The 229536-nt window shown below is 68.2% G+C and carries 199 protein-coding genes, 3 tRNA genes and 8 pseudogenes (2 of these 210 only partly in view); 83 read left to right on the plus strand and 127 right to left on the minus strand.

What is annotated here, in order from left to right; genetic code table 11:
* The 4 genes from mrdA to PGN16_RS17375 all read right to left on the minus strand — a co-directional run.
* On the minus strand, positions 1 to 644 hold the 5' portion of the coding sequence (mrdA, locus tag PGN16_RS17360) for a penicillin-binding protein 2 (RefSeq protein WP_443019679.1). It extends 1357 nt beyond the left edge of the window; the window shows 644 of its 2001 coding nt (coding positions 1-644); it begins with the start codon at positions 642 to 644; its stop codon lies beyond the left edge, outside the window.
* A 20-nt stretch (positions 645 to 664) separates the two neighbouring features.
* A complete protein-coding gene (locus PGN16_RS17365) occupies positions 665 to 1174 on the minus strand; it encodes a rod shape-determining protein MreD (protein ID WP_335310621.1) in 510 nt (169 codons plus the stop codon).
* Positions 1171 to 2073, minus strand: coding sequence for a rod shape-determining protein MreC (gene mreC / locus PGN16_RS17370; protein WP_335310622.1), 903 nt, complete (start codon positions 2071 to 2073; stop codon positions 1171 to 1173). Before mreC ends, PGN16_RS17365 begins: the two co-directional genes overlap by 4 nt.
* A gap of 176 nt (positions 2074 to 2249) precedes the next feature.
* Positions 2250 to 3290, minus strand: coding sequence for a rod shape-determining protein (locus tag PGN16_RS17375; protein ID WP_335310623.1), 1041 nt, complete (start codon positions 3288 to 3290; stop codon positions 2250 to 2252).
* Positions 3291 to 3430: 140 nt separating this feature from the next.
* On the opposite strand from PGN16_RS17375, the gene mutL reads away from it, so the two are divergent.
* The gene (mutL, locus tag PGN16_RS17380; RefSeq protein ID WP_335310624.1) at positions 3431 to 5305 is read left to right on the plus strand and encodes a DNA mismatch repair endonuclease MutL; all 1875 of its coding nucleotides are present in this window, start codon (positions 3431 to 3433) and stop codon (positions 5303 to 5305) included.
* Between the two features lie 34 nt (positions 5306 to 5339).
* Here the strand turns inward: mutL and PGN16_RS17385 are convergent, their stop codons facing one another.
* Entirely contained in the window at positions 5340 to 6710 is a 1371-nt protein-coding gene (locus PGN16_RS17385) for a methyl-accepting chemotaxis protein (protein ID WP_335310625.1), read from the minus strand.
* A gap of 140 nt (positions 6711 to 6850) precedes the next feature.
* Here PGN16_RS17385 and PGN16_RS17390 point away from each other — a divergent pair, with 140 nt between their 5' ends.
* A complete protein-coding gene (locus tag PGN16_RS17390) occupies positions 6851 to 7735 on the plus strand; it encodes a TrmB family transcriptional regulator (protein ID WP_335310626.1) in 885 nt (294 codons plus the stop codon).
* Between the two features lie 57 nt (positions 7736 to 7792).
* Here the strand turns inward: PGN16_RS17390 and PGN16_RS17395 are convergent, their stop codons facing one another.
* Positions 7793 to 12883, minus strand: coding sequence for a M10 family metallopeptidase C-terminal domain-containing protein (locus tag PGN16_RS17395; protein ID WP_335310627.1), 5091 nt, complete (start codon positions 12881 to 12883; stop codon positions 7793 to 7795).
* 78 nt (positions 12884 to 12961) lie between these two features.
* A protein-coding gene (locus PGN16_RS17400) for an IS3 family transposase (RefSeq protein ID WP_335310628.1) occupies positions 12962 to 14166 on the minus strand; the annotation gives its coding sequence in 2 pieces (ribosomal slippage) (positions 12962 to 13899 and positions 13899 to 14166; 1206 coding nt in all).
* Positions 14167 to 14453: 287 nt separating this feature from the next.
* On the opposite strand from PGN16_RS17400, the gene PGN16_RS17405 reads away from it, so the two are divergent.
* Positions 14454 to 15419 (plus strand): zinc ribbon domain-containing protein, encoded by a 966-nt coding sequence (locus tag PGN16_RS17405; protein WP_335310980.1) that lies wholly within the window; start codon positions 14454 to 14456, stop codon positions 15417 to 15419.
* Here the strand turns inward: PGN16_RS17405 and PGN16_RS17410 are convergent.
* The 5 genes and pseudogenes from PGN16_RS17410 to PGN16_RS17425 form a co-directional block, all read right to left on the minus strand.
* Positions 15414 to 16484: a tyrosine-type recombinase/integrase gene (locus tag PGN16_RS17410; RefSeq protein WP_335310629.1), complete on the minus strand. Its 1071-nt coding sequence runs from the start codon at positions 16482 to 16484 to the stop codon at positions 15414 to 15416. The two genes, PGN16_RS17405 and PGN16_RS17410, sit on opposite strands and share 6 nt — an antisense overlap.
* Positions 16485 to 16510: 26 nt before the next feature.
* Positions 16511 to 16654: pseudogene (locus PGN16_RS20290) on the minus strand (helix-turn-helix domain-containing protein); the annotation flags it as partial.
* Complete coding sequence (locus PGN16_RS17415; protein ID WP_335310630.1) at positions 16651 to 17331, minus strand: hypothetical protein; 681 nt, start codon at positions 17329 to 17331, stop codon at positions 16651 to 16653. The gene PGN16_RS17415 and the pseudogene PGN16_RS20290, both read right to left, overlap by 4 nt.
* Positions 17332 to 17399: 68 nt before the next feature.
* Complete coding sequence (locus tag PGN16_RS17420) at positions 17400 to 17699, minus strand: hypothetical protein (RefSeq protein ID WP_335310631.1); 300 nt, start codon at positions 17697 to 17699, stop codon at positions 17400 to 17402.
* Positions 17696 to 18016 carry a hypothetical protein gene (locus PGN16_RS17425; protein WP_335310632.1) on the minus strand — a complete coding sequence of 107 codons (321 nt, stop codon included), beginning with the start codon at positions 18014 to 18016 and terminating at the stop codon, positions 17696 to 17698. The genes PGN16_RS17420 and PGN16_RS17425 overlap by 4 nt, the downstream gene beginning before the upstream one ends.
* A 468-nt stretch (positions 18017 to 18484) precedes the next feature.
* Between PGN16_RS17425 and PGN16_RS17430 the strand changes: the two genes are divergently transcribed.
* The 4 genes from PGN16_RS17430 (at position 18485) to PGN16_RS17445 (ending at position 21836) form a co-directional block, all read left to right on the plus strand.
* Positions 18485 to 19066 carry a hypothetical protein gene (locus PGN16_RS17430; protein ID WP_335310633.1) on the plus strand — a complete coding sequence of 194 codons (582 nt, stop codon included), beginning with the start codon at positions 18485 to 18487 and terminating at the stop codon, positions 19064 to 19066.
* A 7-nt stretch (positions 19067 to 19073) separates the two neighbouring features.
* The gene (locus PGN16_RS17435) at positions 19074 to 19496 is read left to right on the plus strand and encodes a hypothetical protein (RefSeq protein ID WP_335310634.1); all 423 of its coding nucleotides are present in this window, start codon (positions 19074 to 19076) and stop codon (positions 19494 to 19496) included.
* 667 nt (positions 19497 to 20163) lie between these two features.
* Entirely contained in the window at positions 20164 to 20955 is a 792-nt protein-coding gene (locus PGN16_RS17440; RefSeq protein WP_335310635.1) for a HipA family kinase, read from the plus strand.
* The gene (locus tag PGN16_RS17445) at positions 20955 to 21836 is read left to right on the plus strand and encodes a DUF3037 domain-containing protein (RefSeq protein WP_335310636.1); all 882 of its coding nucleotides are present in this window, start codon (positions 20955 to 20957) and stop codon (positions 21834 to 21836) included. Before PGN16_RS17440 ends, PGN16_RS17445 begins: the two co-directional genes overlap by 1 nt.
* Before the next feature lie 117 nt (positions 21837 to 21953).
* Here the strand turns inward: PGN16_RS17445 and PGN16_RS17450 are convergent, their stop codons facing one another.
* From PGN16_RS17450 to dapB, 9 genes are all read right to left on the minus strand, one after another.
* The gene (locus tag PGN16_RS17450; protein WP_335310637.1) at positions 21954 to 22253 is read right to left on the minus strand and encodes a hypothetical protein; all 300 of its coding nucleotides are present in this window, start codon (positions 22251 to 22253) and stop codon (positions 21954 to 21956) included.
* Positions 22253 to 22600 carry a hypothetical protein gene (locus PGN16_RS17455; protein WP_335310638.1) on the minus strand — a complete coding sequence of 116 codons (348 nt, stop codon included), beginning with the start codon at positions 22598 to 22600 and terminating at the stop codon, positions 22253 to 22255. Before PGN16_RS17455 ends, PGN16_RS17450 begins: the two co-directional genes overlap by 1 nt.
* A gap of 86 nt (positions 22601 to 22686) precedes the next feature.
* On the minus strand, positions 22687 to 23004 hold the full coding sequence (locus PGN16_RS17460; RefSeq protein WP_145150296.1) for an HNH endonuclease signature motif containing protein: 318 nt from the start codon (positions 23002 to 23004) through the stop codon (positions 22687 to 22689).
* A gap of 11 nt (positions 23005 to 23015) precedes the next feature.
* Positions 23016 to 23324: a hypothetical protein gene (locus PGN16_RS17465; protein WP_335310639.1), complete on the minus strand. Its 309-nt coding sequence runs from the start codon at positions 23322 to 23324 to the stop codon at positions 23016 to 23018.
* Positions 23321 to 25435 carry an AAA family ATPase gene (locus PGN16_RS17470; RefSeq protein WP_335310640.1) on the minus strand — a complete coding sequence of 705 codons (2115 nt, stop codon included), beginning with the start codon at positions 25433 to 25435 and terminating at the stop codon, positions 23321 to 23323. The genes PGN16_RS17465 and PGN16_RS17470 overlap by 4 nt, the downstream gene beginning before the upstream one ends.
* 100 nt (positions 25436 to 25535) lie before the next feature.
* Positions 25536 to 25612: transfer RNA gene (locus PGN16_RS17475), tRNA-Arg, on the minus strand.
* Between the two features lie 36 nt (positions 25613 to 25648).
* Complete coding sequence (locus PGN16_RS17480; protein ID WP_335310641.1) at positions 25649 to 26041, minus strand: hypothetical protein; 393 nt, start codon at positions 26039 to 26041, stop codon at positions 25649 to 25651.
* A gap of 2 nt (positions 26042 to 26043) precedes the next feature.
* Entirely contained in the window at positions 26044 to 26700 is a 657-nt protein-coding gene (nth, locus tag PGN16_RS17485; RefSeq protein WP_335310642.1) for an endonuclease III, read from the minus strand.
* Positions 26697 to 27425 carry a 4-hydroxy-tetrahydrodipicolinate reductase gene (dapB, locus tag PGN16_RS17490; protein WP_335310643.1) on the minus strand — a complete coding sequence of 243 codons (729 nt, stop codon included), beginning with the start codon at positions 27423 to 27425 and terminating at the stop codon, positions 26697 to 26699. Before dapB ends, nth begins: the two co-directional genes overlap by 4 nt.
* A 217-nt stretch (positions 27426 to 27642) precedes the next feature.
* Between dapB and PGN16_RS17495 the strand changes: the two genes are divergently transcribed.
* Complete coding sequence (locus PGN16_RS17495) at positions 27643 to 28701, plus strand: glycosyl hydrolase (protein WP_335310644.1); 1059 nt, start codon at positions 27643 to 27645, stop codon at positions 28699 to 28701.
* A gap of 280 nt (positions 28702 to 28981) precedes the next feature.
* On the opposite strand, the gene clpB is transcribed toward PGN16_RS17495, so the two are convergent.
* A complete protein-coding gene (gene clpB, locus PGN16_RS17500) occupies positions 28982 to 31561 on the minus strand; it encodes an ATP-dependent chaperone ClpB (RefSeq protein WP_335310645.1) in 2580 nt (859 codons plus the stop codon).
* Positions 31562 to 31677: 116 nt separating this feature from the next.
* Here clpB and PGN16_RS17505 point away from each other — a divergent pair, with 116 nt between their 5' ends.
* Positions 31678 to 32751: an NAD-dependent epimerase/dehydratase family protein gene (locus PGN16_RS17505; protein ID WP_335310646.1), complete on the plus strand. Its 1074-nt coding sequence runs from the start codon at positions 31678 to 31680 to the stop codon at positions 32749 to 32751.
* A 28-nt stretch (positions 32752 to 32779) separates the two neighbouring features.
* Here PGN16_RS17505 and PGN16_RS17510 read toward each other — a convergent pair whose 3' ends face one another.
* Both PGN16_RS17510 and PGN16_RS17515 read right to left on the minus strand, forming a co-directional pair.
* Positions 32780 to 33544 carry a glycosyltransferase family 2 protein gene (locus PGN16_RS17510; protein ID WP_335310647.1) on the minus strand — a complete coding sequence of 255 codons (765 nt, stop codon included), beginning with the start codon at positions 33542 to 33544 and terminating at the stop codon, positions 32780 to 32782.
* Positions 33541 to 34614 (minus strand): glycosyltransferase, encoded by a 1074-nt coding sequence (locus tag PGN16_RS17515; protein WP_335310648.1) that lies wholly within the window; start codon positions 34612 to 34614, stop codon positions 33541 to 33543. Before PGN16_RS17515 ends, PGN16_RS17510 begins: the two co-directional genes overlap by 4 nt.
* A 73-nt stretch (positions 34615 to 34687) precedes the next feature.
* Between PGN16_RS17515 and PGN16_RS17520 the strand changes: the two genes are divergently transcribed.
* Both PGN16_RS17520 and PGN16_RS17525 read left to right on the plus strand, forming a co-directional pair.
* On the plus strand, positions 34688 to 35461 hold the full coding sequence (locus PGN16_RS17520) for a glycosyltransferase family A protein (protein ID WP_335310649.1): 774 nt from the start codon (positions 34688 to 34690) through the stop codon (positions 35459 to 35461).
* A complete protein-coding gene (locus PGN16_RS17525) occupies positions 35458 to 36426 on the plus strand; it encodes a hypothetical protein (protein ID WP_335310650.1) in 969 nt (322 codons plus the stop codon). Before PGN16_RS17520 ends, PGN16_RS17525 begins: the two co-directional genes overlap by 4 nt.
* Before the next feature lie 14 nt (positions 36427 to 36440).
* Here PGN16_RS17525 and PGN16_RS17530 read toward each other — a convergent pair whose 3' ends face one another.
* The 4 genes and pseudogenes from PGN16_RS17530 to PGN16_RS17545 all read right to left on the minus strand — a co-directional run bounded on the left by PGN16_RS17530 (position 36441) and on the right by PGN16_RS17545 (position 40063).
* Positions 36441 to 37067 (minus strand): TolC family protein, encoded by a 627-nt coding sequence (locus tag PGN16_RS17530; protein WP_335310651.1) that lies wholly within the window; start codon positions 37065 to 37067, stop codon positions 36441 to 36443.
* Between the two features lie 88 nt (positions 37068 to 37155).
* Positions 37156 to 37833: pseudogene (locus tag PGN16_RS17535) on the minus strand (TolC family protein); the annotation flags it as partial.
* Positions 37830 to 38987: an HlyD family secretion protein gene (locus PGN16_RS17540; protein WP_335310652.1), complete on the minus strand. Its 1158-nt coding sequence runs from the start codon at positions 38985 to 38987 to the stop codon at positions 37830 to 37832. The gene PGN16_RS17540 and the pseudogene PGN16_RS17535, both read right to left, overlap by 4 nt.
* The gene (locus tag PGN16_RS17545; protein WP_335310653.1) at positions 38984 to 40063 is read right to left on the minus strand and encodes a hypothetical protein; all 1080 of its coding nucleotides are present in this window, start codon (positions 40061 to 40063) and stop codon (positions 38984 to 38986) included. Before PGN16_RS17545 ends, PGN16_RS17540 begins: the two co-directional genes overlap by 4 nt.
* Positions 40064 to 40109: 46 nt before the next feature.
* Here PGN16_RS17545 and PGN16_RS17550 point away from each other — a divergent pair, with 46 nt between their 5' ends.
* Positions 40110 to 40793, plus strand: coding sequence for a hypothetical protein (locus tag PGN16_RS17550; protein ID WP_335310654.1), 684 nt, complete (start codon positions 40110 to 40112; stop codon positions 40791 to 40793).
* 91 nt (positions 40794 to 40884) lie between these two features.
* On the opposite strand, the gene era is transcribed toward PGN16_RS17550, so the two are convergent.
* The 3 genes from era to dnaK all read right to left on the minus strand — a co-directional run bounded on the left by era (position 40885) and on the right by dnaK (position 45004).
* A complete protein-coding gene (gene era / locus PGN16_RS17555; RefSeq protein WP_335310655.1) occupies positions 40885 to 41841 on the minus strand; it encodes a GTPase Era in 957 nt (318 codons plus the stop codon).
* Positions 41838 to 42959, minus strand: coding sequence for a molecular chaperone DnaJ (gene dnaJ, locus PGN16_RS17560; protein WP_335310656.1), 1122 nt, complete (start codon positions 42957 to 42959; stop codon positions 41838 to 41840). Before dnaJ ends, era begins: the two co-directional genes overlap by 4 nt.
* A gap of 140 nt (positions 42960 to 43099) precedes the next feature.
* Entirely contained in the window at positions 43100 to 45004 is a 1905-nt protein-coding gene (gene dnaK / locus PGN16_RS17565; RefSeq protein ID WP_335310657.1) for a molecular chaperone DnaK, read from the minus strand.
* Positions 45005 to 45183: 179 nt separating this feature from the next.
* Between dnaK and PGN16_RS17570 the strand changes: the two genes are divergently transcribed.
* The gene (locus tag PGN16_RS17570; RefSeq protein ID WP_335310658.1) at positions 45184 to 45465 is read left to right on the plus strand and encodes an ETC complex I subunit; all 282 of its coding nucleotides are present in this window, start codon (positions 45184 to 45186) and stop codon (positions 45463 to 45465) included.
* 294 nt (positions 45466 to 45759) lie between these two features.
* On the opposite strand, the gene PGN16_RS17575 is transcribed toward PGN16_RS17570, so the two are convergent.
* Positions 45760 to 46299 (minus strand): NUDIX hydrolase, encoded by a 540-nt coding sequence (locus PGN16_RS17575; protein WP_335310659.1) that lies wholly within the window; start codon positions 46297 to 46299, stop codon positions 45760 to 45762.
* A 91-nt stretch (positions 46300 to 46390) separates the two neighbouring features.
* Between PGN16_RS17575 and mscL the strand changes: the two genes are divergently transcribed.
* Positions 46391 to 46846: a large conductance mechanosensitive channel protein MscL gene (gene mscL / locus PGN16_RS17580; protein ID WP_335310660.1), complete on the plus strand. Its 456-nt coding sequence runs from the start codon at positions 46391 to 46393 to the stop codon at positions 46844 to 46846.
* 195 nt (positions 46847 to 47041) lie between these two features.
* On the opposite strand, the gene PGN16_RS17585 is transcribed toward mscL, so the two are convergent.
* From PGN16_RS17585 to PGN16_RS17620, 8 genes are all read right to left on the minus strand, one after another.
* Entirely contained in the window at positions 47042 to 48577 is a 1536-nt protein-coding gene (locus PGN16_RS17585) for an amino acid permease (protein WP_335310661.1), read from the minus strand.
* An 88-nt stretch (positions 48578 to 48665) separates the two neighbouring features.
* The gene (locus PGN16_RS17590) at positions 48666 to 49058 is read right to left on the minus strand and encodes an HIT domain-containing protein (RefSeq protein ID WP_335310662.1); all 393 of its coding nucleotides are present in this window, start codon (positions 49056 to 49058) and stop codon (positions 48666 to 48668) included.
* Between the two features lie 10 nt (positions 49059 to 49068).
* Positions 49069 to 49416, minus strand: coding sequence for a phosphoribosyl-ATP diphosphatase (locus PGN16_RS17595; RefSeq protein WP_335310663.1), 348 nt, complete (start codon positions 49414 to 49416; stop codon positions 49069 to 49071).
* Between the two features lie 65 nt (positions 49417 to 49481).
* Entirely contained in the window at positions 49482 to 49715 is a 234-nt protein-coding gene (locus tag PGN16_RS17600; RefSeq protein ID WP_184035265.1) for a hypothetical protein, read from the minus strand.
* The gene (locus PGN16_RS17605; RefSeq protein ID WP_335310664.1) at positions 49712 to 49924 is read right to left on the minus strand and encodes a hypothetical protein; all 213 of its coding nucleotides are present in this window, start codon (positions 49922 to 49924) and stop codon (positions 49712 to 49714) included. Before PGN16_RS17605 ends, PGN16_RS17600 begins: the two co-directional genes overlap by 4 nt.
* 423 nt (positions 49925 to 50347) lie before the next feature.
* Complete coding sequence (fumC, locus tag PGN16_RS17610) at positions 50348 to 51745, minus strand: class II fumarate hydratase (protein WP_335310665.1); 1398 nt, start codon at positions 51743 to 51745, stop codon at positions 50348 to 50350.
* Positions 51746 to 51884: 139 nt separating this feature from the next.
* A complete protein-coding gene (locus PGN16_RS17615) occupies positions 51885 to 52337 on the minus strand; it encodes a GNAT family N-acetyltransferase (protein ID WP_335310666.1) in 453 nt (150 codons plus the stop codon).
* Between the two features lie 206 nt (positions 52338 to 52543).
* Positions 52544 to 53029 carry an SspB family protein gene (locus PGN16_RS17620; protein ID WP_028966722.1) on the minus strand — a complete coding sequence of 162 codons (486 nt, stop codon included), beginning with the start codon at positions 53027 to 53029 and terminating at the stop codon, positions 52544 to 52546.
* A gap of 75 nt (positions 53030 to 53104) precedes the next feature.
* Between PGN16_RS17620 and hisB the strand changes: the two genes are divergently transcribed.
* The 7 genes and pseudogenes from hisB to hisF form a co-directional block, all read left to right on the plus strand.
* Positions 53105 to 53692 carry an imidazoleglycerol-phosphate dehydratase HisB gene (hisB, locus tag PGN16_RS17625; protein WP_335310667.1) on the plus strand — a complete coding sequence of 196 codons (588 nt, stop codon included), beginning with the start codon at positions 53105 to 53107 and terminating at the stop codon, positions 53690 to 53692.
* Positions 53689 to 54000: a YciI family protein gene (locus PGN16_RS17630; RefSeq protein ID WP_335310668.1), complete on the plus strand. Its 312-nt coding sequence runs from the start codon at positions 53689 to 53691 to the stop codon at positions 53998 to 54000. The genes hisB and PGN16_RS17630 overlap by 4 nt, the downstream gene beginning before the upstream one ends.
* Entirely contained in the window at positions 53997 to 54602 is a 606-nt protein-coding gene (gene hisH / locus PGN16_RS17635) for an imidazole glycerol phosphate synthase subunit HisH (RefSeq protein ID WP_335310669.1), read from the plus strand. The genes PGN16_RS17630 and hisH overlap by 4 nt, the downstream gene beginning before the upstream one ends.
* Complete coding sequence (gene hisA / locus PGN16_RS17640; RefSeq protein WP_335310670.1) at positions 54590 to 55324, plus strand: 1-(5-phosphoribosyl)-5-[(5-phosphoribosylamino)methylideneamino]imidazole-4-carboxamide isomerase; 735 nt, start codon at positions 54590 to 54592, stop codon at positions 55322 to 55324. The genes hisH and hisA overlap by 13 nt, the downstream gene beginning before the upstream one ends.
* Positions 55325 to 55329: 5 nt before the next feature.
* On the plus strand, positions 55330 to 56316 hold the full coding sequence (locus PGN16_RS17645) for a bile acid:sodium symporter family protein (protein WP_335310671.1): 987 nt from the start codon (positions 55330 to 55332) through the stop codon (positions 56314 to 56316).
* A gap of 166 nt (positions 56317 to 56482) precedes the next feature.
* Positions 56483 to 57028, plus strand: a complete 546-nt coding sequence (locus PGN16_RS17650) for a hypothetical protein (RefSeq protein ID WP_335310672.1) — start codon at positions 56483 to 56485, stop codon at positions 57026 to 57028.
* A gap of 40 nt (positions 57029 to 57068) precedes the next feature.
* Positions 57069 to 57810 (plus strand): annotated as a pseudogene (hisF, locus tag PGN16_RS17655) (imidazole glycerol phosphate synthase subunit HisF); the annotation flags it as partial.
* Between the two features lie 186 nt (positions 57811 to 57996).
* Here the strand turns inward: hisF and PGN16_RS17660 are convergent.
* Together PGN16_RS17660 and PGN16_RS17665 are read right to left on the minus strand one after the other, a co-directional pair.
* The gene (locus PGN16_RS17660; protein ID WP_335310673.1) at positions 57997 to 58461 is read right to left on the minus strand and encodes a VOC family protein; all 465 of its coding nucleotides are present in this window, start codon (positions 58459 to 58461) and stop codon (positions 57997 to 57999) included.
* A gap of 230 nt (positions 58462 to 58691) precedes the next feature.
* Positions 58692 to 59831, minus strand: coding sequence for a CaiB/BaiF CoA transferase family protein (locus PGN16_RS17665; RefSeq protein ID WP_335310674.1), 1140 nt, complete (start codon positions 59829 to 59831; stop codon positions 58692 to 58694).
* Positions 59832 to 60121: 290 nt separating this feature from the next.
* Here PGN16_RS17665 and PGN16_RS17670 point away from each other — a divergent pair, with 290 nt between their 5' ends.
* The 4 genes from PGN16_RS17670 (at position 60122) to gmk (ending at position 63367) form a co-directional block, all read left to right on the plus strand.
* The gene (locus PGN16_RS17670) at positions 60122 to 61228 is read left to right on the plus strand and encodes an S-(hydroxymethyl)glutathione dehydrogenase/class III alcohol dehydrogenase (RefSeq protein ID WP_335310675.1); all 1107 of its coding nucleotides are present in this window, start codon (positions 60122 to 60124) and stop codon (positions 61226 to 61228) included.
* Between the two features lie 14 nt (positions 61229 to 61242).
* Positions 61243 to 61626 (plus strand): VOC family protein, encoded by a 384-nt coding sequence (locus PGN16_RS17675; protein WP_335310676.1) that lies wholly within the window; start codon positions 61243 to 61245, stop codon positions 61624 to 61626.
* 219 nt (positions 61627 to 61845) lie between these two features.
* A complete protein-coding gene (fghA, locus tag PGN16_RS17680) occupies positions 61846 to 62676 on the plus strand; it encodes an S-formylglutathione hydrolase (RefSeq protein ID WP_335310677.1) in 831 nt (276 codons plus the stop codon).
* A 31-nt stretch (positions 62677 to 62707) separates the two neighbouring features.
* On the plus strand, positions 62708 to 63367 hold the full coding sequence (gene gmk, locus PGN16_RS17685) for a guanylate kinase (protein WP_184035235.1): 660 nt from the start codon (positions 62708 to 62710) through the stop codon (positions 63365 to 63367).
* A 212-nt stretch (positions 63368 to 63579) separates the two neighbouring features.
* Here gmk and PGN16_RS17690 read toward each other — a convergent pair whose 3' ends face one another.
* Genes PGN16_RS17690 through PGN16_RS17710 form a run of 5 tightly spaced genes read right to left on the minus strand, consistent with a single transcriptional unit; the run spans position 63580 to position 65982 of the window.
* Complete coding sequence (locus PGN16_RS17690; RefSeq protein WP_335310678.1) at positions 63580 to 63786, minus strand: hypothetical protein; 207 nt, start codon at positions 63784 to 63786, stop codon at positions 63580 to 63582.
* A gap of 37 nt (positions 63787 to 63823) precedes the next feature.
* Positions 63824 to 64366, minus strand: coding sequence for a hypothetical protein (locus tag PGN16_RS17695; RefSeq protein WP_335310679.1), 543 nt, complete (start codon positions 64364 to 64366; stop codon positions 63824 to 63826).
* Between the two features lie 40 nt (positions 64367 to 64406).
* Positions 64407 to 65123: an ATP12 family chaperone protein gene (locus tag PGN16_RS17700; protein ID WP_335310680.1), complete on the minus strand. Its 717-nt coding sequence runs from the start codon at positions 65121 to 65123 to the stop codon at positions 64407 to 64409.
* A complete protein-coding gene (locus PGN16_RS17705; protein ID WP_028966709.1) occupies positions 65120 to 65326 on the minus strand; it encodes a hypothetical protein in 207 nt (68 codons plus the stop codon). Before PGN16_RS17705 ends, PGN16_RS17700 begins: the two co-directional genes overlap by 4 nt.
* Positions 65323 to 65982 carry an HAD-IA family hydrolase gene (locus PGN16_RS17710; protein WP_335310681.1) on the minus strand — a complete coding sequence of 220 codons (660 nt, stop codon included), beginning with the start codon at positions 65980 to 65982 and terminating at the stop codon, positions 65323 to 65325. Before PGN16_RS17710 ends, PGN16_RS17705 begins: the two co-directional genes overlap by 4 nt.
* Before the next feature lie 142 nt (positions 65983 to 66124).
* Here PGN16_RS17710 and PGN16_RS17715 point away from each other — a divergent pair, with 142 nt between their 5' ends.
* The gene (locus PGN16_RS17715) at positions 66125 to 66331 is read left to right on the plus strand and encodes a hypothetical protein (RefSeq protein WP_335310682.1); all 207 of its coding nucleotides are present in this window, start codon (positions 66125 to 66127) and stop codon (positions 66329 to 66331) included.
* A 127-nt stretch (positions 66332 to 66458) separates the two neighbouring features.
* Here the strand turns inward: PGN16_RS17715 and PGN16_RS17720 are convergent, their stop codons facing one another.
* A complete protein-coding gene (locus PGN16_RS17720) occupies positions 66459 to 67349 on the minus strand; it encodes a prephenate dehydratase (RefSeq protein WP_335310683.1) in 891 nt (296 codons plus the stop codon).
* 100 nt (positions 67350 to 67449) lie between these two features.
* Between PGN16_RS17720 and PGN16_RS17725 the strand changes: the two genes are divergently transcribed.
* Entirely contained in the window at positions 67450 to 68151 is a 702-nt protein-coding gene (locus tag PGN16_RS17725; protein ID WP_335310684.1) for a c-type cytochrome, read from the plus strand.
* 294 nt (positions 68152 to 68445) lie between these two features.
* Here the strand turns inward: PGN16_RS17725 and PGN16_RS17730 are convergent, their stop codons facing one another.
* On the minus strand, positions 68446 to 69390 hold the full coding sequence (locus tag PGN16_RS17730) for an Mrp/NBP35 family ATP-binding protein (RefSeq protein WP_335310685.1): 945 nt from the start codon (positions 69388 to 69390) through the stop codon (positions 68446 to 68448).
* A 72-nt stretch (positions 69391 to 69462) separates the two neighbouring features.
* On the opposite strand from PGN16_RS17730, the gene hflK reads away from it, so the two are divergent.
* The 5 genes and pseudogenes from hflK to PGN16_RS17755 all read left to right on the plus strand — a co-directional run bounded on the left by hflK (position 69463) and on the right by PGN16_RS17755 (position 75723).
* Positions 69463 to 70566 (plus strand): protease modulator HflK, encoded by a 1104-nt coding sequence (gene hflK, locus PGN16_RS17735; RefSeq protein WP_335310686.1) that lies wholly within the window; start codon positions 69463 to 69465, stop codon positions 70564 to 70566.
* Positions 70566 to 71441, plus strand: coding sequence for a protease modulator HflC (gene hflC, locus PGN16_RS17740; protein WP_335310687.1), 876 nt, complete (start codon positions 70566 to 70568; stop codon positions 71439 to 71441). Before hflK ends, hflC begins: the two co-directional genes overlap by 1 nt.
* Positions 71442 to 71550: 109 nt before the next feature.
* Positions 71551 to 73087, plus strand: a pseudogene (locus PGN16_RS17745) (Do family serine endopeptidase).
* Between the two features lie 110 nt (positions 73088 to 73197).
* Positions 73198 to 74829, plus strand: a complete 1632-nt coding sequence (locus PGN16_RS17750; protein ID WP_335310688.1) for a helicase HerA-like domain-containing protein — start codon at positions 73198 to 73200, stop codon at positions 74827 to 74829.
* Between the two features lie 228 nt (positions 74830 to 75057).
* Positions 75058 to 75723 (plus strand): epoxyqueuosine reductase QueH, encoded by a 666-nt coding sequence (locus tag PGN16_RS17755; RefSeq protein ID WP_335310689.1) that lies wholly within the window; start codon positions 75058 to 75060, stop codon positions 75721 to 75723.
* A gap of 119 nt (positions 75724 to 75842) precedes the next feature.
* On the opposite strand, the gene PGN16_RS17760 is transcribed toward PGN16_RS17755, so the two are convergent.
* Both PGN16_RS17760 and PGN16_RS17765 read right to left on the minus strand, forming a co-directional pair.
* Positions 75843 to 77162: a sensor histidine kinase gene (locus tag PGN16_RS17760; RefSeq protein WP_335310690.1), complete on the minus strand. Its 1320-nt coding sequence runs from the start codon at positions 77160 to 77162 to the stop codon at positions 75843 to 75845.
* A 1-nt stretch (position 77163) separates the two neighbouring features.
* The gene (locus PGN16_RS17765; RefSeq protein ID WP_335310691.1) at positions 77164 to 77841 is read right to left on the minus strand and encodes a response regulator transcription factor; all 678 of its coding nucleotides are present in this window, start codon (positions 77839 to 77841) and stop codon (positions 77164 to 77166) included.
* Between the two features lie 138 nt (positions 77842 to 77979).
* Between PGN16_RS17765 and PGN16_RS17770 the strand changes: the two genes are divergently transcribed.
* The gene (locus PGN16_RS17770; RefSeq protein WP_335310692.1) at positions 77980 to 80592 is read left to right on the plus strand and encodes a PAS domain-containing protein; all 2613 of its coding nucleotides are present in this window, start codon (positions 77980 to 77982) and stop codon (positions 80590 to 80592) included.
* Here the strand turns inward: PGN16_RS17770 and PGN16_RS17775 are convergent.
* On the minus strand, positions 80533 to 81474 hold the full coding sequence (locus PGN16_RS17775; RefSeq protein ID WP_335310693.1) for a LysR family transcriptional regulator: 942 nt from the start codon (positions 81472 to 81474) through the stop codon (positions 80533 to 80535). The genes PGN16_RS17770 and PGN16_RS17775 overlap by 60 nt on opposite strands.
* An 83-nt stretch (positions 81475 to 81557) precedes the next feature.
* Between PGN16_RS17775 and PGN16_RS17780 the strand changes: the two genes are divergently transcribed.
* From PGN16_RS17780 to PGN16_RS17790, 3 genes are all read left to right on the plus strand, one after another.
* The gene (locus tag PGN16_RS17780) at positions 81558 to 83663 is read left to right on the plus strand and encodes a malate synthase G (protein WP_335310694.1); all 2106 of its coding nucleotides are present in this window, start codon (positions 81558 to 81560) and stop codon (positions 83661 to 83663) included.
* A gap of 64 nt (positions 83664 to 83727) precedes the next feature.
* Entirely contained in the window at positions 83728 to 83874 is a 147-nt protein-coding gene (locus PGN16_RS17785) for a hypothetical protein (protein ID WP_335310695.1), read from the plus strand.
* Between the two features lie 285 nt (positions 83875 to 84159).
* Positions 84160 to 86976, plus strand: a complete 2817-nt coding sequence (locus PGN16_RS17790) for a TonB-dependent receptor (protein ID WP_335310696.1) — start codon at positions 84160 to 84162, stop codon at positions 86974 to 86976.
* 283 nt (positions 86977 to 87259) lie between these two features.
* On the opposite strand, the gene PGN16_RS17795 is transcribed toward PGN16_RS17790, so the two are convergent.
* Together PGN16_RS17795 and acs are read right to left on the minus strand one after the other, a co-directional pair.
* Entirely contained in the window at positions 87260 to 88198 is a 939-nt protein-coding gene (locus tag PGN16_RS17795; protein ID WP_335310697.1) for an alpha/beta hydrolase, read from the minus strand.
* Between the two features lie 255 nt (positions 88199 to 88453).
* Positions 88454 to 90383: pseudogene (acs, locus tag PGN16_RS17800) on the minus strand (acetate--CoA ligase).
* Positions 90384 to 90492: 109 nt separating this feature from the next.
* Between acs and PGN16_RS17805 the strand changes: the two are divergent.
* Positions 90493 to 90576: transfer RNA gene (locus PGN16_RS17805), tRNA-Leu, on the plus strand.
* A gap of 567 nt (positions 90577 to 91143) precedes the next feature.
* On the opposite strand, the gene PGN16_RS17810 is transcribed toward PGN16_RS17805, so the two are convergent.
* Genes PGN16_RS17810 through PGN16_RS17820 form a run of 3 tightly spaced genes read right to left on the minus strand, consistent with a single transcriptional unit; the run spans position 91144 to position 92769 of the window.
* Positions 91144 to 91590, minus strand: coding sequence for a cytidine deaminase (locus PGN16_RS17810; protein WP_335310698.1), 447 nt, complete (start codon positions 91588 to 91590; stop codon positions 91144 to 91146).
* Positions 91583 to 92290 (minus strand): glycoside hydrolase family 25 protein, encoded by a 708-nt coding sequence (locus PGN16_RS17815; protein ID WP_335310699.1) that lies wholly within the window; start codon positions 92288 to 92290, stop codon positions 91583 to 91585. Before PGN16_RS17815 ends, PGN16_RS17810 begins: the two co-directional genes overlap by 8 nt.
* A complete protein-coding gene (locus PGN16_RS17820; protein WP_335310700.1) occupies positions 92287 to 92769 on the minus strand; it encodes a UPF0262 family protein in 483 nt (160 codons plus the stop codon). The genes PGN16_RS17815 and PGN16_RS17820 overlap by 4 nt, the downstream gene beginning before the upstream one ends.
* 84 nt (positions 92770 to 92853) lie before the next feature.
* Here PGN16_RS17820 and PGN16_RS17825 point away from each other — a divergent pair.
* A pseudogene (locus tag PGN16_RS17825) lies at positions 92854 to 94342 on the plus strand (replicative DNA helicase).
* 105 nt (positions 94343 to 94447) lie between these two features.
* On the plus strand, positions 94448 to 95122 hold the full coding sequence (locus PGN16_RS17830; protein ID WP_335310701.1) for a hypothetical protein: 675 nt from the start codon (positions 94448 to 94450) through the stop codon (positions 95120 to 95122).
* A 131-nt stretch (positions 95123 to 95253) separates the two neighbouring features.
* Here PGN16_RS17830 and PGN16_RS17835 read toward each other — a convergent pair whose 3' ends face one another.
* From PGN16_RS17835 to PGN16_RS17875, 9 genes are all read right to left on the minus strand, one after another.
* Positions 95254 to 96729: a DUF4403 family protein gene (locus tag PGN16_RS17835; RefSeq protein WP_335310702.1), complete on the minus strand. Its 1476-nt coding sequence runs from the start codon at positions 96727 to 96729 to the stop codon at positions 95254 to 95256.
* Positions 96730 to 96934: 205 nt separating this feature from the next.
* Positions 96935 to 97948 (minus strand): inorganic phosphate transporter, encoded by a 1014-nt coding sequence (locus PGN16_RS17840; protein ID WP_335310703.1) that lies wholly within the window; start codon positions 97946 to 97948, stop codon positions 96935 to 96937.
* An 18-nt stretch (positions 97949 to 97966) separates the two neighbouring features.
* On the minus strand, positions 97967 to 98611 hold the full coding sequence (locus PGN16_RS17845) for a DUF47 domain-containing protein (RefSeq protein WP_335310704.1): 645 nt from the start codon (positions 98609 to 98611) through the stop codon (positions 97967 to 97969).
* A gap of 183 nt (positions 98612 to 98794) precedes the next feature.
* A complete protein-coding gene (gene treY, locus PGN16_RS17850) occupies positions 98795 to 101098 on the minus strand; it encodes a malto-oligosyltrehalose synthase (protein ID WP_335310705.1) in 2304 nt (767 codons plus the stop codon).
* Entirely contained in the window at positions 101095 to 102957 is a 1863-nt protein-coding gene (malQ, locus tag PGN16_RS17855) for a 4-alpha-glucanotransferase (RefSeq protein ID WP_335310706.1), read from the minus strand. The genes treY and malQ overlap by 4 nt, the downstream gene beginning before the upstream one ends.
* Positions 102958 to 103109: 152 nt before the next feature.
* Positions 103110 to 104813 carry a malto-oligosyltrehalose trehalohydrolase gene (gene treZ, locus PGN16_RS17860; protein ID WP_335310707.1) on the minus strand — a complete coding sequence of 568 codons (1704 nt, stop codon included), beginning with the start codon at positions 104811 to 104813 and terminating at the stop codon, positions 103110 to 103112.
* Positions 104795 to 106891 (minus strand): glycogen debranching protein GlgX, encoded by a 2097-nt coding sequence (gene glgX / locus PGN16_RS17865; protein ID WP_335310708.1) that lies wholly within the window; start codon positions 106889 to 106891, stop codon positions 104795 to 104797. Before glgX ends, treZ begins: the two co-directional genes overlap by 19 nt.
* A gap of 69 nt (positions 106892 to 106960) precedes the next feature.
* On the minus strand, positions 106961 to 107299 hold the full coding sequence (locus PGN16_RS17870) for a DUF2934 domain-containing protein (RefSeq protein WP_335310709.1): 339 nt from the start codon (positions 107297 to 107299) through the stop codon (positions 106961 to 106963).
* Between the two features lie 88 nt (positions 107300 to 107387).
* A complete protein-coding gene (locus tag PGN16_RS17875) occupies positions 107388 to 107795 on the minus strand; it encodes a DUF4126 domain-containing protein (RefSeq protein ID WP_335310710.1) in 408 nt (135 codons plus the stop codon).
* Between the two features lie 167 nt (positions 107796 to 107962).
* Between PGN16_RS17875 and PGN16_RS17880 the strand changes: the two genes are divergently transcribed.
* A complete protein-coding gene (locus tag PGN16_RS17880) occupies positions 107963 to 109408 on the plus strand; it encodes a methyl-accepting chemotaxis protein (RefSeq protein ID WP_335310711.1) in 1446 nt (481 codons plus the stop codon).
* Between the two features lie 173 nt (positions 109409 to 109581).
* Here the strand turns inward: PGN16_RS17880 and PGN16_RS17885 are convergent.
* Together PGN16_RS17885 and folK are read right to left on the minus strand one after the other, a co-directional pair.
* Positions 109582 to 109657 (minus strand) — tRNA-Lys (locus PGN16_RS17885).
* On the minus strand, positions 109658 to 110146 hold the full coding sequence (gene folK / locus PGN16_RS17890) for a 2-amino-4-hydroxy-6-hydroxymethyldihydropteridine diphosphokinase (protein ID WP_335310712.1): 489 nt from the start codon (positions 110144 to 110146) through the stop codon (positions 109658 to 109660).
* A gap of 23 nt (positions 110147 to 110169) precedes the next feature.
* Between folK and PGN16_RS17895 the strand changes: the two genes are divergently transcribed.
* Positions 110170 to 110829 carry a uracil-DNA glycosylase gene (locus tag PGN16_RS17895; RefSeq protein WP_335310981.1) on the plus strand — a complete coding sequence of 220 codons (660 nt, stop codon included), beginning with the start codon at positions 110170 to 110172 and terminating at the stop codon, positions 110827 to 110829.
* Between the two features lie 127 nt (positions 110830 to 110956).
* Here the strand turns inward: PGN16_RS17895 and aguB are convergent, their stop codons facing one another.
* Positions 110957 to 111805: an N-carbamoylputrescine amidase gene (gene aguB, locus PGN16_RS17900; protein WP_335310713.1), complete on the minus strand. Its 849-nt coding sequence runs from the start codon at positions 111803 to 111805 to the stop codon at positions 110957 to 110959.
* 157 nt (positions 111806 to 111962) lie between these two features.
* Here aguB and PGN16_RS17905 point away from each other — a divergent pair, with 157 nt between their 5' ends.
* Complete coding sequence (locus PGN16_RS17905) at positions 111963 to 112772, plus strand: PEPxxWA-CTERM sorting domain-containing protein (RefSeq protein ID WP_335310714.1); 810 nt, start codon at positions 111963 to 111965, stop codon at positions 112770 to 112772.
* Positions 112773 to 112875: 103 nt separating this feature from the next.
* Here the strand turns inward: PGN16_RS17905 and eda are convergent, their stop codons facing one another.
* The 8 genes from eda to PGN16_RS17945 form a co-directional block, all read right to left on the minus strand.
* Positions 112876 to 113460: a bifunctional 4-hydroxy-2-oxoglutarate aldolase/2-dehydro-3-deoxy-phosphogluconate aldolase gene (gene eda / locus PGN16_RS17910; RefSeq protein WP_443019688.1), complete on the minus strand. Its 585-nt coding sequence runs from the start codon at positions 113458 to 113460 to the stop codon at positions 112876 to 112878.
* 17 nt (positions 113461 to 113477) lie between these two features.
* Positions 113478 to 114446 (minus strand): glucokinase, encoded by a 969-nt coding sequence (glk, locus tag PGN16_RS17915; RefSeq protein WP_335310716.1) that lies wholly within the window; start codon positions 114444 to 114446, stop codon positions 113478 to 113480.
* Positions 114447 to 114561: 115 nt separating this feature from the next.
* On the minus strand, positions 114562 to 116376 hold the full coding sequence (gene edd / locus PGN16_RS17920) for a phosphogluconate dehydratase (RefSeq protein WP_335310717.1): 1815 nt from the start codon (positions 116374 to 116376) through the stop codon (positions 114562 to 114564).
* A gap of 251 nt (positions 116377 to 116627) precedes the next feature.
* Positions 116628 to 117332, minus strand: a complete 705-nt coding sequence (gene pgl, locus PGN16_RS17925) for a 6-phosphogluconolactonase (protein ID WP_335310718.1) — start codon at positions 117330 to 117332, stop codon at positions 116628 to 116630.
* 152 nt (positions 117333 to 117484) lie between these two features.
* On the minus strand, positions 117485 to 118948 hold the full coding sequence (gene zwf / locus PGN16_RS17930) for a glucose-6-phosphate dehydrogenase (RefSeq protein ID WP_335310719.1): 1464 nt from the start codon (positions 118946 to 118948) through the stop codon (positions 117485 to 117487).
* 14 nt (positions 118949 to 118962) lie between these two features.
* Complete coding sequence (argC, locus tag PGN16_RS17935; RefSeq protein ID WP_335310720.1) at positions 118963 to 119892, minus strand: N-acetyl-gamma-glutamyl-phosphate reductase; 930 nt, start codon at positions 119890 to 119892, stop codon at positions 118963 to 118965.
* Entirely contained in the window at positions 119889 to 120212 is a 324-nt protein-coding gene (locus tag PGN16_RS17940; RefSeq protein WP_335310721.1) for an SH3 domain-containing protein, read from the minus strand. Before PGN16_RS17940 ends, argC begins: the two co-directional genes overlap by 4 nt.
* A complete protein-coding gene (locus PGN16_RS17945; protein WP_335310982.1) occupies positions 120196 to 120540 on the minus strand; it encodes a MarR family transcriptional regulator in 345 nt (114 codons plus the stop codon). The genes PGN16_RS17940 and PGN16_RS17945 overlap by 17 nt, the downstream gene beginning before the upstream one ends.
* A gap of 266 nt (positions 120541 to 120806) precedes the next feature.
* Here PGN16_RS17945 and secG point away from each other — a divergent pair, with 266 nt between their 5' ends.
* The 3 genes from secG to PGN16_RS17960 all read left to right on the plus strand — a co-directional run bounded on the left by secG (position 120807) and on the right by PGN16_RS17960 (position 124051).
* Positions 120807 to 121181 (plus strand): preprotein translocase subunit SecG, encoded by a 375-nt coding sequence (gene secG / locus PGN16_RS17950; RefSeq protein ID WP_335310722.1) that lies wholly within the window; start codon positions 120807 to 120809, stop codon positions 121179 to 121181.
* An 84-nt stretch (positions 121182 to 121265) separates the two neighbouring features.
* Positions 121266 to 122903 carry a CTP synthase gene (locus PGN16_RS17955; RefSeq protein ID WP_335310723.1) on the plus strand — a complete coding sequence of 546 codons (1638 nt, stop codon included), beginning with the start codon at positions 121266 to 121268 and terminating at the stop codon, positions 122901 to 122903.
* A 158-nt stretch (positions 122904 to 123061) separates the two neighbouring features.
* Positions 123062 to 124051: an SGNH/GDSL hydrolase family protein gene (locus PGN16_RS17960; protein WP_335310724.1), complete on the plus strand. Its 990-nt coding sequence runs from the start codon at positions 123062 to 123064 to the stop codon at positions 124049 to 124051.
* A gap of 126 nt (positions 124052 to 124177) precedes the next feature.
* On the opposite strand, the gene PGN16_RS17965 is transcribed toward PGN16_RS17960, so the two are convergent.
* Entirely contained in the window at positions 124178 to 124645 is a 468-nt protein-coding gene (locus PGN16_RS17965) for an Hsp20 family protein (protein WP_335310725.1), read from the minus strand.
* Positions 124646 to 124848: 203 nt separating this feature from the next.
* Between PGN16_RS17965 and PGN16_RS17970 the strand changes: the two genes are divergently transcribed.
* The 5 genes from PGN16_RS17970 to PGN16_RS17990 all read left to right on the plus strand — a co-directional run bounded on the left by PGN16_RS17970 (position 124849) and on the right by PGN16_RS17990 (position 130875).
* Positions 124849 to 127260: a TonB-dependent receptor gene (locus tag PGN16_RS17970; protein ID WP_335310726.1), complete on the plus strand. Its 2412-nt coding sequence runs from the start codon at positions 124849 to 124851 to the stop codon at positions 127258 to 127260.
* A gap of 595 nt (positions 127261 to 127855) precedes the next feature.
* Positions 127856 to 129106, plus strand: a complete 1251-nt coding sequence (locus tag PGN16_RS17975; RefSeq protein ID WP_335310727.1) for a lipoprotein-releasing ABC transporter permease subunit — start codon at positions 127856 to 127858, stop codon at positions 129104 to 129106.
* Positions 129099 to 129809, plus strand: coding sequence for an ABC transporter ATP-binding protein (locus PGN16_RS17980; RefSeq protein WP_335310728.1), 711 nt, complete (start codon positions 129099 to 129101; stop codon positions 129807 to 129809). Before PGN16_RS17975 ends, PGN16_RS17980 begins: the two co-directional genes overlap by 8 nt.
* On the plus strand, positions 129806 to 130399 hold the full coding sequence (locus PGN16_RS17985) for a GNAT family N-acetyltransferase (RefSeq protein WP_335310729.1): 594 nt from the start codon (positions 129806 to 129808) through the stop codon (positions 130397 to 130399). Before PGN16_RS17980 ends, PGN16_RS17985 begins: the two co-directional genes overlap by 4 nt.
* Positions 130396 to 130875, plus strand: coding sequence for a glutathione peroxidase (locus tag PGN16_RS17990; protein ID WP_335310730.1), 480 nt, complete (start codon positions 130396 to 130398; stop codon positions 130873 to 130875). The genes PGN16_RS17985 and PGN16_RS17990 overlap by 4 nt, the downstream gene beginning before the upstream one ends.
* Before the next feature lie 227 nt (positions 130876 to 131102).
* On the opposite strand, the gene PGN16_RS17995 is transcribed toward PGN16_RS17990, so the two are convergent.
* A complete protein-coding gene (locus PGN16_RS17995) occupies positions 131103 to 131690 on the minus strand; it encodes an HdeD family acid-resistance protein (RefSeq protein WP_335310731.1) in 588 nt (195 codons plus the stop codon).
* A 102-nt stretch (positions 131691 to 131792) separates the two neighbouring features.
* On the opposite strand from PGN16_RS17995, the gene dnaE reads away from it, so the two are divergent.
* A complete protein-coding gene (gene dnaE, locus PGN16_RS18000; protein WP_335310732.1) occupies positions 131793 to 135293 on the plus strand; it encodes a DNA polymerase III subunit alpha in 3501 nt (1166 codons plus the stop codon).
* A 198-nt stretch (positions 135294 to 135491) separates the two neighbouring features.
* Here dnaE and PGN16_RS18005 read toward each other — a convergent pair whose 3' ends face one another.
* Positions 135492 to 136568: a PA0069 family radical SAM protein gene (locus PGN16_RS18005; RefSeq protein ID WP_335310733.1), complete on the minus strand. Its 1077-nt coding sequence runs from the start codon at positions 136566 to 136568 to the stop codon at positions 135492 to 135494.
* 56 nt (positions 136569 to 136624) lie between these two features.
* Here PGN16_RS18005 and PGN16_RS18010 point away from each other — a divergent pair, with 56 nt between their 5' ends.
* Positions 136625 to 136957, plus strand: coding sequence for a VOC family protein (locus tag PGN16_RS18010; protein ID WP_335310734.1), 333 nt, complete (start codon positions 136625 to 136627; stop codon positions 136955 to 136957).
* 142 nt (positions 136958 to 137099) lie between these two features.
* Here PGN16_RS18010 and moaB read toward each other — a convergent pair whose 3' ends face one another.
* From moaB to PGN16_RS18025, 3 genes are all read right to left on the minus strand, one after another.
* On the minus strand, positions 137100 to 137627 hold the full coding sequence (gene moaB / locus PGN16_RS18015; RefSeq protein ID WP_335310735.1) for a molybdenum cofactor biosynthesis protein B: 528 nt from the start codon (positions 137625 to 137627) through the stop codon (positions 137100 to 137102).
* A gap of 163 nt (positions 137628 to 137790) precedes the next feature.
* On the minus strand, positions 137791 to 139578 hold the full coding sequence (locus tag PGN16_RS18020) for a transglycosylase SLT domain-containing protein (protein WP_443019689.1): 1788 nt from the start codon (positions 139576 to 139578) through the stop codon (positions 137791 to 137793).
* Positions 139579 to 139616: 38 nt separating this feature from the next.
* Entirely contained in the window at positions 139617 to 140354 is a 738-nt protein-coding gene (locus PGN16_RS18025; protein WP_335310737.1) for a uracil-DNA glycosylase family protein, read from the minus strand.
* A 118-nt stretch (positions 140355 to 140472) separates the two neighbouring features.
* Here PGN16_RS18025 and PGN16_RS18030 point away from each other — a divergent pair, with 118 nt between their 5' ends.
* Complete coding sequence (locus PGN16_RS18030) at positions 140473 to 142131, plus strand: electron transfer flavoprotein-ubiquinone oxidoreductase (protein ID WP_335310738.1); 1659 nt, start codon at positions 140473 to 140475, stop codon at positions 142129 to 142131.
* Positions 142132 to 142389: 258 nt separating this feature from the next.
* Here the strand turns inward: PGN16_RS18030 and PGN16_RS18035 are convergent, their stop codons facing one another.
* Positions 142390 to 143085 (minus strand): hypothetical protein, encoded by a 696-nt coding sequence (locus PGN16_RS18035; RefSeq protein ID WP_335310739.1) that lies wholly within the window; start codon positions 143083 to 143085, stop codon positions 142390 to 142392.
* Between the two features lie 455 nt (positions 143086 to 143540).
* Here PGN16_RS18035 and PGN16_RS18040 point away from each other — a divergent pair, with 455 nt between their 5' ends.
* The 5 genes from PGN16_RS18040 to PGN16_RS18060 all read left to right on the plus strand — a co-directional run bounded on the left by PGN16_RS18040 (position 143541) and on the right by PGN16_RS18060 (position 148773).
* Positions 143541 to 145232, plus strand: a complete 1692-nt coding sequence (locus PGN16_RS18040; RefSeq protein WP_335310740.1) for a tetratricopeptide repeat protein — start codon at positions 143541 to 143543, stop codon at positions 145230 to 145232.
* 2 nt (positions 145233 to 145234) lie between these two features.
* On the plus strand, positions 145235 to 146068 hold the full coding sequence (locus PGN16_RS18045; protein ID WP_335310741.1) for a 4-(cytidine 5'-diphospho)-2-C-methyl-D-erythritol kinase: 834 nt from the start codon (positions 145235 to 145237) through the stop codon (positions 146066 to 146068).
* Positions 146069 to 146181: 113 nt separating this feature from the next.
* Positions 146182 to 147255: a recombinase RecA gene (gene recA / locus PGN16_RS18050; RefSeq protein ID WP_335310742.1), complete on the plus strand. Its 1074-nt coding sequence runs from the start codon at positions 146182 to 146184 to the stop codon at positions 147253 to 147255.
* Between the two features lie 31 nt (positions 147256 to 147286).
* Positions 147287 to 148126: a class I SAM-dependent methyltransferase gene (locus PGN16_RS18055; protein WP_335310743.1), complete on the plus strand. Its 840-nt coding sequence runs from the start codon at positions 147287 to 147289 to the stop codon at positions 148124 to 148126.
* Positions 148126 to 148773 carry a glutathione S-transferase family protein gene (locus PGN16_RS18060; protein ID WP_335310744.1) on the plus strand — a complete coding sequence of 216 codons (648 nt, stop codon included), beginning with the start codon at positions 148126 to 148128 and terminating at the stop codon, positions 148771 to 148773. The genes PGN16_RS18055 and PGN16_RS18060 overlap by 1 nt, the downstream gene beginning before the upstream one ends.
* Positions 148774 to 148814: 41 nt before the next feature.
* Here the strand turns inward: PGN16_RS18060 and PGN16_RS18065 are convergent, their stop codons facing one another.
* Positions 148815 to 151511, minus strand: coding sequence for a TonB-dependent receptor (locus PGN16_RS18065; protein ID WP_335310745.1), 2697 nt, complete (start codon positions 151509 to 151511; stop codon positions 148815 to 148817).
* Positions 151512 to 151752: 241 nt separating this feature from the next.
* Between PGN16_RS18065 and PGN16_RS18070 the strand changes: the two genes are divergently transcribed.
* Positions 151753 to 153204, plus strand: a complete 1452-nt coding sequence (locus tag PGN16_RS18070) for a L,D-transpeptidase family protein (protein ID WP_335310746.1) — start codon at positions 151753 to 151755, stop codon at positions 153202 to 153204.
* 11 nt (positions 153205 to 153215) lie between these two features.
* Positions 153216 to 153554, plus strand: a complete 339-nt coding sequence (locus PGN16_RS18075; protein WP_335310747.1) for a hypothetical protein — start codon at positions 153216 to 153218, stop codon at positions 153552 to 153554.
* Positions 153555 to 153709: 155 nt separating this feature from the next.
* Here PGN16_RS18075 and PGN16_RS18080 read toward each other — a convergent pair whose 3' ends face one another.
* The 4 genes and pseudogenes from PGN16_RS18080 to bamD all read right to left on the minus strand — a co-directional run bounded on the left by PGN16_RS18080 (position 153710) and on the right by bamD (position 157205).
* Complete coding sequence (locus tag PGN16_RS18080) at positions 153710 to 154264, minus strand: hypothetical protein (RefSeq protein ID WP_335310748.1); 555 nt, start codon at positions 154262 to 154264, stop codon at positions 153710 to 153712.
* A gap of 33 nt (positions 154265 to 154297) precedes the next feature.
* Complete coding sequence (locus PGN16_RS18085) at positions 154298 to 154426, minus strand: hypothetical protein (protein WP_335310749.1); 129 nt, start codon at positions 154424 to 154426, stop codon at positions 154298 to 154300.
* A 65-nt stretch (positions 154427 to 154491) separates the two neighbouring features.
* Entirely contained in the window at positions 154492 to 156147 is a 1656-nt protein-coding gene (recN, locus tag PGN16_RS18090; protein ID WP_335310750.1) for a DNA repair protein RecN, read from the minus strand.
* A gap of 64 nt (positions 156148 to 156211) precedes the next feature.
* Positions 156212 to 157205 (minus strand): annotated as a pseudogene (gene bamD, locus PGN16_RS18095) (outer membrane protein assembly factor BamD).
* 117 nt (positions 157206 to 157322) lie between these two features.
* On the opposite strand from bamD, the gene PGN16_RS18100 reads away from it, so the two are divergent.
* Complete coding sequence (locus tag PGN16_RS18100; protein ID WP_335310751.1) at positions 157323 to 158147, plus strand: class I mannose-6-phosphate isomerase; 825 nt, start codon at positions 157323 to 157325, stop codon at positions 158145 to 158147.
* A 137-nt stretch (positions 158148 to 158284) separates the two neighbouring features.
* Positions 158285 to 158977 (plus strand): PAS domain S-box protein, encoded by a 693-nt coding sequence (locus PGN16_RS18105; protein ID WP_335310752.1) that lies wholly within the window; start codon positions 158285 to 158287, stop codon positions 158975 to 158977.
* Positions 158978 to 159030: 53 nt separating this feature from the next.
* Here PGN16_RS18105 and PGN16_RS18110 read toward each other — a convergent pair whose 3' ends face one another.
* Positions 159031 to 161229: a hypothetical protein gene (locus PGN16_RS18110; RefSeq protein ID WP_335310753.1), complete on the minus strand. Its 2199-nt coding sequence runs from the start codon at positions 161227 to 161229 to the stop codon at positions 159031 to 159033.
* 227 nt (positions 161230 to 161456) lie between these two features.
* On the opposite strand from PGN16_RS18110, the gene PGN16_RS18115 reads away from it, so the two are divergent.
* From PGN16_RS18115 to PGN16_RS18125, 3 genes are all read left to right on the plus strand, one after another.
* Positions 161457 to 162635, plus strand: a complete 1179-nt coding sequence (locus tag PGN16_RS18115; protein ID WP_335310754.1) for a hypothetical protein — start codon at positions 161457 to 161459, stop codon at positions 162633 to 162635.
* Between the two features lie 70 nt (positions 162636 to 162705).
* Positions 162706 to 163776 carry a DUF2336 domain-containing protein gene (locus tag PGN16_RS18120; protein WP_335310755.1) on the plus strand — a complete coding sequence of 357 codons (1071 nt, stop codon included), beginning with the start codon at positions 162706 to 162708 and terminating at the stop codon, positions 163774 to 163776.
* Entirely contained in the window at positions 163776 to 165155 is a 1380-nt protein-coding gene (locus PGN16_RS18125; protein ID WP_335310756.1) for a sensor histidine kinase, read from the plus strand. Before PGN16_RS18120 ends, PGN16_RS18125 begins: the two co-directional genes overlap by 1 nt.
* On the opposite strand, the gene PGN16_RS18130 is transcribed toward PGN16_RS18125, so the two are convergent.
* From PGN16_RS18130 to gltX, 3 genes are all read right to left on the minus strand, one after another.
* Positions 165105 to 165305 carry a hypothetical protein gene (locus tag PGN16_RS18130; protein ID WP_335310757.1) on the minus strand — a complete coding sequence of 67 codons (201 nt, stop codon included), beginning with the start codon at positions 165303 to 165305 and terminating at the stop codon, positions 165105 to 165107. The two genes, PGN16_RS18125 and PGN16_RS18130, sit on opposite strands and share 51 nt — an antisense overlap.
* A 112-nt stretch (positions 165306 to 165417) precedes the next feature.
* Positions 165418 to 166701 (minus strand): citrate synthase, encoded by a 1284-nt coding sequence (gene gltA / locus PGN16_RS18135; RefSeq protein WP_335310758.1) that lies wholly within the window; start codon positions 166699 to 166701, stop codon positions 165418 to 165420.
* A 12-nt stretch (positions 166702 to 166713) separates the two neighbouring features.
* The gene (gltX, locus tag PGN16_RS18140; protein WP_335310759.1) at positions 166714 to 168162 is read right to left on the minus strand and encodes a glutamate--tRNA ligase; all 1449 of its coding nucleotides are present in this window, start codon (positions 168160 to 168162) and stop codon (positions 166714 to 166716) included.
* A 29-nt stretch (positions 168163 to 168191) separates the two neighbouring features.
* Between gltX and PGN16_RS18145 the strand changes: the two genes are divergently transcribed.
* Positions 168192 to 170423, plus strand: a complete 2232-nt coding sequence (locus PGN16_RS18145) for a ComEC/Rec2 family competence protein (protein ID WP_443019680.1) — start codon at positions 168192 to 168194, stop codon at positions 170421 to 170423.
* A gap of 258 nt (positions 170424 to 170681) precedes the next feature.
* Here the strand turns inward: PGN16_RS18145 and lexA are convergent, their stop codons facing one another.
* The 6 genes from lexA to PGN16_RS18175 are packed head-to-tail and all read right to left on the minus strand — an operon-like array spanning position 170682 to position 175410.
* Positions 170682 to 171344 (minus strand): transcriptional repressor LexA, encoded by a 663-nt coding sequence (lexA, locus tag PGN16_RS18150; RefSeq protein WP_159757719.1) that lies wholly within the window; start codon positions 171342 to 171344, stop codon positions 170682 to 170684.
* Between the two features lie 58 nt (positions 171345 to 171402).
* The gene (locus tag PGN16_RS18155; RefSeq protein ID WP_335310761.1) at positions 171403 to 172578 is read right to left on the minus strand and encodes a molybdopterin molybdotransferase MoeA; all 1176 of its coding nucleotides are present in this window, start codon (positions 172576 to 172578) and stop codon (positions 171403 to 171405) included.
* A complete protein-coding gene (moaC, locus tag PGN16_RS18160) occupies positions 172575 to 173045 on the minus strand; it encodes a cyclic pyranopterin monophosphate synthase MoaC (RefSeq protein WP_335310762.1) in 471 nt (156 codons plus the stop codon). The genes PGN16_RS18155 and moaC overlap by 4 nt, the downstream gene beginning before the upstream one ends.
* The gene (gene trpC / locus PGN16_RS18165; RefSeq protein ID WP_335310763.1) at positions 173046 to 173831 is read right to left on the minus strand and encodes an indole-3-glycerol phosphate synthase TrpC; all 786 of its coding nucleotides are present in this window, start codon (positions 173829 to 173831) and stop codon (positions 173046 to 173048) included.
* Positions 173828 to 174823 (minus strand): anthranilate phosphoribosyltransferase, encoded by a 996-nt coding sequence (trpD, locus tag PGN16_RS18170; RefSeq protein ID WP_335310764.1) that lies wholly within the window; start codon positions 174821 to 174823, stop codon positions 173828 to 173830. Before trpD ends, trpC begins: the two co-directional genes overlap by 4 nt.
* Complete coding sequence (locus PGN16_RS18175; RefSeq protein WP_335310765.1) at positions 174820 to 175410, minus strand: anthranilate synthase component II; 591 nt, start codon at positions 175408 to 175410, stop codon at positions 174820 to 174822. The genes trpD and PGN16_RS18175 overlap by 4 nt, the downstream gene beginning before the upstream one ends.
* A 157-nt stretch (positions 175411 to 175567) precedes the next feature.
* Between PGN16_RS18175 and PGN16_RS18180 the strand changes: the two genes are divergently transcribed.
* Positions 175568 to 176005, plus strand: a complete 438-nt coding sequence (locus tag PGN16_RS18180; protein ID WP_335310766.1) for a hypothetical protein — start codon at positions 175568 to 175570, stop codon at positions 176003 to 176005.
* Between the two features lie 85 nt (positions 176006 to 176090).
* Positions 176091 to 177149, plus strand: coding sequence for an NAD(P)H-dependent flavin oxidoreductase (locus PGN16_RS18185; RefSeq protein ID WP_335310767.1), 1059 nt, complete (start codon positions 176091 to 176093; stop codon positions 177147 to 177149).
* A 54-nt stretch (positions 177150 to 177203) separates the two neighbouring features.
* Here the strand turns inward: PGN16_RS18185 and PGN16_RS18190 are convergent, their stop codons facing one another.
* Together PGN16_RS18190 and PGN16_RS18195 are read right to left on the minus strand one after the other, a co-directional pair.
* Positions 177204 to 178721, minus strand: coding sequence for an anthranilate synthase component I family protein (locus tag PGN16_RS18190; RefSeq protein WP_335310768.1), 1518 nt, complete (start codon positions 178719 to 178721; stop codon positions 177204 to 177206).
* Entirely contained in the window at positions 178702 to 180636 is a 1935-nt protein-coding gene (locus PGN16_RS18195) for a peptidylprolyl isomerase (protein ID WP_335310769.1), read from the minus strand. The genes PGN16_RS18190 and PGN16_RS18195 overlap by 20 nt, the downstream gene beginning before the upstream one ends.
* A gap of 110 nt (positions 180637 to 180746) precedes the next feature.
* On the opposite strand from PGN16_RS18195, the gene tpiA reads away from it, so the two are divergent.
* Positions 180747 to 181490, plus strand: coding sequence for a triose-phosphate isomerase (gene tpiA, locus PGN16_RS18200; RefSeq protein ID WP_335310983.1), 744 nt, complete (start codon positions 180747 to 180749; stop codon positions 181488 to 181490).
* 261 nt (positions 181491 to 181751) lie between these two features.
* On the opposite strand, the gene PGN16_RS18205 is transcribed toward tpiA, so the two are convergent.
* On the minus strand, positions 181752 to 183137 hold the full coding sequence (locus tag PGN16_RS18205; protein WP_335310770.1) for a leucyl aminopeptidase family protein: 1386 nt from the start codon (positions 183135 to 183137) through the stop codon (positions 181752 to 181754).
* 79 nt (positions 183138 to 183216) lie between these two features.
* On the opposite strand from PGN16_RS18205, the gene trxB reads away from it, so the two are divergent.
* A complete protein-coding gene (gene trxB / locus PGN16_RS18210) occupies positions 183217 to 184185 on the plus strand; it encodes a thioredoxin-disulfide reductase (protein WP_335310771.1) in 969 nt (322 codons plus the stop codon).
* A 149-nt stretch (positions 184186 to 184334) separates the two neighbouring features.
* Here trxB and PGN16_RS18215 read toward each other — a convergent pair whose 3' ends face one another.
* Positions 184335 to 184607: an acyl carrier protein gene (locus tag PGN16_RS18215; protein WP_335310772.1), complete on the minus strand. Its 273-nt coding sequence runs from the start codon at positions 184605 to 184607 to the stop codon at positions 184335 to 184337.
* 98 nt (positions 184608 to 184705) lie between these two features.
* On the opposite strand from PGN16_RS18215, the gene PGN16_RS18220 reads away from it, so the two are divergent.
* Positions 184706 to 186205, plus strand: a complete 1500-nt coding sequence (locus tag PGN16_RS18220; RefSeq protein ID WP_335310773.1) for an AMP-binding protein — start codon at positions 184706 to 184708, stop codon at positions 186203 to 186205.
* Positions 186202 to 187422: a pyridoxal-dependent decarboxylase, exosortase A system-associated gene (locus tag PGN16_RS18225; protein ID WP_335310774.1), complete on the plus strand. Its 1221-nt coding sequence runs from the start codon at positions 186202 to 186204 to the stop codon at positions 187420 to 187422. Before PGN16_RS18220 ends, PGN16_RS18225 begins: the two co-directional genes overlap by 4 nt.
* A gap of 27 nt (positions 187423 to 187449) precedes the next feature.
* Here the strand turns inward: PGN16_RS18225 and PGN16_RS18230 are convergent, their stop codons facing one another.
* From PGN16_RS18230 to PGN16_RS18240, 3 genes are all read right to left on the minus strand, one after another.
* Positions 187450 to 188631 (minus strand): GGDEF domain-containing protein, encoded by a 1182-nt coding sequence (locus PGN16_RS18230; protein WP_335310775.1) that lies wholly within the window; start codon positions 188629 to 188631, stop codon positions 187450 to 187452.
* A gap of 111 nt (positions 188632 to 188742) precedes the next feature.
* Entirely contained in the window at positions 188743 to 188928 is a 186-nt protein-coding gene (locus PGN16_RS18235) for a hypothetical protein (RefSeq protein WP_335310776.1), read from the minus strand.
* 124 nt (positions 188929 to 189052) lie between these two features.
* Positions 189053 to 189961 (minus strand): alpha/beta fold hydrolase, encoded by a 909-nt coding sequence (locus PGN16_RS18240; protein WP_335310777.1) that lies wholly within the window; start codon positions 189959 to 189961, stop codon positions 189053 to 189055.
* A 132-nt stretch (positions 189962 to 190093) separates the two neighbouring features.
* Between PGN16_RS18240 and PGN16_RS18245 the strand changes: the two genes are divergently transcribed.
* Positions 190094 to 190537, plus strand: coding sequence for a MarR family winged helix-turn-helix transcriptional regulator (locus PGN16_RS18245; protein ID WP_335310778.1), 444 nt, complete (start codon positions 190094 to 190096; stop codon positions 190535 to 190537).
* Positions 190538 to 191455 carry an ROK family protein gene (locus PGN16_RS18250; protein WP_335310779.1) on the plus strand — a complete coding sequence of 306 codons (918 nt, stop codon included), beginning with the start codon at positions 190538 to 190540 and terminating at the stop codon, positions 191453 to 191455.
* 102 nt (positions 191456 to 191557) lie between these two features.
* On the opposite strand, the gene PGN16_RS18255 is transcribed toward PGN16_RS18250, so the two are convergent.
* The 4 genes from PGN16_RS18255 to PGN16_RS18270 form a co-directional block, all read right to left on the minus strand.
* A complete protein-coding gene (locus PGN16_RS18255; protein ID WP_335310780.1) occupies positions 191558 to 192367 on the minus strand; it encodes a shikimate 5-dehydrogenase in 810 nt (269 codons plus the stop codon).
* An 11-nt stretch (positions 192368 to 192378) separates the two neighbouring features.
* The gene (gene dinB, locus PGN16_RS18260) at positions 192379 to 193413 is read right to left on the minus strand and encodes a DNA polymerase IV (RefSeq protein ID WP_443019690.1); all 1035 of its coding nucleotides are present in this window, start codon (positions 193411 to 193413) and stop codon (positions 192379 to 192381) included.
* A 220-nt stretch (positions 193414 to 193633) separates the two neighbouring features.
* Entirely contained in the window at positions 193634 to 194794 is a 1161-nt protein-coding gene (locus tag PGN16_RS18265) for an MBL fold metallo-hydrolase (RefSeq protein ID WP_335310984.1), read from the minus strand.
* A gap of 326 nt (positions 194795 to 195120) precedes the next feature.
* A complete protein-coding gene (locus PGN16_RS18270) occupies positions 195121 to 197025 on the minus strand; it encodes a ribonucleoside-diphosphate reductase subunit alpha (RefSeq protein WP_335310782.1) in 1905 nt (634 codons plus the stop codon).
* A 330-nt stretch (positions 197026 to 197355) separates the two neighbouring features.
* On the opposite strand from PGN16_RS18270, the gene PGN16_RS18275 reads away from it, so the two are divergent.
* Positions 197356 to 198879, plus strand: a complete 1524-nt coding sequence (locus tag PGN16_RS18275) for a fumarate hydratase (RefSeq protein WP_335310783.1) — start codon at positions 197356 to 197358, stop codon at positions 198877 to 198879.
* A gap of 194 nt (positions 198880 to 199073) precedes the next feature.
* Here the strand turns inward: PGN16_RS18275 and PGN16_RS18280 are convergent, their stop codons facing one another.
* The 3 genes from PGN16_RS18280 to PGN16_RS18290 form a co-directional block, all read right to left on the minus strand.
* A complete protein-coding gene (locus tag PGN16_RS18280) occupies positions 199074 to 199766 on the minus strand; it encodes a prolyl hydroxylase family protein (protein WP_335310784.1) in 693 nt (230 codons plus the stop codon).
* 46 nt (positions 199767 to 199812) lie between these two features.
* A complete protein-coding gene (locus PGN16_RS18285; protein WP_335310785.1) occupies positions 199813 to 200622 on the minus strand; it encodes an RcnB family protein in 810 nt (269 codons plus the stop codon).
* Positions 200623 to 200710: 88 nt separating this feature from the next.
* Positions 200711 to 203584: a hybrid sensor histidine kinase/response regulator gene (locus PGN16_RS18290; protein ID WP_335310786.1), complete on the minus strand. Its 2874-nt coding sequence runs from the start codon at positions 203582 to 203584 to the stop codon at positions 200711 to 200713.
* Positions 203585 to 203658: 74 nt separating this feature from the next.
* On the opposite strand from PGN16_RS18290, the gene PGN16_RS18295 reads away from it, so the two are divergent.
* From PGN16_RS18295 to PGN16_RS20295, 6 genes and pseudogenes are all read left to right on the plus strand, one after another.
* Complete coding sequence (locus PGN16_RS18295) at positions 203659 to 205707, plus strand: NAD(+) synthase (RefSeq protein ID WP_335310787.1); 2049 nt, start codon at positions 203659 to 203661, stop codon at positions 205705 to 205707.
* 194 nt (positions 205708 to 205901) lie between these two features.
* Complete coding sequence (locus PGN16_RS18300; RefSeq protein ID WP_335310788.1) at positions 205902 to 206942, plus strand: COX15/CtaA family protein; 1041 nt, start codon at positions 205902 to 205904, stop codon at positions 206940 to 206942.
* The gene (locus tag PGN16_RS18305; RefSeq protein WP_335310789.1) at positions 206939 to 207715 is read left to right on the plus strand and encodes a hypothetical protein; all 777 of its coding nucleotides are present in this window, start codon (positions 206939 to 206941) and stop codon (positions 207713 to 207715) included. Before PGN16_RS18300 ends, PGN16_RS18305 begins: the two co-directional genes overlap by 4 nt.
* A 131-nt stretch (positions 207716 to 207846) precedes the next feature.
* The gene (rplM, locus tag PGN16_RS18310) at positions 207847 to 208326 is read left to right on the plus strand and encodes a 50S ribosomal protein L13 (RefSeq protein ID WP_335310790.1); all 480 of its coding nucleotides are present in this window, start codon (positions 207847 to 207849) and stop codon (positions 208324 to 208326) included.
* Entirely contained in the window at positions 208326 to 208874 is a 549-nt protein-coding gene (rpsI, locus tag PGN16_RS18315; protein ID WP_335310791.1) for a 30S ribosomal protein S9, read from the plus strand. The genes rplM and rpsI overlap by 1 nt, the downstream gene beginning before the upstream one ends.
* A 673-nt stretch (positions 208875 to 209547) precedes the next feature.
* Positions 209548 to 209661, plus strand: a pseudogene (locus PGN16_RS20295) (PEPxxWA-CTERM sorting domain-containing protein); the annotation flags it as partial.
* A gap of 71 nt (positions 209662 to 209732) precedes the next feature.
* Here PGN16_RS20295 and PGN16_RS18325 read toward each other — a convergent pair.
* The 9 genes from PGN16_RS18325 to PGN16_RS18365 are packed head-to-tail and all read right to left on the minus strand — an operon-like array spanning position 209733 to position 216948.
* Positions 209733 to 210059 carry a hypothetical protein gene (locus PGN16_RS18325; RefSeq protein ID WP_335310985.1) on the minus strand — a complete coding sequence of 109 codons (327 nt, stop codon included), beginning with the start codon at positions 210057 to 210059 and terminating at the stop codon, positions 209733 to 209735.
* A complete protein-coding gene (locus PGN16_RS18330) occupies positions 210056 to 211060 on the minus strand; it encodes a chemotaxis protein CheB (RefSeq protein ID WP_335310793.1) in 1005 nt (334 codons plus the stop codon). The genes PGN16_RS18325 and PGN16_RS18330 overlap by 4 nt, the downstream gene beginning before the upstream one ends.
* A gap of 37 nt (positions 211061 to 211097) precedes the next feature.
* Positions 211098 to 211538: a chemotaxis protein CheW gene (locus tag PGN16_RS18335; RefSeq protein WP_028965251.1), complete on the minus strand. Its 441-nt coding sequence runs from the start codon at positions 211536 to 211538 to the stop codon at positions 211098 to 211100.
* A 20-nt stretch (positions 211539 to 211558) separates the two neighbouring features.
* Positions 211559 to 211933, minus strand: a complete 375-nt coding sequence (locus tag PGN16_RS18340; protein WP_159757834.1) for a response regulator — start codon at positions 211931 to 211933, stop codon at positions 211559 to 211561.
* A 34-nt stretch (positions 211934 to 211967) separates the two neighbouring features.
* The gene (locus tag PGN16_RS18345) at positions 211968 to 212528 is read right to left on the minus strand and encodes a chemotaxis protein CheD (protein ID WP_335310794.1); all 561 of its coding nucleotides are present in this window, start codon (positions 212526 to 212528) and stop codon (positions 211968 to 211970) included.
* A complete protein-coding gene (locus tag PGN16_RS18350; protein WP_335310795.1) occupies positions 212525 to 213550 on the minus strand; it encodes a protein-glutamate methylesterase/protein-glutamine glutaminase in 1026 nt (341 codons plus the stop codon). Before PGN16_RS18350 ends, PGN16_RS18345 begins: the two co-directional genes overlap by 4 nt.
* Positions 213547 to 214398, minus strand: coding sequence for a CheR family methyltransferase (locus PGN16_RS18355; protein ID WP_335310796.1), 852 nt, complete (start codon positions 214396 to 214398; stop codon positions 213547 to 213549). The genes PGN16_RS18350 and PGN16_RS18355 overlap by 4 nt, the downstream gene beginning before the upstream one ends.
* On the minus strand, positions 214395 to 216653 hold the full coding sequence (locus PGN16_RS18360) for a chemotaxis protein CheA (RefSeq protein ID WP_335310797.1): 2259 nt from the start codon (positions 216651 to 216653) through the stop codon (positions 214395 to 214397). The genes PGN16_RS18355 and PGN16_RS18360 overlap by 4 nt, the downstream gene beginning before the upstream one ends.
* A gap of 31 nt (positions 216654 to 216684) precedes the next feature.
* Positions 216685 to 216948 (minus strand): STAS domain-containing protein, encoded by a 264-nt coding sequence (locus PGN16_RS18365; RefSeq protein ID WP_335310798.1) that lies wholly within the window; start codon positions 216946 to 216948, stop codon positions 216685 to 216687.
* A 299-nt stretch (positions 216949 to 217247) separates the two neighbouring features.
* Between PGN16_RS18365 and PGN16_RS18370 the strand changes: the two genes are divergently transcribed.
* Together PGN16_RS18370 and PGN16_RS18375 are read left to right on the plus strand one after the other, a co-directional pair.
* A complete protein-coding gene (locus PGN16_RS18370) occupies positions 217248 to 218276 on the plus strand; it encodes a DUF2332 domain-containing protein (RefSeq protein ID WP_335310799.1) in 1029 nt (342 codons plus the stop codon).
* Between the two features lie 82 nt (positions 218277 to 218358).
* A complete protein-coding gene (locus PGN16_RS18375; RefSeq protein WP_335310800.1) occupies positions 218359 to 220194 on the plus strand; it encodes a methyl-accepting chemotaxis protein in 1836 nt (611 codons plus the stop codon).
* 112 nt (positions 220195 to 220306) lie between these two features.
* Here the strand turns inward: PGN16_RS18375 and PGN16_RS18380 are convergent, their stop codons facing one another.
* From PGN16_RS18380 to PGN16_RS18400, 5 genes are all read right to left on the minus strand, one after another.
* Positions 220307 to 222208 carry an alpha-L-fucosidase gene (locus tag PGN16_RS18380; RefSeq protein WP_335310801.1) on the minus strand — a complete coding sequence of 634 codons (1902 nt, stop codon included), beginning with the start codon at positions 222206 to 222208 and terminating at the stop codon, positions 220307 to 220309.
* A gap of 145 nt (positions 222209 to 222353) precedes the next feature.
* Entirely contained in the window at positions 222354 to 224678 is a 2325-nt protein-coding gene (locus PGN16_RS18385) for a GH92 family glycosyl hydrolase (protein ID WP_443019681.1), read from the minus strand.
* Positions 224679 to 226103, minus strand: a complete 1425-nt coding sequence (locus tag PGN16_RS18390; protein WP_335310802.1) for a glycoside hydrolase family 125 protein — start codon at positions 226101 to 226103, stop codon at positions 224679 to 224681.
* Positions 226104 to 226370: 267 nt separating this feature from the next.
* Positions 226371 to 228893: a glycoside hydrolase family 3 C-terminal domain-containing protein gene (locus PGN16_RS18395; protein WP_335310803.1), complete on the minus strand. Its 2523-nt coding sequence runs from the start codon at positions 228891 to 228893 to the stop codon at positions 226371 to 226373.
* Positions 228890 to 229536: the final stretch of a beta-mannosidase gene (locus PGN16_RS18400; protein WP_335310804.1), read on the minus strand. 1939 nt of this gene lie beyond the right edge of the window; 647 of the gene's 2586 nt are visible here — the last part of the coding sequence; the start codon falls outside the window, past its right edge — the gene reads right to left on this strand; it ends in the stop codon at positions 228890 to 228892. Before PGN16_RS18400 ends, PGN16_RS18395 begins: the two co-directional genes overlap by 4 nt.

Raw genomic sequence — 229536 nt, forward strand, 5'->3', positions numbered from 1 at the left:
TTCGCGCCCGCGGTGCCGCGCAGCAGCGGCTCCATGGTCTTTTCCAGCCCGTCCTTGCCGAGTTTGAAGCCGGGCGTGACATAGAGCGGGTCGCGCGTCTTCTTATATTGTTCGGCGGTCGCCGCGCCGACATAGCCGATCAGATGCGCGACCGCCGGGCCGGCCGGATAATGGCGTGCGAAGCCGCGGGTCGGGGCGACGCCGGGCAGCTCGGGCTGGCGCACCTGCACCGCGGCAAAGCGTTCCCAATCGATGTTCTCGGCGATCTCGACCGGGCGGAAGCCGGGGGCGTGCTCAAGCTCGGCATTGATCTGCGCCAGATCCTCGTCAGTGAGGCCGAGCAACCCGCGCAGATGCGCGAGCACGCGATCCTTGTCCTCCAGCCGGTCGGGGATCACGTCGACGCGGAAGTCGGTGCGATTGCTCGCGATCGGCTGGTTGTGGCGGTCGACGATCCAGCCGCGGCGCGGCGGGATCATCGTCATGCTGACGCGGTTGCTCTCGGCGAGCAGATTGTAATGCTCGTTCTGCGCGATCGCGAGATAGCCCATCCGGCCGATCAGCAGCGCGCCGAGCCCGGCCTGCCCGGCGCCGAGCAGCCATGCGCGGCGCGAGAAGCTGTAGCTCTGCGCCGCCTCGGTCATGATCCTGGGCGCGCGCGGCCTCACAGCGCGCGCCGCAGGTCGATCCACGCGACCAGTCGCGCGGCGGCGGGGAAGAGCAACACCGAAATCATCATCTGGATCAATAGCACGCTGTCGACATGGGCATCGAGCGGCGTCGCCGCCAGTCGGCCGCCGAGCAGCACGAACGCGATCGCCAGCGCGGCGATCGCCCAGCTTTGCTTGAAATCGCGGACGCCCGAACGTGCGTCGATCGCGTCCACGAGAAAATATGCGAGCGTCCACAGCAGCATCGCGCTGCCCAGCGGCTGACCCGACAGCAGATCGTCGAACAGGCCGAGCAAGGCGGGCGCCCAGACGCGCAGCGACAATGGCGCGAGCAATCGCCACGACAGCATGAGCAGCAACCCGACCGGCGGCAGCAGCGGCAGCGTCGCCCCCCATGGCAGGATGGTGACCAGCGAGCCGACCATCACCGTCGCCCACGGCAACAGCCGCGCACGTCGACGGCCGAGCGGTTCCTCGAAGGGCGGGCGGACAGGGGGCGTCACGGATCGGGCGTAGGCGTCGTGGTCGGCGTGGAGGCGGGTGTCGGCGTCGGTGGCGGGGGCGGCATGAATGCACGATGGACGATCGCGACGTCCAGCGTGTCGGGACGCGCGAACGGCCGGGCCGGCGCGCTGTCGGTGCCGTCGCGCAGCACGCGCGCCACGGGCACGCCCGGAACGAACATGCCGCCGGTGCCGGAGGTGACGAAGATGTCGCCGGGGCGGAACTTGCCGTCGGCGGTGTCGATGGTGCGAATGTCGATCAGCCCGTCGCCGCGCCCCGCCGCCAGCGCGGGCCTGCCGTCACGCGAGCGACGCACCGGCACCACGCTCTCGGCATCGGTGATCAGTAGCACGCGGGCGGTGTTGGGGCCGGTGTAGAGGACGCGGCCGATCAGCCCCTCCGGTCCCTGAACCGGTTGCCCTTCGGCGACACCCTGCCACGTCCCGGCGTTCAACAGGCCGTAGCGGCGCGTGCTCGACGCGCTGGTGCTGACGATCCTTGCGGTGGCGACCACTTGCGGGTTCTGATCGCGCAAGGCGAGCAACGCGCGGAGCCGGACGTTCTCCAGCCGCGCCTGACGCCCGACCAGCAACGCGCCACGCGCCCGCGCCAAACGCGCCCGCAGCTCGGCATTCTCGTCATGGACGCGCCACCATGTCCCGATCTCGCGCGGCACCGTGCCCACGGCACCGACGACCCCTGCGGCGGCGGTGGAGACGGGCGCGGTCACTTCGGCGAGCGCGGCGCGCGCCATCGCGAAGGCGGCCGGGTTGAAGGTCGACAGCGCAAGCAGCACCGCCCCCACCACCGCCCCGGCGATGCCGAGGATGTAGGTGACGAACAGCCCGTATTGCGCGCGCCGCGAAAAGCCGGGGCGCCGATCCCGCGACGGCGCCATTGCCGTCACCTCCCGCCTTCAGATTATGTGGTGACCTGCCATTATACGTCCTTCCGTTCGCCGTGAGGAAAGGCCGAGCTTGTCGAAGCCTAGTCTCGAAGGGGCCGCGCGGCGCGGTGCTTCGAGACGGTGTTTCGGCAGGCTCAACACCTCCTCAGCACGAACGGGTCTATCGGTTACCCGTTCTGCAACACCGCACGGAACAGCGGGTCCTCCAGCGCGCGACCGGTGCCGACCGCGACGCAGATCAGCGGTTCGTCCGCCACCGTCACCGGCAGCCCGGTTTCGTCGCGCAGCACCTCGTCCAGCCCGTGGAGCAGCGCGCCGCCGCCGGTCAGCACGATCCCCTGATCGACGATATCCGCCGCCAGTTCGGGTGCCGTATTCTCCAGCGCGATGCGCACGCCGTCGACGATCGCCGCGACCGGTTCGCTGACCGCTTCGGCGATCTGTGCCTGCGTGATCTGGATTTCCTTGGGCACGCCGTTCACCAGATCGCGTCCCTTGATGAAGACGGTCTTGCCGATGCCATCGGCGGGCGGCTTGGCGCAGCCCAGTTCCTGCTTGATCCGCTCGGCGGTCGCCTCGCCGATCAACAGATTGTGGTTGCGGCGCACGTAACTGACGATCGCCTCGTCCATCTTGTCGCCGCCGACGCGCACCGAGGTGGTGTAGGCGAGGCCGCGCAGCGACAGGACCGCGACCTCGGTGGTGCCGCCGCCGATGTCGACGACCATCGAGCCGACCGGCTCCGTCACCGGCATGTCCGCGCCGATCGCCGCCGCCATCGGTTCCTCGATCAGATAGACCGCGCTGGCGCCGGCATTCTGCGCGGCGTCGCGGATCGCGCGGCGCTCCACCTTGGTCGAGCCCGAGGGGACGCAGATCACTATCTCCGGCCAGCGCATGAAGCGCCGGCGTCCATGCACCTTCTCGATGAAATATTTGATCATCTGCTCGGCGACGTCGATGTCGGCGATCACGCCGTCGCGTAAGGGGCGAATCGCCTCGATCGAGCCGGGCGTCTTGCCCATCATCAGCTTGGCGTCCTCACCGACCGCCTTCACGCGCTTGACGCCGTTGATCGTCTCGACCGCCACCACCGACGGCTCGTTGAGCACGATGCCGCGGCCGCGCACATAGACGACCGTGTTCGCGGTTCCGAGATCGATCGCCATGTCGTGCGAGGTCATCTTGAACAGGCGCGAGAATATCATTGACGTTGTCGTCCGTGTCGTTGTCGCCGGATGGAGGGCGCCGGCAGTGATCGTCCAAGTCCGCGCATCCCGCAGGAATCATGCTGGCGATGGTATCTGCGGGGTCGCGGGATGCCGCGGCTTGGGCTACGTGCTGCGCTGTGTCAATACGCCGTCTCCCCTCGCATCTGGTCAACCGTATCGCCGCCGGTGAAGTGGTGGAAAGACCGGCCAGCGCGTTAAAGGAGCTGGTCGAGAACGCGATCGATTCCGGCGCGACGCGGATCGCGGTCGTGCTGTCGGCCGGCGGGATCGAGCGGATCGAGGTGGCCGACGACGGCTGCGGCATGGTGCCCGACGAGATCGCGCTGGCGCTGGAGCGCCATGCCACCTCCAAGCTGCCCGACGAGGATATCGACCGGGTGGCGACGCTGGGCTTTCGCGGCGAGGCGCTGCCCTCGATCGCGTCGGTCGCGCGGCTGACGATCGAGAGCCGCCCGCGCGGGAGCGAGGGATGGGCGCGGACGGTCGACAATGGCGTGCTGGAGCGCGACGGGCCCGCCGCCTTGCCGCCGGGCACGCGCGTCGTCGCCGAGGCGTTGTTCGCGCAGGTGCCGGCGCGGCGCAAGTTCCTGCGCTCGACGCGGTCCGAATATGCCGCGTGCCTCGACGTCGTGCGACGGCTGGCGATGGCGCGACCCGACATCGCCTTCTCGCTGGAGCATGACGGTCGCCGCGCGCTGTCGGTCGCGGCGGCGGAGAGTCGGCCGGCGCGGGTCGCCGCGCTGACCGATCGCGCGCTGGCCGACAATTCGGTGGCGATCGACCTGGAGCGCGATGGCCATGTACTGGGCGGGGTGGCGGGGCTGCCGACCTTCCACCGCGGGGTGGCCGACCATCAATATCTATTCGTCAACGGGCGTCCGGTGCGCGACCGGCTGCTGATCGGCGCGATCCGCGGCGCCTATGCCGAGATGATGCCGCGCGACCGCCATGCCGTGGTGGCGCTGTTCCTCGACGTGCCGCCGAGCGAGGTCGACGTGAACGTCCATCCCGCCAAGACCGAGGTGCGGTTCCGCGACCCGGCGCTGGTGCGCGGGATGATCGTCTCCGGCCTGCGCCGCGCGCTCGACGCGGCGGGGCACCGGGTGGCGCATTCGGCCCCGACCGACATCATGGCGATGTGGCAGCAAGAGAATAGTCCCCGCCTCTCCGGGGAGCCTCGGGTCGAACATGCCCCCGGCATGTTCTCGACGTCGCGGGGCGATGTTGACCCTAGGCTGGGTGGGGGAGGGGCCGGTGTTTCACCGAGCGATGCGCTTGGGGCGGCCCCTCACCCAACCCTCTCCCCGCAGGGGAGAGGGCTATCGTTTCAAGACCAGCGTCCCACGTTTTTCGCCGCGCCGCCGGCCGCACGGTCCGTCCCGGATTGGACGCCGCCCCCGGCGACGAACGACTACCCGCTCGGCGTCGCGCGCGGGCAGGTGGCCAGGACCTATATCGTCGCCGAGGCGGAGGATGGGCTGGTGCTGGTCGACCAGCACGCCGCCCACGAACGGCTGGTGCTGGAACGGATGCGCGCGGCGCTGGCCGGCGGGCGCGTCGCGTCGCAGGCGTTGCTGATCCCCGAGGTGGTCGAGCTGGACGAACCAGCGTGCGATCGGCTGGAGGCGCGCGCCGCCGAGCTGGCCGATTTCGGGCTCGAGCTGGAGCGGTTCGGCGCCCGCGCGATGCTGGTGCGCGCTACGCCCGCGCTGTTGGGCAGCGGCGACCCGAAGGGGCTGGTCACCGATCTCGCCGACGAACTGGCCGCCTATGACGAGGCGCTTAGCCTGCGCGAGCGGCTCGACGCGATCGCGGGGACGATGGCATGCCACGGCTCGGTCCGTGCGGGTCGGGTGCTGTCCCCGGCCGAGATGAACGCGTTGCTGCGCGAAATGGAGGTCACGCCGCATTCCGGGCAGTGCAACCACGGGCGGCCGACCTGGGTAAAGCTCGACCTCAAGAGCGTGGCGAAGCTGTTCGGGCGGACTTAGCGGTCCGCCGCTGCCGGCCGCCTACCCCTGATCCTTATAGGCGAGCTGCAGAATGCCCCAATGCTTGCCGTTGACGTTGATCGAGGCGATCACCTGTTTGAGCAGGATGACGCTGCCATCCGAGGCGAGACGTCGATAAGCCTTCAGGCAGAACGGCTTGGTAATCTTCACCTGCTCCTCGGTGTCGGGGAAGTGGAAGAAGACCCCGGCGCGCGAATATTCGGTGTTCCAGCTCCGCTGCCCGGGCCGCTGCGGAAGCGAGCGTTCGGGCATCGCCACCGCGCCGAAGCAGTGCCGGTCGGTGAAGCTCATCCCGAAGAAGCCGGGCAGGGCGCGTGCCGCCTCCTGCTGCGGTCGGGGCGAGCGCGGTGATCGTCGCCATCGCCGGATGGGTGAACAGCGGCGGATCGGTGCCCGCGACCGGCGCGTAAGCGTCGCCGAGGATCGCCGCCTGTTCGAGCGTTCCCGCCGCCACCGCCTGGGCCAGCCCTTCCGACACCTGCCGCGCTGCGGTGAGCGCGAAGTGGATATAGGGACGGTCGGGCGTCTCCGCGTCACTCTCCGCCAGCAATTGGAGCAGGGCGTTGGTGTCGTCGCTGACCGAGGTCAGCCGCTTCGACAGGCGTTGCAGACCCGAGGCATTGTCGCTCGACGTCTCGGACAATTGACCGAGCCCGGTCTTCACCTCGACCACCGCCGACAGCATCGAGCCGATCCGGCGGACCACGCTGTCGCTGTTGCGTTCCAGCCCGTCCATCAGCCCGCGCAGTTGCGCGACCAGCGCCTTCACGTCCTGCGTGCCCTGATGTGCGGACCGCGCCTTGGTCACGCCCTGATCGACGCGGCCGAGCATCGCATCGGCCTGGGTGGTCAGCGCCTCGATCGAACCGTTGATGCGCGAGGTGGCGGCGGCGGTTTCCGACGCCAGCTTCTTGACCTCGCCCGCCACCACCGAGAAGCCGCGCCCGGCGTTGCCGGCGCGGGCCGCCTCGATCGTCGCGTTGAGCGCGAGCAGGTTGGTCTGTTTCGCGATCGCATCGATCGTCGCGGTCACGCGTCCGACTTCTTCAAGCGCGGAGGTGAAGGCGCCGAGGCTGTCGTGGATGCGGCTGACCTGCGCGATCAGATCGACCACGTCGCCCATCGCCGCGTCGATCTGGACGTGCGAACTGGCCAGCAGACCGTGTGCGCCGATCGTGGCGGCCGACGCTTCGCGCGCGGCGTCGGCGACGTTCTCGACGTCGTCGGTCAGCCGGTGGGTCTGCGCCCCGACGCTCTCGATCGTGCGCGCCTGTGCGGTGACGCGCGTCGCCAGTTCTGAGATATCCGCCTGCAGATCGAGCGTTCGGATCCCCAGCTCCCCCGCGACCCGAGATGCCCCGGTAATGGTTTGATTGAGCGTCAAATTCCCTACCTCCGCTGCCGTGGGTAGCGGCAGATGGTTAACGATTGATCGAGACGTGAGCGGCCTTGCGGGAGCGGTGGGGCACATTGTCGATCCCGAAAGCGCGGATGGCACCGGTTCGCGCCGCTGCGCGCAGCGGATTGCACGCGATCGGCGTTCGTTTACATATCGCGCATGACCAACGACGTTCGCGACCATCGATGAGCGAGCCAGAATCGGCGTTGACGGCGCTGGGGTTCAACCAGTTAGAATCAACGGTTTACTGCGAGCTGCTGCGACAGTCGCCCGCCACGGGATATCGCCTGGCGCAGCGGATCGGCCGGGCGCCGGCCAATGTCTACCAGGCCCTGAACGCGCTCTCCCAAAAGGGCGCGGTTCTCGATGAGACCGACGGGAGCGAGGCGGTGAGCTACGTTCCGGTGCCGCCCGCGCAATTGCTGGCGGGGCTGCGCAACGGCTTCGACGAGCGGATCGGGTCGGCGCTGACCGTCCTCGAATCCGTTCATGCCCCGCCGCCCGACGAGACGCTGTCACGGCTGCGCACCGTGCCACAGACGATCGAGCGCGTCCGTGCGATGCTGGCAAGTGTGCGCCAGACCGTGATGCTGGACATGATGCCGCCGCTATACGACCTGTTCAAGGACGATCTGGCGGCGGCAACGGCGCGCGGCGTGACGATCGCGGGCATCGCCTACCGCCCTGAGGATGTCACCGAGACGATGCCCTACAAGGGCCAGCCGCCGGCGGAAGTCATCGCGCGGTGGCCGGGGCTGGGCATGATCCTGGTGACCGACGCGTCCGAGGTGCTGCTGGCGCAATTGCGGCTGGAGCCGGCGCATGTGCTGAACGCGGTCTATACCGACAGCCGGTTCCTGAGCTGCCTGATCCACGGCCTTTTGCAGACCGATATCCGGCTCGTGGCGCTGCGCAGCGACAACCCCGATGCGGTGCCGCCGTCGCCGCTCGATGCGCTGGAACTGCGGACCGCGCGTCCGCCTGGGCTGGCGGCGCTGCTCGCCCAATAGAAGGACGCCGCGGCATCGCTGCCGCGGCGTCCCTTCAATCGACTGTTCTCTCGGCGATCAGGCCATGTGCAACTGGTTGTGCAGGTCCAGCCCGAAGCGGTGCCACTGATTGACATGGCTGAACGCCGGATCGACCGCGAGGTCGTCGACGTCGAAGCCTGCGGTGGTCGCCGCAGGTGCTGCGGGCGTCGGCGCGGGCAGGTCGCGCCACGCATCGACCAGCGGACTGCCGGAGGTCGGAGCAGCCTGTTCGGGGCCGACCGCAAAGCCGTTGGCAGCGAAGTCGTCGGTCGGCGTGCCAAGGTCCGGCATGGCGTTCGACAGCGGCAGGATACCGGCCATTGTTTCGCTCGGCGCTGCCGCGCCGCCCTTCGGATCGAACGGGACGATGACATAGGGCGTGAAGATGCCGTCGCCGTCGACACGGTAGAAATTGTCGGCGGTGAAATCCTCGACCTTGGTATGTTCGAGGGTCAGCATCGTGCGCCATTGAAAATAGGTGCCGCTGCGATCCATATCGACCTGCAACAGCACGTTGTCGCCGTCCTGCACCAGCTTCATCTGGTCGATCGAGAAGGGGTTGGTCCCGGTGTACCAGCCGCCCAGAATGCGGGTGAGGTCGATCTTGTCGCCGCCAGCGCCCGTCTGGAAATCGTGGACGATATTCACGCGGTCGATCTCGCCGACGAAATTGTCGACGTAGAGGAACGACAGGATGTCGCGCCCGGCCCCCAGCGTCACCTCTAGCGTCGAGGGGTTGAGCCCGCCGACGCCGATCGCGACGATGTCGTCGCCCGCACCGGCATCGACATAGCCTGTCTTCTGCCCGGAGATGTTGATCCGGTCGTCACCGTCGCCACCGATCAGCGTCACGGTGTCGGTCTGGCGATAGAAGCGCGGCGGCATGAAGCGGTTGTAGACCGGGATCGAGAAATATTCGATCAGATCGTTCCCGGTGCCGCCGTCGATCAGCACGGTCTGCGCCGGCTGGCCATAGGTGCGCGCGATTCCCAGAATATCGTCGCCGCCCATGCCATAGATGCGATCGTCGCCGCCCACGCCATCGCGGATCATATTGGCGCCGTCATCGCCGTAGATCGTGTCGCTGAAGGCGCTGGCCGTCACATTCTCGAAGTTGCTGATCGTGTCGATCCCGGCACCGCCGGTATCCTGCGCATCGGTGCGTCGCAGGTCGACCGTCACCCCCGCCGTCGCGCCGGCATAGCTGATGGTATCGACGCCGATGCCGCCATCCAGCCAATCGTCGCCCGCGCCGCCGTTGACGATGTCGTCGCCAGCGCCCGCCGCGAGGTGATCGTTGCCCGCGCCGCCTTGCAGGACATCATAGCCGGCGCCGGTTTCCACCCAGTCGTTTCCGACGCCGCCGTAGAAGCGGAGCGTCTCGACGCTGGTGACCGATCCATGCTCCACGCCATCGGCATAGACCACGTTTCGGGCCTGCGTATCGTGCATGTCGAGGCGGATCGCCTCCTTGCGGCCGTCGTAATACAGGACGCCCAGATCGTTGCCTTCGCCACCGTCGAGCGTGTCGAACCCGCCATCCATCAGGATCAGGCCCTCGATCCTGAAGTTGTTGCCGGCCTGCACCACCCGCGCAGACCCGCCGATCAGGATGTCGTTGCCCGACCCGCCGATCAGCGTGTCATCGCCTTCGCCGCCGATCAGCCGGTCCGCGCCACGGCCGCCGATGAGCGTGTCGTTGTTCGATGCGGCGAGCGCGGTGGTGATCAGCCCGGTTTCGTCGCCGATCAGCATGTCGTCGCCGTCGCCGCCTTCCAGCCGGTCGTCACCCTGGCCGCCGACCAGCGCATCGACATCGCTGCCGCCGACCAGACGGTTCGCGCCGGCGGTGCCGAACAGCATGTTGCCGAAATTGCCGCCGACGATGTTCTCGACCCCGTCGAAGGTATCGAAGCCGCCACCCACGGTGTCCTGCTGCGATGCGATCGTCAGGTCGACCTTCAACAGGCGGGTCGCGTTCGAATAGTCGACCGTGTCGCTGCCGCCACGTCCGACGTACAGGTCGTCGCCACCGGCATCATAGAAAATGTTGTTCCCGGCGTTGCCGAAGAAGCTGTCGTTGCCGGCGCCGCCGCGCAAATTCTCGATGTTGATCAGCCAGTCGGTTCCCTCGCCGGTGTCATATTCGTCGAACCGCGCGAGATCGACATAGTGGTCGACCGCCGCGCTGAACACCGCGGTGTCGTTGCCCTCGCCACCGTCGATGATGTCGTCGCCGAAACCGCCCTCCAGCGTGTCCGCGCCACCGCCGCCGACGAGCATGTCCGCGCCCTCGCGACCGCCCAGCGTGTTGTTGCCTTCGTCGCCGATCAGCATGTCGTCGCCGCGGCCGCCCTCAACCGCCTCGATGTTGGTGAAGGTGGCGAGCAGCGCACCGTCATCCGAGATGACCGTGCCGCTGTCGCGCCCCGTCAGCAACGCGGAGATGCCGTTGGCGTGCGTCTTGAAGCTGATGGTATCGAAGCCTGCGCCGCCGTCGATCGTGTCGGTGCCGGTCGACAGCCCGCTGGCGCTGTCCACCAGCACATCGTCGCCTGCGCCGCCGTTGATCCGATTGGCGCTCGCATTGCCGGTCAGCGTGTCGTTGCCGGCGCTGCCGAGAATATCCTCGAAACCGGTCGCGATCACCGAGGAGCCCGGCTGGAGGAACTGGTCGCTGCCCTGTGCGGCCAGGCTGAACGTCACGCCGCGATCCAGCCCCGCGAACGAGATCGTATCGCGCCCGGCGCCGCCGTTCAGCCGGTCATGTCCGCCGCCGCCCGCGATCACGTTGTTGCCGGCCGTGCCGTTCAGGACGTCGTTGAAGTGGGAGCCGGTCAGGTTCTCGATCCCGCTGATCGTGTCGATCCCCGAACCACCGGTATTCTGCGCCTTCGTCACGGTCAGGTCGACCGTCACGCCGGCCCGCGCCTTGGTATAGGACAAGGTGTCGACGCCCGCGCCGCCCGAGACCAGGTCGTCGCCGCTGGCCGCGACGATCAGGTCGTCACCGTCGCCGCCGTAGAAGCGGCTCGCGCCCTTCGCCGTGACCGTGGCCTCTACCGCCGCATTCTCCAGCGAGACGTTCAGGATATAGGGCAGGTCCCGTGGGAAGCCGCCCACCTCGTCGACTTCGCTCCCGTCGTCGAGATAATTGCGGTACACGCCGCCGACGCGCACATAGAAGACACCATCGGTCGGGATGAGCGCCTCCAGCCACGGCGCGCCGCCGGATCGGCTGCCGGCGTCGGTGCGGTCGACGCCGTAATTGCCGGCAAGCACGTTGCCCTGCGCGTCGAGCAGCTCGATGCCCGTCCAGTCGGGGGGCACATTGTCGAGATCGAGGATCAGCTTCGAGCCGGCAACAGCGGTGAAGCTATAATAGTCCGCGCCGCCGCCGGGGCCGGTCGCCTGCACCGTCGCATGGGGAAGGACGGTGGATTGCGTGACGAGGTTCGCATGGACGAGGTCGAACGAGCCATCGAGGCTCACCGCGCCGCCGCGCCACTGATTGTTCCACGGCGTGGTTTCGATCAGGTCGGGACGATCCGTATAGACGATCGTGTCGCCGGCACCGACCAGCGTATCGTTACCCGCGCCGCCGTTCAGATAGTCGCTCCCGCCGCTGCCGCCCGACAGGAAATTGTCCGAACGGTCGCCGATCAACGTATCGTTGAACGCGGTGCCGATCGCGCCCTCGACCTGGCGCAAGACGTCACGATCGCCGCCGTTCGCGACGATGATGTCGGCGGTGTTGTTGTTGAAGGTGATGCTGATCGCCGTCTTGGCGTCCGAGAAATCGGCGACGTCGTTGCCCGCGCCGCCGATCAGCACGTCGCTGCCCGCGCCACCGACGAGCAGATCGTCGCCGGCGCCGCCTTCCAGCCGGTTATTGGCCTGATTGCCGACGATCCGGTCGTTCCCGGCGCCGCCGATCGCATTCTCGATCAGCGAGGCCGTGTTGTCCTGATAGAGCAACGCGTTGCCGACATTGCCGATCATCGGCGCATCGCCATCAACATAAGCGAGCGCATTGGCGATCTGCGCGGTCGACAGCGTCGAGAACTCGCCCGGGCGGAGATCGATCGACAGGTTGCCGGAATAGTTGCTGAAATCGTAGGTGTCGTTGCCGCCACCATCCCAGACGGTTTCCAGAACCTTGTTCCCGGCCGGCGCGTCACGCCACACCCCGTTCACCGACAATGCGCCGGTCTTCGGGTCCCAGCGGTAGACGGTGTCGCCCGCGTTGGTCGTGTAATTGGCACCGTAGAGATACTGGAGCGCGGCGATGTCGTACATCATGTACGTCTGCGCCTGGTTCTGCTGATCGCCGTTGAAGACCGACGAGGTATTGGGCGAGGTCGTGTACGACATGATCGACCACGGCTGGCCGTCGCGATCATATTCCAGGGCACGGGTGCCGTAGAACGGTCCGTCAAGATCGAAGAACGAGCCGAGATCCGCGTCGGTATAATCGGAATGGCCATGCTTCAAGCCGAGCGTGTGCCCGATCTCGTGCATGATCGTGACGAAGCCCCAGTTCCCGCGCTGCGGCGTCTCGTAATAGGGCTGCGCCGTCCGGCCGAACCAGATGTCGCCGCCGAGATTTTCGGTGGTGTGCGGGAAATATCCCATCGCCGACCCGACGTTCGCCGCCGCCGTCGAGGAAAGGCGGAAGGTCGGACGCTCCGCGGCGTCGGCCGCGACCTCGACGAACTTCAGCCCGGTATAGCCCGAGACGAGATCGAACGCCTGACGCGCTGCCGCCTTCTGCGCGTCGTTGAACGGCAGTTGCAGGGTGTTCTGACCGGAATCGTAGTTGGTCCCATAGACGTTGCCGTTGCTGGGGAATGAGAAGGTGAGCGTCGTTGCGGTCCAGCGCGAGCCGATGAGCACCGCATCGATGTTCCGGTCACCGGAGAAATAGTAGAACCCCTTGTCGGAATAATGCTGTGTCAGCATCTCCGCGCCGCTGCGGGCGATCGTCGTGTCGGTTGTGACATGCGGCGTGGCGGAACCGCTGCCGGCCATCGCTGCGCAGAAGGCGCAGCCGCATCCCGCCACCGCGGCGGCATCGCCCGCCGTTCCGAGAGAGAACAGATTGTCCGTGATCGTAACGCTGCTCATGAGGCCCCCGCTTGCAAACCCACGATCGGCATCATGACCGACCTGTTAGTGTTAGTTTGTAATAAGGCTACTACGGTGTCAAACGGCGTAGTGTAAAAATGTAATATGATCTCGGTTGCGGTGCACCTCCGATGCGAGCGTGGACGGGAGGCGGAGCGCAGCGGAGCCGAGCGGCCACGTTGGCATCATCGTCGTCTCTGGCGCAGGCGGGCGGTATCCCAGACTGCTGTGCGGCCGCGCTCGGTTGTAATGGTCGCGCCACCAGTTGGTGACGCAGCGGACCTCCTCGAGGCTGTAGAAGATCTCGCCGTTGAGCAGCTCGTCACGCAGGCGAGCGTTGAAGCTTTCGATATAGCCGTTTTCCCACGGGCTGCCCGGCTCGATATAGAGGGTGGTGACGCCCAGCCTGCCGAGCCAGCCCTGGACGGCGTGAGCGACGAATTCTGGGCCGCTATCGGACCGGATATGCTGAGGCGGCCCATGCTCGATGAACAGATCGGCCAGCACGTCGATGACGTCGTTCGACCGGAAGCGCCGCAATGGCACCATGGCCAGGCACTCTCTGCTGAACTCGTCGATGATGTTGAGCATTCGGAATTTGCGTCCGTTGTGGGTCCGATCCTCGACGAAGTCATAGGACCAGACATGCCCGCGATGTTGAGGGCGAAGGCGGATGCACGACCCGTCGCCCAGCCAGAGACGGCGGCGTTTCGGCTGCCGTTTGGGAACCTTCAAACCCTCCCGCCGCCAGATCCGCTCGACCACCGACAGGCTGACTTGCCAGCCGGCGTTGCCGAGCAGAGCATGGATACGACGATAGCCATAGCGACCATAGTTCGTCGCCAGCGCGATGATGTCGGCGGTCAGCCGCTGCTCGTCGGTATCGTCCCTCGGTGGGTGGCGCTGCGTCGAGCGGGGCTGGCCAAGTACCCGGCAAGTCCGCCGCTCCGATACCGGCAACACGCGACGGACCTGCTCGATCGCCTCGCGGCGACGGGAGGGACTCAGAAATTTAGCTTGGACGCCTCCTGGAGGATTGCCTTGTCGAGCGCGAGATCTGCGACGAGCTTCTTCAACCGCGCATTCTCGCGCTCCAGGTCCTTCATCCGGCGAGCCTGATCGACCTTCAGCCCGCCATATTCCTTACGCCATCGATACAGTGTCTGCTCAGCAATGCCGATCTGCCGGCAAGCCTCGACGGCCGTCAAACCTCGGCCGACGAGCACATCAACCTCACGCAGCTTCGCGATGATCTGCTCCGGCGTAAACCGCTGACGTCCCATGTCTTTCTCCATTCCAGATACCCTCACGGGCTCTCTTCAGAAATGGACCGGGTTTTCCAAGGCAGACCAGTGGAGCGATTGACGGGTCAGGGCGTGCAAAAGCCGAAATGAATGGCTCCACCAGCCCTATCTATAGCTACCACACCGTCAGGCGGTCTGAACGAGGCATTGAACGTCAGCTCGCCGCAGATGTTGGCCAAAGGCCGATAGGCAGGTTTCCAGAGTCAGCCGAAGCGCTAGCCTAATGCAAGGGCCGCGAAAAGAAGCCGGAGAGTGAAGTGGCGGTCATGGCGGTGCCGCCGCTGATCGACCGGGATACCTTCGACGCCGTTCAGGCGCGTCTCAAATCCCGCAATCCGATGCTGGTGCCCGCGCGGGTGACGAGCGGGCCGACGCTGCTCACCGGCATATGCTTCTGCGCGAAGTGCGGCGGGGCGATGACGCTGCGCACCGGCAGGGGCAATGGCGGGCAGTACACCTACTACACCTGCTCGACCAAGGCGCGGCAGGGTAAGGAAGGCTGCGAAGGCCGCTCGATCCGAATGGACAAGCTCGACCATCTGGTCGCAAGCCATCTCGAAGATCGCCTTCTCCAACCGAAGCGGTTGGAGACGATCCTGTCGAGCCTTCTCGATCGGCGGCAGGAACGAACCGAACGTCGCCGCGAGCATCTGGCGGAACTGAACCGGCGAATCACGGAGACCGATCAGCGCCTCAACCGGCTCTACGACGCGATCGAATCAGGCGTCGCAGCGCTGGACGACGCGGGACTGAAGGACCGGATCGCCAATCTAAAGGCGATCCGCGATCAGGCAACGGCCGACGCCGAGCGGATACAGGCGACGCTCGACAACTCCGGGGAGCGGGCCGTTACGCCGGATATGATCGACGCACTTGCAGACGCAGCGCGCAGGAGCTTGAGGATCGAAGGAGGCGGTTATCGGCGGGATCACCTGCGCGCCTTCGCTCAACGTGTCGAGGTCGCGGATGACGAAGTTCGGATCATGGGGACGAAATCGGACCTGCTTCAAAGCCTCGTCGCCGCTTCGAGCGGGAAATCGGCGGCGTTCGCGGTTCGCAGTTCTGTACTTAAATGGCGCACCCGACAGGATTCGAACCTGTGGCCTCTGCCTTCGGAGGACTGCTCCCCCACGCATTTCTGCCGTTTTTGCGCGCCCGTTCCAGCTTTGATCCCGCGAACGGGACGTGAACTGACGTTGGTAGCGCGCCCGTTATGCGCCCAAAGGTCATGAGTGCCTCCGATCGACCGCGCGCTTCGCGGCCTTGAAGTGGTCGGGATGATGGTGGGCGTAGAGCTCGGTCGTGCGGGCGTGCGTCTGCCCAAGCCAACCTGCCACCTCCCAAAGATCGACACCGCGCTGCGCTAGCCATGTGCCGCAAGTGTGCCGAAGCGTGTGTGGCGTGACTCCGGCGAGCCCCGCATCCCGGCAGGCTCGAGCGAAGCTGCGCTTGATATCGAGGATGCGCTCGCCGTCCTGGTGAAGCACGTACCCGAGATCGGTCCCGCGGCGCTGAGCGAGGCGAAGTAACGTCATCAGCCGATCCGGGATTGGGATCACTGCTCGCCCTTTAGCCGTTCGCCGCCGGCCGGCTGGGTTGAGGTCGATCACGCCGCGGGTCAGGTCGACCTGAGGCCAGCGGAGCGACAACAAGGCTTCCTTTCGGGCACCCGTATGAAGTGCGAGGAGAATGAAGAGAGGCAGATAGCCCCGGCTGCTGGTGGCGTAGCTGAGACCGGCGGTGGAGCGGGCACGACGCGCCGCGCGAACGAGAGCCGCCGCCTCGCTATGCGTCAGCCAGCGGCTCTTCCCTTCGGGCTTTTCGGGCAGGAACACGTAGGGGGCCGTCGTGATGCGCCCATGACGGTGAGCGAAGTTGACGGCGGCGCGGAGCACTCCAAGCTCCTTACGCACCGTGCCATCCGAGCGCTCACGCCAACGGCCATAAGCCTTGCAGGTGGCCTCGGTGATGTCGCCAACCGTGCTGTTCTGCCAGAACGGTAGAAGGGCCTCGATAGCGTACCCGATGCGCTCCGGCGCTTCCGTCGTCGGCGCGTGCTGCTGCCCGTACAAGTCTAAGGCCTGGTCGATGGGAAATTCGGACGGAGCACTTGGCCCGATGGGGCGGGACTGCTGCTGTCGATCGCGGATGAACTCCGCGAGCGCGATATGAGCTGCCTCGCGGTCGCCCGTGCCAGTGCTGCGCCGGCGTGAGCGACCGGCTTCGCTCCACGTGATGTAGAATTGCCCTCGATCGGCGCGGTAGTCGAGCTTGGGGCCTTGGTTGGGGCGGGGCATATCGACACCTTCGCGTTTTCGATAAAGCGCTCCACATCAGCGCGGTCGAACAGATAGGCTTTGCCGAGCGGGACGGCGGCAAGGCCGCGAGTGCGCATGGTTCGAACGGTCCGCGCGCTGGGCAAGCCAAACTCGTCTGCCACCTGCTGGGCAGTCATGAGGCGGCTCATCTCTGCACCTCGTATGCAATCTCCCGACCTGCCAAACAGTCCGCGATCGGGAAGATCAACAGATCTCGTACCGTTGCGGTAATGGCTAGGCCGTGGCTACCCTTGGAATACAGCATCTGAGCGCGAGCCTTCCGCTCGGCTTCGCTGACGCCTTCAAACGCAGGATGATTGGCATGGTAAAAGTAGTGGTTGGTGAGTTCGCGCATATCGTCGATATTGCGGCCGATCGTCAGCATAGGCGTAACTGAATAGCCGTGGCCGGTGCGCTGAAACTCTAGTTCCAAATCCACCGGCTGACCGGTGGTCGTGTCGAAAACATCTTCCGAGACGGCGAGCTGATTGAACAGCGCATCGAGCATCTCGCCGAAGGTCAGCTCCGCAAATCGCGGGATTGATATCTTGGCGTCAGCGTGAGGATCGCCCCAGCTTGGAGTGATAGGCTTGGCGCTACGGAACAGCTTCACCACCTCTGGAGCATCTTTGACCTGCATTGCGGCCACCGTGCCGATCAGAAGGTTCGTTGCGTCGGTCGGTGTCATCTCCGCGCCGCCGGGACCACGGCCACCTGAGGAGATCATACCTGCCTCACGCACATGACGAGCCGTGAGCGAAACCGTCGGCTGCGGAATGCCAGAATTGTTCGCCACCGTTTCGATAAGTCGAGGGAGCTTTGCCACGAGCAATCCTGTTTTCGAGCTTGACGCATAAACTACCTGCAGAACGTTTATGCGTCAAGCGCGATTACTCAATGCGCCTCGTTTTCGGTCGGCTGCGTGTAGCTCCCCTCGTCCAGCATCCGGTCAATGCAGAGGCGAGCAAGTAGAAGCCGCTGCCGATTCACCGCGGACCATCGCTCCTGCCGCCGCCGCTTGGCCGTCCCATTGATGAGGCGACGAATGAAGGGCAGCAGCTGGTTAGGCGCCACCGCGCCGACGAACGGCGCGAGCTCATCCAGTGGTCGGGCGAGGATCACGCCTGCATCGTCTGTCGCGAGCGAGGGCGGGAAGAACAGAGGACGACCGGCGAGATCGAGGGTCTGGCTCATGCTCGTGCCTCCCCGCGTGCCAAGCGACGTACATCAACCGTGAGACATTCCGCCACGAGAGGCGGCGTGCCGAGATCGGCCAGGATCACGCGGAGTTTGGTTGCGAAGGCGGACAGGTCAGGGGCAGGCGCCGCCGCCAGCTGCTTGGTCGCGAAGTCCACCGCATCACCTGCGGCAAGCTCCCGCTCGATCGGCGAAGGGCAAGGCAGAGCGTCCCTTGCGGCGGTCGCGTCCGCGTATCGTGCCAGTGCGAGATTGAATGTGGCGCGATCGTTGTTGGCCGGCGGCAGTGCCGGCGATAGGGCGTGTGTAGCCATGATCGTCTCCAGAGGACGGTTACGGTTAGAGCCAGCGCGAGGTGTAGGAGCCTTGCGTTGGCTCGCATTAAGTGACATTACTTATTAATCATGTCAATTAGTGATGTTGAAAAAAGGGGGCGAGGCCGGCCGCGAACTGACGCGACGCCGATCACACTGCGCCTGCCACCGGACCAGCTCGAAGCCCTTGATGCTTTCATTGCGGGCTCGGGTGGAGGCCTCAGTCGTCCAGAAGCTCTTCGCCGCTTGCTTTCAGCCGTCTCCACGATCCCCGGCGCCGGTGACCATGCCCCCGAAGTGGCCGACCAAGTTGCCATAGTCGAGCAGGGCCGGCGCGCTGCTGCTGGCTATGCCCGAGCTAAGGGACGGTTCGATGAGGCCGCGGCGATCGAAGCCGGCGAAGCAGACGCCTCCCCCCTCGTCCAGACGATGATGTGGTTTCAGCTGCCCTAAACCTGAGGAAATCCGATGAACCCTTTTGCCGACTTTCCTCACTCAGACCTTCAAGTTGTGGCGCCGGATGGGACAGTCCGATCGACCGCACGCGGGATCTTCAGCGGCAAGCAGGTGACGGTCTTCGATGCCTCGCTTCAGGTGCTTGCTGGCGACGAGGTTCGGCGCACATTGCCCAATGGAACAGAGGAGGCATTCGAGGTCACTGACCCGCAATTCAACGACGACTTCCACGGCATTCCAGCACACTTCAATATCGGGGTGCGCCGGAAAGGGACGTTCGAAGCTGGCAAGGGCGGGAATTACAGCATCCACGTAACGGGTCAGAACGCGCGGGTGAACCTTCACTCCACGGACAATTCGACCAACGTCGTCAACGAAACGAACCTGTTTGCTGAGATGGCCTCGGCCGTCCAGAAGGGGGTCGCGGATGAAGACAGTCGCCTCGCGATCATCCAGGCAATCGCCATTATGAAGGAGCAGGAGGGCAAGTCCGGTTTCAAGCAGGCCTATCGCGACTTTATGGGCCTCGCCGCGGATCATCTCGGCGTCATTTTGCCCTTTTTGCCGGCCCTGGCTGGCATGTTGCCGGGATAAGCTGACCATGGACTTGCAGACGTTCGTCGCGGAAACGCTCCGCCAAATCGTTGGTGGTGTTGCTGACGCGCAGAAGAGCGTCGCAGCGCTCGGCACGAATGCTCGGATCAACCCGGCGCTCATTTCACAGACTGCCAAGGTGCAGTCGGGCGACGCGACGCCGGTCGAGTTCGATGTTGCAATCACCGTTGTTGATGATGCCGAAACGGTAAGCACCGCAAGCGCATCATCTTCCTCTGGCATGATTGCCGTTGTCCACGCAGACCGAACCGCCGACGCAGGTACAACGGATCGCAGCCGCCATCGAAGTGAAGCCGTAAGCCGCGTTCGTTTCACTGTTCAGCTGGCTCAGCCTTCAGATATTCAGACGTACGATTCGTCAGGCAGCTTCGCGAGTGCGGGGCGTCGGCAGAGCTATGCCCCCTACTAACCGTGACCAAGTCTGGATGGCTTGTTCATGAAGCGAACAGAGGCAGAGCCAGCCATCCGCGCCCTTGTTCACCAGTGGGCCGCCGCCGCAGGGGTCCAAGCTGGATCGGTCGATCAACCTTCCTTCTCGGCTTTCAAGCGGTGGGCCGAGGGGCAGGGTTACAGCAGCTACTTCACGTTCCGATCGACCATGGGGCCCTTGGAGGATGCGGAGCGATGGTTCGACCAGGAGCTTCGACAGACTTGGCGAAACTAAGATCGTCACAAACGCGGCCGATCGCCGCTGCATGACCTCGCCGCGGAGCACCTAAATTCCAGGAGATAGGCGAGCAAATCGGTCGATCGAGCTAGAGCGTAGCGGGGCAAAAATAAACACACACCTTACGCAAGCTTGCGCTTGGAAAGTGGCAGGAAAATCAGTTATTTAGCTGGAGCGACTTGCGTGTCACAACGTGTTACGTTTTGTGCCACAATGTGACATCAATGATTTCAAAGACTTGCCTGTGGGACAACGTGGCATATTCACCCCGCGGGTAGGCATGATCGCGGACCTACCTCCTGTGATTGCGAACGCCGGAGGAACGTCTCAATACGTGCTTCGCCAGCCGCCTGAGGGTGCTAACTGATGGCATCGACTCGCGATTAAGGTGCAGCTAGCTTCTCTCGTGATGATCGAAACCGTCACCGCCGTTCAATTCGATAAGCTCGCCGGCAATGGCCGAACCGGCCCGGGCTTCATCACGTGCGAGGATGCCGCCGGTGAGCCGGTAGAGCTTGTCGCTAAGCTGTCGGCGCGCTGCGATCTCCGAGAAACATCGCTGGCGATGGAGCTGGTTTCGGCGTGCTTGGCCGGAGACCTCGGGCTCCCAGTTCCGCAACCTTACCTTGTGCGCCTGGACCCAGACTGGATTGATACCGTGCCAGACGCGGCATGGGCGAACGCCGCCCGCCAGAGTTCGCCGGTGGCTTACGGATCGAAACGAGTACCGTCCGGCTATAATTCCTGGGTGGTCGGGACCGTTCTCGTGGCTGGTATGGTCGCTACGGCAGCCGGGGTCATCCTCTTCGACGCGATTATCGACAACCCCGATCGTAGGGACAGCAATTCCAACTGCCTACAGCGTGGCGACGATCTGCGGATCATCGATCACGAGCTATGCTTGAGCCCCGTTCCGCTCCTCGGCTGGCGGCCGCCATGGCTAGTTGGCGCACTTCACCATATGGAAACTCCCGGCGCTCATATTTTCCGCGCGCCGTTGCGGCGGCAGGTGGTCGACTGGGGAGGTATCCGCGAGGCTTGGCAAGGCTTGTCGGATGCCCATCTCGCGGACTATCAAGCTGCTCTACCGGCCGAGTGGGCCAGCTCCGGACCAGCCGTTGGTAGGGCGATCGAGAAGATACGCAACGCACGTGATAATATCGATGGGTGCATCGCCGAGGTACAGAGGGTGCTGACATGATGAAGCGCCGGTATACCTATACAGTTCTACGTTACGTCCATGATCCAATCACGGGCGAGTTCGTCAACGTGGGCCTAGTGCTCTTCGCCGCCGCCGTTTCTGGTGCCCCTGCGATCCTCAAAGCTTCAACGCGGAAAACGATCGGGCGTATGCGTGACATGTTTCCCGACCTGGATCGCGATGCGTTTGTAACTACGATGCGCACGATCGAGCGCCAACTCGGCAGAGTGGCCGATCGCTTGGCGAACGACGGCTTGGTCGTCTCCGAGGGGGATGCATCCTCCTTCGCCCGAGAGGTGCTTCCAACGGACGACAGTTCGCTGCAATGGTCACCGGTCGGCAGTGGCCTCACGGAAGCTATCGACAAGGTTTTTGATCGACTTTGCGCTCGATTTATCACCCGATACGACACGAAGCAGACCGCGCGGCGGACGGACGAAGAAATCTGGAAGCCGGTGCGACAGCTGCTCGCAGAGCGTGCTTTAGCAGTCGATCTCGAACCGAAGGTCATTGTAGGCACCGATGACAAGATCGAGTTTCAGCACGCCTGGAAGAATGGTGCCTGGCATATCTACGAGCCGGTGTCGCTGGATCTCGCCGATGCGGAGGGCATTCAGCGCAAAGCATACAGGTGGCTGGGTCAGCTTACATCGTTGGGCCAGACCTCCGAGCCGTTCGAGGCGAATTTCATCGTAGGCGCCCCGACAGATCCTAAGCTTGAACCTGCCTATCGCCGGGCCCTGCGCATTCTCGGAAAGCCGCATAACGTTACGGTGTACGAGGAGTCGAACCTTAGCGAGATGGTCGACCGGATCGAGGACGAGGTTCGGATGCATTCCGCCGAGGAACAGGCTCGTTTCCTACCTCCCATCAGCTATTGAGCTTGCCTGTTTCGCTTGCGAGCGCGCGAGAGCAAAAACTGTAATAGCAATCACGTCACGGGGGGCGTCGGTCCTGAGGCCCTTGTTTCTCAGACTTTGCCCCCGCCCCCCAGAGCGTCAGCGCCGCCGGCCGCGGGGCTTGATTGGTTGACCGGCCAAACTGGGAAGTCCGAACGTGCGCAGCGCCCATGGATCGCCTCGCGCGTCGGGCTCGTGCGCTGCTAGGAAGGCGTCACCGAGCCGCGCCCAGGCGTCCTTCGCGGCCTGGAGATCGGGCTGGTGATTGCTGGTGATCTCGACGCCGATGCGCGGGAGAGCGCGCAGGAAATCGTAGCCGCTCTTGAACGTCATACGCCAAGCCTTCAGCTCCGCGGCCGTGTCCGTCTGCAATCGAGCGTAGCGTCGTTGTCCGGTCATCATCTCTTCCCTTTGTAACGCGCGGCGATCGGTGCCGGCGATGGTGGTTCCAGTTCCAGATTGAGGGCCTTAACGGCCGCGATAAAGCCGCTTCGGGCGTCCTTCTCCAGCCCGCAGGCAGGGTTGAGCTTCGGGGCGCCGTACCGATCGGTGACGATCTCCCCGCGGTCGGCGATCACGTCCTGAGCCGCGCGCATCCGGTCGACGCACTCCGCCGCACAGGTGACGAGCGCCACCCCGGCCGAGTCTTCCACCTGATACTCGTCCACGATCTGACGCCAGAACTTAGCGCCGGCCGGTTTGAGGTGGGGCGGTGGGCGCTTCCGCTTGGCCAGTTTCAACTGCATTTGAGAAAACTCCTCTCGCTGCGCACGGAGGGGGCTGTCGGTCCTAGGCAGGCGCCCTCTCCAAAGTTTCGATGGGGGGGGGCGGGCTATCGCCGGTTCCACGGGTGGTTTGGGTCAGTCGGACGCCCGCTCGCATCAACGCCGCCTTTTGGTCGGGCGCTCTGCCCCTTGTCGGCCAGCGTCTTGCGGTCTGAGCAGTCTTGGCAGAGTAGCTGGTAATTGCTGCGATCACCGGTCCCGCCTTGCGCCAAGGGCACCTTGTGATCGGCGATCTTCCCCACTGCCACATGGCCCTGCCGGGTGCATTCCTCGCAAAGGATGACGGTCCGCATCAGGTGGGCGCGCATCTTGTCGTGGGCGGTGCCGTAGCCCCGCGCGTGCCTGCTGGTGGTAGGCCATGCCATCGCGTGCGCTCTCAGCTCGGGTTGATCGTTGTGTGGGGAAACGGCGTACCGTGCTCGGCCGCGTGATCCTGGAAGGCGGCAATCCGTCGTTGCAGCCGGCGGGCTACCTCATCGCAGAACCGACGCCGCGACGATGGGCTGGCGCAAAATTCAGAGCCTGACACCACACCCGCGACGACACCGACCAGCACGTCCACGATCTCAGCGGACATGAGGAATGCGATCCGCTCGCCGGCGTGCTCAGTCATGGATGCATCGACGATCGCCCGCATGACACCGGCTTCCAGCTTGCCAGTATAGGCTCGATCAAGACGGCTCATTGGCCGCCCCCCATGTCATCCCAGCCGGGCACGGGGTCATCTTCGCTTTCACCGGGAGCTAGGATTGTCCTCCCCCCGGGCAGCCGCTGCACGGCGTTTCCCAACCCTTCTCCAAGGGAGGGTGCGGCGGCCTCCGAAGGGGCCGCACCCTCTACCCCTTTAGGGGTAGGTGTGTGTGGACCGCTATTTCCCGCGCTATCACCCGCACATTCCCCGCTGTCTCCCGCAGGCAATTCCCGCACATTTCCCGCAGACATTTCCCGCACATTTTCGATCTCCCGCAGACCATAGACCGGCTTGCGATCGTCGCCCTGCCAGAGCGCCGCGCGCTCGATCCGACCTAGCCTGAACAGCCGATCCATCGCGTTTTCGAAGCCCTTCTTCTGGATGCCCTTGGCCTCTGCCATCGATGCGAACACCGTCGGGGCGTAGGACTTGCACACCTTCTCCGACACGGCACGACGCTGTCGGTTGCGCTCCCGCAAGCAACGGAGGAACGTCTCATTCTCGGCATTGCCGACGATGATTGCGCCGATCTCAGCCGCGACATTCGGTGCCATGTCTTCCTCGCGGACGAAGGCCCAACGATGCCAACGAAACGCCAGCGCATCGCCGTTGCGGGAGTAGTTTGCCTTCCCCTTGGACAGCAGCCGGGCGTCGGGATCGACGACGCTGCCATCTGCATCCCGAGGCCGCTCCAGAAAGAGCCGCGAGCGGACTTGGTTCTCCCATGCTGTCGAGCCGGAGAAGCTATCGCCCGCCTTGTTGGGGTGGCCGATCAGCAGGATCGCAGCGCCCGTCTCCGCCGCCAGCCCGTTCAGCAGCGAAAGAAAGGCCGCGACCTGGTTGCGGATGTTCTCATTGCCGCTGAACAGGTGCGCCACGTTGTCGAGGACAATGAAGCTCGCTCGAATAGCAAGGGCGGTGGCGCGCAGGCGATCCCACGCAGGGGTCGTTCCCATCCGCCCGAGCGGATCAAAGGTTGAAAGCTCGTTGCCGATCGCGCCCGCTAGCGAACCAAGGTGGAGCTTCCCGGACAGCTGCGGCAGACTGGCGTTTAGCGCCTCGCAAATTGGCTTCTGTCGCCTGTGCAGCTCGTCCGCGTCGTCCTCGCAGGTGAGATAGAGCGCGGTGCCCTGCCGCGTCTCTAGCCCCATGAATTGTTGCCCAAGCGCGATGCAGGTGGCGAGCTGCTGGCCCAGGAGGGATTTCCCCGTGGCGCCCGCGCCGGTGAGATACGTCACCTGCCCGGCAAGGATCATCTCATGGAGCGTCCAAACGCGAGCTGGCGTCTCCACCGTCGCCCAGGCGGCAGGGTCGAGCAGCGGGATCAATCCGGCCGGGGCATCGGCAACCGTGAGCGCGGCAGTGGTGAGGCCGCGCAGCTCGTCCGCCGTTCCGGTCCAGTCGACCACGTCGCCCTTGGGCAGGAGGCCGGGCAGGTCGACAATGACAGCGCGCCCGCCGGCCGCCTGGATGCTGTCGCGCGCGCGATCAGCGAAACCGCGCCCCTCCTCGTCATTGTCGGGCAGGATTACTACCGTGCGATCGCGCAGCCACTCGGCATAATCGGGGCGCCAGCCTTTGGCACCGAATGCAACTGCGGTGGCGATGAAGCCCCAATCGGCGATCTTGTCCGCCTTGCGCTCGCCCTCTGTGAGATAGACCGGCTCATTGGGATCAGCCGCCAAGAGAGCCGGCAGACGGTAAGGCACTCGTTTGGCTTCCCCGAGGCCGGTTTTCCAGCCGCCGCGCCCATCCGGCCGTTCGGCGACAAACCGCTTCCGCTCGCCCCGCTTCTCCTTCCGAACGGTTCGGTAGAGCACCTCGCCATGTTCGTCGGCATAGTCGTAAATGCCGGTGACACGGGTCGGCGGTGCGCCACGGGCGCAGGCGCCAAGCGTCTCCGGGATCAGGCCGCGCTGACGACACTCGTCCCGCACTGCCTTCCAGTCGCCGCCGTTGAAGCTGTTGAAGAGCACATCACCACTCTCCCCATCCTTCACGGTCATACCGCGATCGGCCTTGCTGTGGCCGGGCGAAGGGAATGCGCCGTAGTTGCCGTGCCAATCGCCACCGAAGGCGCGCGTTATCTCTTGGGCCCGACTCATGCGTCGCCCCCAAGCCCAGCAAGAATGCCGAAGTGCGCCCATTCTGCGCCCAAGGGCCAGACAGGCCTTAAAGCAAAATAGTCAAAATTGGCGGAAAAGCTGGCGCACCCGACAGGATTCGAACCTGTGGCCTCTGCCTTCGGAGGGCAGCGCTCTATCCAGCTGAGCTACGGGTGCCGGTTCGGCTCGCCTAGCAGGGGTCGGCGCGCGGCGCTACCCGTTTCGATAGCGAAAATCGTCAGCGGGCAGCGTTACCGGCTGGAACGGGGCCAGGCCGCAGCTCGCACCGCGTGTCGGGCCGCTGACGTAGAGGACCGTGATCAGGTCCTGCGCGCACAATTGCCCGATCGACGTGGCATAGCCGAAGCGGCGTTCGCTGCCGAGGCCCGGGCAGCGTTGCGGCAGGGTGACGCGGTAGAGGCGACGCCCGATCGTGCGGAAGTCGATCACGCGATCGCTGCGGACCAGCGTTTCCTCGATCGATGCGAGCGACAGGCACGTGCGGGGCGGCCCTGCCGGTGTGGCGGGCGGGACGTCGGGGGTGCGATCGCGGGCCGATATCGGCACGGCGGCGGTCAGCAGAACGGCAAGCAGCAGCAGGCGCATCCTCACTCCTTCGTGCGGGCGGGCGGGGGCGGGGTCTTGAGCTTGAACGCGCAAAGATCGGCGACGATGCAGCGCCAGCATTCGGGGCGGCGCGCCTTGCAGACGTAGCGGCCGTGCAGGATCAGCCAATGGTGCGCGTGGACGCGGAACGGGGCGGGGGTGGCGGCGTCGAGCCGCTTTTCGACCGCGAGCACCGTCTTGCCCCTGGCCAGCCCGGTGCGATTGCCGACGCGGAAGATGTGGGTGTCGACCGCGAAGGTCTCGGCACCGAATGCGACGTTCATCACGACATTGGCGGTCTTGCGACCGACGCCCGGCAGCTTCTCCAGCGCCTCGCGGTTGTCCGGAACGCGGCCGCCATGGTCGTCGACCAGCGCCTGCGACAGCGCGATGACGTTCTTGGCCTTGGTGTTGAACAGACCGATGGTGCGGATGTGCTGCTTCAGCCCGTCGAGCCCGAGATCGAGCATCTTCTGCGGCGTATCGACCTCGGCGAACAGCGCGCGCGTGGCCTTGTTGACGCCGGCGTCGGTCGCCTGCGCCGACAGCACGACCGCGACCAACAGCGTGTAATCATTGACCGATTCAAGCTCGGTCTCGGGATGCGGATTGGCTTCGGCAAGGCGTCGGTAGAATTCGACGACATCCGCTTTCTTCAAAGCCCGAGCACCTCGGCCATGGCGTAGCGGCCCGGTGCGCGACCCGCGAGCCACAGCGCGGCCTTCACCGCGCCGCGCGCGAAGATCGTGCGATCGTCGGCGCGGTGCCCGATCTCGATCCGCTCACCTTCGCCCGCGAAAACAACATTATGGTCGCCGACCACCGACCCGCCGCGCAGGCTCGCGAAGCCGATCGTGCCTTCGCTGCGCGCGCCGACCAGCCCGGCGCGGCTGTCGACGCGGACCTCGGACAGGCGGGTGTTGCGCCCGGCCGCCGCGGCCTCGCCCAGCAGCAACGCCGTGCCGGAAGGGGCATCGACCTTGTGGCGGTGGTGCATCTCGGTGATCTCGATATCCCAATCCGCGCCAAGTCGGGCCGCGGCTTCGCGCACCAGGACGCTCAACAGCGTCACGCCGAGCGACGTATTGCCCGTCTGGAGCACCGCGATCGTCGCTGCGGCACGTTCGATCAACGTCTGGTGCGTCGCAAGCAGCCCCGTGGTGCCGATGACGATCGGCGTGCGTGCCGCAACGGCCGCATTCAGATGCGCTTCGAGCGCGGCCGGTGTCGAAAAATCGACCAGAACATCGGCTGCGTGCGCGATCGGGAGCGGATCGCTGCCGGCGTCGCCACCGCCGGCGACGGTTACGCCTTCACCGGCGGCGATCGTGGCGATCGCGCGGCCCATGCGGCCGTTGCTGCCATAGATGCCGATGCTGGTCATGCGAGGTCACTCTGCAGGGATTGTGTCAGACAATTCCTCTTCGCACGAAACGGCGCGGCGGGGCAGGGGGCGGGGCGAACTTTTCCGGCCGGGCCGATTCGGCGATATGCGGCAGGACGGCGCTGCGCCGCGACGGTTTATGGAACGTCAGCCGTACCCGTTTATGCTGGCGAAATGCGCCGCTGCTATTCCCCGATCATCAAAGCGAGGGGTCGTGATGAAGAAGCAGCTTGTCGCCGGGGCAATGGCCGCCGGTGTGTCGTTGGCGGCTGCGGCCGCGGTAAGTACAGCGAGCGGGAGCAAGACGACCGCGACCACGCCGGTGACGGTGGTCGCCGCGGCGGCGACGGTCATGCCCATCCCCACGCCGACGCCGACGGCATCGACCACCGCCAAGGCCACCGCCGCGGCAGTCGTCGCGACGCCGGCAGCGGCCACGACCACCGCGTACAAGAAGGCGGTGTATATCGGCAATTATCCGGCCGACCTCGTCGCCTACGAGCTGTGGCTCGGCAAGCGCACCGATGGCGTGCAACTTCATACCGGGCGCGCCGGCTGGGGTGATTGGGGCAGCTCGATCGGCTGGCTGGTCGCGCTGTGGAAAGGCGTCGATCGCCCCATCTACTGGTCGATCCCGTTGATCGCGCAGGGCGCGACCCTCGCCGACGCGGGCGCGGGCAAGTACAATTCCAATTACGTCGCCGCGGCGCGGACGCTGGCACAGGGCTATCCGAACGCCAGCAAGATCTACGTGCGGACCGGGTGGGAGTTCAACGGCGACTGGCAGCCCTGGGCCGCCAAGGGCAAGGAAGCGCAATATCGCGCCGCCTATCGGCAGTTCGTCGCCAGTTTCCGCAGCGTCTCCGGCCGCTTCGTGTTCGAATGGACGCCGAATAACGGCGATCTGGGGATGAACCCCGAGAATGCCTATCCCGGCGACGATGTCGTCGACATCATCGGCATGGATTTCTACTATAATCACCAGTGGGATCCGGCGGACGGCGCGAAGGCGTTCGCGTACCACCGCGACGAGAAGTACGGGCTGGCGTGGCATCAGGCGTTCGCCAAGCTGCACAAGAAGCCGACCGCCTATGCCGAATGGGGCGTCAGCAAGAATTCGGACGCCAGCTATGTTCAGGCGGTGGGCGACTGGTTCGCGACGCATAACATCGTCTATGCGTCATACTGGAATTCGAACGCCGCCTATCAGGGCAAGCTGAGCGACAATCAGTATCCGGCGGTCAGCACGGCGTATCGGGCATTGGTGTTGAAGTAAGCTCGCGGCTTGCGTGCTAGTCTAGAGTGCGATGGCATCGATTTGACCCGTCATTGCGAGCGAAGCGAAGTAATCCAGCGCCGCACCAGGACACCCTGGATTGCTTCGCTACGCTCGCAATGACGAATGGTATGTTCGACCTGATGTCGTCATGCTCTAAGCTCGAGCCACCGCCGTTCCCGTCGCCCCGGACTTGATCCGGGGCCCCGCTTCTGCGCGACGGAAGTTAAGAAGCGGGATCCCGGATCAAGTCCGGGATGACGGAAGGCTTTGACTCCGATCAGTCGACCGAGAGCGCCAGCTTGCCATCGCCCTCGTCGACATGGACGGTCGCGCCGTCCTTCACCTCGCCGCGCAGGATCAGCTCGGCGAGCGGGTCCTGCAAGTGGCGCTGCACCGCGCGCTTGAGCGGGCGCGCGCCGTAGACCGGATCGTAGCCGACCCGCCCGAGCCACGCGCGCGCGGCGTCGGTGAGGTCCAGCGTCACCTTGCGATCCGCGAGCAGCTTGCCGACGCGCCCGACCTGAATGTCGACGATCGGCCCCATGTGCGCCTGCCCCAGACGGTGGAACAGGATGATCTCGTCCAGCCGGTTGAGGAATTCCGGCCGGAAGTGTGCGCGGACCACCTCCATCACCTGCGGCTCGACGCTCTCGACCGGCGCGTCATCGGGCATGTTCGCCAGATACTGGCTGCCGAGGTTCGAGGTCAGGATGATGAGCGTGTTCGAGAAATCAACCGTGCGCCCCTGACCATCGGTCAGCCGGCCGTCGTCGAGCACCTGAAGCAGCACGTTGAACACGTCGCCATGCGCCTTCTCGACCTCGTCGAACAGCACGACCTGATAGGGGCGACGCCGCACCGCCTCGGTCAGCACGCCGCCTTCCTCATAGCCGACATAGCCCGGCGGGGCCCCGATCAGCCGCGCGACGGCGTGCTTCTCCATGAACTCGCTCATGTCGATCCGCACCATCGCGCTGGGATCGTCGAACAGGAATTCGGCGAGCGCCTTGGTCAGCTCGGTCTTGCCGACGCCGGTCGGCCCGAGGAACAGGAAGCTGCCCAGCGGCCGATTGGGGTCCTGCAAGCCGGCGCGCGCGCGGCGCACCGCGGTCGAGACGGCGCGCACCGCATCGGCCTGACCGATCACGCGCTTGCCGAGCACCTCCTCCATGCGCAGCAGCTTTTCGCGCTCGCCCTCCAGCATCCGGTCGACCGGCACGCCGGTCCAGCGGCTGACGACGCCAGCGATGTCGTCGGCGGTCACTTCCTCGCGGAGCATCGCGCCCTGCGTCGCGCCTGCGGCGTCGGCCAGTTGCTTCTCGAGCGCGGGGATGCGCCCGTAGGACAGCTCGCCTGCCTTGGCGAGATCGCCCTGCCGCTGCGCCTGTTCGAGTTCGAGCCGCGCGGCGTCGAGCTGTTCCTTGAGCTTCGCCTCGCCCGCGATCTTGTCCTTCTCGGCCTGCCAGCGCGTCGTCAGCTCGGCGGATTGCTGTTCGAGATTGGCGAGTTCGCCCTCCAGCGTGTCGAGCCGGTCGAGCGACGCGGCGTCGGTTTCGCGCTTCAGCCCCTCGCGCTCGATCTTGAGGCGCAGGATGCGGCGGTCGAGCGTCTCGATCTCCTCGGGCTTGCTCTCCACCTCCATGCGCAGCCGGCTCGCGGCCTCGTCCATGAGGTCGATCGCCTTGTCGGGGAGGAAGCGGTCGGTGATGTAGCGGTTGCTGAGCGTCGCCGCCGACACCAAGGCGCCGTCGGTGATCCGCACGCCATGGTGCAGCTCGTACTTCTCCTTGAGCCCGCGCAGGATGCTGATCGTGTCCTCGACGGTCGGCTCGCCGACGAACACCGGCTGGAAGCGGCGTTGCAGCGCCGGGTCCTTCTCGACATGCTTGCGATATTCGTCGAGTGTGGTCGCGCCGACGCAATGCAGCTCGCCGCGCGCCAAGGCGGGCTTGAGCAGATTGCCGGCGTCCATGGCGCCTTCGGATTTGCCCGCGCCGATCAGCGTGTGCATTTCGTCGATGAACAGGATGATGTCGCCATCGGCCTGCTTGACCTCGTCGATGACGCCCTTCAGCCGCTCCTCGAACTCGCCGCGATATTTCGCGCCCGCGATCAGCGCGCCCATGTCGAGCGCCATCAGCGCCTTGTCCTTGAGCCCGTCGGGCACGTCGCCGTTGGCGATGCGCAAAGCGAGACCCTCGACGATCGCGGTCTTGCCGACGCCCGGCTCGCCGATCAGCACCGGATTGTTCTTGGTGCGGCGCGCGAGCACCTGGATCGTGCGGCGGATTTCCTCGTCGCGGCCGATCACGGGGTCGAGCTTGCCGTCCTTCGCGGCCTGCGTCAGATCGCGCGCGAACTTCTTGAGCGCGTCGTAGCGGTCCTCGGCGCTGGCGGTGTCGGCGGTGCGCCCGCCGCGCAGTTGCGTGATCGCGGCGTTGAGTGCCTCCGGCGTGGCATTGGCGGTCTTGAGTGCCTTGCCCGCGGCGGTGTTGAGGCTGAGCGCGAGCGCGACCAGCAGCCGTTCGACGGTGACATAAGAGTCGCCCGCCTTCTGCGCGATCTGCTCGGCCTGATCGAGCACGCGCACCGCATCGGCCGACAGGCCGGGCTGATTCTGCGCGCCCGAGCCGCTGACCGCCGGGATCTTGGCGAGCGCGGCGTCGGTCTCGGTCGTCGCACGGCGCGCGTCGCCGCCCGCGGCGGTGATGAGCCCGGCGGCCATGCCCTGCTCGTCTTCCAGCAGCGCCTTGAGCAGATGCTCGGGCGCGATCTGCTGATGGTTCATGCGCAGCGCGACGGTCTGTGCCGATTGGAGGAAGCCGCGCGCGCGGTCGGTGAATTTGTCTAGGTTCATCTGTAAGCCCTGTTTCTCTTGGGTGTCAGATGGTGTTGCTTTTCGGCAACACAAGGGGTGGGTTGCGCCACCGAAGCTAGGGTGGCACCGCGAGCGTCGCAAGCATGGAGGCAGAAGTGGCGCGTCGTGTTCTGGTGACCGGGGGCTGTGGGTTCGTGGGGCGCCATCTGGTCGCCAAGCTGGCCGCCGAGGGTGGCAACGAGGTCTGGATCATCGACGATCTGTCGACCGGCAAGGCGCCGGCCGATTGGGAAGTGCCGCAGCTCCGCCACGTCGGCGAGGAGAGCGGCGTCGCCTTCCACGAGGTTGTCGGGTACGATGCGGTCGTGCGGTTCATCCGCGCCGATTTCGTCGCGGTGGCGCAGGCCGAGCTGGGGATGACGCCGTCGCTGGGGCTCGCGAAGCTGCCGGCGTTCGACGAGGTCTATCACCTCGCCAGCGTGGTCGGCGGGCGCAACGTGATCGACAACGATCCGCTGGCGGTCGGGATCGATCTGGCGATCGACAGCACCTTCTTCCTGTGGTCGGCGAAGGTCGCCCGGCCGGCGCGCATCCTCTACGCCTCGTCCAGCGCAGCATATCCGATCGACCTTCAGGAAGCCGGTGAGAGCCGCGCGCTGCGCGAGGATGACATCTCGTTCGAGAAGCGGCTGGGGCTGCCCGATTACACCTATGGCTGGAGCAAGCTGACCGGCGAGTATCTCGGGCGGATCGCGCATGAGAAATATGGGCTGAGCGTCGGCGTGGTGCGGCCGTTCTCGGGCTATGGCGAGGATCAGGACGTCGTCTATCCGTTCCCGGCGATCGCGCTGCGGGTGGCGGCGCGGCGCGATCCGGTGCGGGTGTGGGGATCGGGGCACCAGACCCGCGACTTCGTGCACATCGACGATGCGTGCGAGGCGTGCCTGCTGGTGTGCCGCGGGGTCAGCGACGCGCGGGCGTTCAATATCGGATCGGGGAAGGCGACCAGCTTCCTTGACCTCGCCGCGCGAATGGTGGCGATCGAGGGCTATGACGCGCCGGTGCTGGGCACCGAGGGCAAGCCGGTCGGGGTGGCGGAGCGCTATTCGGATGCGGCGCGGATCAGGGACGAGCTGGGATGGGCGCAGACGATCTCGCTGGATGCGGGGATCGGGCGCGCGCTGGATTATGCGCGGTCGCGGCTGGCGCGGGGTGTGGAGCCGGAGTAACGTCGCCCCTGCGGAGGCAGGGGCGACGTTACTGCTTCCACGTCTTCTCGCGCAGGTTGAGGTGGCCCAGCTTGCGCGCGTTCAGCCGCGGGCCGAGGAAGCGGTAGAAATACCAGTCCTTCGCGATCGCCGGCGTGAAATGATAGAGCAGCCGCTCGGGCAGCGTCCAGCGAACGCGGGTGCGGTCGGTGCGGCGGTCCGAGGGGATGCACCACAGGTCGAATGGGTAGACGACGCGGCCCTGCTTCACGACGCGCTGCATGATCTCATGGTCCATCAGCACATAGGACCAGTGCCGTTCGGCATAGCCCCCGGCCGCCACCAGCGCGGCGGTGCGGAAGGTCTGGCCGAACCCGCCGGTGTGGGTCTGCTTGGGCCATAGCCAGCTGGCGATGCGGTTGTGGCGGCGCTTGCGGAGCGCCCTGGCGGCGTCGGGCGGTACGTCGGTCGCCATCACCGCGACCACGTCGGGCGCGGTATAGCCTGCCTCGGCAATGGCGAGGTAGTCGGGCGGGTAATAGGTGTCGGCATCGCCGAACGCGACGAACTCGGTCGCGAGGTGCGGCATCGCGGTTTCCAGCGCGAAGATCTTGCCGGGGCGCGTCTCGCTCAGGTGCACGATCTCGACGCCCGGCAGCGTCGCGGCGCGCGCGATCGCCGCCGATCCGTCGGTCGAGCCATTGTCGACCAGGATCAGCCGGAACGGCTTGCAGGTCTGCGCGCCGAGGCTGTCGAGCGTCGCGGCGAGATACTCCGCCTCGTTGAAATAGGCGATGACGAACGTCCACTTCATGCCACCGTCTCCGCGACGCGCAGCAAGGTGCGGCACGCCGCCTCGCTCGAGCGCAGGCCGTGCGTCGCCACGACATGCGCGCGCGCCGCCGCGCCCATCTGCGCCATGCGCGTGGGGTCACGCAGCAGCGCGGCGACCAGGACGCGGAAGTCGCGTTCGGTGACGCGCAGCCCGCACTCGGGCGGGATCACGTCCGCGCCCAGCCGGTCCGCGAAGCCGACCACCGGACGTCCGCATGCCATCGCCTCGGGGATCGCGCGCGGGAAATAGTCGCGGCGCCCGGCGTGGAAATACAGCCCGGCCTGCGCGAGCAGCTCCGGTATCTCGGCATGGCGGCGGTGGCCCAGCCAGTCGATCGCCGGGTAGCGCCGCGCCATCCGCGCCGCATCCGGCCCGCCGCCCGCCACCGCGACGCGGTGCGCGCGCGACAAGGTCCCGACCTCGGCGAAGCTCTTCCAGCGCGTCACGCGGCTGACCGACAGCACGTCCCAGCGGCGCGGCGCCTCGATGGGGCGGAACAGGCCGGTGTCGATCGTCTTGGGCAGCCGCTCCATCCGTTCGCGCGGTATGCGCGGGCGCAACCAGCCGCCGGCGGCCAGCGCCTGCTCCTGCAAGGCACATTCGGTGAACAGCAACTGCGCGTGCGGGACCAGCCGGCTCCAGTAATCGCCGCCGATGATGAGCGCGAACGGGCGCTTGTCGGGGCGCAGCGCCCGGTCGAACAGCCGGTAGCCGACGCCGCCGTTGGTGCCGATCAGCACGAACAGGTCGGCGGGATCGCTGCGCGCCGCCGCCACCATCGAGTCGCTGAAATGATTGCGCGATTTCGCGCCGCCGCCGGTCTTCTCGAACAGGCGGATGCGATAGGGCGCGCCGAACGCGGGGGCGGAGACATGTTCGGCTGCCGCCGCGCCCACGCCCCACAACTCGACATCGGCGCCCAGCGCGGCTAGGAGCGCGGGCATCCGCCGGTCGCGATTGTCCCAGCGTAGCCACTCCACCGGATCGGCGACGCTGTGATAGGCCGGATAGGTGAGGACGAAGATTATGCGTGTCGTCTGGCGTGTCATGCGGCGTTCCGTTCCCGCCGTACCAGTGCCGGCCCGCCCTGCCTAGGTTGCCGACGACGTGAACAACTCTCCCATGCCTTTCGCCGACGAAGGGCCACGCATCTCCTGCCTGATGGTCACCGCCAACCGCCGCAAGCTGGCGGAGCGGTCGGTCGATTGTTTCCTGGCGCAGGACTATCCCAACCGCGAGCTGATCATCGTCGACGACGGCGACGAGGATTATGCGCCGATCCTGCAAAACATCCCCGCCGAGCGTGTGCTGCACCACCGGCTGCCCAAGAACCCGGCGACGACGCTGGGCGACCTGCGCAACCTGTCGCTCGATCTCGCGCGCGGCGACCTGATGGCGCATTGGGACGACGACGACTGGTTCGCGCCGCGTCGGCTGTCGCGATCGGTCGAGATGCTGGGCGACAAGGCGGCGGTGTGGGGTGAGGCGACGCTGATGCACCTCGACGATCCGGCGTGGCTGGATCGCCCGTATCTCAGCTGGTTCCAGGGCGGTGCGCCGAGCACGATCGTCCACCGTCGCCGCGACGACATCCGCTATCCCAGCGAGCGCAAGGGCGAGGACAGCACGTTCCGCGACGCATGGCTGCGGCTCGGCACCGCGCTGATCCCGAAGAGCGAGGCGCATCTGCTGATCCGTTGCTTCCACGGCAACAACACCTGGGATCGCGGGCATTTCGAACGGCGGCTGGCGCTGCGCCCATTGCAGATCGTCGAGTGGCGGCTGCGGCAGTTGACCGGCACGACCGCGCATTATTCGGCGTTCCGGCTGACGCCCGAGCAGCAGGCGGCGTTCGACACCTATGTCGCGCAGTCGCGCGCACTGGGGCTGTTTTGAGCGCAGCCGAGCGCTGGCGGACGCTGGCGGAGCGCCCGTGGGTACGGGTTGCGGGCAAGGTGCTGCGCTGGGCGTTCTTCGCCGGCATGATCGCGTGGATGGTGCTGAAGGTGCGTGCGATCGGCTGGACGCAGGTTGCGCGGTCGCTGCCCACCAACCCGCTGTTCTACCTGCTGTTCGTCGTCACCTTCCTGGTGCTGCCGGCGTCGGAGACGATCGTGTTCCGCACGATCTTCGCGCGCCCGCTGCCCGGCGCCTTCCCGGTGCTGATCCGCAAGCGCGTCTATAACAGCGCTTTGGTCGGCTATTCGGGTGAGTTGTACCTGTTCGTCTGGCTGCGGCGGACGATCGGCCTGTCGAAACGCGTGATCGCGATCGGGCTGAAGGACAATGCGATCCTCTCGGCGGTTTCGTCCGGGCTGGTGACGCTGCTGCTGCTGATCGGCTTCGCGGCGGCGGGCAACGGGCGGCGGATCGCGGCATGGCTTGATCCGGGGCCGGCGCTGGTGATCGCGGGGCTGGTCGGCGCGGTGTTCCTCGCGCCGCTGTTGTTCCGGTTGCGCCGGCAGTTGATCGCCATGCCGTTGCCGCAGGCGGGCAAGGTGCTGGGGGTGCATGTCGCGCGGATCGTCGCGGTGGTGTTGTTGCAGGCGACGCAATGGGCGGTGGTGCTCCCGCAGGAACCGTGGAGCGTCTGGCTGGTGTTCCTGACCGCGCAGATGGTGATCTCGCGGCTGCCGATCGTGCCGAACCGCGACCTGCTGTTCCTGAGCGCGGCGCTGGAGATGAGCGGGACGATCCAGGGGCCGCGCGAGGCGATGGCGGGGCTGTTGCTGGCGGGCGGCGCGCTGACGCAGGGGAGCAATCTGGTATTCTACCTGCTGACGTCGCTGTCGAAACAGCCGCCGGTGGAAAGTGCCGACGTCGGCGGCGAGGATGAGGACAAGATCGCGGGCGTGCCGTGAATTCGGGGGTGGGGTTACCGCCCCACCGCGGCGACATCGGCGCGGGTCCAGCCGCCGCCCATCGCCTGATACAAAGCGACATAGCTGTTGAGCCGGTCGGCGCGCGCCTGCGCCAGCGACAGTTCGGCGGTCAGCAGCGTGCGTTGCGCGTCGAGCTGCTCGATATAGCTGGAGTAACCCGCGCGGTAGCGGTTGGTGGCGTTCTGGAGCGCGCCGCGCGACGCGGCCACCTGATCCGACAAAGCCTCCGCCTGTTCGTCGGTGCGGCGCACGCCGGCCAGCGCATCCTCGACCTCGCGGAAGGCGGTTAGCGCGGTGCGGCGATAGGCGAACGCGGCCTGATCGCGCCGCGCGGTCGCGCCGCGTTCCTGCGCGCGCAACCGTCCGCCGTCGAAGATCGGGCCGAGGATGCTCGCGCCGAGCGAGAACACCACCTCCGGCTGCGCGAGCGCGGTCGACAGCACGAGGTTGGCCGCGCCGGTCAGCGATAGATTGGGGAGCATCGCCGCGCGCTGGCTGTCGAGCGTGCGGTCGGCGGCGACCAAGGTCTGTTCGGCCTGGAACAGGTCGGGGCGGCGGCGCAGCAGGTCGGCGGGCAGCCCGTCCGGGATGGCCGGGGTCGCGAGCCGCTCGAGCGTCACGCCGCGGTCGATTCGCGCGCGGGACGTCGCCGGTCAGCAGCGCCAGCGCATTCTCGGCGCGCGTGATCGCGAGTTCCGCGGCGGGAACGAGCTGCGCGGTGCTGGCATATTCGGCCTGCGCCTGCCGATATTCGAGCCGCGAGGTATAGCCGGCCTCGAAGCGCCGCTGCGCAATCCGCAGCGCCTCGGCGCGCGCCGCGAGCGTGTCGCGCGCGATCGCCAGCCGGTGATCGAGCGCGCGCAACGTGATGTAGCTTTGCGCGGCGGTCGCGGCGACCGCGAGCCGCACCGTGTCCGCCGCCGCCTCGGTGGCGAGCAGTTGCGCGCGCGCGGCGCGGGTCGCCTGCCGCAAGCGCCCGAACAGGTCGAGGTCGTAGCTGAGCGTCAGCCCCGGCTGCACCGCCGCCGACCGCGCGGTGGTGCCGAGCGCGCTGATCTGCTGCCCCTGCGTCTCGGGCACCGTGCCGCCGACCGCCGGAAGCAATTGCGCGCGCGCCAGCGCCTCGGCGGCGCGCGCTTCCTCGACGCGCGCGGCGGCGGTCTGGATGTCGGGATTGTTGGCGAGCGCGCGCTCGACCAGCGCGGTCAGCACCGGGTCGCCGAACCCCTGCCACCAGCCGGCCTGCGCCGGGCCGCCGACCGGCAAGGCGTTGCGCCACGCCGGAGGCGGCACGACCGCGGCGCTCTCGGGCGCGGCGCGGCGCGGGCCGGGCAGGGCGCAGCCCGCCAGCAACAGCGGGAGCAGCAGCGCGCGGGTCTTGTTCATCGCGGGCTCGGCACACCGTCGGTGTCGACGCGCGCCTGCACCGACATGCCGGGGCGCAACCGCTCGGCGAGCCGCTGGCCGGGGTCGACGCGGATGCGTACCGCGATCCGTTGCGGCACCTTGGTGAAATTGCCGGTCGCGTTGTCGGACTTCAGCACCGCGAACTCGCTGCCGGCGGCGGGTGAGATGCGCTCGACGCGGCCGGTGAGCCGCGCATTGGCGAGCGCGTCGACGGTGAAGCTGGCGCGCTGTCCGACCGCGATCCGCGCGGTCTGCGCTTCCTTGAAATTGGCGATCACCCATGTCTCGGGCGGCACGAGGAACATCAGTTGTGAGCCTGCGGTGACATATTGCCCGACGCGCACGCCGACTTCGCTGAGCCGCCCCGCCTCTGGTGCCCGGATCACGGTATTGGCGAGATCGATCTTCGCGAGGCGTAGCGCGGCGCGGGCGCCCGACACGCCGGCCTGCTGCCCGCCGCGTCCGACCTCGACGGTGCGGATGTCCTGCCGGGCGATCTCCTGCGCGGCCTCGGCCTGATTCAGCTGCGCCTGCGCCTGTCGCAGCGCGGCGAGCGTCTGGTCGCGCTCGCGCAAGCTGACCGAGCCGTCGGTGACGAGATCGTTGACGCGGTTCATGTCGGCCTGTGCGCGCATCAGCTGCGCGCGGGCATTGGCGACCGCCGCACCCTGCGCACCGAACGACGCCTGCCGGCTGGCGGCGGTCTGGGTGGCGTTGGCAAGCGTGGCTTGCGCGGTCTCGACCTGCGCCTGCGCCTGTTCGACGCGCTGCGCATAGATGCGGTCGTCGATGGTGACGAGCGGCTGGCCGGCTTTCACATTCTCGAAGTCGCGCACCAGCACGCGGGTGACATAGCCCGAGACCTGCGGGGCGATCACCGTCGTGCGCCCGCGGACATAGGCGTTGTCGGTCGACTCGTAAGCAGTGGTGAACGGCCAGACGCGCCATGCCGCCAGCACCGCGGCGATCCCGGCGATCGCGAGCAACAGGATCAGCGCGACCGCGGTGCGCGACAGCGCGGGCGGGCGCCAGCCGGAGCCGGCGGGCGGGGCAGGGGCCGCGGCGGCGGCGTCTTCGGCCACTTTCTCCTCGGTGACGGGGCCGGCGGCAACGGGGGAACGGGTATCGGTCATGCGGTGGCCTGAACGCGTGCGCGCCACGAACGGCGCAGCAGGAGGAACAGAAGATAGAAGAAGGTGAGCGCCGCCAGCACCGCGATCAAGCGGAACATGTCGTCATAGGCGAGGACGTTCGCCTCGCGCGTCGCGGCTTGCGACAGCAGCGCGCCGCCCTCGGCGCTGCGCAAGGACGGGTCGCCGACCACGCGCGCGACGCCGCTCGCGCCCGACTGGAGGCGCGCCTGGACGATCGGGTCGGTCGGGTCGATGGCCTGCACCAGCGCGGCGCTGTTCGCCTTTTCGCGGACGATCTGATAGGTGCCGAGGATCGCGGTGCCGGCGAGCCCGCCGATCGAATTGAGCACGCCGAACAAAGCGAGGAAGCTGATGACGTGTCCGGCGCCCTGTTGCAGCGCGCGCGTCATCCCGAACAACAGTGACGGCCCTAGGAAGAAGGCACCCGCGAAGGCGATCGTCGCCTGTGTCGCGTACAATTGCGGAGCGCGGGTCAGGCTGGTCGAATAGGAGTCCACCCAGGCGGCGATCGCCACCAGCCCGATCGCGAGCATCACCGGATGCGCGAGCTTGGTCGGGTCGAGCGTGATCGCGCTGATGACGAACCCCGCGACGGTGGCGAGAAAGATGATCGTGAAGAACGGCACCAACTGGTCGTTGTTCTGCCCCAGCACGGTCAGCAACCCGACCGCGCCATAGGTCTGTTCGGACAGCACGATCCGCGCCATCAGCGTCACCACCGCGAAGCGGATGATGTCGGCGCTCCCCAGCCAGCGCGTGTTGAGCAGCGGATTGGCGCGGTGATGCTCGATGATGAGCGCCGCCGCCAGCATCGGGATCGCGAGCAAGAGCGCCCAGCCGATCCACGCCGATTGCGTCCACCACACGTAACGCCCCAGCCCGAGCACCGCCGCGAACAGCCCCATCGACCCCGCGAACAAGGCAAAGGTGACGAAGTCGAGCTTCTCGAACGCCTTCTGCCGCGTCGTCGGCGGCAGGCGGAAGGCGAGCACCGCGGCGAGGCTGAGCGCCGACAGCCCGAGCTCGAACAGGTAGAGCGTTCGCCACTGGCTCATCGACAGCAGCTCGGGCGAGAACAGCCGCGCGAGCGGGGGTGGCGAGTTGCGGGATGCCGATCCCGAGCACGATCGCGCGCAGCCGCCATTTGGCGGGGAAGGCCTGCATCAGATAGTAAAGCGCGAAGGTGTTGAGCGCCGCGCCGGCCATGCCGCTGGCGCCGCGCACCAGCACCGCCGACCAGAAATCGCGCACGAACAGATGACCGAGCGTCAGCAGCAGATAGAGCGACAGGAAGATGATCGCGAACGGCCGCAAACCGAATTGCTGGCGGAACTTGATGAGCAGCAGGTTGATGCTGACGTTGGTCATCACATAGACCGTCGGCAGCCACGCGATCTCGGCCGGATCGAGCCCGAGCGCCCCCGCCAGCGTCACGGTGTTCGCGCTGACCAAGGCATTGCCGAACCCGCTGGTCAGCCCGACGAGGATCGCGACCAAAGCATAGGCGAGCTTGCGGCGGCGCGGGTGGTCGGGCGAACCGGGCGAGCCCGGCATGACCGGACGTTCGTGGGGCGCATAGTCCCAGCGTTCCTCGGCGAGGACGGTGCGGAGGCGGGTGAGGAGCGCCATTTCAGCTACATGCCTGCGGTTGCGCGCGCTGTCATGAGGGTGACGAGCGCGTCTGCCCTTCTTTCGTCATCCCGGCGAACGCCGGGATCCACGTCGCCGCAGGCACCGCCGTCGTTGCTCTTGCGGCATGCTGGACCCCGGCCTTCGCCGGGGTGACTGCGAGGGCTGGTGGCCATCGCTGACGTGGTGGCGGCGGAGAGAGACATGGGCCCCTGCCTGCGCAGGGGCGACGGTGGGTAGTCGGGCGTCACTCCACCCAGTCGAGGCCGAGGTCGCGGTAGACGCCGCGATCCTCGTCCCAGCCGGGCTTGACCTTGACGTGCAGGTACAGATGCACCGGACGGTCGAGCAGCACCGCCAACTCGGCGCGCGCCTTGGCGCCGATCTCCTTGATCCGCGCGCCGCCCTTGCCGAGCACGATCGCGCGCTGCGAGGTGCGCTCGACCATGATCTGCTGGTGGATCTCGGTCGAGCCGTCCGGGCGGTCGGTGAACTTCTCGGTCTCGACGACGCTGGCATAAGGCAGCTCGGCGTGGAGTTGCAGGTACAATTGCTCGCGCGTCACCTCGGCGGCCATCGCGCGCTCGGTCGCGTCGGAGACGTGATCCTCGGGATAGTGCCACGGCGCGGCGGGCAGCGCCTTGGCCAGCTCGCGCTTGAAATGCGCGACGCCGTCGCCGGTCTGCGCGGAAATGAAGAACGTCTCCGCGAATGGCAGCAGCGCGTTGAGCTTCTCGGCGTGGAGCAGCAACTTGGGCTTGTCGGCGAGGTCGACCTTGTTGAGCACGAGATAGATCGGCTCGGGCCGGCCCTTCAACGCCTCGGCGATCTCGGTCACCTTGGGGCCGAGCCCGCCCTTGCCGTCGACGACCAGCGCGATCACGTCCGCGCCCTCGGTCCCGCCCCATGCTGCCGACACCATCGCGCGGTCGAAGCGGCGCTTCGGCTCGAAGATGCCGGGCGTGTCGACCAGCAGCAGCTGCGTGTCGCCCTCGATCGCCACGCCCATCAGCCGGGTGCGCGTCGTCTGCGCCTTGGGGCTGACGATCGCGACCTTCTGTCCGACCAAGGCATTGACCAGCGTCGACTTTCCGGCGTTCGGCGCGCCGACCACCGCCACCAGTCCGCAATGCTGCGCCCCGGCGTCCTCCGGCGAATGTTGCGAATGTTGAGGCGCTGGCGGGTTGGATTCAGGCTCGGTCATTCGCCCGCAATGGCATTCTTGAGCCGCGAGAAGAAGCCCTGGCTCTGCGGGCATTCCTCACCGGTCTCGGTTTCGCGGAACTCCTCCAGCAACGCACGCTGGCGCGTGCTGAGCTTGGTCGGGGTCTCGACGTCGATCTGGATCACCAGATCGCCGTGTCCGCGGCCTTGCAGCACCGGCATCCCGGCGCCGCGCTGGCGGAGCTGCTTGCCCGACTGGATGCCCGCCGGAATTTTCACCTCATGGCGTTTCCCATCGAGGCCGGGGATCGACATCGTCCCGCCGAGCGCGGCGGTGGTGAAGCTGATCGGCGCGCGCGCGAACAAAGTCGTGCCCTCGCGCTCGAACAGCGCGTGCCGCTTGACGTGAAGGAAGATGTAGAGGTCGCCGGCCGGTGCGCCGCGCGCGCCCGCCTCGCCCTCGCCGGTCAGCCGGACGCGCGTGCCTTCGTCGACGCCGGGCGGGACCGAGACGGCGAGCGTCTTGGTCTTTTCCACGCGCCCCTCGCCGCGGCAGTCGCCGCACGGATCGGTGATGACCTGCCCCGAGCCGTGGCAGAGCGGACAGGCGCGCTCGACGACGAAAAAGCCCTGCTGCGCACGGACCTTGCCGTGGCCGTGGCAATGCTGGCAGGTGTGGGCGTGCGTGCCGGGCTTCGATCCGGTGCCGTGGCACGTGTCGCACGGTGCGGAGATGTCGACGGTGATCTCCGTCTCCTTGCCGTGGAACGCCTCCTCCAGCGTGATCTCCATGTCGTAGCGCAGGTCGGCGCCGCGGCGCGTCTGCTGCCGCCCGCCGCCGCCGCGCTGCCCGCCCATGAACTCGCCGAACACGCTCTCGAAAATGTCGGAGAAGCCGCCGAAATCCTGCGACTGGTGCCCGCCACCGCCGTTGCGGAACGCGGCATGGCCGAAGCGATCATAGGCCGCGCGCTTCTGCGGGTCCTTGAGGCAATCGTATGCCTCGCTGACCGCCTTGAACTTCGCTTCAGAGTCCTTGCACCCGGCGTTCTTGTCGGGGTGGTATTTCATCGCGAGCTTGCGGTACGACGATTTGATCGTCGCCGCATCGGCGGTGCGCTCGCATTCGAGCAGCTCGTAATAGTCGATTTCGGTCATAGACAAATCAGCCCTCTCCCCTCCGGGGAGAGGGTTGGGTGAGGGGCGGCCACGAACGCGTTACTGCGTTGTGAAGATACGCCCTCTCACTACTCCTCTCCCAACCCTCTCCCCGAGGGGGAGAGGGCTAGGATGTCACTTCACTTCTGCTCGTCGACTTCCGAGAATTCGGCGTCGACCACGTCGTCCTTCTTGGCCTCTTCGGCGCCCGCCTCGCCCTGCGGCGCGGCATCGGCCTGCTGCTGCTTCTCGTAGATCGCCTGACCGAGCTTCATCGCGACCTGCGCCAGCGCCTGGCTCTTCTCGTTCATCTGCTCCGGGTCGTTGCTCTCGACCGCCGCCTTGGCCGCGTCGATCGCCGACTGGATCTCGCCCTTGAGCGATTCATCGACCTTGTCGCCATTGTCGGCGAGCTGACGCTCGGTGGTGTGGATCAGCGATTCGGCGTTGTTCTTCGCCTCGGCCGCCGCACGGCGCTTCTTGTCCTCCTCGGCGAACGACTCGGCGTCGCGGACCATCTTGTCGATGTCGGCGTCCGACAGACCGCCCGAGGCCTGGATGCGGATCTGCTGCTCCTTGCCGGTGCCCTTGTCCTTGGCGCTGACGTTGACGATGCCGTTGGCGTCGATGTCGAACGTCACCTCGATCTGCGGCACGCCGCGCGGGGCGGGGGGGATGCCGAGCAGGTCGAACTGGCCGAGCAGCTTGTTGTCCGCCGCCATCTCGCGCTCGCCCTGGAAGACGCGGATCGTCACCGCCTGCTGATTGTCGTCAGCGGTCGAATAGGTCTGCGACTTCTTGGTCGGGATCGTGGTGTTGCGGTCGATCATGCGCGTGAACACGCCGCCCAGCGTCTCGATGCCCAGCGACAGCGGGGTCACGTCGAGCAGCAGCACGTCCTTGACGTCGCCCTGCAGCACGCCCGCCTGGATGGCGGCGCCCATCGCGACGACCTCGTCCGGGTTGACGCCGGTGTGCGGGTCCTTGCCGAAGAACTGCTTCACGACCTCACGGACGCGCGGCATGCGGGTCATGCCGCCGACGAGCACCACTTCGCTGATCTCGCTGGCCGACACGCCGGCATCCGCCAGCGCCTTCTTGCAAGGGTCGAGCGTGCGCTTGATCAGGTCCTCGACCAGCCGCTCGAGATCGGCGCGGGTGATCGTCTTCACCAGATGCTTCGGGCCGTTCTGGTCGGCGGTGATGAAGGGCAGGTTGACCTCGGTCGACGCCGCCGACGACAGCTCGATCTTCGCCTTTTCGGCGGCTTCCTTCAGCCGCTGGAGCGCGAGCTTGTCCTTGGTGAGGTCGATGCCCTCATCCTTCTTGAAGCCTTCGGCCAGATAGTCGACGATCTTGTTGTCGAAGTCCTCGCCGCCCAGGAAGGTGTCGCCGTTGGTGGCCTTCACCTCGAACACGCCGTCGCCGATCTCGAGGATCGAGACGTCGAAGGTGCCGCCGCCGAGGTCATAGACCGCGATCGTCTTGCCGTCCTGCTTGTCGAGGCCATAGGCCAGCGCCGCCGCGGTCGGCTCGTTGATGATGCGCAGTACTTCGAGACCCGCGATCTGGCCGGCGTCCTTGGTCGCCTGACGCTGCGCGTCGTTGAAGTACGCCGGCACGGTGATGACCGCCTGCGTGACCGTCTCGCCGAGGTACGATTCGGCGGTTTCCTTCATCTTCTGCAGCGTGAAGGCGCTGATCTGCGACGGGCTGTAGTCCTTGCCGCCGGCCTGCACCCACGCGTCGCCATTGGCACCCTTCACGATGTGATAGGGGACCAGCTCGGTATCCTTCTTGGTGACCGGATCGTCGAAGCGACGGCCGATCAGGCGCTTCACCGCGAAGATCGTGTTGTCGCCATTGGTGACGGCCTGACGCTTGGCGGGCTGCCCGATCAGCCGCTCGCCGTCCTTGGCGAAGGCGACGATCGACGGCGTGGTGCGCGCGCCTTCCGCATTCTCGATCACCTTGGCCTTGCCGCCTTCCATCACGGCCACGCACGAATTGGTGGTGCCGAGGTCGATACCGATAACTTTTGCCATGAGTGCTTTACCTAGCCCCTGCATATTTGTGACTTCATCGCCGCCACGCCCCGTTACGGCAGCGCAACCGCGTGTGACGAAGGGCGATATAGGTGGCGTGATCCGGCCCGCAAGATTGCGGCGTGATGTCGGCGGGAACCATTGCCTGTTCGCCGCGTGGGACGTAGGAGGAGCCCATCATGCAGACCGCCCGCATCTTCCAGCGCCCCAAGAACGCCATGCAGTCCGGCAAGGCCCGCACCGACATGTGGCAGCTGGAGTTCGAGCCCGGCGAGCCGAAGCGCCCCGATCCGCTGACCGGCTGGGCGGGCAGCGGCGACACGCGCGACCAGATCCGGTTGTTCTTCCCGACCTGCGAGGCGGCGGTTGCCTATGCCGAGGCGCAGGGGCTGGCGTATACGGTGATCCCGACGCCGGAGAAGAAGCTCAAGCTGCAGAGCTATGCGGATAATTTTCGCTGAGGTGACGTCGGTTCAGAACGCGATGCCGTCGCCCCGGACTTGATCCGGGGCCCCGCTTCTTCCTGGCGACCGAGGTAAGTAAGAAGCGGGATCCCGGATCAAGTCCGGGATGACGTGATGAGGGCGGACGGTCCGCCCCAAACCCCGTCGCCCCTGCGCAGGCAGGGGCCCATGTCTCTCGAATTGACGTGCGCGGTTTGACACAGGCGCGGCGCGTAATGTGTCGAACGCTCCGACGGACGAAACAGTCATAGGCCCCTGCCTTCGCAGGGGCGACGGCGGTTGGCGCGACGGTTACGCGATCAACACATCCGCGAGCAGCACCAGCATCTTGACGTCCATCGCCACGCCCGCGGCGCGCTTCTGCGCGACGAACGCGGCGATCTCGGTGCGCGGCACCAAATGCACCTCGATATCCTCGTCGGCCTCGCCGCCGCCGTCGCCGACCTTGACCAGATCGTGCGCGCGCACCAGCGTGAAGCCCTCGCTGTTCATCCCCGGCGAGGAATGGAAGAAGCCCAGCTCCTCGATCCGTCCGGCGCGATAGCCGGTTTCCTCCTCCAGCTCGCGCGCCGCGCCGACCGCGACCGCCTCGCCCTCGGTCTCGTCGCCGATCAGCCCGGCAGGGAGTTCGAGGCAGCGGCACCCGAGCGGCACGCGATATTGCTCGACCAGCACGACGCGGTCGGCGTCGTCGATCGCGACGATCACCGCCGCCTGAATGCCGCGCTGGCGGGCGACGAACTCCCAGCCTCCCTGCTTGACGACCTTGATATAACGGCCTTCCCAGGCGGTTTCGGGCAGGAAGGCGGCGTCGCGGTGCGGATGGGTCATGGGCCCTCGTTTATCGGCCCCGCGCGGGTTGGCGAAGCGAAAAACCGCGCCTAACCTCGGTCATATCGTGCAACAGGGAAGGAAGCCGATCATGCTCAAGGATTTCCGGGCGTTCATCGCGCGCGGCAACGTGCTGGATCTGGCGGTGGGCGTCATCATCGGCGGCGCGTTCGCGACCATCACCAAGTCGCTGACCGACGACGTCATCATGCCGATCGTCGGCGCCTTGTTCGGCGGGTTCGACTTTTCCAGCTATTTCTTCCGGCTCGGGCCGGTGCCGGCCGACTATAAGGGCTCGCTGACCAGCTATGCGCAGCTCAAGGCGGCCGGCGTGCCGCTGCTGGGCTATGGCGAGTTCATCACCGTCGTCATCAACTTCCTGATCCTCGCGTTCATCGTCTTTCTGCTGATGCGCAGCGTCAACAAGCTGATCGCGACCGTCGAGCGCGAGAAGGCCGCCGGCGATGCCGAGCCGGCCGCCGATCCCGCCGAGGTGGTGCTGCTGCGCGAGATCCGCGACGAGCTGAAGGCGCGCCCTCAAGTATAAGTGCCGTCGCCCCTGCGCAGGCAGGGGCCTATGGCTGTCTCGTGATGTGGGCGGCCTGACACAGCGGTGTCGCTGCATGTGTCAGATCTTATTGCGGCACGATACAGACATGGGCCCCTGCCTGCGCAGGGGCGACGAAGAAAGGGCCGGGGGGATCGCTCCTCCCGGCCCTCTTCTCTAGCCTCACGCCTCCGCTCAGTGCGTCTCGTGGACCTCGACGATCCCGCGCCCGAGATGGCTGTTGCGGCGGCTGTAGCCGAAGTAGATCACCAGCCCGACCGCGCCCCACACCGGCAGCACCAGCATCGCCGCCGAGGGGAGGTTGAAGAACAGGAACACGCAGCCGACGATCGTCAGCGGCCCGACCAGCCACAGCGCCGGGGTGCGAAAGCTGCGGGGATGCGCGGCGGCGGTGCGGCGCAGGATCATCACCGCCACCGCGACCATCGCGAAGGCGTAGAGCGTCCCGGCATTGGCGATGTCCGCCAGCTGACCGACCGGCAGGAAGGCGGCGGCGAACGCGACGCCGACCCCGGTCATTGCGGTGACAATATGTGGCGTCTTCCACTTCGGATGGACGGTCGACAGCCGCTCGGGGAGCAGACCGTCGCGGCTCATCACGAAGAAGATGCGCGTCTGGCCGAACATCAGGATCAGGATCACCGACGGCAGCGCGACGAAGGCCGCGATGCCGAGCAGATTGCCGACGCCCGACCAGCCGATCGTGCGCAGGACGTGCGCCAGCGCCTCGCCCGAGCAGACCAACGCGTCCTTATATTGCGGCAGCGCGCATTCGCGGGCCAGTTCCTCGGAGCCGGCCGGGAAGGGGATGCCGTTCGGTCCCATGATCGGCTGCCCGCCGATCGTGCCGATCGCGCCCGCCGCGACGAGGATGTAGAAGACGGTGCAGAACAGCAGCGACCCGATCAGCCCGATCGGCACGTTGCGCTGCGGGTCCTTGGTCTCCTCCGCCGCGGTCGAGACCGCGTCGAACCCGACATAGGCGAAGAAGATCGTCGCCGCCGCGCCGACCGCGCCGACCCCGGTGCCGAAGCCGCCGAAGACGCCCGCCGGCAGGAACGGGTTGAAGCGGTCGGTGCTGAAATAATCGCTCGGCAGCGTCAGCGCGACGAACGCGGTCAGCGCGGTCACCTTGATCGCGACCAGCACCGCGTTGACGCGCGCGCTCTCGGTGGTGCCGATCATCAACAGCCAGGTGATGAGCAGCGAGATCACCACTGCCGGCAGGTTGATGAACCCGCCCGGCGCGCCGCCCAGCGCCAGCGGCGCCGCCGACAGCCATGGCGGCAGATGGATGCCGAGGAACTGGTTGAGGATCGTGCCGGTGAAATAGCCCGACCAGCCGACCGCAACCGCGCTGGCCGCCACCGCATATTCGAGGATTAGCGCCCAGCCAACCGTCCAGGCGAGCAATTCGCCCATCGTCGAATAGGTGTAGGTATAGGCCGAACCCGCCACCGGGATCATCGCCGCGATCTCCGCATAGCAGAGCGCGGCGACGATGCAGATCGCGCCGGCGATCGCGAAGGCGAGCATCAGGCCGGGACCGGCCTTTTGCGCGCCCGCCGCGGTCAGCACGAAGATGCCGGTGCCGATCACGCAACCGATGCCGAACAGCGTGAGCTGGAACCAGCCGAGCGTGCGATGCAGCGACTTTTTCTCGGCGGTGGCGAGGATGGCGTCGAGAGGTTTGACGCGCCCGAATATCATGTAGGTCGAAGCCCCCGGAAAATCACATTTGGCGGGAGCCTAGCGGCGGATCGCGGAGGCGCAATAGTGTTGCGCTACGATGACGGTTTCAATCGCGACGATCGTTGTGCACCAGCATGGGACCGAGCGCCCGCCCGCCGAGGATATGGACGTGCAGGTGCGGCACCTCCTGATGCGAATCGAGCCCGGTGTTGGCGAGCAGCCGGTAGCCGCTGGCGACCAGCCCGGCGTCGCGCGCTGCCTGCCCGATCGCGCGGGTGAAGCTGACGATCTCGGCGTCGCTGGCGTTGGCCGAAAAGTCGTCCCAGCTGACGTAGCTGCCGCGCGGCACCGCCAGCAGGTGCGTCGGCGCCCAGGGCGCGATGTCGTGGAAGACGATCGTGTGATCGTCCTCATAGACGCGCTTCGACGGGATCTCGCCGCGCAGCAGCCGCGCGAAGATGTTGCCGTCGTCATAGGGCAAAGTGGCGTCGACGCTCATGCGGGGCTCCTCATCCGGCGCGGAAGGAGAGGGGGCGGGGGCCGCGCGCGGCCTTTTCCTCGTGCCCGCTGGTGCCCTCGCGCTGCGCCAGCTCGGCGCGGATGTCGTCAGGGGTGAGCCCGGCGTCGGCGAGCAGCACGAAAAGGTGATAGAAGAGGTCGGCGGCCTCGGGGACGATCGCACGCGGGTTCTGCCCCATGGCGGCGATGACGATCTCGGTGGCTTCCTCGCCGATCTTCTGCGCGATCCGCGCGCGGCCGCGTGCGAACAGCGAGGCGGTGTAGGAGCCGTCGGCGTCGGCGCCCTTGCGCGCGGCGATCGTCGCGAACAGCCGGTCGAACGTGTCGGTAGCGGTCATGGCGACGGGGTGCCGCGTCGCGCGGGCGGGGTCAATGGCTCTCCGCCCGCGCAGGCGATCATGGGTCAGGCGCCCGGCGGGTAGCGCGAGGGCCGGCCGGCGGTGGCGACCTTGCTGGCCTTGTGCCGGTCATAAGCCTTCTTCGCGACATAGGCACCGCCGAGCGCCCAGCCGAGCGGCCCCATCCGCGTCACCGCGCGTGCGGCGACCGCGCCGAGGATCGCGCCGCCGGCACCGCCGTCACGCCCGCGCCGGTCGAGTTCGCGCCCGATCAGTCCGCCCAAAATGCTGCGAATCATGCCTTGATCCTTTCCGATACGCTGTCACCGAGGATTTCGATTCCCTTCAGCACGCCCCAGCCGATCGCCCATGTGGCGACGATCGGCAGCGCGACCTTCAGGACATTGGCGGTAATCGCGCCGTACAAGGCGCCGTCGGCGGCGCTGTCGTCGCCCGACATCGAGTCGATCGCGCCGCCGATCAGCGCGCCGATCGTGGTAGCACCCATGATGAGAACCCCTGTTCGTTTCGCATCAACAATGCCGTGGGGGGCGGTGCGGTTCCGGTTGACTGAGCAGACGTCAGATCATGATGAGACGGCCTCGTATCTATCGGTTGTCATTGCGAGCGTAGCGAAGCAATCCAGGGCGTCCTGATCCGGCCCTGGATTGCTTCGCTACGCTCGCAATGACGGATAAAGGTTGTCGCCCCGGCCTTTGAGCCGGGACCCCGCTTCTTCCTCTTGACGGTCAAATGGAAGATCAGGGCGCCGGATCGATCCAGCTCGTCACTGCGAGCGCAGCGGAGATCCAGAGCGGTGGGCCCAGACGCTGGATTGCCGCGTCGCTCCGCTCCTCGCAATGACGTTCACGGGTGTTGTCGTCACGCGCCGGAAAAGCGGGGCCACGGATCAAGTCCGGGGCGACGGGCTTTACGAGCGACCCAGCATCGCCTTGGGCTGCACCACGCGGTCGAAGGTCTCCGCATCGACCAGCCCCAGCGCGAGCCCGGCTTCCTTGAGCGTCAGCCCCTCGGCGTGGGCGTGCTTGGCGATCTTCGCGGCATTGTCGTAGCCGATCTCGGGCGCGAGCGCGGTGACGAGCATCAGCGAGCGGTCGAGCAATTCTGCGATCCGCCCTTCATTGGCGGTCAGCCCCTCGACGCAGCGTTCGGCGAAACTGTCGCAGCCGGTTGCGAGCAGGTCGATCGAGCGCAGCACCCCCGCGCCGATCACCGGCTTGAAAACGTTGAGTTCGAGATGCCCCTGCGCGCCGCCGACCGTCACCGCGACATGGTTGCCGATCACCTGCGCCGCGACCATCGTCAGCATCTCGCACTGGGTCGGGTTGACCTTGCCGGGCATGATCGAGCTACCCGGCTCGTTGGCGGGCAGATCGAGTTCGCCGAGCCCGCAGCGCGGGCCTGAGCCGAGCAGCCGGATGTCGTTGGCGATCTTGGTGCACGCCACTGCGAGCGTGTTCAGCGTGCCCGACAGATGGACGAGCGGATCGTTGCTCGCCAGCGCCTCGAAGAAATTGTCGGCCGGGCTGAACGCGATGCCGGTGATCGCGCCGAGTTCGGCGCAGATGTCGCGCGCGAACCCGGCGGGGGCGTTGAGCCCGGTGCCGACCGCGGTGCCGCCCTGTGCGAGCCGGTCGGTGCCTTGCTCGACCGCCGGCCCGATCCGCCTGAGGCAGCGGTAGAGCTGGTGCGCATAGCCGGAGAATTCGTCGCCGAGCGTCAGCGGGGTCGCGTCCTGCAGATGCGTGCGGCCGATCTTGACGAGGTCGCGCCATTGCTGCGCCTTGGCATCGAGCGCGGCGTGGAGCCGTTCGACCGCCGGGAGCAATCGCTGCCGCACCGCGATCGAACAGGCGATGTGGAGCGCGGTCGGGAAGCTGTCGTTCGAGGATTGGCCGCGGTTGACGTCGTCATTGGGGTGGACGGGGGACTTGCCGCCGCGCGTGCCGGTCAGGATTTCGTTGGCGCGACCGGCGATCACCTCGTTGACGTTCATGTTGCTCTGCGTGCCGCTGCCGGTCTGCCAGATGACGAGCGGGAAGTGATCGTCGAGCTGACCCGATGCGACTTCCTGCGCGGCCTGTTCGATCGCCTCGGCCTTGTCGTCGGCCAGCCCGTGGCGGCGGTTGACGCGCGCGGCGGCCTGTTTGACGAGGGCGAGCGCGTGGACGATCTCGATCGGCATCCGCTCGCGCGCGCCGAACGGGAAGTTCTCGAGGCTGCGTTCGGTCTGCGCGCCCCAATAGGCGTCGGCGGGGACCTCGATCGGGCCGATCGAGTCGGTTTCGGTGCGGGTGGCCTGGGTCATGCGGGGATAACTGGCCGGGCGGGCGGTTGTTGCGCAATGGGCCGCATGTCTGCCGTGATGCACTTCACCCTTCGTCATCCCGGGCTTGACCCGGGATCCCGCTTTATCGTCAGCCGTCGTGAAGAAGCGGGGCCCCGGGTCAAGCCCGGGGCGACGGCTCGAGGGTGGGGGCGTTAGGCTGGTCAAGCCGCTTCGACAGGAAGAAGCGCGCCTCGCCGGGTGGGTAGTCGTCGATCTGGCCGAACACGTCGTAACCCAGCTTTTCGTAGAAGCCGCGCGCCTGAAAGCTGAACGTGTCGAGCCAGATGCCGACGCAGCCGAGCCGTCGCGCCTCGTCCTCCGCCGCCAGCATCAGCGCGCGGCCTTGTCCCCTGCCGCGCGCTTCCGGCGGGAGCGCGAGATATTTGACGAACAGCCAGCGATAGCTCGCCTCCGCCCACAAGCCGCCGATCGCGGTGCCGGCCTCGTCGCGCAGGATCAGCGCGACCTTGTGGCGCTCGGTGGGGCCGGCAGCGGCGTCGTTGTGCGCGGCCAGCGGGGCGAGGATCGCGTCGAGTTCGGCCTCGCCGGGGTTGGGGATGTGGTCGATCATGTGGGTCGGTCCGTCATTGCGAGCGCAGCGAAGCAATCCAGAGTCCCGCGCGCGACGCTCTGGATTGCTTCGCTGCGCTCGCAATGACGGGGGGGAGGGGGCACGTCATGGGAGTAAATCCCATGACGTCGGACGCGCTTGCTGCGCGCCGGCCGTGCCCGCGCCTCGCTTCGCGACCGCGGCGCACTGGTGTGCCGCTGGCGCGGTCATTTCTTCCTCTTGAAATCCACCGCCACGACGTTCGACCCGTCCTCGACCGGGGTCACGCTCGGGCCGTCGTTCTCGGCCGGGTCGTGCGGGCCCGGGCCGTCGCCGGGGCCTTCCTGCGCCTGGAAGCGCAGCTCGAAATTGACCGTCGGGTCGTGGAAACCCGTGATCGCCGAATAGGGGATCACCAGCTTCGACGGCACCTGGTTGAAGCTGAGGCCGACCGAGAAGCGCTCCTGATCGACCGTCAGGTCCCAGAAGCGGTTCTGGAGGACGATCGTCATCTCGTCCGGGAAGCGCTCGATCAGCCGCTGCGGGATGTCGACCCCGGGTGCCTGCGTCTTGAAGGTGATGTAGAAGTGGTGCTCGCCCGGCAGGCCGCCCGACTCGGCCACGGTTCCCAGCACGCGCCCCACGACCGCGCGCAGGGCTTCCTGCACGATTTCGTCATAGGGGATCAGGCTGTCGGGCAGCATATCGCTCATGGCCGCCATGGGTAGCGCGGTGCGCGGCATGGTCAAGGTTGCTTGGAACGACATGCGCGTTATGGACGAGGCGATATGCGCACCGCCACGATCCGCCGCGACACTTCGGAGACGAAGGTCGCCGTCACCGTCAACCTCGACGGGACGGGGGTTTACGACGTGAAGACCGGCGTTGGCTTCTTCGACCATATGCTCGAACAGCTGTCGCGCCACGGGCTGATCGACCTGCACGTCCGCTGCGACGGCGACCTGCACATCGACGCGCATCACACCGTCGAGGACACCGCGCTGGCGATCGGCAGCGCGGTGGCGCAGGCGCTCGGCGACAAGCGCGGCATCCGCCGCTACGGCGACGCGCTGAGCCCGATGGACGAGACGCTGACCCGCGTCGCGCTGGATATTTCCGGGCGGCCGTGGCTGGTGTGGCGCGCGCATTTCTCGCAGGCCCGGCTGGGCGAGATGGACACCGAGATGTTCCAGCATTTCTTCCACAGCTTCGCGCAGAACGCCGGCATCACGCTGCACATCGAGACGCTGTACGGCGACAACAATCATCACATCGCCGAGAGCATGTTCAAGGGGCTGGCGCGCGCGCTGCGCGCCGCGGTCGAGATCGACCCGCGCAAGGCCGATGCGATCCCCTCGACCAAGGGAACTTTGTGACGGGGTTCCGCGCCGGCGGCGGGCTGTGCGTCGTGCTGCTCAGTTATGTGCGCCCGCTCGATGAAGTGGACGCGCAGATGGCGGCGCATGTCGCATGGCTGGAGCAGGGGTTCGGGCAAAGCGTGTTCCTCGTCGCGGGGCGGCGCGCGCCGCGCACCGGCGGGGTGATCGTGATGCGCGGCGCGCGCGAGGCGGTCGAGCAAGTGGTCGCGACCGATCCGTTCGTGACCAGCGGGGTCGCGACGGCGGAGGTCGTGCCGTTCAACGCCAGCTTCGCCGCCACCGAGCTGCACGGGTGGCTGGCATGACGCTCGCGCTGATCGACTATCAGGCCGGCAACCTCCATTCGGTCGAGAACGCGCTGCGCGCGGCGGGCTGCACCGATCTGACCGTCACCGCCGACCCCGAGGTGGTGCGGCGCGCCGATCGCATCGTGCTGCCCGGCGTCGGCGCGTTCGGTTCGTGCGCGGCGAACCTGCGCGCGGTGCCGGGGATGGTCGCGGCGCTGGAGGAGCGGGTGCTCGGGCAGGGCGCGCCGTTTCTCGGCATCTGCGTCGGGATGCAGTTGCTCGCCGAAACGGGCGAGGAACTCGGCGTCCACAAAGGGCTCGGCTGGATCGCGGGCAGCGTGCGCCGGATCGACCCGGCGGGCAGCGACGCCAAGGTCCCGCACATGGGCTGGAACGACGTGGTGCCGACCGCCGGCCATCCGCTGATCATGCCCGGCGAGGCCTATTTCCTGCATAGCTACGCCTTCACCGGCGCGGGCGTGGTCGCGACCACCGACCATGCCGGCCCGGTGACCGCCGCGGTCGCGCGCGACACGGTGCTGGGCGTGCAATTCCACCCCGAAAAGAGCCAGCGCTACGGCCTGGCGCTGCTCGAAAGGTTTCTGGCATGGCGTCCCTGATCGTCTTCCCCGCGATCGACCTCAAAGGCGGGCAGGTTGTCCGGCTCGCAGAGGGCGATATGGCGCGCGCGACCGTTTATGGCGAGGATCCCGCCGCGCAGGCGCGTGCCTTCGCCGAAGCGGGCGCGACGCATCTGCACGTCGTCGATCTCGACGGCGCGTTCGCAGGCGAGAGCGTCAACGGTGAGGCGGTGCGCGGGATCGTCGCGGCGTTTCCGGGCAAGGTGCAGCTCGGCGGCGGCATCCGCACGCCCGAGGCGGTCGCGGCATGGCTCGATCTGGGTGTGGCGCGGGTGGTGATCGGCACCGCCGCGCTCGAACAGCCGCAGTTCGTCCGCGACATGGCGGCGCGCTATCCCGGCCAGATCGTCGTGGCAGTCGACGCGCGCGACGGGATGGTCGCGACCAAGGGCTGGGCGGAGGTCTCCACCACCAGCGTCGCCGATCTCGCGCGGCAATTCGAGGATGCGGGCGTCGCGGCGGTATTGTTCACCGACGTCGGGCGCGACGGGCTGCTCAAGGGCTGCAACGTCGCCGCGACCGTCGCGCTGGCGCGCGCGGTGCGTATCCCGGTGATCGCCAGCGGCGGAGTCGCGGACATCGACGACATCCACCAGCTCGCCGCGCATGCCGATGATGGCGTCGAGGGCGTCATCACCGGGCGCGCCTTGTATGACGGGCGGCTCGACCTCGGCGAGGCGCTGCGGGTGGCGGGGCGCTGACCGGCGTGAGGACCGGGCGCATCGGCGCGGTGCTGGCGCGCGCCGACCGCTTCCTGCTGCTGCTGATCGCGACCGTCGCGCTTGCCGCCGTCCTGCCGGCGCGGGGTGAGGCGGCAGTGTGGGTCGAACATGGCACCACCGTCGCGGTGGCGTTGCTGTTCCTGCTGTACGGCGCGCGGCTCGCGCCGCAGGCGATCTGGGCCGGGCTGGCGCAATGGCGGTTGCAGCTGCTGGTGTTCGCCAGCACCTTCCTGCTCTTCCCGCTGATCGGGCTCGGCGTCGCGGCGGTGACGCATGCGTGGCTGCCCGCGCCGATCGTCACCGGGCTATTATATCTCTGCCTGCTGCCGTCGACCGTCCAGTCGTCGATCGCCTTCACCTCGATCGCGCGCGGCAACGTCCCCGCCGCGCTGTGCAGCGCGTCGTTGTCGAACCTCGTCGGGGTGGTCATCACGCCGTTGCTGGTCGCGCAGTTGCTCGCGACCGCCAGCGGCGGCTTGTCGCTCGACGCGTTGCGCGACATCGCCTTGCAGATCCTGCTGCCGTTCGTCATCGGGCAGGCGATCAGGCCGTGGGCGCAGGCGTGGCTGCTCGCGCATCCGCTGCTGACCAAGGTGGTCGATCGCGGATCGGTGCTGGTGGTCGTCTATGCCGCGTTCGGCGCGGGCGTGGTCGCCGGGCTGTGGCAGCATGTCTCGCCGTTGACCTTGGTGGCGATCGTGCTCGTCTCGCTGGTGATCCTCGCGATCGTGATCGGCGCGATGACGCTGACGTCGCGCGCGCTCGGCTTCACGGTCCCCGACGAGATCGCGACCGTCTTCTGCGGGTCGAAGAAGAGCATGGCGAGCGGCATCCCGATGGCGGCGATCCTGTTCCCCGCGCACAGCGTGGGGCTGGTCGTGCTGCCGCTGATGATCTTCCATCAGGTGCAATTGTTCGTCTGCGCCTGGCTGGCGCGGCGCTATGCGGAGCGGGCCGACCGAAACGGGTGATGCGGATGCTGGGGCGGTCGAGCGGAACGCGCTAGAACCGTCGTCATGATCGCCGCGCTGCTGCTTCTCGCCGCTTCCACCACCCCCACGCTGGAGGAAGTCACGCGCTTGTCGCCCGCGGCGGGGGGGGGAACTGGCGCTTGCCGGTTATCCGCACGCGCCGATCGTGGAGGTGCGGCGCGAGGGCGATGCGCTCCCGCCGCCCGGCACGACCGAGCTGACGATGGTCGAGCGTGCGACCGCGCTGCCCGGCGGAGGCTGTCTGCGCCATTATTGGCGTGTGTCTTTCAGTCGTCTTCATTCGGATGACACGGCCGGACCTCACTATCTGGATGCGGATCGGGCCCGATCCCATCCCGAAGTCGCGCTCGGCAGCGGCGCTGGCTGCCCGACGGGAGACTATGTCGGCACGCACCCCGACCTTGCTCCCGCCGTTGCGATCGTCGAACTCACGCGCTTGCACGAGTGGCGGGCCGGGCATGGCGCACCGCGCTATCGCTGTACTGACCGCACCGGATCGCGGTTGTGTGCCACGGCGGCGGGGCTCCGTCGCGAACTCGCGCGCGTGCAGCCATGGATGATCTTACGCGAGCAGGACGAGATCGTCATGTGGATGGGGCAGCGCGGCGGTGTCGTGACCGAGCTGCGCTACGTGCCAAGCGATCACGTGGCGACCGCGACCGTCACGCGCTTCATCCCCGCGCCGTTCTGACGCCCTTGCCCCAGTCCCGCCGCACGGGCATGAGCCGCGCATGACTGTTCGCGCCCGTGTGATCCCGTGCCTCGACGTTGCCGGCGGGCGCGTCGTCAAAGGCGTCAATTTCGTCGATCTGGTCGATGCCGGCGATCCGGTCGAACAGGCGCGCGCCTATGATGCGGCGGGGGCGGACGAACTCTGCTTCCTCGACATCACCGCCAGCCATGAGGCGCGCGGCACGATCCTCGACGTGGTGCGGCGGACCGCGGCGGTGTGCTTCATGCCGCTGACCGTCGGCGGCGGCGTGCGCACCGCTGAGGATGCGCGCGCGCTGCTGCTGGCGGGCGCGGACAAGGTTGCGGTCAATTCCGCGGCGGTGGCGCGCCCCGAGGTGGTCGCCGACATCGCCGAGCGCTTCGGCAGCCAGTGCTGCGTCGCCAGCGTCGACGCGCGGCGCAGCGGGGAGGGCTGGGAGGTGTTCACGCATGGCGGTCGCCGCGCGACCGGGATCGACGCGATCGAACACGCGCTGCGGCTGGCCGAGCTGGGCGCGGGCGAGTTGCTGGTGACGTCGATGGATCGCGACGGGACCAAGGGCGGCTACGACCTCGACCTGATCCGCGCGATTGCCGACCGCACCGCCGTCCCTGTTGTGGCGAGCGGCGGGGTCGGGTCGCTGGGCGATTCTGGTCGCGGGGGTGGTCGAGGGGCACGCCTCGGCGGTGCTGGCGGCGTCGATCTTTCACTTCGGGCAGGCGACGGTGGCCGAGGCGCATGAGGCGCTGGCGGCGGCGGGGGGTGCCGGTGCGGGCGCCGCTGGGGTAGGCGGAGGCGCTTGTGGCGCTGGGTTGAGGCGAGGTCGAACGTCTTTGCTCGGTGGTTTCCGGGCCGGCCGCTTTCGAGTGCGCGGGCGTGTATAGGAGCCCACGCGTGGCCACCCGCTGCCCCCAACGGGATGATGAAGCGGGGTTGCGTCCGCCGGCCTAGTAACGAGCTTGCGGCTGCATAAGCTCTACCGTGATATGATCGGGACCGGAAACGTAGGTCACCAAAGTTCCCTTCCGTGGGCCTCCCGCGATCGGCAGCGGACTACCTTTGGCCTTCCATCCTGCTGCCTCGACGCGGGCAATGGCGGCATGGATATCCTTCACGGTAAGCGCCAGGTGGGCCGCTCCGATCGATCCCGCGCCGCTGGGCACCGCCCCGTTCTGATGCCCTTTCGAATATTGCAGCAATTCGACCACGTAGCCGTCGGGTGCCTTGACGATCGCCGTTTTCACACTCTGATCGTCGACGCCCGTCACCTGATGCAGGAAGTCGCCTCCCATCTCCGAACGTCGCTCGAGCGTGAAGCCAAGCGCTCCCGTCCAGAACCGGATGGCATCGTCCAGCGACGATACAGCGAAGCCCGTATGGTCCACGGCGATTACGTTTGCGGCGTCGGTCATTTCGCTACTCTCACTGGGTCGCGCTTGCGGTGTCAGGTCTGCGCGGCGGCTGCAACCGACGCCAGTAGCATCGCCAACAACATCTTCATGGTGACCACCTAGCGCTCAGGCCTTCTCCTGAGAAGGATCGGCCGGGGGCGGGCGCATGCCAACTTCCCGGTCTGCTCAGCTCGTGCGAAGGGAAAGGTTGGCGAATATCGCGCGCAACTGGATTCATTCCATTGCCCCGCTCACAACCACTCCGCCCCCGCATGTTCCCCCAGCCGCGGGCTCGGGCGCGCCGCCACCGCGCGCGCGCCGTCGTAGCGGATCGGTGAGGCGAGGCCGGGGATGCCGGCCATCGCCAGCTGCATCCCGCGCGCGATCACTTGCGGGTCGGCGAAGACCTGATCGATGCGGTTGACCGGGCCGACCGGCACGCCCGCCGCCTCCAGCGCGGCGAGCAAATCGGCGGCGCGCCACAGGACGGTGCGCGCCACCAGCAGCGGGAGCAACGCCGCGCGGTTCGCCACGCGCGCGGGGTTGGTCGCGAACCGCGCGTCCCCCGCCAGCGCCGGTACATCCAGCACCGCGCACAGCTTGGCGAACTGGCGATCGTTGCCGACCGCGACGATCAGGTCGCCGTCGCTGGTCGGGAAGCTCTGGTACGGGGCGAGGTTGGGGTGGCCGTTGCCGACGCGCTGCGGCACCACGCCGCTCGCCATCCAGTTGAGCGCCTGATTGGCGAGCACCGCGACCTGCGTGTCGAGCAGCGCCATGTCGATATGCGTGCCGACGCCGCTCGCTGCGCGTGCGACCACCGCGGCGAGGATCGCGACGGTGGCGTAGACGCCGGTGAACAGATCGGCGTGCGCGACCCCGCCCTTCTGCGGCGGGCCGTCGGGCTCGCCGGTGATCGACATCATCCCGCCCATGCCCTGGATGATGAAGTCGTAGCCGGCGCGCTGCGCATAGGGGCCGTCCTGCCCGAAGCCGGTGATCGAACAGACGATCAGCCGCGGATTGGCGGCGCGCAATGCGGCGGGGTCGAGCCCGTATTTGGTCAGCCCGCCGACCTTGTAATTCTCGATCACCACATCCGCGCCGGCGGCGAGCGCGCGCACCTGCGCCTGTCCCTCTGAAGTGGCGATGTCGATCGCGACCGAGCGCTTGCCGCGGTTGCAGGCGTGGTAATAGGCCGCCGCGCCGCGCTCGCCGGGCGTGTCGACGACGAACGGCGGGCCCCAGTGGCGGGTGTCGTCGCCCTCGCCGGGGCGCTCGACCTTGATGACGTCTGCGCCGAGGTCGGCGAGCAACTGCCCGGCCCATGGTCCGGCGAGGATGCGCGCGAGTTCGAGGACGCGCAGGCCGGCGAGAGGGCGGTGGGTCATCGTTCGGGTGTAGCGTCGTCGGGCGCGTGCGCGAAGCGGTGATGATGTTTGGCTCACGCGGAGGCGCGGAGGCGGGAGAGAAGAAGAGCGTCTCCCGATCGTGAAGCCGGGGAAGCCCGCCGCCGGAGCGATAGTTCGGCCGGGAGACGCTCACTTCCCTTCTCCGCGCCTCCGCGCCTCCGCGTGAACATCACTTCTTGAGGCGTCGCGTCGTCGCACGCCCCCCGGGTTGAACACCCCCGCCCGCGCCGCCTAAGACGCCGCGCACCAGTCATTAAGAGGTTGCCCCCATGAAAACCCGCGCCGCCGTCGCGTTCGAGGCGAAGAAGCCGCTGGAGATCGTCGAGCTGGATCTCGAAGGCCCGAAGGCCGGCGAGGTGCTGGTCGAGATCATGGCGACCGGCATCTGCCACACCGATGCCTATACGCTCGACGGGCTCGACAGCGAGGGGCTGTTCCCCAGCGTGCTCGGCCACGAGGGGTGCGGGATCGTCCGCGAGGTCGGCGCGGGGGTGTCCAGCGTCGTGCCCGGCGATCACGTCATTCCGCTCTACACGCCGGAATGTCGCCAGTGTAAGTCGTGCCTCAGCGGCAAGACCAATTTGTGCACCGCGATCCGCGCCACGCAAGGCAAGGGGCTGATGCCCGACGGCACGACGCGCTTCAGCTACAAGGGGCAGCCGATCTACCATTATATGGGCTGCTCGACCTTCTCGAACTTCACCGTGTTGCCAGAGATTGCGGTCGCGAAGATTCGCCCCGACGCGCCGTTCGACACCAGCTGTTATATCGGCTGCGGCGTCACCACCGGGGTCGGCGCGGTGGTCAACACCGCCAAGGTCGAGGTCGGCGCGACGGTGATCGTGTTCGGGCTCGGCGGGATCGGGCTCAACGTCATCCAGGGCGCGAAGCTGGCCGGCGCGGCGCGGATCGTCGGGGTCGACATCAACCCCGATCGCGAGGAATGGGGGCGGCAGTTCGGGATGACCGACTTCGTCAACCCCAGGGACGTCGGCGATGTCGTCCAGCATCTGGTCGCGCTGACCGATGGCGGCGGGGACTATACGTTCGACTGCACCGGCAACACGGTCGTGATGCGGCAGGCGCTTGAGAGCGCGCATCGCGGCTGGGGCGAATCGATCGTGATCGGCGTCGCCGAGGCGGGCAAGGAGATCAGCACGCGCCCGTTCCAGCTCGTCACCGGGCGCGTCTGGAAGGGCACCGCGTTCGGCGGCGCACGCGGGCGCACCGACGTGCCGAAGATCGTCGACTGGTATATGAACGGGATGATCCAGATCGATCCGATGATTACGCATCGGCTGACGCTGGACGAGATCAACAAGGGCTTCGACCTGATGCATGCCGGCGAGAGCATCCGCAGCGTCGTGGTCTATTGAGCGAGGGGGCGACGATGTTCAGTCATGTGATGGTCGGATCGAACGACGTGGCGCGGTCGAAGACCTTCTACGACGCGCTGTTCGCGGCGCTGGGCGGGCGCGAAGGGCGGCAGGACGAGAAAGGCCGCGTCGTCTACGCGCATGACGGCGCGCTGTTCATGATCTCGCGCCCGATCGATGGCGCGCCGGCGTGCCACGCCAATGGCGGGACGATCGGCTTTCGCATGAGCGGACCGGAGCAGGCGCAGGCATGGCACGCGGCGGGCGTCGCCCATGGCGGAACCGCGATCGAGGACGCGCCGGGGGTGCGTACCAGCCCGTTTGGGCAGCTCTACCTCGCCTATCTGCGCGATCCGGACGGCAACAAGCTGTGCGGCGCGTATCGCGTGGCGGCGTGAGTGCTGGCCGTCATTGCGAGCGTAGCGAAGCAATCCAGGGCGTCCTGATCCGACACTGGATTGCTTCGCTACGCTCGCAATGACGACGTACTTCCGTCATCCCGGACTTGATCCGGGATCCCGCTTTTTCTCGACCGAAGGGAAAAGCGGGGCCCCGGATCAAGTCCGGGGCGACGGATAAGGGCGATGCCCCGATAGAAGGCCTTGAAAGGATCATCGATGGAAACCGTCTCCACCGCCCGCGCGCATGGCGGGACGCAAGGCGTATTCCGCCACCGCTCGACCGCGACCGGCACCGACATGACCTTCGCGGTCTATGTCCCCGAGCACGCGCCGGGCGCGACGCTGCCGGTGGTCTGGTATCTGTCGGGGCTGACCTGCACCCACGCCAATGTCACTGACAAGGGCGAGTTCCGTCGCGCCTGCGCCGAGCACGGGCTGATCTTCGTCGCGCCGGACACCAGCCCGCGCGGTGACGACGTACCCGACGAGGATGCGTGGGACTTCGCCAAGGGCGCGGGCTTCTACGTCGACGCGACCGAAGCGCCATGGGCGACGCATTATCGCATGTGGTCCTATGTCACCGCCGAACTCCCGGCGCTGGTTGGCGCGAAGTTCCCCGCCGACATGACGCGCCAGTCGATCATGGGGCATTCGATGGGCGGGCATGGCGCGCTGACCGTCGCGCTGCGCCACCCGGAGCGGTTCCGCGCCGTCTCCGCCTTCGCGCCGGTCGTCGCGCCCAACCAAGTGCCGTGGAGCAGGGCGCTCGACCGCTATCTGGGCGACGACGCGGCCGCCAAGCGCCGCCACGATGCGGTCGCTTTGATCGAGGATGGCGCGCGTGTGCCGGAAATGCTGGTCGATCAGGGCGATGCCGATTCGTTCCTTGCCGAGCAACTCCGCCCCGAACTGCTCGCGACCGCCTGCGCCCATGCCGGGATCGCTCTCACGCTGCGGATGCAGCCGGGCTACGACCACAGCTATTACTTTATCTCGACCTTCATGGCCGATCATCTGGCGTGGCACGCGGCGCGGCTGCGCGCTTGACGCAACCGGGCGGGGCGGGGCATCAGCCCCCATGCCCGATCGCCTCCCCGCCGACCCGCACCACATGAAGCGCCGCGGCCTGTTGTTCGTCCTGTCCTCGCCGTCCGGCGCGGGGAAGTCGACGATCGCGCGGATGCTGCTCGCCAGCGAGCCCGAATTGTCGCTGTCGGTGTCCGCCACCACCCGCGCGATCCGTCGCGGTGAGGAGGACGGGCGCGATTACCATTTCGTCTCGCTGGATAAATTCCGCGAGATGGCGGCGAACCACGAGTTCCTCGAATGGGCGCACGTCTTCGACCAGCGCTACGGCACGCCGCGCGCGCCCGTCGACGCGATGCTGTCGGACGGCAAGGACGTGCTGTTCGACATCGACTGGCAGGGCGCGCAGCAGCTCCACCAGATCGCGGGCGGCGATGTGGTGCGCGTGTTCATCCTGCCGCCGTCGATGGAGGAACTGCGCCGCCGGCTCGAGGGCCGCGCCACCGACGCGCAGGAGATCATCGAGCGCCGGATGAGCCGCGCCGATGCCGAGATCAGTCACTGGGACGGCTATGACTATGTGCTGGTCAACGACGATGTCGAGAGCTGCTACGCCAAGGTGAAGACGATCCTCGCCGCCGAGCGGCTGAAGCGCTCGCGCCAGACCGGGCTGATCGGGTTCATCCGCAAGCTGCGCACGCCGGCGGGGTAGGGGCGAGGTACGTCATTCCTCGCGGGCGGGACCTTTGCGAAAGTCTGTCGGTTGCCCTCGCTCGCTCGTCACCCCGGACTTGTTCCGGGGTCCACTGCTCCTCGACATCAACGACGTCGACGCTCGCGAACCGGTGGATGCCGGACCCGGTCCGGCATGACGATGGGAGTTTCGCAGAGATCCCGCCTTCGCGAGAAGGACCGATTTGACGGTTAGCTGCCGCGCTTCTTTGTCGATGTGCCGTTGGCTGGCACCGTCATCCCGTCCTTCTGCCGACAGATGCGGATCGACGGCTGACACGCGATCCCGATGTTCGAACAGCCTGCGTTGGACCCGCCGGTCGGGCAGGCGCGGCAGATGCGCTTCACGTCGGTACAGGATATCGGTGCCGCGAGGGCGAGTGCGATCGTCAGCAGCATCTTGGCCTCCAGCCGGTCCGTCGTGAGGCGGCGGCCGTCACTGCCCCGCCGTCGCCCCCTCGACCACCGTCTCGAACACCTGCGACCGATCCGGACCCTCGGCGATGTGCAGCAGCACCCAGGTGTCGGCGCGCCGTGCGATGCGGACGCGGATGCGGTCGTTGAACAGTCCGTCCGCCAGCCCGGTCGGCGCGACCTTGCCCGAATTGAGGATCAGCGCGCCCATGTCGCGCCCGCAGGCGGGGCCGGTGCAGGCGAAAAGGGTCTGAAATCCGGCGGTTTTCAGCAGATCGGCGTAGTAGCGCTCGATCTGGAGCGGGGCGGTCGCCGGCTTGACGCGATAATCGATGTGGGTGACTTGCCCGGTAAGCAGGCGCCGGTTGGCGGTGTCGTCCTCGGCCGCGATCGGGCCGGTGGGGATCGTCACTTCGTCCTCTGAAGCGGCGCGATAGCCGTCGATCTCCGCGCCGGCGTAGCGCGGGAGCAGTGGATGATCGGTCCCGTCGCTATCCTGCGCCAGTGCGGGCGCTGCCAGGGTCGACGCCGCAGCGATCAGTGCCATCGTCCAGCCCGTGCGCATCGCTCATCTCCCCCTTCGTCGATCGTTACGGGAGTATGCCTTATTCGCGATCGTGCCCGCAACCCGCGCGACCGTCGCCCAGCAACGACAGGAACCGCGCCGCCGCGTCATAGTCGCGGCGCTTGCCCGCGCGCGCCTGCGTGGCGAGCAGGTCCTCGCCCCAGCGCTCCGCCTGCCAGTCCTCATCGACCATCGCCGCCGTCCATAGTCCGTCCGGCATCACCGCGCCTTCCGCGAGCGCCAGCGCGCCGACCAATGTGCCGGTCAGCGTCACCAGCGGCGACAGCGGCGCGAGCGCGAAGGCGTCGCGACTCGCCACCGCCTCAGCCAGCCGCGCGACCGTCGCGGGCGGCTGGGCGCGGTGCATCACGCCGGTGACGATCTCGAAATGCACGTCATAGCGATCGCGCGCCCAGTCGAGCAGCGGGTCCCACGCCGCTGCCTGCCGCGCGACCAGCTCGGCGGGCGCGTCGGCGCGGTAGCAGAGCAGGTCGCTCTCGGCATAGGCGGCCAGCCCGGCGGCGAACCCCGCGGGTGCGGGCGCGATCCGGTCGATCGCGGCATTGGCGAGCCCGGTCAGCGGCATCGCGCGCGGGTCGAGCGTCTCGCCGACCGCGCGCCATTCGTCGGCGACCGCCTCGGCCAGCGCCAGCGTCGGCAGCGCGAGCGGCGCGCGCCCCGGCGTCCGCACCGGGCGCGTGTCGAGCCGGATCGCGCGGTCGGCATCCACCGTCACCTCGGTCCAGAAACGCTTCATTTCGGGCTCCTCCAGCGCCGGGCCAGCGCGCGCGGCACGGTGGCGATCATCCACAGGGCGCTGACGACGATCGCCACGCCCAGCAGCTTCGGCCCCAAGGTCTGCGCGCGCCCGAGCAACACCACGCCGAGCAGCGCGCCGGCGGTCCCCGCCAGCCGCGTCGCGACGATCGCCGCCCAGCGGCCGCGTGCCGGATCGCTCATGCCGCCAGACACGCAGGGAGCTCGGCGCAGCGGTGCGCGATGCGCGCCGCCCCGGACTGCCACAGGGCGTCCTCGCGGTGATAGCCCCAGCTCACGCCGATCGCGCGCGCACCTGCCGCGCACGCCATCGCCATGTCGAACGTCGTGTCGCCGATCATCGCTGTCATATGGGGCAGCGCGCCGGCCTGCGCCATGGCGGCGTGGAGCATCGCGGGATCGGGCTTGGAGGGGTGGCGATCGGCGGTCTGCAACGTGACGAAGCGATCGGCGATCCCGTGCACCGCCAGCACATGCGCGAGCCCGCGATCCGACTTGCCGGTCGCGACGCCGAACGACCAGCCGTCCGCCGCCAGCGCGTCGAGCGCCTCGACCAGCCCGTCGTAGAGCGGCTCGGTGTCCAGCTCGCCGTCCTCGCGCATCCGGCGGAAGATCGCCTTGTACGCATCGGCCAGCGCCAGATGCACCGCCGGGTCGAGACCGGGAGCGAGCAGCGCCATCGCCTCGACCAGACTCAGCCCGACGATCGCGCGAATCGCGGCGCGCGGTGGCGCGACCAGCCCGAGCGCCGCAAAGGCGTGTTCCATGGCGCGGCAGATGTTGGCCTGGCTGTCGACGAGCGTGCCGTCGCAATCGAAGACGGCGAGTCGGATGGGCATGAAGACGCCTGTTAGTCGGCGAAGCGTGGGAGGCAAGCGGCGAGGCGCGCGTTAACGACTTCGTGACGGACCGAAGCTATGGTTAATCGCGCACGGACGCCGGGGGGCGTGCGCAACTTTAGCCGGAGCCGAGGGGCGGGTAATGATCGAAGCCGTTGCACTAACGTATGGGATGCTGCTGAGTTTCGTGCTGGCGGGTGCCTCGCGCAACCGCAAGCTGGCGCGCGCCAACCCGCCGATGCTCACCTATGTCGGCTATGTGCTGTTCGGGATCACCTGCTCGGTGGCGCTGATGGCCGCCAGCTATGCGGCGTGGGGCGTCATCACCGATTCGGCGATGGCGATCTGATCGGTCTGCTGTCGCCGCCCCGTACCTGCTCCGGGGCCCCGCTTCTTTTTTGCCGTTCAGAAAGAAGAAGCGGGATCCCGGATCAAGTCCGGGATGACGGGATAAAGGTCGATTGTCAGACGGCCGGCTACCCGCGCTTGCGCGCCTGCGCATAGGTGCCCAGCACCCGCACCCATTTCGAATGGAAGCCCAGTTCCTCCATCGCCCGATCGAAGGCGGGATCGCCGGGCCGCCCCTCGACATCACAATAGAATTCGGTCGCCGCGAAGCTGCCGCCGCGCTGGTAGCTCTCCAGCTTGGTCATGTTGACGCCGTTGGTCGCGAACCCGCCCATCGCCTTGTAGAGGGCGGCGGGAACGTTCTTCACCGCGAAGATGAAGGTCGTCATCCACGGCCCTTCGCCCGACAGGGACCGCGCGCCGCGCGCCAGCGTGACGAAGCGCGTCGTATTATGGTCGGCGTCGGCGATGTCGGTCGCCAGCAGCTCCAGCCCATAGATCGCCGCCGCGCCCGGCGGGGCCAGCGCTGCGATGCTGGGATCGCGCAGCTCGGCGACCACCGCCGCCGCCCCGGCGGTATCGGGATAATTGACCGGCGCGATGCCATGCGCCTTCAGCCAGTGGCGGCATTGCCCCAGCGCCTGCGGATGGCTCATCGCCTGTTGCACGCCGTCGCGCGGGCCGCAGCCGATCAGCGCGTGGCGGATGCCGAGGAAATGCTCGCCGGTGATGACCAGCCCGGATTCGGGCAGCAGGAAATGCATGTCGGCGACGCGGCCGTGCAGCGAATTCTCGATCGGGATGATCGCGCAATCGGCCGCACCGGTCTTCACCGCGTCCAGCGCATCCTCGAAGCTGAAGCATGGCAGCGGCAGCGCGTCGGGGAACGCCTCCTGCACCGCGACATGGCTGTTCGCGCCCGGCGCACCCTGAAACGCGACCGCGCGCCCGGGCTCGGCAGCGGCGGCGGCGGCCATGGCGGCGACGATCGGGCGGGCAGGCGCGGCGTAACTTTGCATGGCCGCGTGGCCTAGAAGAGCATGCCGCGCCGCTCAAGCGCTTGCGATGCGCGGGAGCCCTTTCTATGGAACGCTGAAGGAAGAGGGGCGAAACGGCGACATGGACGATCGGACCAACACGATTTTCGGCTGGGCGCTGGCGGCGGCGGGAACGGCCCTGGGGCTGTCGATCGCGGGCGGCATGCTGTTCCACGGCGAGCGCCCCGAGAAGCCGGGCTATGCGATCGAGGGCGTGGAAGAGGCCGGCGGCGAGGGCGGTGCGGCCGCGGTGCCGATCGCGTCGCTGCTGGGCAGCGCCGATCCGGCCAAGGGTGCCGAGGTGTTCAAGAAGTGCGCGGCCTGCCACACGATCAACCAGGGCGGCGCCAACGGCATCGGGCCGAACCTGTACGGCACGCTGGGCGAGCCGATCGGGCAGGGCAAGGGCGGGTTCGCCTTCTCCGACGCGCTGAAGAGCGTCGGCGGCAATTGGGACTTCGAGAAGATGAACGCGTGGCTGACCAGCCCGCGCAAGTTCGCCAACGGCACGAAGATGACCTTTGCCGGGCTGGGCAATGCCGAGGATCGCGCGAACATCATCGCCTATCTGAACCAGCAGGGCTCCAACCTGCCGCTGCCGGCCGCCCCGGCGGCGGGTGCGGCGGCGCCGACCGACCCGGCGGTGGCCAACGTCACCGAGGCGACCAAGGGCGACACCGCCGATCTCGCCAACACCGGCACCCCGGCGTCGGGCGCGCCGTCGGTCGACCCGGCGGCGAAGGAAGACAAGGCGCTGGGCGCGACGCCGCCCGCCAAGCAGTAAGTTCCGGCTCGTCACTGCGAGCGTAGCGCGGCAATCCAGAGCGTCCTGGTCCGGCCCTGGATTGCTTCCCCCGGCCTACGCCGGGGTCGCAATGACGTGTTTGAGTTCGTCGCCCCGGACTTGATCCGGGGCCCCGCTTCTTCTCACGCGCGGTGGCAGAAGAAGCGGGGCCCCGGGTCGAGCCCGGGGCGACGTGTGAGGATGGGGATCGCGCTCCGGCTGCCCCCGCCGCGCTGCGCTTACCCCGCGTATGAAGAAGCGGGGCGTCGGATCAGGCTCGCAGCCACGCTACGCTCACCCCGCCGCCAGCCACGCCGCGACCTGCGCCGCGATCGGCGCGAAAACGCGGTCGTCCGCCTCCGCCGCGGGCGGCTGGCCGGCATCCGACGCCGTGCGGATCGTGATGTCGAGCGGCACACGCCCCAGAAACGCGATCCCCGCCTCGCGCGCGGCCGCCTCCGCGCCGCCACGCCCGAACGGGTCCGACACCTCGCCGCAATGCGGGCAGGCATAGCCGGCCATGTTCTCGACCAGCCCGATGATCGGCACGCCGGCCTTCTCGAAAAGGTCGATCGCACGGCGTGCGTCGATCAGCGCGAGGTCCTGCGGGGTCGAGACGATCACCGCGCCCGCCGGGCGATGCTTCTGCACCATCGTCAGTTGCACGTCGCCGGTGCCGGGCGGCAGGTCGACCACCAACGTGTCGGTCGCGCCCCAGTCGGCGTCGATCAGCTGCCCCAGCGCCCCCGCGGTCATCGGCCCGCGCCACGCGATCGCGCGGCCGGGCTCGACCAATTGCCCCATCGACAAGAGCGGCACACCAAAAGGCGTCGCGACCGGCAGCAACACCTTGTCGCGCGCCTCGGGCCGTGTGCCCTCGACCGCCATCAGTCGCGGCTGCGACGGGCCGTAGATGTCGGCGTCGACCAGCCCGGTGCGCCGCCCGGCCTTCGCCAATGCGATCGCGAGATTGGCCGACAGCGTCGACTTGCCGACGCCGCCCTTGCCGCTGGCGACCGCGACGATGCGGCGCGCGACGCGCTCGGCGGTGACGACGGTGCGCACCTCATAGCCGGGGCGCGCCGCCGCCATCCGCACGCTCGCCTCCAGCGCATCGCGCGCCGGGGCGTCGAGCCCGGCGGCGTCGATCACGACGCCGATCCGCTGTCCCTCGATTCGCACGGTTGCACGGGTTCCGGCCACCGCGGCGACGGCTGCTGCCACTTCTTTCTCGTCCATGAGGGCGATCCGTAGGCGCGTGCACGCCGCTTGCCACTGTTTTTCGTGGATCGCGCACCTATAAAGGCCAACATGACCATCCTGCGACGCTGGCTCCGGCGCCCGATCATCCTTGCTGCCGACAATAATGGACCGTGGGGAGGCGGCGGCGACGACAATGCCGGCCCGCGCAATCCCTGGTCGGTGCCGCCGGGTGGGCGGCGCGGTTCGGCCAAGCCGACCGCGCTCGATGAATTCCTCAAGAAGACGCGGGTCGGTGGCGGCGGTGGCGGTGGCGGCGGCCGTCCGCAGCTGCCGCTCGGCGCGTCGGCGCGGACGTTGTGGCTGATCGGCGTCGGGCTGCTCGTCGCGGTGTGGCTGCTGCTGACGTCCTTCCACCAGATCGGGCCGCAGCAGCGCGGCGTCGTCACCTCTTTCGGCAAATACTCGGGGATGCTGGAGCCCGGCATCCGCGTCACCTTGCCGGCGCCGATCGTCAACGTCACCAAGGTCGACGTCGAGCAGGTGCGCACCGACGAATTCCCGCAGGACGGCGGGGAGACGGTGCTGACCGGCGACCAGAACATCATCGACCTCGCCTATACGGTGCGCTGGCGTGTGTCCGATCCGCGCAACTACGTGTTCGAGATCAAGGACCCGCAGGAAACCGTCCGCGCCACCGCGGAGAGCGCGATGCGCGCGGTGCTGGCCACCACGCGGATGAACGACGCGATCGGCGCCGGGCGCGGGCTGATCGAGGCGCGCGTGACGCAGACGATGCAGCAGATCCTCGACAGCTATCAGGCCGGGGTGCGCGTGCAGGGCGTGTCGATCAAGCAGGCATCGCCGCCCGCGGCGCTGGTCGACGACTTCAACGCCGTCACCGCCGCGCAGCAGGAAGCGGTCGGCAACCTCAACAACGCGCGCAGCTATTCGCAGCAGGTGATTGCGCGCGCGCAGGGCGAGGCGTCGGCCTTCGACCAGGTCTATGCGCAATATCGCCTAGCTCCTGAGGTAACGCGCCGCCGCATGTATTACGAGACGATGGAGGCCGTGCTGGCCAAGACCGACAAGACGATCGTCGAGACGCCGGGCGTGACGCCGTATCTGCCGCTCGATCGCGCGCGCAAGCTGGTCGAGCCGACGCAAGGAACCTCGACCGCGCCTGCCGCCCCCGCTCAGGGAGGGCAGCGCTGATGAGCCAGCTGACGCGTAACCCGATCGCGATCGGGATGCTGGCGCTGGTGCTGGCGATCGTCGCCGCGGCGACCTTCGCGATCGTGCCCGAGACGCAGCAGGCGGTGGTCCTGCGGCTCAACAATCCGGTGCGGCTGGTCAATCAGTGGCAGCCGGGGCAGATGATCGGCAACACCGGCGCGGGCGTGATCGCGCGCGTGCCGTTCATCGACAAGATCGTCTGGGTCGACAAGCGCGTGCTCGACGCCGATCTCGATAATACGCTGGTGCTGTCGACCGATCAGCTGCGGCTGAACGTCGATGCCTATGCGCGCTTCCGGATCGTCGATCCGCTCAAGGCGGTGACCTCGACCGGGAGCACGTCGAACACCGAGGAGCGTGTCGCGGATCAGCTGCGCCCGCTGCTCGGCACCGCGCTGCGCAACGAACTCGGCAAGGTGCCGTTCGCGGTGCTGCTCAGCCCGGAACGCGGCGCGGTGATGGATGCGATCCAGAACTCGTTGCAGGGCTCGGCGCGCCAGTACGGCGCGGAGATCGTCGACGTGCGAATCAAGCATGCCGACCTGCCCGACGGCAGCCCGCTCGACAGCGCGCTCCAGCGGATGCGCACCGCGCGCCAGCAGGAGGCGAACACGATCCGCGCACAGGGGCAGAAGCAGGCGCAGATCGTCCGCGCCGAGGCCGATGCGCAGGCCGCGCGCATCTATGCCGAGGCGTTCAGCAAGGACGCCGATTTCTATGACTTCTATCGCGCGATGCAGAGCTATCGCCATACGTTCGGGGCCGATGGCGGTCAGCAGCCGGAAGGTTCGACCAATATCATCATGAGCCCGAACAATGGCTATCTTCGTGCGTTCGAGGGCGGCGGTCGTTAATCGGTGATGAGCGCGGCGTTCATATTCAAACGCCGTTCATCGCGATTGCCGCACAGGGTGCAGTGTATTCATCACTTTCGGATCGGGTGACCAAGAGGACATGAAAACCGTGCGTTACGCTTACGCCTTGACCGGCGCCCTCCTGCTTGGCGGCACGGCCGCGTCGCTCGCGCTCCAGAATCCGGCCACCGCGCAGATCGCGCAGAACGAGCCGGGCGCGATCAGCGCCGCCGCGCCGCGTGCCGGCGCGCCGATGAGCTTCGCCGACATGGTCGCGAAGCTCCAGCCGGCAGTCGTCAACATCTCCACCACGCAGAAGGTGACCGTCCAGCAACAGGCGAACCCGTTCGCCGGCACGCCGTTCGGCGACCTGTTCGGCCAGTTCGGCGGCGGTGGCGGCGGCGCCCCCCGTCACCCGCGAGGGCCAGTCGCTGGGCTCGGGCTTCCTGATCTCGGCGGACGGCTATGTCGTCACCAACAACCACGTCATCGCTCCGGCGGCGAAGGGCGCGACCGTCGAGTCGATCACCGTCACCTTGCAGGACCGCAAGGAATATAAGGCGAAGCTGATCGGCCGCGATCCGACCTCGGACCTCGCGGTACTCAAGATCACCTCGCCGACCCCGCTGCCGTTCGTGAAGCTCGGCGACTCGACGCGTGCGCGCGTCGGCGACTGGGTGGTCGCGATTGGTCAGCCGTTCGGGCTGGGCGGCACCGTCACCGCCGGCATCGTCTCGGCGGTGCATCGCTCGACCGGGCAGCCGGGTCCGTTCGACACGTTCATCCAGACCGATGCCGCGATCAACCAGGGCAATTCGGGTGGCCCGATGTTCAACCTGAATGGCGAGGTGATCGGCATCAACAGCCAGATCTATTCGCAGTCGGGCGGCAACATCGGCATCGGCTTCGCGATTCCCGCGACCGAGGCCAAGCCGATCCTCGCCACGCTGATGAAGGGCGAGTCGGTCAAGCGCGGCTATCTGGGCGTCAGCATCCAGCGCGTGAACGACGACATCGCCGCCGCACTCGGTTTGCCGAAGGATCAGGGCGAGATCGTCGGTCGGGTCGAGCCGGGCGGTCCGGGCGCCAAGGCGGGGCTGCGCGCGGGCGACGTGGTGGTCGCGATCAACGGCGAGGCGGTGACCCCGGATCGCACCTTGTCGTCGCTGGTCGCCGCTGCGGCGCCGGGCTCGACGATCAAGCTCGACATCATACGTGACGGCAAGCGGCAGTCGCTCAATGCGACAGTGTCGACGCGCCCGTCCGACGACCAGCTCAAGGTCATCAACGGCGAAGGCGATGATGACGACGGCCTGCCCGACGATGACAGCGGCGCGCAGGCGACGCCGGGGTCAAGCTCGCTGGGTGTCTCGGTCCAGCCGCTCACCCCGCAGATCGCGCGCTCGATCGGCGTCGACTCGACCGTGCAGGGCGTGGTCGTCGCCGGTGTCGATCCTTCGAGCGACGCCGGACAGAAGCTGAAGCGCGGCGACGTGATCTCGTCGGTCAATTCGCAGCCGGTGCGCACCGGGGCGGATGTCGCGCGGATCGTCGCGGCAGCCAAGGCGGCGGGACGCCCGTCGGTGCTGCTCAACATCACGCGCGGGCGCCAGACCAGTGGCTTCCTCGCGGTAAAGATCAAGTAAGTCCCTTTCCGTCACCCCGGATCAACTCCGGGGCGACGGGGCAGGTCACTAGTCAAACGGGCCGCCGCATCGCATGATGCGGCGGCCCTTTTGGTTCGGGAGACAGGCGCGTGGCGGACGGTATCTTGATCGGCGCAGGCGAGGGCGGAGCCGATCCGCAGCGGCTCGATCTCGCGCGCGCCAACCGCCACGGGTTGATCGCGGGCGCGACCGGCACCGGCAAGACCGTGACCTTGCAGGGGATCGTCGAGGGCTTTTCGAACGCTGGCGTCGCCTGTTTCCTCGCCGACGTGAAGGGCGATCTGTCGGGCCTCGCGATGCCCGGCGCGGCGACTGCGAAGACCCATGCCGCCTTCGCCGCACGCGCCGCGGAGATCGGCGCGACCGATTGGAAATATGCCGACACCCCGGTGCAATTCTGGGACCTGTTCGGCGAACAGGGCCACCCGGTCCGCACCACGATCAGCGAGATGGGGCCGTTGCTGCTCGCACGGCTGATGGGGCTGAACGCGGTGCAGGAGGGTGTGCTGACGATCGCCTTCCATGTCGCCGACGAAGAAGGCCTGCTGCTGCTCGACCTCGACGATCTGCAGGCGATGCTCGCGCATTGCGCCGAGCGCGCCGAGGAGCTCACCACCCGCTACGGCAACGTCTCGAAGCAATCGGTCGGCGCGATCCAGCGCGCGCTGCTGCAATTGCGCGCGCAAGGCGCCGAGCATTTCTTTGGCGAGCCGGCGCTGGCGTTGTCGGACCTGTTCGGCACCGACGATAACGGGCGCGGGCTGGTCAACATCCTCGCCGCCGACAAGTTGATGGCCTCACCGCAGCTCTATTCGACCTTCCTGCTGTGGCTGCTCGGCGAGATGTTCGAGTTCCTCCCCGAGATCGGCGATGCCGACAAGCCGAAATTGTGCTTCTTCTTCGACGAGGCGCATCTGCTGTTTGACGAGGCGCCGCCCGCGCTGCTCGACCGGATCGAGCAGGTCGTGCGGCTGATCCGCTCGAAGGGTGTCGGCGTCTATTTCATCACGCAGAACCCGATCGACGTGCCCGACAGCGTCGCGGGACAATTGGGCAACCGCGTCCAGCACAAGCTCAACGCCTTCACCCCGCGCGACCGCAAGGCGGTGCAGGCCGCCGCCGAGACGTTCCGCGCCAATGCGGATGTCGACGTCGCGACCGCGATCACCGAATTGCGCACCGGCGAGGCGTTGGTGTCGCTGCTCCAGCCCGACGGCGCGCCGTCGCCGGTGCAGCGCACGCTGATCCGCCCGCCGTCGAGCCGCGTCGGCCCGGTCACGCCGGAGGAACGGCGCGTGCTGATCCAGACCGATGCGATCGGCACGAAGTACGACACGCTGGTCGATCGCGAATCGGCGGAAGAGCTGCTGACGGCCAAGACGCAGGAGGCGGCGGCCGCGGCTGCGGCGGCGCGCGCCTCGACCGAGGCGGAGAAGGCCGCGGCGGCGCAGGCGAAGGAGGACGCGCGTGCTGCACGCGAGGCGGATCGCGCCGCGCGTGAGGAAGATCGCGCGCGCCGCGCGGCCGAGCGTGAGTCGGCCAACGATCCGTGGAACCGTGCAATGACCTCCGCCTCGCGTTCGGCGTCGTCGGCGGTCGGACGGGCGGTGGCCAACGAGGTGACCAAGGCGGTGTTCGGCGGCTCGCGGCGCGGGTCCAGCGGTGGCGGGCTGCTCGGGCAGGTGGTGCGCGGCGTGCTCGGCGGGTTGATGCGGCGTTGACACGTCGCCCCGGACTTGATCCGGGGCCCCGCTTTTTGCTCGGGTCGAAAGGAAGCGGGATCCCGGGTCAAGCCCGGGATGACAATGATAGGATAGCCATGGTCGTCATTGCGAGCGTAGCGAAGCAATCCAGGGCGTCTTGGTCCGGCTCTGGATTGCTTCGCTACGCTCGCAATGACGGACTGAGCGGCCGTGACCACCCGGACATTTTCCGCTAAGGCGGCGCGCATGACGACCGACTACGACCGCCCGCTGCTCACCCCGCCCGACGGGCACAAGAAAGTGCTGCTCCATTCCTGCTGCGCGCCCTGTTCGGGCGAGGTGATGGAGGCGATGACCGCGAGCGGGATCGACTATACGATCTTCTTCTACAATCCGAACATCCACCCCAAGGAGGAATATATCCTCCGCAAGGAGGAGAATATCCGCTTCGCCGAGAAGCACGACATCCCGTTCGTCGATGCCGATTACGACACCGTCAACTGGTTCAAGCGCGCGCGCGGGATGGAGTTAGAGCCCGAGCGCGGGCTGCGCTGCACGATGTGCTTCGACATGCGCTTCGAGCGCACCGCGCTCTACGCGCATGAGCACGGTTTCCCGGTCATCACCTCGTCGCTCGGCATCTCGCGCTGGAAGAACATGGCCCAGATCAACGATTGCGGCGAGCGTGCGGCGGCGCATTATCCCGATATCGCCTATTGGACGTTCAACTGGCGCAAGGGCGGCGGCGCGGCGCGGATGATCGAAATCTCCAAGCGCGAGCATTTCTACCAGCAGGAATATTGCGGCTGCGTCTATTCGCTGCGCGACACCAATGCGCATCGCGTGTCGCAGGGGCGCGAGGAGATCCGCATCGGCGAACTGTATTACGGTGAGGAAACCAAGGCGGAGTGAGTCTTATGTCGTCATCCCGGACTTGATCCGGGATCCCGCTTCTTACGCGGCTCGCTGGCAAGAAGCGGGACCCCGGATCAAGTCCGGGGCGACGGACGAAGGCAGGAAACGGTTCGACTTCACCCCGCCACCGGCACCGCGATCGTCGCGCGCAGTCCCGGTCGCGCATCGTCCAGCGTCAGCGCGCCGCCGTGCATCCGCGCGATCGCCTCGACCAGTGGCAGCCCCAGGCCGTGGCCGGGCCGATGACGGCTCGCATCCAGCCGGCCGAACCGCCGCAGCGCCGTCGCACGTTCCGCCGCCGGGATGCCCGGCCCGTCGTCCGTCACCGTCAGCCGCATCTGCGCCGCGGCGCGCGTCACCGCCACCGTCACCCGCGACCCCGGCGGGCTGTGGGTCAGCGCGTTGCCGACCAGATTGAGCGCCGCCTGCGTCAGCAACTGCCGGTCGCCCTCGACATCGCCGTCCTCGATCGCCTCCAGCGTCAGGGTATGACCGCTGTCGTCGGCGCTGGCCGCCAGCGTCTCGGTCACGTCGGTCGCGACCGCCGCCAGCGAAAAGGCGCGGAAGGCCGTCCGCCGCTCGCCGCCCTCGACCTCGGAGATACGCAGGATCGCGGAGAACATCGCGAGCAATTCGTCGCATTGGTCGAGTGTCGCCTCCAGTTCGGGCGTCGGCGTTTCGGCGACGATCAGCGCCAGCCGGCTGCGCAGTCGCGCCAACGGGGTGCGCAGGTCATGCGCGACGTCGCCGCCGACGTGGCGCAGGCTCTCGACCAGCGCTGCGATCCGGTCGAGCATCCGGTTGAAGGTCGCCGCTTGTTCGGCGAAGGCGCCGCTGCCCGGTTCGACCGGCACGCGCTGCGTCAGGTCGCCATCGATGATCGCCTCGGCGGTGGCGCGCAATTCGCCGATCCGTCGCCGCACGATCGTGCTGAACGACACCGCACCCGCGACGACGATGATGACGATCAACCCGAAGCCGAGCGCATAGCTGCGCAGCCAGACCGCCGCGAAGCCCTCGATCGGTTCGGTTTCGACCAGGGTCACCAGTTGCAGGCCCCCGCCGGCGTCGCGGCGCTGCATCCGGAACGTCGCGGTGCCGGGCAGCATCCCATCGGCGAGCGTCGAGAAACCCGCGGGCACCCGGCCGGATACCGTGACGTTGCCGCCCAGCCGTTGCCCCTTCGCGTCGATCAGTTCGAAGCCGAGGTCGCCGGTTTCGCGCTGCGCGGACAGCGCCGAGATGCGCGAGAGGATCGCGCCGGCATTGCCGCGCAGCGATTCGTCGAGCAGCGCCCGGCTCACCTCGTCCAGCCGCCGGTCGACCAGCGTCTCGATCGTATGCCGCGACGCCGTGTAACTGGCATAGCCGGTCAGCGCGGTCGCGGCCCCGAATGCGCCCAGGAACAGCGCGGTCAGCCGCCCGAGCGACGCCATCTCACGCGCGCAGCATGTAACCGACGCCGCGCTTGGTCGCGATCGGATCGTCGCCGCCGTTCGCGGTCAGCTTGCGCCGCAACAGCCGTACCTGCGCGTCGACGATGTTGGTGCCCGGCTCGAAATCATAGCCCCAGACGCGCTCGATCAGCATCGCCCGCGTCAGGTAGCTGCCGGCGTGGCGGACCAGTTCGGCGAGCAGGCCGAACTCGAGCCGCGTCAGGTCGAGCGGCTGATCGGCGCGCCAGGCGCGATGCTGTCCGGGGCTGACGACGATGTCGCCGGCACGCAACATGTCGGCGTCGCCCGCCGCGGTCCAGCCGCGCGCGCGCAGCAAAGCGTTCAGCCGCGCCTCGATTTCGGCCGCCGGGGTCGGCTTGACGCAATAATCGTCCGCGCCCGCGGTCAGGCCGCCGATTTTCTCGGTCGATCGCCCGAGCGCCGACAGCATCAGCACCGGCAGATTGTGCCCGGCATCGCGCAACCGCTCGACCACCGCGACGCCGTTCAGGTGCGGCAGCATCGAATCGAGGATCATCGCATCGAATGCGTCGCGCTCGATCGCGGTCAGTGCGCTCGGGCCGGTTTCGGCGATCGTGACGAGATGGTCGCGCTGCGCCAGTTCGGCCTTCAGCGCGGCGGCATATTCGACGTCGTCCTCAACGATCAGCAGCTTCATGGTTAATTATCGCCACTTTGATGATGATCGTCCGCTGCTATCCGATCGGCGCGGGGACTGCTATCGTGCTTGCGGCGCCAAAGGCTTATCTTGCCAAAGTTTAATGTTCGCGCTTTGCTGACGGGGATGAAGCCAGGAATGACGCGACCGTTCGGCACCGGGGACATCGCGGAGCGAATCCGTGCGTTCGACTGGTCGGCCACCGCCCTCGGCCCGATCGCGACCTGGCCTGTGGAACTGATGTCGTCGGTGGAGACGATGCTGGCAATGCCGCGCCCGGCGACCTTGCTGTGGGGCGATGCGCTGCTGCAACTCTACAACGATGCCTATATCGACATCGCACGCGACCGGCATCCGGCGCTGCTCGGCCGTCCGGTCGCGGAGGGGTGGAGCGACATCTACGACGACGCGGTGGCGCAGCGGCTGGCGACCGTGCGCGCGGGCGGTGCGGTGTCGCTGACGGGGCGCGAGGTGGCGCTGCGCGATGCGGACGGACGCCCGGAGCGCCGAACCTTCGACATCACCTGGAGCGCGGTGCGCGACGGCGACGGCGCGATCCGCGGCGCGCTGCAGCAACTGGTGGAGGTGACCGATCATCGCCGGGCGACCGCGCAATTGCGCGACAGCGAGGCGCAGCTGCGCATGATGGTGACGACCGGCAGCCACATGCTGTTTCGGATGAGTGCGGACTGGGGCCAGTTGCTGCGGCTGGACGGGCGCGACATGCTGCCCGACATCGCCGAACCGATCACCGACTGGGTCGAACGCTTCATCCCCGACGAGGATCGCGGCGCGGTGTTCGCGGCGATGGCCGCGGCGCTCGACGGGCCGACGATGTACGAACTGGAGCACCGGGTCCGCTGCCCGGATGGCGCGATCGGCTGGGTCGCGTCGCGCGCGATCCCGATCCTGGATGCCGAGGGGCGAGTGACCGAGTGGTTCGGCACCGGGATCGACATCACCGCGCGGCGCACCGCCGAGGAGATCGTGCGCCGCAGCGAGGAGATGCGCCGCATCGCGCTGGACGGCGGCGGGATGGGCGCGTGGCGGATCGACCTGGCGACGCGCGAGGTGCGCGGCGACGCGCGCTTCTTCGCGCTGTGGGGGATGCCGCCCAGCGACGAGCCGCGTCCGGCAAGCGACTTCCTCGCGCGGTTGTCGCCGGACGGGCTGGCGACCGTGAGCCGCTTCGAGACGCGGCGCATCGCGCCGGGCGCGGAATTCGACGGCGAGATGGAGATCGTCGCCGGCCCCACCGCCGGATGCTGGCTGCGCTGGCGCGGGCGCGCCGACGGCCCCGACACGCGTATCCTCCACGGCGTCGTCTTCGACGTGACCGAGCAACGGCAGGCGACCGAGCGCTTGCGCGAGCGTGACGAGATGCTGCGGCTGTTCGGCGATGCGTCGACCGACGCATTGTCGATCCGCGATGCCGCGACGCTTCACTGGCGCTATGTCACGCCGGCTTTCCGAACGATCTACGGCCGGCGCCGCCGCGCCGTGCTGACCGGCGATCACCATCGCAACTGGCTGGCGCTGATCCTGCCCGAGGACCGCGCGCGCGTGGAGGCGGCGATCGCGCGGGTGCGCGGCGGCGCGCATGTCACCGTCGATTACCGGATCCGCCGCGCGCCCGACGGGGCGCCGCGCTGGCTGCGCACCACCGAATTCCCGATCCGCGACGCGGGCGGTCAGGTGGTGCTGATCGGCGGCATCACCTCCGACGTCACCGCGTCGCGCCAGGCGCGCGAGGCGGTGGCGCGCAGCGAGGAGCGGCTGCGCAGCGCGGTCGAGGTCGGCGGGATCGGGCTGTGGGACTGGAACGTCGCCACCGACGAGGTCCATTGGTCCGCCGAACATTTCCTGCTTCAGGGCTATCCGGTCGGATCGGTGGAGCCCAGCTATTCGGCGTGGCTGGCGCGCGTCCATCCCGACGACCGCGCCGAGGCCGAGACGTTGATGGCCGAGGCGATGGGCGGCGGGCGCCCCTACAAGCAGGAGTTTCGCGTCGTCCACCCCGATGGCTCGATCCACTGGCATTCGGCGCGCGGCCGCTTCTTCTTCGACGATGCCGGGCAACCGGTGCGGATGGTCGGCGCGATCGTCGACGTCACCGAGCGCCGCGTCTGGACCGAGCGACAGCAGGTGCTGATCGCCGAGCTTCAGCATCGCACCCGCAACCTGATCGGCGTGGTGCAGGCGCTGGCCGACAAATGCGCGCGCGCCAGCCGCGATCTGCCGGACTTTCATCAGCGGTTCGGTGATCGCTTGCAGGCGCTGGTGCGCGCGCAGGGATTGTTGTCGCGGTTGTCGGAGGATGATCGCGTCACCTTCGACAGCCTGCTCGACGCCGAACTTGCCGCGCTGGACGGAGAGGCGGCGGCGGTGACGCTGTCCGGGCCGAACGGCGTGCGCCTGCGCTCCTCGACGGTGCAGACGCTGGCGATGGCGCTCCACGAACTGGCGACCAATGCCGTCAAATATGGCGCGCTCGGCGCGGCGGGCGGGAAGCTGTCGATCGCCTGGCGGCTGGCGGCCGGGACGGACGGCACGCCGTGGCTGCACATCGACTGGCATGAAACCGGCGTCGCGATGCCCGCCGCCGGGCATGCGCCGCTCGGTTCGGGCGAGGGGCGCGAGCTGATCGAACATGCGCTTCCCTATCAGCTCGGCGCGCAGACCTCGTTCGACCTAGGTGCGGACGGCGTCCGCTGCCGGATCGCGATCCCGATCTCCCGCCACGGCGGTTGACCACGGCGCCGGATCGAGCGCTTGGCGCAGGAAGGCGACGAAGGCGGTCACCGCCGCCGGCACCGCGGGCGCGCGCGGGTGAAGCGCGTGGATCGCCAGATCGCGCGGCCCCTCCCAGCCCGGCAGCACCGGCACCAGCCGTCCCGCCGCCAGCGCGTCGTCGACGTCCCAGATCGACCGCAGCGCGATCCCGACGCCCGATATCGCCAGTTCGCGGACGATCTCGCTCGAATTGGTGCGCACATGGCTCTGCGCGTCGATCGACTGCCGCCGCCGTCCGTTCACCAGCCGCCACGGCAATTGGCCCTCGGCGGCGAGCAGGCGGTGTCGCATCAACTCGCCCGGGGTGCGCGGCTCGCCATGTTCGGCAAGATAGGCGGGCGCGGCGCACAGCAATCGCCGGCTGCTCCCCAGCCGATGGGCGACCAGGCTGGACGGGATGTCGCTGGCGATCCGCACCGCCACATCGACGCGCTCGGCGACCAGATCGACATTGGCGTCGGTCAGGTTCAGCTCCAGCGTCACGCGCGGCGCGATGCGCAGGAAGTCGTGCAGCCGCGGCGCGATATGCAGCCGCCCGAACGACGTCGGTGCCGATACGCGCAGCACCCCCGTCGGTTCGTCGCGTACACCCGTGACGCGTGCCTCCGCCGCCGCGATGTCGCGCAGGATCGCGACGACATCGGTGTGGAAGCGCTCGCCGGCATCGGTCGCCGCCAGTCGCCGCGTCGTGCGCTGGATCAGCCGCACGCCCAGCCGCGCCTCCAGCCGCGCCAGCCGCTTCGACGCCATCGCCGGCGAGATGCCGAGCGTGCGCGCCGCCGCCGACAGGCTGCCGGCCTCGATCACCTGAGCGAACAGCATGTAATCCGGGTCGAGCATTCGTTCGTCCAGGGAAAAGGTGTTTCGAACCTTTGCCTGCTACCGACAGGATCGCAAGGCGTTTATGTCGGTCGGCGAGGAGGATGAGCACGATGGGCGAAGGTTACGAGGATCGCGCGGGATTGCGGGTCGCCACCGAACTCGCGACCTTCATCGAACAGCGTGCGCTGCCCGGCACCGGCATCGCGGCGGAGGTCTTCTGGCATGGCCTCGCGTCGATTTACGCCCGCTTCGCCCCGGAGAATGCGACATTGCTTCGCCGCCGCGACACGTTGCAGGCGGAGGTCGACGCCTGGCACCGCGATGCCGCCGGTCAGCCGCACGATCCGATCGCCTATCGGGCGTTCCTGCGCGCGATCGGCTATCTGGTCGATGAGCCGGCGCCGTTCACGATCGCGCCCCGCGACGTCGATGACGAGGTTGCGCGCATCGCCGGACCGCAACTGGTCGTGCCGATCCTGAACGCCCGCTTCCTGCTCAACGCCGCTAACGCGCGCTGGGGCAGCCTGTACGATGCGCTATACGGTACCGATGCGCTACCGGGTGCCGCCACTGGCCCACGCTACGACCCGGCGCGCGGCGCACAGGTGATCGCTTGGGCGCGTGCCTTCCTCGACGATGCGGTGCCGCTCGCGCACGGAAGCTGGCGCGACTGGGCAGGGGAGTCGCCCGCGCTCGCCGATCCTTCCCAACTCGCCGGACGCGCGGGCGACAATTGGCTGCTGCGTCACCACGGCCTTCACATCGAGCTGGTGATCGACCGCACGCATCCGATCGGGCGCGACGATGGGGCGGGGCTGGCCGACGTGATTCTCGAATCCGCGCTCACCACGATCTGCGACCTGGAGGATTCTGTCGCCGCGGTCGATGCCGCGGACAAGGTGGCGGCCTATGCCAATTGGCTCGGGCTGATGCGCGGCGATCTGGAGGAGACGTTCGAGAAAGGCGGGCAGACGATGACCCGTCGCCTCAACCACGATCGGCACTACGTCGCGCCCGACGGCGTGCCGTTCATGCTGCCGGGGCGCAGTCTGCTGTTCGTGCGCAACGTCGGCCACCTGATGACGACGCCCGCGCTCCTGCTGCCGGACGGAAGCGAGGCACCCGAAGGCATTCTCGACGCGGCGATCACCAGCCTGATCGCGCTGCACGACCTCCATGATCTGGGCAGCCGCTACAACAGCCGCGCCGGCTCGATCTACATCGTCAAGCCGAAGATGCACGGCCCCGAGGAGGCGGCGTTCACCGACCGGCTGTTCGACGCGGTCGAGGATTTGCTCGGGCTGGCGCGGCATACGATCAAGGTCGGCGTCATGGACGAGGAACGGCGCACCAGCGCCAATCTGGCCGCGTGCATCCATGCGGTGCGCGACCGGATCGTCTTCATCAACACCGGTTTTCTCGATCGCACCGGCGACGAGATCCACACCTCGATGCGCGCCGGGGCGATGGTGCGGAAGGCCGACATGAAGAATGCGGCGTGGATCGCCGCCTATGAGGATCGGAACGTCCAGATCGGTCTGGCCTGCGGCTTTGCGGGACGGGCGCAGATCGGCAAGGGGATGTGGGCCGCGCCGGACCGGCTGCACGACATGCTGGCGCAGAAGATCGCGCATCCCCGTGCCGGCGCCACCACCGCCTGGGTTCCGTCGCCGACCGCCGCGACGCTCCATGCCACGCATTATCACCGCGTCGACGTGGCCGATCGTCAGGCCGTTCGCGCCGCGGAACCGGTCGCGCCGCTCGACGGCTTGCTGTCGATCCCGCTCGACAGCGACCTGAACTGGTCCGCGCAGGAGATCGCCGACGAACTCGACAACAACGCGCAAGGCATTCTCGGCTATGTCGTGCGCTGGATCGATCATGGCGTCGGCTGTTCGAAGGTCCCCGACATTCACGATATCGGGTTGATGGAGGACCGCGCGACCCTGCGCATCTCGTCGCAGCATCTCGCCAACTGGCTGCTCCACGGCGTCGCCACGCCGGCACAGGTCGATGCGGCGTTCGCGCGGATGGCGACGAAGGTCGATGCGCAGAACGCCGGCGATCGCTTCTATCGTCCGCTCGCCCCGGACGGTTTCGCGATGCAGGCGGCCCGCGCGTTGGTGTTCGAGGGGGTGGCGCAACCGAACGGCTATACCGAGCCGATGCTCCATCGTTTTCGCCGCCGTGCCAAGGCTGCGCCTTGACCCAAAACGGCGAAGGCGCGGAACGGTTCCCAAGTTCGTTCGCTTGCCGGTGGTGGAATCGATTGTGAAACATCTCTTCAGGCAGGCCGATCGCTACGGACGGCTTGCGCGCGAACTCGACGGACGTGGCGATCGTACGTTCCTGCGATCGATGGCGGCCGGCTATCGTGAACAGGCCGAGCGCGCCGCCTCCGCGATCAAGCGTCACTGATCCCGGCCGCGTTCGGCTCGGGCACTCCCGCGACTGATCCTGCACCCGCCGCGCGAATTGGCGCGGCGGAAGGTGGCGAATGTCAGACAAGCGGAGCCGCATCTCCCTCTGTCTTCTCCTTGTCACAGGTTGCTAACCCTCGGCAGACGGCCCGCTTAATCTTGCAATTTCACCCTGCGTGAAAGGGCGATGATATTGACGCTTTAATATCACGCGCTTTATGTCTGATTAATAAACGCCGCGGCGGAGGTCGCGGAGCGCGGGAGAGATGCAGTGAAGGCGACGATGAAAACCCTTTTCCGAACGGCATTGCTGGCCGGAACCGCGCTGACGCCGGGCCTCGCCGCCGCGCAGGACGCGCCGCTGCCGCAGGAGGCGAGCGCAGTCGCCCCGACCTCGCCCGTCGCCGCCACCGGCCCCGCCGCCGACGACATCGTCGTCACCGGCGTGCGCGCCAGCCTCCGCTCGGCGCAGGCGCTCAAGCGCGATTCGGCCTCGATCCTCGACGCGGTCGTTGCCGAGGACATCGGCAAATTGCCCGACAACAACGCCTCCGAAGCGCTGGCGCGCGTCACCGGCGTGCAGGTCAATCGCTCGAACGACGAAGCGAACGGCGTGCTGATCCGCGGTCTCGGCGACATCAGCACCACCTTCAACAACCGCGAGATCTTCACCGCCGAGAACCGCGGCGTCGCATTGCAGGACTTCCCGGCCGGCGCGCTCGCCGCGCTCGAGGTCTACAAGTCCGGCACCGCCGACCTGATCGAGCCGGGGTTGGCGGGGCTGGTCAACGTCCGCTCGCGTCGGCCGTTCGACTTCACCGGTTTCGAGATCGCGGGCGGCATCCGCGGCGCGTACAACGACCAGTCGGGCAAGCTTGATCCCGTCGGCAACATCCTCATCACCGATCGCTGGGACACCGGGATCGGCGAGATCGGCGCCTTGGTCAATTTCGCGATCACGCGCACCCGCTATCGCAACGCGGTCCGCTTCAACGATCAGGCCACCCGGACCGCCGCGGGCGATGCCGGCAACGCCACCGACGATCTGACCGTCACCACGCCGGGGGTCGGCACCGATTTCCGCTTCCCCAATTCGGTCGGCAACTACTTCGCGACCGGCACGCGGACGCGTCCATCGGTCAACGGCAGCCTGCAATGGCGCCCCAACGATCGGCTGGAGATCTACGCCGACGGACTGTGGCAGGCGTATCGCGGCGAGCAGTCGAACGAGAATTTCACCGCCCTGCTCGAATCCGCGACCCTCGCGCTGCCGGGGCAGACCGGTACGCGCCCGACGCTCAGCAACGTCGTGCTCGACCCCAACGACCCGCGCAAGGTGCTGAGCTTCACCAAGACCGGCGGCCTCGCGCCACAACAGTTCCGCTCGACCTTCAACGACCGCACCGACACCTATCAGGGCGCGATCGGGTTCGTGTGGAAGGGTGACCGCGCGAAGATCAGCAGCGACTACGCCTATACCTACAGCACCTATTCGCAGCTCGAATACAGCCTCGACGCGCGCTTCGCCTCGTCGCCGCAGGTCGATGTCGAGTTCGACCGCGACGGCGGTGCGTCGTTCAGCTTCCCCGGCTTCGACGCGCTGAATCCGGACAATTACATCTGGCGCGGCTTCTACCAGAAGCGTTACCACGCCACCGGCGACGGGCATCAGTGGCGCGCCGACCTGCAGCTCGATACCGACCTCCCGCTGGTCCAGCGGCTCGACTTTGGTGTGCGCTGGGTGTCGCGTACCGCGAAGCTGGAGCAGGGCGACCGCTATCTCGCCACCGACGCGCTCGGCATCCCGCTCGCCAGCCTGCCGACGGGGCAGCTCGAGACCGTGGAGGACGGCTTCCGTCAGCCCGCCGCGCAGTTCCGCAACTGGCTGATGCCGTCGCGCGCGTCAATCCGCTCGAACTTCGACGCGCTCCGCGCGCTGACCTATTCGGTCGGCCCGCAGTTGATCGCGCGCGATCCCAACAATGCCGACCTGCGCGACAGCGTCGCCCGCTTCGGTCAGGAAGAGATCGCGCTGCGCGAGGACGGCGGCTTCAGCGCGCAGGAAAGCACCTACGCCGCCTATGCGATGGCACGCTACGACTTCACGATCGCCGGGGTCGAGATCGACGGCACCGCGGGCGTCCGCGTCGTCAACAACGACGGCACCTATCGCGGCGTGACGCGGCTGAGCACCAACAACGTCATCTCGTTCGTGCCGCAGGTGAACCGCCAGAACTACGTCGACGTGCTGCCGTCGTTCGGCGCGCGGCTGAAGTTCACGCCGAAGTTGCAGGCGCGCCTCGCCTATACCGAGACGCGCACCCGGCCGGGGTTCAATCAGTTGAACCCGGCGTTCAACATCACGCGCAGCACCGTGACCGGCGGGGCCTTCGATGCGAGCGGCAGCGGCGGCAACCCCGATCTGGTGCCGCTGACCTCGAACAACTGGGACGCGACGCTCGAATGGTATTTCGCGCCGACCGGCTCGTTCACCGCCTCGGTCTTCTACCGCGACCTGTTCGGCTTCATCAGCAATTACACCTCGATCGTGCAGGACCCGACCTATGGCCGTCTGCAAGTCTCGCGCCCGGAAAATGCCGGCGCCGGCAGCATCAAGGGCGCGGAGGCCAACTTCCAGACCTTCTTCGACTTCCTGCCCGGCCTGCTCAGCGGCTTCGGCACGCAGCTGAACGTCACCTATCTCGACGGTACCAACCAGCTGCCGTCGACGCTGGGCGAGGCGGCGCCGGTCGTGCCGATCACCGGCGTGTCGAAGTGGACGTACAATATCACCGGCTTCTACGAAAAGGGTCCGGTGTCGGCGCGTCTGTCGTACAATCGCCGGTCGGAGTTCGTCGACAGCTTCACGCGCAATCCCGGCGAGGCGCAATTCGCGGGCGTGACGGTGCGGCCGATCTCGCGGCTCGACTTCTCGGCCTCCTATACGCCGTTCGAGAACATCACGCTCACCGCCGACGTCAGCAACATCCTCGCGCAGCCGTGGCAGAACTACCGCAACTTCGCCGCCGACGCCGGCTATCCGGTCGATGTCCGCGAGGAAGGGCGTTATTACTCGCTCGGCGTCCGCTTCCGCTTCTAAGTCTCACCGTCGCCCCTGCGCAGGCAGGGGCGATACCGCCAATTGGGGCATCGTCCGCTCGCCCCAAAAGCCGTCGCCCCTGCGAAGGCAGGGGCCCATGGCTGTTTCGTTTGTCGAACCATCTGACACATGCCACCCGGCTGCTGTGTCAGGCCGCTCGCACGACGACACAGACATAGGCTCCTGCCTGCGCAGGGGCGATGGCTTGAGGAGGGGCGAATCCGAAAACGCTCGACCGTCGCCCCGGACTTGATCCGGGGCCCCGCTTCCTGTCTCGGAGCGGTTACTTCTTCTTCGCCAGCAACCCGTGCATCCCCAGCCAGCGGACATAGGCGTCGAACCAGCCGGTGCTGGTCGTCGGCTTCTGGTACATGCCGAAGCCATGCCCGCCCTGTTCGTAGAGGTGGAACTCGACCGGCCGCCGCGCCGCGCGCCATGTGTCGACCAGCCCGATCCCGTCATTGGCAAAGAACGGATCGTCCGCCGCCAGCGCGATGAACAAGGGCGGCGCGTCGGCGGGGACGTCGACCGCGCCGAGCGGGCCGTAGATATCGGCGACGAACGCCGGCTTCGCGTCCTGCCCGGCCAGCGTCGTCGCCATCGTCAGCATCGCGCCCGCCGAGAAGCCGATCATCCCGATCCGGTCGGGATCGACCTTCCACTCCGCGGCGCGGCGGCGGATCAGCGCGAAGGCGGCGCGCGCATCGGCGATCTGCGGGCCGAGCCGCGCGGTCATCGCGGTCGGGTCGACGCGCGGACGCGGCGCGGTGCCGGAGAACATCTCCGCCATCGACTTCTCGAACCCGGCCATGTCCGCGGGCGTCTGGTTCAGTCGGTATTTGAGCACGAATGCCGCCACGCCACGTTTTGCGAGCGCCTTGGCGACGTCCCAGCCCTCATTTTCCATCGACAGCGTGCGGAACCCGCCGCCGGGTGCCACCACCACCGCCGCGCCGGTCGCGGTACCGGGGGCGGGGAGGAACGGCGTCAGCGTCGCGACCGTCACGTTGCGCGTGAAGGTGCTGCCATATTGGCGATGCCACGCTTCCTTGTTCGGCGCGTCAGGCAGCGGCCCGGTATCGAGCGTGATCGCCGTCGGCTGCGCCGGGGTGGCGATCGGCGTCATCTTGTCGGCCTGCGCCAATGCAGGGCTCGCTGCCCCGGAGAGCAGCACCGCCGCCCAGCCTGCGACCCACCCGTTACGAACCTTGCGCCTCGTCATGGCCATCCCTCCATCGTTATCTTTTCGCGTCCCGCCGTGGCGAGCGGGGAAAAGATAGCGCTAACTTTTCAAGGCTGCCAAGTCTCGTTCTTGCAGAAATGCCGCCGACTGTCAGCGGGTTGGCGCAGGACGATCGGCGTTCAAGCCCTGCTGTCATTGCGAGCATGGCGAAGCAATCCAGAGCGTCCGGGTGGGGCCCTGGATTGCTTCGCCATGCTCGCAATGACGGATCGCGATTCCGGCCCCGCCTCCGTCCTACCGCACCCGCTCGGCCACCAACGTCTCGACCACCGACGGATCGGCGAGCGTCGAGGTATCCCCAAGATTGCCGGTATCGTTCTCGGCGATCTTGCGCAGGATACGCCGCATGATCTTGCCCGAGCGCGTCTTGGGCAGGCCGGGCGCGAATTGCAGCGCGTCGGGGCTGGCGATCGGCCCGATCTCGCCACGCACCCACTGCCGCAGCTCGGTCCGCAGTTCCTCGGACGGTTCGACCCCGCTGTTGAGCGTCACGAAGGCATAGATGCCCTGACCCTTCACCTCGTGCGGCATCCCGACCACCGCCGCCTCGGCGACCTTGGCGTGTGCGACCAGCGCCGATTCGACCTCGGCGGTGCCCATGCGATGCCCCGAGACGTTGATGACGTCGTCGACGCGGCCGGTGATCCAGTAATAGCCGTCGTCGTCGCGCCGGCACCCGTCGCCGGTGAAATACTTCCCCGGATAGGTGCTGAAATAGGTCTGGACGAACCGCTCGTGATCGCCCCAAACGGTGCGCATCATCCCCGGCCAGCTATCGATGATGCACAGATTGCCCTCCGCCGCACCGTCCAGCACCTTGCCCTCGGCATCGACGATCTGCGGCTGCACGCCCGGTAACGGCTTGGTCGCCGAGCCGGGCTTCAGGTCGGTCGCATAGGGCAGGGGGGAGATCAGGATGCCGCCGGTCTCGGTCTGCCACCAGGTATCGACGATCGGGCAGCGGCCGCCGCCGACGACGCGGTGATACCAGGTCCACGCCTCCGGGTTGATCGGCTCGCCGACCGACCCGAGCAGCCGCAGCGACCCGCGATCGTGGCGCGTCACCCAGTCGTCGCCCTCGCGCATCAGCGCGCGGATCGCGGTCGGCGCGGTGTAGAGGATGTTGACCCCCAGCCGGTCGATCGTCTCCCACAGCCGCCCGTGATCGGGATAGTTCGGAACGCCATCGAACATCACCGTCGTCGCGCCGTTCGCCAGCGGGCCATAGACGACATAGCTGTGCCCGGTGACCCAGCCGATGTCGGCGGTGCACCAATAGATCTCGCCGTCGCGATAATCGAAGACGTCCTTGAACGTCTTCGTCACCCACAGCAGGTATCCGCCGGTGGTGTGGAGCACGCCCTTGGGCTTGCCGGTCGACCCCGAGGTATAGAGGATGAACAGCGGGTCCTCGGCGTTCATCGGCTCGGGCGCGCAATCGTCGCTCACCCCCTCCAGCGCATCGTGCAGCCAGATGTCGCGCCCCTCGGTCATCGCCACCTCGCCACCGGTGCGGCGGATGACGAGGACATGCTGGACGCTCGGGCAGCGCGCGACCGCCTTGTCGACATTGGCCTTCAGCGGAATGCGCTTGCCCCCCGCGGCAGCCCTCGTCGGCGCAGATGACGACCGTCGAATCGCAATCCTGAATACGGTTGGCGAGGCTGTCGGGCGAGAAGCCGCCGAACACGATCGAATGGATCGCGCCGATCCGCGTACAGGCGAGCATCGCCGCCGCCGCCTCCGCGATCATCGGTAGATAGAGCGTGACGCGATCGCCCTTCTTGACGCCCAGCGATTTCAGAACGTTGGCGAAGCGGCACATCTCACGGTGCAGTTCGCGATAGGTCAGCGTCTTCGTCTCGCCGGGCTCGTCGCCTTCCCAGATGATGGCGGTCTGGTCGCCGCGCGTCGCCAGATGACGGTCGACGCAATTGGCCGAGACGTTGAGCACGCCGTCCGCAAACCAGCGGATGCGGAAATCGGCCTCGTCGAAGGAGGTGTCCTTCACTTGGGTGAAGGGCGCGATCCAGTCGAGCCGCTGCGCTTCCTCGCGCCAATAGCCCTCGGGATCGTCGACCGACCGTTGCCACGCCGCCGCGGCGCGCGCGGGGTCGATGCTGTTTTCGGTGCCTGCGGGGGCGGGGTACACGCTATCGCTCATGCAGCTCTCCTATGGCGATGTGCGATGACGCCTAAGCGGGTGACGGGTCAAGACAGCGACACCTAGCCAGCGGCGAAATGCTGTCCTATAGCGCCGCCGGTCGCACGCTGCGGGCGTGGCGAAATGGTAGACGCAGCAGACTCAAAATCTGCCGTAGCAATACATGTCGGTTCGAGTCCGACCGCCCGCACCACCCCAAAATCAAAGACTCCGGTCGCCCCTGCGCAGGCAGGGGCCCATGTCTGTGCCGTGTCGCAAAACGGCACTCACGAAAGCGGCGGCGCATGTGTCAGCCGTCCAGCCCGGACGAAGCAGCCATAGGCCCCTGCCTCCGCAGGGTCGACGGTGGCCGGGAGCACCGTCGACCCGCCACAACTGCAGTCGCTCCTGCCTCCTCAGGGGCGACGACGGCCGAGAGCACCGTCGCCCCGCCACAACCGCCGTCGCTCCTGCCTCAGCAAGCGCGACGATGGCCGGGAGCACCGCCAACCCGCCACAATCACCGTCGCCCCTGCGCAGGCAGGGGCCCATGTCTGTCTATTTTGCCGGGTCGACTGGCACAGTCCGCGCGCCGCATGTGTCAGCCGTTTCACCCGGACGACACAGTCATAGGCCCCTGCCTTCGCAGGGGCGACGGTGGTTGGCGTGGTCGACCGTTTCCCATCCACGTCATCCCGGGCTTGACCCGGGATCCCGCTTCTTCCGCTAAGCCAACGAACAAGCGGGACCCCGGATCAAGTCCGGGGCGACGAACCAAGGATCACGAAATCCGCAAATCCCCCGGCCCGAACGCATCGGGCAGCAACTCGCTCAGCCGATAGCTCGCCACCGCGTCCCCCTCGGCCCCTGCGCAATGCACCGCCAGATCGCGCCCGCCCATCTGCGCCGCCTCGTTGAGCACCTGCCGGCACCGCCCGCACGGTCGCACCGGCTGATCGCCGGTCGCCCGCCCCGCGGCGTCCATCGCGCCGCCGATCACGCCGACCGCGACCACCTCGCGCAGCCGCCCCTGTGCCGAGACGGTCGCGATCGCCACCGTCTCCGCGCACAGCGACAGGCCGTAGCTGGCGTTCTCAAAGTTCGCGCCGGTCACGACGCTGCCATCGGTCAACAGCACCGCCGCGCCGACCGCGAAGCGCGAATACGGCGCGTGGGCATGGCGCGCCGCCTCGCGCGCGGCGGCGATCAGCCGGGGGGCGTCACTCATCTTTGAAGGCTCCTTCTGTCGCCACATCCCAGTCCACCGGGCCATCGACCCCGTCGACGCCGCGCATGTCACTGGCGCGCCACACCGACCATGGTCGCGCGCCATAGCTCGGCTTCAGGAAATTGCCCACCGCCCACCATTTGCGGTCGAACGCCTCGGTCAGCCGGTAATCGTCCTCGACCCGACCGGCGATGCGCAGCACCACCGGCTTGCCCATATGCGCCTCGATCCGCTCGATCATCGCGCGCACGCCTGCGATCAGCGCGGCGCGTTCAGGGCGGTCGGGGCAGGCGTCGTCATAATCGAACGCGATCGCGGCGGGCAGCGCCTTCAGGTCGCGCGGCACGACGGTGTTGAACACGTCGCCCTGTACGCGCGGCGACTGGCAGAAAGAGAAGACGTGCACCGCGCCGCGCTTCACGCCGACCTTGGCCATCGCATCCCAGTTCGCCTGGAAATTGCGGTCGCGTGTCGTCGCGCCTACCGTCGCCACGGCATAGCCGAACTGCGCACCGGCACCCTTCAAAACCGGCCAGATGATGGTCCCGGTCGTCTCCGAAACGTCGACGCCCTGCACCGGATAACGCTCGATCCCCGGCGCCCAGCGTACCGCGAGCCGCCACCCCCGCCACGCCGGCCAGCGCCAACGCGGCCAGAACCAGCACGAGCCGTCCCAAACCCCACATATTCCGTAACTCAAGCCTTGATGTGCAGGACGCAGATCAGCGTGAACAGCCGCCGCGCCGTGTCGAAGTCGATATGGATCTTGCCGTCCAGCCGCTCGCGGAGCAGCTCGGCCGCCTCATTGTGGATGCCGCGCCGCGCCATGTCGACCGTCTCGATCTGCGCCGGCGTCGACTGGCGGATCGCCTGGAAGTAGCTGTCGCAGATCGCGAAATAGTCGCGGATCGGCCGCCGGAACCGCGCCAGCCCCAGTACCAAAGTCTCCAGCGGCGTGCCGTCCTCGCGCGCGATCTGGATCGCCAGTCGCCCTTCCTCGACGCCCAGCTTGACCCGATACGGCCCGGCATAACCGTCGGGCGTCTCGCGTTGCGGCGCGAAATGATTGTCCTCGATCAGGTCGAAGATCGCGATCCGCCGTTCCTGCTCGATATCGGCCGAGCGCCACAGGATCGTGCGCTCGTCGAGTTCGATGTCGATGATCCGCGGATCGGCCATCCGTGTCCCGTTAAAGCCGAAGTCGCGCCGCGACAACGCCGATCCCGGTTATGCGACACGCCCCGATCGGCTATAGCCGGGGAAATGGCGACTCTGGCATTCCCGCAACCGGCTTCGGCCGAACCCGTTCACCTGCCTCGCAACGTCGAGGCCGAGGCCGCGATGCTCGGCGCGATGATGATCGACAACCGGCTCGCCGACGACATCGTCGACCGACTCGAGCCGATGCACTTCTACGAGCCGGTCCACGGCCGGATCTTCGCCGCGATCAAGTCGCTGCGGTCGCAGGACATGCTCGCCACCCCCCGTCACGCTGCGCCCGATGTTCGAGGCGGACGAGGGGATGAAGGAGCTGGGCGGGGTCGCCTATCTCGCCAGCCTGACCGGGTCGGGCGCGGGGCTGATCGGCGCGCGGCAGTTCGCGACGCAGATCTACGATCTCGCGATGCTGCGCACGCTCGTCTCGGTCGGCCATTCGATGGTCGACCGCGCGATGGACACCAGCGAGGAGGTCAATCCGCGCGCGCAGATCGAGGCCGCCGAGGAGGAATTGTACCGCGTCGCCGCCGACGGCGGGGCCGAGAACAGCGTCAAGAGCTTCGCCCAGGCCAGCACGATGGCGGTCAAGATGGCCGAGAAGGCGCTCAACTGGGGCGGAAACCTCAGCGGCGTCACCACCGGGCTCGACACCGTCAACGCCAAGATCGGCGGTATGCACCATTCCGACTTGATGATCCTCGCCGGTCGTCCCGGCATGGGCAAGACCTCGCTCGCCACCAACATCGCCTTCAACGCCGCGCAGCGCTGGATGCGCGACATGCGCGACGGCATCCCGCCCTCCAAGTCGGTCGGCGCGAAGGTCGCGTTCTTCAGCCTCGAAATGAGCGCCGACCAGCTCGCGACGCGTATCCTCGCCGAACAGTCGCGGATCAGCTCCGAGGCGCTGCGCATGGGCAAGATCAGCAAGGCCGAGTTCGAGCAGCTCGCCGCGGCGGCGGCCGAGCTGGAGAATCTGCCGTTCTTCATCGACGATACCGGCGGCCTCACGATCGCCTCGCTCCATACCCGCGTCCGCCGGCTCCAGCGGCGGCACAACAACGAGATCGGGCTGGTCGTCGTCGACTATCTCCAGCTGCTGACCGGCTCGGGCAAGGGCGACGGCAACCGCGTGCAAGAAATCTCGGAGATTTCGCGCGGGCTCAAGACCTTGGCGAAGGACATGAACGTCCCCGTGCTGGCGCTGTCGCAGCTCAGCCGTGCGGTCGAAAGCCGTGAGGACAAGCGCCCGATGCTCTCGGACCTGCGCGAATCGGGGTCGATCGAGCAGGACGCCGACATGGTGTGGTTCGTGTTCCGCGAGGATTATTATACCGCGCAGCGCGAGCCGAAGCGCCCGATGGAAGGCGACGAGGCCAAAGTGTTCGAGGACCACGCGCGCTGGGCGGCCGACATGGAGCGCGTCTATGGACTCGCCGAGCTGATCGTCGCCAAGCAGCGTCACGGCGCGACCGGCAAGGTGGTGCTGAAGTTCGATCCGACGATCACCCGCTTCAGCGATTATGCCGGATTCTGAGCCAGAAACCGCCTCCTTCTAACCCATGTGGGGTAAGACGGGCGGCGTGAAATAGCGCAAGAGTGCGTGCAGGCCGCCGGGGGGCGGCCGCAAATGGGGGAAAATATGAAGACGATGGGGGCGGTCGCGCTGGCGGCCGGACTGATGCTGGGTGTGGCGCCGGCGTCGGCGCAGAATGCCGATGGCGGCACGCACGTCCGGGCGGCCGTGACCGCGGGTACGTTGGGGATCGGCCCCGAACTGGGGGTGCGCTTCAACGATCACCTCGGCGTGCGCGCGGCCGCGGGTTTCTTGAGCGCCGACGGCACCGCTGAATCGGACGGCGAGAAGTATGATGCCAAGCTGCGGCTGAAGTCCTATGGCGCGATGCTCGACGTCCACCCGTTCGGCGGCGCGTTCCGGCTTTCGGCGGGGGCACGGATCAACCGCAGCCGCGTCGATGTCGGCCTGACCCCGAGCGGCGAGACCACGATCGGCGAGGAGGATTATACCGCCGCGGAGGTCGGCCGGATCAGCGGCCGTGCGAACGTCAAGAAGTTCGCGCCGGCGTTGACGTTCGGCTGGGCGGGCAAGAACCGCACCGGTTTCTATTTCGGGACCGAGCTTGGCGTGCTCTTCCAGGGCGCGTACCGGATCGAGCGCTTCCAGTCGACCGGAACGCTGCGTGACGACCCCGCTTTCCAGGCCGCACTGGAACGTGAACGCGTGTCGCTCCAGAAGGACGTCGACAAGGTCAAGGTCTGGCCGATCGTGCAACTGGCACTTGGCTGGCGCTTCTAAGCCAGTCCAACACTCGCCCTTTTTCCGTCATCCCGGACTTGATCCGGGATCCCGCTTCTTCCCTCGGCCGCAGGCAGGAGCGGGACCCCGGATCAAGTCCGGGGTGACGGAGCGGGTGCGGCGCCGTCGAATCACCGCGGCCGATAGGCGATCCGCGCAGCGCCTTCGGCGCGCACCGGCAGGAACAGCCCGGCACCGGTCACCTGCAACCGTCCGGTCGATACGCGCGTGACATCGGTCGACAGGAAGAAGTCACCCTCCTGACGCGCGCCGATCGCCGCCTGTGCCTTGCCCAGCACGCGCTGATAATCCGGCGCGAAATCGTGCTGCAACGCCAGTGCCACCGCCTGCTGCACCTGCGTGGCGTCGAGAAGGCTGACGATCAAATCGACCGCGTCGGAGTCGGTGTCGGCGGCGAGTTGCACATCGCGCGCGCGCACCAGCTGTGAATTCTCTTCGTTATACGGCTGCGCGGTCAGCCACGCCTCGCCGCTGGTCGCCGGGAAGGCGCGGTCGCGCGGCACCACCCGCGCGGCCACGCCCACCGCCAGCCGGTTGTTATTGGTGGCGTAGACCGTGACCTTGCCGAAATCGACGTCGACCGGCCCAACCCCCGTCAGCGAAATGCCCTTGGCGGCCAGCTTGTGCAGCGTGCGCAACACCACCGGTTCCAGTTGCGCATAATCGGCAAGCACCGGGATGAAGAAGCGTAGCCCCGGCTGCCCGGCGACCCGCGACGGAGGCGGCAACGGCGCGGGCGTGGGATCGGCGGGGCGCTTGCCGACGAACGTCTGCGTCAGCGCCTCGGCCGCCAGCGTCAACTGCAATTGCCGGCCATCGATCCGATAGCCGCCGACACCCAGCGCGCGTGGCGCGACGCGCATCCATGCCGGTGGGTTGCGCTTGCTGAGTTCGATCACCGTAAAGCCGTGCCGCCACGCGCCGTCCAGTTGCCCGCGCAGATCGAGCTTCGCTACCTCGCGTGGCAGATCGCGCTCCAGTCTGGCGACGACGCGTTTCAGCTTCTGGTCGGCGCGGCTGGTGAAGGTGATCCGCTGCCCGGCGATCTCGATCCCCGGTGGCTCGCGCCAGTCATAGGCAAGGTCGAGCGTCGCGCGCGGTTGCCAGTTGCCGACCACCGCCAGCTTGCCGGTCGCGTGGACCAGCGCGCGCGCGGTGACGGTTTCGCCCAGCACCCCGCCTATGTCGCGGACATGGATGACGGCGGACACGGGCATGGTGATGTCGAGCTGCTCGCCCGCGCCCGACACCCGGATCGCGCCGCGCGTTACTTGCCCGACCAGCCGGCAACCGAGGTCGGGGGTCACCTTGACCTTGCCGATGCCGAGATCGACCCGCTTGCCCTTGACGCATCGGTCACGATGCTCGTCGATCGTCCACAGCACGCGCGGCGTTTCCTTGTCGAGCCCGCGCTCCAGCTGGTCGAGCCGCGCCGTCACCGGCACGACGATCGTCGAGGTCTGGTCGGGGAACGGCGCGATCGCGCTCTCGACGCGCGGTGGGGCAGGGGAGGGATCATGCCGCGCACATCCGGCGGCGAGCAGCACGAAAATGAGCAACACGCGCCGCACGCCGGTCTCCGTCACCTGATTGATGTTACCAATCCGTAACGGCCGGTTTCGATCCGTGTTTGTGTCGTGAGGTGTTTACGACGCCCCGTCGCCCCGGACTTGATCCGGGGCCCAGCTTCTTCGTTTCGCAACCGTTCGATCAGCGGGGCACCGGGTCAAATCTGAAGTGACAAGGGAGAAAGCTGCTCGGGTCGGAAAGAGTCGAGCCGTCCATCCGGCCCTAGAACAGCAACGTCGTCGAATAGACCAGCGCGCCGACCGCAGCTGATGCGGGGATCGTGATGACCCACGCCACGACGACGTTCTTGGCCACGCCCCAGCGCACCGCCGAGGCGCGACGCGACACGCCCGCGCCGATGATCGAGCCGGTGATCGTGTGCGTGGTCGATACCGGAATGCCCAGCGTCGAGGCGCTGAACACCACGATCGACCCGGCCAGCGAGGCGCTGAACCCCTGATGCTGCGACAGTCGAGTGATCCGCGATCCCATCGTCTCGATGATCCGCCAGCCACCGGTCATCGTGCCGAGCGCGATCGCGATATAGCAGCTGATCGCCACCCAGTGCGGCACCTCGAACGGCCCGGTCAGATAACCGGTCGAATAGAGCAGGACGGTGATGATCCCCATCGTCTTCTGCGCGTCGTTGAGCCCGTGGCTCAGCGAATAGGCCGCCGAGGAGGCGAGGTGCAGCGCGCGGAAGCTGCGCTCCGCCTGCGGCGCGGTCGAGCGGCGTAGCGCCCAGCTCGACAGCAGCATCACCGCCATCGCCAGGAACATGCCGATCACCGGCGACAGGACGATCGCCAGCAGCGTTTTGTTGAGGCCGCTCCATTGCACGCCGGCGATGCCGCCATGCGCCACCCCCGCGCCGACCAGCCCGCCGACCAAGGCATGGCTGCTCGACGACGGAATGCCCTTCAGCCAGGTGATGACGTTCCACGTCATCGCTCCGCCCAGCGCGCCGAAGATCACCGCCGGGGTGATGACATCCTTGTCGATCAGGCCCTTGCCGATCGTCTCTGCAACGGCATGGAGGCTGGGGATCGCCAGCGTCAGGAAATAGGCGGCGAAGTTGAAGAACGCCGCGAACGCCACCGCCTTGACGGGCGACAGCAGCCGGGTGGCGACGACGGTCGCGATCGAGTTGGCGGCGTCGTGGAGCCCGTTGAGATAATCGAACGCCAGTGCGACCAGGATCAGGCCGACCAGCAACGGAAAGGCGAGTTCGTGCATGGGAGCGTCGACCCGGCGTCAGGCGTGGTCGATGACGATGCCGTCGATCTCGTCGGCGACATCCTCGAAGGCATCGAGGATCCGCTCCAGATGCTTGTAGATTTCACGCTCGACCACGAAGCGCAGCGTGTCGGTCTTGCCATATTGCTCCAGCGAGCGGCGCAGCCCCGCGGCATGGCAATCGTCGGCGCGGCCTTCCAGCCGGATGAGTTGCTCGGTCAGCTCGTGCAGCCGTGGGCCGTTGCGGCTGACGTCGCGCAGCAGCGGCATCGCCTCGACCGCCAGCCCGGCGGCATCGACCGCCACCTGCGCCATCTCGCGCATCTCGGGCGCGAATTCGGTCAGGCCGTACAGGTCGATCGCGGACGCAGCGGCGTACATTTCGTCGATCGTATCGTCGAGCGCACCGATCAGCGCGGTGATCGCGCCGCGATCGAACGGCGTCAGAAACGTCGCGCGAACGCTTTTCAGCACGTCCCGCGTGATCTCGTCGGCCTCATTTTCGCGCTTGTTGATCTCCACGAGCAGCACGGAACGGTCCGGTCCGCCCTCCAGCAGCTTCGCGGTGGCGCGCGCGGCGGCCAGGCCGATCGCGGCATGTCCTTCGAACTGCTCGAAGAAATTGCCGGTCTTCGGCAACAGGCGCTGGAACCAGGCGAACATCAAACTCCATCCCGAACGTTTCATGAGAAAAGCTGCGCCGTCCCGGACACGATCGTGCCCGGACGCCGAGCGGGCCGTGCACGTCATGTGAGACAATTCCGTGACTCCATGGTCGCGGCGAGCGCATTCCGTCTCCCGTGCCGTCCGCCGCCGTCCCCGATCGGGAAGGCGTCCGGGTACGGCTCAGCCGCGTTCGTACCAGATCGCCGCGCGGCCGAACAGCGCCGCGGCGTCGGTGCGATGACCCGAACTGAAGGTGATGTGCGTGTCGGCCCCGGGCCGCCGCCCATGGAGCGTGGCCGCGACGCGCAAGATGCGCTCGTCAAGCCGTCGCTCGAACGCCAGCACGTGCGCCGCGTCCGGCCCCTCGACCACTGCGGCGGCGTAATCGCCTTCAGCGAACAACGCCGGATCGTCACGCCGCAGCCGCAGCAGATCGGCGATCAGCCGCAGCTTGGGCGGTGGCTCGCCCGCCAATGCCGCACGCCGCGCGCCATAGTCGACCGGCCGGCGGTTGTCGGGATCGACGAGGCTGAGGTCGGCGAACTCCGTCCCTTGATACAGATCGGGCACCCCCGGCGCGGTATAGCGGAGCAGCACCTGCGCCAGTGCATTGTCCTGCGCGGTCGCGTCTAGCATCGCGACCGTCTTCGCGATTAGCGCCAGCGCCTCGGCATCGCCCGGCAGCGCCTCGACCAGCGCCGCCGCTGCCGCCTCATAATCTTCGTTGGGCGCTTCCCACGAGGACCGCAGCTTCGCCTCGCGCAGCGCCTTCTGCTGCCACGCCGTCACGCGTTCGACGAAGTCGGCGGTCGCACCGCTTTCGGGCCATGCGCCGACGAGGGTCTGGAACAGCATATAGCGGTCGGCATCGTCGACCCCGCCGTCGTCGCGCTCCAGCCACGCCAGCGCCGCGTCGCGCCACGCCTCGGGATGCGCGCTGATCGCCGCGAGCCGCGCGCGCGTGTCCTCGCCGCGCTTGTGGTCGTGGGTGGCGGTGGTCAGCATCGCGTGCGGCACGTCGCGCGCGCGCGCCTCCATCAGCGCGTGAAAGTCGCCCGGGGACATCCCCATCCGCTCAGCGTCGAAGCCGACGTCGTTGCGCGACAGCAACCGGCCGTAGCGATAGAAGCCGGTATCCTCGACCGCCTTGGCGGCGATCGGCGCGGAGAGCTGCTGGAAGCGCCGCACCGCCTCGGCCGCTTCCGCCGGACCGTTGCCCGCCAGCCACGCGAGCACCAGATCGACGACCTGCGTTTCGCCCGGCGGGATCAGCTCGGCGACCCGCGCACGCGCTTGCGCCCGGATCGCGGCGTCGCTGGCGGGCGCAGCGGGACCATAGGTGCGATAGACCGGGAACACCCACAGCAACCGCTCGATCGCGCGACGCAGCATCGCGGCGGTGACGCCCTCCGGCGCGACCGCGTGGAAGGCGGCGACGCAGGCGTCGAGCTGCCCGCTGAACTGCCACGACAACAGGTCCTGCCGCGCCTGGAACTCCTCGGGTTCAAACGACGCGCTGCGCCCGCTGATCTCCTCCCACAGGACGCCCAGCGGCTCGGCGCCGGCGGGATCGTGGAGCAGGTTCGCGACCTGTTCCATGAAGTCGTAGCCGCTGGTGCCGTCCACGCCCCAGCCGAGCGGCTGCGGCTCACCGGCGGCGAGGATCTTCTCGATCACGATCCACGCATCATCACCAAGCCGCGTGCGCAACGCGCGGCAATAGCCGATCGGATCGGTCAGCCCGTCGACGTGATCGACGCGCACGCCGTCGATCAGCCCTTCATCGTGCAGCCGGAAATAGAGTGCGTGCGTCTTCTCGAACACCGCCGGATCCTCGATCCGCACCCCGGCCAGCTCGTTGATCGAGAAGAACCGCCGCCAGTTCAGTTCGTCGTTCGCGACCCGCCAGTAAGCGAGCCGGTAATGCTGGTGCGCGAGCAGCTCGGCCAGCGGCAGCGTGTCGGCCGCGTCCTGATCCGCGTCGCGCACCGGAAAGCGATGCTCGCCATAGGAGATGATCGTCCAGCGCGCACCGTCACGCTCCAGCGTCAGGTCACCGTTCGCCAGCGCCTCGGATAAAGGCGCGCCGAGCACCGGCAGCACGACGCGCTCGCGCCAGTCGATGTCGAACACCGCGGCATGTTCGCTGTCCGGCCCGTGCGTGAGCACGTCCTGCCACCACGCGTTGCTGTCGCCCGCGACCCCCATGTGGTTGGGGACGATGTCGATGACGATGCCTATGCCGCGCGCGCGCAGCGCCGTGACCAGCGAGCGGAACGCCGCCTCGCCGCCCAGCTCGGGGTTGATCGTCGTCGGATCGACCACGTCATAGCCGTGCGTCGAGCCCGGCGCGGCGGTCGTCACCGGCGAGGCATAGACGTGGCTGATGCCCAGATCGTCGAGATACGGCACCAGCGCCTCGGCATCGGCAAAGGTGAAGTCTTTGTGGAACTGGAAACGATAAGTGGCGCGGGGGGGCGTCATGCGTGTCTCTCCGCGTTGAGCAAAGCGATGCGGCGCGCGACGTCGCGGCGCGCGAGCAGGGCGGGGGTGGCGGCGTCCATCCGCCGCCGCCAGTTGGGATGTTCGTCGATCGTGCCGGGCAAGTTGGGCTGTTCCTCGAGCGCGAGCAGATCCTCGAACGGCACGATCGCGAGCGGGCAGGGCGCGCTGGCGACATGCGCGATCATCGCATCGACCGGCGGCGCGGCGGGCGGGTCGCCGGGCTTGCCCATCGCCTGCCACAGCGCTTCACGCTCGGTGGCGCGGCGGTCACGATCCGCGCCGCTGCGCCCCAGCTTCTCCGCCCAGTCGATGTCGCGCGCCTTCCACCAGCCGCCGAGCGTCGGCGTGTCGTGCGTGCCGGTCATCGCCACCGCCGCCTCGTCCCAGTCGGCAGGCGGCACGAACCCGCCCTCGGGGTCGCGCTCGAACGGCAAGACGCGCATCCCGAGCATGCAGCGCGCCGCCAGCGTGTCGCGGAAGCCGGGCGGGACGGTGCCGAGATCCTCGGCGATCACCACCGCCTCGGCGCGCTGCGCCTCGATCGCGACGATCCGGCGCAGATGGTCGCCCGGCATCCGCAGATACGCGCCCTCGCTCGCATCCGCACCCGCCGGGATCACCCACAGGCGCTCCAGCCCCAGCGCATGGTCGATCCGCACACCCCCGGCATGAGCGAGCGCGACACGCAACGTCTCGATGAACGCGCGAAAGCCCGTGCGGTGCATCGCGAACGGGTCGAGCGCGGTGATGCCCCAATTCTGCCCGTCCGGGCCGAGCGGATCGGGCGGCGCGCCGACCGTCAGCCCGGTCAGCAGTTCGTCGCGCGCGTTCCATGCGTGGCTGCCACCGGCATCCATCCCGACCGCGAGGTCGGCGACGATTCCGGTCGCCATCCGCTCCTTCGCGGTGCGCTGTGCGGTCGCCAGCCCGAGGTCGGCGAGCCATTGCAGGAAGGCGTAGAAGGCCACCTCGCGCTCATGCTCGGCGGCGAAGCGGATCACCGCCTCGCCGTTCGGATCGTGATAGGCGGCGGGCCAGTCCTGCCAGCCATGCCCGCCCAGCACCGCGTGCAGCGCATCGAACCGCGCATGGGCCTCCAGCGCCGCGCCGCGCTGTCGCCGATAGGCGCGCGCCGCCGACAGCGCGCCCTCGCTCACCAGCTCGAAGACCGTGCGCAATTGCGCGACGCGCTCCCGCGCCGCCTGCGGCCAGTCGATCAACGTGGACGCGCGGGCAGGGGGCAACGGCACGCCGATCAGCGTCGGGTCGGCGAGCAGCACGTTGTGGAACAGCCGGGTCGACGGCGAATAGGGGCTGAAGCGCGTCGGATCGGCAGGGAACAGCGCGTGGGTCGGGCTGATCGCCAGTGCTTGCGCCCCGACCCGCGCGAACGCGGCGGCGGCCTCGACCAGCGCGCCGGCATCGCCGAACGCGCTGTCGCTGCCCGCGCGCAGGCTCGGCACCTGCACCGCGACGCCCCAGCCGCGCTTCGGCAGCGCGCAGCGTCGCGGGGCCACCGCGAGCGTATATTCGCGCCCGCCCGCGAGGAGCCGGTGATAGCCGACGCGCTCGACCGGCGGCAGCGTGCCGTCGGCGGCGATCGTCAGCGCCAGCCGGTTGCCGTCGTCGAGCAGCAGCTCGGCGTCGCCGGTCACGCCGTCCGGGAGGTCGATCGCGCGCCCGGCATCGGCGGAGAGGAACGGGACCTCGGGCGGGGTGGTATCGAGACAGGCGAGGATCGCCTCCAGCACCTCGTCGGCGACGCGTTGCGGACGGCCGTCAGCATCCTCCCAGTCGCGCGAGAGGCCGGCGGCGGCGGCGCGTTCGGAGAGCGTCATGCGGGAGTATCCGTGCGGCAGCCATAAAGGGGGGGCCGCCCGCTACTAATCGTCACCCCGGCGAAGGCCCGAGTCCAGAGCCAAGCAGAACCACGCATGTTGCGTACGCGGCTGGACCCCGGCCTGCGCCGGGGGTGACAGAGCTAGGGTGTTCACGGCTCGATCCACGCCACGAACCGCTCACCCTCGACAAACAGCGGGTCCGCCCCGCCCGGCAGCGTCGCGGGTTCGTCGCCTAGATCGATCGCCACGCCCAGCGTCGTCCCATCGCCGAGCCGCCAGCGCGCGACCACCGCCGCTTCGCCCAGCACCTGCGCCCCGACCGCCACCGCGCCGACGAGATGCGGAACGATGCGGTCACGCCGCAACGTCAGCAGCTCACGATAAAACGCCCGCCACTCGTCCGCCTCCGGCCCCGGCTGCGGCACCGACGCCTCGAACGTCGACACGGCGTTGGGATCGGGTATCCGCGCGCGTGCATCCGGATCGGCGAAGGCGTCAAACTTGGCGAATTCCTTGCGCCGCCCCTCGCGCACCGCATCGGCCAGATCGTCGTGGAAGTCGGTGAAGAAAAGGAACGGCGTCGTGCTCCCTTCCTCCTCGCCCATGAACAGCAACGGCACCTGCGGGCAGAGCAGCAGCAGCGCGGTCGCCGCGCGCAGCTTTGCCTTGTCGGTCAGCGCGATCAGCCGCTCGCCCAGCGCGCGGTTGCCGATCTGATCGTGGTTCTGGAGGAACGCCACGAAGCGCGTCGGCGCGAGATGCGCGCTCGCGCTCCCGCGCGGCTTCCCGTCATGGTTGGCCGAGCCTTCGCCCTGATAGATGAACCCCTCGGCCAGACAGCGCGCCAGCCGCTCGGCCGGGCGATCCGCGAAGTCGGTGTAATAGGCATTGGTCTCGCCGGTCAGCAGCACGTGCATGACGTTGTGGAAGTCGTCGTTCCACTGCGCATCGAACCCGCCGTCGCGCAGCCGCGCGGCGTCATTCTCTTCATTCTCGAGCACCAGATGGACGTGCCGGTCGGGCAGCGCCACGCGGAGCTCCGCCGCCATCGCGTCGAGGAAATCCGGATTGCCGATCGCGTGCACCGCATCGAAGCGCAATCCGTCGATGCGATAGTCGCGCAGCCACATCAGCGCATTGTCGACGAAGAACCGCGCTACGGGCGCGCGCGCGACCGCCACCGCGCCGCCCCATGGGGTATGGACCTCGGCGTCGAAGAAGTCGGCGGCATAGGCGCCAAGATAATCCCCGTCCGGCCCGAAGTGGTTGTAGACGACGTCGAGGAACACGCAGACGCCCAGCCCATGCGCGGTATCGACCAGCCGCCGCAGCTCGGCCGGCGACCCGTAATCCTCCTGCACCGCATAGGGCAGCACGCCGTCATAGCCCCAGCCGCGCGTGCCGCCGAACGCGCCGACCGGCATCAGCTCGATTGCGGTGATGCCGGCGGCGGCGATCGCCGGCAGCCGCTCGATCACCCCCGCAAAGCCGCCGAGCGTCCCGGCATGGCATTCGAGGATCACTATCTCGTGCCACACGCGGCCACGCCAGTCAGGATGCTGCCAGTCGTAGCGGGTTTCCGGGACCACGCTCCACCCGTGGACTCCGCCCGACTGGAGCCGCGACGCCGGGTCGGGCACCGCCTGTTCGCCGATGCGAAAGCGATAGCGCGCCCCCGGTCCCTCGGCGCGATCGAGCGCGTACCAGCCGTCTGCGCCGCGCTCCATCGCCGCCGCCTCCGCGCCGTCGATCTCCAGCGTCACGCCATTGCCATCGGGCGCCCACAGATGGAAGCGCGTGCCGCCGCCCGCGAGCGGCTCCGGACCCCAGCGCGTCACGCTGCGCTCGTCCACGTCACCAGCACCGCCCCCTGCGGCGCGACCTCGTAGCTGTTGTCGATCTCGATCTCGCCTTGCTCCGGCTTGGCGCTGTCGATCAGCACGATCCGCTTCACATCGGGTGGGGGCAAGGTGAAGGTCACCGGATCGCCCGAGGCGTTGAGCAGCAACGACACCGCCTCGATCTCACCCGCCTCGGTGCGCGCGGCCCGGCGCATCATCAGCGCACGACCCTCGGGGTTCTGCCAGTCCTCGGGCGACAATTGCTGCCCGCGCTCGTCCCACCATTCGATATCGTTGACCCCGCCCTCGGCGGTTTCCTGCCCGTAGAGGAAGGTCGGGCTGCGCAGCACCACGAAGCGCCGCCGCAATGCCGCCAGCCGCCCGGTGAAGTCGATCTGCGCCTGACCCTCGGGCGACGCCGCCGCCTTCCAGTCGAGCCAGCTGATCTCGTTATCCTGGCAATAGGCGTTGTTGTTGCCCTGCTGCGTCCGCCCGAACTCGTCGCCCGCGACCAGCATCGGCGTGCCCAGCGAGGTCATCAGCGTCGTCAGCATCGAGCGCATCACCCGCCCGCGCGCATCGTTGATCGCCGCGTCTTCGGTCGGCCCCTCGACCCCCCAGTTGCACGAGGCGTTGTGGGAGTGCCCGTCCCGATTGTCCTCGCCGTTCGCCTCGTTGTGGCGCTCCTCGTACATCACCGTGTCGGCGAGCGTGAATCCGTCATGCGCCGCGAGCAGGTTGACGCTCGCCCACGGCCGCCGCGCGCGCCGGTCGAACAGGTCGCCCGACCCCGCCAGCCGTGCCGCCAAATCGGGGCGCTTGCCCGGTTCGCCGCGCCAATATTCGCGCACCGTGTCGCGATATTTGTCGTTCCACTCCGCGAAGCCTGGCGGGAAATTGCCGAGCTGATAGCCGCCCGGCCCGACGTCCCACGGCTCGGTGATGAGCTTGAGCCGCCCGAGCACCGGGTCCTGCCGCAGCACGTCGAAGAACGCCGACCCCGGATCGAAGCCATGCTCCTCACGCCCGAGCGTCAGCCCGAGGTCGAAGCGGAAGCCGTCGATGCCGAAGCTGGTCGCCCAGTAGCGCAGGCTGTCGGCGACCATCTGGATCACGCGCGCCTTGCTCATGTTGAGCGTGTTGCCGGTGCCGGTGTCGTTGATCGTGTAGCGCGGATTGTCCTTGACCAGCCGGTAGTAGCTGGCGTTGTCGAGCCCGCGCCACGACAGCGTCGGGCCTTTCTCGCTGCCCTCGCAGGTGTGATTGTAGACGACGTCGAGGATCACCTCGATCCCGGCCTTGTGCAGCCGGTGGACCGCGCGGCGCAGCTCGTCCTGATGCTCGGTCGCCATATAGCTCTGCTCGGGGGCGAAGAAGCCGAGCGTGTTATAGCCCCAGTAATTGCGCAGGCCCTTCTCCTGCAGGAAGCGGTCCTGCGTGAAGGTGTGGATCGGCAGCAGCTCGATCGCGGTCACGCCGGTGCGTTGCAAATGCTTGATGACCGCCGGGCGCCCCAGCGCGGCATAGGTGCCGCGTTCGCGCGCCGGGACCAGCTCCATCAGCTTGGTCAGCCCCTTGACGTGCGCCTCGTAGATCACCGTCTCCGACCACGGCGTGTTCGGGCCCCGGTCGCGCGACCAGTCCCAGTGATCGTCGACCACCACCGCCTTGGGCATCGCCGGCGCGCTGTCGCGCTTGTCGAACGACAGGTCTTCCTTGCGGTGCCCGATGCGATAGCCGTGCAGCGCGTCGGTCCATTTGATCTGCCCCTGGATGCGGCGCGCATAGGGGTCGAGCAGCAGCTTGTTGGGGTTGAAGCGATGCCCCTCCTCGGGCGCATAGCGGCCGTGCGCGCGCAGGCCATAGACCAGCCCCGGCCCGACGTCGGGCAGATAGCCGTGCCACACTTCGTCGGTGCATTCGGTCAGCGGCAGCCGCTTCAGCTCGCGCTTGCCCGCGCTGTCGAAGAGGCACAGCTCGATCGCGTCGGCGTTGGCGGAGAAGACCGCGAAATTGACCCCCTCGCCATCGAACGTGGCGCCAAGCGGATAGGGCGATCCCGGCAGCAGCCGGTCCGGCAAGTCGTGCAACGATGTGCTCCCATCAGGAGGAAGTGAGACGCAATAGTGTCGGCGCAGCGCGTGGAAGCGCGGCGCGCGTCAGGTCGTGCGCTTGCGCCGCGTCGCAGGCTTCTTCGTCGCGGGCTTTGCGGCCGCGGCGGGAGCCGCCGACGGCGCTGCTTCGGACGGAGCGTCCGCCGTGCCCGCGGGCTGTTCGGGAGCGTCAAAATCGGCAGCGCCGGTGGGCGCGTCATCCGTCACGGTATCTGCCTGCGGATCGCCGGCTTGGTGATCGGGCTCCTCGGCGACCGGACCTTCGCCTGCGAAGGCGCGCTCTGCCTCTTCCCAATGCGCCTGATCGCGGCCGTGCGGCTCGCCCTCCTGCTGCCACAGCCGGTAAGCGTGTTCGCTGATTCGCGCGTGACGATCGTCGGCCATGAGCTTTTCCCCTTATAGTCCCTGACCGCGAAACTCCCGAGCGCGCGGATCGTCGCACGCATCGGCAAGAAAAACGACTTGGGCGAGATCAAGCCCGCGCCAGTGCCGCCGCGCTGGCCACTGCAATGCCGTCCTCGATCAAACCGCTGGCCGCCTGCCCCCAGCGTCGCGACGCCGCCGCGCGCAACCGGAAGGTGAGGTGCGAGGCGGCTACTGCCGCGGCAGCACCGAGCACGGCGCCCATGACCCGATCGTCGCGATCGGCGCAGACCGCCCCGGCAATCGCGCCGCTCAGCAGTCGCCCTGCGATCCCGGCGGGGACGACCCGGTCAGGGGCGTCGCGCATCTTGTCGCCGGCCAGTTCGCCCGCGGCGAGCAGCAGCGACCCGGCCGAGACGACCGGCGCGCGTGCGCCGCCGCGCGTAGCCGCCAGCGCTGCCAGCGGCGTCATCGCGCGCGCTCCCGCCACCGCACCCATCAGGATCGACCGTAACATTATTGAGAAAGCTCCAGGAGGTTCGGCGCTCCAACCATGCATCGGTCACGAAGTTGCATCGTGCTGCGCCGCAAAATTGATCTACGTTATTTATGCAATGTTTAGTGACCCTTGCTACTGATCGCATCGTGTTCAGCAACGCGTCTTGCGCGTGCGGAGAGGAAGCGATGATTACCTGGTTTCGTGACGTAGCGCCGGTCCGGACGAAGTTCGCGACCTTGGCCTTCATCTACATCGGCCTGTCGCTCCTCTCGCTCGCGGCGACCGGTGCTCTGGCGTTTGGCGTCCTGGGCGCGACCCCGGCGCTGACGATCGCCGGTGCCGCTTTGGCATTGGTGACCATCGTCGCGATCGTCTCGCGCAAGCTCGTCTGCGACCCCTACGTCAACACCGTCGTGCGGATGGAGGAACTGGCGCGGGGTGATTACGACACTCCGATCCGCTACACCGATGCGCGCGATTGCGTCGGCCGGATGACGAAGGCGATGGCGGTGTTCCGCGACAACGGCAAAGCCTTGGCAATTTCTTCGGCGGCGCAGCGCGAGGTGGTCGATGCGCTCGGCGCCGGCCTCGGGCGACTGGCCGACAACGATCTGACCTACAAGATCGAACAGCCGTTCACCGCGGACTACGAAGAGCTTCGTCACAACTTCAACCGCGCGATGTCGGCGGTGTCGGATGCGATCGGCGCGGTCACCAACGCCGCCAATGGCATCAACAGCGGCGCGGCGGACATCCGCCAGGCGTCGGACGATCTGTCGCAGCGCACCGAGCAGCAGGCCGCCTCGCTGGAGGAGACCGCCGCGGCGATGGACGAGATCACCACCACCGTGCGCGAAACCGCCGCCGGTGCCCGGCGCGCCAACGATGCGGTCGGCGATGCGCGTGCCGAGGCGGAAAGCTCGGGCGACGTCGTGCGCCGCGCGGTCGATGCGATGGGCGGGATCGAGCGCGCCTCGTCCGAGATCAGCGAGATCATCAGCGTCATCGACGGCATCGCCTTCCAGACCAACCTTTTGGCGCTCAACGCCGGTGTCGAGGCGGCGCGTGCGGGCGACGCGGGCAAGGGCTTCGCGGTCGTCGCCTCCGAGGTCCGCGCGCTGGCGCAGCGCTCCGCGGATGCCGCCAAGGACGTGAAGACCAAGATCCTCGCCTCCTCGGAGCAGGTCGAGGCGGGTGTGACGCTGGTCAGCGAGACCGGCAAGGCGCTCCAGCGCATCATCACGCGCATTGGCGAGATCAGCACGCTCGTCTCGACGATCGCGCAATCGGCCGAGCATCAGGCGACGGGCTTGCAGCAGGTGAACACCGCCGTGTCGGAGATGGACGGCGTCACGCAACAGAATGCCGCGATGGTCGAGGAAGCCACCGCCGCCGCGCGCAGCCTCGCCGAGGAAGCGACGCGTCTCACCACCGAAGTCGCCCGCTTCCGCACCGCGCACGGGCAACGCCCGGTGCTCGCCGCAAGCGCCCCGGCCGCCGCGTCGATCCACGACCTGCAGGCGCGCGCGGCACAGGCCGGCCGCGACCTCGCCCGCACCGCCCGCCGCCCGGTCACCGGCACGCGCGGAACCGCGCTGGCGGTGGCGGACGAGGAGTGGTCGGAGTTTTAGGTCGCCGGGCAGCCCGTCGCATCCCGCGACGGGTCTCGCCCAAGACCGGCCGGCGGGGCGCCGCCCCGACCGACGACGCGGCTTCGCCGCGGCGAAACCCGCCACGAGTCCGTCATCCCGCGCAGGCGGGACAACCGACAAAGAGAGGACAAGGGCCTTCGACAAGCCCCGCGTGGTGGGTCCGCCGGGGCTCGAACCCGGGACCTCTCGATTAAAAGTCGCTTGCTCTACCGACTGAGCTACGGACCCTCACGCGGATCGAAGCCGGTTAGGGGCGGCGCGCGCGCGGGTCAACCGGGCATGACACTGCCGCAACGTCAACGCACCTCCCGGGATACGCCACTTGGGCGCGATCGCCGCCGCAGGCCCGAGCACGAACGCACGGGAGCGGAACGCCGGATGCGGGATCGTCAACGTCGGGCTACGCCACGCCCCGCCCGACCACAGGATGATGTCGAGGTCGATCACCCGCGCGCCCCAGCGCCGCCCGCGGCGTCGCCCGAAGCTGCGCTCGATCGCCTTCAGCCTCGCCAGCAGTTCCGGCGGCGTCTCGTCGCTTTCGATCAGCACCGCGCCATTGGCGAAAGTGCGCGTCGATGGCCCGAGCGGCGCGCTGGCGACGATCGGCGCCGCTCGACCGCCGAGCAGTTGCAGCGCCGCCGCCACCTCGTCGCGTGGACGCCCGTGCCGCCCGCAGCGATTCGACCCCAGCGCGACGAGAAAGATTGATGCAGGCATCCGCAAGCGCCTATCGCACCGCGATGAACTTCGCACCTTCCGCGCTGCCCGCGACCGAACCGCCGCTCGATTGCCCACGCTGCCCGCGCCTCGTCGACCTCCGCCACGAATTGCGCGCGCAACACCCCGAATGGTGGAATGCGCCGGTGCCCGCGTTCGGCGACCCACAGGCGTGGCTGGCGATCGTGGGACTCGCGCCAGGCATGAAGGGTGCGAACCGCACCGGTCGTGCCTTTATCGGCGATGGGGCAGGGGCGCTGCTGTACGGCACGCTCGCCAAATTTGGTCTGGCGCACGGCACCTTCACCGGCAGCCGCGAGGACGACATCACGCTCGACGGCGCGATCATCCTCAATGCGGTAAAGTGCCTGCCGCCGGGCAACGCGCCCACGCCCGAGGAAGTCCGCACCTGCCGCACCTTCCTGTCGGGGCAGGCGGAGGCGCTACCGACCGCGCGCGTCTACATCGCGCTGGGGCAGGTCGCGCACCAATCGGTGGTCAAGGTGCTGGGCGGCAAGCTGCCCAAGGCGCGCTTCGAACATGGCGCGGTGCATCGCGTGCCCGACGGACGGGTGCTGATCGATAGCTATCACTGCTCGCGCTACAATCAGAACACCGGTCGGCTCACCGCGGAGATGTTCGAGAGCGTGTTTGCGAAGGCGCTGGAACTGCGGCCCTCATGATCCAATCATCCCGGGCTTGACCCGGGATCCCGCTTCTTCACGACTGGCGGTAAGAAGCGGGACCCCGGATCAAGGCTCTCCCGAGCTTGCCGAAGGGTCCGGGGTGACGATACGCGTCCAAACGGCCTCAAATATCTTGCACCAGCCGCCCGTACAGCTCGGGCCGCCGGTCGCGGAAGAAGCCGAACGCCGCGCGGTGACGGCGCACGCGGTCGAGATCGAGCGTCGCGACGATCACGCCCTCTTCCTCGCGGTCCAGCTCGGCGAGGATGTCGCCGCGCTCGTCGGTGATGAAGCTGGTGCCGTAGAACGTCTGGCCGTGCTCGACGCCGACGCGATTCGCCGCGATCACCGGCACCACGTTCGACACCGCATGGCCGACCATTGCGCGGCGCCACAGCCGCGCGGTGTCGAGCGAGGTGTCGTGCGGCTCGCTGCCGATCGCCGTCGGGTAGAACAACACCTCCGCGCCCATCAGCATCATCGCGCGCGCGGTTTCGGGATACCATTGGTCCCAGCAGACGCCGACGCCCAGCTTCGCCTGCGGGCCGTTCCACACCTTGAACCCAGTGTTGCCGGGGCGGAAGTAGAACTTCTCCTCATAGCCCGGCCCGTCGGGGATGTGGCTCTTGCGATAGACGCCCTGGACTTCGCCATCGGGTCCGATCATCGCCAGCGAATTGTAATGATGGGGCCCGTCCAGCTCGAAGAAGCTGGTCGGGATGTAGACCTTCAGCGCCTCGGCCAGCGCCTGCATCGCCAGCACCGCCTTATGCTCGGTGACCGGCGCGGCATTGGCGAACAGCGACTCATCCTCGACGCGGCAGAAATATTCGCCCTCGAACAGTTCGGGCGGCAGGATCACCTGCGCGCCACGGCCATGCGCCTCGCGCACGGCATCGGACACTTTCGCGATGTTCGCGTCGATGTCGGCGGAGAAAGCAAGCTGCAGCGCGGCGACGGTGATCTCGGTCATGGCGGCGCATTTAGGCGACCCGCGCGCCGGTTTCCACCTGTTGATGGCAAGGCATTGAGATTGTGCCGATCAGGGACGAACGGCGATCGGATCACCATTGCGGGTATAATCCAGATAATGGAAGGCTGCGCGCAACAAGTAAGGGGAAATCATCAACATGACTCGTCTCGCGCATCTCGCGATCGCTACCGGTGCGTTGTTCGCCGCCATGCCGGCGCAGGCCGCAGACTTCCTGATCGACACCGCGGCGGGGACGTCGAACAACCGCGCGATCGTGAACAACAACAGCAATTATTCATACAGCACGATCAACTATGCCGTAAAGTCGAGCGACGGCAAGACGACGCTGAACGTTCGCGCGACGGCCTGGACTCGCGACTTGGACGGTAATTTCGCAGCCGCCAAGATCGGGTCATGGGGTGCAAATGGGCTGGGCATCTACCAGACGAACGAAGGCGTCGGGGGCAATTACCACACGATCGACAACAAGAACGGCTGGGAATTCCTGGTCCTGCAGTTCGATCAGGCCGTATCGCTTCAGTCGGCGGTGCTCACCCCTTACGTGTTGAGCGGCAACAACTATTCCGACAATGACGCGTTCATCGCGCGCGGTTTTTCGGATTATGCCACCACGATGACGGCGGCGACGTTGAAGTCGCTTTCCGACGGGCTGAAGGTCGACATCACCAAGCAGTCGGGTGACGCTTGGTTCAACAGCAACAGCGACAATTATTCGAGCAACAAGCAAACCTATAACCTGTCGCCCAGCAAGAACGGCAATGTCTGGGTCATCGGTGGTTCGTTCTTCGGTCCGGACAACAAGAACGACGCGTTCAAGTTGAGCTCGGTCGCGGTAACCAGCGCGGTGCCCGAGCCGACCACCTGGATGACGATGATCCTGGGCTTCGGCATGATCGGCGCGGCGGCCCGTCGCCGTCGTAGCAGCAGCAAGGGCGCGCTGGCCTGATCCTGCTTCCAACCTTTTGCGTGCGGGAGGGCCGTCGGAGCGATCCGGCGGCCCTTTCGCTATGCTGGCGTCCCGAACGGCATTGAGCCGAGGACCGCCGACCTTATCGCGCCAGAGACGCCGCGGCGCGGGCGCGGGCTTCGATCTCCGGCAGCGTGCCCTCCGTTACCCAGCTCCCGCCGACGCACAGCACTGGCCCGATCGCCAGCCAGTCCGGGGCGCTCGCTTCGGTGATGCCGCCGGTCGGGCAGAATTTGCACTGGTAGAAAGGCGCGGCGAGCGCCTTCAGCGCCTTGACCCCGCCGCTGGTTTCGGCCGGGAAGAACTTGAAATGCTCCAGCCCCATGTCGAGCCCGCGCATGATGTCACCCGCGGTCGCGACACCCGGCAGCCACGGGATGCCCGCCTCCAGGATCGCATCTCCGGTCTTTGCCGACAGGCCGGGGGAGACGATGAACTCGACGCCGGCATCCTTCACCTGCGCGACCTGTTCGGTCGACACGACCGTGCCCGCGCCGACGATCGCACCGGGCACCTGGCGCATCTCGCGGATCGCGTCGAGCGCGGCGGGGGTGCGCAAGGTCACCTCCAGCACCTTCAGCCCGCCCGCGACCAGCGCCTCGGCGAGCGGACGCGCCTGCGCGGCATCGTGGATGACCAGCACCGGGATGACCGGGCTGGTGCGCATGACGGTTTCGATCTGGCTCACGATTGATGCTCCTGCGCGAAGGCGGCCGCGGCACCGAACAGGCCCGGCTGCGGATGGGTGATGAGCTTGACCGGGATCGCCGACATCAGCGACTGGAACCGGCCCTTGGCGACGAAGCGCTGGTCGAAGCCCGAGCGCAGCAACTTGTCCTTGATCCGCAGCCCGAGGCCGCCGGCGATCACGACGCCCTTCGCGCCATGCGCCAGCGCAAGGTCCCCCGCCACCGCACCGAGCGCGAGGCAGAAGCGATCGAGCGCGGCGAGCGCGATCGAGTCGGTGCCCTCCAGCGCCTCGGTCCAGATCGCCTTGTCATCCTTGTGGATATAGGCGCGGCCTTCCAGCTCGGCGAGCGTCTCGTAGATCGCGACGATCCCCGGCCCGGCGACGATCCGCTCGGCGGACACGCGGGTATAGGTCTTGCGCAGCCGCTTGAGCAGCGCGTCCTCGATCCCGTCGAGCGGTGCGTAATCCATATGCCCGCCCTCGGTGGGGAGTACGCGGTAGCGACCGTCCTGCTTGTAGACCTGCGCGACGCCCAGCCCGGTGCCGGGGCCGCAGACGGTCGTGACGCCTTCGGTCGGCAGCGGCGTATCGGGGCCGCACAGATGTTCGAAATCGCCCTCCGGGAGCTGGCCGACCGCATGGCCGATCGCGCCGAAATCGTTGATGATCGTCCAGGTCGACGCGCCCAAGCGCTCGGGGATCAGCGACGGGCGGATCACCCACGGATTGTTCGTCATGCGGATCACGTCGCCGGTGATCGGCGAGGCGACCGCGATCGCCGCCGAGTCGGGCAGCTTGCCGCCCATCCGCTCGCGGAATGCCTCATAGGCGGTCTGAAGGCTGGCGTGCTCGGCGGTCTTGAGCGTCGTCGGCTCACCCAGCGAGACGACATGACCGCCCTCGACCTCCGCAATGGCGAAGCGCGCGTGCGTGCCCCCGATATCGACCGCTACGACCTGCATATACTTACTCCCTCTCCCCTTGGGGAGAGGGCCGGGGTGAGGGGTCGCCCCAGGCGACACCGCTCGTGGCAGCCCCTCTCCCAACCCTCTCCCCGCAGGGAAGAGGGCTTAAACATCAAAGACCCGCGCCGGCCAGCACCGCGCTCGCACCCTTCTCGGCTTCGTCCGCCAAGCCGCGGAACATGCCGAACAATTCGCGGCCCATGCCGCTGGCGGGCGCCGGCGTCGGCGCCTGTTCCCGCGCCGCCCATTCGTCGGCGGGCACCAGCGCCTCCAGCGTCCCGGCCTCGGCATCGACGCGGATCAGGTCGCCGTCGCGGATCAGCCCGATCGCACCGCCACCCAAGGCCTCGGGCGAGCAGTGGATCGCGCACGGCACCTTGCCGCTCGCGCCCGACATCCGCCCGTCGGTGACCAGCGCGACCCTGAAGCCTCGGTTCTGGAGCACGCCGAGCGGCGGCGTGAGCTTGTGCAACTCGGGCATCCCGTTGGCGCGCGGCCCCTGAAAGCGGACGACGACGACCACGTCCCGCTCCAACTCGCCGTTCTTGAACGCCTCGAGCACCTCGAGCTGGTCGGCGAAGACGCGCGCCGGGGCCTCGACGATCCAGCGGTCGCGCTCGACCGCCGAGACCTTGATGCAGGCGCGCCCGATATTGCCTTGCAGGATCCGCATTCCTCCGTCGGGCGAGAAGGGCGCGTTGGCCGGGCGCAGGATCGTCTCGTCGCGGCTGTCGCCGGCCGGCGTCCAGGTCAGCGCGTCGCCGTCGAGCACCGGCGCGGCGGCGTAGGCGGTCAGGTCGTCGCCCGCGACCGTCATGATGTCGCGGTTCAGATAGCCGCCCGCCAGCAACTCCTTGATGACATAGGGCATCCCGCCCGCCGCCTCGAAGCCGTTCACGTCGGCCGAGCCGTTGGGATAGACGCGCGCGATCAGCGGCACCGCCGCCGACAGCCGGTCGAAATCCTCCCAGTCGATCACGATCCCCGCCGCGCGCGCGATCGCGGGCAAATGGAGCAGATGGTTGGTCGACCCGCCGGTCGCCAGCAGGCCGACCGCGGCATTGACCACCGCCTTCTCGTCGACGCACACACCGAGCGGGCGGTAATCGTCGCCGTGCGCACCGATCTTCGCGAGCCGGTGGACCGCGGCGCGGGTCAGCTCCTGCCGCAGCTTGGTGCCCGGATTGACGAACGCCGCGCCCGGCATGTGGAGGCCCATCACCTCCATCATCATCTGGTTGGTGTTGGCAGTGCCGTAGAAGGTGCAGGTGCCCTGCGTGTGATAGGCGGCGATCTCCGCCTCCAGCAGTTCCTCGCGCCCGCACTCGCCGGTCGCGAAGCGCTCGCGCACCGCCGCCTTGGCCTTGTTGGGCAGCCCCGAGGGCATCGGCCCGCCCGGGATCAGGATCATCGGCAGATGCCCGAAGCGCAGCGCGCCCATCAACAGGCCCGGCACGATCTTGTCGCAGATGCCGAGCAGCGCAGCGCCCTCGAAGGTGCCGTGACTCAGCGCGACCGCGGTCGACAGCGCGATCGTGTCGCGGCTGAACAGCGACAGTTCCATCCCGGCATAACCCTGCGTCACGCCGTCGCACATCGCCGGGACGCCGCCCGCGACCTGCGCGGTCGCGCCGGCCTCGCGCGCCCAGACCTTCATCTGCTCGGGGTAACGGTAATAGACCGCGTGCGCGGACAGCATGTCGTTGTACGCGGTCACCAGCCCGATGTTCATCGCCTGATGCTGCGTCTTCATCGCCTCGCGGTCTTCGGGCGTGCCGGCATAGGCATGGGCGAGATTGGCGCAGCCGAGCCGTGGGCGACCGATCCAGCCCTGCCGCTCGCGTTCGATCAGCGAGAGATATGCCTGCCGTGTCGGGCGGCTACGCTCGATGATCCGGTCGGTGACGGCGCTGACGGCGGGGTTCATGATGTTACGTCCTCGTCATGTCGGGAGCGTCCCGGCAATCGTTGCCTTGAATGAAGGCCGTAGCGGCAGTCTTTGCGACAGCATCGTTCGCGGAACAAGGGCCGGAACATGTTGCAATTGATCCACATCCATCCCCGTTCGCCCTGAGGAGCCGTTGAACCCGTCGAAACGGCGTCTCGAAGGGGCGATGCTTCGAGACGAGGCTTCGACAAGCTCAGCCTCTCCCGAGCACGAACGGTGGTGGCGATTGATTACGCCGCCCAGTGAATGTCGACGGGCAGTTCCGCATCGGCCAGCACGCGCCCGATCGGATAGGGCGAGCCGGCGCCTTCCTTGATCGCATCCTCGATCACCTTGCGCTTGGCGTCGCCGGTCACCGCGATCATCAGCGCGCGCGCGGTGACGATGCCCTGCCGCGTCAGCGTGACCCGTGCGACCGGCGCCTCGGGCGGCAGCGGATCGGGCATGACGCCGATCGCGCGACGTTCCTTCGGCCCGTTGAGCGCCTCGTCATAATCGGGGCCGGGGAAGATCGACGCGGTATGCCCGTCGCCGCCCAAACCCAACAGACACAGGTCGAGCGGCCAGTGCAGATCCTGCATCAGCGCGTCGGCCGAGCGGCCCGCGGCCTTGTAATCGTCGGTCGCCTTCGGGACGATCGGCATCACGCGCGCGCCCTTGGGGATGAAGATCTTGCCGAGCGCGGTGACGTTCGACAGCGCGTCGCCCAGCGGCACGATCCGCTCGTCGCCGGGAATGATCGTCACGCGCTTCCAGTCGAGCTTGGCCTTGGCCAGCTTCTCATAGGCGGGCAGGGGGGTCTTGCCGCCCGCCAGCGCGATCACCGCCGAGCCGCGCGCGTCGATCGCGCTTTCGATGACGAACTGGATGTCGCCCGCGACCGCATCGGCCAGCTCGGCGGCGTCGTCATATTCCCACCATTCGATTTCGGTCATGTGTTTTCCAGTCTTCCGTTCGTGGTGAGGAGAGGCTGAGCTTGTCGAAGCCTCGTCTCGAACCACCATGTCCTTCGAGACGCCGCTTCGACTTCGCTCAGCAGCTCCTCAGGACGAACGGGGAAGGCATTTCTGTCCTCCCCCTTGTCAAATCAATCGTCTTGCCACGTCACGTTGTCGCGCTCGGTCAGCGCGATCGCGCCCGCCGGGCCCCAGGTCCCAGCGGCATAATGTTTCGGCTTGGTCTGGTTCGCGGCCCAGCCGGCGCGGATCGCATCGATCCAGCGCCATTGTGCCTCCACCTCGTCGCGGCGCACGAACAAGGTCTGGTCACCCTCGATCAGGTCGAGCAACAGCCGCTCATAGGCGATCCGGCGGCGCTTGCCCGCGAATTCGGCGTCGAGGCTGAGGTTCAGCGGCACTTCGCGAAGGCGGACGCCGTCGCGATCGAGCCCCGGCTCCTTGGTCATCACCAGCAGCTGAACATATTCCTCCGGCTGGAGGCGGATGATCAGCTTGTTCGGCTGGAGCAGCCCGCCGCGCCCCGAGAACATCGAATGTGGCACCGGCTTGAATTGGATCGCGATCTCGCTGCGGCGCTTGGCCATGCGCTTGCCGGTGCGCAGGTAGAAGGGCACGCCCTGCCAGCGCCAATTGTCGATATGCGCCTTGATCGCGACAAAGGTTTCGACATCGCTGTCGTAGCCGAGTTCCTCGTCATAGCCGCGCACGACCTTGCCGCCGACTGCGCCCTCTTCATACTGGCCGGTGACGGTGTTCTGCTGCACCTCGGTCGGCTCGATCTTGCGCATCGACCGGAAGACCTTGGCCTTTTCATCGCGGATCGCGGTGCCGTCATACAGCGCCGGCGGCTCCATCGCGATCAGCGCGACCAGTTGCAGCATGTGGTTGGCGACCATGTCGCGCAGCGCGCCCGCACCCTCATAATAGCCGGCGCGATCCTCCAGCCCGACCGTCTCGGCGATCGTGATCTGGACGTTGTCGATCCCCTGCGCGTTCCAGATCGGCTCGAACATCGAATTGCCGAAGCGCAGCGTCAGGATGTTCTGCACCGTCTCCTTGCCGAGATAGTGATCGATGCGGAAGATGCGGTCCTCGGGGAAGACCGAGGCGACGGTGTCGTTGATCTCGCGGCTCGATTCGAGATCGTAGCCGAGCGGCTTCTCCAGCCCGATCCGCACCGTCTCGCCGGCCAGCCCGACGCTCTGCAGGCCCTTCACCGCCGGCTCGAACAGCGACGGCGCGGTCGACAGGTAAATGGCCAGTCCGCCCGAGACATCGCCGATCTTGTCCGCCAGCGCCTGGAACGTCGTCGGGTCGGACAGATCGACCGGCTGGAAGAAGATCCGGGCCAGGAACGACGACAGCGCGCTCTCGTCCTTGCGGTCGGCGGGCAGGAATTCGTCGAGCGCCTTGTGCGTCGCCTCGCGAAACTGCTCGTCGGTCAGGTCGCCGCGCGCCGAACCGGTGATCGTCAGCCCCTCGGGCAGCAGCCCGTCGGCATGCAGGCCGTATAGCGACGGCAGCAGCATCCGCTTGGCGAGATCGCCCGTCGCACCGAACAACAGCAGCTTGCCGACCGGGTTGCGCTCCAACTCGCGTCTCCTTCTTACAGCGTCAGGCCGGCCACGGGATCGAGCCCGGCCATGATGTTCAGATTCTGCACCGCCGCGCCCGCCGCGCCCTTGCCGAGGTTGTCGAGCGTCGCGATCAGCAGCGCCTGACCCGCGGCCTCGTTCCCGGTGACGCGCAATGTCATGCGATCGGTATTGGCGTCGTCCTCGATCCGCACCGTCGTTACCGCTTCGTGGGCGAAGCGGACGACGCGGTTGCCGTCATAGGCGCTGGCCAGCACCTCGGCGACATCGGTCAGCGTCGCACGGCGCGTCAGCTGCGCCAGATGCAGCGGCACCTGCACGACCATCCCGCGATAGGCACGCGCCACCGCCGGCTGGAAGATTGGCGCGTGGGTCAGCCCGGCGTGGCGGCGCATCTCCGGCGCGTGCTTGTGCGCGAGGCCGAGTGCATAAGGGCGATAGGCGGTGTTCGTCTCGCCGCCCTCGAACTCGGCGATCATCGCCTTGCCGCCGCCTGAATAGCCGGAGGTGGCGTTGACGCTGAGCAGCGCGTCCGGCCCCAGCAATCCGGCGCGGACCAGCGGTCGGACGAGCGCGAGGAAGCCGGTCGGATAGCAGCCCGGATTGCTGACGAAGCGCGCCCCCGCGATCCGCTCGGCCTGATCGGGCTCCAGCTCGGCGAAGCCATAGGTCCAGCGGTCGGCGACGCGGTGCGCGGTCGAGGCGTCGACGGTGCGCGTGCGATCGTTGGCGATCATCGCCACCGCCTCGCGCGCGGCATCGTCGGGGAGGCATAGCACGACATAATCGGCGTCGTTGATCGCCTCGCGCCGCGCCGCCTCGTCCTTGCGACGCGCCTCGTCGAGCGTGACGAGCGTGATGTCGCGCCGCGACTCAAGCCGCTCGCGGATCTCGAGCCCGGTGGTGCCGACCGCCCCGTCGATGAAGACCTTGACCGTCATTGCGGCTGCACCGCATCGGCATCGAGATAGCCCACCGTTCCAATGTCCACGGCAATCCCCCAGGCGACCCCGCCGGTCAGGTCAAGCAGATCGAATGGCGCGCCCGCCGGCAGCGTGGCGAGCGGCGTGGCGGCACGATCGCGTGCCTCGCGCAATTCCACCTCGCGCAGCACGGTGCGGCGGAGCGGGGCAGCATAATGCGGGGCGAAGACGCGGTCGGCAAGCCGGACGTCGGCGATGTCCGGGCGCACGGCATGGGTACGCGGATCGAGCACGCGCGACCGGCCGGTGAGCGCGAAACCGTTACGCTCGGGCCGCATCCCCGGTGCCGTAGGGGCGGACGGCGGCAGGGGCGGCATCCCCTTCGCCGATGAACTGGCCGAACTCTTCAAGAAAATCTGCCCCTTCGGTCGTGCGGGCGACGAAGATGTTGCGCTTGTCGCTGTCGTCGCGTTGGCGGCGCAGATAGCCCAGCGCGCCCAGCCGATTCAAGGCGCGCGTCACGACCGGCTTCGATACGTTCAATATCCGCGCCAACCCGCGCACGGTGTGCGGGCCTGGCCGCAAATAGACCACCAGCAGGAGCGCCATCTGGCGATTGGTGAGATCGGGCTCGCCCGAACGCACGTAATCGACCAGCGCATTCATCCACGAACTCAGTTCGGGTTGAGCCAATGTTGCCACGTCCTCGTCCCGCATCGAAAGAAACCCGGATCATCCCGGACTTGTCGTCGGATTAACGCCCGCTTTCCCGGCTGGTTTCAGCTATGTCACGAATTTGGCACGCCGCTTGTCCGCGGGCGGGCGGGCGGCGCGGTTGATCCCGGCGCGCGGCTCCCCTATGTGGCCCCTGATCCGGGGGCGCCGCACGGCGGACCGCCGGCTGTTTCTCGCTTCGGAATCGCGCCCAGCCCATGTTCACCTTTCTGATCGTCCTCCAGGCCATTATCGCGGCGGCGCTCGTCACCGTGATCCTGATGCAGCGGTCGGAAGGCGGCGGCCTGACCTCGTCAGGCAGCCCGTCGGGACTGATGTCGGCGCGGGGTGCCGCCGATTTCCTGACGCGCGCTACCTCGGTGCTTGCCGGGCTGTTCATCCTGATGAGCATCCTGCTGGCGTTCCTCGCCGCGAGCCGCGGCGCGGTGTCGGTCGACACCTCGCTCCAGCGCCGCGCCCCGGCCGCTCAGACGCAGGCCCAGCCGCCGGTCGCGGCGCAGCCGGCACCGGCGACCGCGGACAATGCCGTCGTCCCGGCGCCGGCCGACAACGGCGTGCCGCTGGCGCGCTAATCGCGACAATATCGTCGTTTCGTCGCGCGCGGGCTTCCCGCGCGCTTGCCCTTTTGCGCATTTGAAGGTTAGGGGTTGCGTCCCATGGCGCGGTACATTTTTATCACCGGCGGCGTGGTTTCCTCGCTCGGCAAAGGTCTCATGGCGGCGAGCCTCGCTGCGCTGCTTCAGGCACGCGGCTATCGCGTGCGCATCCGCAAGTTCGACCCGTATCTCAACGTCGATCCGGGCACGATGAGCCCGTATCAGCACGGCGAGGTCTATGTGACCGACGACGGTGCGGAGACCGATCTCGACCTCGGCCATTACGAGCGCTTCACCGGCGTCTCGGCGCGCCAGTCGGACAATGTCACCTCGGGGCGCATCTACAAGACGATCATCGAGCGCGAGCGGCGCGGCGATTATCTCGGCGCGACGGTGCAGGTGATCCCGCACGTCACCGACGCGATCAAGGCATTCGCGCGCGCCGAGACCGACGACCTCGACTTCGTGCTGTGCGAGATCGGCGGCACGGTCGGCGATATCGAGTCGCTGCCGTTCATCGAGGCAATCCGCCAGCTCAAGAACGAGGTCGGGCGCGGCAATGCGATCAGCATTCACGTCACCCTGGTGCCGTATATCGCCGCCGCCGGCGAGCTGAAGACCAAGCCCACCCAGCATTCGGTGCGCGAGATCGCCGCGCTTGGCGTGCAGCCCGACGTGATCGTCTGCCGCTGCGAACAGCCGCTGCCCGAGTCGGAGCGCGCCAAGATCGCCTTGTTCTGCAACGTCCCCGAAAGTGCGGTCATCCCCGCGCTCGACGCCAAGAGCATCTATGCGGTGCCGCTGCAATATCATGGCGAGGGGCTCGATTCGGAGGTGCTGCGCGCCTTCGGCATCACGCCGTCATCGGCGCCCGACCTCAGCCGCTGGGAAGAGATCGTCGAGCGGCTGATGCACCCCGAGGGCGAGGTGACGGTCGGCGTCGTCGGCAAATATGTCGGGCTGCAGGACGCGTACAAGTCGCTCAACGAAGCGCTGGTGCACGGCGGGATCGCCAACCGCGTCAAGGTCAACATCCGCTGGATCGACGCCGAATTGTTCGAGGGCGACGATGACGGCGAGATCGCCGCGCATCTCGAGCCGTGCCACGCGATCCTCGTCCCCGGCGCGTTCGGGTCGCGCGGCGCGGAGGGCAAGATCGCCTCGGTCCGCTTCGCGCGCGAGCATAACGTGCCCTATTTCGGAATCTGTTTCGGAATGCAGATGGCGTGCGTCGAGGGCGCGCGCGATCTCGCCGGGATCGCTGGCGCCTCGTCGACCGAATTCGGGCCGACTCCGGAGCCGGTCGTGGGGCTCATCACCGAGTGGATGGGCGAGCGCGGGCTGGAGAAGCGCGCCGAGAACGGCGATCTGGGCGGCACGATGCGGCTCGGCGCTTATCCGGCTTCGCTGACCGGCAACAGCGTCGTGTCTTCGATCTACGGCAGCGACTCGATCAGCGAGCGGCATCGCCACCGCTATGAGGTGAACACCTCGTATCGCGAGGCGCTGGAGAAGGGCGGGCTGGTGTTCTCGGGCATGTCGCCCGACGGCACCTTGCCCGAGATCGTCGAGCGCCCCGACCATCCGTGGTTCGTCGGCGTGCAGTTCCACCCGGAGCTAAAGAGCAAGCCGTTCGAGCCGCACCCGCTGTTCGCCAGCTTCATCGCCGCTGCGGTCAAGCAGAGCCGGCTGGTCTGACGATCGCCGTCATTGTGTGCGTAGCGAAGCAATCCAAGGCGTTCTGACCCGACCCTGGATCACTTCGTTGCGCTCGTAATGATGAGGCGGCCGCCCCCATTGCCTCCCGCTTACGTGCACGTTAACCTATCGTTTACAAAGATAAATGGGAGGATGGCATGATCGGACGGGTGACGGCGCTGCTGTGCGCGGCGGCGATGACGGCGACGGTTCCGGCGGCGGCGCAAACGACGGTGCCGCCCTTTTCATCGCTGACGGTGTTTGGCGACAGTCTCGTCGACGCCGGCAACATCCGCAAGCTCGGCCTCGGTGCCGATCCGGCGCTGGGTTACGTCGATGGCCGGTTCACCAACGGCTACGATTACACCGACCTGCTGAGCCTCGCGATGTACGGCACGCCGACGGTGGCGTCGCTGAACGGCGGGACCAATTACGCCTTCGGCGGTGCGCGCGCGACCGACACCACGCCGGTGCCCGACGCGCTGGAGCAGGTCGGGCTCTACGAGGCCGCGCTCGCCAAGGGTGGCAAGGTCGATCCCAATGGCTTGTACGTCCTGAACTTCGGTGGGAACGACGTGTTCGCGGCAGTGAAGGGCGTGGATGCCGACGTTTCCGATCCCGACGCCTTCCTGCTTGCGGCGGCGCAGAATTATGCGGCCGCGGTCGGCGCGCTCAACAAGCTCGGCGCGCGCAACATCCTGCTGACCGGCTTCCCCGTCGCGACGGCAGGCACGCCGCTGGCCTATTCGGTCAAGGCCGAGATCGATCTGACGCAGGAACTCGCCAAGCTCGATCTGGCGACCGACACCCGGTTGATGCGCTACAGCTATCTCGATTTCTTCCAGCGCGTGCAGGCCGATCCGGGCGCCTTCAACCTGCCGGACCCGTTGATCCTGCCAGAAGACAAGAAGCCGCTGACCACCTGTCAGGGCGCGGGGGCCTTTCCGGCGTGCACCGGCTATTTCTCGTTCGACGGCATTCACCCGACCGCCGCGATCCATCAGGCGCTCTTCACGGACATCAACGGCAAGTTCGGCTTCGGGTTGACCGCCGTGCCGGAGCCGACGACCTGGGCGATGCTGGTGCTGGGCTTCGCCGCCGTCGGTGCGGCGCTCCGTCGCGATCGTCGTCGGCGCGTGGCTGCCTGAACGCGCGCCGAGCGTTATTGCACGGACCGCGGGCATAGGAAGCAAAAAAGGGAAAGGCGCCCGAGCCTTGCGGCCCGGACGCCCCCACCGGCGCCTCGAAAGGGAGCAAAGAGACGCCGATCCCGATCAGGCGGCCTGTGCTTCGTCGGCCGCCTTGTTCTCGACAGCGGCCAGCGGCGCGCCGGTCTTGATCGCGATGGTCTTCGGCTTCATCGCCTCGGGCACCTCGCGGACCAGATCGATCACCAACAGGCCGTCGTTCAGCCGTGCGTCCTCCACGAACACGAAGTCGGCGAGTTCGAACCGCCGCTCGAAGCTGCGGTTGGCGATGCCGAGGTGGAGGAACTGGTTGTTGTCCGCCTTGTCATCCTTCTTGCCGGTCACGAGCAACAGGTTCTGCTGCGCGACGATTTCGATCTCGTCACGGCTGAACCCGGCAACGGCCAGCGTGATGCGGTAGCGGTCCTCCGCCACGCGCTCCAGGTTGAACGGCGGGTAATTTTCGGCGCTGCTCCGGGCATTGGCCTCGATGAGGTCGAACAGCCGATCGAAACCGATCGTGGAGCGGCGATAAGGGGTCAGATCGAAACGCATCGTCAAATCCTCCAATGAGCTATTTGAAAGCGGCGCCCGCCGTTGCGCGGCGCCTGTTTCGTGCGGCCCGGGGTCCGGCACCGCACGAACGTGAATTTGGGGCCGATGCGAAGCGATTCAAGGGGGCGACAAACACCTAGTTTGTTGATGGGGTATTGGAGGTGCGGCAAAGAGTCGGTTCGAGAATCAAAAGGGGTATCTGAATGTCCGTCACGCTCGCTTTGCTTCTGGCCGCTCAGGCGACGGCGCAGCAGCAACCGCCCGCACCGGTCGTCGTCGGCGAGCGCGAGACGGTGCCGACGACGCCGGGCGACCCCGACCGGACCGAGGAACAGGTGCAGCGCAGCTCTGCCGCCGCCGACGTCGTCGTCACCGCACGGCGGCGTGCCGAATCGGCGCAGAACGTGCCGATCCCGATCTCGGTGGTCGGGGTGAAGGAACTGGACGCGACCGGCAGCTTCAACGTCCAGCGCCTCCAGCAACTTCAGCCGACGTTGCAATTCTATTCGACCAATCCGCGCAATTCCTCGGTCAACATCCGCGGGCTCGGCGCGCCGCTCGGGCTCACCAACGACGGGATCGAGCAGGGCGTCGGCATCTATATCGATCAGGTCTATCTGAGCCGCGTCGCGGCGGCGACGCTCGACTTCCTCGACGTCCAGCAGATCGAAACGCTGCGCGGGCCGCAGGGAACGCTTTACGGCAAGAACACCGTCGCGGGCGCGATCAACATCACCAGCAAGGCGCCCAGCTTCACGTTGCAGGGACGCGGCGAGGTGTCGGTCGGCAATCTGGAGTTCAAACAGGCGAAGGCGTCGATTTCGGGTCCGCTGACCGACAATGTCGCGATCCGGCTTGGCGTGTCGACCACCAGTCGTCGCGGCACGATCTACAATGTCGCGAGCAATCAATATGTGAACTCGCAGGACAATCTCGGCATCCGCACCGCGATCCTGTGGAAGGCGACCGACGATCTCGATCTGACACTGTCGGGCGATTATTCGCGCCAGAACCCGAATTGCTGCGCGCAGATCTTCGTGCGCGTCGGTCAGACGCAGCGCCCGCTCAACCGCCAGTTCGACCAGCTCGCCGCCGCGCAGGGCTATGAACCGCCCAGCCGCAACCCGTTCGACCGGCTGACCGACCTCGACGCGAAGCTCAGCGCGCGCAACCAGCTCGGCGGGCTGTCGTTGCGCGGCGAGCAGCGGCTGGGCGACGGGACGCTGACCTCGATCTCCGCCTATCGCTTTTGGGACTGGTTGCCGGCGAACGACCGCGACTTCACCGGTCTGCCGATCACGACGCTGTCGCAGAACCCGACGCGGCAGGATCAATATACCCAGGAATTCCGCTACGCCGGGAAGGCCGAGCATTTCGACTACGTGCTGGGGCTGTTCGGTTTCTACCAGACGATCCACACCACCGGCACGCAGCGCCAGGGCCCGGCGGCGAGCCGCTGGCTGATCAATCCGTCGAGCACCCTGTCGCGCGACCCGTCGGTGCTCAACGGCCTGACCGCCGCGAACGACATCCGCCTCAAGAACTTCTCCGGCGCGATCTTCGGCAAGGTCAACTGGAACCTGACCGACGCCTTCACGCTGTCGCCGGGCGTGCGGCTCAACTATGACGACAAGACCGGCAGCTATGTCAGCGTGGTGCGCGACGGGCAGGGCAATCTGGTGCCCGCGACCGGCGGCACCGCGCGTCAGGCGGCGCAGCGCGACGCGATCCAGCCGCAGGAATTCCGCGACCAGAAGTTCCGCGAGTGGAACGTCTCCTATGACCTGACCGCCTCGTACAAGCCCTCGCGCGACGTGCTGTTCTACGGCACCTATGCGCACAGCTTCAAATCGGGCGGGCTCAATCTGAACGGCGTGCCGGTCGTCGGCGGCGTGGTGCAGACCCAGCTCGCGCAGGTCGCCCCCGAGAAGGTCGACCATTTCGAGCTGGGCGCGAAGTCGCAATTCTGGGATCGCAAGGTCACGCTCAACGTGACCGGCTTCTGGACCGAGATCAGCGATTATCAGGCGGTGGTCAACAACAGCTCGACCTCGACGTTGCGCGGCTATCTCGCGAATGCCGGCAAGGTGCGGGTGCGCGGTGTCGAGGCCGACTTCTCGATCCGGCCGAGCGACCGCGTCAGCCTCTACACGAACGGCGCCTTCACCGACCACAAATACGTCGACTTCAAGAACGCGCCCTGCCCGCCCGAATTGTCGGGCGGCACCAACAGCCCGGTCGTGTGCGACATCTCGGGTCAGTGGCTGCCGGGCATTTCGAAATTCGCGGTGTCGTATGGCGGCGAGTATAATCTGCCCGGAACCGTCTTCGGCAAGTCGGGGGAGGCCTATGTCGGTGTCGACGCCAATTCGCGGACGAAATTCTCGTCCAATGCCTCGCGGTCGATCTACACCGATGTCGATGGCTATACGCTGGTGAACGCGCGGCTCGGTTTCCGTACCGACAGCGGGGTCAACGTGTTCGGCTGGGTGCGCAACCTGTTCGATACCGAATATTATGAGGTGCTGGCGACGACGCCGGGCAATACCGGCCTCATCGCCGGTAACGTCGGCGATCCGCGGACCTATGGCGTGACGATCGGGTTCGGGTTCTGAGGATCGCCGTCGTACCCCACATCGTCGCCCCGGACTTGATCCGGGGCCCCGCTGCTTTGCGACCTGGTGAGAAGCGGGATCCCGGGTCAAGCCCGGGATGACGGAGATTGTTCCTTGAATGTACCCCGGCGAAGGCCGGGGCCCAGGTGGGAAGGCGCTTCCGGATAACCCGCAGCGCCAGCCAAGTGCCGACGACAAAGCCGCCGGCGTGACGTCGGACGGGATCGGCCGGGGCCGACCCGCCGGCCGTTTGGCGCGCTGCTTGCTTCGCTTGCACCGGCGGCGGACGCCGCCGCCTTCGCCCCAAAAGCAAACGCCCGGGCCGTTCTTCACGACCCGGGCGCCTGCGTGACGATCGCTCGTCAGCCCCCTATCCAGCCCTCCGCCCGCGCGCTTTTCCCGAAGGATCAGCGGGGCTTGATGGCGTTCCCCGAACCACGGCCTTTTGCCTGTGTGCCAGTGCCCGCAGGTATGCGGCGCGCCTTGTTCGCTGTCGATACAAATGAACGGCGGCAAAACCGATTGCGGCGACTATGTGACGATTCCGCAACAGCCCCCATTGCGCATCCCAAGGCGGCTCCCTATCGCAGCCTGCATGTTGCTGTCCCGCTACGAGAGCATGATCGCGCGGCGATATCTGCTGCCGGGCAAGGGCGAACGGTTCATCGTGCTGGTGGCGGGGTTCTCGCTGGGCGCGGTCATGCTGGGCGTCGCCGCGCTGGTGATCGTCATGAGCGTCATGAACGGCTTTCGTGCCGAGCTGTTCGACAAGATCGTCGGGCTCAACGGCCATGCCGTGGTGCAGGGCTACAACAACCGGCTCGACAATTGGCAGCGCGTCGTCGAACTCGCGAGGGCGACGCCGGGGGTGACCAGCGCGGTGCCGATGATCGAACAGCCGCTGTTCGCGACCTACAACGGCCGCGCGGAGGCGATCCTGCTGCGCGGGATGCGCCCCGAGGACATCCGCACCAATGCCACGATCCGCACCAAGATCGTGGCCGGCAGCCTCGCGACGCTGACCCCGAACAGCGGCAATGTCGCGATCGGCGCGCGGCTTGCCGAGCAACTCGGCGCGACGATCGGCTCCGACATCACCGTCATCAGCCCGCTCGGCCGCTCGACGCCGTTCGGCACGATGCCGCGCAGCGTCAGCTATCGGGTTGGCGCGATCTTCGAAGTCGGCGTCTACGATTACGACAAAGCCTATGTCGTCATGCCGTTGCAGGATGCGCAGACCCTGCTGCTAACCGGCGACACCGTCGGCATGATCGAGTTGCAGACCACCAATGCCGACAAAGTCGGCGAGATCCTCGCCCCGCTCGCCAAGCAGGTACAGCCGTACGGCGTCATCAGCGACTGGCGCCGCCTCAATTCGGAACTGTTCGACGCATTGGCGGTCGAGCGTGTCGCGATGTTCGTGGTGCTGTGCATCATCATTCTGGTCGCGGCGTTCAACATCGCCAGCTCGCTCATCATGCTCGTTCGCGCCAAGACTCGCGACATCGCGATCCTGCGCACAATGGGCGCCAGCCGCGGCGCGATGCTGCGCATCTTCATGACGGTCGGCACCACGATCGGCGTGCTCGGCACCTTCGCCGGGCTGGCACTCGGGGCGGTGTTCCTGTTCTTCCGCCAGTCGGTGGTCAATTTCGTCCAGCTCGTCACGGGTCAGAACCTTTGGGACCCGTCGATCCGCTATCTCACCGAATTGCCGTCGAAGGTCGATCCCGTCGAGGTGACCGCGATCGTCATCATCACGCTGCTGATGACCTTCCTCGCTACCGTCTATCCAGCGCTCAAGGCGGCCAATACCGATCCGGTCGAGGTGTTGCGTTATGAATAGCGTACCCGCGGCCTGCGACGGCACATCCGCGGTCCTCCAGACCACGGGCCTCGCGCGCAGCTTCACGCAGGGCGAGACGACCATCCACGTCCTGCGCGGCGTCGACCTGTCGGTGCGCCCCGGCGAGATCGTCGCGCTGCTTGGGCCGTCGGGCTCGGGCAAGTCGACCTTGTTGCAGGCGGTCGGACTGCTCGAAGGCGGCTTCTCCGGCTCGATCCGCATCGCCGGAACGGAGGCTGCGAAGCTCGACGCGGCGGGGCGCACGGCGCTCCGCCGCGACCGGCTGGGGTTCGTCTACCAGTTCCACCACCTGCTGCCCGACTTCAACGCGATCGAGAATGTCGTCCTGCCGCAGCTCATCCAGGGCGCAGAGCGCGCGCCGGCCGAGGAGCGGGCGGCCGCGCTGCTCACCGCGCTCGGCGTCGGCCACCGCTTGACCCACCGTCCCTCGGCGCTGTCGGGGGGCGAGCAGCAGCGCGTCGCGGTCGCGCGGGCGCTCGCCAACCGCCCGGCACTGGTGCTCGCCGACGAGCCGACCGGCAATCTCGACGAGGCCACCGCCGACCGCGTGCTGGCCGAGTTCCTGCGGCTGGTGCGCGGGGAGGGCTCCGCTGCGCTGGTCGCGACCCACAACGAGCGACTGGCGGCGCGGATGGACCGTGTCGTCCGGCTCCACGAAGGGCAATTGGAGGTCGCGGGATGAGCGACGCGGCGTGGCGGACGGCACCGACGCTGGTCGGGCGGCATGTCACGCTGCGTCCGCTCGAGCGGACCGATCGCGCTGACCTGCTGACAGCGTTCGAGGGGCTGACGCAGCTCTTCGCCACGGTTGTTCCTACTTCGGCGACGATCGATGGCTGGTACGATCTGCTGGAGGCGCAACAGGCCGCCGGGCGCGCGCTGCCGTTCACCGTGCTCGATGCCGATGGACAGGTCGCAGGCGCCACGCGCTTCCTGCGGATGAACGAGGGGCATCGGCGCGTCGAGATCGGTGGCACGCTCTACGCGCGCCGGGTACAGCGTACCGGATTGAATACCGAGGCGAAGCGGCTGTTGCTCACGCACGCCTTCGATGTCCTCGGCTGCCAGTGCGTGCAATTGCGGACCAACTGGCACAATCGTCCCTCGCGCGAGGCGATCGAGCGGCTGGGCGCACGCATGGACGGCGTGCTGCGTGGGCATATGGTCACCTCAGAGGGCGAGGTGCGCGACACGGTCGTTTATTCGATTCTCGACCATGAGTGGCCGCAGGTTCGCCGCAATCTCACCTATCTGCTGGAGCGCGGACGATGACGACGATCACCGACCTGACCGTCACTGGCGCGGATGGCGCGCCCGTTCCGCTCGAACAATGGCGCGGGCGAGTGCTGCTGATCGTCAACACCGCCTCCAAGTGCGGTTTCACGCCGCAGTACGAGGGGCTGGAGGCGCTCCATCGCCGCTATGCCGACCGCGGCTTCGCGGTGCTCGGCTTCCCATGCAACCAGTTCGGTGCGCAGGAACCCGGCGACGCGGCGGAGATCGCGAACTTCTGCACGCTGACCTATGACGTGACCTTCCCGGTGTTCGCCAAGATCGACGTCAATGGTGCGCAGGCCGATCCGTTGTTCGAGCGGCTGAAGGCGGAGGCGCCGGGCGTGCTCGGGACGAAGGCGGTGAAGTGGAACTTCACCAAATTCCTGATCGACCGCGATGGCAAGGTCGTGCGCCGCTACGCGCCGACGACCAAACCCGAGGAGATCACCGCCGACATCGAGGCGCTGTTGTAGTCGATGTTCGGCGATCGCGTCGTGCTCGGCTGCATGTTCGGGCTGATCCTCGCGATCTTGGCGCTGCTGCTGGTCGCGATGGCGCTGGTGCATGTCGCGGCGAGATAACCCTATCATCATCCCGGACTTGCTCCGGGATCCCGCTTCTTACTTCGGTCGGCAGGAAGAAGCGGGGCCCCGGATCAAGTCCGGGGCGACGAACAAAAGGTCTGTTGATCGAATACGCCTCACCCCGGCATCGCGAATGCGTCCGCGCCCTTGCGGTGATCGCTTGCCGCGGTGATCGCGGTCACGCCGCCGACCAGGAAGCTCACTCCCAGGATGAACCCCGGCAGCGTCAGCGCCGACCACGGCACCGTCGCGAGGATGAACCCGGCCAGCAGGATGTTCACCACGCCCAGCGCGATCATCAGCCCGCGCCGCCGCCGCATCCGGAAGCCGAGCACGATTTCCAGCACGCCGCGCACCAGCAGCCAGACCGTCACCATCAAGGTCAGCGACAGCGCGCCGGTCGCCGGCTCGAACACCATCACCGCGCCGACGATCACGGACAGCAGGCCGAACAGCACCGCGTAGACGCGACCCTCATGGCCCTGCCCGAACAACCCGGCGGCGATCGAGAACACGCCCGAGACGAACAGCAGCGCGCCGATCACGACGGTCGCCGCATAGGTCGCCGCGAATGGCCACACGAACGCCGCCACGCCGAGCAGCACCGACACCACGCCGTATGCCATGATCCAGCCCCAGCCGGCGCCGGTCGCCGCGCCGGGGATGCCGAACCCACGTTCCGATGAAGCTCCGAATTGTGCCATGTCGATCACTCCATTTCGGCGGGCGAACGGGTCGGCGTGTTCAGGGTTCCGTGTGTGGCGGCGGGGATGGTCGAATCGGGTCGGCCGGCCTAGGTATAAGCGATGCCGCATTCCGGGTTCGTGCCGCTCCGCATCTTTTCCAGCTACACCATGCTTGATGGCGCGATCGAGCCGAAGGCGATCGCCAAGCGCGCGGCCAAGCTCGGCTTCCCCGCCGCGGCGCTGACCGACCGCAACGGGCTCTACGCCGCGATGGCGTTCTCGGACGCGGCGATGGGCGCGGGCGTGCAGCCGGTGATCGGCACGATGCTCGGCGTCGCGCGCCCCGACATGCCCGAAAGCGTCGCGACCGCGGTCGACTGGATCGCCCTCTACGCGCAGGACGAGACGGGCTACGACAATCTCTGCGCGCTGGTCAGCCATGCGCATCTCGACCGCCCGCTCGAACTCGCGCCGCATGTCGCGTTCGAGGTGCTGGAGCGCCATTCCGCGGGGCTGATCGCGCTGACCGCGGGCGGCGAGGGCGGGGTGGCGCGGCTGTTCGCCGAGGACCAGCCGGAGCGCGCCATCGCGTACGCCGACCGCCTCCACGCGATCTTCGGCGACCGACTGTATGTCGAATTGTGCCGCCGCGACGATGCGATCGAGGACAAGGCCGAGCCGCTGCTGCTCGACCTCGCCTATGACCGCAGCTGGCCGATCGTCGCGACCAACCCATGCTGTTTCGAGGAAGCCGATTTCGGCGACGCGCATGACGCGATGCTGTGCATCGCCTCGTCGAGCTATGTCGAAAGCGAGGATCGCCCGCGCAGCTGCGGCCATGCGTGGATGAAGCCCGCGATCGACATGGCGGCGCTGTTCGCCGATCTGCCCGAGGCGCTCGCGAACACGCTGGTCGTCGCGCAGCGTTGCGCGGTCGCCGCGCCGAAGCGCAAGCCGATCCTCCCCAGCCTCGCGGGCGACCGCGAGGGCGAGGCGGCGATGCTCCGCAACGATGCCGCCGCCGGGCTGGAGGCGCGGCTCGACCGGATCGAGGAACTCGGCGCGCAACCTGCCGATGATCCGAACTGGCGCGAGACCTACCGCCAGCGGCTCGCGTTCGAGGTCGACGTCATCATCCAGATGGGCTTCCCCGGCTATTTCCTGATCGTCGCCGACTTCATCAAATGGGCGAAGGATCACGACATTCCGGTCGGACCGGGACGTGGTTCGGGTGCGGGCTCGGTGGTCGCCTGGGCGCTGACGATCACCGATCTCGATCCGATCAAGCTGGGCCTGCTGTTCGAGCGCTTCCTCAACCCGGAACGCGTGTCGATGCCCGACTTCGACATCGACTTCTGCGAAACCCGGCGTGGCGAGGTGATCCGCTACGTACAGGAGAAATACGGCCGCGATCAGGTCGCGCAGATCATCACCTTCGGTAAGCTCAAGGCGCGCGCGGTGCTCAAGGACACCGGGCGCGTGCTCCAGATGAGCTATGGCCAGATCGACCGGCTCGCCAAGCTGGTCCCCAACCATCCGACTGACCCGTGGGACCTCAAGCGCGCGCTGAACGGCGTGCCGGAGATCGCGCGCGAATATTCCAACGACAATCAGGTCCGGCACCTCTGGGACCTCGCGACCAAGCTGGAGGGGCTGCCGCGCCACTCCTCGACCCACGCTGCGGGCGTGGTGATTGGCGACCGCCCGCTCGCGCAGCTCGTCCCGCTCTACCGCGATCCGCGTTCGGACATGCCGGTCACGCAGTTCGACATGAAATATGTCGAAGGCGCCGGGCTGGTGAAGTTCGACTTCCTCGGGCTCAAGACCCTGTCGGTGCTCAAGAAGGCGGTCGAGCTGCTCAAGAAGCGCGACATCCACGTCGATCTCGACGCGCTGCAATGGGACGATGAGGGCGTCTACAAATTGCTCCAGCGCGGCGACACGGTCGGCGTGTTCCAGTTGGAATCGGAGGGGATGCGCCGCACGCTGTCGGCGGTGCGCCCGACCAATTTTGGCGACATCGTCGCGCTCGTCTCGCTCTATCGCCCCGGCCCGATGGACAATATCCCGTCGTTCGGCCGGCGCAAGCAGGGGACGGAGGAGATCACCTATCCGCACCCGCTGCTGGAGCCGATCCTTGCCGAAACCTACGGCATCTTCGTCTATCAGGAACAGGTGATGCAGGCCGCGCAGGTGCTGGCGGGCTATTCGCTCGGCGGCGCGGACCTGTTGCGGCGCGCGATGGGCAAGAAGATCAAGGCGGAGATGGACGCGCAGCGCGCCACCTTCGTCACCGGCTGCGCCGAGCACAACCAGATCCCCGCGCCTTATGCCAACCAGCTTTTCGACTTGATCGACAAGTTCGCCGGCTACGGCTTCAACAAGTCGCACGCCGCGGCCTATGCATTGCTCGCCTATCAGACCGCGTGGCTGAAGGCGCATCACCCGGCGGAATTCTTCGCCGCGTCGATGTGCTACGACCTGCACCTCACCGACAAGCTGGCGATCTTCGTTGATGACGCGCGGCGGCTCGGCATCCCGCTGCTGCCGCCGTGCATCAACGGCAGCGTCGCGGAGTTCGACGTCCAGCTCAACGACGAGGGCCAGCCCGCCGTCCGCTACGCGCTCGCCGCGCTCAAGTCGGTCGGCGAGGGCGCGATGGAGAAGCTCTGCGAGGAGCGCACCACCGCCGGACCGTTCAAGAGCCTCGACGATCTCGCCGCGCGCGTCGACCCGCGGCTGCTCAACAAGCGCCAGCTCGAAACGCTCGCCGCCGGCGGTGCCTTCGACGCGCTGGAGCCCAATCGGGCCGGCGTCCATGCCGTCGCCGAGACGGTGCTCGCGATCGCCGCACGCACGCACGAGGGTCGGACGAGCGGGCAGGGCGGGCTGTTCGGCGACGATGCCGGCGCGGGCGACGCGATCAAGCTGCCCGCCAATGCGCGCTGGTCGCTCGCCGAGCGGATGGAGCAGGAGAAGGAGGCGTTCGGCTTCTATTTCTCCGCGCACCCGGTCGACCGCTACCGCCACCTCGCCAAGACGCACGGCGCGCGCACCTACGTCACCCTCGGCGAGTTGCAGATCGCCGATGGCGCGCGGGTGATGGCGACGATGGCGGTGCTGGTCGAGGAGGCGCGGTGGCGCACCTCGGCGCGCGGCAAGCGCTATATGATGGCGACGCTCTCCGACGCGACCGGCCAGTTCATGGCGACCTGCTTCGACGACGGCCCCGCCGCCGATCTCGAGGAAGCCGCCAAGAACGGCGGCTGCGGGCTGGCGACCGTCGAACTGGACCGCCGCCCCGGTGAGGAAACGCCGCGCGTGACGGTCAAGTCGATCAAGCCGTTCGAGACGCTCGCCACCTCGACACGCTTCGCGCTGGAGGTGCATGTCGCGGACGCCAGCGCGGTGGCGGGGCTCGCGGCGTTGATCGGCCCGCTGCGTGGCGCACGCGGCAAGGTGACGCTCAAGGTGCCGATCGGTGAGGGCGAGATCGCGACCGTGATCCTCGACCGCGACTTCGCGCTCGACGCCGAACTCGCCGAACGGATCGAGGCGCTGCCCGGCGTAACCAGGGTCGAGTTCGAGGTCGAGGAAACCCGGCTGCGGTCGGTGGGGTGACCGCGTTCTAGAGCCGATCGACATTCACCGGACTCCCTCTCTCATTCGTCATCCCGGACTTGATCCGGAATCCCGCTTTTGCTGCGGCTGCCGAAGAAGCGGGGCCCCGGATCAGGTCCGGAGCGACGAAAGAAGGAAGCTGACGATCCATCAAATGGCTGGTCAGTCACGATAATACCGAATGTCGATCGGCCCTAGCTAAAACAACTCCCCCTGCGCTCCCGCCGGCTTGCGGAACAGGTCGCAGCGCAGGTCTAACTTGCGTCGCCGATCGGGAAACCCCGCCTTGGTCCGCGCGATCCGGAAACGCGTGCGCAACAGCTCCGCCCACGGCCCCTGACCCTTCATCCGCATCCCGAAGCGCGGATCATTGTCCTTGCCCCCACGCAGCGACTGGACGATCGCCATCACCTTGCCCGCGCGATCGGGATAATGCTCGTCGAGCCAGGCGCGGAACAGCGGCGCGACCTCCCATGGCAGCCGCACCGGGATGTACGATACCCCCAGAGCCCCCGCCGCCGCCGCGCGGGCGACGATCGTCTCGACCTCGCTATCGGTGATCGCCGGGATCACCGGCGCCATGTTGACATAGGTCGGCACCCCCGCGTCGCTGAGCGTGCGCACCGCCGCCAGCCGCCGCTCCGGCGCGGTGGCGCGCGGCTCCAGCGTCATGGTCACGCGGGGATCGAGCGAGGTGACCGACATCGCCACCGCCACCAGCCCCTTCGCCGCCATCGGGCCAAGCAGGTCGAGATCGCGCACTACCCGGTCCGACTTGGTGGTGATGACCAGCGGGTGGTCGCATTCCGCCAGCACCTCGATCAGGGATCGGGTGATCCGCCACTCGCGCTCGATCGGCTGATAGGGATCGGTGTTCGTCCCCATCGCGATCGGCGCGCAGGCATAGCCCGGCTTGCCCAACTCGGCGCGCAGCAGCGCGGCGGCGTCGGGCTTGGCGAACAGCCTGGTTTCGAAATCCAGCCCCGGCGACAGATCGTGGAAGGCATGGCTCGGGCGTGCGAAGCAATAGATGCAGCCATGCTCGCAGCCGCGATAGGCATTGATCGAGCGGTCGAACGGCACATCGGGCGACTGGTTGCGCGTGATGATCGTGCGCGGATGCTCGACGGTGACGGTAGTGCGTAACGGCGGAGGCGCACCGTCGATCAGCGTGCGGGCGTCGCGCCAGTCATCGTCCTCTTCCGCCTGCGGCAGATTGAAGCGCGTGCTGCGCGTGTTGAGGGTCGCGCCGCGGTGCGGCCGTGGATTCACCATTGCGCGAGGCTATCGCGCCATATAGAACACATCAAGAACAAACGGGGAGATGCAATGTGGCCCGCCTCTATTATCTCGAACTGCCGACCCGCGACCGGGCAGCGTCCAAAGGCTTCTACGCGCAGGCGTTCGGCTGGACGTTCACCGATTTCGGCCCGGATTATGCGGCGACGCTCAGCGGCGACACCGATGTCGGGCTCGACGCGGCGCCCGAGCGGGTCGCGGCACCCTTGCCGGTGATCGAGGTCGAGGATCTCGAGGGGACGCTGGAGGCCGTCGAGCGGGCGGGCGGCACGATCACGGTGCCGATCTTCGCCTTCCCGGGTGGACGGCGTTTCCACTTCCGCGATGTCGACGGGCACGAACTGGCGGCGTCGTTAGCGGGGTGAGACTTTGGGGTGATCTCGTTCGTCGCCCCGGACTTGATCCGGGGCCCCGCTTCTTCCTGTCGCCCAAAGCAAGAAGAAGCGGGGTCGCGGATCAAGTCCGGGATGACGAAAGAGGCAGGTGATTGCCGAACGCTGACCTAGTCTAGCGCTCCATTAACCGCGGCATCAGCTCGACGAAATTGCACGGCCGGTGCCGGCTATCCAGTTGCGACGACAGGATGCCGTCCCACGCATCCTTGACCGCGCCGGTCGAGCCCGGCAGCGCGAAGACATAGGTCCCGCGCGCCACGCACGCGCAGGCGCGACTCTGTACCGTCGAGGTGCCGATCGTCTGAAAGCTGAGCCAGCGGAACAGCTCGCCGAAGCCGGGGATCATCTTGTCCGCGACGCGCTCGACCGCTTCGGGGGTCACGTCCCGCCCGGTGACGCCGGTGCCGCCGGTGGTGATGATGCAGTCGACCTGCGGATCGTCGATCCAGCGATGGAGCTGCGCGACGATCGCGTCGACATCGTCGCGCAGAATCGCGCGCTCGGCGAGCAGATGCCCGGCATCGGACAACCGCGCGACCAACGTGTCGCCGGAACGATCCTCCGCCAGTCCGCGCGTGTCGGACACGGTCAGCACCGCGATGCGAACGGGCAGGAAGGTGCGGCTTTCGTCGATCGGCATTGCACCGGGGTAGCGGGGCGGGGAGGGGGCGTCCAGCGGGCGGGGCGCGTGGACACCGCCGTCGTCGCCCCGGAATTGATCCGGGACCCAGCTTCTTCCTGTCGACCGGGCGGAAGAAGCGGGATCCCGGATCAAGTCCGGGATGACGGTGCGTCGTGCACGCTCAGTTCGACTGGATCGGCGTCTGCACCCCGACGCTGGCGTTCACCGCCAGCGCAGTATTCGGCGCGGGGTTCATCCGCACCGCGCTCGCCCCCGGCAGGCCGGGGAAGCGCGGCCACATGCCCTGCGCCAGCGCGGCGCGGCTCGGGCTCTTCGCCTTGCCGCCCTGCGCCTCGTACATCCAGTAATTGCGCAGCACCGTCACCACGTACCCGCGCGTCTCCCAATAAGGGATGCTCTCGATATAAAGCAGCGGATCGCCGTTATCGTGAACCAGCGCGTTCCATTCGCCGACCGGCTTCGGCCCGGCATTATAGGCCGCGATCACCTTGGGCAGCAGACCGCCGGTCAGCCCCATGTCGCGCAGCTTCTCGATATGCCGCTGCCCGATGTCGATATTGGTCGACGGCCGCGCCAGCGCATTCTGGTCGATCGTCAGCCCGCGCTCGCGCATGTAATCGGTCGCGGCGGCGGGCATGATCTGCATGAGCCCGAACGCCCCCGCCGGGCTGCGCACCTTGTTGCGGAACCCCGATTCCTGCAGCGTGTGCGCATAGACCAGCGCCTTGTCGATCCGCCAGCCGGTGTCCGGCGTCCAGTTCGGCATCGGATAGCGCGTGTCGGCGGTCGCAACCGCGCCTTGCGGCAGATTGTGCGCCAGCCAGACGGTCGTGGCGGGCAGGTTGAGCGACTCGCTGAAGCGGACGAGGCTGGCGAACTCGCCCGGCGTGCCGATCCGCGCCTGTTGCCGCACCACGCGGTCGGCATCGTCGTTCTCGCCGATCTCGGCCAGCGCCGCGGCCACGCGGATGTTCGGGCGTCGCTCGAGCCGCGTCCAATCCGCGGAGACGCGCTGCGGGCGCACCGCCGGCATTCCGAGCCCCAGCGCCTGCCGCGCCAGCAGCCCGTAGAAGGTCTCGCCATATTGCGCGGCGATCTTCAGCCGCGCCTCGACCTTGTCGGGCCGTCCGCACGCCATGTCGGCGCGCGCCGCCCAGAACAGCGCGGTGGCGCGCAGGTCGATGTCGGGGCTGCGCGCCGCGACATTCTCGAACTCGGTCTGCGTCGTCGCGCAATCCTGCTGCCGCCATGCCGCCAGCGCCTGCGTCCAGCGCCCGTGGATCGCCCAGTCGCCGCTGCCCAGCGCCGCCTTCGCGCCCATCGTGCGCGCCTGCGGGTCGAGCCCTTGCAGGAAATAGATCCACGCGATCCGCGCCTGCCATTCGGTCTGCGCCTCGGGCGACAGGCCGGCGGTGCTCTCCAGCAACGCTTGCGCCTCCGCGCCGAGATCGGACTTGACCAAAGGCTGCATCTTCACCGCCAGATCGGCGGCGATCTGGTCGCTGGCGGTCGCCTTGGCGCGGACGCGGATCGGCGCGCCGTCGTTCCAGATCAGCCGTTGCTGTTCGGGCAGGACGGGCAGGTCGCTGATCCCGCGTGCCTTCGCCACCCGGAGCAGCGCATCGCCCTGCGGCAGCTCGGGGGCCTCGGCCAGCAACCGCGCGACCGCCGCGCCGTCCGCTTTGGGCGAGCCCTTGGCGGTGTACAGCTCGGCGCGCGCATAGGCGTGGAGCGGCCCGGTGGCCATGCCGTCGAGCGCGAGCTGCGCGTCGCTCCACCGTCCCTCGTGGATCGCCGCGAACACCGCGCGATAGGCGCTGCGCTGCTCGGGGGTGAGTTGCGCCGGGATGCCGGCGTCCTCGCTGGCCGACGGCGGCGGAGCAGGCGGCGCAACCACCGGCAGCCCGCCGGCGACCGTCGCGGCCTGCGCCGGCGCGACCAGCGCCATGGCGCTCGCGACCATCAGCCCGGAGGCATAGGCAATTTTCACGATTCGACCTCCCCGGTCAGCAACAACAGGTCTTTCCACGCTTCCGCCTTGGCGGTGGGCCGATCGAGCAGGAAGCGTGGATGATGGCTCGCCACGACCTGCGTGACCCTGCCATTCTTATGGTTAAGTGTATGAAAACGCCCGCGCGCATCCGCGACGTTCATCGTCAGGATCGCACGGCTGGCCGCATCGCCCATCACCAGCAACCGTTTGGGGAAAGCGAGCGCGACATGATGCCGCGCGATCTCGCCGAGCCGTGCCTCGATATCGCGCGGCACGCGGCCGGTGGTCGGCCGTCGCACGCAGACCGAGGCGAGCGCGGTATCGGCCCGCGACCGCCCGATCGCGGTGAGCATCCGCTCGAACAGCCGCCCGACCTCGCCTTCCATCAGCAAGTCGCGATCGTCGCGCTCCGGGCAGTCGACGAACACCATCAGCTCGGCGTCCGCCGGCCCGCTCGCCGCAATCGCGCCGCCGCCCCAGCGCGCCTCGGGCGCGGCCTCGCCGACCCGCCACGCCGCGAACGCCGCCAAATCCTCGGGCAGCGCGTCGCTGGCCGGCGCGACCGCGGCCGTCGCGGGCTGCACCGCCTGCCTCGCGGCGAGCTGCTGCGCCGCGCTGTCGAGCCACGCGAACCCCTCGTCGCCGACCACCACGTCGACCCCGGCATCGTGCCACCAGTCGAGCGCGCTGGCCGCCGCCTTCGTCCAGTCGAGATTCTGATCGGCCCCCATGCCGCCATAGGATGGAGAGTTGACGCGAAGGTCAACTTACTGGCACCGCCGATGCCGATAGAACGTTGGCACGATACGACGAGCGCCCGGTGCGGGTGCGCGCGCAGGAGATGACGAAGTGAGCGACCGCGAATCCATGCCCTATGACGTGGTGATCGTCGGCGCCGGCCCCGCCGGGCTGTCGGCGGCGATCCGCCTCAAGCAACGCGCCGCCGAACGCGATGCGGACATTTCGGTCTGCGTGCTCGAAAAGGGCTCCGAGGTCGGCGCGCACATCCTGTCGGGCGCGGTGATCGACCCGCAATCGCTAGACGAACTGCTCCCGACGTGGCGCGATGACGGCTGCCCGCTCGCCGAGGTGCCGGTGACGCAGAACCTGCACTGGGTGCTGACCAAATCGGGCAAATTCAACCTGCCGCATCTGTGGACCCCGCCGTTCCTCCACAACAAGGGCACCTATACCGGCTCGCTCGCGAACCTGTGCCGCTGGCTGGCGGGCAAGGCCGAGGAACTGGGTGTCGAGATCTTCCCCGGCTTCGCCGCCGCCGAGATCCTGTTCAACGACGACGGCAGCGTGAAGGGCGTCGCGACCGGCGACATGGGCGTCGCGCGCGACGGCACGCACAAGGGCGACTATCAGCCCGGCCTCGAACTCCACGCCAAATACACCTTCTTCTCCGAGGGCTGCCGCGGGCATCTCTCCAAGGAGTTGATGCGCATCTTCGACCTGCGCCGCGATTGCGATCCGCAGGTCTACGGCCTTGGCGTCAAGGAATTGTGGGACATCGACCCCGCGCTCCACGAACCCGGCAAGGTCGTCCACACGCAGGGCTGGCCGCTCAGCGAGCATGGCGGCAACGGCGGCGGCTGGATCTATCACCAGGCCGGCGGGCAGGTGTCGATCGGCTTCGTGACGTGGCTCAACTATTCGAACCCTTATGTCTCCCCGTTCCAGGAGATGCAGAAGTGGAAGACCCACCCGCAGGTCGCCGCGCTCCTGAAGGGCGGCAAGCGCGTCAGCTACGGCGCGCGCGCGATCAGCGACGGCGGGTTGCAGTCGATCCCGAAGCTGGTCTTCCCCGGCGGCGCGCTGATCGGCGACAGCGCTGGCTTCCTCAACGTGCCGCGGATCAAGGGCACGCACACCGCGATGAAGAGCGGGATGCTCGCTGCCGAGGCGGCGGTCGACGCGATCCTGTCGCAGCGCGGCGGTGACGAGCTGACCGCCTATCCGGAAGCGTTCGAGCGCAGCTGGGTGAAGAAGGAGCTGTCGATCGTCCGCAACGTCGTGCCGCTGGTCAAGAAGTTCGGCGACTTCCTCGGTTCGGGGCTGGCGGGCGTGACGATGTGGGCGGAATATCTCGGATTGAAGATGCCCTTCACGCTGCACCACCACCCCGATCACGAAACCTTGTGGCGCAAGGATCTGGTCAAGAAGATCGACTATCCCAAGGCCGACGGCGTGCTGACCTTCGATCGCCTGTCGTCGGTGTTCCTGTCGAACACCAACCACGAAGAGGACCAGCCGGTCCACCTGACGCTCAAGGACCCGGACGTCCCGGTCGCCTACAACCTACCGCTCTACGACGAGCCGGCGCAGCGTTACTGCCCGGCCGGCGTGTACGAGATCGTCGGCGAGGAGACGGGCGACCCGAAGTTCGTCATCAACGCGCAAAATTGCGTCCACTGCAAGACCTGCGACATCAAGGACCCGACGCAGAACATCAACTGGGTCGTGCCGGAAGGTGGCGGGGGTCCGAACTACCCGAACATGTGACCGCGCCGCCGCGTCGCCCCGGACTTGATCCGGGGCCCCGCTTCTTTTGCCACCGTAGAGGTGGGAGCGGCGTGCCGGATCTGCTACGGCATCAGGGATCACCTTTCCCGTTTCTCCGTCTCGTAACCGCCGTTTCGGGAAAGAACAATCGGGAACAGCTTGAGCCGCGAGCGTCCGTCAACGCGATCGACACGGCAGAATGCCCATCGCAGGTTCGTTTACGGGAAGGGGCGCAGCCACCAGTCTGTTGGCCGACGTTCAGTAACCGACCTCGAGCGTTACCACCGTCAAGTGATTCCCAAGCCGGCCCGCTAATGTGACATTTCCTCCGGGAAAGTCTGGGCCGTTCATCGCCATGATAGCGCTGGTTAACATCTGCGCGGTAAAAAGGGGTTGGAAGGTTTTGGCGTAAGGTGCGGTGATGAGCGTGGTTCTAGCTCGATCATCGGCCCAGGCACCATAACCCCAAGCGCTTCCGATGAACCTCAGAGGGCTGCCGGGCGGCGGCGAGGATGGGGCCTGCTCACCGGTTTGTCGGTGATCGCATCCGACTTTGCTCAATCGACCGTTTGAAAGCGTCCCGCCTGTGTAATCAGCTCGAAGCGAGTAACACTGTCCGTCATTGAACGAGAGTGTGACGGGCAAGAAGCCCGGAGACCAGGCGGCAACGAAATGTCGCTTCTGTGTTTCAGCAATCTCGAACGCGCCAACGACCTTCACGTGGCCCGTCGAGGTACCGCGCTTGTAGTAGGGATCGACACGGAACAGACCTGACAAAGTTGTATCAGGGATGCGGGTCAGGACAGGTGCATCTGGGGCCGTCGGTGCGGCAACGCCGGGCTGCGCTCCGTTGCTGCTGTATCCGGCAGGAGGAACAAATTGAGCGTGCGCGGCAACGGTCGGAGCCGCCGACAGAACCGCCATGCTCATCCTAAGAACCGTGACCTTACTCATCATGCGCTTCCTCCTCCTTCGGAGGACATAGCCGATTACGGTGACGAGCCAACGTGTCAGGAGAGCGACGTTCCCATTTCACCATCCTTTTCGGGAAAGCAGGGGCGCATGTTGTCGGCCAATGCCGTCGGCTATCCTGAGCAGGAGGCGGCCCACGCCACCCCGTTCAACCATCCGCGTCTTCGGAAAGATCGACATCAGGTTCACTGAAAAGCGCGGGAAAAAGAGACGTTCACGCGGAGGCGCGGAGAGCGCAGAGATGTTGCGCTCGCCGTATCTGGCGCTCGCGATCTGGAATGACAGAGTTACCGTGCGCCGCGCGGTACACCTCCGCGCCCCCGCGCCTCCGCGTGATCCATTCCTCTTCCGAGGCCCGGCATGCCGAACCCGACTGTCGATGGACGGTAAGACAGCGTCCACCTGAACGCACCCGCCCCTCGCGTGTTGAGCCACGCATGACCCGCCGCCTGCCGCCACTGGACCTCGCCGCTCGCTCCCTCTACCCCGACCGGCCATCCCCCGGCCGCATCCGAAAGACCGCCATCACGCTGACCCGCCGCCTCGCGCTCCCGCTCGCCGCGACCCTCGCCGGCGCCGCGTTGCCCGCCGCGGCAGGCACGGCCGACCCGGCCGCCTATGCCCGCGCGCGGATCGCGGAGGCGGACGGTGCGGTCGCCGACGCCGCCCGGGATTACGCCCGCGTGCTCGCCGACGATCCGCAGGACACCGCGATCGCGCTGCGCACCTTTCGCGCCGCGGTGCGTGCCGGCGACATGCCGCTCGCCGATCGCGCCGCCGCCACGCTCGCCGAGCAGAAGGCCGCGCCGTCCGACACTGCGCTGCTGGCGCTCGCCCGCGCCGCACGCGATAGCGACCGTGCCGGCGCGGAGGCGGCGCTCAAGCGCTTCGATGGCGATCGGCTGCGCATCCTCACGCCGCCGCTGCGCGCCTGGCTCGCGCTCGAAAGCGGCGGCGACCCCTTCGCCGCGCTGGCGCAGGCCCCCGACGAGCCGGTCGCGCGGCGCTTTGCCGCCGAGACGCGGGCGCTGTTGCTGATCGCCACCGGCCGCACCGATGAAGGCGTGGCGGCGGTGCGTGCGCTCGGCGGCGCGGCCGATCTCGCCGCGCTTGATGAGCGGGTCGCGGCGGCGCGGCTGCTGATCGGGCAGGGCAAGGACAAGGCGGCGCGCGCGTTGCTCGACGACGATGCCGGGGCGACTGCGCTGCGCATCGAGCCGACCCGCGGTGCGCGCCCGACGCTCGCGTTCGGGGCCTCGCATCTGTTCACGCGCATCGCTGCCGATCTGGCGAGCGGCGACGATCCCGGCGTGCTCACCTATACGTTGCTCCGCGCCGCATTGCGTGCCGATCCGGCCAACGATCGTGCGCGGCTGTTGCTGGCGGGGGTGCTGGCGGGCGACGATGCGCTCGATGCCGGGCTGGCGCTGCTGGGCGAGGTGCCCGCCGACAGCCCCTATGCGTCGCTCGCCGCGACCGGGCGCGTCCAGATGCTCGCCGATGGCGGGCGCGAGGACGCGGCGCTGGCGGCGCTGGACGCACTGTCGGCGACGAAGAAGACGCCGATCGGCGACGTCCAGCGGCTCGCCGACCTGCAGATGCGGCTCGATCGCCCGGCGCAGGCGGTGCCGCTCTATGCGCGGCTGGTGAAGCAGGCCGGCACAGCGGCCGACTGGACCGACTGGCTGCAATACGGTGCGGCGCTCGACGGGGCGGGGCGCTGGCCCGCGGCGCGCGAGGCGTTGCAGAAGGCGGTCGCCAAAGGCCCGGACCAGCCGCTCGCGCTCAACTATCTGGGCTATGCGCTGACGCAGCATCGCGAGCGGATCGACGAGGCACAGGCGATGCTGGAGAAGGCAGTGCGGCTGAAGCCCGACGATGCCGCCATCGCCGACTCACTTGGCTGGGCGTTGTATTTGCGTGGGCAACCGGCGCGCGCGCTGCCGCTGGTCGAGCGTGCGGCCGAGGGCGATCCGCTCAGCGCCGAGATCGGCGAGCATCTCGGCGATCTCTACTGGCGGGCCGGGCGCCGCTACGAGGCGCGCTACGCCTGGACTGCTGCGCAAGCGACCGCGACCCCGGTCGAGACCGCGCGGCTCGCCACCAAGATCGAACAGGGACTGCCGTAGTGATGATCGCCGAAACCGCGCCCGCCAAGCTCAACCTCGCGCTGCACGTCCGCGCGCGGCGGGTGGACGGCTATCACGAACTGGAAACGTTGTTCGTCTTCGCGCGCGACGGTGATCGGGTGACGGTCGGGCCCGCGACGGTGCCGGGCTTCACCGTGACGGGTCCGTTTGCCGCGGCGGTCGGCCCGGCCGCCGACAATCTGGTGACGCGCGCCGAAGCGGCGTTCCGGCAGGCGTTCGCCCCCGATGCGGTCCATGCGGTGACGCTCGACAAGCACCTGCCGGTCGCCTCCGGGATCGGCGGTGGCTCGGCCGACGCCGCCGCGACGCTGCGTGCGCTCGCCCGGTTGCACGGGCTGCCGGTCGACACGCCACGGCTGCTGACCATCGCCGCCGATCTGGGCGCGGACGTGCCCGCCTGTCTGCTCGGCCGCCCGACCTTCGGGCGCGGGCGCGGCGATGCGCTGGCACCGATCGCGGGGCTGGGCGACATGCCGGCGCTGCTGGTCAACCCCGGGGTGGCGGTATCGACCGCGCAGGTTTTCGCGCATTGGGGCGGCGTCGATCGCGGCGCGCTCGATCTGACCGGAACGACACTGGAGCGCGCCATGGCGGGCAGAAACGACCTCCAACCGCCCGCCGAAGCGATCGCACCCGTGATCGGCACTGTTATTTCCCGGCTCGCCGCGGCACCGGGCGCGCTTTTGACGCGCATGTCCGGCTCCGGCGCGACCTGTTTCGCGCTGTTTCGTGACACCGAAGCACGCGACTCTGCCGCGGCACGGATCGCCGCGGACGCGCCCGACTGGTGGGTCTGCGCGACCACGATCAGCTGAAAAGCTTGTATTCAGTCGAAAGTTCGCTACTTGTTCTCGTGGAACAAACGGAATACAACGGCACGGCGCGTTGAATGCGGCGCGCGGTTGCTCTAGCGAAAGGCTCCACGGCAATGGCCGCCAAACTTCAGGTGATCGATACCGGCATGGCAACCGCGAATACAGACCGTCAAAAGGCGCTCGACGCCGCGCTGGCGCAAATCGATCGCGCCTTCGGCAAGGGCTCGGCGATGAAGCTGGGTCAGAAGGAGACGATGCAGGTCGAGGCGATCTCGACCGGCTCGCTCGGGCTCGACATCGCGCTCGGCGTCGGCGGGCTGCCGCGCGGGCGCGTGATCGAGGTCTATGGCCCGGAAAGCTCGGGCAAGACGACGCTCGCGCTCCATGTCATCGCCGAGGCGCAGAAGATTGGCGGCACCGCTGCGTTCGTCGACGCCGAACACGCGCTCGATCCGGTCTATGCCAAGAAGCTGGGCGTCAACATCGATGAACTGATCGTCTCGCAGCCCGATACCGGCGAGCAGGCGCTGGAGATCACCGACACGCTGGTGCGCTCGAACGCGATCGACGTGCTGGTGGTCGATTCGGTCGCCGCGCTGGTGCCGCGCGCCGAGATCGAGGGCGAGATGGGCGACAGCCACGTCGGCCTGCAGGCGCGACTGATGTCGCAAAGCTTGCGCAAGCTGACCGGCTCGATCAGCCGCTCGCGCTGCATGGTGATCTTCATCAACCAACTCCGCATGAAGATCGGCGTGATGTACGGCAATCCCGAGACGACGACCGGCGGCAACGCGCTGAAATTCTACGCCTCGGTCCGGCTCGACATCCGTCGCACCGGCGCGATCAAGGACCGCGACGAGGTGATCGGCAACTCGACCCGCGTGAAGGTGGTGAAGAACAAGGTCGCGCCGCCGTTCAAGCAGGTCGAATTCGACATCATGTACGGCGAGGGCATCTCGAAGATCGGCGAGATCCTCGACATCGGCGTCAAGGCGGGACTGGTCGAGAAGGCGGGTGCATGGTTCTCCTACGACTCGGTGCGGATCGGGCAGGGGCGTGAGAACGCCAAGAACTTCCTGCGCGAGAACCCCGACATGATGGACCGGCTCGAAAAGGCGATCCGCGGCCGGACCGAGCAGGTCGCCGATGGGATGATGGCCGGGCCGAGCGAGGACGACGACATCTGATCGCGGTCCTCCCGCAGCGGTTGCACGGCGAATGACGGGCGCTACGGACTGGCGGGGGCGCGTCGGTGACGTCTGGGCGCAGGAACATGCGCGCACCGAACGCGCCTTTGCCGGGATCGCAAGCGTCCTGAACGCCGCGATCGTGGCGGCGGCACCCGATCACGGGGCTGCGATCGATCTGGGATGCGGTATCGGCAGCACCACGCAGGCACTGTCGGCGGCGCGGCCTGCGTTGCGCGTCACCGGCATCGATCTCTCGCCGGCGCTGATCGCGGTGGCGGAAGAGCAGGCAACAACGGCCGGGGGTGCTCCGCGGTTTCTCGCAGGAGATGCGGTGGAACTGGTGCAGACGCTGGCGCCGCTCGATCTGTTGGTGTCGCGTCATGGCCTGATGTTCTTTGCCGATCCGCTCGCCGCCTTCGCCGCGCTACGCGCCGCTGCCGCACCGCGAGCGCCGCTCGTCTTCTCCTGCTTCGCGTCGCGCGACGCGAATGAGTGGGTTACCGCGCCGGAGGCGGCGGTCGGGCTCTCGCCGCTAGCGGACGCCGGCTATTCCCCGGGTCCGTTCGCGTTGAGCGATGGGGCGTTCACCCGTGCGCTGCTCGAAGAAAGCGGTTGGACGGAGATTGCGATAACGCCGGCGTGCGTGCCCTATGTGGTGGGTGCCGGCGTACGGCCCGTCGAGGACGCGCTCGACTTCTATCGGCGGATCGGCCCGCTGGCTGCGATGCTGGCGTCGGCCCTGCCGGCAGACCGCGAGCGGATCGAGACGAGGCTCCGCAACCTGTTCGCGATGCGGATACAGCGCGATGCGGTGACGTTCTCCGCCGCAATATGGATCGTAACCGCGCGCGCGGGGAAGGAAGCCTGATGACGATCATCGTCCACCACCTCGAGAATTCGCGTTCGCAGCGCATCCTGTGGATGCTCGAGGAGCTGAAGATCGATTACGAGGTGAAGCGCTACGAGCGCGACAAGGCGACGATGCTGGCACCGACCGAGCTGCGCCGGGTTCATCCGCTCGGTAAATCGCCGGTCATCGAGGATACGACGGCCCCGGGGCCGACCGGACCGCGGGTGATTGCGGAGACGGGCGCGATCGTCGAATATCTGGTCGACCTCGCCGACGGGAAGCTCGGTGCGCCCTCGAAGCGTGATGACGCGCTCGCCTATCGTTTTTGGCTGCATTACGCCGAAGGTTCGTTGATGCCGCCGTTGCTGGTGAAGCTGGTGGTTTCGCGCATCCCGCTGCTCGGCAAGCGGGTGGCGGCGCGCATCCAGCCGATGATCGATCGCCATCTGAACTATGTCGAGGCGTCGCTTGCCGATCAGCCCTGGTTTGCCGGCGACAGCTTCACCGCCGCCGACATCATGATGAGCTTTCCTTTAGAGGCCGCCCGCAGCCGGGCCGGGCTCGGCAAGGATCATCCGAACACCGTGGCGTGGCTGGAACGCATCCATGCGCGTCCCGCCTATCAGCGCGGGCTCGCCGCAGGTGGCCCTTATGCCTATGCCTGATCGCAGCCCCGCCCCGGTCACTTGCCGGGGCGGTGGTGCGCTCAGAAGCGGGTGCGCAGCGTCAGACCATAAGTGCGCGGTTCGCCGAGGAACGAGGTGAAGAGCGAATTGGCCGCCGCAAACCCCGGGCTGCCGAACGCCTGAACCTGCGATTGCGACCCGGCACCCTGGAACGGCGCGCTGAACGCGACCTGCTGATAGTTGGTATCGAGCAGGTTCTGCGCCCACAATTCCACAGCCCAGCGCTGTTCGTCGCCACGCAGACCGATACGGGCGTTCATCAGGAAGAAGCCGTCCTGCATCTTCTCGATGAACAGATCGGATCCAGTGTTGTAATCGCTGGTCATGCGCCCATCGACGTAGAACAGCGCGCTCATCCCGTTGCCGCCGATCGCCGGCGTCCAACTGATCGAGCTGGTGACGGTGTGCTTGGGTGCATTCGACATCTGCGCGCCGGGCAGCAGGAACAGCGCCGCGCTCAGCGGCTCGCCGGATTTGCTGCCGACCAGGTTGCGGGCGTATTTGGCGTCGGCGAGCGTATAGCCGAGGTTCACCGTCACATCTGGTGTCGGGTACATGCCGACCTCGAGTTCCACGCCTTGCGTCACCAGCCCCTTGCCGACCTTGCCCGTACACGCGCCGGTGCCGGTTGAATTGTCGCGATCCGCGCCATTCAGCGACGTGTCGCATCCGCCGATATTCTGGACGATGTAGTTGGTGCCGTTGAAGGTGTTGAGCTGGAAGTTCGTGAACTCCGACCGGAACGCCGCGACATTGGCGGTGAACTGGCGCGACGTGTATTTCAGTCCCAGCTCATAGGCATTCACCGTCTCCGGGTCGAAGCGCAGGTTGCGGACGTTCGACGCCGGCGGGGTGGTGAGCACCGTCTCGCTCAGGTCCGAACGGTCGAGGTTGTACCCGCCCGCCTTATAGCCGCGCGCATAGGAGGCGTAGAGAAGGGTCGAGTCGATCGGCTTCCACGAAACGACGCCGGTGCCGGTCAGCTGTCCTTCGCGGATCTGGTCGCCCAGCGCGACATTGGTCAGCGCCGCGCTCGAATTGCCGATGCACGACAAGGTGACGATCCCGCCCGCGACCGAGCGCAAGGCGGCGTTGTTGCTGGCGAGCAGCGGGCGCAGCGCCGCCTGCTGTGCCGGGCAGATTGTGTTGTTGTTGTTGAACCCGGCGGCCAACGTCTTGTGCTCGTTGGTATAGCGTAGCCCGACCGTGACGTTGAGGCGGTCGGTCAGCCGGTAGATGTTGTGCGTGAAGAAGGCGAAATTCTCGCTGGTCTGGCGATAGACGTCGCGCAGGCTGCCGAGGTTGTTGAGCGTGCTCAGCCGATCGAGCCCGGCCACCGCGGTCGCACCGATCCCGGCGGTCAGCGCGGCGCGGCCGGCGTTGCTGAGACAGCCCGGATTCGCAGCGTTGCGCAGCGCCGCGGCGGGGTTGATCGACAGCACCGCGCGGCACGCCGCAAAGGCGCCATATTGCGCGCCGAAGTGCAGGTTATCGACCAGTTCGAGATTTTCGTGCGCGTAATAGCCGCCGATCAGCCAGTCGAGCTTGTTGTCGAGGATCGTGCCCGAGAAGCGGCTTTCGTGGCTGAACACCTTGAACTGGCGATAGTTGTTGCCGTCGTCGGGGCGGTAGATCAGGTCGACGTTGGAATAATCCATGTCGCCCGCGCCGCCCGACTTATATTCGCGGTAGGCGGTCAGCGAGGTGAGCTGCGTCGCGCCCAGGTTCCAGCGCACGCGCATCGACACACCGCCATCGGTGGTCAGGTTGCTATAGGCACGGCCGGCGGTCTGCGCGATGCGGCGATTGTACGGATCGCCCTCGCTGGGCAGCACGCCGCCCAAGCTACGCAGAATGCCGGTGATCGGGTTGGCGGCGCTGATCGTATAGTCGCCCGGCACGCCCGGCGTCGGGTCGATCTTCTCGCGCGTATCGGCATAGACCGCGCCGCAGCACTTTTCGTCGCGACGGGTGTAGTCGCCGATGAACCGCACCGCGAGATCGGGAGTGATCGTGAACAGCAACTGGCCGCGTACAAAATAGCGGTCGCGATTGTTGAAGTCGGTCTTGTTGATCACGTCGGTCAGGAAGCCGTCGCGACGGCTGGCGACACCGTCGATGCGGAAGGCGAGCAGGTCCTTGATGACCGGCCCGGTCAGCGCGGCCTGCACGCGCAATGCATCGTAATTGCCGTAGCTGACCTCGCCCATCCCACCGAATTTGAATTCGGGTAGTTTCGTGTAGATGCTGATCGCGCCGGCCGAGGAATTGCGGCCGGACAATGTACCCTGCGGCCCACGCAGCACCTCGATCCGCTCGACTTCGCCGAGATCGTTGAGCCCCGAACCGGTGCGGCTGCGATAGATGCCGTCGATGAAGACCGCGACGGAGCTTTCGAGCCCCGGATTGTCGCCGACCGTTCCGACGCCGCGGATGCGCGCCGAGGCGTTCGCCTCGCTCCCGGTCGATGAGACGAGCAGCGACGGAGCAATCTGCGTCATCTGGCGGATGTCGGTCGCACCGGAATTCTGAAGCGCCGCCTGCCCGAAGGCGGATACCGCGATCGGCACGTTCGACAGTCGCTCGGAACGGCGCGTAGCGGTCACGACGATATCGGCGGTATTGGGCGATGCTTCTTGCGCGGCATCTTTCAGCTGGTTCGCTGCCGCACCGCGAAGGTCCTGTGCCGCAGACGGGGTCGCAATGATCGCGAACATCGCGACAGACCGATACAAACGCGCCGTCCGCATGCAGCTTCCCCCTCACGTCAAACCATGTTGTGGCTGTGCTGGTACGAGAAGCCGGATAAAGAATGGTTAACGTCGTGAGCGAAGAGCGCGTCCTTTCACGGCCTTGCTCGTTAACATCGGCATGACACGCCCCGCCGCATCGCTCGCGATCACGATTGCACGATTCGGCATCTCAACCCCGCGAATCAAAGGTGATAAGCCCACTGCCATGATCTCGTTTGCCTCTCGAAAGCTCTTGCTGGTCGCGCTCGTCGCTGCGGCTCCGTCCGTAGCGCAGGTCCCGGTCACGCCCGAAACCGCTGCACCGACACCGATCCCGCTCGTGCAGCCGCTATTGCCGCTGCCCACGCTCAGCGACACGCAGCGCCGCGAACTCGCCCGGCTGATCGCCAGGGACGAAGTGGCGCAGGGGCTGAGCCGGACGCCGCGCGCCGATCTCGACCGGCTCGATAGCGAGTCGCTGGTGCGGGTGGCGCTGGATCATGCGCGCGCGGTCCATGGTGGGCGGTTGATGCCGTCCGACTTCCAGAAGGATTGGGGTATCCGCCCGACCGCTTACGATCCGTTGCCCGGCTTCACCGACGCGGTGGCGCGCGATCGGCTCGCCGCCTGGATGCGTTCGCTGCCGCCGCCCTATCAAGGGTACGACACGCTGGTCGAGGGGCTGGCGCGCTATCGCAAGATCGCGGCGGCCGGCGGTTGGCCGACGCTGACGGTCGCGCCGACCTATGGCACCAGCGGGCCGGCGGTCGCGCGCTTGCGCGAGCGGCTGGCGATCGAGGATCCCGAGCTGACCGGGACCGGTGACCGCTTCGATGCCGCGCTGCTGGAGGCGGTACGGCGCGCACAGCGACGTTACGGGCTGAATCCGGCCGGTCAGGTCGGCGCGCAGACGCTCGCGGCGCTCAACGTTCCGGTAGAGCAGCGCATCCAGTCGATCATGGCCAATCTGGAACGCTGGCGCTGGCTGCCGCCGACGCTCGACCGGCGGCGCGTGCAGGTGAACATCGCCGCCGCGGTGTTGACCGCGTTCGATGGCGACCGGCCGATCATGTCGATGCGCGCGGTCACCGGGCGACCGGGGAACGAGACGCCGATGCTGGTGTCGCAGATCAGCAGCATCGTCATCAATCCGCCCTGGAACGTGCCCAGCTCGATCGCGAACAAGGAGCTGTGGCCCAAGGAGCGTGCCAATCCCGGCTACCTCAAGCGCAACGGCTTCCGCGTGATCGAGACCGGCGATGGCGGCAAGAGGTTGCAACAGGCGTCCGAGCAGAGCGCGCTGGGGCGGTTCAAGTTCGACTTCCCGAACGACTTCGCGGTCTATCTTCATGACACGCCGGCGCGCTCGGGCTTCTCGAAGTTCGACCGGCTCGCCAGTCACGGCTGCGTCCGGCTCGAAAAGCCCGAGGATCTCGCCAAATTGTTGATGGCGACGACGCCCGAGTGGCAGCCCGATGCGATCGACGCGGCGGTCGCCGCCGGCAAGACGGTGCGGGCCAAGATGGCCGAGCCGGTCAGCGTCTATCTGCTTTATTGGTCGGCCTTTGCGGGTGCGGACGGGCAGGTCGGGTTCCGCGAAGATCCCTATGGCTGGGACGGCAAGCTGGCTGCTACGGTCGAGCGACGGTCCGCCGCGCAGGCGCTGGCGGCGAAGTGAAGGAAGTACGAATGACGGTATGGCGGCATCGGTTGGCGTTGGTCGCGCTGCTGGGACTGGGCGTGGCGGGGTGCTCGAAATCGGAACCCGAGCCGCCCGAGATGAACATGACCGTGCAGGAACTCGAGCCGACCCCCGAGCCGACGCCGACCGAGGAGCCGACGCCCTACGTCGAGCCGAGCCCGACGCCGAGCAACGATACCGCGATCCTGCCACCCCCGGAGGAAGCCGCGCCTGACGCCCAGATGATGGACGACGCCTCTGCCACCGGCATGACCGCGCGCAGCGACCGCAGCGGTCGTGAGGATGAGGTCGACACCGCACCGGCGGAGACGCGGCGGCGAGACTGAGGGCGCCTTCAGGAAACACACGCAATACATGCCGCGCAGTGGCCGTGTGAGGCGGGTCGACGAATATGTCGCCGCTCCGGACTTTATCCGGCGTCCCGCTTCACGCCTCGTTGGTTAGAAACCAACGTCCTTGTTTGACGTGAATGGATCCGCCGTTAGCGGTCGTTCGCGATCTGCGGAGACGAGACGTTTAGTTCGTACTCCTTGGCTGCGGATCGGGCGACGCGATAACCTGTGAGTGTCATTGTCAAATCATGGAACAGTGGTAGCGCTCCTGACGGCAGGATTGGGATTGCCTTCGTCGATGGCCAGCGGCGACTGACACTCACGTAAACGTCTCGCCAGAAACGCTTCGCAGCTGTCGGGCGCTTTCCCGGGTACACGATGACCCAAGCCCTGCCGTTGTGCTCGCCGTCGTCGACGACCGCGATCAGGTCGTCGTCGTTCTCGCCGTTCCACACGCCTGCATAGATGGTCTTCCGGGCTTCGGGTGGAAGGTCTTTCGCCTGCCGGGCAAAGTCACGCCATTGCATGCTGCCATCGTCGACATGAAAACCCTGCCTGGATGCGGCCTGTCGCAGCAGGGCGATCAAAGCAGACTTGTCGCTCTCGGCTGGAACCGGGATCTCAACCGCGGCGATCGGTGGCTCGTTGTCTGAAGATGCGGTCGCCGAGCACGCCGGCAGAGCGAATATGAACAGCAACAACAAGCGCCGCGTTGGCGTGAGTCCGGGGAACATTGATCACCAGACGAGATGATCGGTGATGATGCCGGCGCGCACCATCAAGCCGATCGCTCCGCCGACGCACAGGATGATGGCATACAGGACGATGGCTCGCGTCCGACTACCGCGATCGGTTTTGTAGCGCACGGTGGTTCTCCTTTTCGACCGGCCGCGAAGGCTGGCGGTTCCGATCGTTCTGGCAAGTCACCGGGTCACGCCGTCTCCAGCAACCGCTCCGCCTGAGCCCGCGCTTCCGCCGTGACCGTTGCGCCGGACAGCATCCGTGCGATCTCCTCACGCCGGCCCTGTGCGTCGAGCGGGCGCACGCCGGTGCGCGTGACCGTCCCGTCGCTGGCCTTTGCGATCAGCAGATGCGCCGCGCCGCGCGCCGCGACCTGCGGACTGTGCGTCACGACCAGCAATTGCGTCGTCTCGGCCAATCGGCCCAGCCGCTCGCCGATCGCGCTCGCCACCGCACCGCCGACGCCGCGGTCGATCTCGTCGAAGATCATCGTCGCCGCGCCGCCCTTTTCGGCGAGCGCGACCTTGAGCGCGAGGATGAAGCGCGACAGTTCGCCGCCCGAAGCGATCTTGGCGAGCGGACCAAAGGGGGCGCCCGGGTTGGTGGCGATCTCGAATTCGACACGATCGCGCCCGGCGGCCGACCAATCGCTTTCGGGCAGGGGGACGACGACGGTACGGAAGCGCGCGGCATCGAGCTTGAGCGGCGCGAGCTCGGTCGCGACCGCTGCGTCGAGCCTCGCCGCCGCCGCCGTGCGGATCGCAGTCAACTGCTCGGCGGCGCGATCATAATCGGCGCGCGCATGCCCGACCGCCTGCTCCAGATCGGCAAGCCCCTGCTCGCCGGCGTCGAGGCGCACCAACCGATCGCGCAAATCGGTCGCCAGTGCGGCCAGCGCGTCGGGCTGGACACGGTGCTTGCGCGCCATCGCCCGAAGCTCGAACAATCGCGCCTCATCCTCTTCCAACTGGCGCGGATCGTAGAGCAAGGCCACCGCCGCATCGCGCAGCTTTTCCTCGGCGACGGCCCCCTCGATCAGCGCGCGATCGATCGCCGCGAGGGCCTCGCCCAGCGCGGAGTGATCCTCGGCGATCCGCTCCAGCACACGCGCTGCCTGACGCAAATGGCTCAGGGCACCGGCGCTGCCTTCAAGATGCTCGGTTACGGCTTCCAGCTCGCCGGCGCTTTTCTCGGCCCGCTGCATCGCGCGGCGGCGCTCCGCCAACGCGTCTTCCTCTCCGGGCTCGGGGGCGAGCGCTTCCAGCTCCGTCACCGCATGCTCCAGCCACTCGCGGTCGGCACGCGCCGCGGCGATCGCGTTGCGCGCCCCGTCGAGCGCGGTACGGGCATCACGCCATGCCGCATAGGCGCTGGCGACGTCGCGCACGCCCTTGCCCGCATAGCTGTCGAGCAGCGCGCGGTGCCCGGCCGCGGCGAGCAGGCCGCGATCGTCATGCTGGCCGTGAATTTCGACCAGCATCGGCCCGATCTCACGCAGCAGCGCGGCGGACGCCGGCTGATCATTGACGAACGCGCGGCTGCCACCGTCGGCCTTGACGAGCCGCCGGATGATGAGCGGTTCGCCCGGATCGATCTCCAGCCCATTGTCGGTCAGCAAAGTCGCCACCGCGGGCGGCGTGTCGAACGTGGCGGTTACCACCGCCTGTTGCGCGCCGGCGCGGACGAGCGTGCTCTCGCCCCGCCGGCCGAGCGCCAGGCCCAGTGCATCGAGCAGGATCGACTTGCCGGCGCCGGTCTCGCCGGTCAGCACGCCGAGGCCGGGGCCGAATTCCAGCTCCAGCGCCTCGATCAGCACGACGTCACGGATGGCAAGTGCGGTCAGCATGGGCAGCCGCTCCTTACCCGCAAAAAGCGCGCTTGGTTACCCTTTTTGTTCCGTTGCGGCGAGGTCAGCCGCCGGTCGGGTTGGTAGCGGGGGAGGGCGAACCGACGCCGGGCCCGGGCACGCCCGCCTGTGCATCGCCGCCGGTGGTCGCCGGCGTGGCAGGGACGGGCGCATCGGCCTTCGGCGTAGCGCCGGTCGCCTCGCCGGGTACCGCCGGGCGCGTGGGGACCGGGACGACCGGCTGACCTGGCGCCAGCGGGGCGATCGTAGCGGGCGGGTTGTCCTTCATCAGCTTGTAGGCGCGCCCATACCAATCGGTGCCGGGATAATTGGCGCCCAGCACGGCGGCTGCCTTCTCCGCCTCGTTGCGGACGCCCAGCGCGAGATAGCCTTCGGTCAGTCGCATGAGCGCCTCGGGCGTGTGGGTGGTCGTCTGATACTGGTCGATCACGCGGCGGAAGCGCAGCGTCGCCGCCAACCACTGCCGGCGGCGCTCGTAGAAGCGCCCGATCTCCATTTCCTTGCCCGCAAGGTGATCGCGGACCAGATCGAGCTTGAGGCGCGCATCCGCGGCGTAGCGCGAGGTGGGGGTACCGGCGCATCAGTTCGCCGAGCGAGTCGAGCGCCTGTTGCGTGATCTTCTGGTCACGCGTGACGTCGCTGATCTGCTCGTAATAGCTCATCGCGACCAGGTAATAAGCGTAAGGCGCGTCGCGATTGCCAGGATGGACCGACAGGAAGCGCTGCGCGCCCTGGATCGCCTGCGTATAGTCGCCGCTGAGGTAATAGCTGAACGCGCCCATCAACTGCGCGCGACGCGCCCAGACCGAATAGGGGTGCTGGCGCTCCACCTCGTCGAACAACGCCGCGGCTTCCTTGTAGCGGCCCTGATCCAGTCGCTGCTTGGCCGCCGAGTAGAGCGTGCCGACGTCGCGCGCGACATAGGGAAGATCGGCACGATTGCGCGAGCCGCCCGCGCAACCGGCGAGCGATACGGCGAGGGCGGCGGCGATCGCGAGCGAACGGGTCGGGAGCGGGCGGTGGGTGAGGGTACGCATCGCCTCGGCTCTTAGCTTAGAGGAACCCCCGCGAACAACGGCTTTCGCGCACGCGCAACAGGGGCTAGCGGGAAGGCGTTGATGCGCCCGTCAGCGACCGAAGGAAGGATTACGATCATGCCCGCGACCCTGCTCGCCACCAAGCGCGTCGAGAAGCCCTGGGGGCGGCACCATCTGTATCCCGGCTTTCCCGATCCGGCCCCGGGCGGCGAGCCGATCGGCGAGATCTGGTTCCAGTCGCCGCATCCCGAAGAGCCGGAACTGCTGATCAAGTATCTCTTCACCAGCGAGAAGCTGTCGGTGCAGAACCATCCGTCCGACGAGGAGGCGCACAAGCGCGGGCTGCCGCGCGGCAAGGACGAATGCTGGACGATCCTGGCCGCCGAGCCCGATTCGACGATCGCGATCGGTCCGCTCGCACCGATGACGAAAGAGGAACTGCGTGCCTCGGCCGAAGACGGCAGCCTGGAGCACAAGCTCGACTGGAAGCCGGTGAAGGCGGGCGATTTCTATTATTCGCACTCGGGAGTGATCCATGCGATCGGCGCCGGGCTGACGCTGATCGAAGTGCAGCAGAATTCGGATACGACCTATCGCTTGTTCGATTACGGCCGCCCGCGCGAGTTGCACCTGGACGACGGTGTCGCGGTGGCGGAGCTGACCCCCTATGTCGCGCCGCCGCAGCCCGGCGTGGTCGCGCCGGGGCGGACGATCATGGTCGAGGGGCCGAAGTTCGTGCTGGAGCGCTGGACCGGCGGCAAGCGCGATATCGTGCTGCCTGAGGGCAAGACCGGCTGGCTGGTGCCGATCCGCGGCGAGGGCGTCGTCGCGGGTGTCGCCTGGAAGGCGGGCGAGTGCGTGATGGTGACCGGCAACGAGGAGCTCCACGCATCCGAAGACGCCGATCTGCTGTTCGCCTATCCCGGCGATCGGCGGCTGTAGCCGTCAGATGGGCGGCCGCGCCCGGCCGCCCCTAAGACCATTAGCATATTGCGTCTTCGTGATTTTCTTGTGATTTTCCCGTGAGCCATGCCCGGCCGCCGGCCGGGCTGCACAGGTAGAGCAGGGAAATCGGGGACATGGATCGGGCCGTCGACCGGGCCGGGGCGCGGAAGCTGCTGAGTTGCCTCACCGACGAGCAGATGCGCATCGTCGACGCGGACGAGGATTACGGGTTGGCGCTCGGCTATGAGCGTCACGCGCTGATCGGGCGTGACGTCCTAGAGCTGACCCATCCCGACGACCGCGAGATCAATCGCGAGCGGGCGGATGCGCTGATCGCCGGCGGGGCGCCGTTCTCGATCACCAAACGCTATGTCGGTGCGGACGGGCGTTCGTTCTGGGTCACCAATCATATCAGCCTGTTCCACGCGGGAAACACGCGGCGGATGATGGCGACGGTCGAGTTGATCGACGGCCCGCCGCCCGAGGACGAGGCGCGGCTGTTGCGCAAGGCCGCGGAGCGCATTCTGGCCAAGCGACGGTTACGCGTACATTATTTCGAGGACGAGCTGTTCGGCGAGCCGGCGTTCGACCTGCTGCTCGACCTCTATGCGCAGGAACTGGCCGGGCGGGATACCTATACCACCAGCGCCGCGGTGGCCTCGGGCGCGCCGCTGACCACGGCGCTGCGCCAGATCGCGATGCTGGTCGAGCGGGGCCTGATCGCACGGGACCCCGATTCGACCGACCGGCGCCGCGTCAGGCTGCGGATGACCACATTGGGCGCGGCGCGGATGCGCGACTATCTGCTTGCGGCGGAACGGCTTTAGTGATCGGAAGTATGCGAAGTTTGCGCACCGAGGCCGCACATCGCACCTGACCGTCAGCGCAGCCGCTCGATCGCCTGCGCCAACGCCACGTACAGCTTGCCCATGTCCGACGACAGCAAGGTCACGCCGAGCGGAGAGGCGTCGGGCTGGGCCAGGATCGTGCGCAACATCGCCTCGAAATCGTGGATGTAGCGGTTCACCTGTTCGCGGAAGTTGGCATCCTCGTCATACAAACGTGCCACATCACGCTGTTCGGAGCCATCCAGCAGCCGCACCGCGCGCCGCGTGAAGACGCCGCGGTCGCCCTTGAGATAGGCCGCCCAGGCGCTGTCGGAGATTTCCGGCGCGAACGTGCGGGTGAGATCGATCGATGCCGAGTTGAGCGATTCGATCAGCAGCGAGGCACGCCGCGCGAAGGTGTCGCGATCATTCTCCTCGCTGGCCGCGCGGGCTTCCTCGAGCCGGCGATCGATGACCGCGATCGTGGCCTCGATGCCGTCGAGCTGCGCCTGCAAGCGCTCGCCGGCGCGGTTCGCGGCGACCACGGCCGTCTCCGAAATGCGGGCGACCTGTTCGACCTGCTTCTGCACCCCGCTTTCGACCGCGCGTTCCAGCGCCTTCACCCCGGCGCTTTCCAGTGCATCCGCCGCCTCGGGGATGACGCGCGCCAGCGCCTCGCGGGCTTGGTCGGCGGCGGCCGCGGCGGTTTCGCGGACGCGTAGCAGCGCTTCCAGCAAGCGCGGGGCGGCCTCCTCGGCAAGATCGTCGGCGCGGCGCGTCACGTCATCGACCGCGTCGCCGATCAGCCCGGCCTGCGCGCGCCCGCGCTCCAGACCCTCGCTGAGCCGGGAGGTTAGCGTCTCGACCGTCTGGCGCTGTTCGGCGACGACCTGCGCCACGGCCTCGATCGCGTCATGCGTGCTCTCGGCGGCGGTGACGAGCGCCAGCAATTCGGGCTTTGCGGCGACGATCACCTGCTTGGTCGAGCCGACGCGCGATTCGAGCCGCGCGATCGCGTCGGGCATCGTCTCGTCCATCTCGCGCGCCGCGGCATCGAGCGCGATGAGCAGATGTTCGGTGGTGGCGATGGTCCGCTCCGCAGAGCCGTTGCCGCTCTCCATCGCGGCGATCAACGCCTCGGTGCTCGCCTGCAGCGCGCTGATCGTGGCGGCCAGTTGCCGGCTGCGTTCGGTGCCGTCGGCGTGGAGCGCGTCGAAGCGTGCGCCGGCCTGATCGATCGCATCGTCGAGCGTGCTGAACAGCATCTCGCCCGCACCGCGCTGCGCATCGAGCCGCGCGGCGATGCGTTCGATCACGACCTCGACCAGTGCGATGCGTTCGCTGAGCGCCTCGGCGCTGCCGCGCGCGGCATGGTCGAGCGCCTGCTGGCTGGCGGTGACCATCGCCAGCATCGCCTCGCCCTGCGCGACGATCCCCTTGCGCGATTCGTCGATCGCGGTGGCGGTGCGTTCGAGCAGCGCGTCGACCGCGACGGCGGCGTCGGAGGTGACGCCTTCCAGCCGCAGCCCGGCGGTGGCACTGGTCGCCTCCATCCGCTGCATATAGGCGGCGAGCTTCTCGGCCGCGCCACCCGCGACGCTCTCCGCCTCGCGACCGCGTGCGGCGAGCGCCGCGACCTGCGCGTCGAGCGCGGCGCTATGTTCGTAGGCGACGAGCCCGGCCTGATCGATCGTGCTGGCCAGCGTGCGCGTCTCGTCGGTGGCGCGCGGCAACGCGGCGAGCAGCGCGTCGAGCTGTTCGGCAGCCTGTCCGGTGGCGTTCGACAAAGCGCGGGCATGGCTGTCGGCGCGCGCGATTTCGGTCGACAGATCCTCGCCGATGGTCGCGAGCCGCGCGGTTGCGGCATCCCCGAGCGCGGTCAGCAAGCGGACCTGTTCGGCGAGCGCGGCGCGGCGCTCCTCGATTTCCTCGCCCAAGGCCGCGACCGCGCTTTCCAGCGCGGACGATTCGATGCGCATCGCGCGCGCGGTCGCGCCGAAGCGGCGCGCTTCCGCATCGCTGGTCCGCAACGTCAGCAGCCAGACGATTCCCGCCAGAATCGGGACGGTCGCCGCGGCGGCACCGAATTGCGCGAGCGCGAGCGCGGGCATCGTCGCGAGCGCGTCGCGTGCGATCCATAGCAGCGCCACGATCCAGATCGCCGACAGCACGATCGCGACCCATCCCAGCACGGCGCGTCGCCGCAAGGGCGCCGCCGCGGCATCGTCATCGGAAAAGACGGGATCGGTCACGTATTCCTGCGGCTCCGCATAGGGCGTGGGCACGAGTTGGTCGGTCGGCGCCTCGGCGCCCGCTGGTCGAATGTCGAAAATGGAAGACGGCCCCCCGTTCATCACGTCGGCATAACACGTTTACCGTTCCCGGAAACCCGATTCAGGTGCGTTCCGTCGCTCGGTTCGGCGCAAGCCGCGGTCGTGTCGGGGATTGTTGCCAGTCCCTCGCCAGCCTCCTAACAGCCATGCCCATGCTGGCTGGCCTGTTATTCGCGACCCACGAAGCGGAGGATCGCTCCGGGATGCTCGCGGCCACGTTGCCGTTCGCGGCGGCGACGCTGATCGAATATCAGGCGCGGCTGCTGGTGGCGTGCGACGCGGCGCAGATCGTGGTGGTCGTCTCGCGCCTGACCCCCGAGCTGATCGGCGCGCTGGCGCGGATCGGGCGGCGCGGGGTGGCGGTGGATACCGTGCGCAGCGCCGCGGATGCGCTGGCCAAGCTGCACCCGCTGGCGCGGGTCGTGATGATCGCCGACGGGCTGGTCACCACCGAGGATGTGGTGAGCCGGATGGCGGGCGAGGCGGGCGATGCGTTGCTGGTGGTGCCGGGCGCACAGGCCGGGACGGCGTTCGAACGCGTCGGCGGCGGTGCGGCCTGGGCCGGCGTGGCGCGGATCGATGCGGGGCGCGTCGCGGATGCCGCGCGGCTGCCCGAGGATTACGACCTGCAATCGACATTGTTGCACGCCGCCGAGCAGGCGGGCGCGCGCCATGTGACGCTGCGGCTCGACAATATGGCGATGGGGCATGGCATCGAACGCCGCGCCGTCGCGCTGGAGGAACGCGGGCGCGCGGTGCTGTCGGCGTCGATGGCGGTGCGGCCGAGCTGGTTCGAGCGGCTGGTGCTCCGCCCGCTCGCGCGCATGGCGATCCCCTGGATCGCGCGCCACGGAATCGGAACCGAGGCGTGCAGCGCCGGGGCGGGTGCGGCGATGGTGGCCGGACTGGTGACGGTCGGGGCGGGTTTCACCGGCGTCGGGCTCGCGCTGGTGCTGGTGAGCGTGCTGGCGGCGGAGCTGGCCGGGGCGCTGGCGCTGTTCCGGGACGAGCCGGGGCTGCTGCGCGCGAACCGGGTCGCGATCCTGGTCGCGCCGGCGCTCGCGGTGCTGCTGCTGGCGCATGTCGTGGACGGGGCCGCGGCGACGACGACCGCGCGGCTCCTCGCGCTGCTGGCGCTGGTCGCCGGTGGCGTAGGCGAACGTGCGGCGAGCGCCGGCGGACGCCAGCCATGGTGGGGCGTGGCGCCGGCCTATCTGGCGGTGCTGACGCTGTTCGCGCTGCTGGGTACTCCGACCGCGGGGATCGCCGTGGTCGCGGGCTATGCCGTGGCGACGCTGATCGCGGCGGTGGAGCGACTTCGCTAGGCTTAGCCGTGCTTTAACGAACGTGGGATAACAGGGGAGCATGTCGGCCTCCTCTCCTCATGCCAGCGTCATGGGCGATCCTGCGCGGCTTGCGTCCTATGCGGCCGACGCCGAGCGTGCGGCGGAGCAGCGCTTGCTCGTCGCGGTCGAGGATATTTTCCTGTCGCAGCCCGGCCGACTCGACGACCGCACGCGCGCGGCGACGCTGCGGCTGGCCGAGGCGACGATCGGCGCGACCGAACAGCATCTCTGCGCCGACGCGGCGCGTGCGCTGACGGCGGCGGGGCGGCGCGAGGCGGCGGCGGTGCTGGGATCGAACCGCTCGCTGGCGTGGCCAAGGCTGCTGGATGCGGGATTGATGCGCGACACCGACCTGATCGGCGCGCTGATCGCGCAGGCGCGCGTCGACCTGCTCGACGAATCGCTGGCGGCGCATCGTGCCCCGGATGCCGGGCCGACGCTGGTGACGATGCTGATCGAGCGCGGCAATGCGGCGCAGCGCGCGGCGGCGAGCGCGTATCTGCTGGTCGACGGGATGCGGCGGATGGGTGTCGACGGCCGCCACGCGGTCCTGCCGCCGGCGGCGCAGGCGCGCATCGTCTGGTGGGTCGCCGCCGCCCTTCGTGAGCGCCTGGGCGCGCAGGGCGGCGCAGCGGCGGATGCCGCATTGTGCGAGGCGGCGCAGCAGCGGATCGCGCGCGCCACCGAGGAGCAGATGAGCGACGTCGCCGCGCGGCTGGTGCGTGCGCTCTCCCCCTCGGTCGCCGAGCGCGGTCATTTCATGATCCGCGCGCTGGAGAGCGCACGGACGCCGTTGTTCGCGGCCTTGCTGGCCGAATCGATCGGGATCGATGCCGAGGCGGCGCTGACGCTGGTGCTCGATTCGACGAGCGACCGGCTGTGGCTGGCGCTGCGGGCAGCGGGGCTGGACCGCGATGCGATCGCGCGGGCGGGGTTCCTGCTGTCCGAGGCGGATCGCGAGCGCGACCTGACGATGCTGATCGAGGTGCTCGATCCGCTGGCCGCGCTCGATCCCGAGATGGCGGCGGCGGCGATCGCGACGTTGCGACTGCCCGGCGACTTTCGCGCGGCGGTCCATGCGTTGGCGGCCCGGGCGCCGGCCGAGCGCAGCGGGGCGTGATGCGCGGGGCTTTCCACGCCTTGCTCGATGCCGAGGACCGCGTGCTGAGCGGTGACGCGTGCTTCGCCGAGTTGAACGACCGCGCCGGCGGGCGGATCGGCGCCGCATTGGCGCTGGCGGCGCTCGCACCGCTGGTGCGGATCGCGCGCGGGCTGCGCGTTCCGGTCGCGCGCACGATCGCGATCGGCGACGACGAGCGCGACGGCGACTGGCATGTCCGCGCGGTGCCCGATGCGGACGGAACGGTGGCGGTGGCCGCGACGCTGCTGCGCGAGCGTCCGGGGGCGATGCCATCGTTGACCGCCATGGTTGCGGCGGAACCGCCGGCCGATGCCGCCTGGTCGTGGGAGGTCGATGGCGGACTGCGGGTCACGCGCGTCGACGTGGCGGCGGTGGCGCGGCACGGGATCGACCCGGTTGCGGTGCTGGGGCAGCCGTTGACGACGCTGTTCGTGCTGGAGGCGCGCGGCGACGGCGCGATGCCGTTGCTGGAGGCGATGTCGAACGTGCGCGATTTCAGCGGGCAGCCGGCGGTGATCCGTGGCAGCGGCGCGCGCGTCGCGCTGGCCGGGCGGGTCCGCTATGATGCGGCGGGCGGGTTCGCGGGGTTCGTGGGCGGCGTCTATACCGGCGTCGCCGCCGGGGTCCGCGACGGGCTGACCGGTGCCTTCAACGCGCGGCTGCACCGCGTGCTGCGCGTTCCGCTCGACGCGATCATCGCCCAGGCCGAAAGCATCAGCGGCGCGCCCGAGGCGGGGATCGGGGCGCATTACCGCGACTATGCCGCCGATATCGCCAGTGCCGGGCGGCATCTGCTGGGGCTGGTCGACGATCTGGTCGACATGGAAGCAATCGAGCGCGGCGATCTGGTCGTGGCGCGCGTGGCGGTCGATCTGGCTGCTGTGGTGCGTGAGGGCGCGGGGTTACTGGCGCGCCGGGCGGCGGAGCGCGGGGTGACGATCGCACCGCTGGCCGGTAGCGGAGGCGTGGCGGCAGCATCCGGCGATTACCGGCGCATCCTGCAGATCGTGGTCAACCTGCTCGGCAACGCGATCGACTATTCGCCGGAGGGCGGGGTGGTGCGGATGCGCGTCAAGCATCGCGACGGGCAGGTGCGGTTGGTCGTGTGCGACGAGGGGCGCGGGATCGCGCCGCACGAGCAGGCGCGGATCTTCGAGAAGTTCATGCGCGGCGACGACAGTCTGCCCGGCGGCACCGGGCTGGGCCTGTATATCGCGCGGCGGCTGGCGCAGGCGATGGAGGGGACGCTGACCGTCGAGAGCGAGATCGGGCAGGGCGCCTGCTTCACGCTGGCGTTGCCCGCGGCATCAGCGCAGGCGGCGGGCCAGCAGGATGAGCAGCAGCCCGAAGATCGCTAGGCCGCTGCCGTAATCGGCCCAGATGCTGCGACCCAACATGAAGCTGGATTGCGGCCAGTTCACATAGCCCAGCCCCTGCGCGATCCATAGCGCCCCGGTCAGCGCACACATCACGCCGACGGCGGTCAGGATCGGGCGGAGCCGTGACATATGGTTTCCTTGCAACGGTGGACTGGCGCCGTCTGCCCGTCGTGGCGAGGGTAGCGAAGCGGACCAGGACGCCCTGGATTGCTTCGCTACGCTCGCAATGACGGTATCCGGCTTAGCGCTGCCCGACCGGCACGTAGCTGCGCTGCGTCGGACCGGTGTAGAGCTGACGCGGACGGCCGATCTTCTGGTCGGGATCGGTGATCATCTCGTTCCACTGCGCCACCCAGCCGACGGTGCGGGCGAGCGCGAACAGCACGGTGAACATGCTGGTCGGGAAGCCGATCGCCGACAGGATCACGCCCGAATAGAAATCGACGTTCGGGAACAGCTTCTTCTCGACGAAATACGGATCGTTGAGCGCGATCTCTTCCAGCCGCAGCGCGGTTTCGAACAGCGGGTCCTGTACGTTCAGCGCCTCGAACACCTCGCGCACCGTCTTCTGCATGACGGTCGCGCGCGGATCGTAGTTCTTGTAGACGCGGTGGCCGAAGCCCATCAGGCGGAACGGATCGTTCTTGTCCTTGGCGCGCGCGATGAACTCCGGGATGCGCTCCGGCGTGCCGATCTCGTGCAGCATGTTGAGCGCCGCCTCGTTGGCGCCGCCATGCGCCGGGCCCCACAGGCAGGCGATGCCCGCCGCGATGCACGCGAACGGGTTCGCGCCCGACGAACCGGCCAGACGGACGGTCGAGGTCGAGGCGTTCTGCTCGTGATCGGCGTGGAGGATGAAGATCCGGTCCATCGCCTTTTCGACCGCCGGGTTCACCACATAGGGCTCGGCCGGGACGCCGAAGGTCATGCGCAGGAAATTGCCGGTGTAGGACAGCGAGTTGTCGGGATAAAGGAACGGCTGCCCGACGCTGTACTTGTACGCCATCGCCGCGATCGTCGGCATCTTGGCGATCAGCCGGTGCGACGCGATCATGCGCTGCTGCGGATCGTGGATGTCGGTCGAGTCGTGGTAGAAGGCCGACAGCGCGCCGACGACGCCGCACATGATCGCCATCGGATGCGCGTCGCGACGGAAGCCGCGGAAGAATTGCGCGAGCTGCTCGTGGACCATCGTGTGGCGGGTGATCGTGCGCGAGAAGGCGTCCAGCTCGCCCTGGTCCGGCAGTTCGCCGTTGAGCAGCAGGTAGCAGACCTCCATGAAGCTGGACTGTTCGGCCAGCTCGCCGATCGGATAGCCGCGGTGGAGCAGGACGCCTTCGTCACCGTCGATATAGGTCAGCTTCGACTGGCACGACGCGGTCGAGGTGAAGCCGGGATCGTAGGTGAAGGCGCCGGTCTGGCCGTACAGCTTGCGGATGTCGACGACGTCCGGGCCGACGGAGCCCGAAAGGACCGGATAGTCGAGCTCTTTGCCCGACAGCGTGAACTTGGCGGCTTCGGTCATGATCTTCTCCTGTCAGGCCCCGGTCGGGGTCATGTGGTCCGCGATGCGGGCCAGGCTTTCCGCGCGTCCTAGAAGGACGAGTACGTCGAAGATGCCCGGCGAGGTCTTGCGGCCGGTCAGCGCGACGCGGAGCGGCTGGGCGACCTGACCGAGCTTGACGCCCGCGTCTTCGGCCACCGAACGCACCACCGCTTCGGTCGTCTCCGTATCCCAGTTGTGCACCGCGTCAAGCGCCGTGTGCAGGCGCGAGAGCAAGGCGGGTGCCTCGCCGCCGAGCAACGGCTGCGCGGCCCCTTCCACCGCGAGCGGACGCGCGGCGAAGAGGAAGGTGGTCGCCTCGGTCAACTCGTTGAGGTTCGCGGCGCGTGGCTTGAGCGACGGCATCGCCGCGCGCAGGATCGAACGCCGGGTATCGTCGTGGTCGAACTCGAGTCGCTCGGCGACCAGATCGGCCAGCCGCGCGTCGTCGGCGGCGCGGATGTAATGGCCGTTGAGATTCTCGAGCTTCTTCAGATCGAAGCGGCTCGGCGACTTGCCGACCCCGGCAAGGTCGAACCATTCGATCGCCTCGTCGCGCGAGATGATCTCGGCATCGCCATGCCCCCAGCCGAGCCGGAGCAGATAATTGTCGAGCGCTTCGGGGAGGATGCCGAGTTCGTCGCGATACGCCTCGATCCCGACCGCGCCGTGCCGCTTTGACAGTTTCGCGCCGTCGCTGCCGTGGATCAGCGGAATGTGGGCGTAGACCGGATCGGGCCAGCCGCCCTCGATCGCGTCCATCGCGCGGTAGATCGGCAATTGGCGGAAGGCGTTGTTGAGATGGTCGTCGCCGCGAATGACGTGCGTCACGCCCATGTCGTGATCGTCGACCACCACCGCGAGCATATAGGTCGGCGTGCCATCCGAGCGGAGCAGGACGAGATCGTCGAGTTCGGCATTCTGGACGGTGACGCTGCCCTGGACGCGGTCCTCGATCGTCACCGCGCCCTCGGTCGGCGCGCGCAGGCGGACGACATAGGGCTTGTCGGCGGGATAGTCGGTGCGGTCGCGCCAGGGCGAGCGGATGCGGAGCGGCTGCTTGGCGGCCTGTGCCGCGGCGCGCATCGCGTCCAGCTCCTCCTGCGTCAGATAGCAGCGATAGGCGTGGCCGTGCTCGACCATCGTCTGCGCCACCGCGGCGTGGCGATCGGCGCGTTCGAACTGATAGACCTCCTCGCCGTTCCAATCGAGCCCGAGCCAGCGCATCCCCGACAGGATCGCGTCGATTGCGGGCTGCGTCGAGCGTGCACGGTCGGTATCCTCGATCCGCAGCCGGAAGGTGCCGCCATGATGGCGCGCATACAACAGGTTGAACAGCGCGGTGCGCGCGCCGCCGATGTGAAGGAACCCCGTCGGCGACGGGGCGAAGCGGGTGACGACGGCGCGGCCGTCTTCGCTGGCGGTTTTGTCGGTTGCGCTCAAGCGCGCTTGCTCCCAGGCTGGAAATTCGAATGGCCCATTCAGCCGCGCCCGCCTCTAGCAAAGCATCGTCGGCGCTTCAAACACGTGCCGCGCATGGCATCGCTTTGATACAGGGCGCCGTCGAGCGATGGCTGGAGGCGGAGCGCGACCAGCTCGTCCTGTGGGTGCCGGTCGCGCTGGGCGCGGGTGCGGCGGCGTGGTTCGTGTTGCCCGATCCGCAGGGCTGGGCGGCGGTGTTGTTGCTGGCGCTGGCCACTTCATCGGCCGCGCTGGCGGTGGGGCGTGGCGGGCGGGCACCGGTGCTGGTGGCGGCGTTGTCGCTGGCGGTGGCGATCGGGCTGGCACTGACCTGGGCGCGCGCCGAGCGCGTCGCCGCGCCGGTGCTGGCGCGGCCGACGATCGCTTGGGTGACCGGGCGCGTCGAGCAGCTTGAGCCGCTTCCCGCGCGCCGGCTGACGCGTGTTACGCTGGCGGTGCTGGGCTGGGACGGGGCGGGTCGCGCGCCGATGCGGGTGCGGATCAACCTCGACGCGCCGATCGTGCCGTCCGGGCTGGCGCGGGGAGCGACGATCCGGGTGCGGGCGCGGCTGATGCCGCCGGCGCCGCCCGCGGTGCCCGGCGCGTATGATTTCGCGCGGGTGGCGTGGTTTGCGGGGCTGGGGGCGACGGGGCGCGGGTTTGCGCCGGTGACGATCGTCACGCCCGCTGCGCCCGCCGCGAGCGACATTCGCGCGGCGCTCACGCGGCATATCGAGACGCGGCTGGCGGGTAGCGCGGGCGGGATCGCGGCGGCGCTGGCGACCGGCGATACCGGTGCGATCGAAGAGAGCGATGCCGAGGCGATGCGGCGGGCGGGGCTGGCGCATCTGTTGTCGGTCAGTGGCTTGCACATCACCGCCGCGGTCGGGCTGGTGATGTGGCTGACGCTGCGGCTGCTCGCGCTGTCGCCGCGGCTGGCGTTGACCGGGCGGCTGCCGCTGGTCGCCGCGGCGGCAGGGGCGGTGGCGGCGATCGGTTATACCTGGCTGACCGGGGCGCAGGTGCCGACGATCCGCAGCTGCGTCGCCGCGCTGATGGTGCTGGCGGCGCTGGTGCTGGGACGCGAGGCGCTGACGTTGCGGCTGGTCGCGGCGGGGGCGGTGGTGGTGCTGCTGTGCTGGCCCGAGTCGGTGGTGGGGCCGAGCTTCCAGCTGTCGTTCGCGGCGGTGACCGCGATCATCGCCTTTCACGAGCATCCGCGGGTTCGCATGTGGTTCGCGGGGCAGGAGGAGCCGCGCTGGCGGGCGGTGTTGCGCGGGCTGGCCTCGCTGTTGCTGACCGGGCTGCTGGTCGAGCTGACGTTGATGCCGATCGCGGTCTATCACTTTCATCAGGCAGGGCTTTTTGGTGCGTTCGCCAATATCGTCGCGATCCCGCTGACCACCTTCGTGGTGATGCCGGCCGAGGCGGTGGCGTTGCTGCTCGATCTGGTCGGGGCGGGGGCGCCGGGGTGGTGGGTTGCGGATCGGGCGCTGGCATTTTTATTGTGGATTGCGAGGACGGTAGCGGGGGCGCCGGGGGCAGTGACGGCCTTGCCGGTGATGCCGCAGGCGGCGTTCGGTGCGATGGTGGCGGGCGGTCTGTGGCTGGCGATCTGGCGGACGCGGTGGCGCTACGTCGGGCTGCTGCCGGTGGTGATCGGGGCGGTGTGGACGATCGCGACGCCGGTGCCGGACCTGATCGTCACGGGGGATGGGCGGCATCTGGCGCTGCGTGGCGATGACGGTGGCGTGGCGATTTTGCGTGATCGTACAGGGGATTACGTCCGCGACCTGCTCGCCGAGGCGGGTGGGCTGGACGGCGCGCCGGCGCTGCTGAGCGGGGCGCGGGGCGCGCGGTGCAATCGCGACCTGTGCTGGATGGAGCGGCATGTCGACGGGCGCCTGTGGCGGGTGCTGGCGACGCGGAGCCTGTATCTGGTGCCGGCTAACGAGCTGATTTCGCTGTGTCGGCGTGCGGATGTGGTGATCAGCGAGCGGCGGTTGCCGCGTGGGTGCCGGGGGCGGTGGTTGACGCTCGACCGGACGACGCTGGCGCGGACCGGCGGGGTGCGGGTGACGTTCGCGACCGGCCGCGTTGCCACGGTGCGGGCGGCGGGGGACAGCCATCCGTGGGTTGTTGCCGGTCAGGATGAGACGCGGGAGGGGGCGAAAGGCGCGTCGATGTTGGCGGGAGGGTTGTCGATGTTGCCGGCGGCGGGTTCGAAAGCGACGCGCCCGTGAAGGTATCGATTGCGGCGATGCGCGATTGCCGGTGACCCGCGAGTCCGGGTGGCGAACCACACCAAGTCATTGCGAAGGTTCGCCCAACTGGGCCCCGGTGTTCGCCGGGGTGGAGTGGGAGCGTTGTGGTGCGGGGCTCGCGGATGCCCGATGTTTGCGAAGGTTGTGCAGACGCGGGTCGTTTTGACGTGGAGAGCGAAAAGAAGCGGGGCCCCGGATCACGTCCGGGGCGACGGTTTGGGGATGGTGTCCCGCACGCTACGAGTAGCGGCGGAGCAGTCCCGCGAGCTTGCCCTGCACGCGGACCTGCGCAGGAGCGTAGCGTTGCGGGTCGTAGGCGCGATTGGCGGGGTCGAGGCGGATCATCGCGCCTTCGTGGCGGAAGTACTTCAGCGTCGCCTCGCTGTCCTCGATCAGCGCCACGACGATCTCGCCGTCGCGCGCCACTTCCTGACGACGGATCAGCGCATAGTCGCCGTCGAAGATGCCGGCCTCGACCATCGAGTCGCCCGCCACCTCCAGCGCGAAATGCTCGCCCGCGCCGAGGAGCGCCGCAGGCACCGGGAGCATCGTCGAGCCTTCGAACGCCTCGATCGGGACGCCGGCCGCGATCCGGCCGTGGAGCGGGATCTCGACCACGTCGTTGGCGGGCTCTGGCATGGTGCGCTTGACCGAGGGCGGCGCGGGGCGCTTCGCCTCGGGGCCGCGTTCGGGGGCCTTGATGACCTCGAGCGCGCGGGCGCGATTGGGGAGGCGGCGGAGATAGCCGCGTTCCTCCAGCGCGCTGATGAGGCGGTGGACTCCGGACTTGCTCTTCAGCTCCAGCGCGTCCTTCATCTCCTCGAACGAGGGCGAGACGCCCGTGTCGGCGAGGCGGTCCTCGATGAAGCAGATCAGCTCGTGCTGCTTGCGCGTCAGCATGTCCGGGCGCCTTCCTAGTGAACGGATTGCGAACCTTTATGGAACATAGCGCTGTCCGTCAAGCGATCATCAGGATTTCCGCCGAGTCGCCCGCGCGTGCCTGCGGGGCGTGCGGATCGCGCACGATCAGGCAGGTCGAGCGCGCCAGCGTGCGCAGCATCGAGCTGTCCTGAATGGTCGAAGCGAAGGCGCGACCGTCGCGCAGTTCGGCGCGCAGATAGTCGGTGCGCTCGTTGTTGGCGGGCAGGTCCTCGCCCAGTAAGGCGCGGGAAACGGGCGGGAAGGGTTCGCGCGCGCCGGCGAGATGCGCGACGAGCGGGCGCACGAACAGCAGCGCGGTGACGAACGCCGACACCGGGTTGCCGGGCAGGCCGACCACCGCCATGGCGCCGCGCCGCCCGGCGAGCATCGGCTTGCCGGGGCGCAGCGCGATCCGCCAGAAATCGAGCGTCGTGCCCGCCGCAAGCAGCGCGGGGCGGACGAGATCGTGGTCGCCGACCGATGCGCCGCCGGTGGTGACGAGGACGTCGGCGTCGACGGTCGCGAACGCCTGGGTCAGCCGGTCGAGCCGGTCGGGGAGGATGCCGAGGTCGACGATCTCGACGCCGCTGCCCGCGAGCAAGGCGCGGAGCAGCAGGCGGTTGGACTCGGGGAGCGCATCGCCGGGCGTGCCGGGCTCGACCAGTTCGTCGCCCGTGGCGGCGAGCGCGACGCGAACCGGGCGCGCGACCGTGATCCGTGCGACCCCGCCGGTCGCGGCGACCGCCAGCCGCGCGGGGGTAAGCCGCTGACCTCGCTCGACGAGCACGTCGCCCTCGGCGAAATCGAGCCCGCGGCGACGGACGTTGCGGCCGGGATGCGCCGGGCCTTCGCCGTCGAGCGTGAGCGTGTCGCCGTCCCGCGCGGCTTCTTCCTGGACGAGCACGGTGTCCGCGCCCGGCGGCATCGACGCGCCGGTGAAGATCCGGACCGCCTCGCCCGCGCCGACCGTGCCGGAAAAGGGCGCACCGGCAGCGCTTTCGCCGATCACGCGGAAGGGGCCGGGCAAGTCGGCGAAGCGCAGGGCGTAGCCATCCATCGCCGAGAGATCGGTCGATGGCTGGGTGCGGCGGGCGATGACCGGGGCGGTGGCCCAGCGGCCAAGCGCCTGATCGAGCGGCACTTCGACTGTGTCGACCGGGCGGCCGAGCGCGAGGACGCGCGCCTGCGCCACGGCGACCGGGAGCAGCGTCACGGCGCGCGCCAGTCGCCGGAGCGGCCGCCGCGCTTTTCGAGCAGGCGGATGTCCTTGATCGTCATCGCTTTGTCGATTGCCTTCGCCATGTCGTAGACGGTCAGCAGCGCGGTGGAGACCGCGGTCAGCGCCTCCATCTCGACCCCGGTCTTGCCATCGGTCGCGACCGTTGCGGTGGCGGTGATGCCGTCTTCCACCGGTTCAAGATCGAGCGAGACGCGCGTGATCGGGAGCGGATGGCACAGGGGAATAAGGTCGCTGGTGCGCTTGGCGGCCATGATCCCGGCGATGCGGGCCACTGCCAGCACGTCGCCTTTCTTCACCGCGCCGTCGCGGATCGCGGTCAGCGCCGCGTCGGACATGATGATCGTGCCGGTCGCGACCGCCTCGCGACGGGTGACGGCCTTGTCGCCGACATCGACCATGTGTGCGGCACCGTCGGCGTCGAGATGGGTGAGCGTCGTCACCTAGCCGACCATCGCGCGGGTCGCGGCGGCGACGTCGGCGTGGCGCATCAGCGCTTCGCCGATCAGGAAGCAGTGCACGTCATGCGCGGCGAGTTCGTCGAGATCGGCGCGGGCCGTGAGGCCGCTTTCGGCGACGAAGGTGCAGCCGGCGGGCGCGTGCGCGATCAGCTCGTAGGTGCGGCGGAAGTCGACCGCGAAGGTGCGCAGGTCGCGGTTGTTGACCCCGATCAGACGCGTCTTGAGGCGGGCGGCGCGCTCCATCTCTTCGGCGTCGTGGACCTCGACGAGCACGTCGAGCCCCTGTTCGATCGCGGCGGCCTCGCACTCGGCCATACAGGCATCGTCGATCGCGGCGGCGATCAGCAGGATCGCGTCGGCACCGATGCTGCGCGCCTCGACGACCTGCCACGGGTCGACGGTGAAATCTTTGCGGAGCACCGGCAGGTCGCAGGCGGCGCGCGCCGCGATCAGATACTCCTCATTGCCTTGAAAATATTGCGCGTCGGTAAGCACCGACAGGCAGGTCGCGCCGCCTTCGGCATAGGCGCGGGCGTGGGCGGGCGGATCGAAGTCGGCGCGGATCAGCCCCTTGGACGGGCTGGCCTTCTTGATTTCGGCAATGAGCGCGTGGCGGCCGGCGGGGACGGTCGCGTCGAGCGCGGCGCGGAAGCCGCGCGGGGCGCTCTGCGTGGCGGCGCGCGCGGTCAGGTCGGCGAGCGAGGTCGCGGCCTTGCGCGCGGCGACCTCGCGGCGCTTGGTCGCGCAAATGTCGGCGAGGATGGTCATGACCAGGCGATCCAGCGATCGAGGAGCGTGTTGGCGTGGCCGGCGTCGATCGCCTCCGCCGCCTGCGCCGCGGCGGCGGGCAGCTCGGTCTGGCAGCCGGCGAGCACCAAAGCGGCGGCGGCGTTGAGCAGCACGGCGTCGCGGTACGCGCCGTGTTCGCCGGTGAGCAGGCGGCGGAGCGCGGCGGCGTTATAGGCCGGATCGCCGCCGCGAATCGCGATCGTCGGGTGGCGCGCGACCCCGGCATCCTCGGGGACGATCCGCGCGGGGAGCGGCACCGCCCCGACCGTCACGACGCGCGTCGGGCCGGCGCCGGAGATCTCGTCGAGCCCTTCCTCGCCCGCGACGACCGCGGCGGCGTCGCTGCCGAGCTGGTCCAGCGCCTCGGCGAAGATCGGCGCATAGTCCGGGCGCGCGATGCCGATCAGCTGGCGGGTGACATGCGCCGGATTGGCGAGCGGGCCCATCAGGTTGAAGATCGTCCGCCGCCCGATCTTGCGGCGGATCGGGGTGATGCGGCGCATCGCAGGGTGATGGTTGGCGGCGAACAGGAAGCAGATGCCCAGCTCGCGGAGCGTCGCCTCGGCCTGTGCCCCGGCGCGCTCCATGTCGAGCCCGAGCATCTCGAGCGTGTCGGCCGCGCCGGCCTTGGACGAGGCGGCGCGGTTGCCGTGCTTGGCGACCGGCACGCCGCACGCCGCGACGACGAGGCTGACCGCGGTCGAGACGTTGAGCGTGTGCTGGCCATCGCCGCCGGTGCCGCAGACGTCGATCGCATCGGCGGGGGCGGCGATCGGGATCAGCCGCTGACGCAGCGCGCGCGCGGCCTCGGCGATCTCGATGCTGGTCTCGCCGCGCTCGGCGAGGCGGATCAGGAAGTCGGCGACTGCTTCCTCGCTGGTCTTCGCGTCGAGGATGTCGGCGAACGCCTGCGCCGCCGACTCGCGCGCGAGCGGCGACGACGGATCGGGCAGCAACGCGACGGTCGTCACGCGGCGATCCGCCCCGCATGGTTGACGCCCGCGAGTCGCAGGAAATTGGCGATCAGCTCGTGGCCGTGCTCGGTGGCGATGCTCTCGGGGTGGAATTGCACGCCGTGGATCGGCAGCTCGCGGTGGCGCAGCCCCATCACCGACGCATCCCCGGCGGTGGCGTTGACGACGAGGCAGTCGGGCACGTCGGTGACGATCAGCGAGTGGTAGCGCGTTGCGGTGAACGGCGAGGGGAGGCCGGCGAACACGCCGGTGCCGTCATGCGCGACCGGGCAGGTCTTGCCGTGCATCAGCCCGCCGCGCACGACCTTGCCGCCGAAATGCTGGCCGATCGCCTGATGGCCGAGGCAGACGCCGAACAGCGGGCGACGTGCCTCCGCGCAGGCGGCGACGAGGTCGAGGCTGACCCCCGCTTCGTTGGGCGTGCAGGGACCGGGCGAGATCAGGATCGCCTGCGCCCCACTCGCCAACGCCTCGGCGGCGGTGAGCGCGTCGTTGCGGACCACGCGAACCTCTGCGCCCAGTTCCATCACGTAATGGACCAGGTTCCACGTAAAGCTGTCGTAATTGTCGACCACCAGGATCATCCGCCCGCCATAGCCGATGCGCCGCCGACCGCAACCGCCGAGCGACCCGGCACACCGAAGGAATGTTGCAACGGCGCAAAGATTCGTCATGGCAGGGCAAAGCGCCGCGCGGAGAAAAGCGCCGCTCCGCGCGTTCGCGGGACCAAGGAGAAAGACGATGCGCCGTCCGATGATCGCCCTGCTGAGTGCCGCGATGCTGGTGCTGCCGACCGGGGCCATGGCGCAGGTGCAGTCGGCGGGCGATACCGGGCGCGCGCCGCAGCGGGTGCGCAGCGTGACGCTGGAGGGCGAAGAGAAGTGCCCGGTTGCGCAGGGGGACGAAGTGGTGGTGTGCAGCCGCCTCAACCCCGAGGAACAATATCGCATTCCCAAGCAGTTGCGCGACAGCGCCGAGCCGGCGGCGAAGAATCAGGCCTGGACCAATCGCGTGGCGACCGCCGATCAGGTGAGCCGCGTCGCGGGCGGGCTGCCCGATACGTGCTCGCCGGTCGGCTCGGGCGGGCAGACCGGCTGCGCGCTGATGATGAACCGCGCGTGGGCGGCCGAGCGGCGCGCGGCGGAGAAGAACGATTCGATGATCCCCGGCGGACGGTGAACGGCGGTTCGGCAAGAAGGAGCGGGGTGCGGGATCGGGTCCGGTTTGACGGAGATGATGTTCTCGCTCCGTCAGGTAGGTTGGCATGTCGTTTGTTGATCGGCTGAAGCTCCATCTGCCGCTGATCCAGGCGCCCATGGCGGGCGTCGCGACACCCACGCTCGCGGCGCATGTGTCGGAGGCGGGCGGACTCGGGTCGATCGGCGTCGGTGCCGTCGATGCGGTCGCCGCGCGCGCGATGATCGCAGAGGTGCGGGAACGGACCGTGCGCGCGTTCAACGTCAATCTGTTCGTCCATCGCCCCGCCACGCCCGATCCGGCGCGCGAGGCGGCGTGGCTGGCATGGCTCGCGCCGGTGTTCGCGGAATATGGCGCGGTGCCGCCGAACGCCTTGCGCGAGATCTACCGGAGCTTTGCCGACGATCCCGACATGCTGGCGATGCTGCTGGAGGTCGCGCCGCCGGTGGTCAGCTTCCACTTCGGGGTGCCGGGCGCGGATGTGATCGGCGCGCTGCGGGCGCGTGGCATCTATACGATGGCGACCGCCACCAGTCTCGACGAGGCGCGGCGGATCGCGGCGGCGGGGATCGATGCGGTCGTGGCGCAGGGCATCGAGGCGGGCGGGCATCGCGGGGTGTTCGATACCGAAGCGCCGGACGATGCGCTGGGGACGGTCGCGCTGACGCGGCTGCTGGTGCGCGCGACATCGCTGCCGGTGGTCGCGGCGGGCGGGATCATGGATGGCGCGGGGATCGCCGCCGCGCTCGATCTGGGTGCGGTCGCGGCGCAGCTCGGGACGGCGTTCATCGCCTGTCCCGAGTCGGCGGCGAGCGACGGATATCGGGCGGCATTGGCGGGGGAGGGTGGGTATCACACCGTGCTCACCTCGCTGATCTCGGGCCGGCCGGCGCGGGCGCTGGCCAATCGCTTCACCGCTCTGGGTGAGCAGGTCGCGGGGCGGCGGCCCCCCGATTATCCGATCGCCTATGACGCGGGGAAGGCGCTCCATGCCGCCGCGGTGGCGAGGGGCGAGCATGGCTACGGCGCGCAATGGGCGGGGCAGGGCGCGCCGCTCGCGCGGGCGATGCCGGCGGCGGCGCTTGTCCGCACGCTCGGCGAGGAGCTGGCAGCCTGCCGGCGGTGATGGCGGGCAGGAAGAAGCGGGATCCCGGATCAAGCCCGGGATGACGTAAGGGGCTTACTGGCCGAAGTCGGGCGTCGACGCGTGCCGCACCGCTTCGCGCGCGGCGGCGAGGAGGGCGCCGGCCTTGGCCTCGCATTCGCGCTGTTCATAGGCCGGCTCGCTGTCGGCGACGATGCCCGCGCCGGACTGGACGTGGATCGTCCCGTCCTTGATCACCGCGGTGCGCAGGACGATGCACGAATCCATCGACCCGTCGGGGGAGAAATAACCGACGCCGCCGGCATAGGCGCCGCGCTTCTCGGGCTCGAGTTCGGCGATGATCTGGCAGGCGCGGACCTTGGGCGCGCCGCTGACCGTGCCGGCCGGGAAGCCTGCGAACAAAGCGTCGATCGCGTCATGCTCGGGCGCGAGCCGGCCGACGACGTTCGAGACGATGTGCATGACGTGGCTGTAGAATTCGATGCCGTAGCTGTCGGTCACCTGCACCGTGCCGGGCGAGGCGACACGCCCGACGTCGTTGCGGCCGAGGTCGAGCAGCATCAGATGTTCGGCGCGCTCCTTGGGGTCGGCGAGCAGGCTGTCGCGGTTGGCGGCGTCCTCCAGCGCGGTCTTGCCGCGCGGGCGGGTGCCGGCGATCGGCCGGATCGTGACCTCGCCGTCGCGCGCGCGGACGAGGATCTCGGGGCTCGATCCGGTGAGCGCGAAGCCGGGCAGGTCGAGATGGTAGAGGAACGGCGACGGGTTGATGCGGCGCAGTGCGCGATACAGCTCGAACGCCGGGAGCGGGAAGGGCGCGGTGAAGCGCTGCGCGAGCACGACCTGAAAGATGTCGCCGGCCGCGATATAGTCCTGCGCGCGCGCGACCATTTCCGCATAGCGACCCGGAGGGAGCGTCGGGGCGAGCGCAACCTCGGTCAGCTCGGCGCGGGCGCGCGGCGGGAGCGCGGCGGCGGCGAGGCGGGCCTCGACCGCATCAAGGCGGTCCTCGGCGGCGGCGATCTGGTCGCCCGGGGTGTGCGCGGCGTCGGGCCAGACCGGCGCGACGAGGAACAATTCGTCGGCGAGCCGGTCGAACATCAGGATGACGGTCGGGCGCACGAACATCAGGTCGGGAAGGCCGAGCGCATCCTGTTCGGGCTGCGGGAGTTTTTCGACCAGCCCGATCGTCTCGTAACCGAAATAGCCAACGAGGCACGCCAGCGCGCGCGGCAGTTCGGGCGGCAGGTCCATGCGGATCGAGGCGACGAGGTCGCGCAATGCCGCCAGCGTCGGCGCGGCGCAGGGCGCGAAGGCGTCGCGATCCTCCAGCCAGCGCGGGTTGATTTCGGCGCGGTCGCCTTGCGCGCGCAGCACGAGATCGGGGGCGAGGCCGATCATCGAGTGGCGACCGCGCACTGCGCCGCCCTCGACCGATTCGAGCAGGAAGTCGCCGCGGCCGGGCTCGATCAGCTTGAGCGCGGCGGCGACCGGTGTCTCGGTGTCGGCGATCCGCCGCCGCCAGACGAGCGCCGGGCGGCCGGCGGCAAGCGCCGCGGCCGCCGCTTCGGGGGCGTCACTGTCCGGCGTCGCCACCGACGAGGTCCTTCTTCAGCTGGGCGATCGCGTCGGGGTAGCGCTTGGCGCCCTGCGCGGCGGCGACGGCGTTGGCGAATTGCTGTGCATATTCGCCGCCGATCGCGCGGCCGAGATCGGCGCGGGCCGCCTGGATCGCGGCGGGCTGCTTGCTGGCGTCGCCGGGTACGATCTGCTCGACGCGCAGCACCAGCCAGCCGCGCCCGTCGGGCGCCTGGATCGCGCGCGCGCTGCCCTGCTTCATCCCGAACATCATCGCGAGCACCGGGTTCACCTGCCCCTGATTGGCGGTGATCTGCGCGCGGGTCGCCTCGACGCGCTCGACCGGTGCCTTGACGCCCGCCTGTGCGACGGCCGCGGCGAGCGGGGTGCCGGCGTTGACCTTGGCGACGATCGCGTTGGCGGCGGCCTGCGCGGCGCGGCGCGCGCGATCGGCGGTGAGATCGGCGACCACCTTCGCGCGCGCCTGGGCGAGCGGGATCGGGGTGGCGGGGACGATGCGGTCGAGCGCGGCGATCGCGAAGCCGCCGTCCTGCCCGATGCCGACCGTCGTCGGCGTGTCGCCGTCCTCGGCCGCGAAGCCGGCGGCGATCACCGGGGCGAGCGTCGCGTCGGGCTGCGCCTGCGGCTGATCGGGGTTGATGCCGCTCGACAGCACCGCCGGGGTGGCCTGGACGTTGAGCTTCTGGTCGCGCGCGACCTCGGCGATGTTGGCGTTGTCGGCCAGCGCATCCTCGACCGCGTCGCGGATCTTGCCGATCGCGTCGTTCGCCTTCTGCTTGGTCAGCGCGGCGACGATCTCCGGGCGGGCCTGCGCCAGCGTCTTGCCGGGGTCCTGCGTGACCTTCTCGACGCGCGCGACGACGAAGCCGATCGCACCGCGCACCGGGCCGACGACATTGCCCTGCGCGGCGGCGAACAGCGCGGCGGCGACCGCGGGCGAGGTCTGGGTGGCGAGCGCGGATTGCTCGACCGCGGTGATCGTGCGCGCTTCCAGCCCGGCGGCGCGCGCGGCGGTGGCGAGCGGGGTGCCGGCCTTGACCTTGTCGGCGAGCGCCTGCGCAGCCTTCTGGTCGAGCACGGTCGCCAGCGTCACGTCGCGGAGCGGCTTGGGGGCGTATTTCGCCTTGTCGGCGTCATAGGCCTTCTGGATCTCGGCGTCGCTGGGCACCGCCTGCGCGGCGACCTGCTGCGGGGTGACCAAAGCGTAGCGGATCACGCGGCGCTCGGGCGTGGTGTAGCGCGCGACGTTGCGCTTGTACCAATCCTGCACTTCGGCGTCGGTCGGCGCGGGGCCGGACACGCTGGCGGGAATCAGCGCCGCCTGACCGGCGCGGCGTTCGAGCAGTAACGAGGCGTATTGCAGGGCGAGGCGTTGCGGCACCTGGCTGGCGCCGACCGTCGGCACGATCAGGAACTGCGCCATCGTCTCGCGCGCAATCTCGCGCTGGACCTGCGCATCGGTCATCCCGCGCTGCGCGATCAGGCGGAGATACGCCTGCTGGTCGAACTGGCCGGTCGCGCCCGCGAAGGCCGGGATTGCCTTCAGCTCGCTGCCGACCAACGCGCGGCTGACGCGCATTCCCTGTTCCTCACCGAACGTCTCCAGCGCCAGCCCGGTCAGCGAGCGGGTGATGAGGCTCTCCACGCCGCCGGCGCGGACGAAGGTCGCCATGTCGAGATCGGGCTGCTGCTGGCGGGCGCTGCGGATCTCGTCCTGCGCGCGGCGGCGGATGTCGTCCGCGGTGACCTTCTCGCCGTCGACCGCCGCCAGCGGGTGGCCGAGAATACCCCCGCCGCTCGCCAGACCGGTGACGTCACCGGCCGCGAACGCCAGTGCGATCACGATCAGGATGCCGAAGGTGACGATCATGCCGACCTTCGAATGGATGATGCCGCGGAGGAAGCTGAGCATGGAAGAGGCAGACCGGGACAGGAGTGAAGCTCGCCGCTTTAGGCACAGGTCCGGCTGGCATCAAGCCGCGCGGTCGTATAACAGGTTTAACAACTCAACGGGGAGACACGATCGTGCGGCGCAAGCTGGTGGCGGGCAACTGGAAGATGAACGGCGATCTGGCGTTGCTGGCGGAGCTGGATGCGGTGGCGGCGGCGGCGGCGCGCTTGCCCGAGGTCGACGTGGCGGTGGCGGTGCCGGCGACGCTGATCGCGCCGGCCGCGCAGCGCGTGCCCGGGCTGGCGATCGGGGCGGAGGATGTGCACGAGGCGGAGAGCGGTGCCTATACCGGCAGCGTCTCGGCGGCGATGGTGCGCGAAGCGGGCGCGCGCTTCACGATCGTCGGCCATTCCGAGCGACGCGAGTATCAGAACGAGACGAGTCAGGACGCGTGGGCGAAGGCGGCGGCGGCGCATCGCCACGGGCTGTCGGTGATCCTGTGCTGTGGCGAGACGGGGGCGGAGCGCGACGCGGGGCGGGCCGAGCGCGTGGTGCAGGCGCAGATCGAGAAGTCGTTGCCCGAGAAGGCGCATGGCGACTGGCTGACGATCGCCTACGAACCGCGCTGGGCGATCGGGAGCGGGCGGACGCCGACGCTTGAGGAGATCGCGGCGATCCACGCGATCGCGCGGGCCAAGATGCGGCAGCTGATCGGCGATGCGGCGGACGGGGTGCGGATCTTGTACGGCGGGTCGGTGACCGGCGACAACGCGCGCGCGATCATGGCGGTGCCGGATGTCGATGGTGCGCTGGTCGGCGGGGCGAGTTTGAGCGCGGCGAAGTTCGTGCCGATTATCGAGGCGGCGGTCGGATAAGGCACCGTCGCCCCTGCGGAGGCAGGGGCCTATGACTGTTTCGTGCTTTGGGCGGTTTGACACAGGGGTGATGGTCCGTGTGTCAGAAGTTTCGCGGCACGATGCAGACATGGGCCCCTGCCTGCGCAGGGGTGACGGGACTTGGGGCTGGCGCGTGCCTCCCTCCACGTCGCCCCGGACTTGATCCGGGGCCCCGCTTCTTCTTGACGGTCGGGCAGGACGAAGCGGGATCCCGGATCACGTCCGGGATGACGTGGTCGATCAGCCGAACCTTTTCTTCAGCAGCGCCCATGTTGCGCGCAGGCCATAGGCTTCGCCGCCCTTCGGGCGCCCCGGACGCGCCGATGGACGCCATGCGAAGGTGTCGAGATGCGCCCATGGCAGGTTGGCGGGCACGAAGCGGCGGAGGAACAAGGCCGCGGTGATCGAACCCGCGAAGCCGCCGTCGGGGGCGTTGACCATGTCGGCCACGTCCGACTTGAGCATGTCGTCATAGCCGTCCCATAGCGGCAGTCGCCACAGCGGATCGTGGACCGTCGTCCCGGACGCGAGCAACTCGGTCGCGAGGGTTTCGTCCTGCACGAAGGTCGCGGGCAGGTCCGGCCCGAGCGCGACGCGTGCCGCGCCGGTGAGCGTCGCGAAGTCGATCAGCAGGTCGGGCGCGCCCTCGACCGCTCTGGTCAGCGCGTCGCCGAGGATCAGCCGGCCTTCGGCATCGGTGTTGGTGTTCTCGACCGTCAGCCCCTTGCGCGTCGTCAGCACGTCGCCGGGGCGGAAGGCGTTGCCGGCGATGGCATTTTCGACGGCGGGGATCAGCAGGTGGAGCCGCACCCTGAGCCGCGCCTGCATCACCAGCGCGGCGAGCGCGAGCGCGTGCGCGGCGCCGCCCATGTCCTTCTTCATCAGCCGCATTCCCGCCGACGGCTTGATGTCCAGCCCGCCCGAATCGAAACAGACGCCCTTGCCGACCAGTGCGACGCGCGGCGCAGACGGATCGCCCCATTCGAGTTCGATGAGCCGTGGCGCGCGGTCCTTGCTCGCCGCCTGTCCGACCGCGTGGATCATCGGATAGCCGGTGGCGAGCGCGTCGCCGCGCGTCACGGTGACGGTCGCGCCATGCTGTGCGGCAAGCGCGTCGGCCTCCGCCTCCAGCTCGGCGGGGCCGAGGTCGCTCGCGCCGGTGTCGACCAGATCGCGGACGCGCGCGATGGCGGCGGCGAGGCGGACGGTCTCGTCGATCGCGGCGACGTCGGCGGTGAGCAGCACGCGCGGCGCGGCGGGTTCGACCTTGCGATAGCGGGTGAAGCGATGCTGGGCGAGCAGCCAGCCGAGCCCCGCCGCGCCGGTCGCGCCGCCGTCGGCGAGGCGGTACGTGCCTTCCGGGAGCGTGTCGGCGAGCGAGGCGATCCGCCACGGCGAGTCGAGCGGCTCGTCGCAGACCAGCAGCATCGCCCAGTCGTCCGCCGCCTCGCCGGGCAGGATCGCGCGATTGCCGGCGCGCCCGGTGACCTTGTTGGCGGTGATCGCGGTGCGGACGCGGATCGGCTGCCCGGCCAGCCAGTCGGCGAAGCGGTCGGGGTGGACGACGTGGATGTCGCGGGCGGGCTGGCCGCGATCGGGCTGGAGCAGGGCGCTAAAGTCGGTCATCGCGGGACCAAAGCAGGACTTGGGGCGGGGCGCAACGCGCGCGGTTCCCTTGAACGGCGCACCATCCTACATCGCGCGCATGACGACACATTCGACTCGCATGTTGATCCTGGGCTCGGGCCCGGCCGGGCTGTCCGCCGCGATCTACGGCGCGCGCGCCGGAATGGCGCCGATCGTGGTGCAGGGCATCCAGCCCGGCGGCCAGCTGACCACCACCACCGACGTGGAAAATTATCCCGGCTTCAAGGAGGTGATCCAGGGGCCGTGGCTGATGGAGCAGATGCAGGCACAGGCCGAGCATGTCGGCACGCGGTTGATGTGGGACACGATCGTCGAGGTCGACCTGACGTCGCGCCCGTTCCGGCTGATCGGTGACGGCGGCGACGTCTACGAGGGCGAGGTGCTGGTGATCGCGACCGGCGCGCAGGCCAAGTGGCTGGGGCTCGACAGCGAGGACGCGATGAAGGGCAAGGGCGTCAGCGCCTGCGCGACGTGCGACGGCTTCTTCTATCGCGGCAAGAAGGTGGCGGTGATTGGCGGCGGCAATACCGCGGTCGAGGAGGCGCTGTACCTGACCAACCACAGCGACGACGTGACGCTGATCCACCGCCGCGACACGCTGCGCGCGGAGCGGATCCTGCAGGAGCGGCTGTTCGCGCATCCGGGTATCAAGGTGCTGTGGAACAAGGAAGTCCGCGCGTTCGTCGATGGCGGCGGGACTGCGGGCCTTGTGGCGCTGGAGCTGGAGGACACCGTCACCGGCGCGCCTTCGCGGATCGACGTCGAGGGCGGGTTCGTGGCGATCGGGCACCATCCGGCGACCGAGCTGTTCCGCGGGCATCTCGCGCTCGACGAGGACGGCTATATCGCGGTCGAGACCGGCTCGACGCGCACCAGCGTGCCCGGCGTGTTCGCGTGCGGCGACGTGATGGACAAGGTCTATCGCCAGGCGGTGACCGCGGCAGGGACCGGGTGCATGGCGGCGCTGGATGCCGAGCGATTCCTCGCGGCGGCTGAGTTCGAGGCGGTCAGGGAAGCGGCGGAATAGTTGTTTTCCCGTCACCCCGGACTTGATCCGGGGTCCCGCTTCTTACTTCTGTGGCCAAGAAGAAGCGGGGCCCCGGCTCAAGGCCGGGGCGACGGCTAGGTTCGTCGTCCCCGCCTGCGCGGGATGACGGCGTTCGGCGATGGAGCGACTTAAACCAGCGCCTTGCCGGCGGCGAAGGTCACCAGTGCGCCGAACGTTTCGAGCATCTCACCGTCGACCTCGTCGTCCTCAATGACGATCCCGAGCCGGTCCTCCAGCTCGGTGAGCACGCCGGCCACCGCCATCGAATCGAGTTCGGGCAGCGCGCCGAACAGCGGCGTGTCGGCGCGGAAGGCCGCGACGCGCTCGGGGGCGAGCGCCAGCACGTCGACCAGCACCGCGCGCACGGTCGTCTCGATTTCGCTCGTGCCTTCGGGAATCACGCAACCTCCACCTTCGCCGCATTAATCCGGCGGCAAGCCGGCGTCGCGTTAGGCGCAAGGGGTGGATTCCGCAACGCCTGAGCCTAGAAGCCACTCTCATGGTGTCCCCTGATGCTACGCCGCGCCCGATCGACCATGTGCTGCGTGGGCAGCCGCACGCGCCCGCGCTGATCGATCGCGAGGGCGTGGTCGATTATGCCGCCGCCGAAGACGCGGTCGCGCGGCTGGCGGGGTGGCTGGCCGGGCTCGGGCTTGCGGCCGGCGCGCGGGTCGCGACGTGGCTGCCGAAGACGCGGGTGGCGTGCTGGATGCCGCTGGCGGCGGCACGCGCCGGGCTGGTGCATGTGCCGGTCAATCCGGTGCTGCGGCGCGCGCAGGTCGCGCATATCCTCGCCGACAGCGAGGCGGCGCTGCTGCTGACGCAGGACGCGCGCGCGGCGACGCTGGAGCCGGGCGACGTGCCGGACGGCTGCCGCGTCGTGACCGAGGCGCGGGCGGGCGATGCTTTGCCGCGGTCGGCGGCCGATCCCGATGCACTGGTCGCGTTGCTCTATACCTCGGGGTCGACCGGGCGGCCGAAGGGGGTGATGCTCAGCCATGCGAACCTGTGGCTGGGGGCGGTCGGGGTCGCGCATTATCTGGAGATCGCGCCCGACGACCGCGTGCTGGCGGTGCTGCCGCTAGGGTTCGATTACGGGCAGAACCAGCTGCTTTCGACCTGGGCGGCGGGGGCGGCGGTCGCGCCGCTCGATTATCTGACGCCGCGCGACGTCGTGAAGGCGGTGGCGCGGGTTGGGGCGACGACGCTGGCGGGGGTGCCGCCGCTGTGGACGCAGCTGCTGGAGAGCGAATGGCCCGATGTGGTGGCCGGGCAGTTGCGCCGGCTGACCAATTCGGGCGGCGCGCTGACGCCGACGATGGTGCGGGCGCTGCGCGCGCGGTTCCCGGCGGCGCGGCTGTTTCCGATGTACGGGCTGACCGAGGCGTTTCGCTCGACCTATCTCGATCCCGACCTGGTCGACGCGCATCCCGATTCGATCGGGCGTGCGGTGCCGTTTGCGGAGGTGCTGGTCGTCCGGCGCGACGGGACGCTGGCCGCGGCGGGGGAGCCGGGCGAGTTGGTCCATGCCGGGCCGCTGGTCGCGCAGGGCTATTGGCGTGATGCCGAGCGGACCGCGCAACGCTTTCGGCCGGCACCGGTTAAATCGCGATATGGCGGGACGGCGGTGTGGTCGGGGGACACAGTGGTGGCGGACGGCGACGGGCTGTTGCGCTTCGTCGGGCGCGATGACGAGATGATCAAGAGCGCCGGGCATCGCATCAGCCCGCAGGAGATCGAGGAGGCTGCGACTGCCGGTCCGGAAACCGCGGAGGCGGTGGCGGTCGGCGTTCCCGACGCGCGTCTGGGGCAGGCGATCGTGCTGGTCGCGCGCGGCGACTCGGCGGATGAGCCGGCGTTGCGTGGGCGGCTGAAGCGCGAGCTGCCCGCCTATATGCAGCCGGCGCGGATCGCGTGGCGTGCCGAACTGCCGCGCAATGCCAATGGCAAGCTGGACCGCGCGGCGATCGCGGCGGCGGTGCGGGAGGCGGGGGTATGAAGCCGATGGGACCGATCCCGCCGGCCTTTGCCGCGCAGACTGGCGCGCTGATAATCGGCGGGCACGACGCGACGGCGCTGGTCGAAGCGTATGGCTCGCCGCTGTTCGTCTATGACGCGGCGCTGGTCGCGACGCAGGTGGCGCGGTTCCGCGAAGCGATGCCGGTGGCGGTCGACCTGCATTATGCGATCAAGGCCAATCCGTTGCCGGTGTTGCTGGCGCGGGTTGCGCCGCTGGTCGACGGGCTGGACGTCGCCTCGGCGGGTGAGCTGGCGCGCGCGCTGGCGGTGAAACCGGGCGCGGCGATCAGCTTCGCGGGGCCGGGCAAACGCAACGACGAGCTGGCGGCGGCGATCGCGGCGGGCGCGACGATCAATCTCGAATCGGCAGGCGAGGCGCGGCGCGCGCTGGCGGCGGGCGAGCGGCTCGGGATCGTGCCGCGGCTGGCGGTGCGGGTGAACCCCGATCTGGAATTGCGCGGGTCGGGCATGAAGATGGGTGGTCGCGCCTCGCCCTTCGGGATCGATGCCGAACACGCCGCTCCGGTGGTGCGCGAGCTGATCGCGGCGGGCGCGGACTGGCGGGGGTTCCATATCTTCGCCGGGTCGCAGGCGCTGGATGCCGGCGCGGTGATCGAGACGCAGGCGGCGACGCTGGCGCTTGCCGCGCAGCTGGCCGAGGAGGCGGGGGCGGTGCCGCCGCTGGTCAATCTCGGCGGCGGGTTCGGGGTGCCGTACTTCGCGGGTGACGTGGCGCTGGATGTCGCGTCGGTCGGGGCGGCGCTGGGCGAGGCGCTGGCGGCGCGCCGTGAGGTGCTGCGCGACAGCCGGTTCGCGATCGAACTCGGGCGCTGGCTGGTGGCGGCGGCGGGCGTCTATCTGACGCAGGTCATCGACGTGAAGCAGAGCCGGGGCGAGACGTTCGTCGTCGTCGACGGCGGGCTTCATCACCAACTGGCGGCGAGCGGCAATTTCGGAACGGTGGTGCGGCGCAACTATCCGCTCGCGGTGGCCGGGCGGATGGGCGCGACGGCCGAGGGCGAGGTGTCGGTGGTCGGCTGCCTGTGCACGCCGCTCGATCGGCTGGGGGATCGGGTGGCCTTGCCGGCCGTGGCGGTGGGTGAGGTGATCGCGATCTTCCTCGCCGGGGCCTATGGCGCGACGGCGAGCCCGACGGCCTTTCTCGGGCATCCCGCGCCGACGGAGATCGTGGTTTGAGGGTTGATCGCCGCGCCCGCGGATGGATCAGGCGGCGAGCCCGGTGACAAGCGTTGGCGCGCCGACGCCGCCGTCGATCTCCAGCCGGTCGCGCCCGCCGCTCTTCGCGCGGTAGAGCGCGCGATCGGCAGCGGCGAGCAGGTCGTCCAGCGACGGTCGCCCCGGGTCATTGTCCGCCAGCCCGATGCTGACCGTGAGCGGATGCGCGTCCGGGGTGTGACGCAGTTCGCGCGTGCGGGCGGCGATCCGGTGCGCCAGCGCCACCGCCTCCTCACGCGAATGTCCCGGCAGCAGGACCGCAAATTCCTCGCCGCCGATCCGGGCGGGGACGGCGCCCGCGACCCGGCCGGCGGTGTCGAGCAATGCGCCCGCGAACAGCACCAGCGCCCGGTCACCGGCGGAATGGCCCCAGCGATCGTTGACCTGCTTGAAATGATCGAGATCGAGCATCAGCAAGGTGGTGCCGCCGGTCCCCACCAACGCGGGCGTCGCCTGCTCCATGAAGGCGCGGCGGTTGAGCAGCCCGGTCAGCGAGTCGGTGGTCGCGGCCTCACGCTGACGCTGCGCCTCGTTGCCGAGTTCCAGCGTGGTCAGCGACAGGATCAGCGTGATGTAGATCGCGGTGTACAGCAGCAGCCATACCGCGGGAAGCTGGCTGCGGCTGGCGAGCGGCGTGACGATCGCGCTGTGCGTCGCGGTATAGGCGGCGAGCGCGAGCGACGAGGTCGACACGAGCACCAGCAGTATCGCGGTAAGCACGCGCGGCGGCGCGGCGCGACCGTTGGCGGGCCGCAGCAACTCCGCGGTCATCGCGAGGCAATAAGCGGTGAAGGCGAAGGTCGCCACGACGTTGCGCAGCGCCTCGGCCGCGAACAGGGCGGGGATCAGGCAGGCAGCGGTCCAGACCAGCGATCCGCCCCATATCGCGAGCGGCGGATGCGAATGCCCGTGGACGAGCCGCACGCCGGCCCACAAAAACGCGAAGACCTGGATGAAGCAGACCTGTGCCGCCCAGATCGCCAGCCAATCCGCCGCGATGCCGCGCAACATGTAGCAGATGCAGCCGGCCACCCCGGCAGTGATCGAGCACGCCACCCACAGCGGCAGCCGTCGACCGCGATGGCCGAGCCACAGCGTCCAGAAATAGAGCGCCATGACGGCTTCGATCGCCGTGCTGGCGATGAACAGCGTGGCCACGTCCAGCGTCACCGGATTCCCCCCGAATCGCTGCCCCCCGGCGCGATCCGAACCCTATATCGCCAGCTTGACGCAAGCGGCAAGTGGCGGGAAGTGCTAGTATTGTTATAAAATTTCGTTACTTTATCGAAACAGCATTGCCAACGCGCCGATCAGTGTGGCCCCACCGATCGGCGCGACGATCAACAGGATGACGTTGAAGCCGATGATCGCCGCCAGCGCCTTTACCTGCCGCCGCGTCAGCCGCTGTCGGGCACGCCGTGGCTGCCAGGGCGGGGGTGGCGGTTGATCGCGGAAATCGACGAACATGCGCGTCCTTTCGTTGCGACCGGCGATGCGCGAAGACTATAGCGCCTGGTCGCGTCGGTCGATCCCGTCCTTCACGCTTGTCGCTCGCGGTGGCGCGGCGGGGGGCAGCCACGCCTCGCGCGGATTACGCCGCCTGCGGGATCGGGTCGCGACGGCGATGACGGATGTGGTCGTCGATCGCTTCGACGATCGGATCGACCAGCTCGGGCGGGAGCGTGTGGCCCATGCCGTCGATCTCCAGCAGCCGCGCGCCCTGGATCGCCTGTGCGGTGGCGCGGCCGCCGGCGACCGGCACCAGCGGATCGTCGCTGCCGTGGATCACCAGCGTGGGAGCGGTGATGCGGCGGAGGCGATCGGTGCGGTCGCCATCGGCGATGATCGCCGCCATTTGCCGCAGGAACCCGGTCGGGCAGCGGTTGCGCAAGGTTTCGGCGCGGATCCGATCGGCCATGATCGCGTCCTCGATCGGAAAGCGTCCGCCGACCGCACGCCCGGCCATCGTACCGTGCGCGACGATCGCCTCGATGTCGTCGCTTTTCGGATGGCGCAGCAGCAGGGCGGTGGCGCGCATCGTCGGCCGCGAGCAGGACGGATGACCGGTGGTCGACATGATCGAGGTGAGCGTGCGGACCCGTTCCGGCCAGCGCGACGCGATCAATTGCGCGATCATCCCGCCCATCGAGGCGCCGACGACATGCGCGCGGTCGATTCCCAGCGCATCGAGCAGGCCGATCGCGTCCTGCGCCATGTCGGTGAGCGTGTACGGCACTGCGGGCACGCGCCCGAACTGCATCTGCATCGCGGTCCACACGATATGCGGCGCGCCGCACTCATCGAACTTTGTGGAGAGGCCGACGTCGCGATTGTCGTAGCGGATTACGCGGTAGCCACGGTCGACCAGCGCATCGACCATCGCCTGCGGCCATCGGACCAGTTGGGCCCCCAGGCCCATCACCATCAGGATCGGCTGGCCGTCGCGCGGCCCTTCGTCCTCATATTCGATCTGGATACCGTTTGCCGTCGTCGATGCCATTGCCTGCTCCGTTGCGCCTCCCGAATGTGACTCCGTGAAAGTGGATGACGTCCTTGTGCCGCTTGTCACATTAATGCAACGTTTCCGGTTCTGGTTCCGGCCCCCTCCTTCTCGCCTTTCCGCAGGTGTCCCATGGTAGAACGCCTTCACCTCGAACAATTCCTCCCCTACCTGCTGTCGGTCACGTCCAATCGTGTCAGCGGCCGGATCGCAGGGGCGTATGAGGCGGCGTTCGGGCTGACGGTGCCCGAATGGCGGCTGGTGACGCTGATCGCCGAATATGCGCCGGTCACGCAGGCGCAGCTGGGCGAGCGCAGCCGGATGGACAAGGTGACGGTGAGCCGCGCCGCGATCGCGCTCACCGAACGCGGGTTGCTGACGCGGACCCCCAATGCCACCGACCGGCGATCGCACCATCTGCGCTTGAGCCCGGAGGGCGAAGCGCTGTACGCGCAGGTCGCGCCGCAGGCCGTCGCATTGGAGCGCCGGATCTTCGGGCGCTTCGACGCGGACGAACTGGCGCAGTTCACGGACATGCTGCGGCGGATCGACGCCGCGGCCGAGGAGGAAGACTGAATGGCGCAGCTGCCGTTGATCGCGGGCGTGGAACTGGGCGGCACGAAGTGCATCGCGGTGCTCTCCAACGGCCCCGACGCGATCCTGGAGGAAGTGCGCGTTCCGACCACCCGGCCCGAAGAGACGCTGCCCGCGCTGGAGGCGGCGATGGACAAGTGGCGCGGCGTCGCGGCGATCGGCATCGCCAGCTTCGGACCCGTCTCGATCGATCCGCAATCGCCCGATTACGGCAAGATCACCTCCACCCCCAAGCCGCACTGGGCGGGGACCGACATCGCCCGGCGGCTGGCGGCGCGCTACGACGTGCCGGTCGGCTTCCACAGCGACGTGGTCGGCGCGGCGATGAGCGAGGCGCGCTGGGGCGCCGGGCAGGGGCTGGGCGATCTCGCCTATGTCACGGTCGGGACCGGCGTCGGCGCGGGGATGATCGCGCACGGCCGGCCCGTCGACGGGCTGACGCACAGCGAGTTCGGTCATATCCGTCCCGTGCGGCTGCCGGGCGACGATTGGGCGGGGTCGTGCCCCTATCACGGTGCGTGCGTCGAGGGGCTCGCCGCCGGACCGGCGATCGCGGCGCGGACGGGCATCAAGGGCGAAGATCTGCCGCACGACCATTCGGCGTGGGAGACGGTGGTCGGCGCGTTGTCGTCGCTGTTCGCGACGCTGACGCTGACCGGCGTGCCGCGGCGGATCGTGCTGGGCGGGGGCGTGATGGTCGGCAATCCGTGGCTGCTGCCGCGGCTGCGCGCGGCGACGGCGGCGAGCCTGAACGGCTATGTCGCGCTGCCGGCGGTGGCGGACATGGACACGTTCATCGTCCCCGCCGCGCTGGGCGGCAATGCCGGGCCGCTGGGCGCGGTGGTGCTCGGCGCGCAGGCGCTGGAGGATCGGACCGGGATCAAGGTGCTGGTTTCGTAATCGTCATTTGAGTTCGTCGCCCCGGACTTGATCCGGGGCCCCGCTTCTTGCCCACCGTAGAAGAAGAAGCGGGGCCCCGGCTCAAGGCCGGGGCGACGGGGTTTAGCTCAGCGCATGGGCTTCCGCCGCGGCGACCTGTTCGTCGGTCGGGCGCACGCCGGTGTAGAGGACAAATTGTTCTAGCGCCTGCAGCGTCGCGATCTGCGCGCCGGTGACGACCGTCTTGCCCGCCGCTTTGGCTGCACGGAGCAGTGGAGTTTCGACCGGCTTGGCCACCGCGTCGATGACGATCTGCGCGGCGGCGATTTGATCCGGCGTGAAGGCGAGCGCGTCGTGATCCGCGCCGGTCATGCCAAGCGGAGTGACGTTGACGAGCAGCGGCGCGTCGCCGGTCGCCTCTGCCTGCCAGCGGCAGCCGAGCCGCTCGGCGAGCGCGCGCCCGGCTGCCTCGTTGCGCGCGACGATCGTGCCGTCGGGGAAGCCGGCGTCGACCAAAGCGGTCGCGACCGCCTTACCCATCCCGCCGCTGCCACGCAGCACGAACGACACGCGGGGCAGGTCGGCGATCAAGTCGCGCACCGCGCTGTAATCGCTGTTGTAGCCGAGCAATTCGCCATCGGTGTTGACGATCGTGTTGACGCTGTCGATCGCCGCAGCGCTGTCGCGCAGGCCGTCGAGCATCGGGATGACCGCTTCCTTGAACGGCATCGACACCGCGCAGCCGCGGATGCCGAGCGCGCGGATGCCGGTGATCGCGCCGGCCAGATCGTCGGTGGTGAACGCCTTGTAGACATAGTCAAGCCCGAGCGCGTCATAGAGATGGTTGTGGAAGCGCGACCCGAAGGTGCCGGGGCGCGCGGCGAGCGACATGCACAGGCGGGTGGCGGGGCCGATCGGCGGCTTCATCGGCATATCCTTGCGTTTCAAAGGGGAAGGGCGGGCTGCACCAGTTCCTCGTCGCGCAGGATGCCCGACAGCGTCAACCCGAGCAGCCTGATTCCGCCCGGCGCCGGGAGCAGCGGCGCGATCAGCCCGCGGCCGAGATCGAGCAATTGTCGTTGCGTATCGATGGTGCCGCTCACCGAACGCGCGCGGGTGAGCGTCGTGAAATTGGCGCGGCGCAGCTTGAGCGTCGCGGTGCGCCCGCGCACGTCGGCGCGCGCGACGCGCGTCCAGGCGGCGGCGGCGACCGTCTCCAGCGCGGCGTCGATCTCGGCCGGGTCGGTGAGGTTGGTGTCGAAGGTGCGCTCGGCGCCGACCGACTTGGCCTGCCGCTCGGCGCGCACCGGACGGTCGTCGATGCCGCGCGCCGCGCCGTGGAGATAATCGGCGTGGCTGCCGAAATGCGCGCGCAGGAATTCGATCGGGCGATCGCGCAGGTCGGCGCCGGTGTGGATGCCGAGCCGCGCCATCTTCTCGGCGGTGACCGGGCCGATGCCGTGGAAGCGCTTGACCGGCAACGTGGCGACGAATGCCGCGCCTTTGGCGGGCGGGATCACGCACAGGCCGTCGGGCTTGTTCTGATCCGAGGCGAGCTTGGCGATGAACTTGTTGTAGCTGACCCCCGCCGAGGCGGTGAGCCCGGTGTCGGCCTTGATCCGCGCGCGGATCTCGGCGGCGATCGCGCTGGCCGAGCCGAGCGCGCGGCGGTCCTCGCTGACGTCGAGATAGGCTTCGTCAAGCGACAAGGGCTCGATCGCATCGGCGTAATCCGCGAAGATCGCGTGGATCTGCCGGCTGACCGCGCGATAGACGTCGAAGCGCGGCGGCACGAACACCAGATCGGGGCAGCGCCGCGCCGCCACCACCGACGGCATCGCCGAGCGCACCCCGAAGACACGCGCCTCATAGCTGGCCGCCGCCACCACGCCGCGCGCGCGATTGCCGCCGACCGCCACCGGTTTCCCGCGTAGTTCCGGTGCGTCGCGCTGCTCGACCGACGCATAGAAGGCGTCCATGTCGATGTGGATGATCTTGCGAGGGTCGGCCACGGTGATGGGGCGCGTTGTAGCAGCGGGTGGCACGGCCCGCCAGCGTTTTGCGGAACAAAGCGGGTATGTGGCTGGGGAAAGTGGTCGAATTACCGCCGTTCGCCCTGAGCCGGTCGAGGGGGGTGTTCCCGGGCGCACGCGCTCCGACAGGCTCAGCACGAACGATATGGAATAGGCATGCGCTGCCCTAACGCAGCGCGCGCACCGCAGGCGTGTCGAGGCAGGCGAGCATCGCGGCGGGGTTGGTCCTGGTCGGCGGCGGCAACGTGGTCGCGGGCGGCACCTCGACCGTGCGCCCGATCGCGACCGCGTCGAAGCCGGTGCGGTCGAGGCACTTCATCGCGGCCTGAAGCATTCGCGGCGGCGTGTCGCGCGCCTCATAGGACAGCCGGAACGTGCCCCAGTGGATCGCCAGCGCGCGTGCGGCGCGCAGCCGCTCGAACACCAGCGCTGCGTGCGCGGGGCCGATGTGAGCGCCCGACACCATCTGCCCGGGAACGAAGCGGAACGCGCCGATCGGCAGCAGCGCGAGACGGACCGGGCCGAGCGCGGCGGCCTCCGCGGGCCATTGGCCGTCGCCGAAGCCGGTGTCGCCCGCGAAGAACAGATTGCCGCCCGTGGGGAGTTGCACGACGAAGCTCGACCAGAGCGCGCGATTGCGGTCGGCGAACCAGCGGCTGCCCCAGTGATGGTTGCGGGTGACCGCGACACGGATGCCGGGGCGGACCTCCACCGCGCCGCGCCAGTCGAGCGCGGTGGCGCGCGCGCCGGTCTGCGCGATGACGCTGTCGTTGCCTAGGCTGGTGACGATCATCGGCCGGTCGCGCTGCCAGAGCCGCCGGAGCGTCGCCTTCTCGAGATGGTCGTAATGGTTGTGGCTGACCAGCACGAGGTCGATGCGCGGCAGGTCCTCGAAACGGATGCCGGGCGTAGCGACGCGGCGTGGGCCGAGACCGAACGGACCGGCGCGCGCACCCCACACCGGATCGGTGAGGATGTTGAGTCCCTGCGTCTGGATCAGCACGGTGGCGTGGCCGATCCATGTCACGAGCATCCGCGGGCCGTCGACGCGCGCGGGCGGCCGGGCGGCGGTCACCTCGACGGTGTCCGGCCAGGCGGGGCGGTCGTCGCTGCCGGTCAGTTGTCGCCAGAGGAACCCGCCGCGGCTGCCGCCGGCCGGAGGCGCCATCGTGTCGTCGCCATCGGGGTTGAAGAAGCGCGCGCCGTCGTAGTGATCCGACGTCGGGCCGTCGTAGTAGATACGGTCGAGGAAGCGCGGGACGATTGTCATCGCTAGGCAGATCGCGATGACGAGCAGCAGCAGCGCGGCAAGGACGGTCCTGACGATCTTGCTGACGACCGACACGCGCCGTTCCTTCCGCGAGAGGTGAGGTGGCGGAATGATCGCGGGCGAATTTCGATCCCGTTGCGAACGGGGCAGGGGGGCGTCATTGCGAGCGCAGCGACGCAATTCAGGGTTGGACCAGGACGCCCTGGATTGCCTCGCTTCGCTCGCAATGACGGAGGGGGTTACGCGGCTGCCTCTTCCAGGACGGCTCGACATTCACCGGCCATCCGCCGCTTCTCGTCATCCCGGACTTGATCCGGGTTCCCGCTTTTACGGCGATTGCGAAAGAAGCGGGGCCCCGGATCAGGTCCGGAGCCCCGGAAGATTTACTGGCAGGCCAGACACTCGTCATAGTCGGTCGTTTCGCCGATCGAGAATTTCGGCGTGTCGATCGTATTGTCGGCCTCGACCCCGCCCGATCCCTCCGAGCCCGCGAAGCCGGCGCGCTGCACCGACTTGGAGCGGAGATAATAGAGCGACTTGATCCCCAGCTCCCACGCGCGGAAGTGGAGCATCAGCAGGTCCCACTTCTCGACGTCGGCCGGGATGAACAGGTTCAGCGACTGCGCCTGATCGATGTACGGCGTGCGGTCGCCGGCGAGTTCGAGCAGCCAGCGCTGGTCGATCTCGAACGAGGTCTTGTAGCAGTCCTTTTCCTCCTGGCTGAGGAAGTCGAGGTGCTGCACCGACCCGCCGTGCTCGAGGATCGAGTTCCACACCGAATCGGCGTTCTTGCTCTTCTCGCTGAGCAGCTTCTCCAGATACGGGTTCTTGACCGCGAAGCTGCCCGACAGCGTCTTGTGCGTGTAGATGTTGGCCGGGATCGGCTCGATGCACGCGCTGGTGCCGCCGCAGATGATCGAGATCGACGCGGTCGGCGCGATCGCCATCTTGCAGCTGAAGCGCTCCATCGCGCCGACGTCGGCGGCATCGGGGCACGGCCCACGCTCATGCGCAAGCACCATCGACGCCTCGTTCACCTGCGCGTTGATCTGCTTGAAGATGCGCAGGTTCCAGCTCTTGGCCATCGCGCCCTCGAACGGCAGCCCGCGCGCCTGCAGGAACGAGTGGAAGCCCATCACGCCAAGACCCACGGAGCGTTCGCGCGCCGCGCTATAGGCCGCGCGCTCCATGCCGGGTTCGTGGCGGTCGATGTAATCCTGCAGGACGTTGTCGAGGAAGCGCATCACGTCCTCGACGAAGCCCTTCTCGTCCTTCCACTGGTCCCAGGCTTCGAGGTTCAGCGACGACAGGCAGCAGACCGCGGTCCGGTCGTTGCCGAGATGGTCGGTGCCGGTCGGCAGCGTGATCTCGCTGCACAGGTTCGAGGTCGAGACCTTGAGCCCCAGCTCGCGGTGGTGCTTGGGCATCGTCGAGTTCACATGGTCGGCGAAGACGATGTACGGCTCGCCGGTGGCGAGGCGGGTCTCGACCAGCTTCTGGAACAGCGCGCGCGCGTCGACGGTCGCGCGGACCGAACCGTCCTTGGGCGACTTGAGCTGCCATTCGGCGCCGTCGCGCACCGCCTCCATGAAGGCGTCGGGGATCAGCACGCCGTGGTGGAGGTTGAGCGCCTTGCGGTTGAAGTCGCCCGAGGGTTTGCGGATTTCGAGGAATTCCTCGATCTCCGGGTGCGAGATGTCGAGATAGCAGGCCGCCGAGCCGCGGCGCAGCGAGCCCTGCGAGATCGCGAGCGTCAGCGAATCCATGACGCGGACGAACGGGATGATCCCGCTGGTCTTGCCGTTGAGCCCGACCGGCTCGCCGATCCCGCGGACGTTGCCCCAATAAGTGCCGATCCCGCCGCCACGCGACGCGAGCCAGACGTTCTCGTTCCACGTCTTGACGATGCCGTCGAGGCTGTCGGGGACCGAATTGAGATAGCAGGAGATCGGCAGCCCGCGCCCGGTGCCGCCGTTCGAGAGGACCGGGGTGGCCGGCATGAACCACAGCTTCGAGATGTAATCGTACAGCCGCTGCGCGTGCGCCTGATCGTCGGCATAGGCGCTGGCGACGCGGACGAACAGGTCCTGATAGCTTTCGCCCGGCAGCAGATAGCGGTCCTTGAGCGTCTCCTTGCCGAAATCGGTCAGCAGCGCGTCGCGGCTGTGGTCGACGTCGAGCGGATAGGGCGCAGTGCGCGCGCCATGCTTGGCGATCGCCTGCTCGGTGGCGGTCGCCTCGATCGTGTCTGCGCTCATCGCCTCGGCGTCCGTGGTCGTGAAGTTCATGCTCTCGCGTCCCGCCTGTCAGTGGTGCGATCCGTGCGGATCGGCTATTCGTAACCCCCCGGCCGGCCGCGCCATCGATGTGGGGCGTCACCCGCCACCTTACCACCAATAGCGCCGGTGCCCGGCCTCTACCTCTACAGATTGTGGCAGATGCGCGTCGCGGGCAAGAGCCTTAAAAGGTCCGCCGGCGGCCCGATCGGCGGCGACGCGCGGACTTCCGCGGCTTTCCAAAAGCGCAAGCCGACAAATTTTTTTTCACCATGTTGGGCGCACGGGTGAGCGACTCGCGGCGCTGTTGCCCCGGCGCGACCGCGCTTATAGAGCGTCGCCATGACGACCGTGATCCGTACCGCCGACCTGATCGAGAGCGTCGCCGACGCGCTCCAGTTCATCAGTTACTATCACCCGATGGATTATATCCGCGCGTTGGGCACCGCCTACGAGGTCGAGCAATCGCCCGCCGCCAAGGACGCGATCGCGCAGATCCTGACCAACAGCCGGATGTGCGCGGAGGGGCATCGCCCGATCTGTCAGGACACCGGGATCGTCAACGTCTTCGTGAAATGGGGCATGGACTGCCGGCTCGACGACAACAGCCGCTCGATGCAGGAGGTCGTCGACGAGGGGGTGCGCCGCGCCTATCTTCATCCGGAGAACAAGCTGCGCGCCTCGGTGCTCGCCGATCCGGCGTTCACGCGCCGCAACACCCGCGACAACACGCCGTGCGTGCTGCACGTCGAGATGGTGCTGGGCAATACGGTGTCGGTCGATGTCGCGGCCAAGGGCGGTGGCAGCGAGAACAAGTCGAAGTTCAAGATGATGAACCCCAGCGACTCGATCGTCGACTGGGTGGTCGAGATGCTGCCGCAGATGGGGGCGGGCTGGTGCCCGCCGGGGATGCTCGGGATCGGGATCGGCGGCACCGCCGAACATTGCGTGCTGCTCGCCAAGCAGGCGCTGATGGAGCCGATCGACATGGGGCCGCTCAAGGCCCGTGGGCCGCGCAACGACATCGAGGCGCTGCGGATCGAGATTTTCGACAAGGTCAATGCGCTCGGCATCGGTGCGCAGGGGCTGGGCGGGCTGTCGACGATCCTCGACGTCAAGATCAAGGACGCGCCGTGCCATGCCGCGGGCAAGCCGGTGGCGATGATCCCGAACTGCGCCGCGACCCGCCACGCCCACTTCACGCTCGACGGTTCGGGGCCGGCGTTCCTGGAAGCGCCGAAGCTCGCCGAATGGCCCGACGTCAACTGGACCCCCGACAAGGCCGCGATCCGCGTCGATCTCGACACGTTGACGCCGGAGGTGGTGCAGTCGTGGAAGCAGGGCGACCGGCTGCTGCTGAGCGGCAAGATGCTGACCGGGCGCGACGCCGCGCACAAGCGCATCGCCGACATGCTCGCGAAGGGCGAGGAGCTGCCGGTCGAGTTCAAGGGGCGCGTGATCTATTACGTCGGCCCGGTCGATCCGGTCGGCGAGGAAGTGGTGGGACCGGCGGGTCCGACCACCGCGACGCGCATGGACAAGTTCACGCGGATGATGCTCGATCAGGGCCTGCTGGCGATGGTCGGCAAGGCCGAGCGCGGCCCGGCGGCGACCGACGCGATCCGCGAGGCGAAGAGCGCCTATCTGATGGCGGTCGGCGGCGCGGCGTATCTGGTCGCGCGCGCGATCAAGGGCAGCAAGGTCGTCGGGTTCGAGGACCTTGGAATGGAGGCGATCTACGAGTTCGAGGTGTCCGACTTCCCGGTGACGGTGGCGGTGGATGCCGAGGGCAACAACGTCCACCAGCTCGCGCCGTTGGTGTGGCGCGAGAAGATCGCGCGCGAGCGGTTGCTGGTCGGGGCGTAAGCGAGACCGGCTCGCTTGCCTCTCTTTGCGTGATCCGGGATCCCGCTTTCTGCCGTCTCGTGGGAGAGAAGAAGCGGGGTCCCGGATCCAAGTCCGGGACGACGGGGGCTCGTCATTGCGAGCGTAGCGAAGCAATCCAGTGTCGGACCAGGACGCCCTGGATTGCTTCGCTACGCTCGCAATGACGGAGGGACTTACATCACACGCGGCTTCCGGCCCCACGGCTCCTCGCGGAACCATTTGGTGATGATGTATTTGGTGCCCTCCAGCACCGCCATGCCCTCGTGCAGCGTCGCGGTGTTCGGGCTGCCGTCGGGGTTCATGTTGTTCCACGCCAGCAGCATCCCCTTGCGCGGCGCGACGCGCAGGCCGCCCTTGGGGAACCAGGTTGCGCCGCCTTCCTCGACATCGTTGAGGTAGATCATCGCGGTGAAGGTGCGCTGCCCGCCATTCTCCCGCATCGCCGGCCAGTAACTTTCGGCCTCGTGGAAATAATCGTGGTGCGCGCGGAACAGCTGGCCGGGCGCATAGCGCTGCCCCTGCATGGTCTCGCCATATTCGGGCGCGATGCCGAGCGAGGCGGCGATATATTGGTCGATCTGGCGGATGCCGTCGGCGTTGCGATCCATGTCGCAGCTGTCGCTGGTGCGGCTGGCCGGTCCGCCGCGGTCGCTGAACAGCGTCGAGGGGCGGCGGTTGCCGTCGATCACCTGCACCAGCCAGTCGCAATTGGCGGCGTCAAGGAAATCGGGGCAGCGCCATGCCGCGACCGTGTCGCTGGGCAGGCGCTGCATCCGCGGATCGGCGTCGAGCCGCGCCGCCACCGCCGCGCCCTGCCGGGCGCGGACGGCGGAGGGGTGGCCGGGCGGGGTGGTGGTAAGCGACATGGCCGCCGGTGTGTCGCGCCACCCCGCGACTTTCAAGCCATCGCGATCAATCGAAGATGCCGTGGATCACGTCGACGACCGTGCCGTCCTCGATATCGACGAGCAGCGCATCGTCGTAATAGCGCACCCAGCGATACGGCTCCTCGGCGTCGGGCAGCCGGTAAGCGTAAGGATCGTAGATCCAGTAGCGCGGCGTGTAGAGCATCGGCGCCAGCGGCATTCCGATCCCGAAGCGGCGATAGCCACCATTCCAGCCATAAGGCGCGTAATAGCGCGGCAGGCGGAAGGCCGAGCGACGCTCGTCGCGATAGCGGCTCCAGTCGTAGCGCGGCTCGCGCCGCCATGCGCGGTCCCAGCGCCCGTCGCGCTCCGATCGCCATACCGCGGCGGGCGGCGTCGGCCCGTCCCGGCGATCGTAGCGGCGACGGCCCGGTTCCGCGCTCCAGTCTCGATCGGGCGCACGCCGCGCCGCGTCACGGCGGTCCTGCAGAACGCGATCGCGCTGCCAGTCGTCGCGCGCGTCGGCGGCGCGTTCGCTGCGCCAGTCGCCGTTCGGTGCGGGCGGGCGCGGCAAGCCCGCGGCGCGCCGGTCGTTCCGTTCGCCGTCCCGCTGCCAGCGGGCCGGGTCGCGGCGCTCGGGTGTGCCTTGCCACGCGCGGCGGCGCGGCGCGGGTTCGGGCGGGCGGGCCACTTCGGCCGCCGGTGCCGGGCGCACCGCCGGTTCGGGCGGCGGCGTCGGGCGTTCGGCACGCTCGCGTCGCCATTGGCCACGGTCCATCGATCGCCCGTCCTGCGCCAGCGCCGGCGGCACCAGCGCCGTCATCGACAACAAGCCCGCCACCATCGCCTTCAACATCACCACCCTCCCACCATCGTCCCGCCTGCCTGCCACGGCGTGCGACAACCAGAACTGAACCGGTCGTGCAGCCGATTGAAAGCCGGTGTCACGCCTCGGCGAGGATCGCCCGCACGCGCTCCAGCAGCAGGCGGCGCGGATAGGGCTTGCGGATCAATCGATCCTGACGGACCCCCGCCATGTCCGTCGGATCGGCGTGGCCGGTCACGAACAACACCTCCACGCCGCGATGCAGCTCCTGCACACGCCGCGCGAACTGGATTCCGGTCATGCCGGGCATCGCGATGTCGGTGACCACCAGCCGGATCGCGGGTTCGTGGAGCAACGCCTCCAGCGCCGACTCGCCATCCGCTGCCTCGACCACGCGGCAGCCGACCTCGCGCAGCGCCTCGACGGCGACCTGTCGCACGCGATCGTCGTCGTCGAGCACCATCACCGTCGCGCCATCGAGCGACTCTGCGGGGGCGGGCGTCGGGGCATCGGATACGGAGGCCGCGGGACCGGCGGCACGCGGTACGAACACGCTGACGGTCGTGCCGCGCCCCGGCGTGCTGTCGATCCGCACCCCGCCGCCTGACTGCTTGGCGAAGCCGAACACCTGCGCGAGCCCGAGCCCCGAGCCCTTGCCGACTTCCTTGGTGGTGAAGAACGGCTCGAACGCGCGGGCGAGCACCGCGTCGGTCATGCCGACGCCGGTGTCGGTGACCGCGACGCGGACATAGTCGCCGGGCGGCGGGTCCTCGGCGCGTTCGGGGCTGCCGAGCGTCGCGTTGTCGACCGACAGCATCAGCGCGCCGCCATCCGGCATCGCATCGCGCGCATTGATCGCCAGATTGAGGATGATCAGCTCCATCTGCGTCGGATCGACGAAGGCGGGCCAGATGCCGGACGGGGTATGCGTCTCGATCGTGATCTCGCGGCCCAGCGTGCTGCCGAGCAAATCGAGCAATCTGGTCACGGTCTGGTTCAGGTCGACGACCTTCGCCTCCAGCCGCTGCCGTCGCGAGAAGGCGAGCAATTGCGCGGTCAGCGCCGCGCCGCGCTCCGCCGCGATGCGCACATGATCGAGCCGCGGTTCCAGCCGCGGGTCGAGCAGCCCGCGCTTGCCCGCCGCGACGAGCGAGTCGACGTTGCCGAGGATCACGGTCAGCAGATTGTTGAAATCGTGCGCGACGCCCGAGGTGAGCTGCCCGATCGCTTCCAGTCGCTGCATCTGGTGGAGCGTTTCCTCCACGCGTTCGCGTTCGGCGATCTGCTCGGTCAGCTCGGCGGTGCGCTCGGCGACGCGCGCTTCCAGCCGCTCGCCGGCAAGATGGGCGTCGGTCACGTCGATCGCGCAGGCGGTGTAGCCCTGGAATGCGGCACCGAGGAAGCGTGGGCGCGCCTCGATATGCATCCAGCGCGTCGCGCCGTCGCGCCTCAGCAGCGGATGTTCGCCGCTCAACGCACGTGGGGCGGCGAACCAGCCGGCGCGTGCGGTCAACGCCGCGGCGCGACGGTCGGGATGAAGCAGGTCGGTCCAGCCGTGCTCGCCCACCGTCTCCGGTGCGACGCCGAGGATCGCCTCGAACCCGCGGTTGGCGAAGGTGACGTGGCCGTGCGGATCGGTCATCCACACCAGCGCGGGCAGGCTGTCGGCAAGCGTGCGGAACCGTGCCTCGCTCTCGCGCCACGCCTCGGCCTGCAATTTGCGCGCGGTGATGTCGATGATCGTGCCGACCACCCGCACGCATACCTCGCCATCGAAGATGCCGCGTCCGCGCACCGATACCCATCGGACGCCGCCGATCCGTTTCTGCGCGACGCGATATTCGACGTCGAACGCTGCGCGGATCGCGGGATCCACCACCCGGGGAAACGCTTCCTGCAAGATCGGCAGATCGTCGGGTTCGACCAGCGACCGGAACGCCGCGCGCGACATCGGCCGGCTGTCGGGCGGCAGCCCGTAGAGCGACATCCCGAGCGGCGAGCAACTGAAGCGGTCGTGCCGGAAATCGTAATCCCAGGTCGCGATCTCCCCCGCCTCGGTCGCCTGTTCGAGCGAGGCACGCCCGCGCGCCAGCGCCTCGCGCGCGCGGTGCCGGTCGGTGCGGTCGATCCCCTCGATGAAGATCGCGGTCACCTCGCCGTGCTCGTCGGTGATCGGCTGGCAGATGAAGTCGATCCAGAAGTCGCGCAGCACGCCCGGCGCGGCGGTCGGCAGGCGGACCGGCATGTCGACGGCGCGGAACGGCTCACCGGTCCGGCGAACGTCGTCGAGCCGCTTGAGGAAGCCGGCCGCGGCGACTTCCGGCAAGGCATCGGCATAGCGCCGCCCGATCAGCGTGCGACCGCCAGTCATCCGCTGGTAGGTCGCATTGGCCAGCTCGATCATATATTCGGGGCCGCGCAGCACCGCCATGAAGCCGGGCGCCTGGTCGAACATCTGGCGGAGCCGAGCGCGCTCGCGCGTCGCGGTCTCCACGGTGCGCGTCCGCTCGGTGACGTCGGAGACGACTCCCAGCACCCCGCCGACGGTGTCGTCGTCCAGCATCACCGCGGACAGCGACATGTCGAAATGCAGCGTCACCGGCCGTCCTTCGGACAGGATGTCGAAGCGACGGTTGCCGATGGTCAGCGTCTGCGCGGTCGCGAAGACCTGATCGACCATCGGCGCGACCTCGTCCCATGCGCGGTGCCAGCGGCGATCGGCGGGCTGGCCGAGCGCGGCGGGGTGCCGCTCGTGGAGCAGCGCGGCATAGGCATCGTTGTAGAAGACGCGGCGCTCCGGCCCCCAGAACAGCAAGATCTGCGCGCCCGCCGGCAATAGCAACTCGAGCGCGGCACGCAGCGGGATCGGCCAGCGGTCGATCGGCCCCAGCGACGTGCCCGACCAATCGGTCCCGCGGAGCAGTTTTCCGATTTCTCCGCCACGCTCAAAGGGTTGGCGGGCGCTGTCCTCGCTGGGAAGAAAAGGCGTCATCCTGACTAATGTAGCTTAGGCTGCGCACCGCGAACAGTTGGCAAAACCGGCCTTCGCCCGGTATCTGGCGGGGCATGAACCCAGCTTTCCGCTCGCTGCATCGCCACGGCATGGTGCGCGTCGCCGCCGCCACCCCGCTCGCCACGGTGGGCGACCCCGCCGGCAATGCGGAGGCCGCGATCGGGATTGCGCGCACCGCCCATGACGCGGGGGTCGATCTGGTCGTTTATCCCGAGTTGAACCTGAGCAGCTATGCGATCGACGACCTGCACCTGCAATCCGCATTGCAGCGCGCGACGCGCGAGGCGATCGCGGCGGTGACGGCGGCGAGCGCCGAACTGCGCCCGGTGCTGCTGGTCGGCGCGGCGCTGGAGCGTGGCGGGCGTCTGTACAATTGCGCGCTGGCGATCGCGCGCGGGCGCGTGCTGGGGGTGGTGCCCAAGACCTTCCTGCCCAATTACCGCGAATATTACGAGAAGCGCTGGTTCGCGAGCGGGGCGGGGCTGACCGGGCTGACGATCGCGATCGATGGCGAGGAGGTGCCGTTCGGCGCCGACCTGATCTTCGCCGCCGACGATCTGCCGAACTTCGTGGTCCATGCCGAGATCTGCGAGGATTACTGGTCGCCGACCCCACCTTCGACGATCGGGGCTTTGGCCGGGGCGCTGATCTGCGCCAATCTGTCGGCATCGAACGTCGTGATCGGCAAGTCGCGCGAGCGGATGATGCTGTCGGCGTCGCAATCGGCGCGTGCGATGTGCGCCTATGTCTATTCGGCGGCCGGGCCGGGCGAGAGTACGACCGATCTGGCGTGGGACGGGCAGGGGAGCGTCCACGAACTGGGCGAGTTGCTGGCGACCTCCGACCGCTTCGCGCACGAACCGGGTCTGACGATTGCGGACGTGGATACCGAGCGGCTGGTTCAGGAGCGGTTGCGCAACGGCACCTTCAACGATGCCGCGGCCTTCGGCGGTCATCCCGAGACGCGTTTCCGTCGCATCGGTTTCCGCCACCGGCCCGACTTCGTCGACATCGGGCTGAAGCGCGAGATCCGCCGCTTCCCGTTCGTGCCCAACACGCCCGACAAGCTCGACGAGGATTGCTACGAGGCCTTCAACATCCAGGTCGAGGGGATCGCCAAGCGGCTGGTCGCGGCGCGGGCGCAGCGGCTGGTGATCGGCGTCTCGGGCGGGCTCGACAGCACGCACGCGCTGATCGTCGCGGCCAAGGCGCTCGACCGGCTGGGCCGCCCCCGCAGCGACATCCTCGGCATCACCATGCCCGGCTTCGCGACCAGCGAGGGGACGAAGGGCAATGCCTGGAAGCTGATGCGCGCGCTGGGCATCACCGCCGAGGAGATCGACATCCGCCCGGCCGCGACGCGGATGCTGGAGGACATGGGGCATCCGTTCGGACGCGGCGAGCCGGTCTATGACGTGACGTTCGAGAATGTGCAGGCCGGGCTGCGCACCGATTACCTGTTCCGCATCGCCAACCAGCGCGACGGGCTGGTGGTCGGCACCGGCGACCTGTCGGAGCTGGCGCTCGGCTGGTGCACCTATGGCGTCGGCGACCAGATGAGCCATTATGCGGTTAATGCCGGTGTTCCGAAGACGCTGATCCAGTTCCTGATCCGCTGGGCGATCGGCACCGATCAATATGACCGCGAAACCGATGCGGTGCTCGAAGCGATCCTCGGGCAGGAGATCAGCCCGGAGCTGGTGCCCGGCGAGGAATTGCAGAGCACCGAAAGCAAGATCGGCCCCTATGCGCTCAACGACTTCTTCGCGCATTATCTGATCCGCCACGGCCTCGCGCCGTCGAAGGTCGCGTTCCTCGCCTGGCATGCATGGCACGATGCGGCGGCCGGGCGCTGGCCGCTCGGCTATCCCGAAAGCGCGCGCACCGCCTACGATCTGGCGACGATAACGCATTGGCTGGAGCGGTTCCTGATCCGCTTCTTCCAGACCAGCCAGTTCAAGCGCTCGGCGATCCCCAACGGGCCTAAGGTGTCGGCGGGCGGGGCGCTGTCGCCGCGCGGCGACTGGCGCGCGCCGTCGGACGGCACCGCGGCGGCGTGGCTGGCCGAGCTGAAGGCGAACGGGCCGGGGATCGACGGGTAATCGATCTCCGTCATCCCGGACCCTTCGACAAGCTCAGGAGAACCTTGATCCGGGATCCCGCTTACTCTTCCCTAAGTGCACAAAAGAAGCGGGGCCCCGGATCAAGTCCGGGGCGACGGGGGGAGGATCGCGGCGGTGATGCGTCGAACCGTCCGCAGGCTTCCCTTCCTTACAAGCGGGGCGTAGAAGGCGCCATGCTACAGGCAAGCCCGGGTTTCTCGCTGTCCACGCGTCCGGCGGCGCTCGCGCGCTGGCTCTATTGGGTCGCGGCGTTGATCGTGGCGATGGTCGTGGTCGGCGGGATCACGCGCCTGACCGAATCCGGGCTGTCGATCACGCAATGGAAGCCGATCAGCGGTGTCGTCCCGCCGCTCACGCAGGCGCAGTGGCAGGCCGAGTTCGCCAATTACCAGCGCATCCCCGAATATCAGCAACTGAACCGCGGCATGACGCTGGACGGGTTCAAGGCGATCTTCTTCTGGGAGTATCTCCACCGGCTGCTCGGGCGCGTGATCGGGCTGGCGTTCGCGCTGCCGCTGGTGTGGTTCGCGGTGAAGCGGCAAATCCCGCGCGGCTATGGCTGGCGGCTGAGCGCGTTGCTGGCGCTCGGCGGATTGCAGGGCGCGATCGGCTGGTGGATGGTCGCCTCCGGTCTGTCGGTGCGCACCGACGTCAGCCACCTGCGGCTGGCGACGCATCTCGGGACGGCGCTGTTCATCCTAGGGGGGATCGTCTGGACCGCGCGCGACCTGAGCGCGCTCGCCGCCAATCCGCTCGCGCGCCCGGCGGCGTTGCGGTTCGGGCCGGCGCTGGCAATCGCGGCGCTGGCGGTGCAGATCATCCTCGGCGCGCTGACCGCCGGGCTCGACGCGGGCTATGCCTTTTCGAGCTGGCCGCTGATGGGGGATGCCTGGTTTCCGGCGAACGTGCCGATGCTGACCCCGGCATGGACCAATGCGATCGACAACCCGATCGTCGTGCAGTTCCTTCACCGCTGGATCGCGTTCGTCGCGGCGGGGGCGCTGGTGTGGCTGGCGTACCGGGCGCGAACGATGCGGGCGGATCGCGCGGCGGGAGCGGTGGCGCTGCTGGTCGTCGTCCAGATCGCGCTCGGCATCGCCACCCTGCTGTCGGGGGTTGAGATCGTCGTTGCAGTCGCACATCAGGCCAATGCCGCGCTGCTGCTGATCGCCACCGTCGTCGCCGCGCACGCGGTCAGCCGCCGCCGCGCGTGAAGGTACTGGCGATCGCCGTGCTGCTGTCGAGCGGTGTGGCGGAGGCACGGTTCGCGCCTGTGCTGGACGCGCCATATCGGTTGGTGCGCACGCAGGAGCATCACAGTAATCTCGACGGAGGACGCCGCTTCGAAAGCGAGCGGCACATCGTCTTCATGCGTGGGGGCGCGGGCTATCTGGCCCGGATTACGCTGGTCGGCACGAGCGACAGCCACGCCGACAGCAAGTACGCGATGCTGGCCACGGCGATGGGCGACCGACCGGTCGAGGTGGAGCTGGATCGGCGCGGGCACCTTCTGAAGGTACGCGACCTCGACGCGATCTGGGCGCGGTTACGGGCTGCGATCGGAGCGGCGGCGACCAGAGACGACGTGCGACTGACCCTGTGGCGTGTCCATGACGCCGCGACAACCGCGCAGCGCGTGCAGGTGGTGGCGGGCGTGCTGTCGACCATTCTCGCGCCAGAGGAAGCGGAGCGATCGGCGGGTACGCGCGCGGTGACGCTCCCGTCGGTGGGAGCGGTGCCGCTGGCAGCGCCGATGCGGGGGACGGAGACGGTTCGCCGCGACGGCAGGCTGATCGGGGTGACCGTCCAAGCGAAGGCAGACGATGGCAGCACGGCCGTCGTGCTGTCGCGCCGCCGCACGATCGATCGTACCAGCGGATTGGTGACGGAGCAGCGTGAGGAGCAGACGATCGGATCGCGCATCGGCGGCGAAGGGCATCTCGATCGCGACATTACGACGATCAGGCTCAGCCCTCCGGTATTATAATACCCGTCAGCAAACCCGCGGAAACCTTGACAGGATCGGTCGCGCGCGGCATTGCGCCGCCATCGACGCGTGCACCCGGCGGGGTGGCGCGTTTTTTCTCTTTCGACGCGAAATGAAGGTCACCAGGCACCATGAAGGCGCTGATGAAGACCACCAAGGCGGCCAAGCCGCACGAGGTGGAAAAGAAGTGGCACATCGTCGACGCCACCGACCTCGTGGTCGGTCGGGCGGCGGTGGTGATCGCCAACGTGCTGCGCGGCAAGCACAAGACCAGCTTCACCCCGCACGTCGATTGCGGTGACAATGTCATCGTCATCAACGCGGACAAGGTGCGGTTCACCGGCAACAAGCTGACCGACAAGGTCTATTACAAGCACACCGGCTATGCCGGCGGCATCAAGGGCATCACGCCCGCCAAGGTGCTGGAGGGCAAGTTTCCCGAGCGCGTGCTGGAAAAGGCCGTCGAGCGCATGATCCCGCGCGGTCCGCTGGGCCGTCAGCAGATGCGCAACCTGCGCATCTTCAAGGGTTCGGAGCACCCGCATGAGGCGCAGAACCCGGAAGTCCTCGATATCGCGGCCATGAGCCGCAAGAACAAGGTGGGCGCATAATGTCCGACAACCGCCAGTCCCTTTCCGATCTGGGTGCGGCGCTCCAGCAGCAGCGCGAGACCGCGGTCGAGCAGGCCGACACCACCGCCGAGGCGTATCTGGCCGGCGACGTGCAGGAGCCGGTGCAGCGCGCGCCGCTGCGCGCGCAGGAGATCGACAAGTACGGCCGCGCCTATGCGACCGGCCGTCGTAAGGACGCCGTTGCGCGTGTCTGGCTGAAGCCGGGCTCGGGCAAGATCACGATCAACGGTCGTGACCAGGAAGTCTATTTCGCGCGCCCGACGCTGCGCCTCGTCATCAACCAGGTGTTCGGGATCACCGAGCGCGAAGGTCAGTATGACGTGATCTGCACCGTCAAGGGCGGTGGTCTGTCGGGTCAGGCCGGCGCGGTGAAGCACGGCATCAGCCAGGCGATCACCCGCTACGAGCCGGCGCTGCGCGCGCCCGTCAAGGCGGCCGGGTTCCTGACCCGCGATCCGCGCGTCGTCGAGCGTAAGAAGTACGGTCGCGCCAAGGCACGTCGTAGCTTCCAGTTCTCGAAGCGCTAAGCCGCGGACAACCCCGGATTGCCGAAGCAGTCCGGGAATTGGTCGATGGTACGAAGAGGCGGTCCGGCAACGGGCCGCCTTTTTGCTTGTCCCGAGCCGATGATCCCCGACCCCCGTCTACTGTTCCGTTTCGGTACTGTCATGAAGCGACAGGCGTATCGTGACGGTCGCAAGCGATGCATCCTGCCGCTACGGAATCTGCCACTTAACGAACTTCTCGGGGGAGGGGGACATGAAGAAGTTGGCGTATCTCGCCGCATTTGCCATCGCGGCGACGGCTGCCACGAACGCATCGGCCGCGCTGCTGGCGACGTGCAGCGTCAACGACATCGCGCCGACCGCGCAGGCGTGCGTCGGGTTCAAAAGCGGCAACCTGATCAGCAACAATCAGTCGGATGTCGACGCGCAAACCGCTGCCTTGAAGCAACTCGGTTTCGACTGGACGGGCACGACGGTGGCGAAGGTCACCGGTCTGAACAGCGCGACGACCGTCAACTTCGGCACCGCTCTGAAGGGGGTCACCTACATCGCCGTGCATTATGGCAACGGCGCGGGCGGTCCAGGTAACGGCACCGCTTTCTATCGTCTGGATGCGGGCAGCAATCTCTCGTCGATCACGCTGGGCTACAAGTCGGCGAGTTCGAACGCCGTCCTCTATGCCACCAACGTCGGTGCGGCCGTGCCCGAACCGGCGACCTGGGCGATGATGGTGCTCGGCTTCGGCCTCGCAGGCTATGCGATGCGCCGCGGTGCGCGTCGCGAGATGGCCGCGGTTCGCGCTTCGTAAGCGGCATCGCCGGAAAAAAAAACGCCGCCGGTGTGAGCCGGCGGCGTTTTTCGTACAGCGTCGTCGATGGATCAGGCCGTGCCGTCCTGCGTCAGGAACGCCCGCAGCCGGTCGGCCATATCCTGTAGCGTTACCTGGCCGATGTCGCCGTCTGCGCCGTTCGAGGTGCGCAGGAGATCGGCGATCGCGAGCTGGATCTGCGTGACATGGTCGATCCGCTGCAGGCTGGCCATGTGACGACGCAACGTGTCGCCGTCGCTGCCCAGGTCGTAGGCGAGATCGGCCAACATGCTCGACGCAAGCACCAGCTCGGCGGCGAGCGCCTGTGCCAGCGGCCGCGGCACACCGACCGCCGCCACGCCCCCCGTCGGCAGGGGCAGCCCCGCCGCGGCGCTCATTTCGAACACATCTTCATGACGCCCGCGACCAGCGCGTCGCTCGCGACCGGCTGCGACACCATGCCGCGCGTCAGCGTATAACCGCCGCCGCTCTCGGCCGGCGCGAAGGCATAGCCGCCCGCCGCGTTCAGCGCGCGCAAGCCACCCGCGCCATCCTCGTTGCCGTCGAGCAGCAGCACGCCGACCGCGTTCGCCGCCGCCGCCTTCGCCGCGGAGGCGAACAACAGCGAGATCGACGGACGTTCACCCGCGACGGGGTCCTTGGGCAGCAGGCGCAGCGTGCCGTTCGGCCAGCTGTCGATCACCAGATGCGCGTCGCCGTGCGGCGCGAGATAGATCGTGCCCTGTTCCGGCTTCATGCCGTCCGCCGCGACCACCACCTTGGCGGCGCACTGCTCGGCGAGCTTCTCGACCATGCTCTCGACCATGCCCGGCCCCAGATGCTGGACGACGACGGTCGGCGGGCAGTTCGCCGGGAAGCCTGCGAACAGGTCGAAGATGGACTTGGTGTTCGACGCATCGCCGCCGACCAGCAGCAGGCGGCCGTTCCAGTCGATCGGTGGGTGCTTGGCGGATTTCGGCGCGGTCTTGGGCTTCAGGTCGGCCTTCTTGGCCGCCTTCAGCCGCTTGGCCAGCTTTGCGATGATCGCGTCCAGCTCGGCGGGCGCTGCGACGCGCGGCTTGGGGAAGCAGTCGATCGCGCCGAGCCGCAGCGCCTCGATCGATTCCGCCGCTCCGTCCTGCGTCCGGGTCGAGAACATGATGACCGGCATGGGCTTGGTGTCCATGATCTCGGCCAGATATTCGAGGCCGCTCATCCCCGGCATCTCGACGTCGAGCGTCATGACGTCGGGGCGCTTGCTTTCCACCAGCCCGCGTGCTTCCGCCGCGCCATCGGCCATGCCGACCACTTCCACACCCGGGATCCGCTCGAGCGCACCCGAGATCAGCGCGCGCATGGTCAACGAATCGTCGACCACCAATACTTTCGTTCCAGCCATGACCCAGTCCTAAATTACGCGCATTAACTATGTGTTGTCAGGCGGCGTCGGCCATCGCGGCGCGCTCCACCAGCCGCTCCAGCGCCAGCACCAGGATCAGCCGCTGATCGATGGTCGCCAGCCCGTCGAGGAATTGTTGTGCCGCCGAATCGCCCATGTCGGGGAGCGGCTGCATGTCCTCGGTCTGCACCGTCACGATGTCGTTGACCGCGTCGACGATGATGCCCTGAAGTTGCTCGCCGATCCGCACGACGATGATGACGTGGCGCGCGGTCGGATCGGTCATGCCCCAGCCGAGCCGGTGGCGCAGATCGAGCACCGGGAGCACCACGCCGCGCAGATTGACCACGCCCCGCACGTGGCTGGGCACGTTCGGGAGCGGCGTGGCGGGCGACCAGGCGCGGATTTCGCGGATCGCCATGATGTCGACGCCCAGATACTGATCGCCGAGCTGGAAGGTGATGAGCTGACGGGACATGGGGTTCGTTCCTTGTGACATCAGTGCAGCACGCGCCGGATCGCGGCGGCGAGCTTTTCGGGGTGGAAGGGCTTGACGATCCAGCCGGTCGCGCCGGCCTGGCGCGCGCGCTGCTTCTTCTCGTCGGAGCTTTCGGTGGTGAGCACCAGGATCGGCAGCGTCCGGCGGCCGTCGGCGCGGACGTTCTCGATCAGCCCGAACCCGTCCATGCGCGGCATGTTGATGTCGGTGATGAGCAGGTCCGGCTCGTCCTCCTCGTCGAAGCTGGCGAGCGTTTCCAGCGCGTGGACGCCGTCCTCGGCCTCGACGACGTGATAGCCGAGGTCGGTCAGCGCGGCGCGCAGCAGCATTCTCATGCTGGGCGAGTCATCCACGGTCATGATCGTCTTGGTCACGGGTAACGGCTCCTGGGCAGAATACGGGGCGTAATCAGAAGAATTCGACGTCGCCGAGCGACGCGGGCGGCGGTGGGGGCGGGGCGGGGCGAACGCGGACCACCGGAGCCGGGATCGACTGTTCGGTCACGACCCTGCACCGCGCGAGGCCCAGCGCCGGGCGGAACTCGACCCGCCGCGCGCCATTGCCGCCGACGTCCTCGCCGACCAGCGGGATCCGCTCGTCGCGAAGGAAGCGGCGCGCGAAGGCGATATTGTCGCCGCCGATGTCGCGAAAGCCGGTGCGCATCGTCGCCCCGCCGAAAATCCGCGCCTTGAGCCGCGACCGTGCCCCGCCCATCGCCAGCATGGCGTTGATGAGGACTTCCATCGCATAGACGCCGTAGCGCTGCATCGAGGCGGGATCGGAGGCATGTCCCTCCGCTAACAGATAGTGGTTAATACCTCCTACCTTGGCGACCGGATCGTAAAAACAGGCAGCGATGCAGCTTCCGAGCACGGTGGTGAGCACCACGTCGGTTTCGTCGCTGACCCGCGTCTCGCCCTGCGCGACCGTGATGCGCCGCAACCCGTCACGAAGCGCGAGCCCCGTCATGCGCGACACTCCTGCAGCAACCGGGCGGCGATGCGCCGCAGCGGCATCTGCTGCACGACCGCGCCGATGCGGTGCGCGACCGCGGGCATCCCGTAGACGACGCTGGATGCCTCGTCCTGCCCGATCGTGATCGAGCCGGCCTGACGCATCGCCAGCATCCCCTCGGCCCCGTCGGCGCCCATGCCCGTCAGGATCGCGCCGACCGAGTCGGCCCCGGCGATGCGGGCGACCGAATGGAACAGCACATCGACCGAAGGCTGGTGCCCGCTCATCTTGGGGCCGGGAAGCAGACGGCAGTAACGGCGCGTCGCAGGGCCCGCGATTTCAAGATGTTGATCGCCGCCGGGGGCCAGATAGACCTTGCCCGGGCGCAGCACCGCACCGGCGCGCGCTTCCTCGACGCTCGGCTTGCACAATCGGTCGAGCCGCGCGGCGAAGCTGGCGGTGAAGCTGGGCGGCATGTGCTGCACGATCACGGTCGGCGGACAATTGGCCGGGAAGCCGGACAGCAACTCGATCAATGCCTCCACGCCGCCGGTCGACGCGCCGACCGCGATCATCGACTGGTCGCGGGGCGTGTAATCGGCCTGCGGTGCCGGTTCGGACGCGCGCGGTGCCGCCGCGGCGCTGCGCCCGCGCGACCCGGAGGCGGCGCGGACCAGCGCGGGCAGGCGAATCGCCTCGTCGGGGCGGCGCAGCGCCAGCTTGTCGAAACACTCGAACGCCCCCAGCTCCAGCGCGGCGATGCTGGCGTCCGCGCCTTCCGAGGTCAGCGTCGAGAGCATGACGACGGGCGTCGGGCGCAGCCGCATCAACCGTTCGAGGAAGTCGAGGCCGTTCATGCCCGGCATCTCGATGTCGAGCGTGACGACGTCGGGATCGAGTTCCTTGATCCGCGCGCGCGCCTCCTCGGCGCTCGACGCGGTGCCGACGACCTGGATGTGCGGATCGCTGGCGAGCGTGCGCTGGATCAGCGCCTGCATGGTCAGCGAATCGTCGACGACGAGGGTGCGGACGCTCATGCGCGCACCTTCAGGTACGCGGTGCGGCCCACGCAGTCGAAGCGCGCCGCAACATCGGGCGACAATCGCTCCGAATGGCCGATGTACAGCATCCCCCCGGTCTCCAGATGATCGGCCAGCCGCGACTGCAGCCTGGCCTTCGTTGGTTCGTCGAAATAGATCATGACGTTGCGACAGCAGATCGCGTCGAATCGCCCTTTCATCGGCCATGGACCGAGCAGATTGAGCGGCCGGAACGAGATCGCCTCGCGCAGCGCCGGATCGACCGTCAGTCGATTGTCGACCCAGGTGGCGCGCAGCTTGGCGGGCACGGTGCGCAGCGTATCGGCCGAGTAGCGGCCGGCGCGCGCGGTCTCGAGCACGCTGGGCGATACATCGGTGGCGAGCATCCGCAGATCGCCCTTGAGCAGCCGCTGCGCCGCCGACCGATCAGCGCCGAGCGCCGCCATCAGCCAGGTATACGGCTCCTCGCCGCTGGAGCAGGCCGCCGACCACAGCCGGACGCGCCCGCCGCTGGCCAGCCGCTGCGACAGCGTCGGCCACATCCGCTCGACGAAATCCTCGAAGTGATGCGCCTCGCGGAAGAAGCTGGTGTGGTTGGTGGTCAGCGCATCCAGCATCCGGTTGCGCTCTTCCTCGTCGTTCTCGATCACCTTCAGATAATCGGAAACGCTGGTCAGCCCGCAGGCGCGCACACGCGGCGCGACGCGCCCGTAGACGAGCTGCGACTTGCCGTCCGGCAGCAGGATGCCGAGCGTGTCGTAGACGATCTTCGCGATCCGCTGATGATCCGCGTGCGCGAAGTCGAACTCGCGTTTCGCCGACGGGACGGCGAGCGCGGCGGTCATGCGGCGTGCGCCAGCTGCGGACGGCGCGACCGCTGCGAGGTGAGCGCATCGACGTCGATGATGAGCGCGACGCGCCCGTCGCCGAGGATCGTCGCGCCGGCCAGCCCGTCGATCGCCTGATAATTGGCCTCCAGGCTCTTCACGACTACCTGACGCTGGTCCTGGATCGAATCGACGAGCAGCGCGGCCTGACCCTGATCGCCCTCGACGACGATCAGCACGGCCTTCTCCGGGTTGCGCTCGCCGCCCTCGATGCCGAGCTGCTCGGCGACGGGATAGATCGGCACGTACGAGCCGCGCACGTCGAGCACCGCGCCGTTGATGCCGATCGCGGTCACCGCGCGATCCGACGGACGCAGGCTTTCGACGATGTGGCTGAGCGGGATCACGAACGTCTGGTCGCCGACCGTGACGATCATCCCGTCGACCACCGCGAGCGTCAGCGGCAGGCTGAGCGAGAAGCTGGAGCCCGAGCCGAATTTCGAATGGATGCCGATGCGGCCGCCGAGCGCCTGGACGTTCTTGCGCACCACGTCCATGCCCACGCCGCGCCCCGAGATGTTCGAGACGGTCGCGGCGGTCGAGAAGCCCGGCGCGAAGATCAGATTGTCGACTTCCTCGTCGCTGAGCACCGCGTCGGGCAGGATGATCCCGCGCTCGACCGCCTTGGCGCGCACCCGGCTGCGGTCGATGCCGCGACCGTCGTCGGCGACGGTGATGACGATCCGGCCCGAATGATGCGCCGCCGACAGCGTGACGACGCCGGTTTCGGACTTGCCCGCCTTGATACGCTCCTCGGTGGTTTCCAGCCCGTGATCGACCGCGTTGCGGATCAGGTGGGTCAGCGGCTCGCCGATGCGTTCGACGACGGTCTTGTCGACCTCGGTCATCTCGCCCTCGATGTCGAGGCGGACGCGCTTGCCGGTTTCGCCTTCCAGTTCGCGGATGATGCGCGGCACGCGGCTGAAGACGGTCTTCATCGGCTGCGCGCGGATCGCCATCGTCGACTCCTGCAGCTCGCGCGTCAGGTGGTCGAGGTCGGTCAGCTCCGAAATGCCGGCCATGTCGTTCTCGCTCAGCCGCTGCGCGAGCATGGCCTGGGTGATGACCAACTCACCCACGAGGTTCACGAGCCGGTCGAGCTTGTCGAGATCGACGCGGATCGTCTGCGCCACCGGCGTGGGGGGCGGAGTCGGGGCGATCGCGACCGGGCGGGCGGCCGCAGCCGCCGGGGTGGCGGTGGGCGCGGGGGCCGCAGCGGCAGGTGCCGGCGCGGGAGCCGGAGCCGGAGCAGGGGTAGGGGCGGGAGCCGGTGCCGGTGGCGCAGCGACCGCGGGGGCGGGCGCAGGCGCCGCCGGCTCCTCGACCGCGACAGGTGCGACGACGGGCGTCGGGGCGGCGACCTCGGCGGCGGCGACGACGATCGTCGGCGCGGAAGGAGCGGGCAATGCCGCCACGCGCTCCAGCGTCAGGGCGCAGCCGTCGGTGAATTCGAACACCGCACGGATATCGTCTTCCTCGGCGGTCGCAGGCACCGAGATGCGCCATGCCAGATACGAGATGTCCGGATCGAGCGCGGCGAGCGGCGGCAGCGTGTCGGCGTCGCACGACAACACCTGCGCACCCATACGCTGTAGTTCACGCAGCAGCAGCAGCGGCTCGCCGCCGTTATCGAGCGCGTTGGCGGGCGGACGGAAGGTCAGCAACCAACCCGGCGCGGCGGCGTCGGCGCTCAGCAGATCCTCGTCGCTCGCGGGACCGGCGGCGCCGCCGACATCGTCCAGCATGGCCATCAGGTCGTCGAAATCGTCGCTGACGCCGACCGGCGCTTCCTCGATCACGGCGGCCTCGACCACCGGCTCGGCGGCACCCGGCGCTTCGCCGCTCGACGCCGCGATCAGGCGCGCCAGCATCGCCGCATCGTCCGGCGCGTCGCCGCCGTCGCGGGCGGCCGCGACGTGATCGGCAAGCATGTCGAACGCTGCGACGATCAGGTCGACGAGCGGGGGCGTGAGCGCCAGCGTCTCGCTGCGCAGCAGGTCGAGCAGTGTTTCATATTGGTGGGTATAGGCCTGCAGTCGTTCATGCCCGAACGCGCCCGCACCGCCCTTGATCGAGTGGACGGCACGGAAGATGCCGTTGATCGTCTCGCCATCATATTGCTGATCGCGAAGCGCCGCAAAGGCGCTTTCCATGCCGGCCAGGCCTTCTTCGCATTCCTGGAAGAAGATCTGCTGGATTGCATCGAGGTCCAAGGTCGGGCTCCTGCGCGAATAGGTCTTGGGGTCAGGCGGCGGTGAGGACGTCGATCGCGGCGAGTTTGCCGGCCTCGACCATCGCGACACTGGGGAAGGCGACCTGCCATGACAGGCCGCGCGCGACCGCGGCGGCGCGCGCCGCCGCCAGCACCTGAAGGCAGGCCTGCCCGATCTGATCGACCGCACCGCCGTCGATCACGATCGGCTGCGCCGCCTCGACCAGCGACGAGAGCGACTGGCGCAACGGCGCCGCCGCTGCGGTATCCAGGCGAGAGGTGAGGACGATCGACATCGCGGGCCTTCCTGTCAGATGACGTCGGGGCGGGACGAGCCGAAGCGATGCGCGGTCATGTTCGTCCTCCCTCCAAAAGGTGTTCGACCCCCCACGCTCGATCCGAGCACGGGGAGCGGGTCAGACGCCGATGTGCCTGATCTGTCCTAAGATGACGTTAAATACGCCCGACGATCGCAAAGCATCTTCCAGAGGTTTGGCGGTTAATACGATCACAACCAATGACTTGCATGTGTGCAACCGGAACGGCGATCAGGCCGGCGGGGTGGGTCGCTTTGTTGCAGGCGTTAAGGACGGTCATGCCGGAACACGGCTTTGGGGAATTGCTGCGGCAAGCGGGCGTGATGCGCGCGATCGGATCGCCGTTCGTCGGCGATGTGCTGGCCGCCGCGGATCGGCAATTGCATCACGCGCCGCGCACCTGCGCGATGCTCCACGACTGGCCGGGTGATCCCGCCGCGGCCGCCGTGGCGATGCGACTCAATGCCGCATTGCACGCGCTGGCGCGCCGCGACACGCCGCCGGTGCTCGGCGCATTGTATCGGCGGGTGCATGAGGATTTCGACGGCGCGATCCGCGCGGCGTTCGTGGCGCACGACGCGTTCATCGCCGAATGGATGCGCGATGCGCCGCAGACCAACGAGGTCGGGCGCGCGGCGGCGATCCTGGCCGCGCTGATGGAAGTGACGGGTCAGCGGGCGCTTCCGGTCGAACTGATCGAGCTGGGGTCCAGCGCCGGCCTCAACCTGAACCTGGCGCACTATCGTTACGATCTGGGCGGGGTACGGGCCGGTACGGCCGACTCGCCGGTGCGGATCGCGCCCGACTGGCGCGGCGGGGCGGTGACCTTCCGCCAGGTCGAGGTGGTCTCGGCCGAGGGGGTCGACCTGCACCCGCTGGACCCGAACGACGCCGCGACCTGCGAGCGGCTGATGGCCTATGTCTTCGCCGACCAGCCGGCGCGAGCCGATCGGCTGGCCGAGGCGCTGTCGATCGCGCGCGTCCGTCCGCCGCGAATCACGCGGGCCGATGCCACGACCTGGCTGTCGGCGCGGCTGGCCGCGACCCAGCCGGCCGGGCGCTGGCGCGTCGTGTTTCATTCGATGATGGCGCAATATGTCGCAGATGCCGAGCGCGAGCGGCTGGAGCGGACCATCGCCGCTGCCGGCGCCCGGGCCACGGCCGAGCGCCCGTTCGGGCGAATCGCGTTCGAATGGAACGCGGCGCGCACCGCGGTCGAACTGCGGCTGACGTGCTGGCCCGACGCGGGCACGCGCGTGCTCGCCACCTGTCATCCCTATGGCGCCTGGGTTGAGTGGCGAGCCTGAAAAGACTCGCCTTTATCTAGGTTTAACTAACCTTCGATACGCGTCGATCGACCAACAGCCACGTGCGGCAGAAAGACCAACGATGTTCAAAACCCTGAGCATACCGAGGAAGCTGGGTTTCTCTTTCCTCGTCATCAATGCCTCGGCAGCGATCATGATGGTCGTCTTCTTCGCGAACATCTGGATGATTCGCTCGGCGACGGTGAACAGCAACCACAGCCAGGACGTCTACGCCAAGGCGCTGACGCTGGAGACGTCGATCCTGCGCGAGAACAGCCAGTTGCGCGGGTATCTCGTCACCGCCGATCCGACCTATCTCAAATCGTACAACGAGGCGCGGGACGAATACGACCTGACCACGATCGCGCTGGAAAAGAAGCTTTCCGATCCGGCGCGCCGCGCGCTCGTCATCACCTCGCGCGAGGAGACGGCGAAATGGCGTCGCGACTGGAGCAACCGGCTGGTCGCGATGGTGAAGGCCGGGCAGCGCGAGGCTGCCGAGGAAGCGGTGCGCGGCGCGGGCAAGAAGGTGCTGACAAGCGCGGTGGTGCTGCCGTTGCGCGAACTGCGCAACCAGGAAACCGCCGCGATTGAGGCGAATGCCGCCAGCCAGTCGCAGGCGCTGACCACCGCGACGATCGCGCTGGTGCTGGGTGGGATCGCGCTGATCGGTATCGCCGTGATGTTGCAGACCGCGCTCAGCCGCAGCATCGCGCGCCCGATCAGCGCGTTGACGAAGCGCATGGCCGATCTGGCCGCGGGCAAGAGCGCGATCGACGTGCCCGACACCGGCCGCGCCGATGAATTGGGCGACATGGCGCGCGCGGTGCTGGTGTTCCGCGACGCCGCGCAGGCCAAGCTGACCGCCGACGAGGAGCGCGAGCTGGCGATGCGAGCGATCGGCGACGGGCTGCACCGTCTGTCCGAGGCCGACCTGACGGTGCGGCTGAACGCCTTGCCGGGCTCCTATGCGGTGCTGTCGAAGGACTTCAACGGCGCGGTCGGCAAGCTGTCCGACCTGACCTGCAACGTGCGGCGCAGCGTCGAGACGATCAAGCAGAATGCCGACGAGATCAGCCAGTCGGCACGCGACCTGTCAGCGCGCAGCGAGCAGCAGGCGTCGTCCTTGCGCGAAACCGCCGCGGCGATGGACGAGATCACCGGCACCGTGCGCGAGGGCGCCTCGAACGCGGCCAACGCGAACAAGGCGATGGCCGAGGCACGCAAGGCTGCCGAACAGGGTGGCGAGGTGGTGCGCAAGTCGGTCGAGGCGATGAACGGTATCGACCAGGCCAGCCGCGAGATCGCCGACATCATCAGCGTGATCGACGGCATCGCATTCCAGACCAACCTGCTGGCGCTGAACGCCGGTGTCGAGGCGGCGCGGGCGGGCGAGGCGGGCAAGGGCTTCGCCGTGGTCGCCAACGAGGTGCGCGCGCTGGCACAGCGCTCGGCCGATGCGGCGTCGGACGTCAAGACGCGCATCCTTTCCGCCATCCACCACGTCAAATCGGGCGTCGAGCTGGTCGACGAGACCGGGCAGGCGCTGGAGCAGATCATCGAGCGCGTGGGCAGCGTCAGCGTCATCATGGACACGATCGCGCGCGCGTCGGACCATCAGGCGCAGAGCCTGGGTCAGGTGAACATCGCCATCAACGAGATGGATGGCGTGACGCAGCAAAATGCCGCGATGGTCGAGGAATCGACCGCCGCCGCGAGCCTGCTGGCCCGCGAATCCGAGCAATTGGCGGGAGCCGTCGCGACCTTCACGGTCGACGAACCCGCCGCGCGCCCGGTGGCGGTGGCGGCGAGTGCCGCGCCGCGTGCGCGGCATATCACCGCGCCGGTGCGCGCCGCGCCGCGTGCGATCGGCAATACCGCGTTGGCGGCCAGCGAGGATGACTGGTCGGCCTTCTGAGGTCTGGCCGCCGTTCACCTTGCCTTCGTCGTCCCGGACTTGATCCGGGATCCCGCTTCTTCTGCGTAGGTCGGGAAGAAGCGGGGCCTTGGATCAAGTTCGGGGCGACGCGTCACCCGGTGAATGCGCCGATGTCGGCCACGGTCAGGCTGCCCGCCGGGATGGCGGGAGCCGCAAAGCGCAACCGCAGGTAGCGCGCCTGCCGTACCGCGAACGCCACCCGCTGCGTGGCGAGCGCATAGGCGATATTGCCGAACTCGCCGGTCGCGGCGGGCACCCAGGTCTTGCCATCGGCGCTCGTCTCCGCGTCATAGCCGCGCGGCGGCGCGGTATCCTTGGCGATGGTGCGCGACGGCGTCAGGCTGAACCCGGCGAGAGGCAGCACGCGGCCGAGGTCGATCGTCACGCTGGCGGGATTGGCCGCGGTCGGGGACGGCACCGTCCAGCGCGTCTGTGCGTCCCCGTCGATCAGCGCCTCCGCGCCCGGGCCGCTGGCGGTGACGATCGACCAGCCGCGCTGCGGAATGATCGTCGGATCGGACACCTTGGGCGGCGCGACCGGAACCGGCTGCACCTGCCGGAACAGCGAGATCTCGCTGATTGCCGGGCAGGCGGGCGCGTCGAGGATGCGCAGTCGCAACCGCCGGGCGGAGGAGGGTTGCGGCAGCCGCACGATCCGCTGCGCGCTGATGCACTCATGTTCGGCGACGGTGCGCCACTGCCCGGCTTCCTCTAGGTCGATCGCGAATTTGGTCACGCGCACCCCGAGCGGGAGATATTCGCGCAGCCGGATCACGTCGAACGTCCGGCCCGGCGGCAGGTCGAGCGTCAGCGTCGGCGTCGTGTCGCCGTCGGGGGTGGACCAATAGGTGTCGCGCCGCCCGTCGAGCACCTTCGACGCGGCGAAGGCGCGCCCGCGCTCGGCGCTCGCGTGCGCGACCGCGCCCTGCGCCAGATCCCGGGCATAGGTCTGCGCCTGCGCCTCTCCGAAGCTCTTGAGCACCGCGACGTCATGGTCGGCGACGCGCCCGCGGCGATCCGGCGGGATGTTGAGGTGCATGTTGGTGCCGCGGCCGACCGACTCGTCGAAATAGCGCAGCAGGCGCGCGGGACTCTTCACCTTCGCATCCTCGTCGGCGTGGTAGAACCAGCCGGGACGGATCGAGGTGTTGGTCTCGGCCGGCCACCACAGGGGCGCGCCGCGCACGCCGGAATTGCCTTCCGACTGGACGTAGGGATGCGCGGGCATCGTCGGCCAGCACGGGTCGCCGGCGACGCCGTCCTCGTTGCCGACCCAGCGAATGTCCGCGCCATATGGGTCGAAGGTGCAGGCCATCGGCTGATGCTGATGCACCAGCGCGATGATCGACGGCCAGTTGTAATATTTCGGCGCGTCGATCTTCCGCGTCTCGCGCGCGCCGCCGTAATAGCCGTCGCCGCCGTTGGCGCCGTCGAACCAGAATTCGAACAGTTCGCCATAGCGCGTGCAGAGTTCGACCACCTGCTTGCGGTAATAATCGATGTATGCCGGGCGGCCATATTCGGCGTGATTGCGGTCCCACGGCGACAGATACAGGCCAAAGGCGAGCCCGGCGCGGCGCGTCGCCTTCTCCATCTCGCCGACGATATCGCCCTTGCCGCCCTTATACGGGCTGTTGCGGATGCAATGGTCGGTCAGCAGAGTCGGCCACAGGCAGAAGCCGTCATGATGCTTGGCGGTGAGGATGATCCCGCGCATCCCGCCCGCCTTGGCCGCGGCGACGATCTGGTCGGCGTCGAAATCGGTCGGGTTGAACAGCTTCGGGCTCTCGTCGCCATAGCCCCATTCGCGATCGGTGAAGGTGTTGATCGAGAAGTGGATGAAGGCATATTGCTCGCGCATGTGCCACGCAGCCTGCCGCTTCGAGGGCGTCGCGCCCCATGGCTTGGGCGCGGCGCTGCCCTGCGCGAATGCAGGTAGCGCGGTGGTGGCGGCACCGGCGGCGATCAGCGCGCGGCGGGTGAGATCGGTCATCGGGGGCTCCTGAAGGATTCGCCTGTCGCCCCGGCGGAGGCCGGGGCCCAGTTGGGTGACGTCGCCGCATCTCGCGAGCGGCCCGATACTGGACCCCGGCCTTCGCCGGGGTGACGGTAACGGGTGGCGTGGAGCGAGCGGGCCATCACGTCGGCGTGCGCCCGAACGACGGCGGGCGGTCGGCGAGCGCGCGCCCGAACGCCGGGTTGGGCGTCGCGCTCATCGTGAAGCGCAGCGTCCCGCCCTTGACCAGATCGGCGTGCGCGATCCAGCTTTTCGTCCACGGCCGGCCGTTCCACGTCACCGCGGTGACATAGGGGGTGGCGGCGGTGTTGCCCGGTGCCTCGACCACCAGCCTTTTGCCGCCGGGCAGCGCCAGCGTCGCGCGCTCGAACAGCGGCGAGCCGAACACATAGACCGCCTCGAGCGGATCGACCGGGTAGAAGCCGAGCGACGACATCACGAACCACGCGCTCATCTGCCCGCAATCGTCGTTGCCGATCACGCCGTCGGGATCGTTCTTGTACATTTCGGTGAGCAGCCGCCGCACCATCTTCTGCGTCTTCCATGGCGCGCCTACGAAGGCATAGAGATAGGCGACATGTTGGTCGGGCTCGTTGCCATGCGCATATTGGCCGACCAGCCCGCTGATGTCGGGCGGCGCGTTCTTGGGCAGCGTCGATGGCGCGGTGAACAAAGCGTCGAGCTTGGCCTCGAACTTCGCGTCGCCGCCCATGTGCGCGATCAGGCCATAGACGTCGTGCTGGTTGAGGAAGGTCGCCTGCCAGCCGTTCGCCTCGGTATAATCGCGCCACCACGGCTTGGGCATGTGCCCGAGCTGGATCGGATCATAATCCTTCCACCACGACCCGTCCGCAAAGCGCGGGCGCGCGAAGCCGATCGAGGCATCGATGACGTTGCGCCAATTGCCCGAGCGCTTGAGCAGCCGCGCGGACTCCGCCTCGGCACCCGCGACGCGCGCGAGCTTGGACGACGCCCAGTCGTCATAGGCATATTCCTGCGTGCGGCTGACGCTCTCGAACCATTTGTCGGCCGGGACATAGCCTTTGGCGTCGTACAGGTCGCGCCCCTTGCTGTTGTCGAGATCGGGCGCGCTGAAATCGAACGAGCGCTTGGCGATCGCGGGCCAAGCCGCGGCGTAATCGGCGGGGATGCCCTTGGCGTGCGCCTCGGCGAGCACCGACACGCCGTGCCAGCCCATCATCGTGCCGGTTTCGACTCCCTGCAACGGCCAGACCAGCGGGCCATAAGGGCTTTGCTGCGTCTGGCGGATCAGGTCGTCGACCAGCGACTTGGCGCGATCCGGCGCGACGATCGTCAGCAGCGGGTGGAGCGCGCGATACGTGTCCCACAGCGAGTAGGTGGAATAGGCACGCTGCCCGGCAGGGACGGTGTGCACCTGCCGGTCGAGCCCGACGTAGCGGCCGTCGACGTCGGAGAAGAGCGTCGGCGCGACCATCGTGTGATAAAGCGCGCTCGCCATGATCGTGCGCTGGTCGGCGGTGCCGCCCTCGACGGTGACCGCGTCCAGCGCCCCGGCCCAGCGGCGCGCGGCGGCGCGGCGGACGCTGTCGAAATCGCCGCGCGCCGCCTCGGCCTGCAGGTTGGCGCGCGCGCCCGCGACATCGACCGCCGAGATGCCGCAGCGGACCACGATCGGCGCCGCGCCGGCATCGTCGAAGAACAGCACCGCCTTGACGCGCTTGGCCGCCACGGAGGTCGCGCCCTTCGGCTGCTCGGCATCATCGTCGCCGTAGAAGGCGACACGGTCGGGCTGGCGCGAGAGCTGCATCGCGAAATGGATGCGGCGCCCCTTCGCCCAGCGGTGGACGCGGCGGCTGCCGGTCAGCGTGCCATCGGCGTGGAGCGTGAGGCTGCCGTCGTCGATCAGCGGCCCGCTGTCCCATTTGTCGAGGACCATATGCGCCATGTCGATCAGGAGGTGACCGGCGCCCTTCGGGAAGGTGTAGCGGTGCCAGCCGGTCCGCTCGGTAACGGTCAGCTCGGCGCGCACGCCACTCTCCAGCGCGACGCGGTAATAGCCGGGTTCGGCATGTTCGTCCGAGTAACGCTGGCGATAGCCTTGGTCAGGGGCCTCGATCGGGCCGGGCTGGAGCTGCACCGGGCCGCGCGTCGGGACGACCAGCACGTCGAGCATGTCGCCGATCCCGGTGCCCGACAGATGCGTGTGGCTGAACCCCATGATCGACCCGTCGCCATGGTGATAGCCGGAGCAGGTATCCCAGCGCGCCACATCGGTGTCGGGCGATAGCTGCACCATCCCGAACGGCAGCGTTGCGCCGGGATAGGTGTGGCCGTCGCCGCCGGTGCCGACGAACAGATTGGGCGCGGTGCGGCGCGGCGCGGCGGCGAAGGCCGGAAGCGGGGTGACCGCGACGGTCGCGGTGGTCGCGAGCAGGGCGCGGCGGGTAAGCATCGAGCCGGTCATTTACAGGGTTTCCTTGAGGATCGCAGGGTTCGTGCGCGCGAGCCGCACGATCAGTTCGCCGAACAGGCCGTTCGCCCAGGCGAACCAGTGGCGCGTCCATTTGGTCGGATCGTTCATGTCGAACGTCTCGTGCATGAAGCCGGTGCCCGCGTCGGTATCGCGCAAGGTCTTCAGGCAGGTGCGGATAACGCCTGCGTCGGTGGTGGAAAGCGCGCGGACGATCAGCGACATCGGCCAGATCTGCCCAAGCCCGACGTGCGGGCCGCCGATCCCTTCGCCCGCGGTGCCGCGGAAGAAATAGGGATTGGCCTCGCTCCACGCCGCCGCCTCGGTGCGCCGCCACAAGGCGTCGTCGGGCGCGACGCAGCCGAGATAACCGAGCCCCGACAGCGACGGGACATTGGCGTCGTCCATGAACAAGGCGTTGCCGAAGCCGTCGACCTCGAACGCCCACACCTCGTGCCCGTCGCGGAGCCGCATCGTGCCCCATTGCTTCAGCGCGGCCTCGACCTCGGCAGCGAGCGCGGTGGCATCGCTGGCGAGCGCCTGGTCCTGCGCGGCCTCGCTGGCGACGCGCGCCATTTCACGCAGCGCGGTGACCGCGAACAGGTTCGACGGGATCAGGAACGGATATTGGCAGGCGTCGTCGGACGGGCGGAAGCCGGAGACGATCAACCCCACCGGGCGGATCGGATTGCCCCAGCCTTCCAGCGGCATCGTCTCGGTGTTGCGGTTGGAGGTGCGCAGGAAGCTGTAGGGGCCGCGCCCGTCCTTGCGCTGCTGCTCGCGGAAGGTGCGGATGCTCGCGCGTGCCGCTGCCGCCCAGGTCCTGTCGAACGGACGCGGGTCGCGCGTCGCTTGCCAGTAACCATGCGCGAGCCGCATCGGATAGCAGAGCGAGTCGATCTCCCATTTCCGTTCCGCGACGCCGGGCTTCATCTCGGTCTGATCCTTCAGCGACCATTCGAGATCGGTCTTCGCCGCCGGGTCCTGCATGAAGGCGTTGGCATAGGGGTCGATCAGGATCGAGCGCGCCTGTCGCGTGATCAGCCCGCGGAACAGCTCGCCGAGCTTCGGGTCGTCCTTGACCAGATGCAGGTACGGCGTGACCTGCGCCGAACTGTCACGCAGCCACAGAGCGTTGATATCGCCGGTGATGACAAAGGCGTCGGGCTGGCCGTCGACGGTACCCATCCTGACGGTGGTGTCGAGCGTGTTCGAATAGCAATTGCCGAACATCCAGCGCAGCTTCGGGTCGGCGATCTGCTTGGAGACGCGCGCCATCTCGCGCTCGACAGCGGGCGAGGTGAAGCGGCGGTCGGCGATGGCGGGACGCTTGCTGGCGAAGTCCGGCGCTGCGCCGAGCGCGGGCGTCGCGGCAAGCGCTGCGCTGCCGGCGAGGAAGTGGCGGCGGGTGGGGGTCATGCGGTTGTCCTTGATCGTGCCGTCATTGCGAGCGCAGCGAAGCAATCCAGGGTCCAGCGCGCGACGCTCTGGATTGCTTCGCTGCGCTCGCAATGACGGGGGCGGTGGGGCGCGCCGTCAGCCAACCCGCGAGCGTCACCCCGGCGAAGGCCGGGGCCCAGTTGGGAAGGTCGTCGTAAGGGGGCGTTGTGCGTCGTCATCGGCGTTCCGTAGCTGGACCCCGGCCTTCGCCGGGGTGACGCGTAGAAGTTGTTGCCGTCGCCGCGCTCACTTCGGCAAATCCACATCCGCCCCGGTCACCGTGAAGTCGGTCCACGCACCCGCGGCGCTGTCCGGCTGACCGCCGCCGACCCACAGGCGATAGGCGCCGGGCATGATATGCCGCCGCCCGTCGCGCTCGACGACGCTCATCATCCGCGGGTCGATCGTGAAGTGCGCGGTGGCGCTCTTGCCCGCGCGCAACGGGACGCGCTGGAAGCCGACCAGCTGGCGTTGCAGCACCGGCGCGGTCATCCCGCCGCCCGCCACCTTGGGCGGGACCAGATAGGCCTGCACCACTTCCTCGCCATCGCGCCGTCCGCTGTTGGTGACGCGCGCGGTGACGGTCATCGGCTGCCCGCTGGCGACGCTCGCCGCGCCGGCGACCCGGTCGTAGCCGTAAGCGGTGTAGGACAGGCCGTGCCCGAACCCCCACAAGGGCGTGCCGGTGAAGTAACGGTACGTGCGCTCCTTCATCCCGTAATCGACGAAGGCGGGCAGGTCGGTGGTCGCCTTGTAGAAGGTCACTGGCAACCGCCCCGACGGGTTGGTCGCGCCGGTCAGCACGTCGGCGAGCGCGGTGCCGCCGGCCTCGCCCGGATACCACAGCGCCAGCACCGCATCGGCCGCCTTCGGGTCGACCGCCACCGCGCTGCCGCTCGCCAGCACCAGCACGACCGGCTTGCCGGTCGCCTTGAGCGCGGTCAGCAGGCGCTGCTGTGCGAACGGCAGCGCGATGTCGCTGCGGTCGCCGCCGATAAAGCCGGGCACCTGCACCTGCAACGCCTCACCTTCCAGATCGGGGGACAGGCCGCCGACCATCACCACGACGTCGGACGCCAGCGCCGCCTTGACCGCCTCGGCGATCATCGGTTCCTCGGGCGGGAGCCACAGCAGGCGGAACGTCTCGTCCGGGCTGCTGTGGTTGAGCGTCAGCTCGAACGGCTGCGGTTGGCCGTCGCTGTCCCACGCAATCTCGATACGGCCCTTGGTGATCGCGCCGTCGTGGAGCACGCGCCCGCCGACCGACAGCGTCGCGGTGTCGTGGGTCTTGCAATCCTTCCAGCATTGCGCCTGATCGAGCATCAGCCGGTACGCACCCGGCCCCGGCGGGGTCAGCGTCCCGGTCCAGCGCGCGACATAGCCGTGCACGGGCAAGCCGGGGGCGGGCGGCACGCGCGTCAGGTCGAGGTCGATGTGGCGCTCGGCGCGCTTCAGCACCTCGCGTCCGTCGACGCTGTAGCTGGCGGTCAGGTCCTTGAGCGCGGTTTCCGGGAGCACCACCGGCGCGCCGTCGGCGAGCACCGAGCCCTGCGCATAGGCCACGTTCGCGAACCGCTGGCGCAGGCCGGCGAGGGGCGTGACCGGCTGGACCGCGGTGCCGTGGTAATTGCCCTGCAGGACGCCGAGATCGTCGGCGTTCGCGCCGATCACCGCCAGCTTCGTGCTCGGCGCGAGCGGCAGCCGCTGGTCGTTGTTCTGGAGCAGCACGATCGCCTTGCGCGCCGCGTCCAGCGCGAGCGCGCGGTCGGCGGGGGTGTTGACCGCATCGGGCTTGATGCTCGCCCACAGGCTGGTCGCGCCGAACGCGATCCCGAGCCGGCGCCGCGCATCGAGCGAGCGGTGGAGCGCCGTGTCGACCTCGGCCTCGCTCACCAGCCCGCGCGCGACCGCTTGCGGAAGCGCCGCATAGGTGTTGCCGCAATTCAGGTCGTTGCCACCCTTGACCGCCGCCGCTGCCGCTGCCGCGGCATCGAGCCGGTAATGGTGGAACATGTGAATGTTCGCGACCGCGTCGCAGTCCGACACGGTGAAGCCCTTAAACCCCCAGTCGCGCCGCACGCGATCGTTGAGCAACGTGCCCGACGCGCAGGCTGGGGTGCCGTGGATCGAATTGTACGCGCACATCAGCGACTGCGCCTTGCCCTCGGTCACCGCCATGCGGAACGCTGGGAGATAGGTCGCCTCGAGATCCTGCGGGCTGGGATCGACGTCGAAGCCGTCGCGCCCCGCTTCCGGGCCGCTGTGCACCGCGAGATGCTTGGGCGTGGCGATCACCTTCGGGTGGAGCGGGTCCGGCCCTTGCAGCCCGGTGACGAACGCCACCCCCAGCTTGCCGGTGAGATACGGGTCCTCGCCGTAGGTCTCCTGCCCGCGGCCCCAGCGCGGATCGCGGAAGATGTTGATGTTGGGCGACCAGATCGTCAGCCCTTCGTAGATGCGGCGGTCGGCGCCGACGGCTTGCGCGTTGAACTTGGCGCGCGCCTCGGTGGCGACGACATCGCCGATCCGGTGGACCAGCGCGGTGTCCCAGGTCGCCGCCATCCCGATCGCCTGCGGGAAGACCGTCGCATGGCCGTTGCGCGCCAGCCCGTGCAGCCCCTCGTTCCACCAGTCATAGGCGGGCAACCCGGCCTTGGCGTCGGCGGGCGCGGTGCTTTGCAGCTGCGCGGCCTTCTCCTCGATCGTCATCGTCGCGATCGTCGTCGCGACCGGGTCGGCGGCGGCGCTTGCCAGCAGCAGCCAGATCATGAGCGTCCTCCCAGCGAGCGCAGCGTCAGCGCGCGCGTCAATTGTGCAGGCGTGGCGGTCGATTCCACGCGGATCGTCCGGCTTTCGCCGGGCAACAGGTCGAAGCCGCTGTCGGACGGTTGCGCGGGCGTCGCGCCGAAATCGAGCATCACCGCGCGCGCGAGCCGGGTGGCGGTGATCGTCACCGTCCGCCCGTCCCAGCGCGCCGACAGGCCCGGATCGGGCCAGTGGATGTCCCTGGGCAGCGCACGCTCGACGAGGCGGCGGTGCAGCAGCCGGTCGCCCGCATAGAGTTCGGCGACGCCATAGCTGTCGGCGGCGGCGCTCGTGCCGAACAGCGCCGCATCCGGCACCGACGCGACCTCGGCGGCGGCGAGCGGGGCGAGGGTGACGTCGCCGCCCTGTTCACCCAGCATCCGCCCGTCCATCGCATAGCCGCGCACCCGCCAGCGCGCCGCGATCGGCGTCGTCGCGTCGGAGACGAGCGCGACGCGGGTCGCGGCGTCCTTGTGCTCGGTGACGATCACCTGATCCGCGAAGAAGCGTCGTGCGGCGTAGTGCAGCAGCTTCCAGCGCCCGTCATAGTTGATGCTCGACCACGAGATGGCCGGCCACGTATCGTTCAGCTGCCAGTAGAGCGACC

The sequence above is a fragment of the Sphingomonas phyllosphaerae genome, assembly GCF_036946485.1.
GTDB classification, from domain to species: Bacteria; Pseudomonadota; Alphaproteobacteria; order Sphingomonadales; family Sphingomonadaceae; genus Sphingomonas; species Sphingomonas phyllosphaerae_E.

Excerpts from the sequence above, each read along its gene's own strand:
- PGN16_RS18235 (WP_335310776.1), bottom strand. The coding sequence starts at position 188,928 with ATGTTCGTCGATTTCCGCGATCAACCGCCACCCCCGCCCTGGCAGCCA.
- PGN16_RS18195 (WP_335310769.1), bottom strand. The coding sequence starts at position 180,636 with ATGCTCAGCTTCCTCCGCGGCATCATCCATTCGAAGGTCGGCATGATC.
- PGN16_RS18355 (WP_335310796.1), bottom strand. The coding sequence starts at position 214,398 with ATGACCGCCGCGCTCGCCGTCCCGTCGGCGAAACGCGAGTTCGACTTC.
- PGN16_RS17985 (WP_335310729.1), top strand. The coding sequence starts at position 129,806 with ATGAGCGACGCGGCGTGGCGGACGGCACCGACGCTGGTCGGGCGGCAT.
- PGN16_RS17870 (WP_335310709.1), bottom strand. The coding sequence starts at position 107,299 with ATGGCCGACGATCGTCACGCGCGAATCAGCGAACACGCTTACCGGCTG.
- PGN16_RS18250 (WP_335310779.1), top strand. The coding sequence starts at position 190,538 with ATGGCGCAGCTGCCGTTGATCGCGGGCGTGGAACTGGGCGGCACGAAG.
- PGN16_RS17965 (WP_335310725.1), bottom strand. The coding sequence starts at position 124,645 with ATGCGTTTCGATCTGACCCCTTATCGCCGCTCCACGATCGGTTTCGAT.
- mscL (WP_335310660.1), top strand. The coding sequence starts at position 46,391 with ATGCTCAAGGATTTCCGGGCGTTCATCGCGCGCGGCAACGTGCTGGAT.
- PGN16_RS18280 (WP_335310784.1), bottom strand. The coding sequence starts at position 199,766 with ATGTCGCTTACCACCACCCCGCCCGGCCACCCCTCCGCCGTCCGCGCC.
- PGN16_RS18225 (WP_335310774.1), top strand. The coding sequence starts at position 186,202 with ATGAAGCCGATGGGACCGATCCCGCCGGCCTTTGCCGCGCAGACTGGC.
- PGN16_RS17695 (WP_335310679.1), bottom strand. The coding sequence starts at position 64,366 with ATGCGCACGGGCTGGACGATGGCACTGATCGCTGCGGCGTCGACCCTG.
- PGN16_RS18005 (WP_335310733.1), bottom strand. The coding sequence starts at position 136,568 with ATGGTGAATCCACGGCCGCACCGCGGCGCGACCCTCAACACGCGCAGC.
- eda (WP_443019688.1), bottom strand. The coding sequence starts at position 113,460 with ATGCGCACCAGCCCGGTCATCCCGGTGCTGGTCATCCACGATGCCGCG.
- PGN16_RS17820 (WP_335310700.1), bottom strand. The coding sequence starts at position 92,769 with ATGGCCGATCCGCGGATCATCGACATCGAACTCGACGAGCGCACGATC.
- glk (WP_335310716.1), bottom strand. The coding sequence starts at position 114,446 with ATGCAGGTCGTAGCGGTCGATATCGGGGGCACGCACGCGCGCTTCGCC.
- PGN16_RS18270 (WP_335310782.1), bottom strand. The coding sequence starts at position 197,025 with ATGAACTTCACGACCACGGACGCCGAGGCGATGAGCGCAGACACGATC.
- PGN16_RS17605 (WP_335310664.1), bottom strand. The coding sequence starts at position 49,924 with ATGGGTGCTACCACGATCGGCGCGCTGATCGGCGGCGCGATCGACTCG.
- hflC (WP_335310687.1), top strand. The coding sequence starts at position 70,566 with ATGAGCCAGCTGACGCGTAACCCGATCGCGATCGGGATGCTGGCGCTG.
- PGN16_RS18380 (WP_335310801.1), bottom strand. The coding sequence starts at position 222,208 with ATGACCGATCTCACCCGCCGCGCGCTGATCGCCGCCGGTGCCGCCACC.
- PGN16_RS18035 (WP_335310739.1), bottom strand. The coding sequence starts at position 143,085 with ATGAGTAAGGTCACGGTTCTTAGGATGAGCATGGCGGTTCTGTCGGCG.
- aguB (WP_335310713.1), bottom strand. The coding sequence starts at position 111,805 with ATGACCGAGATCACCGTCGCCGCGCTGCAGCTTGCTTTCTCCGCCGAC.
- PGN16_RS18105 (WP_335310752.1), top strand. The coding sequence starts at position 158,285 with ATGGATCGGGCCGTCGACCGGGCCGGGGCGCGGAAGCTGCTGAGTTGC.
- PGN16_RS18175 (WP_335310765.1), bottom strand. The coding sequence starts at position 175,410 with ATGATCCTGGTGGTCGACAATTACGACAGCTTTACGTGGAACCTGGTC.
- PGN16_RS17425 (WP_335310632.1), bottom strand. The coding sequence starts at position 18,016 with ATGGCTACACACGCCCTATCGCCGGCACTGCCGCCGGCCAACAACGAT.
- dnaJ (WP_335310656.1), bottom strand. The coding sequence starts at position 42,959 with ATGACCGAAATCGACTATTACGAGCTGCTCGAATGCGAGCGCACCGCC.
- PGN16_RS17465 (WP_335310639.1), bottom strand. The coding sequence starts at position 23,324 with ATGAGCCGTCTTGATCGAGCCTATACTGGCAAGCTGGAAGCCGGTGTC.
- PGN16_RS17945 (WP_335310982.1), bottom strand. The coding sequence starts at position 120,540 with ATGAATGCGCTGGTCGATTACGTGCGTTCGGGCGAGCCCGATCTCACC.
- trxB (WP_335310771.1), top strand. The coding sequence starts at position 183,217 with ATGACGACACATTCGACTCGCATGTTGATCCTGGGCTCGGGCCCGGCC.
- PGN16_RS17980 (WP_335310728.1), top strand. The coding sequence starts at position 129,099 with ATGAATAGCGTACCCGCGGCCTGCGACGGCACATCCGCGGTCCTCCAG.
- PGN16_RS17585 (WP_335310661.1), bottom strand. The coding sequence starts at position 48,577 with ATGATATTCGGGCGCGTCAAACCTCTCGACGCCATCCTCGCCACCGCC.
- PGN16_RS18025 (WP_335310737.1), bottom strand. The coding sequence starts at position 140,354 with ATGGGGGCCGATCAGAATCTCGACTGGACGAAGGCGGCGGCCAGCGCG.
- treY (WP_335310705.1), bottom strand. The coding sequence starts at position 101,098 with ATGACGCCCCCCCGCGCCACTTATCGTTTCCAGTTCCACAAAGACTTC.
- PGN16_RS17510 (WP_335310647.1), bottom strand. The coding sequence starts at position 33,544 with ATGAAGTGGACGTTCGTCATCGCCTATTTCAACGAGGCGGAGTATCTC.
- PGN16_RS18330 (WP_335310793.1), bottom strand. The coding sequence starts at position 211,060 with ATGGCTGGAACGAAAGTATTGGTGGTCGACGATTCGTTGACCATGCGC.
- dnaK (WP_335310657.1), bottom strand. The coding sequence starts at position 45,004 with ATGGCAAAAGTTATCGGTATCGACCTCGGCACCACCAATTCGTGCGTG.
- lexA (WP_159757719.1), bottom strand. The coding sequence starts at position 171,344 with ATGCTGACGCGCAAGCAGCACGAGCTGATCTGCTTCATCGAGGACCGC.
- PGN16_RS18185 (WP_335310767.1), top strand. The coding sequence starts at position 176,091 with ATGTCGTTTGTTGATCGGCTGAAGCTCCATCTGCCGCTGATCCAGGCG.
- PGN16_RS18130 (WP_335310757.1), bottom strand. The coding sequence starts at position 165,305 with ATGTCACGGCTCCGCCCGATCCTGACCGCCGTCGGCGTGATGTGTGCG.
- hisH (WP_335310669.1), top strand. The coding sequence starts at position 53,997 with ATGACGCTCGCGCTGATCGACTATCAGGCCGGCAACCTCCATTCGGTC.
- PGN16_RS17450 (WP_335310637.1), bottom strand. The coding sequence starts at position 22,253 with ATGACCGGACAACGACGCTACGCTCGATTGCAGACGGACACGGCCGCG.
- dapB (WP_335310643.1), bottom strand. The coding sequence starts at position 27,425 with ATGACCAGCATCGGCATCTATGGCAGCAACGGCCGCATGGGCCGCGCG.
- hisA (WP_335310670.1), top strand. The coding sequence starts at position 54,590 with ATGGCGTCCCTGATCGTCTTCCCCGCGATCGACCTCAAAGGCGGGCAG.
- PGN16_RS17720 (WP_335310683.1), bottom strand. The coding sequence starts at position 67,349 with ATGCAAAGTTACGCCGCGCCTGCCCGCCCGATCGTCGCCGCCATGGCC.
- PGN16_RS17660 (WP_335310673.1), bottom strand. The coding sequence starts at position 58,461 with ATGACCGACGCCGCAAACGTAATCGCCGTGGACCATACGGGCTTCGCT.
- PGN16_RS18180 (WP_335310766.1), top strand. The coding sequence starts at position 175,568 with ATGCGCCGTCCGATGATCGCCCTGCTGAGTGCCGCGATGCTGGTGCTG.
- PGN16_RS17760 (WP_335310690.1), bottom strand. The coding sequence starts at position 77,162 with ATGGCGTCGCTCGGGCGGCTGACCGCGCTGTTCCTGGGCGCATTCGGG.
- PGN16_RS18385 (WP_443019681.1), bottom strand. The coding sequence starts at position 224,678 with ATGACCGGCTCGATGCTTACCCGCCGCGCCCTGCTCGCGACCACCGCG.
- recA (WP_335310742.1), top strand. The coding sequence starts at position 146,182 with ATGGCCGCCAAACTTCAGGTGATCGATACCGGCATGGCAACCGCGAAT.
- PGN16_RS18020 (WP_443019689.1), bottom strand. The coding sequence starts at position 139,578 with ATGGCGCTGGTCGCGCCGGCGCAGGCCGCGACGGTCGCCGGCGGGCTG.
- gltA (WP_335310758.1), bottom strand. The coding sequence starts at position 166,701 with ATGACCGAAGCCGCCAAGTTCACGCTGTCGGGCAAAGAGCTCGACTAT.
- PGN16_RS17975 (WP_335310727.1), top strand. The coding sequence starts at position 127,856 with ATGTTGCTGTCCCGCTACGAGAGCATGATCGCGCGGCGATATCTGCTG.
- PGN16_RS17955 (WP_335310723.1), top strand. The coding sequence starts at position 121,266 with ATGGCGCGGTACATTTTTATCACCGGCGGCGTGGTTTCCTCGCTCGGC.
- PGN16_RS17705 (WP_028966709.1), bottom strand. The coding sequence starts at position 65,326 with ATGAGCGATCCGGCACGCGGCCGCTGGGCGGCGATCGTCGCGACGCGG.
- PGN16_RS17995 (WP_335310731.1), bottom strand. The coding sequence starts at position 131,690 with ATGGCACAATTCGGAGCTTCATCGGAACGTGGGTTCGGCATCCCCGGC.
- PGN16_RS17590 (WP_335310662.1), bottom strand. The coding sequence starts at position 49,058 with ATGAGCGTCGACGCCACTTTGCCCTATGACGACGGCAACATCTTCGCG.
- PGN16_RS17440 (WP_335310635.1), top strand. The coding sequence starts at position 20,164 with ATGATCGAAACCGTCACCGCCGTTCAATTCGATAAGCTCGCCGGCAAT.
- PGN16_RS17990 (WP_335310730.1), top strand. The coding sequence starts at position 130,396 with ATGACGACGATCACCGACCTGACCGTCACTGGCGCGGATGGCGCGCCC.
- PGN16_RS17905 (WP_335310714.1), top strand. The coding sequence starts at position 111,963 with ATGACTCGTCTCGCGCATCTCGCGATCGCTACCGGTGCGTTGTTCGCC.
- PGN16_RS17780 (WP_335310694.1), top strand. The coding sequence starts at position 81,558 with ATGAGCACGATGGGCGAAGGTTACGAGGATCGCGCGGGATTGCGGGTC.
- PGN16_RS18375 (WP_335310800.1), top strand. The coding sequence starts at position 218,359 with ATGTTCAAAACCCTGAGCATACCGAGGAAGCTGGGTTTCTCTTTCCTC.
- recN (WP_335310750.1), bottom strand. The coding sequence starts at position 156,147 with ATGCTGACCGCACTTGCCATCCGTGACGTCGTGCTGATCGAGGCGCTG.
- PGN16_RS17410 (WP_335310629.1), bottom strand. The coding sequence starts at position 16,484 with ATGCCCCGCCCCAACCAAGGCCCCAAGCTCGACTACCGCGCCGATCGA.
- fghA (WP_335310677.1), top strand. The coding sequence starts at position 61,846 with ATGGAAACCGTCTCCACCGCCCGCGCGCATGGCGGGACGCAAGGCGTA.
- hisB (WP_335310667.1), top strand. The coding sequence starts at position 53,105 with ATGCGCACCGCCACGATCCGCCGCGACACTTCGGAGACGAAGGTCGCC.
- PGN16_RS17495 (WP_335310644.1), top strand. The coding sequence starts at position 27,643 with ATGAAGAAGCAGCTTGTCGCCGGGGCAATGGCCGCCGGTGTGTCGTTG.
- gmk (WP_184035235.1), top strand. The coding sequence starts at position 62,708 with ATGCCCGATCGCCTCCCCGCCGACCCGCACCACATGAAGCGCCGCGGC.
- PGN16_RS17795 (WP_335310697.1), bottom strand. The coding sequence starts at position 88,198 with ATGACGAGGCGCAAGGTTCGTAACGGGTGGGTCGCAGGCTGGGCGGCG.
- PGN16_RS18350 (WP_335310795.1), bottom strand. The coding sequence starts at position 213,550 with ATGAGCGTCCGCACCCTCGTCGTCGACGATTCGCTGACCATGCAGGCG.
- PGN16_RS17765 (WP_335310691.1), bottom strand. The coding sequence starts at position 77,841 with ATGAAGCTGCTGATCGTTGAGGACGACGTCGAATATGCCGCCGCGCTG.
- PGN16_RS17670 (WP_335310675.1), top strand. The coding sequence starts at position 60,122 with ATGAAAACCCGCGCCGCCGTCGCGTTCGAGGCGAAGAAGCCGCTGGAG.
- PGN16_RS18205 (WP_335310770.1), bottom strand. The coding sequence starts at position 183,137 with ATGACCGACTTTAGCGCCCTGCTCCAGCCCGATCGCGGCCAGCCCGCC.
- PGN16_RS17455 (WP_335310638.1), bottom strand. The coding sequence starts at position 22,600 with ATGCAGTTGAAACTGGCCAAGCGGAAGCGCCCACCGCCCCACCTCAAA.
- PGN16_RS18070 (WP_335310746.1), top strand. The coding sequence starts at position 151,753 with ATGATCTCGTTTGCCTCTCGAAAGCTCTTGCTGGTCGCGCTCGTCGCT.
- PGN16_RS17725 (WP_335310684.1), top strand. The coding sequence starts at position 67,450 with ATGGACGATCGGACCAACACGATTTTCGGCTGGGCGCTGGCGGCGGCG.
- trpC (WP_335310763.1), bottom strand. The coding sequence starts at position 173,831 with ATGACCATCCTCGCCGACATTTGCGCGACCAAGCGCCGCGAGGTCGCC.
- PGN16_RS17755 (WP_335310689.1), top strand. The coding sequence starts at position 75,058 with ATGACGACCGACTACGACCGCCCGCTGCTCACCCCGCCCGACGGGCAC.
- PGN16_RS17710 (WP_335310681.1), bottom strand. The coding sequence starts at position 65,982 with ATGCCCATCCGACTCGCCGTCTTCGATTGCGACGGCACGCTCGTCGAC.
- PGN16_RS18065 (WP_335310745.1), bottom strand. The coding sequence starts at position 151,511 with ATGTTCGCGATCATTGCGACCCCGTCTGCGGCACAGGACCTTCGCGGT.
- PGN16_RS18240 (WP_335310777.1), bottom strand. The coding sequence starts at position 189,961 with ATGGCATCGACGACGGCAAACGGTATCCAGATCGAATATGAGGACGAA.
- PGN16_RS18125 (WP_335310756.1), top strand. The coding sequence starts at position 163,776 with ATGCGCGGGGCTTTCCACGCCTTGCTCGATGCCGAGGACCGCGTGCTG.
- PGN16_RS18145 (WP_443019680.1), top strand. The coding sequence starts at position 168,192 with ATGGCCCATTCAGCCGCGCCCGCCTCTAGCAAAGCATCGTCGGCGCTT.
- PGN16_RS17515 (WP_335310648.1), bottom strand. The coding sequence starts at position 34,614 with ATGACACGCCAGACGACACGCATAATCTTCGTCCTCACCTATCCGGCC.
- PGN16_RS18295 (WP_335310787.1), top strand. The coding sequence starts at position 203,659 with ATGAACCCAGCTTTCCGCTCGCTGCATCGCCACGGCATGGTGCGCGTC.
- folK (WP_335310712.1), bottom strand. The coding sequence starts at position 110,146 with ATGCCTGCATCAATCTTTCTCGTCGCGCTGGGGTCGAATCGCTGCGGG.
- hflK (WP_335310686.1), top strand. The coding sequence starts at position 69,463 with ATGACCATCCTGCGACGCTGGCTCCGGCGCCCGATCATCCTTGCTGCC.
- PGN16_RS17970 (WP_335310726.1), top strand. The coding sequence starts at position 124,849 with ATGTCCGTCACGCTCGCTTTGCTTCTGGCCGCTCAGGCGACGGCGCAG.
- moaB (WP_335310735.1), bottom strand. The coding sequence starts at position 137,627 with ATGCCGATCGACGAAAGCCGCACCTTCCTGCCCGTTCGCATCGCGGTG.
- PGN16_RS17470 (WP_335310640.1), bottom strand. The coding sequence starts at position 25,435 with ATGAGTCGGGCCCAAGAGATAACGCGCGCCTTCGGTGGCGATTGGCAC.
- PGN16_RS17395 (WP_335310627.1), bottom strand. The coding sequence starts at position 12,883 with ATGAGCAGCGTTACGATCACGGACAATCTGTTCTCTCTCGGAACGGCG.
- era (WP_335310655.1), bottom strand. The coding sequence starts at position 41,841 with ATGACCGAGCCTGAATCCAACCCGCCAGCGCCTCAACATTCGCAACAT.
- PGN16_RS18045 (WP_335310741.1), top strand. The coding sequence starts at position 145,235 with ATGATCGCCGAAACCGCGCCCGCCAAGCTCAACCTCGCGCTGCACGTC.
- PGN16_RS17895 (WP_335310981.1), top strand. The coding sequence starts at position 110,170 with ATGAACTTCGCACCTTCCGCGCTGCCCGCGACCGAACCGCCGCTCGAT.
- PGN16_RS17715 (WP_335310682.1), top strand. The coding sequence starts at position 66,125 with ATGATCGAAGCCGTTGCACTAACGTATGGGATGCTGCTGAGTTTCGTG.
- PGN16_RS17445 (WP_335310636.1), top strand. The coding sequence starts at position 20,955 with ATGAAGCGCCGGTATACCTATACAGTTCTACGTTACGTCCATGATCCA.
- PGN16_RS17405 (WP_335310980.1), top strand. The coding sequence starts at position 14,454 with ATGGCGGTGCCGCCGCTGATCGACCGGGATACCTTCGACGCCGTTCAG.
- fumC (WP_335310665.1), bottom strand. The coding sequence starts at position 51,745 with ATGACCCAGGCCACCCGCACCGAAACCGACTCGATCGGCCCGATCGAG.
- PGN16_RS17730 (WP_335310685.1), bottom strand. The coding sequence starts at position 69,390 with ATGGACGAGAAAGAAGTGGCAGCAGCCGTCGCCGCGGTGGCCGGAACC.
- PGN16_RS18255 (WP_335310780.1), bottom strand. The coding sequence starts at position 192,367 with ATGCCGATGAAGCCGCCGATCGGCCCCGCCACCCGCCTGTGCATGTCG.
- rpsI (WP_335310791.1), top strand. The coding sequence starts at position 208,326 with ATGTCCGACAACCGCCAGTCCCTTTCCGATCTGGGTGCGGCGCTCCAG.
- PGN16_RS18285 (WP_335310785.1), bottom strand. The coding sequence starts at position 200,622 with ATGTTGAAGGCGATGGTGGCGGGCTTGTTGTCGATGACGGCGCTGGTG.
- PGN16_RS18055 (WP_335310743.1), top strand. The coding sequence starts at position 147,287 with ATGACGGGCGCTACGGACTGGCGGGGGCGCGTCGGTGACGTCTGGGCG.
- PGN16_RS17880 (WP_335310711.1), top strand. The coding sequence starts at position 107,963 with ATGATTACCTGGTTTCGTGACGTAGCGCCGGTCCGGACGAAGTTCGCG.
- PGN16_RS17545 (WP_335310653.1), bottom strand. The coding sequence starts at position 40,063 with ATGAGCCAGTGGCGAACGCTCTACCTGTTCGAGCTCGGGCTGTCGGCG.
- PGN16_RS17620 (WP_028966722.1), bottom strand. The coding sequence starts at position 53,029 with ATGAGCGATATGCTGCCCGACAGCCTGATCCCCTATGACGAAATCGTG.
- PGN16_RS17615 (WP_335310666.1), bottom strand. The coding sequence starts at position 52,337 with ATGATCGACCACATCCCCAACCCCGGCGAGGCCGAACTCGACGCGATC.
- clpB (WP_335310645.1), bottom strand. The coding sequence starts at position 31,561 with ATGAACCTAGACAAATTCACCGACCGCGCGCGCGGCTTCCTCCAATCG.
- PGN16_RS17690 (WP_335310678.1), bottom strand. The coding sequence starts at position 63,786 with ATGCTGCTGACGATCGCACTCGCCCTCGCGGCACCGATATCCTGTACC.
- PGN16_RS18395 (WP_335310803.1), bottom strand. The coding sequence starts at position 228,893 with ATGATCTGGCTGCTGCTGGCAAGCGCCGCCGCCGACCCGGTCGCGACG.
- rplM (WP_335310790.1), top strand. The coding sequence starts at position 207,847 with ATGAAGGCGCTGATGAAGACCACCAAGGCGGCCAAGCCGCACGAGGTG.
- PGN16_RS18370 (WP_335310799.1), top strand. The coding sequence starts at position 217,248 with ATGCCGGAACACGGCTTTGGGGAATTGCTGCGGCAAGCGGGCGTGATG.
- PGN16_RS18040 (WP_335310740.1), top strand. The coding sequence starts at position 143,541 with ATGACCCGCCGCCTGCCGCCACTGGACCTCGCCGCTCGCTCCCTCTAC.
- dnaE (WP_335310732.1), top strand. The coding sequence starts at position 131,793 with ATGCCGCATTCCGGGTTCGTGCCGCTCCGCATCTTTTCCAGCTACACC.
- PGN16_RS18365 (WP_335310798.1), bottom strand. The coding sequence starts at position 216,948 with ATGTCGATCGTCCTCACCTCTCGCCTGGATACCGCAGCGGCGGCGCCG.
- pgl (WP_335310718.1), bottom strand. The coding sequence starts at position 117,332 with ATGACCGAAATCGAATGGTGGGAATATGACGACGCCGCCGAGCTGGCC.
- mreC (WP_335310622.1), bottom strand. The coding sequence starts at position 2,073 with ATGGCGCCGTCGCGGGATCGGCGCCCCGGCTTTTCGCGGCGCGCGCAA.
- PGN16_RS17430 (WP_335310633.1), top strand. The coding sequence starts at position 18,485 with ATGAACCCTTTTGCCGACTTTCCTCACTCAGACCTTCAAGTTGTGGCG.
- PGN16_RS17420 (WP_335310631.1), bottom strand. The coding sequence starts at position 17,699 with ATGAGCCAGACCCTCGATCTCGCCGGTCGTCCTCTGTTCTTCCCGCCC.
- PGN16_RS18220 (WP_335310773.1), top strand. The coding sequence starts at position 184,706 with ATGGTGTCCCCTGATGCTACGCCGCGCCCGATCGACCATGTGCTGCGT.
- PGN16_RS17700 (WP_335310680.1), bottom strand. The coding sequence starts at position 65,123 with ATGAAGCGTTTCTGGACCGAGGTGACGGTGGATGCCGACCGCGCGATC.
- PGN16_RS17940 (WP_335310721.1), bottom strand. The coding sequence starts at position 120,212 with ATGCGGCCCGAGCGTAACGGTTTCGCGCTCACCGGCCGGTCGCGCGTG.
- PGN16_RS18075 (WP_335310747.1), top strand. The coding sequence starts at position 153,216 with ATGACGGTATGGCGGCATCGGTTGGCGTTGGTCGCGCTGCTGGGACTG.
- PGN16_RS17845 (WP_335310704.1), bottom strand. The coding sequence starts at position 98,611 with ATGTTCGCCTGGTTCCAGCGCCTGTTGCCGAAGACCGGCAATTTCTTC.
- PGN16_RS17375 (WP_335310623.1), bottom strand. The coding sequence starts at position 3,290 with ATGATATTCTCGCGCCTGTTCAAGATGACCTCGCACGACATGGCGATC.
- PGN16_RS17775 (WP_335310693.1), bottom strand. The coding sequence starts at position 81,474 with ATGCTCGACCCGGATTACATGCTGTTCGCTCAGGTGATCGAGGCCGGC.
- PGN16_RS18335 (WP_028965251.1), bottom strand. The coding sequence starts at position 211,538 with ATGTCCCGTCAGCTCATCACCTTCCAGCTCGGCGATCAGTATCTGGGC.
- malQ (WP_335310706.1), bottom strand. The coding sequence starts at position 102,957 with ATGACGCTCTCCGAACGCGCCGCCGCCGCCGGCCTCTCGCGCGACTGG.
- PGN16_RS17600 (WP_184035265.1), bottom strand. The coding sequence starts at position 49,715 with ATGATTCGCAGCATTTTGGGCGGACTGATCGGGCGCGAACTCGACCGG.
- PGN16_RS17460 (WP_145150296.1), bottom strand. The coding sequence starts at position 23,004 with ATGGCATGGCCTACCACCAGCAGGCACGCGCGGGGCTACGGCACCGCC.
- PGN16_RS18275 (WP_335310783.1), top strand. The coding sequence starts at position 197,356 with ATGACGACCGTGATCCGTACCGCCGACCTGATCGAGAGCGTCGCCGAC.
- PGN16_RS17875 (WP_335310710.1), bottom strand. The coding sequence starts at position 107,795 with ATGTTACGGTCGATCCTGATGGGTGCGGTGGCGGGAGCGCGCGCGATG.
- PGN16_RS18345 (WP_335310794.1), bottom strand. The coding sequence starts at position 212,528 with ATGACGGGGCTCGCGCTTCGTGACGGGTTGCGGCGCATCACGGTCGCG.
- PGN16_RS17840 (WP_335310703.1), bottom strand. The coding sequence starts at position 97,948 with ATGCACGAACTCGCCTTTCCGTTGCTGGTCGGCCTGATCCTGGTCGCA.
- argC (WP_335310720.1), bottom strand. The coding sequence starts at position 119,892 with ATGACGGTCAAGGTCTTCATCGACGGGGCGGTCGGCACCACCGGGCTC.
- PGN16_RS17960 (WP_335310724.1), top strand. The coding sequence starts at position 123,062 with ATGATCGGACGGGTGACGGCGCTGCTGTGCGCGGCGGCGATGACGGCG.
- PGN16_RS18245 (WP_335310778.1), top strand. The coding sequence starts at position 190,094 with ATGGTAGAACGCCTTCACCTCGAACAATTCCTCCCCTACCTGCTGTCG.
- PGN16_RS18325 (WP_335310985.1), bottom strand. The coding sequence starts at position 210,059 with ATGAGCGCCGCGGCGGGGCTGCCCCTGCCGACGGGGGGCGTGGCGGCG.
- PGN16_RS17570 (WP_335310658.1), top strand. The coding sequence starts at position 45,184 with ATGCAGACCGCCCGCATCTTCCAGCGCCCCAAGAACGCCATGCAGTCC.
- PGN16_RS18100 (WP_335310751.1), top strand. The coding sequence starts at position 157,323 with ATGCCCGCGACCCTGCTCGCCACCAAGCGCGTCGAGAAGCCCTGGGGG.
- PGN16_RS17665 (WP_335310674.1), bottom strand. The coding sequence starts at position 59,831 with ATGACCCACCGCCCTCTCGCCGGCCTGCGCGTCCTCGAACTCGCGCGC.
- PGN16_RS18300 (WP_335310788.1), top strand. The coding sequence starts at position 205,902 with ATGCTACAGGCAAGCCCGGGTTTCTCGCTGTCCACGCGTCCGGCGGCG.
- PGN16_RS17770 (WP_335310692.1), top strand. The coding sequence starts at position 77,980 with ATGACGCGACCGTTCGGCACCGGGGACATCGCGGAGCGAATCCGTGCG.
- PGN16_RS17480 (WP_335310641.1), bottom strand. The coding sequence starts at position 26,041 with ATGCGCCTGCTGCTGCTTGCCGTTCTGCTGACCGCCGCCGTGCCGATA.
- PGN16_RS18060 (WP_335310744.1), top strand. The coding sequence starts at position 148,126 with ATGACGATCATCGTCCACCACCTCGAGAATTCGCGTTCGCAGCGCATC.
- PGN16_RS18390 (WP_335310802.1), bottom strand. The coding sequence starts at position 226,103 with ATGACCCCCACCCGCCGCCACTTCCTCGCCGGCAGCGCAGCGCTTGCC.
- dinB (WP_443019690.1), bottom strand. The coding sequence starts at position 193,413 with ATGGACGCCTTCTATGCGTCGGTCGAGCAGCGCGACGCACCGGAACTA.
- PGN16_RS18120 (WP_335310755.1), top strand. The coding sequence starts at position 162,706 with ATGGGCGATCCTGCGCGGCTTGCGTCCTATGCGGCCGACGCCGAGCGT.
- PGN16_RS18115 (WP_335310754.1), top strand. The coding sequence starts at position 161,457 with ATGCCCATGCTGGCTGGCCTGTTATTCGCGACCCACGAAGCGGAGGAT.
- PGN16_RS17575 (WP_335310659.1), bottom strand. The coding sequence starts at position 46,299 with ATGACCCATCCGCACCGCGACGCCGCCTTCCTGCCCGAAACCGCCTGG.
- PGN16_RS17675 (WP_335310676.1), top strand. The coding sequence starts at position 61,243 with ATGTTCAGTCATGTGATGGTCGGATCGAACGACGTGGCGCGGTCGAAG.
- PGN16_RS17790 (WP_335310696.1), top strand. The coding sequence starts at position 84,160 with ATGAAAACCCTTTTCCGAACGGCATTGCTGGCCGGAACCGCGCTGACG.
- PGN16_RS17810 (WP_335310698.1), bottom strand. The coding sequence starts at position 91,590 with ATGAGTGACGCCCCCCGGCTGATCGCCGCCGCGCGCGAGGCGGCGCGC.
- PGN16_RS17540 (WP_335310652.1), bottom strand. The coding sequence starts at position 38,987 with ATGACCGATACCCGTTCCCCCGTTGCCGCCGGCCCCGTCACCGAGGAG.
- PGN16_RS17595 (WP_335310663.1), bottom strand. The coding sequence starts at position 49,416 with ATGACCGCTACCGACACGTTCGACCGGCTGTTCGCGACGATCGCCGCG.
- PGN16_RS17830 (WP_335310701.1), top strand. The coding sequence starts at position 94,448 with ATGAAGACGATGGGGGCGGTCGCGCTGGCGGCCGGACTGATGCTGGGT.
- PGN16_RS17520 (WP_335310649.1), top strand. The coding sequence starts at position 34,688 with ATGCCTTTCGCCGACGAAGGGCCACGCATCTCCTGCCTGATGGTCACC.
- secG (WP_335310722.1), top strand. The coding sequence starts at position 120,807 with ATGTTCACCTTTCTGATCGTCCTCCAGGCCATTATCGCGGCGGCGCTC.
- PGN16_RS17435 (WP_335310634.1), top strand. The coding sequence starts at position 19,074 with ATGGACTTGCAGACGTTCGTCGCGGAAACGCTCCGCCAAATCGTTGGT.
- edd (WP_335310717.1), bottom strand. The coding sequence starts at position 116,376 with ATGAACCCCGCCGTCAGCGCCGTCACCGACCGGATCATCGAGCGTAGC.
- PGN16_RS18290 (WP_335310786.1), bottom strand. The coding sequence starts at position 203,584 with ATGACGCCTTTTCTTCCCAGCGAGGACAGCGCCCGCCAACCCTTTGAG.